Source organism: Paenibacillus bovis, assembly GCF_001421015.2.
Taxonomy (GTDB): Bacteria; Bacillota; Bacilli; order Paenibacillales; family Paenibacillaceae; genus Saccharibacillus; species Saccharibacillus bovis.
The window spans coordinates 230,685-461,370 of sequence record NZ_CP013023.1 but is presented as its reverse complement, the minus strand read 5'-3'; the positions used below and the strand labels follow the sequence as shown (position 1 = coordinate 461,370).

The window sequence follows — 230,686 nt, the reverse complement described above, 5'->3', positions numbered from 1 at the left end:
CTGAACGAAGCATTAACAGCGGTGCATGACCAGAGCATGGCAGCTTTTGTTAATGCATGGCATCCCGAAGATGTCATGAGCAGTGCCAAACAGGCGGACTTTAACCCGGACGGGCTAAAAACCAAAATGAACGCGAATGACCTGTATCTGATGGAAAGCTTCCTGCTGCCTGCCAATCTGAACGGCAGCGGCATCTCCAGCGCCTATCGTGATTATTTTGAAGATAAAATGGAAAAAAGCATGATGTACCGCAGAGTGCTGGGAGTGCGCATGCTCAGTGTGAGTACGATCGATTACCAGGCCAGCACCGATGGCGTGCTGAACCAATTTTTCAAAATGAACGAAGCGGCAGCTGGCGTATTCTCGCTGGACGGCTACGGGATATCACCGGTGCACTACAGTTCGTCCGAGCCCAATTCGGATGTGGTGCGCACTTTCCCATATATGAGTAATTACATGGACTTTTATACACAGAAGCCGGAGTATGAGAGCTTCCGCAGCGGACAGGATTTTACACGGGAAGGCTTCCGTCTGCTGTCGGTCAAGGGACTCAACAAGTATGCTTTCCCGGACAGTGCATTGTATCCGTAAGATCATGTAACAAACGCAAAAGGTAAAAAGTGAAAAATAAAAGCAAAAAGCATTCTTCCTTTACAGATTACATAAGGAAGAATGCTTTTTTATTGTCCGGCTATTCCGTTCGGTAAGGTTATTGCAGCTTGATGGCTGCAGTTCGATAATGGACCGCTTCAACTAAAATGAATCGGTGGAGTAGAGGAATCGTTTTGCTCCTTGATTCCGGCTGTTAACGCAGGTGGATTAGCTGTGCTGTTCGATATACCAGTCAATCATCTTGCGGGCAATACTGATACGCGGCGGAATATTCGGCAGGTTGTCCAATCCGAACCAGTCTGCGTGCACGATCTCTTCGCCATCCACCTGGATCTCGCCGCTCTCATAATCAGCGATAAATCCGACCATCAGGGAATGGGGGAACGGCCAGGGCTGGCTGTCAAAATAGCGGATATTGCCGATCTTGATGCCGATCTCTTCCATAGTCTCCCGCTGCACACAATCTTCCAGCGTCTCGCCCGGTTCAACAAAGCCGGCAATGAGTCCGTACATATTGTTTTTGAAATGTCCTGCTCTTGCCAGCAGCAGCTGATCGTCCTTGAGAATCAGCGTGATTACAGCTGGCGCCAAGCGCGGATAGTGGGACAACCCGCAGTTCGGACATACTTTGCTGCGTTCATGTCCGGCATGATCCAGCGGCGTGCCACAGCGTCCGCAGAATTGATGGGTCGCGTCCCAGGCGAGCATCTGCAGACCGCGTCCAGCAAGATGGAACAGATCCTCATCGATCTGGTCGTACAGTGCGAATAGCGGCAGGAAGGTCATGCCTGACGGAGCTTCGGCATCCGTATCCAGCTCGGCGGTATAACAGGAAGCCTGCTCAATACTGCCCAGATACAGGGAGCGCACTGGCTGCAATCCGTATGGCTCCGGTCCGCTGGTTACAGGTAGTGCCGGCTGCTCTCCATTTTCGTGCACGAGCAGCTCGCTGCCACGGAAAATAAACCAGTAACCAATGCCTTCTTCCTGCTCGGCAGGTGCCATGGCAGGCTGGTATCGTTTATATATGCTCTCTTTGGGTTTTCTCATCGTCTCAGAACCTTTCGCAGTGGTAGTCTTGGTCGTTAGTCCCTATCCTTATCTATCCCACCAATAATCCGGATGGAAATGCAGCGTACAGTAAAATAAAACAGATATAATGATGACCGTATCCGCCTACCGCGCCTCATGCCGCGCCATTCTGGCGTTATGTTCATCCAGCGGCAGATCAAAATGGTCACGGTTGCCAATCTGGGCCGTCATGCCGCCGCCATGCCTTGCATACAGGACAAACCAGTAGAAGATCGGATACTGGCGCATCCGGGTCTGTTTTGCACCTACCCGCACATCGGCGAGCTGCTCATACTGCGGCCAGTAATCCACGATATTGGGGGTGACTTTGCGGTGGGCGCGGCTGTTGGGGATATGCTCGCATACTTTCTCCGGCAGTAGCCGTTCCCGCCACGAACCGTAAAAGGTATGCGAGCTGCCATGTGTGCGGCAGATGAACGGACGCAGCGGATAGACGCGGCAGATTCCCCGTTCCGGGTCCAGCAGCGGACAGGCAAAGCTGTTACGCCCGGCATACCGCCGGATCTGCTCGAGTTCCTGCTCCTGGCTCGTGCGACTCGTCAGCGAAGCATACATCTGTGGATTCTCCTGCTGGAAAATCTCCACATTGATCAGGGATTGCTCAAAAACAAACTGAATCTCTGCCTTGCTCCAGTGACGCTCCATATAGGTGAGCAGCAGTTCAAATTCCACCTGGGAGACAGGGAAATAATCCGAGCAGCAGCTGCTGCATCCGGCAGCGCAGGGAGGATGCGCCTGATGATCGGTGCGGTACTCCTCGATCGCCCGGTCTACGTCCTGATACAGCTGATATACATGGGCAGCCCGGCTGTCGGGTGCGGCGGTCTTATGGCAATGCTGCAGCTTGCGGCCACTGCCGCAAAAGCAGGGGCTGCTGCCCGATAATGGACGGGTAGGTTCATCCGGCATATACTCACGTCCTCTGTGTTGGAATACGTTATTTCGAAATAGGGGCAAGATCTGTACGTCCGAGTACAGATCGGAAAAGAAACTCTATAAAAAAGCAAAAAAGCGTCATATCCGTATCACCATGCCAATACAATCGATATCGAAAGCGGCGTATGGGCTGACAGGCAGTACATCCTATCGTACACTATTTAGGCTACCAGGCTACCAGGCTACCAGGCTACCAGGCTACCAAGTTGCCAGTTTATTACGTGTCCGGTATGAGTCTAACTTTACCCTAACCAGATAAAGCTTGCAAAGAAGATCGAGCTTCCGGGATCGGCATTTTAAAAGGGCTTGTAAATCAGCGCTATCCTTATAAAAGAACAGGAAATACAGAATACGGCCCAAAATCTGTCTCTTCTACGGAAGTTGATGGTAGAATAGAAAGATCAATTTTGATGAATACGGCGTGTAATCACGCATGGAGGCACAATCATGCAATCTTCAGAACAAAACAAAAATGCCTGGAACAGCGGCGCTTATCAGTCCTGGCTGAACCGGTTCGGTACGCCGGCGGAAGCTGCCGAGAAGATAAAGTCCGATCCCCGCAAGCGTCTGGGAATAGCTCTGGATCATATGGGCGATGTACAGGGACGCAAAATTATTAATCTAATGGGCTCCAACGGCAACAAAGCGGTCGCTCTGGCACTGCTTGGTGCTTCGCTCACTGTAGCCGACTTTTCCGAAGAGAATCGCCAGTATGCGATAGAACTGGCGCAGGCTGCCGGTGTAGAGCTGCGATATATCATAGCCGATGTGCTGCAGATGCCGGAGGAAGAGCTGGATGGATCTTATGATATCGTATTTATGGAATTCGGGATTTTGCACTATTTTACTGATCTGCAGCCGCTGTTTGAAGTGGTACGCAGACTGCTACAGCCCGGCGGAAGACTGATCCTGCAGGATTTCCATCCCATCTCCACCAAGCTGATCTCGTCACGCGGCACTACGGCCAAGATCCGCAAGCACAAGGTCGATGGGGATTATTTTGATACTTCACTGGTCGAGAAAGAGGTATCCTATTCCAAATTCTCCGAGTCTGCGCCTGCCGATGAACAGCAGCAAAAAGTATACTTGCGCAACTGGACACTCGGTGAGATCGTCACCTCGGTTGCTGCAACCGGGCTGGTGATCAAAGTACTGGAAGAACTGCCAAATCTATCGTCCGATGTATTTGATAAAGGCATTCCCAAAACATTTACTATTGTCGCCGAACGTTAAGAGGCGCGGCACCGAACAAGGTCGGCGCAAATGCTCCGCAATGGAAGATATCTGTCATGCCGCATCAAGCTCTGGAGCTTTTACTCTGGGGCAGGCTATTGATTCTTATACAAATACCCTTTCCTCTTATGCGTGCAGGAGGAAAGGGTATTTGGCATTGCCGGCCCGGAAACCGAATCCGGTCGCAGTCTTATTTTTGCTTTATTGTACAGTAGTTGTCTGTTTTATTCAGGTTCCGTATCCATCTTGTCCATAGGCTCGCTGCTCCGGCGCTTCCAGGACTCTGCATAGGCACTCCGGCGGAAGTTCAGGATCGGGTCATCGGATAGCTCCATGCCCTGTGGAGGCAGCACGGTAGGGTCCATCACCAGACCTTCCGGTTCAGGGACAGGAGCCGTCAGCACCAGTCGCCCAGCATCAATACGCTGACGATCTTCGGGCCAGGCTGTTGTCGGATCATCGGTCGGATCGCCTTCTTCACCGAGAATAATATTCAGCCGAAAAGCAGCGGTCTGCTGCTGCAGACGCTCATCCAGCTCGCGTTCCAGATAATCCGGCGGTTGGGAGGTTGTATCCTTGATAGACAGCATATGTACACCAGCCTCGGGCAGCCATTCAAACTTGACGGGCTGTCGCTGTCCTGCTTCGTTCACGAGCAGGTAGGCATGGATACAATAATACAGATTGGTTACATAGCTGGCTGGTGGACGCAGCCGCTGAACAGATAGCAGGCTTTCCTTGGCTTCGCCAAAATGTCCGGTGATCTGGTGGACGATTTCCTTGATCCCCAGATTGCCGGCGCGGGCTTTGTTCACTGCTTTGAGCATATCCATAAAGGACTCCGGAGTACGGGCAAAAAATACAGGCACGGTCACCGCAACCAGATTGCTGACCTGACCTTCCGGCAGGCGAAATTGCACAGCCATGCCTTTGGCAGGAGACAGCAGATCGGCAAGTGCCGGATCGGTGGAACTCTCGGAAAAGCGTACCAGTGCTTCGACCTGCGGCCCTTGCAGATGCGGCGCTGTCGTCCAGGGAGCCGCGTCACCGCTAGGCTGGAAAGTGGCCTGGTAACAGGTTCCTTTGGCATGAGCACGTCGGTAGCCGGGATGCCGCCCGGTTAATTTCTCGATTTCATCGACAGCCTGCACGTCCAGATCTCTCGATTCCAACCTGTCGGAGCGGGATAGTTCCGAAGCGGAATCGGAAGAAGAATGGGAATTATGCATCAGGATCACCTCATCTATTCAGAGATTGGGATTCTATACCATTTACCCTGTGGGACGATGACCAACGCTCGGGATTCGTAGCCTTTTCGAATCTAACGGTCTCCTTTGGGTGAACGTGGAGAAGAGATGCGATTCGAGCGACGGGAATGGGCAGATGGTGATGGATAGGAGAGCAGCAGCTGCTCCAGATCCTCAGAAGAAATCGGTTTGCTGAACAGATAACCCTGCATTTCATTGCAATGGATTCCTTTGAGCATATTGACTTGATGCTCACTCTCGACGCCTTCGGCGATGACATCCATATTCAGATTGCGTGCCAGATTGACGATCGTGCTGATAATCATCTGATTGGCCTGACTGCTGCCGATTTTGCTGGTGAATTCACGGGCGATTTTTAATTTGTTAATCGGTAGATTCTCCAGATAGGAGAGTGAAGAATAGCCAGTACCAAAATCGTCGATAGACAATGATAATCCCAACTGGCGCAGTTCGTTCAGCTTCTGAACAACATCCTGGATATTCGTCATCGCGGTCGATTCGGTCAGCTCCAGCTCTAGATAGCGCGGATCGGCCTGTGTCTCGGCGAGAATCAGAGCGATGCGTTCCACGATATTATCCTGACGGAACTGTTCCGGCGACAGATTGACGCCGATGGTAATATAGCGTCCTTCGTCTTGCCACTTTTTGGCTTGTTTGCAGGCCTGGCGCATTACCCATTCACCGATCGGTACGATCAGTCCGGTTTTCTCCGCAATCGGGATAAAGTCACCTGGCATAATGCGTCCAATCTCGGGATGCTCCCAGCGCACAAGCGCCTCGACCCCGATCACTTTACCCTGCCGCGCATCGATCTGCGGCTGGTAATGCAGGAACAGCTCGTTATGATACAGCGCCTGACTGAGCTCTTTTTCCATTAGCAGCTGTTTAGAATAGATGCGATCCGTATCCCGGTAGAACCGGTAATGACTTTTGCCATTGGCTTTGACCTGATACATGGCGATATCTGCCTTTTTCATCAGAGTGACCGGGGTCAGATCATCATTCGGATAAAGGGCGATACCGATACTTGGTGTCGCGATAATCTCATGCCCCTTGATATAATGCGGCTGACTCAGGCTGTCCAGAATGCGACTCGCTACACGGGATGCTTCTTCACTGCTCGTAATCCTGCGGATAATCAGAGTGAATTCGTCGCCACCCTGCCGCGCGATCACGTCCTGCTGTCTGACACAGTGCTGCAGGCGCTGGGCAACCGAGCGCAGCAGCTGATCGCCGATATCATGACCGAGCGTATCGTTGATATTTTTGAACCGATCCAGATCGATAAACATCACGGCAAACATGCTGTTATCCTGCTCGGCTTCCATAACGGACTGGCTTAATGACTCTTCAAAAGATAGCCGGTTGGACAAACCGGTCAGCGGATCATGATAAGCAAGAAATTTGATCTTTTCCTCATTCATTTTGTTCTCGGTAATATCCTTGGCGAGACCATAGATACCGACGAGCTCATCCATAACCACAATAGGAATATTGGTCATGCGGATATGGTAATACTCGCCCTTGAGATTGCGGATCGACAGATCATACTGCTGTGGAATACCCTGTGCTACCAAATCCAGATGCTGCTCCACCGCGTCCACATAATTATCGGTGACCAGATCACAGCAATTCGTGCCAATTAGCTCCTCGATGTCTGCGCCGAGTAATTGGGCACCGACGACATTTACGCTGTCGATTGTGCCGTCCAGGCGGAAAGAGAAGACCGCATCCGGATGGTATTCAAAAATTGACCGGTACCGCTGCTCGCTCATCTCCAACTGTCTTGTTTTCTCATACAGGCTGCGCACGAGCCGCTGATTCTCCAGAATAATCATCAATTGCCGTGTAATCACGAGCATAATAGCTATACTTGCACCAATCGTTATGGCTGAATTCTGCTGTGGGAAAAACACCATAAAAGCGAATAATCCGGCCAAGCCCATATAAGGAAGCATCAGGCGGAAAATATCCGGCGTGGACAACTGCCGCTCACTGCATTTTTCGGAGGACAGCTGGGGCCGGGCAATCTCATTGCTGTGCAGATAGCCCGCGAATCCGACCAGCAGCAGTCCAAGAATAAAGAGCGGATCAGACCAGCTGCCCGATGAATACGTCTCATCGACAATCATGTACAAAAAGATGGAATCCCCAATGACCTGGGAAAGCAAGCCTGTAAACAGTGTAAGAATAACTTTGTTGGACAGGGTGTGCCGAATATCGAAATAGATACTCATGGCACCGAATAACAGCGCCAGATCACCCAGTGCATAACCAATAGACAGCATAATGGAAGGAGATAAAGGGTCAGAACCCATAGTCGATATAATCGGCCCAATCAGAAATTCCCAGCTAAAGGTGGAAATGACCGTCATAACAATGGAAATATCCAGCAGCAGCCGGATCACCGGGTAGCCTCTTTTCTCGCGGGTGAGTTTGTAGATGAATGCGGACATATAGAAGATAACTTGCAGACTATAGAAAATATCAGAGGGGCCAGGGAAAGGAACCTCCAATCCCAGAATGTTCTCATAAAACAGCCAGATGACTTCCGCGACAAAATAGCTCCAACAGCCCAATGCGGCTAGCAGCCAAAAAAATCGCTGATGATTCACACTCTTTTTCCAGGCAGAAGTTAGCCATATAGCAGCGAGCAAAGCTCCCCCGGTGGATAAAGTATTACCACCCCACGTCTGAATCGATTCATTGGTATTCCAATACGTAATCCAGAAGTAGTAGAAAAGAGTAAAACAAAAAAGAAATATTAAAATCAAAATAGGTTTATACCGCGACAATGTATGCATTATAATCCCTCTAACTTGCTTATTTTAGTCTATATTACCCAACAAATAGATTTTTGTACCTATTTTATAAAATTAAAATATAGGTCTAAAGGTAAATAGCTTAGGTAATTAATATTAAAGGATTTGAATCATAAATGAAATACAAAAATGAGAATTTTGGGAAAAAAAGTACAGTAAATATGGACATATTAGAGGATTAGATAGGGAATAGAAGGTGATTTATACTTTTAAAATAGATTAATGGATGAAAGTGGAAAAAAGATTTGAAAATGTATGTAAGTAAAAAGATCCTTTCTCCATATCACGCATTGGAAATAGCGAGATGTGGAGAAAGGAGGAAGTGAGCAGAAATATGGAAGTGAGCAGGATAAATTATCGTGTTATTTCAGATCAATCGGTTACGGTTGCATGGAGTTAGGGACGGACAGGGGAATAGTTACATCTACGGTTTGGTCCGGTTTTTCCGCCGTATAAAAGAGAATATCGACCACTGCACTGGAAGCGGTAAATTGTCTGTATACTTCGACCGATTTGTTGTTACCATCACCTACAGCATTAATGGTCAGCGGCTGTCCGAGGATCTGTTCACCATTCTGCATCATCGAAGTCTGACTGATTCCGCCAAAATGAGGATCGCTGCTCTCAGTCTGAACATAGAGATGTCCATCCTGTCGATAATACGTCCACTTAATTGGCAGCCCATTAATCATAGTGTGCAGGGATTTGTGCCGCGCTGTAATATCCGGAAGAGTAACCGATAGATGCTCACCATGATGAGAAACAATCCCGTGTTGAGCTCTCAAGATCAATGTTGTCCTGTTGCTTATCTCTATCCCCTGTGGACGTTCAAAGATTAAAGTAGATGATCTTGCAGTATCTCTATGGGTGTCCGGTAATATCTCTGCATACCCTGCCAGAACCTTACCATCAATTATTAGATTATATTTGGTAAAAGACAGTGCAGAATCCGGATTGGATTCGTTAAGCTGGAGACGAATCTGGGTAGGCGAGATGACCATATGCGTCAGCCGGATAGTTGTATCACCAGATTCCAGCGGAACAGATAGCGGTTGCTGGATCGTGTCGCTCTGCATCTTTCGTTTATCCAGTGGTATATCAAAATCCCAGCTGCCTGCAAAACGTTGCACTTCCCGGTTGTATTCCAGCTGATAAGATAATCCCTTTTGCTGCAGGTCGGCAGGGAGATAATAATCCTGAGCAGTATAACGCCCTTGCTCATCAGGTGCTCCATAAGTTCCGTTGCGAGAAGGCTGGACGATTTTGCCTTTAGCTGTATAAAGGCGAAGCTGAGGATAACTCCATGTTCTGGCTTCTTCATTTGTAAAGGAAAGAGCGGAGCGAACAAGTGTCTGCTCTTGGCTCTGCCGAATAATCTGTACCTCCATTTGATTCATACCGTCCTGCTGAATATCAAAGCGCTGAAGCTGCTCCGTTTGGGAGTTGAGATGAAGCTTTTGTTTGCCAGATTGCAGGAACTGTAAATTGCTGAGAGAGAGATGTACAGATACTGTATTGGAAGGCGGTGACCATCCCGTCTCCAAATAGCCTGTAAAACGCTGGCTATTCTTATCCCATTGCTGGTGAATAGTCAGTCCCGGAATATCTTTTCCTTGGGCATCTGTTAGTTTCATCTGCAAAAATCCAAAATGCTGTGCTGTTCTGGTACCAGGATCAAGACTGTACAAAAAAACTGTACGATTCTCGTCCACGACAGCAGTATGAATCGTCATGGTTACGCCGTTATGTGTAACCGATTGCTCAATAGGCTGTCCCAGCTGCTGCGATAGTGCAGATTGTATGCCACTGCGATCATGGAGTACCTGGTTCCAATTGATCTGTATAGCTGCATATACAGGAACAGCTGCAATAAGCAGGCTAAGGGAGGTGATGAATAGAGTTTTTTTCCAGCGTGCTTTTTTCTTTGGCAAAAAAGGAAGAGATACATCTTGGGTAGATGGGGACACAGGATATGGATGCCGATCTGCCTCGATATGAGTCCACATATGATCAAAATCAGGATAGATCAGTTCTTCTTTTGTAACCTGCTGCTTTACTACGTCCTCAATAGGTTTCATAGTGCTCTCCTTTCAGATTGCTGTGCTGTCCTTGCTGCTCCAGTATGTGTCGCAGCAGTTGCAATCCCTTGTGCTGTCGAGATTTAACGGTGCCGACCGGAATCTCCAGAATACCAGCTATTTCGTTCAGACTCAGATCATGCACATAGCGCAATGAGATCACCGTTCTGATTTTGACTGGTAATCGGCTAAAGTGGATCGCCCATTCCGCTTCCGACTCCCGATTAGCCGTTAATAGGTCAGGTGTATCCGGTACTGGACGAGCCCAGAACTGGGAATAGGAAAGCAGCTTGTCCCGCAAGCTTCGTCTACGCCGAAGATGATTCAGACATAGATTGACCGCCACTTTGATAATCCAAGCCCGCAGCTGCTGAATCTGCTGCCAGTCACTGCGGAAAATAGTAATAAATACGTCCTGGCAGAGATCTTCCGCATCGGAAGCGTGATGAACCATGTAATAACAGGTACGGTACACATCCCTGTTATAGGTCTCAAACAGCTCCTTGTCTGTCACTGTATGTCCTCCTTGATTTGATGAATTTATATGTATAACAAACGGGAGAGGAATAAGGTTCATTTTAATTAGAGAAAGTATAAATTTGCATAAATATGCTAGTAAAAAGAGTGCGGAGTAACTAATGACATATCAGTAATATAATTTATAATGGAAAAAGAGGTGGAAATATGAAAAGAAAAGAAGCAATGGATCATTTGGAGAATACATATGTAAAAGAAATAATTAGTAAAAATTTAGCTAATCTAAAAATGTATGCGGATAGTCACAAAAAAGAACTATTACTAGACATTACAGATTCTTTTTGTGAGATGTGCTATCAATTGTCTCAAAAACAGAGCGAATATAATCATCCTCAAATAGGATATTTAATTTATTCTTTCAGGCGTACCTATCTATTAAAACGTAATTATTCTTATTCTTTTGAAGCGTACGACAAGAACTGGTTTTTTGATACAACACCATATCGTACATTGTATAATGCCAGCTGGGCATTCCAATACTGGGAGAATGCTTGGGACGAATTAGAAATAGTTCGAAAACGTTATATGAATCTCATCCATCCACCTGATGTCGAGTGGTTTATTCTTCGTGCAGCAGATGCATTTCATCAAGTTATTGCTGAACTCGTAGAAGAAGCTGTTATTCAAATGTTAGACATGGAACCTTTTTCTCAAATCCAAAAGGAAGCTGCGTTTGAGATCAGGATTGGCGAATATAAAGGAATTAGCAAAGTGATTTATCAAACTGACCCGATTAGATCAAAGGAAATAGAATACTTATAGATCCAGCTTAGTGTATAAATGCTCATCACTAATTATGTAAGGAGTACAGAATGGAGTATTACATATTATCACAAGATCATCGTATTCCCAGCTATGCATATCCAGCAATAAGCCGCACTGAAGGGTTAAAGCAGTTGGAACAAGCAAGAGAGAAAGACCAGTCATTGCTTCAATTCTATGTAGAAAATTCACAAGATTATCTGGATTGGATGGATAGGCCGATCTGTATGGTGTCTGATCAGATGAAATCTCTAATGGCTGTTTATGAGAACGAAATTAAATGGATTACTGCGATCTTGGCAGATATTCAGCAAATGACACAGAAGATTTACTGGATACCTGAATTTCCTCAATTATCAGCTTTATCCAAACAAAGTATTTGGGCCAAAAATGGAACGTTACAGAAAATTATATTAGACGAAGATGTCGTTGAAGAATACAAAATATTTCGACTGGCTGATTCGGCTACTCATGAATTAATTGTTGATTTGGATGTAGCAGAATGTTTGCTGAAATTTAATTTGAAGGGATTTTACCTGACCGAAGTCAGTACGGTATGCAAGATGGAACAGGAAATAATTTTAGAATGAAAACAAGAGGGGATTAATCGATAATGAAAGACAGCTATGTAGTAGATGGAGCGTTTCTCCAATGCAGCTGCGGTAATCAAAAGGGAGAATTTAAAGCAGAGAAAGAAAGGGCAATTCATATTAACCATAAAATCCAAGGGAACATTCAAGATTATAAGCCCTACACTCATATTCCATCTTTTGGTTTGTGCAATAGCAGGTTGAATCCGGATGTTATCGCAGCTAATAGAGGCAGACATGGGCAATGGATTTCACAACCATGCAGACCAGTAGTAACGATGAAGTGGATGCAAGGTAAAGAAAATGTACACATAGATGGGCATCCGGCATTACTTAGTTGTTCCAAAAATTCATGTATGTGGTGCGGTCAGATTACTTTCATAGAAGACGGCCAGGAGTAGAATTAGCAACTATAAAGGAGCAGGGAAAATGAGTACAGTCGTAAATCAATTAGCCCGGTATGGAGCTATAGGTATCCATGCTCCATACCGGATGGTCAGTATACTCGACATGCGTATTACACAAAAAATTAATGACCATGGACACTTATTTTTAACAGCCGTATTGTCGGATGAAGAAGGGGAATCTTACGAGCAAGGCAAGATGAGTGCAGATAAAATTGAAATTTTCGATACTGATTTACATAAACAAGACATATGTCTATTCAAAGGAAAAATCCGTTCAACCGAAATCAGGTATAAAAATGGTGTATATACCATTAGATTGGAGGCTATTTCATATAGCAGCCTGTTGGATACAACCAACAAAAATCGTTCATATCAAAATAGTGGAATAACCTACTATGAACTGTTTAGAGAAATTGTAGACAGCTATCCTCATGGTGACTTTATTGATCTAATAGATGCGGAACAGCATTTGAATGAATTTACACTGCAATATGAAGAGACCGATTGGGAATTCTTGTGCAGGATGGCATCCCGTCTAAACACGGGTGTTATAGCAGAAGTCATCTCTGAGTATCCTCGCCTCTGGCTGGGTGCCTCCAAGGGTAGAATAAAAGGAACAATTAACAGTCATAATTATTCTATACAGAAATCAGATACAGTACCCAAATACAAATACATTGAAGTACAGGACAATCAGTATTTTCAACTCGGTGATGTAGTGCTTTTTCATTCGAATACCTGGTCGATCGATCAATGTTTTATTGAACTTGAGAAGAGCACTTTGAAATACAATTATACATTGGTTCCAGAAGAGGGAATACCCAGAACAAAGTATGCTAATACTCGTCTGCATGGGGCTTCATTGGAAGGCAGAGTTATTGACACCAAGGAAGATTTTGTAAAGGTTCACCTTAGCATCGATGCGCAGCAGGATAAATTAAAAAGCTGCTGGTTTGCATATAGCACTATGTATACCGGAGATAGCATTGGATGGTACTGTATGCCTGAATATGGAGATACAGTAATACTTTATTTTCCTACAGATGAAGAACAGCAAGCCTACATTACACAGGCTGTTCGTAAAAAAGCGGGCAAAAATGATCTGATTCATCAACCAGATCACAAAAGGTTCCATACCCGACAGGGAAAAGTAGCCCGTTTTGATCCCAAAGAGGCAGCATTCTCCACACAAGAGGAAAAAATCATCATCCGTCTTAATCAAGGAACAGGTCTGCATGTTTACAGTCACCATAACATCACGTTTCATGCAGATGAAGACATTGTACTGCATGGCAAAAAAGTCGAGATGAGTGCCAGCGGTATGCTGAAAGCTGCAAGCAAAGGCAGCTATATACAGCTGGATGGTACGTTTCAGACACATGCTGCCAGACTCTCGCAAAAAGGATTGTCCACTGCCGAGCTTAAAGCATACTATTCACTCATTAAGGAAATGAATGGTCAGAATTATCCACAGTGGTTGCAGAATGGACTGCTTAAATTCAAAAAGCAATATTATGAGGCTAATGCCAAAGGAGACCAAAAGGCTAGCCAACAAGCGGCTGAAAAAGCCAAACAGTTACGTCAGCAGTGGAAGTCGATATGTCAGCTGCCAGATTGGGCGCGGGAACAGATGAATGATTACACTGCTCAGTGGTGGGCAGCTCATGCCATAAATGACAAAAAGGAAGAAAATAGACTTCATGGTCTGGCTAGTCGGCTACGGGATAATGTACAGATCAATGCATTGATTCGAGATTGTCCTGGAAATGCTTATAAAGATGCGAATCGTCTTGAAGAAATTTCCCGTCAGTATGCAGATATAGTTAATCATCTGGCACCAGGAGACAAGAAGGTGCTAGCACAAGAAGCAGCAGAGCTTCGCAGCAAATATGGAGTTGGCGATCTGGCAGCAAGACAAAATTTAAATAAACTGGCTCATAAGTATCCGGACAGTTTCCAGTATAAACTACCGATGAAGGGCGAGTGGGATAAAGAACTGAATAGTGCACTTTACGACTTTGCGAAGAAATACGGGTTAGCAGATAAAGGATACAGCCGTGAAGTATTGGAAGTTTATCTGTATCAGGTGGCGAATGGTATTCTACCTTGGCCGAAAGTGAAGCCAGTGACTAAAATTAAACCGGCCACCTCAGAAATAAATCAAAAAGATGAAGTTATTCCTAAGCAGGAAGTTTCTAATAAAGACATTCCACAAACAAATTATAAAGATGAAATTTTAGAAAAATCAGTTATTGAGGCTTATATTAATGCTCATAATTTAAAAGGTAACAGAGCTAAAGCAATTTATAGAGTAAATGAATATAGCAGTAATTCTATTATACGTAATAGTTTGTCTGCTAATAAAAACATCCCACTAGTATTCTTTTTTGAGGGCGATGGATCCTATAGCCATACACAATCGGATCACCCAGAAGGCAGATACGGTGCGAGTGTAATAGTAGTTATAGATGGACATATTAAATATACAAGTGCTAACACAAGTACGCTGCCAGACCATGAAAAAAAATCAGCAACAGTAAATGAAGGAGTATATGACTTTGTCGGTGGACTTCATAGAGGGGATTACCCAGCACTCAGAATAAGAGATGGAGGAGCTGTATCTTCAAAGATAGATGGTCGAAGTTATACTGCTACTGGAATTAATATCCACAAAGGATACAACAGAGATAATCCGGATCGACCTACTTCTACAGGTTGTATAACTATTCATAAAGACGAATATATTGGTTTCTTAGCAGCAGTAGGAGTAGTTCAAAATTCTTTATCAGAAAGCCCTAAAAAAATAAGAGGATTAGCGATTATCGATAGAAAGGATAGAAGTTAATTGTTAATATCAAAAAGAAGTACACTATTATGGATTCTTATACTAATTTTCTTGATTAGCGGTTGCAACCAATTAAGTGAAAGTGACACTTTACTGAAGCATAAAGATATAGACACAGCACTGCCGCGTCATACTTTTACTAAATGGATATTATTTCGCGGTGAAAACGACAGTGAGTCCCTAGATTACATTAGCAACCTGAATGATCCATCTGGTAACAGTTACGTCCGTATTAATGATATTATTCATGTCTTATATATGCATGAGCATGATAGTTATCCAGAAAATGAACTCTATCTCGGAAGAATCAGCGAAGATGGCAATAGTATTGCGCTTATTCGAGAAGGAACAGAGTTAGATCATAAGGTCGTTAAGATTTTTGATTTAAGTACCAAGCGCAAAATCAATGAGTTCAATCTTAAAAACGAAGATATTGCCATTTCTCCTGATCTACAAACTTATGTATACGCTGTTCAGGATACAGCTAATGCTGGTATATATCAATTCGATGGAGGAAGTAAAGTCTTGAAAAAACTGGATAAAGATGCTGACGGCATGAGCATTTACGATCTTTATCCGTACGAGAAGTCGGCTGCCGATCTGCAGGATCATAATGTAATGAAACGCATGGGCATTACTTTTTCGCCGGTCCAGACCTTCGATAGTAAAGTTGATTTGATGCAGTACAGGCAGAGTATCCCCATAGCTTCAATTAAGGCTTCCTCGAGCTTGGCGGATCAGTCCGGGCATTCCTATAGACCGGAAAATCTGATAGATGGCGATATGCGAACAGGATGGTGCGAAGGGGCAAAGGGCGATGGAATCGGAGAATCCATTACAATTAACTTTGGTAAAGAACAGATGATTAGCGGTATGGAGCTGGTGAATGGTCTGGCTACATCGGAGAAAGCCTATAAAGCGAACAATCGGGTGAAAAAGATCAAGCTTGAATTTTCGGATGGCCGTGTACTTACGCTGGATACTTACTTTATGGAGCAGTATTTTGACATACCTATCACTGCATCTTCTGTACAAATGACAATTCTCGAAGTCGATCCTGGTGAGAAGTATCATGATACCTGTATGACTAGATTAAGATTTTTCTAGAAAAGAAGGGACCTATTTATGCAGTGGAAAGAACCTACATTTGGACCTACACCTGTATTAAGAGTACTGGCATCCGCCAATGCCAAGCGTAAGGCGCAGGCATATGATCTGATAAAGGAACAGAAGAAGCAAAAATTAAATTATCCAAGCTGGGCACAGGAATGGATGCGCAAATATAAAGCAGATTGGAATCTGGCCCAATCAAAGGGAGATATAGCTGGAATGCGTAGGGCGCAGCAATTGGCTGATGGGCTGCGGACTAAACTGAAAGAAATAAATAAAATGCCCAAGTGGGCTCAGGAGCAGATGCAGAAACAGACGGTTCGCTGGATGGAAGCTAACACCGTAGGAAACGTACTGGCCCAAAAAGCTGCTCAGAAAGCAGCACAGTCAATAAGGGACAAATGCAAGTTAATCCAGGAGATTGCAAAAAAGTCGCCAGCAGATGCAAAAGATTTAAGTGACCTTACTGCAAAGTGGTATGCTGCACATGATCATGGAATAGTAGATGGGAAAGTTTTTGTAAAAGATTCGAAAGAAATTAAATCGGCAAAAGAGAAGTACAGCAAACAGGCACAAACTATTATTGATCAATATAATTTGTCAGATAACGAATCGGATATTAATAAAAATGGACATTCTCAAAATGAAGAAGCATCACAAAAAGACCCTACTACATCTAAAGAAGACCCTAAGGAAGAGCTTAAAGAGGACTCAATACAGAAGGCTATCAAAATTACCGGGGCTTTTGAAGGTAGAGGGTATACTAATATTGCAGGTAACTTTGATGGTCAGGGTCTATCATTAGGATTTTTACAATGGAACATAGGACAAGGTACATTGCAACCTTTGCTTCTAAAGTATATTAATAATTATAAAGTGGACGCACAAACTATATTTGGCAACCATTATTCAAAACTTACTCAAGTACTTAATGGATCTAAACAAGAACAAATGAATTGGGCTAAATCAATTACAGATGGTAGAAAAATTCAAAATGATTGGAAAGAACAATTCATTAAGCTTTGTAATACTAATGAATTTCAAAAAATACAAAATGATGCTATGAGTACGTATATCGATATGGCTTATAATATGGCAGACGAATTTAACTTAAAAAGTGAACGTGGACTTGCATTAGTATTCGATATTGCTGTACAAAATGGAGGCTTTAAATCATCGATAAAAAATTCAATAAAAGCTAAAATCAATACTAACCAGTTGACAGAAAAGGAAGTATTGACAGTTATAGCGCAAGCAGCAGTAGATAAATCAAAAGCAAAATATCAAGGAGATGTTAACTCACGCAAGTTTACCATTGTAAATGGTACTGGCACTGTACATGGTAAATCGTATAATCTCGAGAAAGATTTTAGCCTTACAGATCAACCATTTAAATGAAAGTAGAGAAAACTATGTATAAAATATATTCAGGAATATTTTGTGTAATATTTTTTTTGTTTATTTGCTCCTGTAGTACAGAAAGTGTTTCTATTAATGACAGACATGCTACCAATAAATACAGTAATGCTACTACTGAGAAAGATTCAAGTGAATTGGCAATCTTAAAAAAAGATATAGTAGCTATTCATAATAAAAAACTAAGCATTGGAAATAGGAAGAGAATATTAGAGAAATTTGTGCCTCAGTTTACGGAGTGGTTAAATAATCCAGACAATAGTAATATTACCGATACAAATTTAGAAAAAATATTTTTTGGTAAGTTGACGTCTATGACTCAGAATAAAGTATTCCATAATGGGCTGCTTACTATAAAAATAGTAAGCTACCAAGCGCCCGCCGAGATTACAGGAGACTTAGAGAGTCGGTATACTTTTATTCAATGGTCGGATCAAAATGGACTTAATCATGCACAGTTACTTATTGATGCTGATATAGAAAGAGTTGAACAACTTCTTGTTTATACGTCGAATAATAAAACTGAACTTGTTTTAATAGGACATAGTTATTTGTATTCTCCTGAACCAGTATTTATCTCCGTATGGGAATTGAACAAAGCTGAATGGAGTAGGAAAAAGAAAGATATTAACAACTTGCTATATTCAATGAAAAATTGGGGTGTAAGTTTAGAAAATGAAGAAATTATCATAAAAAATCAAAGTACGATGAGTATTAAAAGTTTAAACGGAAATGAAGGATTTTTAGTCATAGATGAGGATAATTCCAGTATAAAAGTTAATTTATTAAATAATTTTATTATATTGGCTCCTTTATGGAATATAAGTAATAATTATAAAGTTGATGAAAAACAATCTTTCCAAGTGAATCTGTATCATTGGGGTACAGTTAAATTCGTATCTATTGAAGAAATGATAAACGGCTTACCTCAATTAAAATTTATTTTGATAGATGAATCTAATCAGGAAATTTATAGATTCCCTGAATTTTACGGCAATAGCCTATGGCCTTCTGTTCATAGTATTAAGGCAGTCTCTTTTCAGGATGTCAATGGTGATAAATGTAAAGATGTTGTTATCATTGCTGAGTATATTACAGGTGTAGGTAAGCAAGCAGCAGAGCCGTTCTCGGTAGCGAGTATTTATTTTCAGGACCAAGATGGAACATTTCAATCCATCCCTGCTTTAGATGACAAATTAAATGGTAATACTGCACACAATCGTACAGTTGCAGAAGTCGTTAAATATGCAAGTCAGCAGAACATAAAAGTGAACTAAATAATAGAGGAGTAAGAATATGAGCCATCCTATCATTCATTACAATGGCAGTCGTTTAGGCATTCAAAATCCCAAAATTAAAATCACTCAAACCATCAATGAGCATGTCAGATTGCAACTGACTGGCGTGCTCTCTGATAGTCATAAACAGGAATTTATGAACAGTATGGATGCAGGTGAGAAGCTGGCAATTTTCTTTCAGGATGATAACCAGAAAAGTACCCTTTTATTCAAGGGCTTGATCTCACGCCTACGTATGAAATCAGTAGCTAATGTGTCATATCTAATTATTGAAGCTTTATCCTATACATGTCAGATGGATGAGAAAATCGAACGACGCACATTCCAAAATAAGAAGTTGACCTATCAGAAGCTGCTGGAACAGATTACAGGTGATTATAAAAAATCTCATTACATAAGTCAGCTGCAGCAACAGACACTTGGTGAGTTCACTATGCAATATGATGAAACAGACTGGGAATTTCTTAAACGTATGGCTTCAAGATTCGGGTGGGGACTTATTGCAGATCCGCTTGATGAGAGCATTCGTTTTCATTTCGGTTTGCCTAATGAGAAGAGCAAAACCGAGTTAAAGAATTTCAATTATTCAGTTACACATGAATCCTTACCTAATAAATCAGCTAGAGCAAATGCCTATTCTTATTATAAGGTGCAGACGACAGGCTCTCGTGATATCAATCTGAGTGTAGGAGACCATGTAAAATTCCGTGGAAAAGAGCTCATTGTCAAAAAAGCGACCAGCATTATTCGTCATAATGATCTGTGGCATGAATATTGGCTGACTTCTAAAGAGAGTATGAAGCAGGAACTTATTTTAAACAGGCAGATCCAGGGAATAACGATAAAATCAAAAGTGATCGGCATTGAAGAAGATCATGTAAAAGTGTTTTTCTATGAGATAGATAAAGTTAAGCCGGCAATAGCAGATACTTGCACATTTCCTTATGCTACTTTTTATACTTCTGAAGGAAATACAGGTTGGTATTGCATGCCAGAATTATATGATTTTGTTGATATTTACTTTCCATCAATGGAAGAAAAAGATGCGATCGTAACTCACTCCATACGTAAAAGATCCAAGGGTGGGGATATTATTAAAGACCCTGCTGTTAAAATTTTTATGACCAAATATCGTAAAGCAATTATATTTGAAGAAAATGAAATATTGATCACAGGCAATGATGACGAAGTAGTTATCCGGCTTCTTGACGATCATGGTATCGAGCTGCGCAGTAAAAAGGATATTCGTGTAAAAGCAGATGGTAATCTTACTTTTCAAGCTGGTAAAACTCTACAGATTACGGCTAAAGAAGCTATAGGATTAAAATGCAAAACCAGCGAATTAATTATGAATAAAGATATTCAGATTACAGGAGAAAAACATAACATCCTCTAGCATTTTAACCAGTAATGTATAGAAAGAAGGATTTGCATGGGAAAGGTAATGGTTGGAGCCTCTTTAATATCGATAACATTGAGTCAGCAGGAGATAATTGAAGAGTGGAAGCGAAAAATTGAACAGAAAGAATATCCATTTATCAATATCAGTGCTTCAAAAAAAGAAGATTTCTCTACGGAAATGGTTAGGTAAATTTATGTATCGAACAATAGTAATTTAAATATTTATCATATACTGTATTACAGGCTGCAGCTCGATAGTTAGCGAACTAAAAAGCATGCAGTCTGAGAAGATATCTTTACAACAATAGCGGGTGTTCAAGCTGGAGTATATCTGATAACTAGTCATCTTTACCATCAGGAGGATATTACGATTCACTATCCTCAAATCTAGTAGCTGGCAGATACAAATAAAGAACAGCCATAAATAAAGAGGTAGGAAGTAAAGTGGAACCAATTAATTTCTGAATAACGGATGCTCCTCCAATTAATGTAATTTCAAACTTCCTGCAGCTAAATACCAAAGTGGAAATAACGAAAAAACAGCTAAATCAGTCTGATTTCTCTTACAAAACTATAGTATTTCCTAACATTGGATTGTATAATCGTACAGAACGTACATATTATTCAACGATGTATGTTATTTTATAATTGAAAGAGGGGTTGGAGGATGGCAAGAAAGAACGGCCTATCCGTTAAGACAGTCGTAGCCGTAGGTATTGGTTCCGCACTGTTCGTTATTCTGGGACGCTTTGGTTCCATTCCAACAGGTGTAGCCAACACAAATATAGAGACTACATATGCTCTGCTGGCTCTGTTTGCTTTGCTGTATGGCCCATTCGCAGCCCTTCTGATCGGTCTGATCGGACATACGCTCAAGGATGCCATTTTCTATGGTTCGCCATGGTTCAGCTGGATTATTGCTTCGGCTATCTTCGGATTAATTGTAGCGCTGATGACACGCCGTATTCGTATTCATGATGGCGAGTTTGGGATAGCCCAGATTATCCGCTTTAATGTCGCACAGGTCATCGCCAATGTAATTGCTTGGCTGGTTGTTGCTCCGGGACTTGATGTACTTATCTATTCCGAGCCGGCGAACAAAGTATTTACTCAAGGAATCTACGCAGGTATCTCCAACATCGTGACCGTTGCTATTCTCGGTACACTGCTGGCAATCGCTTATTCCAAAACACGCACCAAGCGCGGCAGTCTTTCGCGCGAAGCTTAATCGCATATACACATAAACAAGTTCAGGCCGGTGAGTCTCACCGGCTTTTTCTATTGAACAGCGACAGGAAGGAAGGGCAAGCATGAGAAAACCTGTAATACAGTTTCAGGACTTCAGCTTTCAGTACAGGGCTCAATCGGAGCCCACACTTCATCATATTAACCTGACCATCTATGAAGGAGAGAAAGTGCTCATCGTAGGTCCATCCGGTTCGGGTAAGAGTACGTTGTCCCACTGTATGAACGGGCTGATCCCGTTCTTTTACCAGGGGGAAATCAGCGGCTCGCTGCATATTGGCGGACAGGAATCCCGTGAATTGGGCATTGCCGAGCTTTCCGATCGTGTGGGAACGGTACTGCAGGACCCTGACGGGCAGTTCGTCGGACTGACGGTTGCCGAAGATATTGCTTTTAAGCTGGAAAATGATACCGTACCGCAGGCCGAGATGATCCGGCGCGTGACCGGAGCCGCTGAGACGGTAGAATTTGCTGCTTTTCTGGAAGCATCGCCGCAGTCTCTCTCTGGTGGACAAAAGCAGAAAACAACGCTCGCCGGTGTGCTGGTAAGTGAAGCGGACGTGCTGCTGTTTGACGAGCCGCTCGCCAGTCTGGACCCGTACACCGGTCGTATGACTGTCGATCTGATCGACCGTATTCACCAGGAGACCGGCCGTACTATTGTGATTATTGAGCACCGGCTGGAAGATATGCTGCACCGTCATGTAGACCGGATCATTGTCGTCAATGATGGCAGAATCGCTGCAGATATGACACCTGCCGAGCTGCTCTGCTCCGGACTGCTGCGCCAGACAGGCATCCGGGAGCCGCTGTATCTGAATGCACTCCGTTATGCTGGCTGTACAGTCACACCGGAGATGCAGCCGCAGCATATTGACAGCATCCAGCTGGATACATGCCTTCCTTTGCTGACTGAATGGTATAACAAGCAGCAGGGAGACATGTCATTCTCTACTGCCGAACCGGTGCTGGAGCTGCAAAATGTATCGTTTGGCTACAGTAAAAGCAATCCGGTGCTGCACGATGTCTCGCTCACGGTTCGCCGGGGTGAGATGATCTGTATCGCCGGACGCAACGGAGCCGGCAAGTCCACCATTTCCAAGCTGATCTGCGGATTCTATCGTCCTACTTCCGGACAGATTCTGCTGAATGGACGTAATCTGGCCAAGGATACGATCAAGGAACGGGCGGACAAAATCGGCTTTGTCATGCAGAATCCGAATCATATGATCTCCAAGCCGCTGATCTATGACGAGGTGGCATTAGGGCTGCGTACACGAGGCGTGCCGGAGGAAGAAGTCCAGCAGCGCGTCCACGATGTGCTGCAGGTATGCGGATTGTATCCGTTTCGCAGCTGGCCCGTCTCTGCACTGAGCTATGGACAGAAAAAACGTGTGACCATCGCGTCTATTCTTGTGCTGCGGCCGGAGATTCTGATCCTGGATGAACCGACCGCCGGACAGGATTATCGCCATTACAACGAGATGATGGAGTTCCTCATGGAGCTGAATGCACAGGGAATCACCATTATGATGATTACCCATGATATGTATCTGATGATGGAATATGGACAGCGTACGATTGTACTGTCCGAAGGACGCAAGATTGCCGATGATGTGCCTGCACGTGTACTGAGCGATGAAGCGATTGTGGCTGCTGCCCATCTCAAAACGACATCACTGCACGAACTCGCCCAGCGCTCCGGTGTCGGCAAACCGTCCGAGCTGGTGAGCCGATTTATCTCATATGACAGGGGGATACGGCAGTCATGAGTACACAGATGTTATCCTATACGAATCTGAATACGCCGATTCACCGCCTCACCGGTGTGACCAAGCTGATTTTCTTTATCCTGTGGGCGCTGACCGCGATGATTATTTACGATACCCGCTGCCTGCTGGTAATGCTGGTGCTGAGTCTGATTATTTTCCGGATGTCCCGTGTGCCGTTCCAGCAGTATTCGTTTGTGCTGTATCTGATCCTGGTGTTCTTTGTGATCAATCAGGTGGCAATCTTCCTGTTCTCGCCGCTGTATGGGGTAGAACTATATGGGTCGCAGCATGATATTGTGCATATTGCCGGACGGTATACGCTGACCTGGGAGCAGCTGTTTTACCAGTTCAATGTCGCCCTCAAATATGCGGTTGTGATCCCGATTGCCCTGCTATTCCTGCTGGTGACCGATCCGAGCGAGTTCGCTTCGTCGCTGAACCGGATCGGCGTCAGTTACAAAATTGCCTATTCGGTGGCGATCGCACTGCGGTATATCCCGGATGTGCAGCAAGATTTTCAGAATATTGCGTTCTCTGCCCAGGCGCGTGGTATCGATATTTCGCGCAAGGAGAAGCTGGGCAAGCGTCTCAAAAATGTGATATCGATCCTGATGCCGCTGATCCTGACCAGTGTGGATCGCATCGAGAAGATCAGTACCGCGATGGAGCTACGCGGCTTCGGACGCAACAACAAGCGCACCTGGTACAAGAGCCGTCCTTTCCAAAAAGGGGATTATGCAGCATTGGTGCTAGTGATCATGGTGGCAGTTGTGAGCTTTGCGGTTACTTTTGCAGACGGATCGAGATTTTATAATATTTTTCAGTAAAAAGTAAAGAGTAAAGAGTAAAGAGTAAAGAGTAAAGAGTAGATAGTGGATGATCGACACACAGATATAAGGTAGCTGGGGAGGATGATAATCTTGGCGCAGGATTGAATGGGGATAGCGTTCATTAGGTTATCAAAAGCAAGTTGTTAAAAATGATGTATAACTTGCTCCAGCTATACAGCCTGTTCCAGATGTATGTCAGCATCCATCTATCTTCATAAACAGAAATAGCTGTTCATTCAAGCACAAACAAGCCAGCCGTGATCAATAAACGGCTGGCTTGTTTGTATATACTTAAAAGGATCAAAGCAATATTCGTTATGCCGATGATGTATCCAGCTTAGAGGTTCTGACTGGCTGGACGTGGAATCTGGTTGGTAGCAGCCATCTGGTTCAGGAATAGCAGCAGCTCTTTGTTGAATTTGTCCATCTCGTCGAACATCATGGCATGTCCACTATGCTCGAACAGCACTACACGTGCATCCGTGATCGATTCACTGAGCAGCTGAGCCAGGTCGGGATCGCAGATTTTGTCCTTGGTTCCCTGGAAAATGACGGTTGGAACAGTTACCGCAGACAGATCGCCGCGCAGATCTTCATCACGCAGAGCGATAGCGGCTTTGATCGTACCGTGATGGGAAGCCTGGAGACAGAGAGATTCCAGCCATACCATCATGCCGGCTTTGGTTTTGGAATGAGTGAAATCCAGACCGAATTTGCCGAGCATTTTCGGACGGTCTTGGTATGTGGCTTCGATCAGATTCGAAGTCACATCGTCCGGGTCCATGCCGTGGTCAAAGTCTGCACGCTTGGTAAATACCGGTGCAGCTGCACCCATCAGTGCTAATTGTGCAATTTCATGTCCCTGATGACGGGCCATATAGCGAATAGCGACCGCGCCTCCCATGGAGAATCCGATCAGTACGGCATTTTCGATCTGTAGTTCGTCGATAACCGCGCGCAGATCATCTGCCATGCGGTCGTACGTATAACCTTCCCACGGCGCATCCGATTTACCAAAGCCGCGGAAATCGATTCCAATACAACGATATCCATCCAGCGGAAGTCGGGAGAACTGATATTCGAACATCAGATGATTGGAAGGCCAGCCGTGCAGGAAAATGACCGGAATGCCTTCGCCGAGGTCTTGTACAAAAAGTTTTACGCCGTCTTCTACCTGAATATATTTGCCCATACGTATTGCCTCCATGTCTGAATGTTTTACCGTCGAAGTGCCAAACTGTATACGAATTATATAAAAATGTAATCTGCTTACATTTTTCTCTTTAACGGTTGTGTATATATTAAACGCTTTAGCTACTAAGCAAACGATTAAGGCAAAGAAACAATAGAGGAGAGTTGTTGTTGTGTACGATGAAGCAATGCATGGTATTGCGAAGGGGTTGTATCCAAGAATGCCTCTGTTCTACTGGATGGAAGATCATCATATTCTAGAAGTACATCAAATTGCGAAGCTGTTAAATCATAACGTTTATTCGTTATCCAATTATAAAAATGGGCTCCTTCAGGCAATAAAGTTTTGCGGATTTCTCCACCGATCCATGTATGTACAACCAGCGCAGTTACACTGCACTGTCCACGTGCTGGACATTCCGGAGTCCAGAGAGAGCTGGTATGTTGTGACCAGCAGGAGGGTATGATGTGCTGCAGTTGCTGAATAGTTAGCTTATTCATATAGAGAATTTTCCAGCTGGCTCAAGCGATAGGTATTGAAGAAGTTACTCGCTGCCAGAGATATGCGCGTCAGTACCAAGCATGCAATTGCCAGAGTAGCATTATCCATAGACTGTCTCCTTTAACATGGTGTAAGCAAAGCAGAAGGCAAAGATAGCGATAGAATGCATAGTAGAAGCGGTAATATGCAGCATATCCAAAATTAAAAAGTGCCTATTCTGCTTTTATCTGTACCGTATCATATATAATAAGTGCATTTAACAAGATTTTTACTGAAATTGGTAAAATGGATATGGTTAAATAGGGTTAGATTATGGTATCTTGAGGTAGTTCGATGCTATACATAAAGAAAGAGATAATAAAGATGTTTTGGAGTTCGAAATGTATTTAATAATAGCTCCAAAATAGATGACGTATAAGATAGTATAGATAGTTTTCGATTGGAATCAATAGCTGCAGTATGACGAAGGATACTTCAAAATATAGGAGGTTAATAAATGAAAGAATCAGAGATTTTTATGAAAGGGTATCTGAATAGAGGTATCAAAATAACTTTTCTGGATAACTTGTCTGTAATCGGAATGTATCTTGATTATTATTATTTTAATAATGTCATTGTTATCATGCCAAAGGAAGCGCATGATGATACAAGGCTTTTAATTCCAATGAGTGCGATTAAAACCATAGGGCCTTGGGATCTTAATGAATATGATTATCTTGAAGATGAAGGTATAATTTTACAAAAAGAAGATCGGTGATCATACTGTGAATCTGGAGGGAAAGGCTAAGACCCTCAGCAAAATGAACAGAGCATCGGATACATTCCTATGCCGGGTTCTACTTCATAATCCTAAGATCTCAAAAAGTCACAACTAATAAAATATGTACCAATAAAAAGCCGCCTTTTCACAATCCCATGGAAAAGGCGGCTTCTTTTATTCAAATTGATCATTTCTATCTATCTTACTTGCATGATTCAGATCAATTAAATCTTATACCTGCTCTACAGCCGTACCCTGATACTGCACCAGCAGCTGATCCAGCGACAGCTCGGCTGTACTCGCATACACAATATCTGCTTCAGCCAGCGTCATGCTATCGCCTACACCAACTGCGAACATGCCAGCGCCTTTGATCGACGTAACGCCTGCGGCGGCATCTTCGATACCAAGGCAGGCAGCCGGATCAACTCCGAGCTGCTCGGCAGCTTTGAGGAAGATCTCCGGGTCCGGCTTGGAGTTGCGGATCTTGGCAGCGTCGACGATGGTATCGAACGAATCGCGCAGCTGTAGCGAATCCATCACGGCAAAGGCGTTTTTGCTAACCGATGCGAGGCCGATCTTGAGACCTTTTGCATGGATGTCCGCGATTAGTTCGCGGATGCCTGGCAGTACATCATCCGGCGTCACTTGCTTGATCAGCTCTACATAATGATCGTTCTTTTGCTTGGCGAGCTCCAGCTTCTCTTCATCAGAGTAGCTGTTTTCCTTGCCGCCGAGCGCGAGGATCTTATTCAGCGAATCCATACGGGATACGCCCTTCAGTTCCTCATTGAACTCGCGGGTAAAAGGAACCCCGATGCTTTCGCCGAGTGCCTTCCATGCGAGGTAGTGATACTCGGCGGTGTCTGTCACGACACCGTCGAGGTCGAAGATAACGGCTTGCAGTTCCGGACGCATTAGGCTTCGCCTCCTACCAGCACTTCGGCAGTTTGTTCTTTTTGGATCACAGGTACCGTGTGCTTGCCGTCTGCCGGTAGAGTGATCTTCTCACCGTACAGCTGCAGTGACAATTCCGGACCTTCCTGGGTCAGCTGTACCAGCTCGCGGGATACTTCCACTTTGATAAAGTGATCGCGGTAGACGATATTGAAGCTGTAACGATCCCAAGCCTGCGGGATAAATGGCGCAAAGCTCAGTGTCTCATTGGCGGTACGCATACCGGCAAATCCTTGTACAATGCCGAGCCATGATCCGGTCATGCTCGTGATATGCAGACCATCTTCGGTATCGTTGTTATAGTTGTCCAGATCCAGACGTGCTGTCCGGTTGTACATTTCGTATGCTTTCTCTTCCATGCCCAGCTCTGCCGCGAGAATGCTGTGAATACAAGGAGACAGGGAAGATTCATGAACTGTCATTGGCTCGTAGAACTCAAAGTTACGGCGCTTTTCTTCCGCCGTATATTGGTCATTCAGGAAATATAGTCCCTGCAGTACATCGGCTTGTTTGATAAAGCAGCTACGCAGGATTTTGTCCCATGACCATTTCTGGTTGATCGGACGGTCTGCCGGATCGAGATCGTCTGCGCTCATCAGGTCCTTGTCGAGGAACGTGTCATGCTGGACAAAGATACCGAGTTCTTCGTCATATGGCAAGTACATGTTGTCAACGATATGCTGCCATTTCGCCAGCTCTTCATCGTTAATTTCAAGCTTGGAGATGACTTCGGTATGACCCGCGGCCTGCAATTCACGCACTACCTGAATTGTATATTCCAGTGTCCACGCCGAGATCCGGTTGGTGTACCAGTTGTTGTTAACATTGTTCTCGTATTCATTCGGACCGGTAACGCCGTGGATCATGTACTGACCCTGGCGCTTGCTGTAATGCACGCGATCTGCCCAGAAGCGGGAAATGCCTGTCAGTACATCCAGACCGTACTGGTGCAGGTAATCACGGTCACCGGTATAATTCACATAGTTATAGACTGCATAGGCGATCGCGCTGTTACGATGAATCTCTTCAAACGTAATCTCCCATTCGTTATGACACTCGACACCGGTAAAGGTAACCATCGGATACAGCGCACCCTGCAGACCTTGCTGCTGGGCATTGTGATAAGCGCCGTCCAGCTGGTTATGACGATACACACAGAGATTGCGGGCAACCTCCGGCTTGGCGGTAGACAGATAGAGCGGGAGTGCATACGCTTCTGTATCCCAGTACGTAGCGCCGCCGTATTTCTCGCCGGTGAATCCTTTGGGACCGATATTCAGGCGTGCATCTTCACCGTAGTAGGTAGAGAACAGCTGGAACAGATTGAAGCGGATACCTTGTTGGGCTTCGTCATCGCCTTCGATCGCTACGTCCGCCATCTCCCAGCGCTGCTTCCATCCTGCGGCATGAGCGTCAAGCAGTGCTTCGTATCCCTGCTTGGCAGCACGATCCAGTACAGTCTGACCGTTCTCCGGCAGCGTGCCGCGTGGATGATCACGATCGGTTGTAAGCGCAATATATTTATACAATGTAACGGTCTGTCCCTGCTCTGCCTGGGATGTGATCGTATTTTCTACATATTCTTCCCGGGAAGAGTAAGAGATCGATGGTGTACCGCCAACGACGTCCAGACGCATGGAAGCAGCAATCTGGAATGTCGGCGTGCCAAAGGAATTATCCTTGGTCTGCATCACCAGATGACCGTTCAGCTCGGAAGCGGATTTGTCGATTTCGACCCAAAAATCTTCGTCGTAGTTGGAATCTTCATTGCGGATATCGCCGTCCAGATAAGGGATCAGGGTGATTTCGTCGCTATAGTTTACAGGCGTGACAGCATACTTGATAACCGCCAGTTCCTGATCGGCCACAGAGAGGAAGCGGGACGTCTGGATGCGGGTTTCCTTTTCGCCGTGAATAACTGTGAATTCGCGGGATAGAACGCCCTGCTGCATATCCAGCTCGCGGTAGTAGTCCTTGATCTGGGACTGGCTCAGATCGACTTCTTCGCCATCCAGCAGCAGACGAATGCCGATATAGTTAATAGAATTGATTACTTTGCCAAAATAGTGCGGGTAGCCGTTCTTCCACCAGCCGACACGGGTTTTGTCCGGGAACCAGACGCCTGCAACATAGGAACCGCGGTGCATATCGCCGCTGTAGTTCTCCTCGAAATTACCACGCATGCCCATATGACCGTTACCAAGGCTCATCATACTTTCTGCAAGACGGAATTCTTCCGTATGCAGTTCGCGTTCAACAATTTTCCACGGGTGGATATCAAACAATCTTTTCATGAGAAATCACTCACTTCCTGGATAGTTGGGTACAGCTGGTGACTATTGTGCAAACGTTTGCCTAAAGTGCCGAAAAAAAAGCCCTGGCCATCAAGCTGGATTTGAGACTCATTATACATGATTACCATTTGCCCCGCCAGTACCTTTTTTGATAGCGTATTCAGTCTGGTGAATAAAGACATTTTACAGAATCGAAAAGGGCTGATCCAGCGCCCTTTTTTGGCTGGCGTCCGGTGTATATGCACCTTCTTATCTATGCTTTAAATACAGGAATAGTCTGAAGAGTGGTTCGATGATTGGAAGAGGAATTTTATAGGAATTTTTATAATTAAATACTGTAATATTCATTAAGGCTTTTGGACGAAATTTAAACCGCATTTCTGCATTTAAAAGGATTAATTTTTGCGGAAAATGATACAGCAGAATAGGCGGCAACCCAAGCAGCCTGCCAATGTTCAATAAACAGCAGTCTGCAGCCGAAGGAGACCATGGATTCGCAGCAAATGTAGGCGGTTTTGCCGATTATGGGTACAAGATATTAGCGCCAGAGCTATATACGCTCCAAACGTATAGGAGAGTGTGTACACATATATGAACCAATCAAATGGGATCAAGAATGAAAAGCAGGGGGTAGCAGCATGAAATGGCAGGGTAGACGAGCAAGTACGAACGTGGAAGACCGCCGCGGCAGAGGCGGCAAAACAATTGTAGGAGGCGGGATTGGCGGAATTATCGTCATTATTATCGTTATGCTGCTGGGCGGCAATCCGTCCAGTCTGATCAATAATATGACTTCCAGCGGAACGCAGACCGTTGGCAATTATCAGGGTACCGCCCAGGAAGAAGAACTGGTCGATTTTGTCTCGGTCGTACTGGCGGATACAGAGGACGTCTGGAGCGATGTATTCAAACAGCAGGGACTGACCTACAAAAACCCGGAGCTGGTCATCTATAGCGGCAGTGTACAGTCTGCCTGTGGCACAGCAAGTTCGGCAGTAGGACCCTTCTACTGCCCAGGTGACCAGAAGCTGTATATCGATCTGAGTTTCTATGATGAATTAAAGCAGCAGTTCCAGGCACCGGGTGACTTTGCTATGGCTTATGTAGTCGCCCATGAAGTCGGTCACCATGTACAGACATTGCTCGGTACGATGGACAAGGTTGAACCTTACCGTCAGCGCCTCAGCGAAAAGGAGTTCAACACCAAGTATCAGGTGCGCATCGAGCTGCAGGCCGATTATTATGCCGGAGTATGGGCTCATTATGAGCAGGGCAAAAACCTGCTGGAGCAGGGCGATCTGGAAGAGGCACTGACTGCTGCGAGTGCGGTCGGGGACGATACGATCCAGCAGCGTGCACAGGGTTATGTAGTACCTGACAGTTTTACCCACGGTACATCCGAGCAGCGCAAACGCTGGTTCTACAAGGGATTTGAGTCGGGTACGATTCAGGGCGGCGATACCTTTAGCGTGAGTGATAGCAATTTGTAAGCTGTTATAAATAGCAAGCGGTCAGAGATATGTATACGTAATAGAAGCAGAGCCAAAAGGCTTGCCTTCTCCGTCTGGAGTGGGCAAGCCTTTTGGCTGTAGCTGTATATACATCATGCTCTGTAAGCATGGATAAGCTTGATATTTATGTGGCTGCGGGAGGAAGCCATGAACAGAGCCAAATCATGGATCATTTATTCAGCAACCCAATGTGTTGATTTGCTTTTTATACCGTTTGGTTGGCTTGGTATAGCACTCCACCTGTAACCTGCTATGCTAGTGCAGATGATCCTGCTGAAACGTCTTTTCGATCTCCGCAGCGATCACCGGTTTGCTGAACAGATAGCCCTGCATTTCGTAGCAGTCGATCCCTTTTAGAATATCGGCCTGCTGACAGTCCTCTACCCCTTCTGCAATAACATTGAGATTCAGTCCATAGGCCAGATTGATGATGGAAGCAATAATAGAGTGGCTGTCCTTTTCATTGATCTTGCTAATAAATTCACGGGCGATCTTCAGCTTGTCGATCGGGAAGCTGGCGAGATAGGAGAGAGAAGAATAGCCGGTGCCAAAATCGTCAATAGAGATAGAGACGCCGAGATGCTTCAGCGCATGCAGCTGTGGGATAACATTATGGATATGGCTCATCGCAATTGATTCGGTAATCTCCAGATCCAGATAAGCCGGGTCCAGGCCGGTCTCCTGCAATACTTCGGCTACTGTATCTACCAGATTGCCCTGCTGAAATTGGCGCGGGGACAGATTGACACCCATTTTGATAAAGTGACCCTGATCTGCCCAGGTTTTGGCCTGACGACAGGCTTCCAGCAGCACCCAGCGTCCGATAGACAGGATGCTGCCGGTATCTTCGGCTACCGGAATAAATTCCAGTGGCGCGATCCAGCCGAGCTGTGGATGCTTCCAGCGTAGCAGTGCTTCCACACCGACCACTTTGCCGGAAGAAGCATCGACCTGGGATTGATAATGCAGCAGCAGCTCGTTATGATCCAGTGCAGAACCGATACTCTGCTCCAGCAGCAGCTTGCGGGTGATTTTTTCGTCATTATCATCGTAGATTAGATAATGTGCTTTGCCGTTAATTTTAACCTGATACATCGCCCGGTCAGCTTTTTGAACAAGCGTGCATATATCGGTCGAATGATCCGGATAAATAGCAATCCCGATGCTGGGGGTGCAGACAATTTTGTGCTGGCCGATATAATGCGGCTGCTGAAGAGACTCCAGCACTGCCTGCGCCGTATCGGTAATCAGGCGATCATCATCCGTAAGCGGCAGAAGCAGGGTAAATTCGTCTCCGCCTCTTCGGGCGACCATACTGTCTGCCGGCACATGAGCGGTTAGCCGTCCGGCAACGGATAGCAGCAGCTGATCTCCTACATCATGACCGAGCGTATCGTTGACATGCTTGAATCGATCCAGATCGATAAAGAACACAGCAAACCGCTGAATATGGGGCTGTGCTATCATCCATTTGAGATTCTCGTCATAGGCAGCCCGGTTGTATACACCTGTCAGTGGATCATGATACGCCAGATAATGGATACGCTCTTCATTGTTCTTTTTCTCCGTAATATCCTTGGCAATAGCAAAAGCGCCTACTGTATGCCCCTGGATCATAATCGGGATATTCGTCATCTGTACCTGAATCAGACGGCCGTCCCGAGCTTGCAGGCAGAGTTCATAACTTTGCGGCTGCCCTTTCCACGATTGCTGGAAATGCATACGTGCCATGTCTCTGTACTGCTCAGGGATAAAAGTAATATTGGTCAGCAAATCCAGTTCGTCCTCGCTGTATCCCAGCATTCTGGAAGCCGATTCATTGATGCTCAGAATATTGCCGTACAAATCCAGTGAGCAGACTGCGTCCGGATGGTACCGGAACAGGGAGCGATACTGCTCCTCGCTGCTTTCCAGGGCTATTGTTTTCTCGGATAAAGTAACGAGCAGCATCCGGTTCTCCAGAAGAATCAGCAGCTGCCGGATAATTACGAACAAAATGGATAAACCCGAGCCGAGTGCAATCGCGTTGCGACTGTTGGAATCAACGACCATAACGATAAACAGGGCAATTACCGTAATATACGGCAGCAGTGTCCTGATCCAGTTCGGCTTTTCCACAACTTCCACCGGCAGGGTGGTCTGCTGCGAAGGCAGCTTTTCCAGCGATTTCTTGTATACGATGCCTGTTAGTCCAATCAATAACAGACTGAGGCCAAAGCAAGGATTGGACCAGATCATCCAGCTAGAATCCTGGGTGTAGACCGTCACTGAAAACATGCAGTCGCCGATAATCTGGGTAAGCACTCCTGCAAATAGCAGGGACAGCAGCCGCTCCGGCCAGATGGTACGGAAGCCAAAATAAATTCCCAGCGCCGACAGCAGCAGGACCAGGTCGCCGATCGGATACGCCAGCGCCATACTCATATTGAAGGTCGGAATACCCGGTGTACTTACAATGGGCTGCAGCACATACTGCCAGCTCAGACTGATTGCCGCAGTCATGACAATCGCAATATCAAAAACGAATCGTACAGCACCGTAGGTTTTCAGCTTGCGTGATATCTGGTAAATAAATGCCGATAAATAAAATAAAGGCTGCAGGACGTAAAAAATATCGGCAACACTGGGAAAAGGCAGTTCCTCCTGCAAGATGGAATTGTTGTAAAGCCAGATAATATTGGCAATCAGGCTGCTTAGACAGCCCAGCATAAGCAGCAGCCATAGCGGACGACAGTCCTGTCCACCACGACGGTAGGCGGCTAGCAGCCATGACAGAGCAGCGATACCTGCAAGAATCGTCAGTACATCTCCGCCCCAGTCCAGCATGGGTTTATGATCCTGCCAGATGAGAATCCACGTATAATACAGCATCAGGTATATGATGATCAGCAAAATTGCAGCAAGCGGTTTGCTTGGTCTCCTCATTTCCAAAACTCCTTAGTGTTCACGTCCAGTCTTTCAACCAGAGTCTGTCCGGGGACAGCATACCTCTATATAGTCAAAAAGTCCTTATTCTATATAACGGAATTACTGCTAAGTAACTGAATAGGTAAGGCGGTTAAACGATGATTTAAATGTATTCGTCATCGAGGATTGGGAATGCGTGATTGTGTATTATATGATTAGAAGAGACCTGCTGATAGGGTTCCATTTACAGAAAGAGACAGAGGAGTGGCAGTATGAACAATATGCGTCTGAAAAGCAGTCTGGATCGGGAAAGTCTGGATGATCGTATGCAGTATGAACCGGAGATTATCGAGTTTTTTCTCAGCGTGGAGGATCTGGAGCAGAGCGATCTGATCCGTTCACGGATTCGTGAATTGCGTGAACGCGGCATCCGCGTCTATCTGCATCATCCGACCCGTTATAACGGTAAATTTCTGGATATTCTGAGCCCTGACCCGGATCGTTATCGGTATTATCAGCAATCGACCGAACAATTGGTAGCCATCTGTCAGGAAGAAGGCGCCAAATGTGTGATTCATGCCAATTACGTCAAAAGCGAGAATCCGGAGATTACACGGGAACGCACCCTGCTCATGAAAGCGGAGATCGAGAAAATTCTGGTCTATGGACAGGATGTGCTGCTGTGGGAAGATTCGACCGATGGGCTATTCTGTTATGCCAATCCGTATCTGATTGATGAAGTTATTATTCCGCTGCAGCTGCCGGTCAATGTGGATGTCAGTCATACCTTTATCAGCTTCCGCGGCGATAATGATCGTCTAAGGGAAGTGCTGGAACGAACCGCACCGTATGCACAGTATTACCATCTGGTAGACAGCATGGGGGAATACCATGATTCGCTGCCGCTCGGACAGGGCAAAATCGATTGGCGGATGGTCAAGCAGCTGGTGAATGGCAAAGATTATATTTTCGAAATCAATCTGAATGGTGGACATATCGACTGCACACCGATGGTGGAGAGTGCGCGTTATTTTGACAGTCTCTGAACGACTGCATCATCCTATAAGGCATCACTATAAAAGAAGCAGACTTCCGGTCACAGGAGGTCTGCTTTTTGTTTGCTTCATTTGCTATATTTTATTGGTTATGCATTTTTCGTCATTTTGTCACTAATGTGAAATATTCATAGCTTCTGTAGACACCAATTCGGTTACTATACCAATAAAGGGACACGCTTGATACAGCATGACCGACCAGAGCCGGCGGGCCTTTTCTATTTTACAGGAGGTGCAGATTTTTTGGGCTTTGAGATTGTGGTGTTGATTGTACTGATTCTGATCAATGCGTTTTTTGCGGCATCGGAGATTGCACTGATTACAGTAAATGATAACAAGATCCGGATCATGGCCGAGAATGGCAACAAAAAAGCAGCCATTATTCACAAGCTGACTTCGGAGCCGAGCGGATTTCTCGCTACGATCCAGATCGGGATTACGCTGGCAGGCTTTCTAGCGAGTGCGTTTGCTGCCGATACATTTGCAACCGTACTGGTCGATTATCTGGTTGCCCGCGGCATCGAGATCCCGCGTAATGTGCTGTCTACCGCGTCGGTGATTGTGATTACGCTGGTACTGTCCTATTTTACGCTGGTGTTCGGTGAGCTGGTTCCCAAGCGGCTTGCTATGAAAAAGGCAGAATCGATCGCCATGCTGGCAGCCAGTCCGCTGCATATTTTGTCCAAAATGGTAGCGCCGTTTGTCAAACTGCTGACCTTCTCGACCAATATGACTGTACGTCTGTTTGGCGTTGATCCGAATGCGGAAGATGAAGAAGCATCCGAGGAAGAGATCCGGATGATGATTGATACCGGACTGGAGCGTGGGACGATTCAGCCGAACGAGCGCATTATTATCAATAATGTATTTGAACTGGATAACAAGGATGCTGCCGATGTAATGACGCCAAGGACTGATGTGTCTGCAATTCCGGTAGATATTAGCCGGGACGATGCGATTGCACTGGCAACTGCGGAAAAGTACACCCGTTATCCGGTATATGAAGGTCATATCGATAATGTGATCGGTATGTTGCACGTCAAGGATATGATCGGCCACCTTGTTCATCAAGAAGCCCGATCGTGGGATGTACGGGCATTTATGCGACCGCCTTATTTTGTATCCGAGCATCAGCGCGGGGATACTTTGCTGGAAGAAATGCAGCAGAACCGTATACACATGGCGATCGTGGTGGATGAATATGGCGGTACTGCCGGGATCGTGACGATCGAGGATCTGATCGAAGAGGTTATCGGTAATATCTATGACGAGTATGATATGGATGAGACCGATTATGAGCAGATTGACGAGAGTACCTATATTTTCCCCGGATCGGCGCGGCTGGATGAAGTGCGCAGAGTCGTTCCTGCCGAACTGCCGCTGGAGGATTACGATACGCTGAGCGGATTTGTGATCGGAACGCTGGGACGGATACCGACTCGGAGTGAGAAGCCGGAGTTCGAGTATGAGCATTTCCGTTACAAAGTAGAGGAAGTCGGCCGTCAGCGGATTAATCGGGTACGTGTGCAGCGGTTACAGACTTCTTCTTTAAAATAATTTCCAGAGCAGCAATTGAAAAAGGCAGCCATCTTCTCCAAAGGTGGCTGCCTTTTATTAAAATAACACCTTAATCCAGCATACAATACCATAAATGATTACTATGGAAGGAAATGGTAACATACGAAGACCGCGAGGGATTTTTATTCATATACGAAGCAAATTCATGGTGAATTCATTCCATTTCTCGGGATCAATAAGCATAGAAAACTCCTTATATATTTAGAATCCGGCAAGAATAAAGATCCAATCTGCAGATGTATCGGCTGCATCAAGAACCGGAAAGAATTATTTTGCCTGTATTTCGATTCGAAACTGTTTATTTATGTCCTTTAAGTATGCCGCGTGCCGCCCGCTGACCGGAGATAACGGCGCCTTCCATCGTCGCCAGCAGCGGCTGTTTGGTATAATCGCCGGCGAGGAACAGTCCCGGTACTGGAGTTATCTGCTGCGGACGATGCTTCTCGTTGCCGGCAGATAATCGGTAAAAGTTTTCTTTGCCACGGATAATGCGGTACTGTGTCATCGTATCCACATTGGGCAAATCCACTGCATGCAGCGAGTTGCGGGTCAGTTCCCATACTTCTTCATCCGGCAGGTCGATCAGCTTGTCCGGATCGACGAGGATAATCGATGCCCGGCCTGTAGGGCGCTGGAACGTTGTACGTGACTGCTCGCTGAAGGACCCCAGCTGTGTTCCTGGACCAAAGTTCGTATGATCTGCTCCGGCGAGCTTCTCGGTCGCTTCGAACTGAGCCGTTACATAAGGCATCATCTCCAGTGCGAGGAAGTTCTGGCACCACTCCTGATCGCTAAAGTGCTCACCAACCAGGAGCTGGGAGCGGCGTATATTGGCAGCGACTACCACCTGCTCAGCCTGCATCTGTGTCCCGTCTTCCAGCTGTACGCCGGTAACGGCGCCATTTTCCACGAGCAGATGTGCAACCGGTTTGCCGGTCATCACCTGTCCGCCGCGCTCCTCGATTGCCCGGCTGAGCGGTTCGGTCATGACCTGGGTCATACCGCCCTTGAACGCACCAATACGGATCAGATGCGGACGCGGAATCGCCGGAGCAAACAGTCCAAAGAACGCATAGGTAGAGTACTGCTCGATCGGCAGGAAGAAAATGCCGGAGGATAACGGTTCGATCAGACGCTCCAGTGCTTTGTCGGTGACGCCATGCTTTTTGGCATATTCCTTGATCGGGATCTCATCCAGCTCTTCCGGATTTGCGAGATAGTCTTTGAAGCCTGCCGCGAAAAAGGGAGCGAGTGAAGCCTTGTCGAGTGGAGACAGCAGATCATTGTTACCGAGAGCGCCTGCCAGTGTTTTGAGCGGAGCCTTGAGCAGATCCAAACCGAAAGTGCCTTCGGCTTCCGGATGGCGTATATTGGTAGTTGTTTCCCAGTGAACAATCTCGTCCAGCACGATACCTGCGCGTTCCAGCAGTTCCGGCAGCGCAACATAGTAGCCGATAAATTTGTGGAAGCCGGATTCGACGCCCATTCCGTGCTCATTCCAGTTGGCTGTCCGTCCACCGATATAAGGAGCAGCTTCCAGTACGATGACTTTTTTGCCCTGATCCGCCAGCTCGAATGCACAGCTGAGTCCGGCCAGTCCCGATCCGATAATAATAGTTGGCTGTTCTGATGTGTCCTGATTGGTATGTAGCAAGATCCTTCACCTACCTTGGTTTTTTGGTATGCTTGGTTGTTTAGTATGTTATTAACCAGAATGAAGGATTTGATTGACCGGTAAACAGGAAAGGAAGCATAGTATCGACAAAGTATGCCGGAAAATACAGCAGAAAACAGGCCAAAAAAACCTGCGTATAACCGCAGGTTCTTTGGCGGGTCACCGACTGGAGGAATAAAAGCTGTACTGTTCCTGGTACAGCTATCGGTTTATTTGGAAAAGGAACTCATCTCATTTGCCAGATTGCGCAGATGGTAGACGATATAATCCTGATCCATCCAGTAGTACACTTCCTGTCCGGTTTTCTCATATTGTACGATTCCGGCATCTTTCAGGATACGAAGATGGTGTGAAATAGCCGGACGGCTGATTTTGAAATTGGAAGAAATTTCTCCTACATTCATTCTGCCTTTCTTACCGAGAATGGACAGAATCTGCAGTCTCATCGGGTCACTCAGACCATTCAGAAACCGCGTCGTTTTCCCCATATTATTGGAATCCAAGTAAGATTGGTTCATTGTAAATCTCCCGTTAGTAGTTAAATTTGGCCCAGCTTGCCCTGCGGCCAGTGAGTAAATCAACAAGCTCGCACGCTGTAAAGTTACTGTGGAATATAGCATAGTGATATAGGTGAGTCAACCAGGCATAAATGCGGCTAACAGTGAGATTATACGTGTAATTTCGTCTTATTGCAGAATATGCTGCAGGGTTCTCTCCAGTCTGCCATAGCGGAACATATAGCCTTCCTTGATCAGCCGGTTGGGTACCACCCAGCGGCTTTTGAGTACCAGTTCGGTCTCGGTTCCAATCATCCGGGCACCGAGTTCCAGTATCCAGCGAGGCGCTGGCAGACCTACCTTTTGTCCCATTGCCTGCCGCATGGCAGCCATCAGTTCGCGGTTGGTGACCGGGGATGGAGCGGAGCAGTTGAATACCCCATACAGTCCTGTGCGTTCCTGCAGAAACAGAATAATATGAAATAGATCATCCACATGAATCCAGCTAAAGCGCTGGTTCCCGTCTCCCTGCTTGCCTCCAAGACCGTAACGAACCAGATTCTGATACGGCGTCATCACGCCGCCGCCCGGACCGAGCACAATAGCGATCCGCAGCGCAATCTGCCGGGTATGCGGCAGCTCAAATTCAAAAAAGGCCTGTTCCCAAGCTTTGGCGACTTCGACAGAGAAACCGGTACCGATTTCCCCTGTCGATTCGGTCATCGGACGATCTTCCGAATGACGGTAGATCGTCGCCGTACTGGAATTAAACCATAAGGCAGGCGGTGACTGGCAGGAGAGGATAGCGTTTCCAAGGATGCGTGTTGTCTCCAGCCTGGAATTCATAATTTCCCGCTTATTCCGTTCCGTGTAGCGACAGTTGACCGATTTGCCAGCCAGATTAATCACCATTTCGGCGTTTTCCAGCGCCTCGACAATCTCGGATTGCTGATTCCAGGCTATATGACCCGACTGCCTGGAGATGATCACGACATCATAACCCAATTTGCGGAATTCGGCTTCAAAATACTGACCAATAAATCCTGTGCCGCCAGCAAGCACAACTTTCCCAGACATAGCACCAGCCCATTTCGTGGAGTATAGTGAATTCTCCGGTTATTCGCGTATCTAACCGGCATCATTATTTCAAAATTTAAATAAAAGCGAATAAACGGAATAGTTATTCACTATATTAATAAACCACGCAGGCAGGCTACGATAGGTGATTCGCAAAATAAAGCATGTTTGGATCACTATCAGGGTTACTTTCCAGTATGAAAAAATGGAACTAAATCGTATTCTGCTACAAATTCTACAGAATAAAAAACAATCAACCTGGCAGATTATCGATCCTATCCAGCTATGTAGTTACTTTTTTGTGCTAGTTGTACCATATTATTCTATATCCATGACGAAACTTTGTCATGCACTTGGCGATGTATTTACAAATGAATCAGCATACTCACTGAGCAAGAATAATGAAGAGCAGCGAATCCATTGGATTGAAACTTATGGACAAATACCCTTTCTCTTCCGAAAAGAGGTATTTGTCCATGAGCTTATAGGAGTTATCCTTTATTGTTGGGACAGTGTTTAGTCGGATGGTTGATTCGACTCGCGTTTCATTCGTTCACGGATACCACCGTCCACATCCTGTCCGGTCAGCATGGGCTGATGCAGACTGCCGGAGGTAGAGCCTGCAGGTGGAGCGCTTTGAATAACTTTTTGCAAATACTTGGCATTGAGGCTCTCGGTCAGACCCGGCATCAGATTGCTGGAAATAGTCGTGCCTTTGCTTTTGGCACCGACTTCTACGTTTTCCTGCGGATTATCGAGCAGATCGATAATAGCGTCGATCACATTTTGCGGATCATCCATAGGTTTCATCTCTGCCCGATGACCGGTGTAATTGCCGGTATGCTCAAACCATGGCGTATCAGTCGCCCATGGGTGTACCGTACATACGTGAATATCCTTTTGATCCTCCAGCTGCATCTCTTGATACAGCGCGGCACTGAGTCCGGCTACAGCGAACTTGGTCGCTCCATACGCAGTGTAATACGGGAAAGGAACCCGGCTGACGATCGAACCCAGATTGATCAGCGTCCCGTGTCCCTGCTGCTTGAACTGACGCAGTGCATAATGACTGCCGTACATGGTACCAAGCACATTGGTCTCTACAAGACGAGTCAGATCAGAAGTAGGAATCTCGGTATATGGACCGATAGCGCCTACACCGGCGTTGTTGATCCATACATCGATTTTGCCAAAAGCAGCCATCGCTGCATCGAACAAACGGGCGATATCTTCCTCGCGGCCCACATCGGTCGTAACAGCGATGGCATTGGGACCGATCTCGGTCGCCATCTGCTCGATCAGCTCGGTACGTCGGGCAGCGAGAACCACATTGGCGCCTTCAGCGGCGAGCTGCAGAGCTACCCCTTTGCCTATACCACTGGATGCACCGGTAATCACGACAGTTAACTGGTCATGCGGAATCTTTTGAGCCATTTCATTTCCTCCTGTTCGGGATAAAATGTTCTATCTGTCTGCTGTACATCAGTACCTGTGCCGGAATAGCTTCAAACGTGAATAGCGATCATGAATAGCGATATGACGGGAAATGAGGTGTGTTTTTTACCCAACGTTACTTGGACTCATCCGGTCTTGGATGTCCATGGCCGTCTCCGTGAACACTGGTGCCCTCGAATACCGGATCATACAGGCTGCCTGCCGTAAACTCGGCCGGCGGTGCATCATAGATCAGATTCTGAACGAATTGTCCGCTGATCTTCTCGGTCATTCGTGGCAGCAGATGACTGGACAGCGAAGTTCCTTTGACCTTGAAGCCTACTTCAACACTTTCCTGTGGATGGTCGATCAGTCGGTACATGGCATCAATAATATCGTCCGGATCATCCAGCGGCTTCATATCAATCTCGTGACCACTGTAATTGGCAGCATGCTCGGTCCACGGCGTATTCATCACCCATGGATGGACAGCGCAGACATGAATATCTGTTCTGCCTTCCAGCTGCATTTCCTGATTGAGCGCATAGCTGAGACCGGATATGGCTGATTTGCTGCCGCTATAGGCGGCAAGATAAGGAAAGGCTACTTTGCTGGCAAAAGAAGAGACGTTAATCAGCGTTCCGTAGCCCTGCTGCTTGAATTGGCGCAGCGCATAATGGCTGCCATACATATTGCCAAGCAGATTAATGCGGGTCATCTGTGCCAGAGCAGCGAGCGGCGACTCGGTAAAAGGACCGATTGCAATCGCTCCGGCATTATTGACCCATACATCGATCCGCCCCAGCTGTGACATGGCTGCTTCGAATACGGCAGCAATGCCTTCTTCCCGGCTGACATCGGCGGTGACAGCGATCATTTTGGGAGCGTACTGACGCTCCATTTCCTTGAGCAAATGAGTGCGGCGGGCGGCGATAACGACGCTGGCGCCTTCGGCAGCAAGCCGTTCGGCAAGTCCGCGCCCTGTGCCGCTGGAAGCGCCGGTAATAACAACATTGAGCTGATCATGCGGTATATGTGGTGACATGATGTTCCCTCCAGAGTAGATCCGACATCTATGAATTTCCTTTTATTTCCTCATTCCAATGTAATACACATACCCGTTGAGACCTATATTTACTCGTTATTTGAGCAAATCACCATATATTTTGCCAAGCCGCCGAGCTGGCAAAAACAGAATTATCGTGCCTGCTGGCTGCCAATAGGGCTGCTGCTGCCGATATGGATGATCTTGACAGCTGAACCGATGCTGTGTAGAGTAAAAGGCAATCAAACAGACTTCTGTCACATCCGTTGCTGGCACCTAATGCAGCAGTGGAAACAGTAGTCTTATATTGTGAAAGACCACTAGGGGAGCCATATACTGGCTGAGACGAGATCGACTCGGACCCTTGGAACCTGATCTAGTTCGTACTAGCGTAGGAAAGTGGAGACCGAGCAGGGCTAACTATGCCATTATTCTGCCGCTCCATAGAGAGCGGCTTTTTTGCGTGGATATACAGCATCAGCGTCCGTGATCCGGCAGCAGTTCCTGTAAATAAGCTGCCGGTCAGCATCCATTTTCCCGGGGAGGTTCTTTCCGAACACTTCAGATAAGGGAGAGATAATTGTATGAGTTTTTCAGCAGAAATCAGACAGGCGGCCGATCCGGTATTTGAGGCGATTTACAACCATCCATTTGTACAGGGGATTGCCAGAGGCGATCTGCAGTCCGAGCAGCTGGTTCACTATGTAAAGCAGGATTTTGAGTACTTGAATGCCTTTATGCGAATCTATGGAACAGCAATCTCCAAATGCAGCCGCCGCGAGGATATGGATATGTTCAATCAGCAGATTTCTTTTGTACTGAACAGTGAAGTCCATCCGCACAATAACTTCTGCCATGTTGCCGGTGTACCGTATGAGCAGCTGCAGGGCTATCCGGTAGCCCCATCGGCACACAACTATATCCGTCATATGCTGACCGCTGCGCAGGAAGGTGATCTGGGCGATATTCTGGCAGTACTGCTGCCATGCCCATGGACGTACTGGGAGATTGGCAAGCGGCTGATGGAAGATGTGAAGCCGGATGTGTCCCATCCGTTCTATGACTGGATCGACTTCTATGGCAACCGGACCGATACGATTACGAGCCGGTTCTGTACGCGTCTCGATGAGATTGCCGCGGCATCTACGCCGGCGCACCGTGAGCGGATGAAGCAGCATTTTATTCTCAGCTGCCAGTTTGAATATATGTTCTGGGATATGGCGTATACGCTGGAAGACTGGCCGGTTCAGCTGGAGGTAACCTCCGTATGAACTGGAAAATGAAAGAGGTTGTGCTGACTGTAATTCTGGCAGTAGCCTGCGGCGTACTATATCTGGGCTGGTCCACACTGTGGATTCCGATCTCGGCACTGGTCGGGCCGGTAGGCGCCGGATTTATGTTCGGCATCTGGATTATTGCCAGCCCTATTGTCGCCTATATTATTCGCAAGCCGGGCGCGGCGCTGATCGCCGAAGTGGCAGCCGCAGCGGTCGAGATGCTGACCGGCAGCCATTTTGGATTGTCTGCGCTGCTGATCGGGGTATTTCAGGGATTGGGCGCAGAGATTGCATTTGCCCTCTTTGGCTACAAGCGGTATAACGTGTTCACATTGATGCTGTCCGGAGCACTCGCAGCCGTCGGCAGTATTGCCTACAACCTGATCGCCAATGGACTCGGTTATTATACGACCCAGATGTTCTTCCTGACGCTGGGGATTCATGTGATCAGCGGCATGGTGCTGGGCGGACTGCTGGCCAAGGTTATTGTCGAGGCATTGGCACGTACCGGTGTGCTGAATCCTTATGAAATTATGAAATCACGACGCAAACAGGGGAAATCGCATGCAGTGGCATCTCGGGTGTAACAATTTGTCGGTAGGCTTTGACCATCAGGGGGAGATCGTACAAGTGCTGGATCAGATCACCGTGTCGATTCAGCGCGGACAAAAGGTGCTGATCCTCGGGCCAAGCGGCAGTGGCAAATCGACGCTGCTATCTGTGCTTTCCGGTATTATCCCGGAGCATGTGGAGGCCGAGGTTACCGGGGAAATCGACCGGCAGGAAGCCTGCGGCGTTATGTTCCAAGACCCGGATTCCCAGTTCTGCATGCTGCATGTGGATGAAGAAATAGCTTTTAGTCTGGAGAATCGGCGGGTACCGCGTATGGAGATGGACGGTATCATCAGGGAGGTAATGGATAGGGTCGGTCTGCATATTGCACCTCATACGCCGATCGATACGTTGTCTGGCGGCATGAAGCAGCGGCTCGCCCTCGCCTGTCTGCTGGCCTTGGAGCCGGATGTATTGTTCTTCGACGAACCGACGGCCCAGCTGGACCCGGTCAGCCGTAGGGATGTATTTCAGCTGCTGCGTAAGATTGCGGCTACCAGCAATCAGACGATGGTATTTGTCGAGCATGTGCTGGACGGCTGCATTGAATGGATGGATCGGGTGATTCTGCTGGATCACCAGGGAAAAGTAATCGGAGATGGCGAGCCGGCACATATCGTCACTGCCTATCGCCAGCAGATGGAAGAGGCAGGCATCTGGCTGCCGCGGCTGTTTCCCTACAGCTGGACCGAGGTCGTGGCAGACCCTTCCCATCCGCTGGCTGTACGGCTGCACAGAGAGCATCAGGAGCGTATGGAACGGGATCGCCAGCCATCTATTTATCGATACGCCGGCACGAACAATACGGATGCAACCACAGCTTTACAGGAACAGTCCCAGACCTCGAATAAAGGGAATACTAAGATATCCGGCACCTATAGATCCGGCATTTCGGTATCATCGGTACTTCCGTCTGCGTGTGTACAGACCGATCACCTTGCCATCGGCTACCGTAAACGTCCAGTGATGCAGAATATTAACCTAACGCTTCATAGCGGCGAATGGATCGCTATCGCCGGACAAAATGGCAGCGGCAAAAGCACGCTGCTCAAAAGTCTGCTGCGTCTGGAACCCGCACTGTCCGGACGTATTTTGCTGCAGGCCAAGGAACTGCGCAAATGGTCGGAACGGGATCTGTACGCCGAAGCCGGGTTTGTTTTCCAGAATCCGGAACTGCAGTTTGTGACCGATACCGTCTACGACGAGATTGCATTTGGCGGCAGACAGCGTGGCTGGTCCGAAGCGGAAGTGGAAGCCAAGACGATACCGCTGCTGCGTGAGTTCGGACTGGAGCAGCAGCGTGAACAGCATCCATTTACACTCAGTCTGGGACAAAAGCGGCGCCTCAGTGTAGCCACAATGCTGCTGTTCGATCAGAAGCTGCTGCTGCTGGATGAGCCTACCTTTGGACAGGATGCCAGAACATCGGCAGAGCTGCTGCGCCGATTGCAGCAAAGACAGCAGCAGGGCACAACGATCATCATGGTCACCCACGATATGGAGCTGGTGGATCAATACGCGGATCGGGTGATTCTGCTGCAGGAGGAAGAGCTTGCTTACAACGGAAGCCCTTATCAGCTGTTCACTAACAGGGCGCTGCTGCAGGATAGCTCGATTATCGCTCCGCTGCCCTACCAGCTGATCCATCAGCGAAAGGAGCGGAATGTGATATGACGAGTAATGGTTCCTGGCTCGCCAGTGTGAATCCAGCCTGCAAATTGATCGCCCATCTATGTGTCATGTTTATGCTGATGGCTGTCTCCGATCCGGTCATTACGCTCTGCCTTTGGCTGCTCGCTGTCGTAACGGGGATTGTGCTGGGCGGCTGGCGAATCGGTTATCTGCTCAAGCGATTGCTGCCGTACACACTGTTTTTTGTGCTTATTTTCTGGATGCTGGCCGCATTTGGTAAAGGTGAACATGTCATCTGGCAGTGGGCCTGGTTTCGCGTTACCGAGGAGAGTCTGAATAATGGATTGACGATCGGACTGCGGATGCTGGGATTTGTCACGTATGGATTGCTGTTCACTTCGACGACCGATCTGACCGCATTGATGATGAGCTTGATCCATCAGCTGCATTTGTCTCCCAAATGGGCGTATGGCATGCTGGCCGGGTTTCGTTTTATCCCTTTGTTCCAGAGCGAACTGCAGCAGATGAAGTCCGCGCACAAGATCCGTGGCTACAAGCAAAAGAACAGCTGGAAAGCCTTTACGCGCTACGCGCTGCCGCTGTTCACCCAGGGAATTCGCAAGTCCGAGCGCATTGCTGTGGCGATGGAGGCGAGAGGATTCACAGGAACGCGGGATCGGACGTATTATTTGGCACCGGTGATGGAGGGGAAAGACTGGGTGTATGCCGCAGGGTTGCTGGTTGTTGCGGGCGGTATAATCTGGTTGCTGAAATTTATGTGATCATTCTTTACACGTAGTAAAGCCAACAGAGAAGAAAGCTATTCTTTCTCTGTTGGCTTTATTTATTTTACAGGTATAGTGATTTCCAACTTGGGAATATATTTCACTTGAATATTCCCGTCGGTATCGACTTTGAATTGATTGGAGTTCTTTTTGTACAGATACGTAAAAGGTTTTATGGTGACGGATCGAGGGATTGATTGAACAGGCTCAAATTTGGTATCGGTAGTCCAAGCAAGTTCATTAGTATTCCAGCCATGGGCATAAAGTAATTTGATTTTCTTGCCTCTATCGTCCCATAGTTCATAACCGTAATTCTTTTTCGGATTTGTGGGGGTGGCAGGGAGAATGAATTCGGTTGTTATGGTTGTAGTGATAGGTGTAATCTCCAACTTGTCTACTTTGAATTGAATAGATGCAGTGCTTTTTTGGATGGCAGGCGATAGCACTAGGTTCTGGCCTGTATTTAGATGTACCGGTATATCGAGCTTGAGAGGTTCCTGGATGTCTTTGATGTATAGACTAAGACTCGCATTAAATTGATCTGGGAAAGGAGCTCCTCCCTGATTTTTCAAATCTCCAAATTCCACAATCGTAGAGTTCGTGTTAGAGCCTGGAAAAAAGAATATGCCTGCGGTATGATTACCGACCGAATATGCCTGAAGACTTTTACCATTGATCATGATGTCTATATTTTGTATTTTCGTGCTCCAATCGGTGTAACCACCGTTGCCGCTACGTTCCAGAGCCACAGAGACACGAGTACCGTCGTAGGATACCGTGGTGGCTTTTACAGTTAATCCTTTCTGGGTATCGCTCGTGCTTACTTCTCTATATAAACCATCCTGATAAGCAATTTTTAATCCTAGGTCTCCTGCCACTTGAAATAGATGGCTTACGCCGGGAATTTGGTTCAAGGCCGAAGCTATCGCTGGAGAAGCGACACTTGATCCGAGCAGTAGCAAAAGCCCAGCTGCAGAGGAAGCAAGAACCGTTAAGGCTCTAAACCGCCGTGTTTTCTTTGCTTGTTTGGCTACAAAAGGTGTTATGGATTGTTCCTTCTCTAGATTTTGCATAATCCGTTCTGTCAGGTCTACTTCAATCGGAGTATGTAGGATGGAATGCTGCAACTGCTTCTCCGGATCAAAATGAATGCTCATACCTACTCACTCCCCGTTTTTTTTCTTTGATTAACTTTTTTCGAAGTCGTTCATGTTTCTTGCGGATCGTAGCCGGTCTTAGATTCATAATAAATGCGATTTCTTCATAGCTATATTCTTCCAGCGATCGCAGCAGTACGATCTGCTTTTCTTCCTCGGTTAGTTTATCCAGATAATCATGAACAAGATGGATAGATGCGAGTTGAGCTTGTTCCATCTGCAAATCCTTACAGGCAGTCCAAATCTTAAACTCCTTTTTTCGTCTCTTTATTGCATCCATACACAAATTTTGTGCGATCTTATATAACCAGGCGGAAAAAGAGTACGTAGGTACAAACGTATTAATGTGTTTGTACGCTTTTAAAAAAGTTTCTTGTGTAGTGTCTTCTGCTTCTTGCTGATCGCGAAGAGTGTAATAACAATACAAAAATAAGGGTTTTTGAAAACGTTCAATAATAACTGTGTAAGCTTGCTTATTCCCTTGTTGCACTTGATTTATAAATGGATGTATATCGCTTGTTGGCATTTCTTCCATGTGATCACCTCCTATGCTATATATAACTTACAAAAATAGAGACTTGTGACAGGGAGATTAATTATATTTTTATCCCAGAGAATAAAATGGGAAATTATAAATTCATCCTTATGTTGGTAAAGAGACAACGAATTTAAATCTATTTTTAGATTTTAATTTTATTCTCAAAAAAGGAATTTGATTTTTTGTCGTGAATAATCAATAGTAGGGTAGTTCCAATACATAACTCTAGTACATATGAGGTGAAAAGGATGCTGCTTTACTATTGAGTTGGACTCTTCTTGTGCGCAATACATGATAAGGAGAGATACTATTGAAATATGTAACAGATAGCAAAGAGATTCAGGCCCATATGCTAAAAGGGTTTTTCGCCGATTGGCCGAAACATCCAGACGAGGAGACGCATCTAGAGCTGCTGAAGAACAGCTACCAGATCGTACTAGCAATAGATGAGCAGATTCAGCAGGTAGTGGGCTTTATTACTGCGATCAGCGATGGAGTATTATCCGCTTATATCCCGCTGCTGGAGGTACTGCCTGAATACCAGAACCAGGGGATCGGTAGCGAGCTGATCCGCCGGATGCTGGCTGAGCTGGACGGTATTTACATGATCGATTTAATGTGTGATCGGGAGCTGCAGCCTTATTACAGCAAGCAGGGATTGCATCTGGCCACAGGCATGGTTCATCGCAACTATGCTGCACAGACCGGTACAGTGAAGCACCAATAATAATGAACTACGGACCAAAACACCAAAACACCAAAAAGCCAGCTCTCTTTTCTATATAAAGAGACTGGCTTTTTGAGTATGTATTCATGTAAACCTGAAAACGTACTCCTACATCAGATAGACAAGAAATAGCTATTATTCCATGTTCGTTCAATGTTCAGCAATCTACATTATTCGCTGTGCAGGGAACTAGCTCTTGTTGATCTTTTGCTGCACTTCCAATGCCCATTCGCAGATCATAGTCAAAAGCGAAGGCAGGTCCTTTGCTATCCATTCCAGTGGTGAATCTTCGTAACCATCATGATACAGTCGGTATACTGCGCCACCACGCTGCAGTGCCAGCAGATCGCCATCACCAAAACTACCGATCGGCATCAGTTCTATTTCCGGTGGAATCGCCTGTTGATCGCGATATTCCGCGATTAAGTCCATACTACGAGGATAAGCCCATTCCAGTTCGTTTAGTCCATAGATTTCCGGCTCTATAAAGCGCAGCGAGCCGAACTGTTCCAGCAGCTGGCGATACTCTTCAGGAAAAGTCATTTTGTGGCGCTGCTGAAAGGCTACCAATTTTTCTTGGGAATCAGGTATGATTCCAGAATCACTGCAGGCCGTATAGGCTTTGTTCAATAGATATTTCAGTTCATTGGTATACATAAATAATTATTCCTCTCCTTCCATCGCAGCCTGCCGGATTTCTGCAAACGTCCGTCCTGTCGGTGGAATCGCCGAGGATAGATCGCAATCGGTAAAATCAACGTATTTACCCAGCTGCGCCTCGGAGAAATCGACGTTTCTCATTGGATTCGGTCTGGCATTTGGGTACAGATCGCTCTCGTACCGTCCGCGAAATCTCACATCATCCAGCTTCCCCGTAAACCGGCAGTTCTCGAAAAAGCTGGCATTCAGATCGGCGCCATTCCAGCGGCACTGCTCAAACAGGCAGCCGACGAACTCGGGATTATAAAAAGAAGCCTGCCCGAATTTGCATTGCTCAAATATACAGTTCCGGTAGGCACCGCCATGAGCACCAATCGTGGAAGCTTCAAACTTTACTTTTCTAAAGGTACAATCAATAAAATCGCATCCGTAAAAGCGGGCATCGTCCAGGACGGTACGATCGAGCAGACAATTCTCGAAGATAACATTTGTGAAAATGGGATGGTTGAGATCGGTCCGGGTGAAGTTAATCTGCTGGAGCGAACAATCTTTGACTTCCGACTTCATGGGCCATTGAAGATTGGATTGATCCTGATTCAGAGCGGTGTCCTCCTTTGGATACAGTCTTATTTTGTTACAGATTAAACGTATCCGGAGATGGTTTCAAGACGAGAACATATCAAAAAAACCTTCTGCCCACCGAGCGATCGTTCGCTGCTGGACAGAAGGTCGGTTATTATTCCAATATTGAGACGATAGTCAGAGCAATAGCCTATCCATGATCGAAATGGACGAAGAGCGGCTATGGCTATCTTTTCGTATAGAGTCGTAAGTGGTTCACCCATAGATCGCTAGCATATATAGTTGCATCTACTGTCTATGCTTTGCTGCGCAGCTGACGCAGCAGCAGTGGATAGAAAATAATCCCGCTCGCGATCATCAGCACGCCAAACCAGAACGTTTTCCAGTCGGCGGTACCCGCATAGATTACCCAGGCCGAATAGATGGTTGCCAGTACAGCGATCAGACCGTCCCAGTGGCGGCGTTCGCCCGGACGGTAGCCATCTCCGGTAATGACCAGACGCAGCTGATACAATGCCGAGATCAGATAAGGCACCAGATACGCCAGCGTCGCAATCGCGATAATAAAGTCAAAAGCCTGCGAAATCGATCCGGAGATCGTGGAGAAGATCAGCAGCTGTCCAAGCGCATTGGAGATCCAGAGGGACAGCTTGGGCATTCCCTTGCTATTCACACTGCGGAAAGGACGCAGAAACACGCCCTGCTTGGCGGCTTCATACGGTACTTCGGCGCTGAGCAGCACCCAGCCGATTGTTGATCCGATCAGACTCACGAGTCCGAGTGCAGCGAGCAGATAGCCGCCGATCGGGCCGAGTACCGCTGTCATTGCATCTACCAGTGGATTCTGCGAGTGGATCAGCTGCTCACCCGGCAGCAGTCCCATGGTCAGAATACTGATCCCCACATACAGCACGAGCGCCATTAGCAGACCGACGATAGTTGCGCGCTTCACATCCTGCTTGCGGCGGGCACGGGCGGCGAATACCATTGCGGACTCGACCCCGATAAATGCCCATAGCGTAACGACCGCTGCGCTGTTTACCTGTGACAGCAGTCCCACCGTCTGCCCATCTTCATTTACATGCGGCGCAGCGAATGGGCCGATATTCGCTTCCTGAAAAGTAAACAGGGCGATAATAATAAACAGCATAAAGCCAATTACCTTGGTCGCCGTAGCGATCAGGTTCATTTTACCGGCGCCTTCGATTCCGCGCAGTGCCAGGGCATGAGTCGCCCACAGCAGCAGCGAGCAGACGATAAAGTTCAGCGCATTGCCTGTCTTGATATCCAGCGTACCGATACTGAACCAAACCGCACTGCTTTTCATCGCCGGAATAAAGGTGGATAGATAACTGGAGAACGTCGTGATGACCGCGACGAATCCGGCTACATTACCGACCCAGTAGCCCCATGACGACATAAATCCGGACAGTACGGATAAAACAGGACTGTTGGGGAACAGCTCTTTGGCATAGATTTGCGGTCCGCCGTTCAGTTCAGGCTTGCGCAGTGCCAGATTACCGAATACGAGTGCCAGCATCAGCACGCCGAATCCGGTTATTGCCCAGGCCAGCACGGAACCTGCCGGACTGGATACTTCCGCCAATGAACGCGGAAGCATGAATATTCCGGAGCCAACCATATTGCCCACGACGAGGGCGGTCAGAATCCAGAAGCCTACTTTATTGTTACTCACATTGAAGACTCCTTCCATTTACGAGAACGTATCGAGAGCTTGCCGGATGACCGTTAATCAGACATACAGCCGGCTGCATCATTAGGATGTGATGATTCAGCGTCAGTTCATGGATCTGCTCCATAGATAGAGGCGGATTTTAGCGATAGCTGACGTTTATAGTCATATAAATATCATGACAGTATCCTACTATACACTTTTCTCTGGTAAAGCGAAAGAGTGAATTTTGGCAACGGGAACTGTAGATTTATCAAATTTGCTGTAATAACTGTGTATTTTCTATTGTTTTCACGTGTGAATTTTGGGACAATAGGAGGCATGAGCAGTATGGGTCTGGCTGACAGTTGGCTGGGCCTGTACTGCATTTTATAGTGTACAGGATGTGTGAATAAGGCTTCAGCTTCAATAGAAGACGAGCTGGGGATAAAATCACACTGGCATATAACGTAGTCGCATATACAATTTGACCGGATCAGGTATATACCATCGGTTCTCCATAGGCACAGAATGACAGAACAGGGTATAGGAAAAGAGGGTAACCAATGAATAAACCATCCATATATGGATTTACTTTAGAACAGCTGGGTACATGGCTGGAAGAACACGGACACAAGCGCTCGCGTGCACTGCAGGTATGGAACTATCTGTATCGCCAGCGGGTAACGACATTTGAAGAAATGACGGATGTACGTCCGGAATGCCGCGCGCTGCTGGAAGAGCATTTTGCGATTCAGACACTGGAGGAATTCGTCAAGCAGGAGTCAGCGGACGGCACTGTGAAGTTCCTGCTGCGTCTGCAGGATGGCAACCTGATCGAGACTGTACTCATGAAGCAGAAGTACGGCCAGTCCGTCTGCGTAACGACCCAGGTCGGCTGCAATATTGGCTGCAGCTTCTGTGCCAGCGGACTGATCAAGAAAAGCCGTGATCTGACCGCCGGCGAGATCGTCGAGCAGATCATGAAAGTACAGTTCCATCTGGATGCTGCCGGACAGGATCAGTTGGTGACACATATCGTCGTGATGGGCATCGGCGAGCCGTTCGATAACTTTGAGAACATGGTCGACTTTATCAATATTGTCAAAGACCAAAAAGGCCTCGTGATCGCACCGAAGCGTATTACCGTCTCCACCAGCGGTCTGCCGGACAAAATCCGCGAATTCGCTGACAGCGATCTGCTGGTGAATCTGGCACTGTCGCTGCATGCGCCGAACAATGAACTGCGTACACGCATCATGAAAATCAACCGCGCCTATCCGCTGGAGCAGCTGATGGATGCTGTCGATTACTATCTGGAGAAGAGCAACCGCCGGATCATGATGGAGTATATTCTGCTGCAGGGTGTGAATGACCAGAAGGAACAGGCTCAGGAACTGGCTGAACTGCTGGCTGACAAGAAGCAGGTGACCAGTGTCAATCTGATCCCTTACAATCCGGTTGATGAGCATAGCCAGTACCAGCGCAGCAAGCAGGAGGATATCCTGGCCTTTTACGATATTCTCAAAAAGAACGGCATCAACTGCACCATCCGTATGGAGCATGGTACCGATATCGACGCTGCCTGCGGACAGCTGCGCAGCAAGCAGATTCGCAAAGATTCCCAGTCCCGCAAAACCGAGTCTACCCGGGGCGAAGTAGTTACCGGTTAACAATAAATTATCAAACAAAGTATATTTTGTTAGACAAGCAGGCTGCCGAAGATTATCCGGCAGCTTTTTTGCGTTGTTATCAGATGAAAAGCAAAAAGACTGGGGACTGCATCAAAGACTGTCCATGGACTTTCATAATAGTTTTACAAATTTCTGACTTTTGAAAAAAACAGTAAAAAAGTTCTATGCGAACCTCGATTTTTATGTCAAAATAAGTCGAATATATAAAAATGAATAATTACTGACAGATAATGTAGTGCTAAATAACTAGGTTATTCACCGATAAGGAGGAATATATGCAGAAGCATTCACGGCACTTCAAACGGCGAATCTGGTACATCCTGCTCGCGGTTGTCATAGTGATTGCTGCCGTCTGGGTTGCTGTCTGCAGCCTGATGAAAACAAAAGATTCTTCAACAGCGGTATTTATGCAGTCGTATATGACAAATAGCAATGGGACGGTCGCTTCTTATCTAAAAGATAAGCCTTCCACCGATCCCAATATCGTAGCGGGAAGGGAAGCATTATCCGAATCACTCGGATTGTCCATGCAGTATGCGCTGCTCAGCGATGATCCCAAAGCGATGGAGCAGCAAGTACAATTGCTGCAGACCTACTTTTTATCGCCACAGCATTATATCTGGTGGAAGCTGGATGCGAGCGGTCATGCACAGGTGAATACCAATGCGCTGGGAGACGACCTGAGAATTGTGGGAGCGCTGCTGGACGCGTATGAACGCTGGGGACAGACATCTGATTTGGCGATAGCCCGCGAGATTACCGATACCCTGTGGGCACAGAATCAGAAGCAGGGTTATCTGGTTGATTATCATGATTTTGTACATGATACCTCATCCGATCTACTCAGCCTGACGTATGTGGATATCCATACTTTTCAGCGCATGAAGCAGTATGGGCTGATGACCGATGAGCAGTATCGCCGGTACGGTGACCTGCTGCAGCATATGCCGAATGACGGTACCTTTTATCCCCGGACATACGATGTGAATAGCAAGCAGTACAATTATGACGATACGATCAATCTGATCGATCAGCTGATCCTTGGTATTCATCTTGCTGAGTACGGACAGTCACCGGATCAGCTGGTTGCCTTTATGAAAAAGGAGTTCAGTCAGCAGCATCGGCTGTATGGGCGCTATGATCGCTCTACCCACCAGCCTGCTGTGGATTATGAAGCGCCTGCAGTCTATGGACTGGCTATACAGCTCGCTCTGCGAATGAATGACCGTGACTGGGCACAGCAGCTGTACGAGCGGATGATCCAGTTCCGGGCAGCGGATGGCCCTTACCAGGGCGGCTATGTAGCAGATGGCGATACACACGCATTTGATAATTTGATCGCACTGCTGGCAGAGACGCAGCTCCAGCAGACTCAATAAGAACAGAAAAAGGACGGACACACATGAACAACCGAATCCCTATCCGGCGTACGATGATTGGCTATACGCTGCTGATTGCTTTGACTGTCATTCAGCAGCTGCTTGTATTCTGGGATGTATATGCCCAGCAGCATTATGGATTGTTGGAACTGGGTATCACGATTGGCTCTCTGGCAGCCCTACTGCTGGGTTTTTGGCTGCCGCGCGGTATTGCTGTTGTAATGATTTTTGTATTTCTGGTGAGCTATTTTGTCTGGCTGGTGACATTTGCACCGGTCAAAGGACTTACCTTTCTGGAATTATTCCTGATTCCAGGCAGCACTCTGGCGGCACTGATGATCAAGTATAGTCTGATCGATACCCGAAGACTGGTCGAACGGCTGGAAGAACTGGCAGAGATTACTCCGCAGGTGGATATTGATACGACGCTGGGCAACAAAGCAGCGCTGACTGAAGCACTGGTCAAGCACTCCAACCTGGCGAGACGCTATCACGAAAACTACAGCTTTTGCATAGCTATGTTCAAAATCGAATTTCTGCCGCTTGTACAGGAGTCTGTAGGCTCCGCAGGGTATGCGCGTCTGCTCCTGACTCTGTCGGATACGATCCAGAAGCAGATTCGTTTTGAAGACTACAAGTTTGCTATCGACAATGGCCGATTCATTATTCTCTGTCCGATGACCAACAAGGATTATTTGCAGCCGCTCACCCGGCGTATCCGGGATGCGATGATGGATACTGATTTTCCGGATAAGCGGGGACAGGCGCTGCAGCTCGTTGTACGCGCCGGAGCGCTTGTGTTCCAGCCGGAGCAGTTTGAAAAGTATGAAGATATTGACGACGTCATCGCTGCACTGGAACGTAATACCGAGACGGATCTGATCGGGGAATATATTTAGAGAATCATCATTCAGATCATTTGGACAAAGCCGGAAGTGAATTTTAAATTTTCCTTTTCAGAAGGGACATGTGAATGATGGAATATACGCATTGGTTTATACCTTTATGTGTAGGAGTCAGTATTTTTTTTGTAATAGCGATTGGGTTTTTGACCTTTGCTACGCTGTCGTTTCGAAATCAGGTATATCGTAAATATGACCGTGGACGGTGGCAAAAAAAGTGAATGATTTCATATTGCTATTTTCGATTTTTAGTATCTGGGTGGCTGTTGCCGAAGCCATTGTAATTATGGTGGGTGCAATCCGTTTTTTATCGAGGCAAAATAAACAGACGATTCATATCCCCGAAAATATGGATCATTATCCGACCGTTACCGTGATGGTTCCGGCTCACAATGAAGAGTTGGTGATCGTAGCGACTGCGGAACGAATATTACAATTGAATTATCCCGAAGACAAGTTGCAAATTATTATAGTGGCTGATAATTGCAGCGATTCTACTGCTGCAAGATTGTACGAATTAAAAGAAAAGAAAGAATACGCGGGACGCGATTTTCAGATTATTGAACGGAAAGGAAGCGGCGGGAAGTCTGGTGCTCTAAATGAAGCATTAAAGGATACTGTCGGAGAATGGGTCTGTATATTCGATGCTGACGCTGCTCCCGAGAGAAATTCCCTGATGTTTCTTGTGCAAAAAGCATTGGAAAATCCCAAGGAATACGGGGCTGTATTTGGCAGAAATAAAGCGCGCAATCGTGGGCAGAATTTTCTATCCAGATGCATCAATCTGGAATTGATTACTGCGCAAAGAGTATATCATACAGGATTATGGGAACTTTTTAAGCTGGGAACGATTCCGGGAACGAATTTTATTGTAAGAACCAGCTTGATGAAAGATATTGGTGGCTGGGATGTAGAGGCGATTACTGAAGATACGGCTGTTTCGTTTGAGATTCTTACCCGAGGCTGGTTGATTGCGCTGGCTCCTCAAGCCGAAGCCTACCAGCAGGAGCCTGAAGACCTTGATATCTACATCAAGCAGCGCCAACGATGGGCGAAAGGGAATTACCGGGTCATTATTGATAATATCCATCATTTATTCAGACCAACCAGCTGGAGAATTAAATTGTTTATCCTGTATTATGCAGCCAGCTATTTCTGGTTCATGTTGGCTATTATCGTATCCGATATTATTTTCGTTATTAATCTGGTGTATTTGATCCTCTCCCTGTTCGATCCAAGTGTCATCTCGCCGTTCCAGTTTGCCGGGGATGTATATATTTATCTGGTCATTTCCTGGGCACTGATGTATTACATTTATGTACTCCAGATCAATCTGGCGTTAGCGTCGGATATCGGACAGAGTAATACGCGCAACTTTGTACTGGCCTGTCTGTCATATTTCACTTATGCACAGCTGTTCCTGCTGATTTCGGTCAAAGCATTCTACTCGCTGCTGGTCGATATTTTTACCGGCCGCAAAACGAGCTGGTACAAAACAAAGCGTTTCGGTTAAACGCAAATTCGCTCTCCGCACTCTATATATGCTGGTAGGCCATAACCGGATATGCTATAAAAAGCCAAAAGGCGCTTTCTCCCAAAAGTAGAGGAGAAAGCGCCTTTTGTATAGACAGGATCAGACCCATACAGCGGTTTGACCGGTCGTTTATCGCTCGCATCAATTAGAAGTTCGTCAATACAAAAGATTAACGAATGCCTTTCATATAGCTCTGAATCTTCGGTGCAAAAAGATACAGAATAACACTCAGCAGAATCGACACGCCGCCGATCACGCCAAAGTAGATCATCTCTGTCTCTTCTCTGTAGAAGTTGGTCAGTAGCGCATTGATTGCCTGAGCTGCCGCATTGGACAGGAACCACAGACTCATCGTCTGCGCCGAGAATGCTGCCGGAGCGAGCTTGGTTGTTGCGGACAATCCAACTGGCGACAAGCACAGCTCCCCGATCACGACGAGGAAGTAGCTGAGTACCAGCCACAACGGACTGACCAGTGCATTATCGCCGCCAAAGTATGCTGGCAGCAGAATCACCAGGAACGACAGACCTGCGAACAGGATACCGATCGAGAACTTGCGCGGGATGATCGGTTGGCGATCTCCCATTTTGGTCCAGAGCCACGCGAATACCGGTGCCAGAATAATAATGAACAGCGGATTCAGGGATTGGAACCAGGCTGGCGAAACGTTAATGCCGAGGAAGTGCAGCTGTGTGCGCTGATCGGCAAACCGGGCCAAAATAGTCGATCCTTGTTCCTGGATCGACCAGAACATGACAGAAGCGATAAACAACGGGATATAGGCAAGTAGACGGGAGCGCTCCACATCTGTTGTTTTATTGCTGCGATACATAACCGTAAAGTAGCAGATGGGGATAAGTATACCCAGACAGGCAACCACGAGTACAAAGGACTTCAGTGTCAGCCAGCCCATGAAGATCGCAATAACGCCTACAATAGCAATAACGATTACACCGATCACGATGCGTGTGATTGCTCTTTTCTTCTCTCCGCCAGTCAGTGGATTGGCTACATTCATTCCAGCCAGACCCAGACTGCCTTTGCGTGTAAATACGAATACCAGCAGACCGAGGAACATACCTACAGCTGCCAGACCGAAGCCCAGATGGAAGTTAATCTCGGTACCAATCGTACCGACCGTCAGCGGTGCTACAAAGCCACCGAGGTTAACCCCCATGTAGTAGATGCTGAATCCACTATCGCGGCGTGCATCCTTTTCACTGTACAGCTCACCGACGAGAGTGGAAGCATTTGGCTTGAGTAGTCCCGTACCGAGAACGATCAGCGCCATCGAGGTGAACAATAGTCCCGCTCCGCCCGGAATCGCCAGTACAATATGACCGAGCATAATGAATATACCGCCATAAAATACAGCGCGTGACGTGCCAAATACCCGGTCGGCGAGCCAGCCGCCAATAATACCGGACATGTAGACAAGCGATCCATAAATGGACATAATAGCTGTCGCCGTATTCTGATCCATACCCAGACCACCGCGAGTAACTTCGTAGTACATGTAGTAGATCAGAATTGCTCTCATTCCGTAATAAGAGAAACGTTCCCAGAATTCAGTGAAGAATAGTGTGAACAGTCCGCGGGGATGACCGAAAAATCCGCGCTGGGGCACACTTTCTACAATCTTTTCCTTGGTGATATCGGACACAGATGAACCTCCTTGATGTCTTAATATAAATATAGGCAGTTGACTGAGTGTCGCCAGCTGCCAGGGCTTCCACAATACGAAATCATGTCTGTCGAAATTACTTACACACTGTGATATACACCCGAACCATTAGAATACAATACCTGTACGGGTTCATCAATAACAAAAGTTAACAGGAAGCTACAGAATTACGTTAACAACTGCGGAATAGAAGGTGAAATAAATAGAGAAGAAAGATCTCTGCCGACGATTTGCAACAATCCAAGGAAAATCGCAGCAGATGAGGTATAATAGAAATTAAGGAGTTGAGAGTAGATGGCAAACGAGAACGAAGAAGTAATCCTGACCCCTGAGGGTCTGGCGAAGCTGGAAGAAGAACTCAGAGAACTGAAAGGTCCTCGCCGCCAGGAACTGGCTGCCCGCTTGAAAACAGCGATCAGCTATGGTGACTTAAAAGAAAATAGTGAATACCATTCTGCCAAGGAAGATCAGGCATTTATGGAGACTCGTATTCTGACACTGGAGCGCATGCTGCGCAATTCCCGTGTAATCAGCGCGGAGAATCTGGATGTATCCAAAGTCAGTCTGGGTTCGATTGCAGTACTGAAGGATATCGAATTTGACGAAGTGCTGGAGTATCAGCTGGTAGGACCGGCTGAAGCGGATCTGGCCAATAACAAACTGTCCTATGAGAGCCCGCTCGGCAAAGCGCTGATGGGTCACCAGGCAGGAGACAAAATTACGTTCGAAGCTCCAATGGGAACTTTCCATTACGAACTGCTGGAGATCAAGAGCGCCGGTTAAGGGCATAACAGGTATCCGGCGATTGGCTTCATTGGCAGATCGGATGATAAATACAGAAAAATGCATGTTTAACAAACAGCCCGCTTTTACATTTAATTGTAGAAGGCGGGCTGTTTGTTGTATGCATGAACCCTGCTCAAGCGTTATTCAACTAAAAAGCAGGTTCAAGTCAAAGGTTTACTCTTGAATTTTCACTTTTCATTTGTTCCGGGGCGGGCAATCTTATATACTATTGTATGACCTGCCGATACTTCAAAATTAAGAATTTTCCATATTAACCAAAGATAGATACGGCATAGGAATAAGATACTCAGATAGGAGATCGCTACTGTGTGGATGGGAATTGCAATTTTGGTATTGTACCATCTGATTATGTTCTATATTGGATGGAATGGATGGGTATGGCTGGCGGAGTTGTCTCCGAATCATGCATATCCACGTTATATCTGGATCGTTGTATTGTTGATTCTGGCATATGCGTTGTTTCTTGGATTCTGGAAAAATGAAATGGTTATTTTCAAACAGATTGGCGCCGTCTGGATTGCACTGCTGTATTTCTCGATATTATGGATGCCCGTTATGAATATTGTCGTTGCACTCACCCGCTTGTCCTCGTTGTCCCATCATTCAGTCATTATATGGGCGGGGTGGATTACGGTTGTCGCCTTTATCGGCGTCTTCTCACTCGGGATGTATAATGCCTACAGTCCGGTTGTCCGTAACTATGATATTACGATCAACAAGCCTGTCGAAGGCAAAAAGGAAATGAATATTGTCATGGCGTCGGATATGCATTTTGGTGTGTTATCCAACGAAGCCCATGCACGTCGACTGGTAGAGCGGGTCAATGCGCTGCAGCCGGATCTGATCCTGATGCCGGGCGATGTGATCGACGATAATCTGCCGTACTATGTGAAGACCGATATCCCCGAAATTCTCAAAGGGCTAAAAGCGCCGGTCTATTCATCCCTCGGCAACCATGACCGGTTCGAAAAAGGCATTAATCTGATCGATTCCCTGAATCAGAGCAATCTGCATGTGCTGTATGACGAGTCTATCGTACTGGATAACGGCATTACGCTGGTCGGGCGCCAGGATTATAGCGATCGTCCGCGTGCCGAGCTGAGCAAGCTGCTGAAGTCTGTCGACCACTCCCATCCGATTATCGTCATGGATCACCAGCCGTATGAGCTGGATAAAGAGCAGCAGCTGGGTGTCGATCTGATGGTATCCGGACACACCCACCGCGGACAGATGGCACCATTTAACCTGATTACCAAGCGTTTGTTCGAGAATGACTGGGGTTATTTGCAAAAAGGACAATTGCACTCGATTGTCTCTTCCGGATTTGGCTTCTGGGGCAGTCCGATGCGAATCGGTACACGATCCGAGATTGTACAGATTCATGTGAAGTTTCAGTAGGAATAAAGGATAGCTATCCCCGAATGTACAGACTTCGCTAAGACCGGTGCAGACCGTTGTTAATGATAGTCAACCAGCGTGTTTTTTGCGGCAAGCGCTGCAAGAATGATCTGTTTGAAAACAAAAAAGTCCGTTCTGTTCAACATCATTATCGTGTTGAGCAGAACGGACTTTTACTTTTAATTATACGAGGATAGCTGGATTGGCCCAACCAGCATCCCCATCAATCGCTGTAGATTGGCATTAGGAATCAGCGGATAGCTGCCCGTACCTGTTTGATATAAAAGAAACGGACGATCAGGAAGTAGACCAGCTGGATGAGGAAAAAGATCCCCAGTACCGTCAGCGATTCTTTGAATAATGAAGTCTGGAACATATTAGCGAGTGTCGTCAGGGCAATGGCCCCATGCAGCATAGCGACAACAATCGGAGCAAAGAACAACAGGATGATCTGCCGGTTCAGCACCCGATTCAACTCGGGGATCGTCAGACCAAGTTTGGCGATAGAGCGGAATTTCTGCTTGTCCTCGTCCAGATCGCTGTATAACCGGAAATACAAAAAGCTGCCGGCCGAGACAAAGAACACAATTCCGATAAATAAACCGATAAACAGAATCGCTCCATACGAGCCTAGCTCCTGATTCAGGTCATAGCCGGGAACCATAATCCGGTGAGTTGTTGTGGAAGGGTCCAGTTCGTTGTATATTTCCGAGCCTGCCAGCAGAACTTCCTGCTGCTCCTGATCGCCTGCCCAGACATACAGGGATCTGTAATCAGCCGGTTTGCCGAGCTGGGCATAGATATGATCCGGGACGACGAACGAGATCCCTTCCACACCCAGCACGCCGGACTGAATCAACCGATCTGGCTTGACGGCGATACCACTGGAGGTTGTAGCGGGCAGATTCAGATGATCCAGATCCAGTTGAAAAGGAGTGACTGCAACAGTCTCATCAGTATTCAGCTGGATCGACGGTCGATCGGACAGCTCTGCCAGCTGATTGAACATGGAGAGACTAACAATTGTCTGGGTGGAGGAATCCTCCTTCATATTATATTCTGTCAGCATCTGATTCATCCGGGTTGTTCGGATATTATGCTTTTGCAGGGTATGATCGATAGAATCGGTATACTTCTGCACATTGACTTCCTTGCTTTTCGCCAGGTAGCTGACTACATAGGGATTGCTGAGCGCTACATTACGCGTTACTACGCTCTGCAGTCCATACAGAGAGCCGATAGCGCAAAAGGAGACTGTAGAGACAATACAGACAAGGAAAAAGGTACGCGCATTGTCTTTCATCCGGTAGGATAGATCGGAGAGCAACAGCATATTGGTTCGGCTCCAGAAAAAGGACTCTTTGCTTTTGAGTCTCCGAATAATATAGACACTGAGCTGGGTGAACAATAGATAGCTGCCTACCGATACCACAATGCTGACCGGAATAAGAAGAATAAACGCATCTGATCCTCTGGCCAGCAGGGCCAGCGTATAACCGGTCCCGATCAGTATTAGCACGAGCAGCGACAGCAGCATGGAAGCTTTCGGCTCATTGCGTGCTTTCTGGCTGCCTTTGATCAGATCAATTAATTTGCCGCTTCGCAGTACGGAGGAGATAAACAGGGAAATAAGCAGAAATAGAATAAAGAAGGATATACATGTCACGATAATGGCTCGTACAGGAAAGTAAAAATTCAATCCGCCTTCAATCACCAGAATATGCTCACCAGCCAGCAGGATGGCTTTGGCAAATACGAGTCCCAGCCCAATACCGCCAAGCGTAGCCGCAAAGCCGATAATGATATTTTCCAGAAATACCATCTGTCGCAGTTGTCCTGGAGACATTCCCTGCATCATCAGCAGGCCAAATTCCCTTTTGCGTGTCTTCAAAAAGGAACTCATTGAGTACAGTACAAAGAAAAAGGAAAAAACATAGATCATCCATTTGGCAGTAGACATTCCGCCTTGAACATTATGATTGACCTGTCCATCAGCGAGCAGTGGATGGTAGGCGAAGATCGCAAAGGTGAAAAATACCATTACCGTAAACATGCTGCTCAGAAAGTAAGCGGCATACAGACGTTTGTTCCGGACGACATTATGATAAGCGAATTGACGAAATGTCATTCGAATGCCCTCCCAGCAGTGATAAGGTATCGATGATTTTCTGGAAAAAGGCCTGGCGATTATCCCCGCGGTGAATCTCACTGTACAGACGTCCATCCCGGATAAAAATAACTCTGCTGCAGTAGCTGGCGGCTACCGGATCATGGGTAACGAGCATCATGGTAGTCTGCTGTTCACGGTTGATAGTCTCCAGCATTTCCATAACATCCCGGGCTGATTTGGAATCCAGGTTTCCGGTCGGCTCATCAGCCAGTAGCATTTTGGGGGAATGGATCATTGCCCGGGCGATTGCAGTACGTTGCGCCTGTCCGCCTGAGATTTCATAGGTGCGCTTGTTCAAAATGGAGGTAATGCCCAGCTTTTCTGCAATAGCGGCTGCTTTTTGCTTCATTTCGCTGACTTTGCTGCCGTCGAGTGTCAGTGGGAGGACAATATTTTCCTGTACGGTCAGAGTATGCAGCAGATTGAAGTCCTGGAAAATAAAGCCGAGTTCCCGCCGCCGGAAGCGAGCCAGTTCGTTTTTTTTCATCTGGTTAATATTTTGTCCGTTGATCAGAATCTGTCCGCTGGTCGGCTCATCGATAGTGGCAATCAGATTGAGGAGCGTCGTTTTGCCGCTACCGGATGGTCCCATAATACCGACAAACTCCCCGTCTTCAATTGTAAACTGAATATCGGTCAGTGCTTTATAGGCGATTTTGCCGCTGTAGGTTTTGCTGATCTGGTTAACATTAAGCATGTGTAGTCCTCCTTGGTCCATCGATTTCTTGGTTGTTCTCATGTGCCCAGTATAGTACGAGGGCAGGGAGCCAGCTATCGATTTTCCTTTCATCCGGCTTACATGTATGTAAGGTAAGGCAGCGCAGCAGGGAAGTGGAACTGGGAGGAACAGCAGCGGTGAAATGAATACGAAAATTACTCTGAAGGGGAGAGCTGCTGCCAGGAATGGAAAACAATACGGACCGTAGTTCCCTGTCCTGGAGCTGATTCCAATTCCAATGCATGACCCAGCTGGTTGGCTGCTTCCCTGGTCAGATAGAGCCCCATTCCGGTCGACTCCCGAAAATGCCGTCCATTCTCGCCCGTGAAAAACGGATCAAATACCCGCTTGAGATCTGCTGCCGGAATACCGACACCATGATCGCGCACTTCCAGTACAGCCTGCCGATCTCGGATAAAAGAATGGATGTGAATTTTCTGGCCGCTGCCCGCAGAATATTTCACGCTATTCATGACCAGCTGGGACAGCATGAAAAACAGCCATTTCTCATCCGAATCCACCATCAGCATCCCTTTAATAGTCTGCACCTCGGGATACACATTGTTGCGAATAAAGGAACGCTTATGTTCGTGAATCACTTCATGCACGATCTGCGACAGAGCGAGTGATCGGGGATGGAAGTCCTGCTGAAAGGTACGAAGCCGGGCCATATACAGAATGGTATTCAGGCCGGAGCGCATCCTCTCGGTTTCTTCGCGAATACTGGCATACTCCGGTTCATCTACCTGCTGTACGGTCAACTCAATTACGGACAGAGGCGTCTTCATCTGATGCACCCATTGATCCATAAAGGTCAGATGCTGCTTTTGCTCACGCTGCGCTGCAGCCAGCTGTTCCTGATAGAATCGGTACTGCTGGCGGAGCAGTTCTTCCAGTGCTTCCCCGACCGGTGTCTGATCTAGCTGCTGGATCGATTCCTCCATGCCGGAAAGCGGCTGACCAAGGATGCCAAAATAGCGACGGCGACTGAGATAATGATAGGTCAAATAGCATCCCAACAGAAACACCCCAGAAAGACCGAATAAAGCGCCGGTGCGAGGCGATGATAGCCGTCCATCCAGTAAATGCCCAATACCGCAAAAAACTGGATCACATGCAGCGTGATCAGCAGTGCATGTTCCCGCAGAAAAAGTTTCATTGCTTCTCCTCTCCAGTCCAGAAGACGTTCAGTCGATACCCGCTACCGCGTACTGTCTCAACGGCATCCTCCAACCCCAGCTCCTGAAATTTCTTGCGTACACGGGTAATATTTACGTTCAGCGTATTCTCGTCCACAAAATTCTGATCATCCCAGAGCTTTTCCAGCAGTGCCTCCCGGCTTGCCACGCGAGGGTGGCGCTCCATCAGACTGCCAATAATATCGCATTCCTTGCGGGTAAGCGGGATAACAGCATCTGTGTAGGCCAGCTCCATACGTTCCGGGTACAGGCGCAGACCGGCAACTTCTACAATATGTTCCTCGGTTCGGCTAGCATATTCGCCATAAGCACGGCGCAATTGACTGCGGATTTTGGCCATGATGATGCCATAGTCGAACGGCTTGGTAATATAGTCATCGGCACCATTTTCCAGAGCCATAATCTGATCCATCTCACCGGAACGCGCGGAGATGAACAGTACGGGACAGATAGAATGATTACGGATCTGCCGGCACCAGTAATATCCGTCAAAGCTGGGTAGATTCACATCGAGTAGCACCAGATCGGGTTGGGCCTGCCGGAATTCTTCCAGTACATTACTGAAATTAACAGTGAGGATCACCTCATATGCATACCTGGTTATATGATTTTGCAGCAGACCGGCAATTTTGGGATCATCTTCGACAATCATAATTTTCTGCATAGCTGTAGACTCCTTACAAATGAAATCATCCCACACGTATCCGCAGATTCGGTGGGATGCCTTATTAGTATACTATTTGAGCTGCGGAATACCATTTTATGGATAATTTTGGTGAATAACGTTGCTGCAGATTTGGCTTAGGAAATGCGGCCGGCAGCCGGCAGAATATCGGTAAGTATATGCGAATACTGTTTGGCCAGCAGTGCGATCTGATCCAGCTCGGGCCATTTATGATGCAGGCCGATATAGACGATGGCACCGGTAAACAGGGCAGCCATTATGGTTTTGAACAGCCATTTTCCCATCATTGATTCCTCCTTGGATTGGTATAGTGTTTATCCTAACATAGTATACCTTCGTATAATGTCGCATTGTCTTAATCTTTTCTTACGTTATCCTTACACTTTTGTAATCTCAAAATAAGGGTAAGAATAGAGTGGACTCATGGTATCATGTTCATAACCGGAGAAGAGGAGAGAAATAGATGTACATACTGGGTATGGCCGGATTATGTCTGGTCATGTTTGTGATTAGCTATACACAGGATCGCAGGCGACTGCAGAACGGTGTCTTTTTGACGATCGGGATTATTCTGCTGCTGTTTGGTCTGGTCCTTTATGCAATGAATCATCTGGCAGGACATGTACCGTATATCGCTGTGCTGCTGATTCTGATCCTGCTGCTGCTGGCTCCGGTCGTTGTGCTGGGTATTGGTGTAGCCCTTATTTACAATGGCCGGATTCTGCTGCGCAAAGAAGGATGGAAACTGCCCAATCTGCTGTCGATGCTAACCGGATTCGGGATTCTGGTGCTGCCCCCGCTCGTATTGATCGCACCCTATAATAGTGTGCTGGCACCGTTTGTTATTGTAGTGCAGCTTTGTGTGGCGTATTTTGGATTGCTGTTTATCTGCTATCTGGTATCGTCCCTGCTGTATAATTTCCATCGGCCGCGTTATCGGCCGGACTTTATTATCGTGCTGGGAAGCGGACTGATTCGCAACAAGGTGCCGCCGCTGCTGGCTAGCCGGCTGGATCAGGGGATTGATGTGTACCTGCGGCACCAGGATGGAGAACCGCCACGGATCGTCGTATCCGGCGGACAGGGTAGTGATGAACAGACTGCCGAGGGAGAAGCGATGGGACAGTATTTGCTGGAAAAGGGTATTCCGGCCGACCATATCATTATTGAGAATGAATCAGCCAATACGCTGCAAAACATGCGCTTGTCCCGGCAAAAGATGGATGAGCTGATGGGCGGCAAGCCGTACTCCTGCATCTTTGTGACCAATAATTTTCATCTGTTCCGCGCAGGTATCTATGCCAGACAGGCAGGCATACAGGGTGACGGCGTAGGGTCCTATACAGCGCTATACTATTTGCCTAATGCTTTTATTCGCGAATATATCGCGATTATCGTGATGCATCGTCGTATCCATATCCGAATTATTGCAGCTGGGCTGATTCTGGCCATGATGGCGGTATTGGTGCTAATGATCGTCTGATTTGCCTGACATTGTGAGAAGAGTTACAACCGTATCTGCGAGCTGCTGGTATGATAGGTAGCGGCGAAAGGGAGGCGGAAGCATGACTCGTATTATTTCTAATGAACAGATAGCACCGGATGTTTTTGTAATGAAGATTGCAGGATCGTATAAGGGCCGAATGGGACAATTTTATATGATGCGTGCAGATGACGGATACCGGGGAGACAGCTATCCCCTGTTATCCCGTCCGCTTAGCATTCACGACAAAGGCGATGATTTCATCGCCTTTTTGTACAGGGTCCATGGCCGTGGAACAGCGATTTTGTCACGGATGTCAGCAGGACAGCAGGTGCTGTTGGAAGGTCCGTTTGGCAATGGATTCCCGGTACTGGATGAACCGGGACGAATCGCGCTGGTCGGAGGCGGGATGGGCATCGCTCCGCTGCTGCTGGCGGCCCGTCATTATGCGCAGGCCGATATTTATCTGGGATTCTCCGGCGAGGCATTTGCAGTGGAGAGCTTGCGTCAGGCAGTAGAGTCAGCTGCTCGGGTAAAGGTGATGAACAGCAGGCACAGGAGCATACTGGAACTGCTGGAGCCAGGCTGGTACGATACGATTCTGGCCTGCGGCCCGGCAGGGATGCTCAAAGCACTGGCCGAATGTACAGCCGCTGCAAATGATGCTGCCCTGCATGACAGTGAAGGTTATCCGGCGAGTACCCGTCTGTATATTTCTACCGAAAAGCATATGGCCTGCGGCATTGGAGCCTGTCTGACCTGCACGGTGCGGACGACCAGTGGCAACCGCAGGACCTGTGTAGAAGGGCCGGTATTCGCAGCAGAGGAGGTGGACTGGAATGACCTCACTACAGTGTAATATCGGCGGCGTTACGCTGCGTAATCCGGTGATCATGGCGTCGGGAACGTATGGATTTGGCAGGGAGTATGCGGCGTATGTGGATGCAGGCATACTGGGAGGCATCTCCTGCAAAGGATTGACCCTGCACCCTCGTTCCGGTAATCCGGGATGCCGCATACAGGAGACAGCTTCCGGCATGATGAACAGTGTAGGATTGGAGAATCCGGGTGTAGCAGCTTTTCTGGAACAGGAGCTGCCGTACATGACAACGCTGGGTACAGCGGTGATTGCCAATCTGGGCGGTTCCAATGCCGAAGAATATATCGAAGGCGCACGGCTGCTGTCTGTACATACCCGACAGCAGATCGAGCAGGGCGGCCGCGGAATCGATATGCTGGAGCTGAATATTTCCTGTCCCAATGTCCGTGAGGGAGGGATTCAGTTCGGAATCCAGACAGAGACGGCGCGTAGTATTGTCCGGCAGGTACGCAGCGTGACTGACCTGCCGCTGATGGTCAAGCTGTCACCGGGTGCACAGGATATCGTGGAGATGGCAGTCATGTGCGAAGAGGAAGGGGCCGATGCGGTATCGCTGGTCAACACCTTTTCGGCGATGAAGATCGATATTTACCGGCGGCGCAGCGCATTTGATAATGGATATGCCGGTTTGTCCGGGCCGGCGATCAAGCCGATTGCGCTGCGGATGGTGCATCAGGTAGCCCGAGCACTGTCGATCCCGGTGATCGGCATGGGCGGAATCAGCAGTGTGGAGGATATAATCGAATTCATTATGGCCGGTGCCGATGCGGTGCAGGTGGGCACATATAATTTTGTGAATCTGCGTGCCGGCACGGAGCTGGTCGATGGGTTGCAGACATGGATGCAGCAGCAGCGGATAGAGTCGCTGGAAGAGATACGCGGGATTATTGGATAATCAGGATGGTAGATTGGAACAATGGCTGATGCATTCAGGGAACAGGCAAGCCATTTGAACAACGATTAAAAATGGAAAAACCGTGAGCCGCCCCAACCTGACAGATGGAGCAACCCACGGTTTTATTTTTGGCAAAAGCCATTTATTGAGATAGAACATTGGAATATAAACTCATATGACTTATAAAAGTTGTTTTGTGTTATAATCATTCACGGAAACACAAGGACCAGCGGAATCGATATGGCGTCGCAACCCGAAAGGGGGTGACGCCATGTCACTGGTTGATCTATTGCTCAGAATTCTGGATATTTCGGCAAAATGTATCGGTTTGATTATCGGAATCGATAAGCTGCATGAAATCTGGAGACGAGTAAAAGACAACAAAAACCGCCGGGATAAAGGTTAGGAGACCTCCGGCGGTCTTGGGGAATATTTGATTCCGAGCGATCGCCGTATGATTCCGCCGATCTTGTCGATCCAGCCTGTGGTGGACCAACACTACAGGCTTTCTTTATGTATAGTATACACAATCAGGATTCCAAATGAAACCTGAATCTCCCTATCAGCATCACATAATTACGCAAATAAGAATATATTTGATCGGAAACAAACAAAAATTAACATCCTATCCATGCTTGAACCATCTGTCGCTTTGTATGAAAATAATTCCTTATGAAATTTACTGAAAGACTGAAAAATATCCTTGAAACATAACATGAATGCGTGTAGTATACATATATAATTTGATACCAGCCGTGCAGGAGGAAGCAGAACTATACATATTGCGTATAGCTGCTGCGGATTTATTCCCCTCTTTGGTACGGCGACCACTCATATAATATTGGGAATAGGGCCCAGGAGTTTCTACCGGATAACCATTGTAATTGTCCGACTATGAGTGAAGAACGTGCTGATCCTTTTTTTGCTGACCGGTAAAAAGGGATCAGGATGCGGCTTTTTGCGCATTCTGTATATGAACATGCATACAGGCAGGCTTCACTTGAGTGTATTAACTCAGGTGGCCTGCCTTTTTTGTTTTATACATGACGATTAAAGTCCATACGAATTCAGAATAACAGACAGACAAAAGGGGAGAAGTAACATGAAATTACTGGAGGAACGCATACGGGCAGAAGGCAGGATTTTGTCGGACAAAGTGCTCAAAGTAGACGCTTTTCTGAATCACCAGGTGGATACTATGCTGGCGGTGGAGATTGGCCGGGAATTTGCCAGACTGTTCGCGCATGAGCATATTACCAAGGTACTGACGATTGAAGCGAGCGGAATCCAGTTCGCGATGGCTACAGGTATTGCGCTGAATGTACCATTTGTCTATGCGAAAAAGAAAAAGGCGGTTACTCAGGGAGATCAGGTATATGCCGCTTCGGTGCATTCCTTTACCCGTGGCGAGACCTACCAGGTAAGCATCGTCAAGGATTACCTGAATCCGGAAGATCGCGTGCTGATCGTGGATGATTTCCTCGCGACAGGGGCAGCGCTGGTCGGACTAGCGGATATTGTCGCCGAATCGGGGGCGACACTGGTCGGTATGGGCTGCGTGATCGAGAAGACTTTCCAGGAAGGACGCGGTCTGATCGAAGAACGCGGTATTCCGGTACAATCGCTGGCACGGATCGTCTCTATGTCACCGGGACAGGTGGAATTTACAGCAGAGAAACCGCTGCAGCCGGTTATGGCAGTAGGCGAATCGGCAGACGCCGATCACCAGGCCGATCAGGCCAAGGAAACTATCCAGTCGTCATCCACGACTGCAGATCTTAACAGAATCGGGGCGGGTATCGGATGCTGAGTAAACGCAAAGTATTCACGCTGGGACTCCAGCATGTCATGGCGATGTACGCCGGTGCTATTGCGGTACCGCTGATTATCGGCAACGCACTGAATCTGACACCGGAGCAGATGGCGTATCTGATCGCAGCGGATATGTTCACTTGTGGTCTGGCTACCCTGCTGCAGGTGCTGGGTACGCGCTTTTTTGGAAGCGGTCTGCCGGTAGTGCTGGGTTGTACTTTTACCGCGGTAGGGCCGATTATTGCGATTGCATCAACGTCGAATCTGCCGACCGCTTATGGAGCGATTATTATCTCGGGTATTTTCGTGGTGCTGGCTGCCCCGTTATACGGCAAGCTGCTGCGCTTTTTCCCGAAAATCGTTACGGGTTCGGTCGTGACCATTATTGGTCTGTCGCTCATTCCGGTGGCGATGAACAATGTGGCCGGTGGACAGGGCAGCGCAGACTTTGGTGCACCACATAATCTGCTATTGGCAGTGGTGACTCTGCTGGTGATTCTGATCGTGAACCGTGTCGCTACAGGCTTCCTGCGCTCCATTTCGGTATTGGTTGGTCTGGTAGTGGGTACAGTGCTGGCTTATATGATGGGGATGGTCCATTTTGCAGCTGTCGGAGAAGCTTCGTGGTTCCGTGTAGCGCAGCCGTTTTACTTTGGTACCCCGCAGTTCAGCTGGATTGCGATTGCGACGATGATTATCGTGAATATTGTCAGCATGGTAGAGTCGACTGGCGTATACATCGCTGTCGGCAAAGCAACAGAACAAAAGGTCGAGCAAAAGCAGATCGTCAATGGACTGCGCTCCGAAGGTCTGGCGATTATGCTGGGTGGCGTGTTCAACGCATTTCCGTATACCGCCTTCTCGCAAAATGTAGGTCTGATCTCGCTGACGAAGGTCAAAACGCGTAATGTAATCTTCGCTGCTGGTGGAATTATGGTCGTACTCGGTCTGCTGCCAAAGCTGGCGGCTCTGACTACTGTTATTCCAAGTGCTGTACTAGGCGGAGCCATGGTCGTAATGTTCGGTTCGGTCGCTGCTTCGGGTATGTCTATCCTCGGTGAAGTAAATCTGCGCAACGACCGCAACCTGATGATCGTCGCATGCAGTATTGCGATCGGTGTAGGTTCGGCGGTACTGCCGGCTATTTTCGCCCAGATGCCAGGCTTCCTCCAGCCACTGCTGCAAAACGGTATTGTTACCGGTTCGGTGGCTGCTGTTATTCTCAACCTGATCCTGTCGGACAAGCGAACCGTCGATGCCGAAGAAAGCAGCGAGGAACCCGTGGTTGGACTGGGTGTGGATGCAAGCGCCGGTGTCAAAGCGTCAACCGGTCTGGAATAAAATATAATGCTGCTCGGGCTGCTTTGTAGAGCATTTGCCGGCTGTTTGATACATGTAGTCGACGAAATGCAGTCAGGGAGCATTCAATAAAATACAGTCAATGAAACGCAGTTAGTAAAATGTAGTTGGTGAAATGCAGCATGATGGAAAGACCCTGTGCCTACCGCAGGGTCTTTTTTGTTATATTGAAGAAAGAGAATGATCTGGAAGCGGAGGCAAAGTAATGAACAAAACCGAACGATTAATGGCTATTGTACTGGAACTGCAGCGCCGCTCGACGCTACGCGCGCAGGATCTGGCGGATATTTTTGAGACGAGTGTGCGCACGATCTACAGGGATATGCAGGCACTCAGTGAATCGGGTGTGCCACTGCTGGGCTCACCGGGGCAGGGCTACTCGCTAATGGAAGGTTATTTCCTGCCGCCGGTCAGCCTGACAGCGGATGAAGCGGTAGCGATATGGATCGGGACTGATTTTGTGGGCCGCTATCTCAGTGCCAAATATCAAAAGGATGCCGTCTCGGCACGCCGTAAAATCCAGTCCATTTTACCGGAATCTATTCATATGCAGTCGGCCGCGGTACGTGAAGCGATGCTGCTTATTGAAGGTCACAAGTTAGAGAAAATGGATGATACGACGCATTTGCAGCTTATCTGTGAGGCAGCTGCGACCCGGCGGCAGCTGACTTTTCGCTATAGCAAGCCATCCGGTTCTACATCTACAGATGAAAGTGTACGTACCGTCTGTCCGTATGGAGTTGTGCTTACCGGCAGCCGCTGGATGCTGGTGGCCTACTGTATGATGCGGCAGCAGATTCGTCATTTCCGGCTGTCACGCATGTCCAATCTGATCCTGGAAGAAAAAACGTTTGTATGGCCGGAGGATTTCCAGCTTAGCCGTTATCGCCCGGAAGATGATCGCAAGATACTGGTCAGAGTGCGAATCGATGAAGGAATCGCTGCCCGACTGCGCGAGGACGGCAGCTTTTATCTGGAGCAGCTGGAAGAGAGGGATGGAGAGATCATCGCTATCCTGCGAGTGCGCCGGATCGACGAAATTGTCCATACGATCCTGGGCTGGGGACAAGGAGCCGTTGTGCTGGAGCCGAATGAGCTGCGTATTCGCCTGCGTCAACAATTGCAAAATATGCTGAATAGCTACTGACATTATGCTGTCAGTAGCCCTTCGATATACTGGGTACAGTTATTGATCCTGCTCTATAGATTGCCGGTGCAGCTACCGGAAGCAGGCCTACTATACACTTACCTGGAGGTATAATTATGACAATGCAAACCGACAAGAACACGACTGTGAATATGCACTCCCCAGCCAACACGGAAGCGAACCGTATGATCCATCCTGCTCTACAATCAGGTGTAGATACGAACTACAGCATCAACACCGCGACGGATCAGGTAGCTAAGATGCAGCTGGCTCTTCAGCGCCTGGAGCAGCAGCTGGATCAGTACGGACAGGAACTGGATCGTTATACGCTGGAGCAGCTGACCCGTCAGCCAAGTGTAGAAGAATGGTCGCTTGGACAAATGTATCAGCATCTGATCGCTTCGGCATTATACATGCAGCTCGGCAATATGGAGAAGTGTATCCGGCAGTATGAGCAGGATCGGCAGCAAGAAGCCGCCTATCATGAGGATAGCTTCGCACGGATAGCCGTTAAAGAAAGTGCTGCTCCAACTGCCATCGCAGTAGACTCTGCTACGATCCAGACCTCTACAAACGGGAAAACAGAATCCGGCGAAAGCATATTTGCCGAAGGAAGTTTCCCGCCGGTACGGATCAAAGTGCCCGGCGTTCCGGAGCCATCACAGCCAAAGAGCCGGGAACAGCTGTTAAACGGTCTGGAGCAGGTGCGTATCCGTGCGCGTGAACTTGCGCCACAGGCTGCAGCTGTTCCGGCATGCTATACAGAGAAGCATCCGCGGTTTGGTGGTTTGAGCGCAGCCGAATGGATGCTGCTGATCGAGATGCATTATCGTCATCACCTGCACCAGAAGCGTCGTCTGGACGAGTTCTTGAATATGTCTATTTAAGCGGAACCGACGTAACCGGCGATCACCCTTATATCCAGCCCTGTGTCCTGCAGTATCCTGCATAGATACAGGGCTTTTCTGCGCATGGCTTTATTTTGATACAGCTCCATAATCCTGCATGGAACGAGCGTTTTATTTATTTTATAATCAAGAGGCATCTTCATGTACACGATCATGGAAAAGTGTTAAATTTAGTTCTTATCAGGCATAACGATCCCATCCGGCGGCAGGGATAGACGGCATGTACAGTCCGCTGCTGACGGATGAATCCATATCATACAGGTTTAACGGGTGGAGGGAAGACAGTTTATGAAAAATATTTTGTTTATCAACACAGGGGGGACGATCTCCTCTTCTGCAGCAGGCAAAGGGCTAACGCCAACGCAATCGGCAGCTGATATTATCTCGGCTGTACCGGAGGTCAAGGAAATCTGCAATGTAGAAGCAATGACGCTAATGAGTGTAGACAGCACGAATATCCAGCCGGAAGAATGGGTGACGATTGCCCGTACCGTACACGAGCAGCTGCCAAGCTATGACGGCATCGTGATTGCCCATGGAACGGATACGATGGCGTACACGGCTTCGGCGCTCAGTTTTATGCTGGGAGCGCTCGACAAGCCGGTCGTGATTACCGGGTCCCAGGTGTCGGTACTGGCGGAATACAGTGATTCCCGCAAAAATATCAAAGATTCGTTCCTGACGGCATCCAGCGAGCTGTCCGGTGTGTTCGTTGTCTTTAACGGCAAGATCATCAACGGCGCCCGTGCATCCAAAGTAAAAACGAAAAGCTATGATGCTTTCGAGAGCATTAACCATCCTTATATCGGTTATCTGGATGAGGATCATATCGTATATAACGAGATTGAGCCGTCCGTTTATCCGGAAGGGCATGTATATAATGATCAATATTCGCCAGATGTGTTCCTGCTGAAGCTGATTCCGGGGATGCGTCCGGATATCTTTGATGCAGTGCGCAATCTGGGCTACAAAGGCATTATTGTCGAAGGCTTCGGTCTCGGCGGTGTACCTTTCAAAGAGATTAACCTGATCGACAAAATCGAGGAGCTGGTGCAGGATGGTATCAGCATCGTCGTGACTACTCAATGCCTGTATGAAGGCGGCGATCTGACGATCTATGAAGTGGGACAGCGCGCTCTGGAAAAGGGAGTTATTCCTTGTTACGACATGACAACCGAAGCGCTGACGACCAAAATGATGTGGGTACTCGGACAGGCAAACAGCCCGGCCGAAGTCGCACGCATGATGGCAACCAATTATGTGGATGAGATTACGATGCCAATCCTGCGATAAAGCCTGTTTGGATGCTTCGAGGCTTTATTGGTAGAAGGTATGCTAATCTGGAGCACCATGTACACGTTTGTGTAGCTTCCCATCACGGTACCGTGTGCCAGAATCCTAATCGGTGTTTTCTATCATTTCGCTTTTAGATCCTATAGAAAAAAGAGCAGTCCCTGATCGGGCTGCTCTTTTTTTGCCTTTTTAGGCATTCATATTCAATAGTAGAAGCGGTTGACCTCTATACTCCGTAAGTTCAATAGCGCTTAGTCGTTATTTTTGGAGCGTGCCTGTCCGCCTTTGCGGCCTGCTTCCTCGCGGCTCATGCCGTCCGAATTGCTGCGCGCTTTGCCGCCTTCGCTGCCAATTTCCTGATAGAACTCTTTGTCATGGGAATTGGAAGTGGATTGACCGCCTTTTTGGCCGATTTCCTGGTAGAATTGCTTGCCATGGGAATCAGATGTTGATTCGCCGCCTTTTTGACCGATCTCCTGATAAAATTCTTTGTCGTGATTTTTAGAAGTGGCTTTTCCACCCAGACGACCTGCTTCTTCTCTGCTCATTTTGCCGTTGTTGTTAGTGCTGTTGTTGTTTGCCATTTTCTCTTCACTCCTCTGAATTTTCTGGTTGTATGTGTGCTGTATGATCAGCGCCACGGTATTGTATTACCCGTCCAAAAGTAGAATAAACACCCCAAATTCTCCAAAAAAGAAGATGCCAAATGGCTATCCTGCTGCTTATCATTCCTGGCCAAATAGCTTGATCCGCGTCATGACGGTGCTTCTTCCATTTCGGGAATCCGATGGGTCAGCGCCTTATTTTTGCGAGAATTTTTTTGATTTTTTTTGGAGTCAGGATGCATCTGTCGGCGGAGAAGGGAACCAGATATGCCGCAGATCGACCCAGCCCTGACTGTTAAAAGTAATCCCGCGTACTGTAGGCAAGTACGCGGTCTGAACAGGCTTTTCATACAAAACATACAGCTGATGATCTGCAGCGAGCCGCTCCCAGATCTGCCGGAACAGGGTATCACGCACCCGGGCATCGGACTGGCGGCGAATATCGATCAGAGCATGTTCAATATCGATTCTCGTATGGGTGTCCATATGCTGAGACAGCGTCAGATACAGATCATAGAGACGCAGCTGCTCATCCTGATCACGGGTCAGCGAGAATACGATCAGATCGGATTTCATTCGCAGTGGCCCCTGAAATTGCTCAATGGGCAAAGAAAGGACCTCGCAGTCATAATGCTGCTGCAGCGTCTCGGCGATTTCGCGCGCATCCTTGCGATACTGCGGAATCGTCAGAATCCGCAGCGAGACGATGTTGTCGGTATTTATTGTAGCTGCCGGTTTGACATGTTGATTAGTCGGGTCCTGCAGACAGTTGCAGATATGCGCACGAATATGAGGATCGCGCAGCGGCCCTTCTTTTTGCGTATTGAAGGTAACGAACTTGCGTACCGATACCGGCGAAGGCAGCTGGCTCCAGGAATGGTCATCCGGTACGGCAGGATTGGGAATCAGATGAAAAGGCGAGATCGGTTCTGCCGGCTCTGCCCGATTGCCACTGACCGACCACGGAATATGGATAATCTCTACCCGATCCAGATGGGCGCGTCCCTGAAAATAAGGCTTGAACACTTCCAGTACGCAGCGCTCCTCACTCTGCTCCACCATCCGAAAAGGGCCGGTACCGCTCGGCTTGAGGCCGAATTCCTGCTCACTGCGCCGATTCAGTCCTTTGGGTACAATCGCGGCCCGGCTTGTACACAGAAAAGGCAAAAACAGCTCGCTCGGTTCCTGGAGCTGAATATGTACCGTTGTTGCATTCAGCGCTCGTACCGACTGGATCTGTTTGAATACGAATCGGTATAATGCCCGGCGTGAAGTACGGATTAATCGTTCAAAGGTATACACTACATCTTCGGCGGTTAGGATCTGCCCATGATGGAACAGCACATCTTTGCGTAGATAAAAAGTCCAGCCTGTTCGCTGCGCATCGGTCTCCCAGGCATGCGCCAGATGGGGAATAATCGTGCCGTCAGCTCCCGATTTACGAACCAGACCATCGAAAATATGGCTGGATACAAAAGACTCGGCCAACAGATTCATATAGAGTGGATCTACTGTATGGATGCGCTGGCGAATCGGCAGCCGTAGCTGGTCAATTTGCCGGTCACGCTGAATCTCCGAATGCGGGCCAAAATAACTGAGCAGCCAATCCTGCAGCTGTTCCTCCACAACCGGCGACCGTGCGTGCAGACGGATCTGCTCCATGCTGTCCCGGATATCCCGTCGCTCTATCGTATGCATCATCGATTCCATGGCGATCTGCTCGGGAGACGCGATAAAGGTCAGCTGTGAGCGTCGTCCCCGTCCGCGCTGGGACTGCCAGCCAATCCAGCCTTGTTCGCTCATACGAGTGATAATATTCAGTGCATTTCGGTGCGTACATTCCAGTACTTCTGCCAATTCATCCAGCGTGACATCCTGCTCGTTCTGTCCGCCATACTGGGAGTGCAGCAGCAGGAATTGCCGGTGTAATTTCATGTTATTCCTCCCTTTGTTCCGGTAGGAACTTTTTTGTGATCCCGTATATTTATGCTTTAAGAGCAGTGCTTATTCATATAACGCCAAAAGGCAATCCATATTCTCCAATGCTATTTCCGCTGGAACTCTCTCAAAATAAAATAGGAAATTTTCCAGTTTATTTCTTCTATTTATTTTCTTATTTTATCATCTACAATAAAAATAACTACAAATCTAACTCCCAATCGAAAGCAAATTATTATTGAGCACAATAAAATTACCAGGAAATACGAGAATCCAATTGGAGGAGAGAGCATTGTACGACAAGTTAATTGTAGTACCCCAGCGGGGATGGATCGCACTCATTAGCGCTTTGGTTCTGGCGGTCATTCATCAATATTTATTTTACGGACACAGCTTCGGCATTTCATATCCGGTCTTTGTTATTTTGTTTTATCTCTATATGTATACTTATGCAGGTGACCGGCTGCGGCAGGGATCATGGTTCAGCAGGCTGGTCATGGTCGTTATTTTGCTGCTGTCCTGTACGTATGGATTATTCGCCAATGAATTTTTTCGTGTTCTGAATGGACTGTTTATCCCGTGTCTGATTTTTCTGCATCTGGCTTATATGCTGAGTCGCAGACGGCTGGACTGGAATCGACCAGCATTGATTATCGATGCACTGGATCATCTGATTCCGCAGACATTCCGCCATTTTGTTACTCCTTTTAAGATGTTGAAAAATAAAGCGTCCCAGCGGATGCAGGAAAATCAGCGTACGGTATTTCGCAAAATTATGCTGGGAGTGCTGACAGCCCTGCCGCTGCTATTCATTATTATTGCGCTGCTAACATCGGCAGATCGCATGTTTAGCGAGCTGCTGGGCGCTATGCCGCGCTGGATGATGAACCTGTCTCCCGGCGAAGGCACATTCCGGCTGGTATGGGTAGTGATCATGGGCTTTATCCTGTTTGGTTATCTATGGGGATTTGTAAAGCCGTTTGTCTATGCTCCGCCAGTCTGGCAAACCCCGCCGCCGGGAGCCGCTTCCTTTACTCCGTCATCAGGTTTACCAGCCGCTGGTAGCGCACAGGCAGTTCCTGTGCATGGGCATCAGGCTGATCAAGCCAGCGAACCCGTGCTGTCTTCCGGTGCTCATTCGCATAGTAAAAATACCACAGTTGGCAATGCCTCTATGGGTGCTCCAGCTCCAGCAGAGCATCGGAATACAGGGGCTTCCGTGCATCAATCTACTGCGCTACCTGTGCATACAGTCAAGCCGGTGCGGATCGATCCGATTATTCTCGGCACCGTACTGGTACTGATCAATATGGTCTATGTACTGTTTGTAGTGCTGCAGTTCTCCTATTTGTTCGGAGCGCCGCAGGGCAATCTGCCGGATGGCAGCACCTATGCCGAGTATGCCCGCAGTGGATTTGCAGAGCTGGTGCTGGTAACTGCTTTGAACTTTGTAATTATGCTGTGCGGACTGCTCTATGCCGGACCCGCTGGCCGAGGACTGATGCGTCTGAATAATGGACTGCTGTATGTACTCGTATTATGTTCCGGTGTGATGTTATATTCGGCTTTTACCCGTCTTTTGTTATATGAGCAGGCGTATGGTTATACGACGATTCGATTTCTTGTTCATGCTTTTATGATTTTCCTTGGTGTGCTGCTGATTGTGGCAGGGCTGCGAATCCATTTTCGTCGATTGCCGCTGGCGCGCTGTTATATTATCCTGGCTCTGGCTGCCTATGTGCTGGTCAATTATGCCGGTATGGATCGCCAGATTGCCAGCCGCAATATAGAACGTTATGAACAGACCGGGCAGCTGGATATGGATTATCTGACGAGTCTGTCGGCTGACGCCGTACCAGAGCTGTTGACGTTTAGCCGACAGCATGAAGTGCCGGGTCTGGCCGCCGGCCTGCATGAACACTGGGCCTATCTGTTTGACCAGGACGAGGGATGGCAGTCGATCAATCTGAGCAACTATCTGGCGATTCGGGCGCTGCGCCAGGATAATCAGCGCTAATGGAATGTACCGCTAATTATATTTCGATTACATCATAAATAATTCGTACAGGAAAGGGGAACAAATGCATGTTTACATTACAATCTGTGATTCGTTGGAACAGTGATCCGGCTTATTTGCCGGTAGGAGAATGGTTGAAGCATCTGAGTGATCCACAGGATGGCTGCGCGCAGCAGATGGATTCGCAGCAAGATACGGTCGAAGGACTGGAGATTCGCATCGTCAGCATTATGCCGGATTCATGGAATACGTATGGACAGGTACGGATACCTGCACATATGGTACCGGAATCGGGTCTCCAGCCGGGGGATGTATTCACGCTGTGGGATCAAGGTGATGTGGGAGAAGTGATGCTGCTGGAAGGTCCGCGTTTTCGATTAAGCCCGTATCCGTACCTGCAGGAACAGGATATGGAGCCCAAAAAGGAATGGGACAGCTGGCAGCCTTACAGGCATATGCAACTGTATTAATATTATCTGTACTGGCATAAAAATGCATTGCAGTAGCACACTATTATTCACCTGTTCAGAGACTGATGTTTTTATAAAAAGCCAAAAGCACACTGCCGGAAGGACAGTGTGCTTTCGCATGTGAATATAAGTTATTCCACTTGAATAGAGATTTTTTAAGGCCGCATATTCACTATTCGCGGCTTGCGATTCACCAGATAAATGCTGATTCCGATCAATACCAGGCCAAGCAGCAGGAACCAGGTGAACGGCTCATGCAGCAGCAGTGTACCGATAAATACGGACAACAGTGGCACGAGGAAAGTATAGGAAGCGACTTTGCTCGCATCTCCGGCACCCACCAGAGTGAAGTAGATAATCCACGACAGGGCAATCCCGAAAATAATACCGAAAATGAGTCCGATCAGATACGGTGCATTCCATGTAATTGCTGCCCAGCTCTCGGTTGCCGAACCGGAAGCTGTAAGCACCAGCCCGCCCAGTGTGCACTGAAAAGCAACCATCCACAGCGCATCGACTTTCTGATTCGCTTTTTTGATATACACGGTTCCAAGTGCCCAGCTAAGTGCAGTCACAAGAGCCAGTACAACGCCGATTACAGCCACATGTCCGGAGAATCCGCCTGCACTGACCGAGATGACACCGGCAAATCCGAGGATCAATCCGATAATTTTCAGTGGTGACATGGATTCACCGAGCCACATCCAGGCAAACAATCCGACGAGTACCGGCTGCAAATAGACGAGGACAGAGAACAGGCCGGATGGCATATAGAGCAGGCCCAGTGTCTGCAGTCCATAGAATAGTACAACGTTCAAAATAGCGGAAATAGTATAGGCTTTCCAGTTGTCCCGCCAGCGAATCAGCCGGCGGCGCGGCAGCAGGATCAGCATGAGCAGGACGCCGCCGCCCAGTGTGCGCAGACCCGCGAATAATAACGGCGGTGTATAATCCAGCGCCAATTTATAAATGGACCAGGAGATGCCCCACAGAAATACCAGTGCAGCAATCAGCCCAGCCCGTTTGAGTGGTGTCAAGGTGTTCATGATGTTCTTCCCTTCTGTTTCCGGATCGAGCAATATGATGTTCGTGACGATACGTCTTGCCGCGTGTTCGTCAGCTGCATCGGTCAGCCTATTTACCCAATCTTATAATGAATCGCTCCTAATAGCTGCCGAAGCAGCCTGTCTGATCATACGCCTTTTTATACGGCAATTCAATAGCAGGCACAGGTATATACAAGCCAAAAAGGACGCTGCATGCTCCGGCAGTGTCCTTTCTTCGATCGTTCCCGATTCCTGCATAATCTTCCTTTTAGGAACCCGTATGCTGGATATCTCCCTCCAGCGGATCGACCAGATTTCCCTTGAATACTTTGAGATACTTGTATTCGCCGTTGATAGACAGCTTTAACAGACCGTTGTCAAAATCGGTATGCTGATCCTTGAAAAAGACTCCCTGTGTTACGACAGGCTGATTGGTCTCATAGCGAATCTGGTAACCGGCAGGGGTGCGAATTACATCGACCTCGACGCCGTCTTCATGAGTCTCCTCCAGCCGGGCCTTCATCCGCTGTACCGCCACGATATGGATATCGACTGCTCCCAGCTGTTCCAGCAGATCGTTAACGATGGAGCCGCGTGTAATTTCCTGCCAGCGGGATTGTGCCGACTGGCCAATAATGAGCTGGGTAATCTGCTGCTGAAGCGCCACTTCTGCAATAACGACAGCCGGCTCGTCATTCTCGTCCACCTCGATGATAAAGGTACCACCGGCTTCCTCTGTGAGCTTTTTCCATGAATTCAGATAATTCTCCTGCTGCATATCCAACTCGCTGACGGGTTCATTCAGCACCGTAATGACATACAGCGGAGACTGAAGCAGCTGAGCCAGACGGATCCCCCGCCTGATCAGTCGTTCACCATTAGGGCCGTAGTAGACCCCGACCATAATTTTCTCATCATTCATCGCTCTATTCTCCTTTTGCTCGGTACATAGTAGTTGTGTCTATAGTCACTCTTAACCAGCTTCGCTCAAAAAGAATAATAAGCCTGCGCATAATCGCTTAGAAATTGCCGCTCGGTCAGTGGCTGTCTGTACAACAACGAATCTGCGGATTCACTTTGCCGGATCATATAATTGTGCAATGCTTCGATCGCCAGCTGGGCACGGGTATGTCCCCAATTCTGCCGGTGAACGTGTACATATTCCAGCGCCTGCTGCACGGTCAGCCCTTTGAGACGCTGGAATACCGAAGCCCAGCGTACCAGATCAAGCCGGCGCAGCCCGTCGGAGAATTCGTATTCGGCCCAGCCGGAACCGTCTGCCAGCGAGATGCGCAGCAGACCGCAGTGCAGCATTCCGCAGCTATCGGGCAGGGAGAGCCGCTGATGATCGTATAGATAGATTTCCAGCGAACCTACACAGGTGGACGAGACCGAAGGGATGTGGGGCTGTGCAGAGACCGCAACTACATTTTGCATGAAAGACACGCTCCTTGGAGGAATGTTTGGTTGTCAGCTATCATAGAGGGGAATTTGGCTGGACGTAAACAGACATCTGGCATCGTGGCAGCCCGTATTTGTCATGGAAGCTTCATGTAATCGCATTCATCACTGGTAATCTTATCGCTGCCTACCAAAATCAGGCGTTTGCTTCCGTTTTCATTTTATGTGAATAAATGAGTGAAAATAAGAGAAAACGAGAGCTATATCGCGTATATATCCTTTTATTTCGCATCCAGTCGATATAGGAGCCTACCAGGCAGTTTGAGCAGTCTTTACAACGTTCAGCCGCGGGAGTATGATTCGTCTCAAGTTCATAAGACAGCGCTGATCGCAGCGCACACATACCAGCTGAGTTTTTGGGATACAGCCATGCTGTATGCAGAGAGCGGGGGAACCATCGAGAAGGACCGCAGCGGTTTCTTTTCAGGGGTGAATCGGACGACAGGATGTTATGGAATTCTGTTGGTCTGTAGGGAGACTCTTACTCCCGAATCCGGCAGCTAACCTCGTAAGCTGAAAATAAGAGAGGCGACAATTGTCATGCCATCCGTCAGGGATATCTCTGCGCGGATGTCGAAGAAGCTGACGAAGACCACCTCTTCCTCGGCTTCTTTTTTGTTGCCTTCATACTACTGGAGGAGAAGAGAAATGGAATTGGAGCAGGAACATCATTTGCCGGAAGAATATATACTGGTATCGCCGGCTACCCGGGCTGGAGAGCAGTTTGTCCAGCTGTTAAAAGTAAAAAAAATCCCGTTTGCTCTTATCGTGAACAGTTATGCCGAGAAGGTACGGTTCGAAGGAATGGGTATCGAGCATGTGATACTGCTGGATACGCAGCGCCAAGAATTGTGGGTTATGCCGAACCTGAATATCGGCAAAGTCTATTTATTTGAACGCAGTCTGCCGCTCTGCTGCCGCTATATCCAGATCTGCCGCTCATGGACGAGCGAACCGGTCTATGTCATTACTGAAGGCAGCAATTCGCGCATGATTTATAAAGGACTGGGAGCCAATTATATTATCCATACCAATGGCGGCAGTGCCGCTTTTTTACTGTGAATATAGGAGGATCTCCATACCGCCAGAAAAATCGTAAATCCGGCTGAATCTCCGCTTTTGCATATCCCGAAATGGGTAATAGGTTGCTAACCCGTTATAGCTGCATCCGGGCGAATTTTTGGAGGTGGAGATGATGGCATTGGAACAAAAAGTAGCCCTGGTTGCAGGAGCTACCGGATTGGTCGGTCAGGCATTAACCGAACTGTTGATCCAGGCACCTGAATACAGCGAAGTGATTGTACTGGTACGCAAGCCGGTGGAACGATGGCAGCAGCATGACCGGCTTCGCCAGGTAATCGTAGATTATGAACATCTGGAGCAGCAGCGCGATGAACTGCGGGCTGACGATATATACTGCTGTCTGGGCACGACAATCCGCAAAGCCAAGACACAGGAAAACATGTACCGGATCGATGTGACCTATCCGCTGGAATTGGCACGCATCGCCCATGAAGAAGGAGCTACGCAGTTCCTTGTCGTCAGTGCGATGGGGGCAGATTCGCAGTCCTCGGTCTTTTACTCCCGCATCAAGGGCGAACTGGAGCAGCAGCTGGCACAGATCGGATATGAGTCGCTATCTATTGTCCGGCCGTCTCTGTTGCTCGGCAAGCGCAGGGAATTCCGGCTGGGGGAACGTACCGGTGCCATACTGGCAAGAGTATTATCTCCGCTGTTTATCGGTCCGATGAACAAATACAAAGCCATTTCCGCAGAGATCGTTGCAGAAGGCATGTACCGGATTGCCTGCCGCAAGCCGCAGGGAACCGTAGTCTATCTATCCAACCAGCTGCATATTGCTGCCCGTCCTGTTAGCCGTTAAACGGGAGAATAGCGATGCTGCACAATCAATGGCATGGTAAAATAAACAGAAGCAAGTATAATGTAAATGCAGGTCTGTGCTTGAAGACGGACATGAATTTCAATTACAGAATGGAGTACAATCACATGCCTCAACTGGATGCCAAACAAGCGGCGTCGATGATCGAACGCTGGATTTCTTTCTATGATATGGATAATGCCAAAGCCTGGGACAAGGATGACTATCCGTTTATCCAGACTTCCTGCCGTCAGATGCGGACAGCGATTCAGGCTTTGCGCGGCAAAGGACCAACCGCTCCCGGAGAGCGCAAAAAGGTCGCTGCTGCCCTGGAGGAATTTATCGAGGATTCTTTTATGGACGATGCCAATGAATGGGAGCCGGAAAACCGTGCTTTTGTCAAAGAATCAATGGCTGCTCTTCAATATGCTGCGGGCTTTCTGCAAAAATAAGATCATATCATGATTGAGGTGGAACACGATGAAGCAGCCTGACCCTTGTTCGCCTGCACAGCAGTCGCTGCAGATTACCCTGTGTCCGGTGGAAGAGTCACATATTATATTGAATCTGTATCCGTTCTATCTGTATGATCTATCAGAAATCTGGGAACGCCAGCCGAATCGGCATGGCGTTTTTGAAGAGGAAGACAGCTACCGTACGCTCGCCGAGCAGAGCGACGTATTCCGTATCTGGTGGCAGCATCCCGGTATTCTGTTTCCTTATTTGATCCGTGTTGGCGGTATTCCGGCCGGATTTGCCCTTGTGGCTACCCCTCCCTATATCCCTACCCATGAGCCTATCGACTATTTTATGCACGAGTTTTTTATAATGCGTCCATTTCGTGGACAGGGACTGGCTGCGCAGGCAGCTCGTCACATTTTCGGCCAATTCCGCGGTTCCTGGGGACTGCATACGAATCCGACAGAGCATAATCAGCATGCTATTCACTTCTGGAATCGACTGTTGGCTGACTATACCAACAACAAATACAGCAGCGAGCTGATAGAAGGTTCGGAAAATGAACAATTCTTGTCCTTCCGGTTTGATCAGCGTCAAATATGAAATTTCTCATTATGCATTTCTTTTTCGTGGACAGCGGATTACATTTTGTGTAACATAAGCATAATTAATTTTGCCGGCTGATGCCCGGGCCGCGTGTCCGCAGGGATAGCGCCCGGCAGCTGACCGCTGCATCCATGAACAGGAGTGTATATATGAATAAAAAGTCTTCAAATCCGGGATCGGCATTTCCAGGTCCCAAAACGGACGGCTTTTCCAAGTCGGGCTTTATTCTGGCAGCGATTGGCAGCTCGGTCGGTCTCGGGAATATGTGGAAATTCCCGTATATTACCGGCAAGTACGGTGGCGCAGCATTTTTCCTGCTGTTTATCATCTGTCTGATCGTTGTGGGCCTGCCGATTCTGCTGGCAGAGATGGCTATCGGCCGCGGTGGGCGGGGTAATGCTGCTTCATCGCTTTTCAACATTACAGGGAAAAAGCAGTGGAAATGGGTAGGTGCGATCTCCGTAGTCACTTCTTTCCTGATCATGTCCTATTATGGCGTGGTCGCAGGATGGACGCTGCATTATACGGTAGGTTCATTTAGCGGAGCCTTGAACAAGCCGGGGACCGATTATTCGGCGACCTTTACAGCTTTTGCCGGCGGATACATGCCGCTGTTCTGGCAGGCTGTCGTGATGCTGATCACCGGAGTGATTATCGCCAAAGGCATCTCCGGCGGGATCGAGAAGTTCAACAAAGTGCTGATCCCCGGCTTCCTGATTATTCTGGTGATTCTGATGATTCGTGCACTGACGTTGCCGGGAGCAGCAGCAGGCGTGGAATTCTTCCTCGCTCCGGATTTCTCCAAATTAAGTGCTGCTTCGGCATTAACGGCGCTTGGACATGCTTTTTTCTCTCTTTCTCTCGGGATGGGCTGTATGCTGACGTATGGTTCCTATGTACAAAAGGACCAATCGCTCGGCAAAGCTACACTGGCAATCGGTGCCGGTGATCTGATCTACGCCTTTATTGCAGGCATGATCATTTTCCCGACGATTTTCTCGTACGGCATGAAGCCGGAAGCAGGTGTTGGTCTGGCGTTTATGGCGCTGCCGGCTGCTTTTGCCCAGATGCCGTTTGGGTTCCTGTTCGGTGGTCTGTTCTTCCTGCTGCTGGCGATTGCCGCACTGACTTCCTGCGTATCTATTCTGGAAGTGCCTGTCGCCTATGCGATGGGAGAATGGAAATGGAGCCGCAAAAAAGCTGCGGTTATCGTCTCGGTAGCGTCCTTTATTATCGGTGTACCGGCGGCTCTGTCGGTAGGCGGTGTGCTGAGCTTTATTACTTTTGCAGACAAGAGCATATTCGATTTGTTTGATTTTGTGACCTCTTATATTCTGATGCCGGTAGGCGGTCTGATCGTGACGATCTTTACCGGTTATGCATGGAAGCGTGCCGGGGATGAAGTCGGTCTGAGCGGCTGGTGGTATCGGATATGGATGTTCTTGATCCGTTATATAGCACCGATCCTGATCATTCTGATCTTCCTGTACTCTGTAGGTCTGTTGAATCTTGGTGAAGAATAGGGCGTTCGGTGCGATACTTCTCCCTGATCTGCTATACTGTAGACTAGAAACGGGAGGAGTTGAAGGACGATGTCAGAACAGCAGTATTTTGCCAAAGCACTGATCCAGTCGCTGATTGGCGAGCGCGGCCATCTGCCGATCGCCAAAGCGCTGTCAGATATTGATCTGGAGCTGTCCGGCCGGACAGTGGAAGGCGTGCCTTACAGCATTTATCAGCTGGTCAGTCATATGAATTACTGGCAGGAGTATATGCTTGCCCACGTGCGCGGTGAGCAGCCGGAGCGTCCGCAGGATGTTAGCGAGAGCTGGCCGCAGGAAGCGCAGTCGCCGGACGAAGTCACCTGGCAGCAGCTGCTGGACGATTTTCTGCACGGAATCGATACCGCCTGTGAGCTTGCCAGTACGGTCGATCTATCTGCCGGACTCAAGCATTTTCCGGGAGAGACTGCAGCAGGGCTGCTGCGTAATATTGCTTCGCACAATACGTACCATCTCGGTGAGATTGTTATTCTGCGCCGACTGGCAGGCCAATGGCCGCCACCGGGTGGAGGCTATCCGGCCTAAACCGGCAGGGTACTCTGAAGGTAATAACGGCTGTATAGCATAGCCGTATCGATAACAAGCATGATATAGAAAAACACGCAGACTCCGCGGAATATACCGGGAGCCTGCGTGTTTTTGTATCTATACATATAATGGCTATGCCGGAATAGTTGCTATATCCGGCCAGTCTCTATTTTGCCAGCCAATCAAACGAAAATATGACTGATCTGCTCGATCTCCTGCGGAGTCAGCTGGATATCCAGCGTTTTCAGATTATCCAGTACCTGGTCAGCACGCTTGGCACCAGGGATAATCGCATCGATAGAATCGCGTGTTAGATACCATGCCAGTACCAGATGGGCGATTTCTACACCTTTGGCCTGGGCGATCGGACGAAGCATCTCGACTTTTTGCAGATTATGGGTAAAGGCTTCGCCGGTAAACAGCGGATCACGTGCCCGTAGATCATCAAAGGTAGTATTGACGTCATACTTGCCTGCCAGCAGACCGGAGGCTAGTGGGAAGTAAGGGATAAAGCTGATATTGTGCTGAGCAGTGTATGGCAGCAGATCCTGTTCGGCACCGCGCTTGAACAGATTGTACTCGGATTGCAGCACATCGACATAACCGTCCTTGTTGGCGGTCTGCAGCTGTTCCAGCGAGAAGTTGGACACCCCGATCGCACGGATTTTTCCTTCGTCCTTGAGCTTTTTCAGCTCGCCAACAGCTTCGTCTTTGGGTGTATGTTCATCCGGAAAATGGATATAGTACAGGTCGATATAATCGGTCTGCAGACGCTGCAGGCTGCCTTCCACGCTTGCACGCAGAAAGTCCGGGGAATTATCAAACACGACTTCGCCCTGTTCGGTAAATTTGTGTGCACCCTTGGTAGCGATGACCACTTCATCGCGCTTGCCGGTTTCTTTGAGCACTTCACCGATCAGTTCCTCCGAGCGCTTCGGACCATAGATGAATGCGGTATCGATAAAGTTCATTCCATGGGCAATCGCTGTACGAACGACATCCTTGCCGGCTTCTTCATCCAGATTCGGATACAGGTTATGCCCGCCGACAGCATTGGCACCCAGCCCGATCGGGTTCACCAGCAGATCGCTTTTGCCCAGACGTGTATGGTTAGTCATATTCATTCATCTCCTTTTGTATCATGTGCTGTATAGTCTAGCAGAAATAATAGTAAAGTGAAATCATCGGAATAATAAGACATTACGTACATATTGGACATAACAAGTACAGAATGAAACTTGTTAGTCACAACTAATAAGAACGCAATTGCTCAAAACCGTATATAAGGATTAAGAAATAAAGAACAATGCATCATAGAATATGGATATAAAGCAAAAAATCAAAAGCCTTATTTTCTAAGGCTTTTGATTTGTTTAATGTCAGGTTAATTTACGCAATGACGATTTTTTGGATTTCCAAATAACTATATGTAAATTTATGTTACTCAAAAGCCTGTATTTATTATTGTAAATTCAAATAATTTAAATTATATTAGTTTCAGTAATTAATATATTTTGAATAAAAGTAAATTAATTACAAAAAAATGTACGGAAGGAGGAATTTATCATGATCAAAAAATCTTCCAAGAAAAAAGGTACACTGCGTACAACAACTCCGTACACAGCTTCATAAGGAGCGAAAGAATGGGTCCAAGTCTGTACTTGGACCCATTCTTTCATTTACCGGCTTTTTATCCTACTTCAAGGAGAGATGAGAGATGAAAGTATCAACGGTAACTTCCCTGACGCGATATCGGAGCCGCTATATTCCGCATATCGAACAGGCCTGGCAGCAATTGTCCGGTTCGGAGACTTCCTTTCTGGCTATTACAGGTGCCGGAGGCAGTGGCAAACTGGATACATTCCGTGCTTTTGCAGAAGCGCAGCATTTACCGCATCAGCTGTTTTACACCAATGGCAGTCAGCTTGCCAATGGCTACTTTGCCGGCTTTTACCCATTAGTTATGTATATGATGGCAGCCTGCGAAGCGGAATATCCCGATATTATTGCCCGACACGAACAATCGATCAAGCGTCTGTTTCCATTTATGCCTTCGGCTGCTTACCAGGTGCCCGCGGATTTGACTAATCTGGCGCTGCAGGAGGAGCGGACACGTTTTTATCATCATGAATTTCAGGAAAAGCTGCTGCATGGAATCTATGAATTTGCAGTGGATTATTGTAAGCATTCCGGAGAGCAATTCGTGCTGGTCATTGATAATGCGGATCAGCTCTCGCCGACGATCCAGATGCTGCTCCGCATTATGAGCTACCGTCAGGAATGGCAGGAGTCTATCCGGATGGTGCTTTTGTTTGATGGCGATATCCATTATGAGCTGCAGAATCATTGCAAGCAGGTGCCTATCCAGCCGCTGGATCGCACAGAAGCCGAGGAACTTCTCGCCAATAACGGAATTCCTGCTGTTCCGGCCCGCACACTGGATGAGATGCTGTATATTGCTTCCGGTAATACGGCAGATCTGCTGCTGCTGACAGAATGCATGGATAATGCTCTGCCTGTGTTCAACTACCTCACCATGGATACATACACCGATTTTTATTTGAGCCGCAAAGGACAGGCTTTTCGCTATGCCTTACTGAAGCAGTATATTCAGCATGATGGTGTCGACGATCATCCGGCTGCTATCCGCAACTATGAGATCAGTTCGTCTGCACTCAAAGACCAGCTGCACCGGCAGCGTATCCGCGAGATGGAGCAGCAGCCGATGGAAGAGCGGATCATGCATCCATTTCATTATGTATCGCTCAGCTCTGAGGTAGAGCAGTTGACCTTGCTGGCTCCGATAGCGATCAAGCTGCAGGAGATCGGCGTATATAATACCTGGTTTGATCTGTTTTCTCGCTATTTTATCAATGCGGAACTGCGGACGCTGCCGGATGGAGATGAGCTGCATAATGCAGTCTTCGTACGGATGTCCTTTATTTTGTATTCTCTCGGGATTGCCAAAATGTCGATTCCCTATCTGGAGTTCTTTTACGAGAATTTTCCGGAAAGCAAGCTGATTCCGATGATTCTCTATTCACAGAGTATGACGTATGGACGCTATCAGGTACCGGTGCAGCTGGATAAGGCAGAGCATTTTGCCATGATGAATCTGGAGAAAATTGATTCCATGTTCCAGGATCATCCCAAACACGTATATATCAAAGTATTTGCAGAAAACGCACTGGCTTATATACGGGCCAAGCAGGGACGCTTTGATGAAGCGATAGAATTATGTACAGCGGGCATTCACAAGATGAAAGATATCTACGGAGAAGACAAATATGCGCTGCATCAGTCTATCCTCGTCTATAATACCGGACAAATTTATGAGATCCTCAAAGATTTTGACAAAGCATATGAAATGTATGATCATGCGATCCGGTTGGACCCTTATTATGGCGAATACTATAACGATATGGCCAATCTGCTGCAAAATCATGGCCGGTTGGAGCAGGCACTGGAGTATTATCAAAAGGCGATCGATCTGTGCCCTCCTTATTATGAAGCCCATATGAATCGGGCAGGTGTATACGAGAAGCTGGGACGAGCAGAGCTGGCCTATCAGGATTATCTGCGTGTGGTGGAATTAAAGCCGGATACCGCTCATGCTTACAGCCAGCTCAGTACACTGTGTTATCAGGAAGAACGCTATGACGAAGCAGAAGCATGGATTGATAAAGCGATCTATTATCAAGCGGGAGAAGCACAATTCTACAATAACAAGGGTCTGGTATTGCAGGAGCAGCAGCGCCATGAAGAAGCACAGCAGTGCTTTGAAGAGGCGATGCGCCGTAATCCGCGCCTGTCGGAAGCCTACAGTAACGCGGCCGTGCTGGCATTCGAGCAGGAGCAGTATGAACAAAGTCTGGCATGGATCAACCAGGCTATTGAACTGGATGCCGACCCGGATTACCGGATTAATCGCGGAATTGTATATCGTGCGCTCCATGAGACCGAACAGGCTCTGGCAGAGTTTGAATATGCCCGTCAGCATAAGCAGGATAATGATTATGTCGATCACCTGATTCGGGAAACGACGACCGTCTCCTGAGTATTCGATCCGGCCTGGATGAGGACATGATGACGAGGTGTTGGCATCCGTCATCATGTCCTCAACTGCGTCTATGCCACTGCTTTATCCATTTCCAAGGAGGTATATAATCATGAATATAGTTTTGGCCCGGTTATGGCCGGTCTATCTGGCTTATGCACTCAGTCAGTTTGGTAACTGGGCATTTCGTGCAGGATTCGTCTATGCCCTTTATGACCAGCAAAATGGCTCCAACTCGGTGCTGGGCTGGACGATCGTGCTTGTCTATGTGCCTGTCCTGCTGGGAGGAAAGCTGTTATCGCCCTGGACAGACCGCTTCGATAGTCGGCGTACCCTGATCTGGATAGATATCTCACGGGCTGTACTGCTGCTGCCGCTGCTGTTTGTGCACAATTTTACCGATAGCGGAATTGTCGTCATGAGTCTGATTATTGTGATGATCCTGAGCCTGTTCACACCGGTATTTTCTTCTGCCCAATCGGTGTATATCCGCAAGCAGATCGATGAAGAGCATATTACCCCTGCGCTGGCAGTCGTCTCCAATCTGGACTGGCTGTGTACACTGATCGGCACGATGTGTGGTCCGCTGCTGCTAATCTACCTTGATTTTCAGAAAATTGTATTTATTGATCTGCTGACATTCGCAGCTTCGATTGTGATTTTCTGGGCACTTCTGCAAAAAAACACCGGTGGCAAACAGGCACCTCCGTCTGTTGAATCGACTAAACAAGCAGCGGCTCCGACCAGTAAACTCATTAATCTGGCGGTATTGTCTATTTTCTTTCTGAATCTGGGTGCAGGTGTGATTAATCTGTATCCGAATGTGATTGCCCGTAATGTGTATGGAGTGGGTGAAATCGGTCTGAGTTATGTTTATGTAGCCAATGGACTCGGCGGACTGCTGGGAGCGCTGCTGATTGTACAGCTGCGCAAGAAGTTTCAGCTGATTCATATTGTTGGCGTAGCCTCATTATGTATTGCCCTGTCGCTGTTCCTGATGGGACTGCTGAATCAGTTTACCGTATCTATTATAGCCTCCTCGCTCATGCTGTTATTTGGCCAGCTATTCGGCGTAGGCGTCCATTCTTATTTGCTGAAAAATAACCCTGTAAGCCAGACAGGACGGATTACCGGATTATTTATGTATGCGACCTTCTCGGGAGTAGCATTAAATGCTATATTATTCGCAACTTTATTATCGAAGGCATCCGTGGAAATGCTGTCGCTGTTTTTGACACTTTGCGCAGGCTCTGCCGGTATTTCGGCTGTTTTGCTGCTGGTGTATGTGCTGCTCAAATCGCATGCAGCGAAAAAAGAACAAACCCTGGCAGCAGATCCGCTCAAACCGATTTAAACAACGCATATTAAGAAAATGGGGTGTGCACATGACCGAATGGAAAACACTAAATCTGTCGATGATTGCCAATCAGGTTCAGGAAGAATACAGCAATTTTATTCTGGAGCAGGCCAATGACCATTGCGTACGGATCGCTGTTTTTACCGGAGACTACCAGTGGCATTACCATCCCGATTCGGACGAGATTTTTATGGTGCTGGAGGGGGAGCTGCTCATGGATCTGCCGGATGGCATCACTCTGGCGATTGGACCGGGCGAGGTATTCAAGGTACCGGCGGGCGTAATGCACCGTACACGTGCACAGGTTCGGACAGTGAATCTGTGCTTTGAACGGGAGGAAGCTGCAACTATTTTTGCAGAACCGACGCAGGAGAAAGTCTGATGGATACACGTGCTCGCTGGAGCGGCTGGTATCTGGAGACCGCGATGCAGCTGCCTTTTCGTTATGATGAGGAGCAGCTGGAAGAGATGATGGATCGGTATGCGGTGATGCTTACGTCGCCAGAGGATTTACGTTCTGCATCACGGCAGCAGGCGACTGTACAGGAAGCGTATGGAACGATTGAGCTGTGGAGAACAGAAGTGATCGTAACAGCAGCAGCAGAGATCCAAATTCAGGCTCTGGAGGGGAGCGATCTGCTGGAGAAGGGACGATTGTACTGCAATGGACAGCACAGGGAAGAAGCTGCCGAGCCTATACAGCTGTATCCGGGTTCACATCGTTTGTCACTGCTGCTGTACTGCCCGGAGTCGCCCAAAAGCGCAAACACCACCGACAAATATGCCCAGCAACAACACTTGCCAGGAATGCTGCAAGATGAGATAGGCGTTCTGCCACTGGACCCTGAGGCAGCCCGAGCACGATTCAGCTTGCACTCCATGGATACATGGAGCGAATACATAGAAGCAGCAGTATCCCCGAACGGGAAATGGGCTGCAATGATCATCCGTCATCCCGATATGGCTCAGGATATGTACACGTATCAGCTCCAGATTTATCAAGTTACCGATGACGAACTGAAGCTGCATCGAAGTCTGTCGATCCGGGAGCCGCATACCCTGCGTTTCTCGGCAGACAGCTTGCGACTGGCTTTTGTTGCTGTTGCGGCTGAAGGATACTGGGATATGATTGTTTGCCTGGAAATGATGACCGGCCAGGAACGAATCTTGATTTCGGGACTGCATCATGCTGGACAATTGGCCTGGCATCCTCAGGCAGATGAGTTGTTTTTTGTGTGTGATGATCATGATGGCCCGGAAGAATACCGGGTACTGCATATTCGGGAACTGCCGGAGCGGCTACCCTGGTGGAGACCGCAAAAGGTCATCGGAAGACTACTTTTACAACAGCGTATGCCAGGTGGAGAAGTGCTCCTGCAGCGGTTGTCGCCTAAAATGCATGATGTACAGCATTTGCATATACATGGTTCCAGCGGCAGCCTGTATTATATCGAAGAACAGCGCAGCGACTCGGTGCATCCGGTGCTGCTGCTGCATCAGCTGAACCTGCTGTCCGGCAAGGATACGGTGCAGCAGCTGCCCAATGCCCTTATTACCGGTATGCAGCTGTCTCCTTCCGGCGAAAAGCTCTCCTATATAGGCTCCCGCTGGAAAGAACCAACGAAAGAGAACGGATACGGCGTAAATATCTACGATCTGCGTACCCATATTTTACAGCTGAGCGATGGCTCTATTTATCAGCTGGATCATCCGTCTCCTGCCCAATCCGGTACCCCTGTAGGTATTGCCCGGCTGAATCAGGAGATGGTCTGGGTCAACGAAGATCATCTGCGCTATGTGATTACGGCCGGTTCTGCTACCGGGATGGTCGACTGTTATGGGCTGGAAGGGAATGACCAGGCAGCGCGCTATACCGTTTGTCTGGATGCAGGTGCAGCCCGTTTGCACAGTTTTACTACAGCAGGCACAGCATTAGCCCTGTATTCCAATCAGGGTCGTCCTTATGAACCCGCATGGTATACATCTCCTTTACAGTATCCCGAAGCAGCTGAATCATGGTATCCCATCAAGCAGCAGCCGGATACTTTTGCAGCAGGGGAGGCAATATTCAGCGATTGGTCGGTTTATCAGCCTATTGAGCCGTATGGTGAAGAAGAGAACAGCGACAGGGCAAAAGCAAGAATGTGGATCGCCTGGCCGGAATATTCCGCGCGGGCACAATCATCATCAATTCCGCTGGTTGTGTATCTGTACGGCGGTGCATCACCGCTGCTGCAGGGATTCGATCCACTGCATCAGTGTCTGGTTACCCATGGCATGGCTGTACTCGTATTGAATCCACTGGGAGCAGCCGGTTACGGGGCAGGTTCTGCTGACCGGCATGTGAATGATTGGGGACGACAGGCTGTCGAGGAGATCAGCGAAATGCTGGAACAGGTATTGGAACGCTATCCTGTAATCAACCGACAGGCCATTGGTATTTATGGGGGCAGCTATGGAGGCTTTTTGAGTTATCTGCTGGCAGCACACACTTCCTGGTTTAGCGCGGTCTGTACCATTGGAGGGATCAGCAATATTACCAGCTACTGGGGAAGCAGTCAGGTAGGCTACCTGTATGGATTATCGGCCTTATCCGGCAGCTATCCCTGGTCTCATCCGGAAATATATGTACAGCAGTCGCCTTTGTTTTACAGTCAGCATATAGAAGCGCCTGTGCTGATGCTGCACGGCGAACAGGACCATAATGTACCTGTGGGTGAGTCCGAGCAGCTGTTTACTGCACTGCGGATGCAGAACAAGCCTGCAGAGATGATGATCTTCGCAGGGGAACAACATGCGATTCGTTCCAAGCCCAGAGCCTATATGGCTTCCCAAAAATATATAGTCGCTTGGTTTGAGAAATACCTGAATCGCAATCCACAGCTATGGGAAGAGTTAACTGGACCGGAGATCGAAATTACATTGGAATAACAAGAATATATAGAACGTCTTTTCTTATGGTTATCAGCCTGCCGGATGTTCTTCGCAACTGGTAGGCGTACAGGCTGTCTATCCATCTTATTTCCGAATAGTAAAGCCCCTCTGCCTATGCGATACGGGGGGCTTTTGCTGCCCGGGCTCCAAGCGATTCGGACAGAAGATGCAACAGAGAATCAGGTAGAGGGAGAAGCATGATCAATTGCCCAACTGTTCCAGCCATGTCAGGATTCGATCTGCACCTTCATGGTAACGCTGCCCGACCAGCAAGCCAGTGTGGGTCGTACCCTGCAGCCCTGTATATTCCGCATGCAGCTGCTTGGCAGTCAGTCGGCCCTGACGATCTTCGATATCATTATTTACCGCTTTGATCACAAGAGCAGGTGCCTTAATCAGGCTGCCATCAATAGAAATACCCTGCTGTGCACCAAATGCGACTGAAATAGTGCCAAATGCCAATGCTGCTTCCATCGATAAATATTTTCGCTGAAAAGCAATATCATCTGCCGATTCATCCAGACTGGTTGTTTCCTCACGGATCGGTGGAGGAATAATCAGCCCCGGTACGACCGGAACCAGATCGGGATAAGGTGCCTGTTCGTGTACTTCCCGGCTCAGACTGGAGTCTATAATGACCAGGCCGGCGAGCGCTGCCGATTCCGCTATTTTCTGACTGAGGATTCCGCCCATACTGAAGCCGATCAGTATTGGAGGCTGTCCGCATTCATTGATAATTGTACGAATATCGTCCAGATAATCCTCTACAGTTACCTTGCTCATATCAACGGCCCGGCTGCGGTAATGGCCTCTCAGATTCATGCAGTAACAGGTCCATCCGCTGCGGACAAAATGGGGAATATACTTGCTCCACATCCAGCTGCCGGTATAAGCGCCATGTACAAAGAGCAGTGGAGGTCTTTCCGAAGTAGGAGCTGCTGGATTTTCCGCGTTATACATTTCGAGATACAGATCATATTCACCTATATATTTGGTGGTATGATCGGGCAACAAGGTGGTATAATCAATCATTTTGGTTACCTCCGTAATTAGTTTTATATCAAACTATTTATCCAAAAAAAATTAGAAGTTGTGGTGTACCTTCAGTAGCAAACGCAGCAGTTCCTTTTTCTCTTCTGCGGAAAAGCCGGTATAAAACGAGTCCATCAGCTCACGGGAAATCTCTTCAAAAACAGGCTTGAGTGCTTCCCCTTTGGGTGTCAGCGATACAAAGGTAATTCTTGTGTCATTCGCATCTTTTTCTTTATGCACCAATTCCAGTCGGATCAGCTTGTCGATCAGCGCAGTGACCGTCGATTTGTCTTTGCGGATCGATCTGGATATTTCCGCCATAGTCATGCGCGGCTTGCCAGCGAGAGTATAGATAATATCTCCGTGTGAAGTCGCAATCCCTTCGACACCCCGCTTTGCCATCTCGGCTACGATAAACCGGTTCACCTGTTCTCTGATTTTGGATATAAGTGATACAGCATCTGTTGTTTTCATACAACAAATATAATTTGATATCAAACTATTGTCAATCTTATTTCGCAGCAAAAATCCCTCTGCATTGAATATACAGAGGGATTGCTGTGAACGATTTGAACCGATCAGACCGTTATTTCAATCATCCTTGACCGGTGGCCCGGCCAAGGATGATGTTTAGTTGGAAGTTGTACTTTGCGTATCGACGACAGCTACCGTACTGAGCTGGCTACCTGCAAACTGAAGGCCAACATTACCATTTACATCCTTGACGACTTTCGGTTGAATCAATTCGGAACTGCCATCCGCGTATTTGGAGAAAATACGCAGCTGCTGCAGCCAGGCGGTTTGTGCTTCTGCATTTTGTGGCAGCAGCTTGCTGCTTACCGGCAGAGTCAGCTGAACCAGCTGGCCTTGCAGATTGCTTTCTATAGTCACCGGAGTACCGATAACGGTACCGGTCTGATTCGGTGTCAGGCTGGCAGCCGCATTACGGATAGGTTGCAATAGTGTACTATCCTTGACCGGTGTCAAACTAAAGTGCAAATCACTATTCAAGTTGTTCAGAACCGAGACCGGTATAGTAACCGATACGGTATTGGTCTGAATTTCCAGATCAGTGCCTGTCCGTTTCAATGACTGTGTAGCAGTAACCGGCAGAGTGATATTGGTCGAAGCTACTTCATTCTGTGCATCCGGTACAGCCAGACGAGCTGTTGTGTCGCCGGAAGCCAGACGGGCTACCGCCTGTTCCAGTCCGCTGCTGGAAAGGTTGATTGTATCTATTTTCTTGCCATCCGACTGGGTTGTTCGTGTTGCCGTAACTGCATTAACCGGAGAAGCAGACGTTCCCGTACTGGATGTGCTGGTAGACAGATTGATACTCTCCGATGTGTTGTTGGAGCTGCCACGGGCAGTATCCTTGACAGTCACGGTAGCACTGCTGGAATAGCTGCCATCGATAGTCGTTACCGTGATGATGGCAGTCCCTTTGTTTAGTGGAGTCACTACGCCATCTTTGACTGTAGCGACAGACGGATCACTGGTTGTCCAAAGGACAGCAGGATTGCTGGCATCCGCCGGCAGCACGGTAGCTGTCAATGTCTGAACCGTGCCTCTTTTTTTAAGATTCAGTGTCTGAGTATCGAGTGTAACGCTATCCACCGGTACGGCTTCCATTTGATCCGTGAAGCTTGCACGGGTCAGTGGTGCGTTTGGCTCGATATGACTCAGATATCCGCTGTTGTCCGGCAGAATAACCAGACCAAAACCTTTGTTATTAGTACCCATATCCTGGAAACTGTTGATTCCCACCGGAAGCTTGCGCAGTTGAGGGGCACCTATTTTGTACGTGTGGAAATTGCCTGCATTCACGTACAGATTGCCATAGGAGCTGAATGCAATACCGTATAATGCAACCGGATACTCGGCCACCAGCTGAGGAGCAGTAGTCATATTATCGTTGAAGCGAACAATGCGTGAGTTCAGCTCACTGCTGTACTGCAACGAAAGATACAGACGTCCCTGGCTATCAAAAGTCATACCGGTTATCCCTATATTGCTGTCCACGGTATAATATACTTCACTGCGCTCTGCCAGCTGTTGCGCGCTCAAAGGCAGGTTACCCTGCAGATCAGATGCGGCTACCTTGTATACATGGGCATTGCCAGTCTTGGAATAAAGCAAATCACCACTGCTGTTGAAAGTAAGTGCAATAATATCGCGATCGGCTACAATCTGTTTCTTCTTGAACGTAGTACCGGAGATCTGGTAGATGCCAAGTCCGTAATCTGCATAGTACACATTACTGTTGTAGTATGCCAGACCGAACGGGCGATATACACTTACTTCCTGCAGATTGGTTGGTGCAGGACTTACGATAACGGTACGTGTAACCTCGACAGCTGCAGTACCGGAGGAATTCATCACATTGTAATGAACGATATACGTACCCGGTACGCTTGTATTGACTCCGGACACGGTAGATCCCTGGAAAGTATACGTTACTTTGGGAATGAGTGAAGAAGAAGTCGGGTCGGTAACTGTTACACCTGGATCAGTATAGACACCATCCGCTTCAACTTTGATTGTGGACTGCCCCTTCAAGGTAATAACCGGTTTGGCTGCTTGGAAGGAAACTTTCTGGATGAGGCCTGCTGTTCCCAGATAAGCCTGTCCATCCGGCAGGAAGACCAAGCCGTAAGCGCCGTAGTACGTGTTTGGTGTAATGTTGACCAGTGCACTGGATGAGAGTGGCAGGTTGCCAAGGTTCTGTGCAGAAACCCGATAGATACGGTAGTCTGCGCCACCTGTATAGAAATTGCCGTCTGCATCAAAGGTAAAAGCTCTCAGTGAAGTCGTAAAGTTGGTAATGACAGTCACCGTCTGTTTGGTTCCTGCTTGAATTTTGATAATGGCTTTATTGTTGTAATCGGAATAATAGACATTGTCGTTGGCATCAATACCCAGTCCGTATATATAAGTGAAGTTAGGATGCGTATAGTATACCGTACTGCGGTTGGTCAGTTCGGATTCTGTCATCGGAAGAGAAGAGAGATAGCTGCTGTCCAGCTTGTAAATTCGTGGATCACTGTCAATCGTATAATATAGATTGCCATGGGAATCCAGAGCAACTCCCATAAAGGACTTGTTGCTGGATACAATTGTTGTGATTTCTCCTGTTGTTACCGACACACGGAGCAGGGCACTCTGACGCTGGGCAACATAGAGATAACCGTCATGATAAGCCAGTCCATACGCCCAGTTGATCCCAAGTTGGGAGAGATCTGCATAAGTGTTCGCAGATTTCACCATGATAGTACGCTGTACTTCATCCGCAGACTGTCCGGCCGGATTGGTCACATTGTAATGAGCGATATACGTCCCTGGTTTGCTGGTATCTACACTGCTAACGGTCACATTGTTCAGGGTATAAGTGACATTGGCTGCTTTGAGATCGGAGTAGGTATTATCCTGCACGGTAGCTCCAGCTTCTACATAAGCCTGTCCGGCAGTCAAGTTGATCTGTGGATCGCCTGTCAGGGTAATGACGGGCTTGGTTGCATATACCGAAGTAGTTACGCTATATCCACTGCCGCCGGTATACTGAACAACCGGTGCACTGGCAGAAGAATCAGGTGAAGAATACGTATCTCCAGTAACCGAATTTCCACTGGATACGCTGCTGGTATCTGTATTTTCCCCGTCCGCGTAAGCGGTTGATAATGAGGCTCCCGGCAATACAAGTGATGCAGCCAGACAAAATGTAATCAGTTTTTTGGCATTTTGCAATGAGCTATCCCCTTTGGTTTCATTTCCAAATATACAAAGCAACCGACTTAGCAACTGTTCATAACCCATCCATAATTCATTAAGCTGTTAAATTAACTTCTCAAGTGTTATCGGATAGTAGTATGGAAAAGTTTAGGTGCAAATCTATCTTTATACATATTTATATTTATTTATTCTAGAGAATAGCCAAAAAACCCGCCTGCCTTCGTAGATCGAGGCAGGCGGGTTAGCAAAATGAACTTACCAACTAATGAAGCAGTCTTAATAATTAAACTTTAAAATCGTCTGTTTTTCTTTTTGGAAATCTTCAACCTGGCTTACATATCCTGTGCCGTCCGTCAAAAATACAATACTGCCATCTCCACCCGTAGAAACCTTTGTCAAACGACCGATCTGGACTGGTAATGTATTGAACTGGTCGGCCGTGATCTTGTAAGTATCATGTTTCCAGGTAGTATAACGCTCGATTGTAGAAATATACAGATCACCTGCAGGAGAGAAATCCATATCATCGACGCTGACAGGCAGCTCGGTGATCAATGTGGACTTATTCCAGTCGTTACCAGATAAGCGAACGACTTTGGAAGTCACGCCTGTTTTGCCATAAATATTTACAGCAGCGTACAATCGGCCCTGTTTATCAAACTCTAGACTACTAATTTTAAGCGGAGCTGCACTGGCCTCTTTGGCTGTAAAAGGCATGTACGTACGGCTGAGCTTCATCAGCTGATCTGCGGTAAGGGCTTTGCCGCTCTGCAGATGTTTGGCTTCGATTTTGAAAATCATGTTATTCATATCATAGCGTGTAAAGAATAAGTCGCCGGATGCGTTCACCGCTACAGCGCCTATATCATTGATTGCTGCTAATCTCGTTTTTTGCATGGTCTGCAAAGAGATTTTGTACAAGCCATAGTTAGGATTATTCTCATGCGAATAATTAGTTAGATACAGATTCTGGCTATCCGCATCCATGCTATTAATTCCGGTAATATACCAGTCTTTCAGTTGGCTGGGAGTCGGCTTGATAGTCACTTCGCGCGTTTTTTCCAGAGAAGCGGTACCGGCTGGATTGACGGCTACATAATGGATGGTGTACGTTCCGACTTTACTGGTATCCAGGCTAGGAACAAATGCACCATTAAAGGAATACGTTGTTTTGACATCAAACTTGGAGTACTTCTCATCCTCAATAACCCGAATTCCTGGATCGGTATAGATATCTCCCTGGAAAATAGCATCCGAGTAACCTTCTAAAGTCACGATCGGACGAGATTCAGGGTATACGCGCTTCAGACTTTGTCCATTACTGAAATAGGATGTTCCGTCAGCAAGGAACAACAATCCGTTATAAGGTTCATTTCGAAGCACATCTTGTTTATACGAAATGAGCTTTTCGTCTGCAACAGGCAATGCACCCTTCAGATCGGCAGCACTGATTTTGACAATACCCGCAGCATAAGAATAATACGATTGCGGACTTGGAGTTTTAAAATAAAGATTCCCTTGATTATCAAAAGTGATAGCCGTAATCATGGAAGCTTCTTCCGAGACAGGAGTCAGCGTTTTGGATGTGTTGCTCCAACGCAGTATACCAGGGTCCAGATCCCATCCTTTATCCAGGGAAATGTACAATTGATTATTTTTATCCATAGCCAGTCCGCTAATTCTGCTCTCCGGAATATAGGCAAAGTTGATACTTTTCGCCAGTAGTTGCTCGGCAGTCAATGGCTGATTTAGAGAAGCGGCATCGACTTTTTTGATATACGTATATTCCGAATTTTTGGCATTCGGTACAGCATAGTATAAGCCACCCTTGGAGTCGACAGTTACAGCCCGCAGATTAAGCGTATTAGAACCGTACACCAGCTGTGTAACGGTACGAGTCGCCAGGTCAACTTTGGATAATCCATTAGTTCCCTGGGCAATATAGGCGTGATCTTTATAATATGCCATGCCGTAAGGTGTCGGAATATTCAGAGTCTCCAGCTGATAAGGATCTGCTGCTCCTGGGCTGGTAGAAGCTCCGTCGTAAAAGGAGGTCTTATATATATTTGCCCCAGAAGAATTGATAGTAGTGACATAACCTTCTCCATTAGGAAGGAAAGTTATTCCATGATTATGAGAAGAGAAATTATACTTTTCGCTTATCATGCTTGAGGTTAAGACAGGTTTATCTTCTTGCAGTACACTTGCAGAGATTTTATACGGTTTATAAGCATTAAATCCTGAAAAATTCATGTACAAGTTGCCGCTAGGACTGATCTCAATATCCTGAATGTTGCTCATGCTTGCTCGAATCGTGTCATCTCCCTCACCAAACTGCTGGAACGAGGAAAGTGTATTATTAGTTGAACGAGTAATAAGCGAATGTGCATTATAGGTGTTGGCTGGCTGATTAGCCGAAATGTACAAACGACCCTGGCTGTCAAAGTCCAGACCCATGATTTGAATACTACCTTTGGCACTCTGTTCTGCAGAGAACGGCTCTATCTCCTCAGCCGCTGCCCACACTGCCGAACTTGTCAAAGGCTGGTTCTCATTCAGATAGCGACTATCTAATTTGAAAAAGCTGCCGTAATCGCGGGTAGTTGAGAAATAAAGATCGCCTGAATTACTGACAGCCACGCCTTGTACATCGGGCAACTTGGCGACAAGTTTACGGCTATAATCTTTCAGAGATACTTTGTAGATACCGCCATCCGGATAATCCATGGTCGCCGGATTGGCAATATAGACGGCATTATTGGCATAATCCATACTAACTGGATTAGGAAGGTCGACTTCTGTCAGGCTTTTAATAGCTTCTTTTATAACAACAGTACGTGTAACTTCATTAGCAGAGCGCTGATCTGGTGTAGTTGCGTTATAGTGGACGGTATAGGTTCCGACAATATGAGTATCAATAGCTTCTACAGGTTTTCCATTCAGAGAGTAGGTGATCTGCGTTTTGAGATCATTATACTTTTCGTCTTCAGCATAAGCTCCTGCTTCCTGATAGGGTTCTCCATTGGTTAGAGTAATGGAAGATTGTCCATTCAGAGTGATCAGAGGACGCCCATTCATAAAGATACGGCGAATTGTATTACCATCTGTAGAGTAGGAGGTTCCATCCGGTAAAAATATCATTCCACTCATAAGCGGCTTCAGATCAGGGTACGTCTTGTAGGGCTTTAACATTTTATCGGCAATTGGCAATGAACGCAGCGAGCTGGCTTCAATTTTCTGGATGCCTGATCGAATGACTGCCCCATCAGTTGCCGAGTAGCTTTGGATATCTATGTACAGATTATCCTGAGAATCAAAGGCGATCTTGTTGGCGCGGGCGCTTTTATTGGAGAGAACTGGCTCAAGGCTTTGTGAATCGCTGTTCCATTTCATTACACCCGAGAGATTTTCAGAGTTGTCACCGGAAATCGCAACGTAAAGCTGGTCTTTAGAGTCAAAAGCCATGCCTGTAATCTCTACATCACTTGAGGCAGAGGTATACTTGGCATAATCAGTACTTGCATCCAATAGCTGCTCAAAAGTAAGTGGGAGTTGAAGGGAGTGAAGATTGACTTTCTTTATGTAAGAGCTCCCAAGCGGAATGTAATACAGGTTATCCTGTGAATCTACGGCAATACTTTGAATAAAGTAATAATTGCTTTTCAGAATAGTTGTAGTCTGCCCTGTTGTAAGGGATATCTTGGATATGCCACTCGAACCCTGTGCAAAGTACAGTGCTCCATTACGGTAGGTCATATCATATACATGTGGAAAGGAAAGCTGATCTGGTTTGTAGACGATATCGGATACAGTCTTGGAGCTTGGCAGCGGGCTGATCACCGGCAATTCGTATACGCTGGATTGTACATCGGTGGATAAAGAATTAGACAATGTGCTGGAAGGTACATCCGCCGCTACAGATGCTTCCTCCGAGCCGTTTTCTGCTGCAAAAGCAGCGTTACCTGTCACCCCCGGCAGAACCAGAGAAAATGCCAAACAGGTCGAAATAAACTTTTTCATTATAAACCTCCTTTTTATTGGTAAATCTGTTGCCACCAACCTAATATAACAGCATACGCTATCTGTACCATATAGGCACTTAGCAATGTTTTTTAATTTGAAATATCTCATTTTGAGAAATACACACTCTTTATGGAGCCAATACAGAAAATCCATTACATCTCACATTTGATCCAAGCTTGGATCATAATATATTGACAGAAATACCAATGAATTGTGCAAACGAATGCCCTAATCAAAATAATCTTTGTAAATATTAATCTTCAATACATTTGTAAAGGAAAGATATGGATAAAAATTTTGTCTGAAATGTGCAAAAAAAGGATTGCTTATCGGATAGGGATGGAATAAAATGTTCTTGCAGCCATCTGTAAACGCTTTCAAATAGATAATTAACTTACTTTGAATCAAGGGGTAAAACAGACAGAGACAGCGGCGAGAATTTGATAAATAAATTGCAACCGCTAACAAAATCTTGTTTACTTTTTGTCCCAAAAATAAGAGAATGGGATAAAAGTAAAATTTATCTATTTGTAGCTGTTATTTCTAGTAAAACCAGTATATCAAATGAGAGGGTTGAGTCTATGAAACGCAAGTGGAAGAAAAACGGTTCTATGACTTTGATGATGGTATTGTTGTTCTCCGTAGTAATGACCGCTTGTTCCGGTAATAGTGGAACAACACCCAGTACGCAGACTGGCACGGAAGGAACAGCAGGCACAGCAACGACAACTTCGGGCGCTGACCTGATCAAGACTGCCAAAGTACCGGCAGGCTCTGAGCTGGAAAAGGCGCTAAACGGTGAATATAAAGGCAAAAAGGTAACGATGTATGGCCCATTCGTCGACGCGGATGAGCAGAAGTTCAATGCCAGCATCAAGGCATTTGAAGAAGCAACAGGTATTGATATCGCCTACGAAGGCTCCAAGGAATTCGAAGCAACCGTCAACGTACGTGTAAACGGCGGTAATGCACCGGATATCGCGGATTTCCCGCAGCCGGGTCTGCTGGAAGGCTTTGTGAAAGCAGGCAAGGTTATTGACGTATCTTCCTTTATGCCAGCTGATTACCTGAAACAGCAGTATAAAGAAAGCTGGCTGGATATGGCAAAAATGGCCGGTCCGGATAACAAAGACATCACTGCCGGCGTGTGGGCGCGCAGCAGCGTGAAAAGTCTGGTCTGGTACAACAAAAAAGCGTTTGACGAAGCTGGCTACACCGTTCCAAAAACATGGGACGAAATGATGAAGCTGACCGAGCAAATCGCTGCTGATGGCGATCCTGCCTGGAGCATCGGTATCGAGAGCGGCGCGGCAACCGGCTGGCCGGCAACTGACTGGCTGGAAGATATCATGCTGCGTACCACTACACCGGAAAACTACGATAAGTGGGTAAAAGGAGAGCTTCCTTTCACTGATCCTATCGTGAAAAATGCAGTAACCAAAATGTCCGATATCTGGTTCAACAAAGATTATGTATACGGCGGACGCAGTTCGATCGTAACAACGAACTTTGGGGATGCTGTAAAACCACTGTTCACCGATCCTCCAAAAGCATGGCTGCACCGTCAAGCTGGATTTATCGTATCGTTCTTCCCGGAAGGACTGCCAGCCGACCAGTATGACTGGTTCCCGTTCCCATCGATTGATGCGAAATACGGCACACCGGCTCTGATCTCTGGCGATATCTACGCTATGTTCAACGATCGTCCGGAAGTGCGCGCGGTTATGGAATTCTTTACGACTGCCGAATCTCTGCAAAGCTGGATCAAATCCGGTGGTGTAACGCCTCCGATGAACGGTACGCCGGATGATTGGTTCGCCAATGATCAGGAACGCCGCATGTCCGAATTTGTACAGACTGCAGACACCATTCGCTTTGACGGTTCTGACCTGATGCCGGGTTCTGTAGGTGCAGGTACATTCTGGAAAGGCATGACCGACTATGTGAGCGGTACCGCCAACCTGGATGAGGCTATGCAGGAAATTCAATCCGGCTGGAAGAAATAAACCGGCCTTTATACAAATGAGATCAACACGTCAGACGGACCGGTATTGATCGGTCCGTTTGGTGTGATTAAGGGAGCATTTTTGCAAATGCCAAAGGGGGAAAGCAAATGGACGCAGGCAATGAAATCAATGTAAGAAGCAAACAGCGCTTCACACCGCGCCTGATTCTGTTATCCATCCTCGTTCCTGCACTCAATCTGGGAGTGCATACGCTGATATTCCTGTTTTTCCGTGATTCCGGTCTTCCTCCCGTACTTAACGCACTATTGGCTGTGATCTGGGGGATATTCGGTATTTATTCCATTTACTTTACCCTCAACTGGGTAGTAGAGCAGTATCCGGATAAATGGAAAGAAAGAGTCACCCCTTACGTATTCGTCGGACCTGCCGTGCTATTGCTCGGTTGGCTGCTGTTCCTGCCGACGCTGCGTACGCTGTACTTGAGCTTTTTTAACGCAGATTCCACCAAGTTTGTCGGACTGGCGAACTTTGGAGCGGTCTTCACCGACCGATTGCTGCTGACGGCACTACGCAACAATCTGATGTGGGTAGTCATCGGTACACTGGCTTGCGTTATCCTGGGACTGCTGGTTGCTGTACTGGCAGATCGCAGCAGCTTTGAGCGTTTGGCCAAAGCGATTGTTTTTATGCCGATGGCGATTTCCTTTGTCGCTGCTGGTGTCATCTGGAAGTTTATCTACTACTATCAACCGGGCGACGAGCAGATTGGTCTGCTCAATGCAATTATTATTCAGCTGGGCTTTCAGCCGCAGGGCTGGCTCAGTATGGTGCAGCCGTGGAATAACCTGTTCTTGATCGTTATCCTCGTATGGATGCAGACCGGATTCGCCATGGTTATTTTCTCGGCTGCCATCAAGGGGATTCCGGAAGATATGCTGGAAGCCGCACGGATGGATGGAGCAGGTGAAATCCGCATCTTCTTCAAAATCATGCTGCCGGTTATTTCCGGTACCGTGCTTGCCGTAACAACAACCATTATTGTATTTACACTGAAAATATTCGATGTGGTCATGATTATGACCGGTGGACAGTACGGTACCGAGGTCGTCGCGACCGAGTTCTATCGTCAGCTGTTCATGTACCAGAATGCCGGTTACGGCTCGACACTCGCGATCGTGCTGTTGATTGCCGTTATTCCGGTCATTATCCTGAACGTTCGCCAGCTTCAGAAGGGAGGCAACCTCTAATGCGCAAAAAAGTCAAAGCTCCACGCCGGAAAGGTCATTGGCTGGTCAATCTGATTCTGGGCATTATCTGCGTTGTCTGGTTTATCCCCACACTGGGGCTGCTGATCTCGTCCGTGCGTCCGGCTGCAGATATTTTGCAGACGGGGTGGTGGACGGTTATACCGCATCGTCAGTGGGATACCGTCAGCCAGATCAAGCTGGACCGCGAGACCGATCTGCGCAAGCCGATTCAGGTGAACGGACAGACATTCCAGGATGATCAGCTCAAAGCAGGCGTCGAAGTAGGTGATCAGCGCCTGATCTGGGAGAACCGCCGTGCCCGTACTGTAAATGTACAGGAAAAGAAATGGGGGGCTTCGACCAACTTTACCCTGCAGAACTACGAGACCGTACTCGGGGGTAAAGAGTACAAAATCACCCAGCCGGATGGTACAGTGCAGACCGAGCAGGGCAGCGGCATGGGACGTTCCTTCTGGAATACGATTGCTGTTGTCGTACCGTCGACCGTTATTCCGATCTTTATCGCCTCGTTTGCAGCCTATGCGTTTGCCTGGCTGAAGTTCAAGGGACGCAAAGCGTTCTTTATCGTCGTCATCGCCCTGCTGGTCGTACCGCTGCAGGTGGCACTGATTCCGATCCTGCGTGACTATACGGCGCTCGGGCTGAACGGGACATACTTTGGGATATGGATGGCGCATACTGCGTTTGGTTTGCCGCTGATCACATACTTTATGTATAACTCCATCAGCCAGCTGCCCAAGGATTTGTTCGAATCCGCCTTTATGGATGGAGCAAGCAACTTTACTATCTTCTCCAAGCTGATTCTGCCGCTGTCGGTACCGGCACTGGCATCGATCTGTATCTTCCAGTTCCTGTGGGTATGGAACGATTATCTGGTATCGCTTATCTTCCTCGGCTCCCAGCCGGAAGTACAGGTATTGTCGATGAGCATCGCCAACCTGGTCGGATCGCGTGGTAATGACTGGCATCTGCTGACGGCAGCCGCTTTTGTCTCCATGCTGACGCCGCTGGCTGTATTCTTCGCCCTGCAAAAGTACTTTGTACGTGGTCTGCTGGGTGGATCGGTCAAAGGGTAAGCATAAGAACTGCCGGATACACTTTAGCATTCAAAATAAATAGGGTCCGCCTTCCTGATCGGGAGGCGGATTTTATTTGTATGATTACATCAGGGATGATGAATTATACGACTGCCGGCTCGCATTTACGGATAGAACCGGCGAATCCGACAGGAAAAAGGAATAAAATGGGTAATAATCTGTAGCGGCGTATAGAGCTATGCAACCGCCGCTTTTTATACATAAGATACATTCAGTGAGAACATAGGGCCAAAGAGTGGCAGGAATAATCGCAATATGATCAAGAACACGAAACCGAAAGGAGAAAGGGATATGGTATCTGCTGTACTGTCCATGCTGCTGCTTACGATTGCGCTGGTACTCGTAATCTCTATCGTCTATTACACCTGGCGCAATGGCATTTCTCCGCTGCCTTCATCTTTGCTGCTGCGTCGTCAGGTAGAGCAGGAAGTGAAGCGATTGTCTGCTGTTCAGCAAAAGAGCGGTCGTTATGGGTTTACCGGGGAAAACGCAAGTGCAGCCAATTCTGAAGTGTATTTCTTTCAGGGAGAGTCTGTACCCACTGCTGCAGATGGAGCTGAAGCGACAGGTAAGAAGAGTATACATACAAGAGATACAAGTAAGCCGAGGGGGCCGCTGATTATCGAAGCCGGTTCTGGTTGGGGCACGATGGCGCTGCATCTGGCTCGTTATTGTCAGCCGTGCCGGGTGGTCGGCATCGAGAATTCGGTGGTGCCGCTGGCGGTCTCGCGGCTGTTGGCGGGTCTACCTGGCAGCCATTCTATCAAGCTGGTGCATGGAGATATGTACAGGTATCACTATGAGCAGGCGGATCTGGTTGTCTGTTATTTATTTCCGGGCGCGATGACCCGGTTAAGTCCGATTCTACGCGAACAGACACATCCAGGCACGTATATTATCAGTGTCTATTTTGCGCTGCCGGACTGGGAAGCCGAGCACGTCATTACCTGCCGGGATGTACACCAAACCAAAATTTACATCTATCGTGCAGGCAGCCGGATTTATACCGTGTAAAAAAGGGTATAGATTAAAGTCCGTCATTATCCTGATTATGAAACGCTTACAATTTATTCTTTACAAATGTAAATCGGGAGTAGTAAGATAATAGTCAAAGTTGTATACAAGTATACCGCGATAAAGAAACAGCATATATCTGTTTCTTTTATAGGATAATGAGAAGTAAGGAAGTGAGGCCGGAACACGCTATTTATGAGCAAGACGATGCATCCCGCGAATGAATCTATGCTAAAATTATAAGGAACGGCATATGCTGCCATAATCGGATAGAACATCTACATATCGCTGCTTACTGGTTGGTTAATTGCCTATTATGCATAAGAGGAGACGTTGGATCATGCAATATCCATCTGCCTGGATGCAGGGAGCTTCCCGCGGGGAAGCCATCGCCTGCCAGCTCAGGCTGCAAATTATAAATGAACAGATCAAGCCGGGAGAAATTATCTCCGAGAACCGTGTCGCTGCCGACTTTGGGACGAGTCGTTCTCCGGTACGGGATGCGCTCAAGACATTATCAGGCGAAGGATTGATTCGCCTCGAACGAATGGGTGCAGTCGTACTGGGATTGAATCTGGAGGATGTCAAAGAGCTGTACGATGTGCGTTATCTGATCGAGAGCTTTGCCCAACAGCGTCTGGCGCAGCAGGATAATACCATGCTGGTGACCCAGCTGGAGCGGATCATCGACAAAATGAAGCTGGCTGTCAAACATGGGGACTATATTGACTTTGCCTATCAGGATTTTTCGTTCCACGAGGCTATTGTTATGCATGCCCAGCACAAGCGGATGATCCATTTATGGAACAGCATCCGCCAAATTGTAATGACCGTGATTCTGATGACGACCGAAAAGGGTTTTCAGACCGGCGAGGAACGAATGAACTGGGTTGCGGATAAGCATTATATGATCCTCGAAGGATTGCGCTCCCATGATCCCGAAGTCATTCACAAGGTGGTCAGCAGCTATTTTGCAGATTCTGCACAGACATTGATACGCAGCCTGCCCTGATTGGCAGGCTGGCTGAAGCTGCGTCAGCAAGCTCCCTAGCGAAAGTGAATCGTCTTTTTTATCTTTAACTTGTCGACAAGTATACAGCGTATTTTCAGAACATATATCCATCGTATATGAAAGCGCTCTATAATTTTACGTAAAATATTTCAAATTTTCATAAAAAAGTTTGAAAGTTTTTCATGGAGTAATGAATACAGCCGAAGTCATCCGGCTTCAGGCAGGAAAACAGGGAGGTTATCGCATTGGATCAATTATTTGGACTCAGTCATAATGCAACATTGCTTATCTGGACACTGATTGCGATCGTATTTCTGATCGTACTGATTGCGAAGTTTAAATGGAACCCGTTTGTCACACTGCTGCTGTCTGCACTCATGCTGGGCCTGCTGGCAGGCATGGACCCGCAGGATCTGATCAAATCGGTTACCGGTGGTCTGGGCGGTACGCTTGGCACGATAGCGATCGTTATCGGTCTGGGAACCATGCTCGGTAAAATGATGGCCGAATCCGGCGGTGCCGAACGTATCGCTACTACACTGATCGACCGTTTCGGTGTCAAACGCGTCCACTGGGCGATGATGATTGTCGGTTTTATCGTCGGGATTCCGGTATTTTTTGAAGTCGGTGTTATTCTGCTGATTCCGATTATTTTCCTGGTAGCCCGCAAGACCGGGATGTCCCTGCTCAAAATCGGTATTCCGATTCTGGCAGGTCTGTCGACTGTACATGGACTGGTGCCTCCGCATCCGGCACCAATGATTGCTATTGAAGCGTACAATGCCAATCTGGGCAGAACAATTCTGTATTCCCTGATCGTCGGTCTGCCAACCGCGATTATCGCTGGCCCGATCTTTGGTAAATTTATCGGTAATCGCATTGTCGTTCATCCGCCGCAGGAACTGGCAGATCAGTTCGCTTCCAAGGAAGAACGCGAGCTGCCGGGCTTCGGTATTACCCTGTTCACTATTCTGCTGCCGGTTATCTTGATGCTGATCGGATCGATTGCAGATATCGTCGATCCGCAGGGCGTGAATGGATTTACCCATGTAGCTGCTTTTATCGGACACGAAGTTATTGCCTTGCTGATCTCGGCAGTATTTGCTTTCTTCTCTCTGGGATTCGCTCGTGGATTCAGCAAAGAAGATGTCTCCCGCTTTACCAGTGAATGTCTGGCTCCTACCGCCAGCATTATCCTGATTATCGGTGGCGGCGGTGCTTTCAAGCAGGTATTGATCGATAGCGGCGTCGGCGGTGCTATCGCTGATATTGCCAGCCAGACCCATATCAACGTTATCCTGTTTGCATGGCTGGTAGCCGCACTGATCCGTATTGCGACAGGTTCGGCTACAGTCGCCATGACAACAGCTGCTGGTATCGTTGCACCGGTACTGGCTGTGAGCAGCGGAGTGAACATTGAGCTGGTCGTACTGGCTACCGGCGCAGGTTCCCTGATCCTGTCCCACGTCAACGATGCAGGCTTCTGGATGATCAAGGAATTCTTCGGCATGACCGTCGGTCAGACGCTGAAATCCTGGACTGCCATGGAGACAATCCTGTCCGTGGTCGGCCTGATCTTCATCATGATCCTGAGCGTATTTGTCTAATATCTAATCAGTTCATGGCATGACCAGAACTTATGCAAAAGCCAACCAGAAAGCAGAGCGGGAAGAGATACCTTAACCCGTTCTGCTTTACTGCGTATAGGCGCTAGCCTTATCTGTTCGGCTATCTACTACCATGCACATCTCTCGTGCATAAGCAGAGACACCTTCCATGCACTGGTGCCATTGCTACTCTCATAGGCACCCATTTACAAGAAAAGAGGTTGATAACCATGACAGACTCCACAATGAAACGAATGATCGGTGTAGATATCGGAACGACCAGTACCAAGTCGGTACTTTTTGAACAGGACGGAACTGTCGTAACTTCAGCGAATATTGGCTATCCGCTGTATACGCCCACTACTGCCACTGCTGAACAAGACCCGGATGAGATTTACCGGGCGGTTCTGCACACGATTGCCGGCGTGATGGAACAGAGTGGTACGGCAGCAGAGGATATTCTGTTTGTTTCTTTCAGCTCGGCTATGCACAGTGTAATTGCTGTCGATTCGGATGGAACACCGCTAACCCGCTGCATTACCTGGGCGGATAACCGCAGCGCCCCCTATGCCCGCAAGCTCAAGGAAGAATGGAACGGACACGAGATCTATATGCGTACCGGTACACCGATTCATCCGATGTCCCCATTGACCAAGCTGATCTGGCTGCGTGAAGAGCATCCGGAGATTTTTAACCAGACTGCCAAATTTATCTCGATCAAGGAATATGTATTTGCCCGTCTGTTCGGTCAGTATATTGTCGATCATTCTATAGCTTCCTGTACCGGAATGCTCAATCTCAAACAGCTGGACTGGGATGAAGAAGCGCTGCGTCTGGCCGGTGTTACAGCGGATCGTCTATCTACGCTCGTACCGACGACCCATCTGATCGAAGGACTGCATGCAGAAGCGGCAGCCGAGATGAAGCTGGCACTGACAACACCATTTATCGTGGGTGCAAGTGATGGCGTGCTGTCCAATCTGGGAGTCGGCGCGATTGAACCGGGAGTAGTCGCTGTTACGATCGGCACGAGCGGTGCGATCCGTACTGTAGTCGATCAGCCGGTGACCGATCCCAAAGGACGTATTTTCTGCTATGCACTGACCGAGGACAAATGGGTCATCGGCGGACCGGTAAATAATGGCGGGATGCTGTTCCGCTGGGTACGCGATGAGTTTGCTGCTTCGGAAGTCGAGACGGCCAAGCGTCTGGGAATCGATTCCTACGATGTGCTGACACGCATTGCCGAGCAGGTACGTCCGGGCTCGGACGGATTGTTGTTCCATCCGTATCTGACCGGCGAGCGAGCGCCGCTATGGAATCCGGATGCACGAGGTTCCTTTATCGGACTGACAATGAAGCACCGCAAAGAGCATATGATCCGCTCGGTGCTGGAAGGGGTTATTTTCAACCTGTATACGGTTATGCTGGCGATGGAAGAACAGATCGGTCGTCCGGCCCGTATTCATGCGACCGGTGGATTCGCCCGTTCTTCGCTGTGGCGTCAGATGATGGCGGATATTTTTGACCAGGAAGTGATCGTGCCGGAGAGTATCGAGAGCTCCTGTCTTGGTGCAGTTGTGCTGGGACTGTACGGTACCGGACGCATTGAATCGCTGGATATCGTATCCGGAATGATCGGGTCTACCCACAGCCATGAGCCGGAATCGGCAGCTACCCGTGTCTACCATCAGCTGCTGCCGATCTACATTTCCATTTTCCGCAGCCTGGAGCAGCAGTACAGTGCGATTGCCGAGTTCCAGAACAGTATGGGTGAAGCCTGAAAATCAGATACAGAATTATAATTCCTGTCATCCCGATGGCCTGAAATGGTATACTGAGTCAAACAGCTATTAGCGGATGTTATCCATGTGTAGTTGTCAGACAACAGTAAGGTTGTGATGGTAACGTGGATTTTAATCTGGATATGAAAACGGTATTCATGTCCCTGGTGTTTGGTCATATTTTCACCGTAATTTTGATTACTGCCTATCGTCGTTCCTCGGGCAAGGACCGCTCGGTAAATACATTTATTCTTGCCAAATGGCTGCAGGCGATTGCCTGGGCGATGCTGATGTTCCGGGGAGTACTGCCGGAGATTATGTCGATTGTGCTGGCCAATACGCTTTTATTTGTCGGGGCTGCTCTGGAAACAGCAGCGCTGCTGATTTTGCAGCAGGCGTTTACACGCAGGATAAGACGCTGGCATTTTCTTTATACGATCGTTTGTGTAACCGGCTTTGCAGCTATTTATCTATTCGGGGTCTCCGAAAGTACACGGATTGTATATGCTTCGATCGGAACCACGTTGTTCCTGATCTATCCGGTCTATCGCATGACCCGCGAGCCCGGTGCTTCTCCGCTAAAAAGGCTTGTCGGATATCTATACGGCGTGGTCGCTGTCAGTCTGCTGTCACGAGCAGCCGCCGCTCTGCAGCTGGGTTCACAGGCAGGACTGTTCACGGTCGGATTGTACCAGACGTTTTCTTTTATTGCGCTTTATCTAATTATGATTCTGGGCAATATCGGTTTTGTCCTGCTGTCCAAGGAGCAGGCTGATGCCGATCTGCTGCGGATGGCGAGTTACGACGAGATGACCGGTGTGCTTAACCGTCGTACATTTATCGTACAGAGCCGTAATCATATTCACCGGCTGGCCAAGCAGGGCAGGCTGGTATCGTTTATATTGTTTGATGTGGATGCCTATAAGACCATCAACGATACGTATGGTCATTTTACCGGAGACCGCGTTCTGACCGATATGGCCAACCGGATCAGGCAGTGTCTGTCCGGGCTTGCTGCCGATAAGTATTTATTCGGCCGTTATGGTGGAGATGAATTTGCTGTGCTGCTGCCGGATACCGATGAACAGCAGGCTACCGAATGGGCAGAAGCGCTGCGGCGAACGATTGCCGACACTCTCCCGGATATCCTGCCGGTAGCCTATACGATCAGTCTGGGTGTGGCTACAGTACAGGCGACAGCAGATATCCAGCTGAATACCTTATACGTACTGAGCGACCAGGCGTTGTACGAGGCTAAGCGTGCCGGACGAAACCGGGTTGCTGTGCATATGCCGCAGAGTCATGCATCGGAGAACTCTCAGGAAATTCATTAAAAACTAATAACAGCATTGGACCGGAGACATCTACCGGATTCCATAGCAAAAAGACGCTCTGATCAAACAGAGCGTCTTTTTGCATTTGGATGGTTCTCATTTCCATTATACCGGTTATCTCATTTCCTGTATCCAGCGGTGCAGAGATATATTTGTGCGACAAACTATGCAGTTCTATGTGTAGCAGGCTGTACAGGACTAGAACTGCATAGCCTGTCGCGCAGACTTATACCTGCACAGCAGGCAGATCGGATAATGATTTATTTTTTCGTGGAATAGTGGTACAGATTATCAGCCAGTGACTGCATGGTGGCACTTGTGTTATGCAGTCGCTCAATGACATCGGTAAAGGAACTAACCAGCGTCGCCTGCTCCTTGGAGGAAGAAGTGATCTGTTCGATCTCGCGCTCCATATTGCGGATTGACTCCTGCACATCGCGCAGAGCTGTCTCGATATCGCCGGTGGCCTGCTTGGCATTTACGGACAGCTTGCGTACCTCGGTCGCTACCACGCCGAATCCGGCACCCAGCTCGCCGACGCGTGCTGCTTCGATCGCTGCATTCAGACCCAGCAGATTCGTCTGCTCGGAGATTTCTTTGATCAGCGTCGCAACTTCATTGATTTTGGAAGATTTTTGCACTGTGGTTTTGCTGTTTTGCAGAATCTGCTCGCTGGTGGCCTGCAGTTCTTCGGCGTGGGCTGCGACATGCTGAACCATATCGACCAGACTGTCGGAGATCGAGCGACTCTCATCCACAATTTTGTCCAGATTGAGGGCTGTGGTCTGCTCATAAAATACATTGAACATGGCAACCAGCTTGTTATCCTCGATAATAGGCACCGAGATGCCTTCCAGCGGATATCCGAATACTTCGGCAGGGAAGAAAGAGATAGAGGTATTACGTTTATCTTTTACACCATTGAAATTAAGGAAACTCGGGTCCAGCGGACTGCCGCTGGTGTAGCCCAGATCGAAATCCCCCAGCTGCTCGTAGAACAGAATTTTCTCGTGATCATATACGGATACTGCGGCTTTTTCACGCAGGCCTTTGGTAAAGTATGGAATTACACTAATCAGAGCGTTAACAATACTCATTTTATCCCTTCCTTTTCGTTCGAATGCAGTACATTGTCTTTTTATCGGCGAGGGATAGATTAATATTTAGCGGCTTACAATTAGTAATATATGGATAATAGTATGATTTATCCATAATATGAAGAGATGGAGAGGGAATCGGTTAATATTCGGCACTAAATAGCACTTTTTCTATCAAAAATAGGCTAAATCCGTTAATAAAGGAAGCGAAAATTTTTTTGATAATAATCGATATAGCGCAAAAAGAGCGGCAGACCGAAGTCTAACCGCTCTTTAAAAGGCAGGCATATCGAAAAATAGACACCTACCCACCTGTTTACGATGTTCATTATCGGCTACAACTACATATCCGGTGCAGTCAGGCGTTCCAGCTCTTCCAGATAAGCAAAAGCATGGTCATCCGATGTACCGCACATTTCCAGTGAGGCTGCAAGACCACCGCATACTTCCGGACGTTCCGGGCGGCCAAACAGACCGCAGCGACGTTCGGAAGTCAGATGAATACAAGGGATTCCGGCAGGCTTGCCCTCGGGCATACCGGGAATCGGTGATGATATAGATATAATGATGCAGCATGCTGCACAGCCGGGACGGCATTCCATCGTAATCTCTCCTGTCGGGTTCATGATGCGGGATGGGCTGCCAGTCATGACTGTTTTATTTCCATACATCCTCGGCGATCTGGATGACATGGCGCAGCTTTTCCCATTGTTGTTCTTCAGTCAGCAAATTGCCTTCCTCGGTGGATGCGAATCCGCACTGTGGACTCAGGCACAGCTGATCCAGATTGACATATTTGGCCGCTTCGTCGATCCGGCGCTTGATCTCGTCTACGCTTTCCAGCTCACCATGCTTGGAAGTGACCAGACCAAGCACGATCTGCAGATCGCGGCGCTTCACGTGACGCAGTACATCGAGTGAACCGGAGCGCTCATCGTCGAATTCCATAAACAGACCGTTCAGGTTCAGCTGATCCATGATCGCATCGGCTGCTCCATCGTAACCACCGGAAGCAGTCCAGGTTGAGCGGAAGTTTCCGCGACAAATATGCATCGTAATAATCATATCGTCCGGACGATCAGCCACAGCCAGATTCACCAGCTTGACGGAATCGGCCAGCATACGATCCGGATCTTTGCCGTCTGCACGCAGTTTGGCTTTGGCTTCCTCGGAGAAGAACCCAGCCCATGACGTGTCATCCAGCTGCAGATAACGGCAGCCCGCATCGTAAAAGGCACGAAGTGCTTTTTGGTAAGCGAGACCCAGATCGTGCAGCAGTACATCGCTGTCGGCATACAGATCGGATTCGATTTTGCCGCGGAATTGCAGCATATTGGGACTTGGAATCGTCATTTTGGCGGTACGATCCGCGCTCACTACACTATGCAGGAATTTGTAATCTTCCAGATGCGGATGATTGGTAAAGTCGATTTTGTCTGTGACTTTGATGCCGCGCGCTTTGGTCGTTACTCCATGGAACTGGATACCTTTATCCGATTCAAATGCTTCGACGCCATCCAGATTCTCAAGAAAGTCGAAATGCCACCATGCCCGGCGGAATTCACCATCGGTAATCGACTGCAGGCCAATTTCCTCCTGCTTGGCTACGATCCGGCGAATCTCTTCGTCTTCGATCTGGCGCAGCTGCTGGGCATTAATCTCGCCAGCGGATTGCTGAAGACGGGCTTGCTTGATTTTGTCAGTGCGAAGCAGACTGCCTACATGATCTGCACGAAACGGCGCAGTCGTACGCAGCAGGGAAGATGGAGAAGAAGTCATTGTACATAACCTACTTTCTGGATAGGAATAATATTATGTTGCATCGTAGCAGAGTTTGCAGAGGATGTAAACGGCCGATCCGGAAAGGGCAGGGACAGCATACTGCTATGCCGGCACCTGCTGTTTTCCAAAAAAGGGATTAAGCCTGCTCTTCAAACAAGCGGCAGATCTCGACGATCACAGCTGTTGCTTTGACCATATTGTCGACAGAGACGTACTCGTATTTACCATGGTAATTCTCGCCGCCGGTAAAGATATTCGGTGTCGGCAGTCCCATATACGAGAGCTGCGCGCCATCTGTACCACCGCGTACCGGTGTAATATGTGGCGGGATACCCAGGTTTTTCATTGCCTGTTCGGCAGTATCGACGATATGCATGACCGGCTCGATCTTCTCGCGCATATTGTAATACTGGTCATTCATCTCCAGCAGGATGCTGTCTTCGCCGTAGGTCTGGCGGAATTCGTGCACGATGCTGGTCAGTGTATTTTTCTTGTGTTCAAAAGCTTCACGGTCAAAGTCACGGATGATGTACGAGAGCTGTGTCTGCTCCACATCACCATGAATCGATATCAGATGATAGAATCCTTCGTAACCATCTGTAAATTCAGGCGCTTCTTCTACCGGCAGGCGGCGGTGCAGCTCCATGGCGATTTTGGTCGCGTTGATCATTTTACCTTTGGCGGTGCCGGGATGTACATTGGTTCCTTTGCAGATGACCTTGGCGGCTGCTGCGTTGAATGTCTCGTATTCCAGCTCGCCCAGTGGACCGCCGTCTACGGTATAGGCATACTGTGCGCCATAGGCAGCCACATCGAACTTGTGCGGACCACGTCCGATTTCTTCATCCGGGGTAAAGGCGACCCGGATCTTGCCGTGCTTGATCTCCGGATTGCGGATCAGATGATGCATCGCGGTCATGATTTCGGCGATTCCGGCTTTGTTGTCTGCGCCAAGCAGGGTGGTGCCGTCTGTTGTCATCAGGGTATGACCATGATAGCCTTCCAGCTCCGGGAAATCTCGTGGAGATAGTACAATACCGTGCTGCTGGTTCAGTAGAATATCTCCACCGTGGTAATCGACCAGCTGCGGTTTTACATTTTTGCCTGTAAAATCCGTTGCAGTATCGACGTGAGCCATAAATCCGATCACGGGTACATTTTTGTCGGTATTGGACGGCAGGGTAGCCATCACATAACCGTTATCGTCAAGCGTCACATCCTCCATGCCGATTGTGTTCAGCTCCTGCACCAGCTGGCGCAGCAGATCCCACTGGCCGGGTGTGGAAGGACAGGTGTCGCTATCTTCATTGGATTGAGTATCGATTTGGACATAGGGGGTCAGGCGTTCAATCAGTTCATTTTTCAAGACGGGTCAGACTCCTCTCGGTAAGTAGCAAATGGTTGAATCTTATTTTGTCATTTTAGCATAAGTTCGGCGGCGGTAACGGATAAGTTCGCTGTATAGACGGTATTGCACAGGGGAAATAGATAGCAGCCTACTATCATTGTTCCGAAAGTCCATACCAAAAAGGGACAGCACCAATCGTGCTATCCCTGGCAAAAAGTGTAGTTACTGTGAGCTGGACGGCTGGGAAGCGGAAGACGGATGATCCTGGCGATCTGAAGCAATCAGGCGCAGCAGATGTCTGCGAAAAGCATGCATAACCAGCAGATGCACACGAGCCTGCGTAAACTTGTACAGGAACCACGGCAGCGAAGGCAAATAATCATGAATCGCGATTACGCATTCCTGGGTACCGGGAATCTGCTGGAATTCCAGTCGTCCCTCATGCGTCTCCTTGATCCGGGCAAAAGCTCCACCGGTAATATAATATACGGCGCTTCCGGCGTCACTGCGCTCCGGACAGAAAGTCAGCTCCAGAATCGGCTTGCGCAAAAAGCGCACATATACGCAGTAATGACCCGGTTGATCCTGCTCGGTGCGCACAATCCCCGGCAATAGTCGCCCAAGCCATTCCATATAATAGCTGCCGGCCCAGCGGGCATTTTTGCCTTCGGGTATAAGGACTCGCTGGATAGAGCGCACATCCGATACTGCCGGAGCAGACGAGGACGACGAGTGGGAATGACTGCTGGATTTGGTTTTCTGCTTGTGCTGCTCCTGGGATTCCTGCTCCAGCGCAATCCGGGCTGCATCTTCAAAAGTCACCTTGCCGTCGCTGATGCCTGGCACATGGTGGTCCTTATGGGCGACCATCGGGTGAGCGAGACTCTCGACCAGCGGATAGACCATTTCACGTGGCATCTGGGTAACCAGAGTAACCCACAGCCGGGACAGACCGATCGTCAGCAGCGGAATATCGATAAAGGTACGCTGCTTGTGCATGACTTCGGCTGTTTTCTCCATCATTTGCTTGTACGTCATCACATCGGGACCGCCTACATCAATAGCGCGGTTATACAGCTGTGGACTGCCTATGCTCTGCTGGATCGCATTCAGTACATCCGATAACGCAATCGGATGGGTCATCGTGCGGGTCCACTCCGGCAGCGTCATAATCGGCAGCCTGCGAACCAGACGGGCGAGTATCGGAAAAGAAGAACCTTGCGGCCCGACGATCAGCCCGGCGCGTATCGTTGTGACCGGTACACCGTAGGAGCCGAGCACCTGCTCCACTTCCAGACGGCTGCGCAAGTGACGGGACAGCTGCTCTCGCGGTACATTTTCCGGGATAATGCCGCTCAGGTAAATAATCTGTTTGATTCCGTTTTTACGGGCAGCCCGGGCAAAGTGATCCGCCAGAATAACATCCATATCTTCGAATTTGGCTTGGGTCAGCTTGGCAGTGGGTAACATGGAATGAACCAGATAGATGGCATAGTCTGCGCCCTCCAGACATTCATCCGCATCGGACATGGAGAACAATTCGCAGGCCCGCCATTCTACATGTTCATTATTGTGGTCTTTGCGTTCATGACGGGACAGCGCAATCACATCATAGTCACGTACCAGCTGTTTCAGCATATTATGACCGATATAGCCAGTCGCTCCGGTCAGTACAATTTTGGGACGGTGTGAGGTAATAGCAGGTTCTACAGTAGAAGGATTAACAGGATTCATACAGACACCTCGATTTCTCAGAATAGCCGTGGTTGTTCAGAGAGAGACAGTCCAGACTGTACTCCGGCACGAAAAAACATATTGCTTTTCAATACCCTGTTTCAGGCAGTGCTAACCGTATAAGGTGCAGGAGAAAGGGACCTTTTATTCATGCGTTTGTTGGAATCAACATAAAAAGCCCATCTGCTATAGATGGACTTTTCATATTTATAAAAGGATAGATTCGCCAATAACCTTTGCGCGAATGAGGCGATGCATGGAGTGCAGATGAACCGCAGCCATTATAACAAGTTACTTTCCATTCTTTTCATAAGCTGCCTTAGTAGTATACGCTCATCTGCGGATATCGAATGGAGCAGTTTTTCTTGCTGCTGCTGCCATTTTAATCTTACCGGTGCTTCTAATTCTTTGCCTTTTTCGGTCAGGAAAATGCGCATGATCCTTTTGTCTTGTTCGTCACGGGTACGATATATAAATCCATTTTGTTCAAGTGACCTTACCATATGGGTGACCGTAGGAGGTTCACAGTTCAAATATTCGCATAGCTGCATTTGTGTGACTCCGTCATCGATCCACAAACGGGAAAGCAGATTATCCTGTCCTACATACAGGTTCAACTCCCGTAAAGACTCACTATAATCCCTGCGCATTTGAGAGGAAATTCGATCGACCGATTGACGAATATCACAATCCACTCTGTCCGTCATTTCTGGCTCTCCTCCACTTATAAATATATAAATAGGTTATGCTTAGCCTGCTAAATATAAGGCGAAGGAGAATGCGTGTCAACAGAATGTATGACTATGCTTATAAAATAGCCAGCATTTTATACACCCTATACTGGCATACAGCCAATTACTGGATGCCGGCTGCCAGTTCATCCATTACTTCCTGCACAGTCTGGATTTTCTTGATCGGTGTAATGCCCGTACCTACGGTAATAATGCCACCTTCACCATTGCCTTCAAGCATCCCGATGCGGATCGAGCTTGACCCTCCCGAGAGAATAGCAATTTCTTGGCGAGAAGCTCCCTGTTTGTCCAAGGCGACCAATTTCTCGGCAAATGGGGTAGGTAGCGAACGATAGTAGGCTGGCAAAGTACGGTAAAACAATAAATCCGCTGCCGATGAATCTACGATTTGTTGCTTGACGGACAGAGCTGCCGGATTCTCGACCGTAGGAATAAAGCGGCTTCCCAAAAAGACACCTTCTGCTCCCAATGCAAAAGCACTCGCCACCCCACGGGCATCGCCAATTCCCCCAGCGGAGACAACCGGAATATCCAGCACATCCACGATCATAGGCGTAATGGTAAATGTACCAATCGCACTCGATGGCAGCGTACCCCCTTCATCAAACCCGGTCACCACGTAAATATCAACACCCATATCCTGTGCAGCATGTGCATCTTCGAACGTTGGGTTCAACGGCCGGTACACGATCTTGATATTCGCTTCTTTTAAAGGGTTAACAATCTTTTCGGTCAATGTCCCTTCCGTGCCATTAAGAAGAACCACTTGCACGCCTTCCTCGATAATAATCTCCAAAATCGGCCAGGTGTATTTCAAATCGCCATCTACGATCAATGTCGTACCAAACGGCTTATCCGTTAATTGCTTTGTTTTGCGAATTTCGCGGCGCATCCGTTCGGCTGTTTCTTCGGGAGAAGTGGTAATTGTGGTTTGGCCGGCGTTGGGACCGAGAATGCCCAGCCCGCCTGCATTGCTGACAGCGGCCACAAATTCGGCGTTGGTAATCCAGCTCATTGGTCCTTGTATGATCGGTTTTTCAATTCCCAGAATAGTGGCTACGCGATTGTTCATCATCAAAATCCTCTCTTTGGTAAGATCTATTAAAGTGCATTTCACACGGTACAATTGGATTGGTCTTGTCTGACGATTGTGCTACACTATTATTTAGTATGCTAAATAATATAAAGTATCGACACGAATCAGCAGCATTGACCTCATCATACGCAGGATAGTTGCATTTGAGAAGAAGGCAATATAAATGAACATAGTACACCTTTTTGTACTTTTGGGATGGGAGCGGGATCATGAGAATATGCAGCGATGGGTTTGAAGAAGACTTTATCGATAAGGAACGAGCGATGTATGCTATAGCTTTTACACAAAATATACTCACAGGGCGTTGGAAATATTTGATTATCTGGTATCTGGACGGAAGTACGCGCCGGTTCACGGATATCAAAAAGTTTCTGGGGGACCTGTCTCAGGGCTCGCTCACCAAACAGCTGAAAGAACTGGAGAAGGACGGAATTATCAAGCGTGTTGTGTACCCCGAAGTGCCTCCACGGGTTGAATATTCACTGACAGAGAAGGGCACCCGGCTTCTTCCTGTACTAAAAAATATGGAGGCATTTGGCAACGAATATGGAGAAAAGCCCCGGTCTGCCAAAGATTCATAATAGTGTTAGGGCTGGGCTGCAATCTGTAATTTTGGAAAGGGAAATCAGATAGCTGCGGATGACCATGTTACTGCCTACCGATCAATGATATGTTAAAGTATGAATATTATTTTGTTACGATCTGCTATCAATGGGGTAACTTTTAGGGATCACGCTTCGTCTGTGTAGATAGCTGCACGAGACAGCTTTATTCCGGTAAGACCGAAGGAGGAATACAATATGTTACGTCATTTATCTGTACGAAAAGGAATGCTGGCTGCCGCGATCGCTGGCACAACCGTGCTGGGCGCAGCAGGCGCAGGCTATGGTGTACTCATGCCTGTTCATCATGCCGAAGCCGCAGCGAGCGATTATACGCAGAAGCTGGTGCTTCAGAACCTGAACAGCTTCTACAAGCCTGCTCTCAAAGGAAAATTCCCTGGAGACATGAATGCTTATACAATTGGCAAAACGACGAGAGCGGAAGTGCTGGATCGTCTCGGTGCAGCCGAGGTACCTCGCAAGAATGCCAGCGGATATGATCAATATACCGCCAATATGGGACATCCCGGATATGCCTTTCATTACGATAAAAACAATGTGCTGACCGAAATGCGCTATTTTGGCACCAATGTGGAGCGCCAGACCAATATCGGCGGAATCACGATGAAGCTGCTGCGTCAGCAGTGGTATGCACCTGCATCCACGACTACAATCGGCAGCGGAGCGAACAAGCAGACCAAGATGACCTATATCCGCGGTAACTACAAGCTGGAATTCATCTTCAACAGCAGCACCGATCTGGATCATATCAATCTCGTTAAGGCCTGATTGAACAAGTGGAGTAAAAAAGCCTGCCAGCAGACCATATCTGCTGGCAGGCTTTTATGTTGTGCGGGATAGCGGCATACTCCGAATATTCTGAATTCATCGACAAGGTATGCCTACTTGAAGATCAATCACCGTTATTTGATGCCGAGTCTCATGCGGTAGCTGAACAATACATTAATAACGCCACCACGGAAAAAGTCATCTGCCATTGCCTGGAACACGCCGATCTCCGATTCGAGATGCTGTGCGGCAGCTCCCAGTTTTAACGCGGCCTGAATACCGCCCTGACTGAGCAGCAGACCGGTATAGCGCTCCGCACTGCATGGCTCGGTATGATGGAAGACGATCTCCCGGGTAAAGCGGAAATGCCCGCTGTCCTGCAGTGCCTGCAGATGAGTGTTCTTGTCCCGCTTGCTGGCTGTTGTGTCTGGATCGGCATGCTGCTCGATCAAACGGTCGGAGAGCCGGATCAGATGTTCATATTCCCTCTCCAGCTGCCAGTTGATCGTAGGCGGCCAGTCGCAATCGTATATGGCAAATACACCACCCGATGCCAATACTCTCGCTGCTTCCTGCAGCGTACTCACCGGCTCCATCCAATGAAAGGACTGAGAGCAGGTAATGATATCGGCGGCTCCGTTGTCGACAGGCAGCTGGTTGGAATAGCCCTGTTCAAAGGTGATACGATCCGTATCTCCCAGCTGTTCCAGCTTGCGCCGGGCGACAGTGATCATGTCTTCGTTGGGCTCGACTCCAATCACCTTTGCTGCCCGTCCTTGCCAGATCAGAGTGGATAGTCCGGTGCCACAGCCTACATCCACGACCAGTCCCGGTCGCTTCTGCAAATAATTGGTCAGTAGATCGACCACCATGCCGGGCGCCTGGGGACGATGCTGATCATATAATTCCTGAAAGCCGTTAAATCGATCGATATTATTCCTTGAGTTGTGCTCCGGGATATTCATAATTAGTCCTCCTTTGGCGAATCGCAGGTTTATTTTACCAATATCATACATAGACCCAACTGAATATAAAACCATAGATTTAATCTAAATCATCTGTCATTCAAATAGAGCTTAATATATTATAATTCTTTTCAAACAGGAAAAATTAGTATATAAATAAAGATGTTTTTTAATGCTTTAAATTTATTGTTAATAGTTAAATGTATTTTTTTGGGTATATATTTGTATAATATTTAAGGGGTGAGAAAATTGATTCTTTCATCTTTTGATGAAAATAGTTTATACAGCAAGTTGGATAGCGAGAGAAAAGAAAGTGATCTAAATAGGACAGGAACTCCTTCTAGAGATGACTATGAAAGAGATTATGGTAGGATAGTGCATTCTGCAGCATTTAGAAGATTACAATCTAAAACGCAAGTTTTTGGTGTGGGAGAGGGTGACTTTCATCGTACTCGTTTAACTCATTCTATGGAAGTTGCCCAGATTGCCCGAGGAATTTCTTTAGCCTTAAACTTAAAGGATTCTATTTTAAATGGGATCCATGGGAAAATAGATACTTCTTTAATAGAAGCTGCCGCTCTTTCTCATGATTTTGGACATCCTCCATTTGGACATCAAGGTGAGCGTGCTCTAAATGAAAAGATGATTAATTTTGGTGGATTTGAAGGGAATGCTCAAACATTTAGAATTTTAACAAGATTAGAAAGAGGAAACGGACTTAATCTTACAAGAGCTACATTGATGGCCATATTAAAATATCCCATTTTATATAGCCAGGCAGTGAATGTTGAAGTTTATAATCAACATAAGTACTCACCGCCTAAAACAAGTGTATATGATGATGATAAAGAAAGATTTGAATGGGTCACAAATATATTAGAACCTAATGAGAAAGATTATTATAGTGAACTTGATAAAATGGATCACAAGCAAAAGCATCATAAAACAAAACATAAATCTTTAGAATGTTCAATAATTGAATTAGCAGATGATATTGCTTATGCTACGCATGATGTGGAAGATGCGTTACGATTAAAATTAATTGATATAAGTGAATTGATCGATATTCTAAAAAAATATCGTTTAGAAAATGATAAAGCTTTAATAAAAGCTGCTAATAAATTAGAAGATCTAATAAAAGGGAAAATTAATCATTCATCGCAAATCATTAAAGATGCTATTGCAGACATAATTTCTCTTTTTATTTCAAGTGTGAAAATTCAAGAAGAAAATTGCTATACTTCACCTAGAATAAGGTATAAAGCAGTGCTACCTGCAAAGTTAGAAGATCTAATTAATGATTTAACTAAGATTGTAAAAGAAAAAGTGATTGATCTTCAGCGTGTGCAAACTTTAGAATGGAAAGGTGGTTACGTTGTAAAAAAACTTTTTGAAGCTCTACAAAGTGAAAAAAAATTATTACGTATCTCAGATCAAGTATTGATTAATACAGGTATGAATCTTGAAAGAGTGGTTTGCGACTATATTGCAGGGATGACTGATTCTTATGCTATTAAAATGTATTCTAGATTATACGAATCAAAAGAAAGTCGTTTATTTGATATATGACTTCAAATAAAATCTATATAATAAATATTTAAGATACTAGACGAAGTGAGAATTATACTGTCTAGTATCTTTTTCGCTTTCTAGCGTAATTTAATAAAGTTATTGCATTTAGCTATTTTCGCTGCTCTGTAAAAAGTGATATGATTTAATGAAACCAATCCCAAGGAATGCCTGTTAAGGAGACATGACCATGACGATCGATATCAAAATCGAAAAGACAACAAGCCCAAAAACCAAACCTGAAACAAAAGGTCTGGTATTCGGCAGTAAATTTACAGATCATATGTTCATTCTGGATTATGATCATGGACAAGGATGGCACGATCCTCGTATCGTGCCTTATCAAAATATCAGCATGGACCCGGCAGCCAAAGTCTTTCACTACGGACAGACCATCTTTGAAGGTCTGAAAGCTTACCTGACCGAAGACGGACGCATTCTGATGTTCCGCCCGACCAAAAATATCGAGCGTCTGAACCTGTCCAACGAGCGCCTGAGTATTCCCGAGATTGATCCGGAGCTGGCTCTTGAAGCGCTGCGTCAGCTGGTGCTGATCGACAAAGAATGGATTCCCGAGGGCGAAGGCACTTCCCTGTATATCCGTCCATTCGTAATCGCGACAGAAGCGGCACTGGGCGTAGCCCCATCCCTGCAGTACAAATTTATGATTATTCTGTCTCCGGTTGCTGCGTATTATGCCGAAGGCATTAATCCGGTCAAAATCTATGTGGAATCCAAGTATGTTCGCGCAGTTCCCGGCGGCGTAGGTACGGCCAAAACAGCCGGCAACTACGCAGCAGGTCTCAAAGCGCAGGAAGGCGCAACCGAGCTGGGTTATTCCCAGGTCATGTGGCTGGACGGCGTACACCGCAAATATATCGAAGAAGTCGGCAGTATGAACGTCTTTTTCAAAATCGACGGTACGGTAGTTACACCGGCACTGAACGGCAGTATCCTGCACGGGATTACCCGCGATTCGATTATCCAGCTGCTCAAGCACTGGGAGATTCCGGTAGAGGAGCGCCAGCTGTCTATCGACGAACTGGAAGAAGCCTCCCGTTCCGGCAAGTTGGAAGAAGCATTCGGTACAGGTACAGCGGCGGTTATCTCTCCGATCGGCGAACTGAACTGGCAGGGTGAGAAACTGACCATCAACGAAGGCAAGACCGGCGAACTGTCGGCCAAACTGTACGAGACACTGACCGGCATCCAAAAGGGCGCAATCGAAGATCCATTTGGCTGGACGCTGGAAGTAAAGTAAAACAAAATCATGAAATAACAAGTACGGTTAGATATACGTATGAAGTGGAATAGAAAGGGTAGGATTCGCTTACATAGCGAGATCCTACCTTTTTTGCTTACAACCTTCTGAAACGATATGAACTGAATTTCTAGTTTGAAGACATATTCTAGCGGAAATATTATTTGAATCTGAAAAAGCAATGATCTCGAATCTAATGAACAAGATCGATCATTTCGCTTGCTGGAGTTTTGGCGGACTTGAAATAACATTCTTGATCATTTATAATGTGCTTGTTAAAGTTGCAATATATCTTACTGCACGTTCTTTTTTTCATTTAATATATTAGTTGTTGATTTAAGACCATTGTATTACTTAATGGCTGGAAGGAAGGTGAATAACATGAGTGCGGCAAACAAGGGAATCCCCATCGGGCCTCCGCATTTTAAAATCGCTGTCCATGCGCTTGTTTGGTTAGCCAAGAATAACAGTATACTGTCCAGCGCCATGATTGCTTCACAGCTCGATACCCACGCAACTTTTTTGAGAAGATTTATGCAATCGTTGACCGTAGCTGGGATTGTGGAGTCGAAGGGTGGGCGCGAAGGCGGGTACATTTTGAATAAACCTGCTCATTTAATATCGTTAGGCGATGTTTATTTAGCTGTTAATACGGGAACTGGACCAGAATTGAATGTAAACTGCAATAAAGCAAGCGAGCAGCTGGACTTGGAAATAGAGAAAATATTATTTGAATCCGAAAAAGAAACGATCGAATATTTAAAGCAATTTACGATCTCGGATTTAATGAACAAGATCGATGATTTCTCTTATTAGAATTTTGGGTACTTGAAATAATATTCTTAATCTTTTATAATGTGCTTATGAAAGTTGCAGTATATCTTGCTGCAACTTTCTTTTTAAGCTAATATGCAACTTTAAAAAGCACAATAAGGGAGGGATATGAAAAATATGTTTCGGTTTTATCGTAACTTTGACAAGGAGTACTGCGACTCGCGCGATCTTGCAGAGAGTAGAATGCTCAACTTTTCGATGTAGACCTTCGAGAATGGGCTCATCTTGCATAAGGGACTAATCTCAATTGAGTTGTAAAAGTTATAGCATCTTCTAACAACGTGTTTACTACTTGATAGTTAAGAATATTCAACGCTATTCATGGTTATAGATCAATATTTTCCCCAATCGAAAGAGGTGTATCCATTATGAAAAAAACAATCGCAATTGTAGGTGCGGGAGCAGGACTTGGCTTATCTATTGCCCGCAAGTTTGGTCAAAATGGCTTTCGAGTTGCATTGATCTCTCGGGATCAAACAAAGCTGGATGAATTGGCGGCGCAATTAGCAGCAGAGAACATCGAAGCCGTTGGCTTCGCAGCAGACGTATTTTATAAAGAACAATTGGAAGCGGCACTCCAGGCTATCAAGAAACGATTTGGATTCATTGATGTTGTGGAATATAGTCCTACAGCAGGCAACTACCTGCCGACTCCAGCTTGGCAAATTACAGATGAGAATGCCCTGGATATCTTCTCCGGTTTTACACTGGGTGCCATTCGGACCGTTCAATCGGTACTACCGGATATGTTAACTAAAGGAACGGGCGCATTGCTGTTTACGACGGCACTGACCTCCATCTATTCCATTCAAAGTACGGCCAATATGGGAATTGCCATGAGCGCTCTACGCAACTATGCACACAACCTCCATAAGGATTTGGCCGATAAGGGGATCTACGTAGGCCATCTTGCCTTGGGCGTATATATCAAGCCTGGTACACAGACAGACGCTTCGTATATTGCCGATGCCTGGTTCGACCTTTATTCCAAACAAAATAAAATGGAAGAGACTTTCCCTGTGGGCGTTACTCCGGAGAGTGTCATACGGTAATCCATTCTGAATCTGGCTTGGGACAGATATCACCATCCTTGGCTTCGTATTAACTGATAAGGAAATACAGAAATAGCTTGCATGAATGGTTATTCCAATAAATACAAAATCAAATGAAGGATGGATGAAATATTATGAGAATAGCTTTAATAACAGGTTCTGGCCGTAAGGGAGGACTGGGGTTTGAAACTGCAAAACAATTGGGTGCCAGGGGATACCACACTATTTTAGCTGCCCGGAGAATGGAACAGATTACTCCATTTGTAGAAGAATTAAAAAGCCTTGGAATAAGCGCTTCTCCAGTAGTCGTGGATATTACAGATGATAAAAGTATAATTGAGGCTGCATCTACCGTCGAAATGCAATATGGTAAATTGGATGTTCTTATCAATAATGCAGCAATGTTGAAAGCTGGAGAGTCTATTGAAAAAATGGATATTGATGAATTAAGAAGCATATTAGACACCAACGTCGTTGGTACATGGAGTGTCACTCAAAAGTTTTTACCGTTGCTAATAAAATCGGATCAAGGAAGAATCGTTAACGTTTCAAGTAGTGCAGGTTCATTAGAAGACCCTCAATATGGATTTATAAATGGTGCATTAGAGATGCCTACCTTAGGGTATGATATATCGAAATTGGCTATGAATGGACTTACGATAAAAATGGCAAAAGAATTTAAGCAATATAAAATGTTAGTCAATTCTGTTTGCCCGGATATAACAGATACATTTGGAACCGGTGGGGGACGCCCTGTGAGCGAGAGTGCAAAGGGAATTGTTTGGGCAGCAACTCTTCCTGATGATGGCCCAACCGGACTTTTCTTTAGAGATGGAAAACAACTTCCATGGTGATATAACCAAATACTCCTCTAGTTACAATTCGAGTTCGTTTCTTATAACGAAAAAAGCTTTTGATTCTATAGCGCTATAGAGTCAAAAGCTTTTTATCATGCTTTGGTCAGTTTATTCTGCAGCACGATCGTCTGCAGTTCATTGGCTTTGATCGCCAGTCCCATATAGTAAGCATCACGATCTTTTACTTTGCCTTCGAGCATCAGAATATTGAGTTCCTGGGTCTTCATATTCAGATCAATGATCAGCTGTTCGATCTCCTGGATCAGCACTGTATGTGGCTCCTGATCGACGTGTGGAGCAGACATATGTAGTTCCCGGATAGAAGAGGACGCTACAGGGGGCTGCGTCTGTATCTGTGTCTGATTCTCGGCCAGATCGTAATAAGCAGCAGTACCTTCTTTGATCTTCACGATACGGGGTTCACGATCAGCGATTGTGCGTAGTGCACCAATGATCGAACCATCACTATAATTCTCGGGCAGCTGCTCCAGGTATTTACGGATAACGGCGAACCCAGTTTTGCCTTCTTTTTGCAAATATTCAAGCACGTGATTACGTATACTCTCGGCATTGGAATTTTTCTGATACATAGCAGAGCCCCCAGGGAGAAGTCGGATGTTGAAAAACGTTCTTTTTGATATATTAACATAGTATTAATACTGTATCAAGTAGTATTAATACTATTGATACTGAGTATTAATACTGTTATGAAGTATCAAGATTGGTAATATTAAAAAGGAAATACACTCTGATAAATCGCTGAAAAACCCTTCTGTTAAAGGGTTTTTGGCGTGTATCAATTTGATGACCGGTTGTACCGAGTATCATACCTACCAGTATCAAGTCTCTAAAAGAAAAAAGAGCTTGATACTGGTAGTAGCAAAAATAGACAAGACGAATATACAGTACTCTGATACGCAGCTAACAGCAGCCGATCCTTTTTAACATCGTGTGTATCCAAATATATTCAGACGTAGATACGTTCAAATTGCAGATGCTAGAGTTTGGTGAATAGTCCTTTTTTATACGCATAAGAGACGATATGATGTAGATATACATTTGGGAAAAGGAGGTATTTATGCAGAAGATTTTGAAGATAGCCTATGGTGCAGTGCTTACTTTTGGCGTTTTGGCACTGGTGTGGATGGTAATAGGAGCAACAGGAGCTTTTCAGGGAGCGATCGATCTGGTAGAGACTATTATATTGATCGTAATCGGTAGTCCGCTGATCGGTCTGATTATTATAGGCTTGTATAATCTGTTTTACACAAGAGTGTTTACAGATTGGCTGCGTACGCTCGCTCCGGTGATAATATCAGTCATAATTTTACTGTTATCCTTTATTGGCGTTAGTAGTATGAGCACGATGGGCTGGTGAACAGATCGTGTTAGTGCAGACGAGACGAGGATAACCACAGATGGAAAGTATGAGTATCGGCTGGAGATTGTGAATGGTACACAGCGCAATTAGAGCAATCAATACATAGTAAGCACGACAGAAAAGATCATACCGTCCAGAGAAGACCCTTTAAAACCGATCCATTTCCTGATGAATGTAGACGAGGGGACAGCTATTGAAATGAATTGAAAAGAACTCCATTTCTCTTTAAGGGATATGGAGTTCTTTTTGATAGATGCCAATGTTATTCATCATTTAACTACGCAGGTCTGCTTATAAATTAATTATGGAAATTTTACAAATAAATGTATTATTTTCACGTAACAACGCTATATAATGAATTGAATCTTTATACTATAAAGGAGGGATTATTAATGAATTGGCGTGTCGTGTGTATGGCTTTGTGTATTATTTGTCTGTTGGTACCCTATGTACCGGTTGGAACGGCGTATGCGGAGCAGGATGATTACGAAAGAGTCAATGTACCCGCCAAGAGCCTGATCAGCGCACACAACACGTTACCGGGCAGCACTCCCCAAATGGCTGCAGATGGTAATCCGGCTACCGCGTGGAATGCAGGACGCAACAGTGGTGTAATCAGCTTTGTTTTTAACCAGGATATCAAGATGAACGGAATCGAGATTGCAGCGACTTCTTCTCCGACGAGTACATTCAGCTATCTGATTTATGGATTGAATGGTAACCGCTGGGAAGAAATTGGACATGCTTCTCGTACAGTAGAATACCGCGAAGACGGCAAAGCGACGGTGCTGGAACGAATCCCGGTTCTGGAGGGAACGTATGGCGGTGTCCTAATCTCTATGGACTCCAGTAATACTGCATCTGTATCAATCAACGAACTCTATCTGACGCAAGGAACAGAGCCTACATTTGACAATGCTACAGTCTCTCAATTGAGTGGTGGAGCGTTTTTGACGTGGGAGCATGAAGGGTTTGCCAACCAGACTGTCATCTATTACGGCACTCAGCCCGGCGTGTACACGGAAAAAGTCATTGCTCCGTGGAGAGGATATCTGGGAACACGTGTGTATAATCTGGTGAATGACAAAAAATATTATTTCAAAATAGCCGCCAATGTACAGGGTAAGATCTACTATTCCAAAGAATTATCGGTTGTCCCCAAATCGAGTAAGATCGCCAAAACATTACCTGAAGGAACACGGGGTGGTGTCTGGCCCTATTACAGTGATCTGAACCTGACGCCAAACGATGCTTTTGATGGGGACATCTATACATCGTGGTATTATACCAATCCCAATTACCCGCCTAATGATGATGGTTCGCTCGCTCTCTATTTCTTCCGCAATCCAACATATATAGAAAGTGTACAAATTATCACCCAGTACTCTCCTGTAGCCCTCGATCGATCCGGTGTACGAGAAGATGAATATACGATTACATCTGGATGGGACTGGAACACAGGAGATATTCCGATTGGTCAGCTGAAGACAACGGTTCGTGATCCCGGCGGCGATGGTATCGTTTATCTGGAGACGATTCCGGTCAAGCCAGGCTATTACCACGAATTTGAGATTCATGTGAAGACAACAGGCCGATACGTCAGTGTGAATGAAGTGATTATTAATGGAAAAGATCCCAACGCTTCGGTCACCGGGAATGTGTATGGGAATGAAGCGAACAAAGTAACGCAAGATGTATATGCTGCTAATCGTCCTATGACAAAAAATTAAGATTCAAAGGCTACCGTGCTGAATCGGTAGCCTTTATTTGTTATAACGAATCATTCATGTACTGAACATCTGATTAGAACAGAATTATGTACTATCTGTATAAACATTTGGTGTAAATATCATGGATCAATTGCGGGTGATCCTTGATGTATGCTATAAATGATGTAGTTCCGGCAAGGAACCAAGCGTACACGAGTATATTCACATAAGGCTATGCCATATGATATGAATACAGGCACACCGTAGCGCCCAAAGCGCATACATACGGGAGCACGATTATTGAGAAAAAGGAGCTGTCATCTGCATATGTCTACCGAGATGAACACGCACGAAATTATTAACTTGATCAAAACAAGCAAAAAGAAAACTCCTGTCAAAGTATACCTCAAAGGACAGCTGGACGGTCTGACTTTCCCTGAGGGCGTACAGACTTTCATTACCGGCAACACCGGCGTTATTTTCGGTGACTGGGCGGATATCCAGGGCGTATTGAGCGAGAACAGCACACAGATCGAAGATCATGTGATCGAGAGCGATCGTCGCAACTCCGCGATTCCGCTGCTGGATATGAAGAACATCAACGCACGTATCGAGCCGGGCGCATTTATCCGTGAAATGGTATCGATTGGCGACAATGCGGTTATCATGATGGGCGCAGTCATCAATATCGGCGTGGTAATCGGCGAAGGTACAATGATCGATATGGGCGCTGTCCTCGGCGGACGCGTTCAAGTCGGTAAAATGTGTCACATCGGTGCAGGCTCCGTTCTGGCGGGCGTTATCGAGCCACCTAGTGCACAGCCGGTTGTCGTGGAAGACGATGTACTGATCGGTGCCAATGTAGTCGTTCTGGAAGGCGTACGCATCGGTGAAGGCGCTGTGGTAGCAGCCGGAGCTGTTGTAACCCAGGACGTACCGGCATTCTCCGTAGTCGCAGGCACACCTGCACGCGTGATCAAGCAGGTCGACGACAAAACGAAATCCAAAACAGAGATTCTGCAGGATCTGCGTACTCTGTAATTGGATTGAGCGTATACGAAGCATTCAGACAGGGAGCAGAAAATTCTCTGACGATGATTGCACATCAAACCCGGCAGCTGCCGGGTTTTTTGTTGAATGTTATTGCTGAATGCTAGGCATGTCTATTCGTCATGCCTACAATGTCTGCCCGTTATCAATCGTGAGAATCTGACCGGTAACCGATTCCTGTGTCAACTGAAACAGGATCGCGTCTGCAATATCTTCGGAAGTGGAAATGCGCTGGAGCGGGAGATGGCCTGCCAGCTGATGCATTTTGGCTTCATTGCCTGCCCACCAACGGGTATCGACGGCACCGGGGGCGATACTGTTGACCCGGATATTCGGAGCGAGAGCAACAGCCAGTGAACGGGTCATGGTATGGATTGCCGACTTGGTGGCTGCATAAGGGATGGAGGAGCCGATACCGGTTGTTCCTGCCACACTGCCCATATTGATAATGACGCCGGATCGCTGTTTCTTCATATGAGGAACGACTGCTTTGATGCAGTTGAACATTCCTTTCACATTTACATTGAAAAGAGAATCCCAGATTTCGTCGGTAACAGCATCCAGATCGCTCATTGGAATCTGGGCGGTAATGCTCGCATTGTTGATCAGCGCATCTACAGTGCCGAACGTTGCGACTGTCTTACGCACGAGAGTGTCGGTTTCTTGGGCGAGGGATACGTCTGCTTTGCAGGCGATAGCTGTCCCTCCGGATTGTGTGATTTGCTTGACTACGTCGGCAGCTGCCTGTTCCGATCGGCTGTAATTGATAACGACTTTGGCCTGCTCCGCAGCCAGCTTCAATGCGACTGCTTTTCCGATACCGGTACCGCCGCCGGTTATAATGATGACTTTATTTTTTAACTGCATTTCGATTCCTCCTTCGGATAGATGACACATCTGTATTATATTTTCCGGTGGTTGCAGCGTATAATACATAATAATGAAGATGGTATCATTTGAAATGATACCCGTGAGAGGAAGATGACTTGTGGAAAGTCATGATCTGCGGATTTTTAAACAAGTGGCGGATCTGCAATCCGTGTCCAAGGCTGCCGAAAAGCTGGGCTATGTGCAGCCGAATGTGAGCCAGCGTATCAAAAGCCTGGAAGATGAGCTGGGGGTTCGCTTGTTTGTGCGCAATAACAGAGGTGTGACTCTGACGGAACAAGGCATTACTTTATTGGACTATGCCAATCGGGTTATTCAGCTGCTGGACGAAGCCGTCACATTGCTGCATCCTGCCCAAAGCAAGGATTGCCTGACGATCGGTGCTTCCCAGACGGTGTCGGCTGTCAAGATTCCGCAGCTGTTTGCGTCGTTTCTCGGAGGAGCCGGTCATATGGATGTAAAGCTCAAAACAAAGGACAAGCAGCATTTGCTGACCATGCTGTCCTATGGCGAGCTGGATGGTGCTTTTGTGCAAGGAACGTATAATACTGCCCAGTTTGATACGGTATACCGATATTGGGAAGAGATGATATTGATTTCGTCCGATTCTGTTACAGCCGTACAGAATCATGCTCCGGTACTAATCGTAAATGGAGACAAGAACTGTATTTACCGGCAACAAACACTCGACTATGCCAAAACCCATTACCTGGAGCATCCGATAGTGATGGAATTTGATTCTCTGGAAGCGATTCTGCAGGCTGTCCATGATGGACTGGGAATGAGCGTTGTACCGGCAGCTGTAGTGCATAGCCGCAACAACATCTCTATGATGCAGCGTCATCCGCTGTCTACACGTATACCAATTGATTTTATTATCAAGCATAAAAAGAAGCAGCCATCCGGCTTGCAAAAGTTTATCCGTTTTTTGCAGAATCAATAATCGGTGTCTGGCGAAATTGCATCGTATGATTCCGGACTATAGCTGGCAGCACATTTGTTATGCCGTTAGTCTTATAATTAGAAAAGATTCCGTCTGACTATATCCTCATCAACCAAAGGCAAGGAGCGAAATCCATGACTACACCAACACTTATTAATATCCGCCGCGATCTGCACCGGATTCCCGAACCGGGATTCCAGGAATTCAAAACCCAGCAGTACCTGCTGGATTATATCGCCCAGTTGCCGCAGGAGCATCTGGAAATACGTACCTGGAAAACAGGGATTCTGGTCTATGTGCATGGTACAGCACCGAAGCGCCGGTTTGGCTACCGTGCCGATATGGACGGGCTGCCGATTGTGGAAGAGACCGGATATGATTTTCAAAGTGAGCATCCCGGCTATATGCACGCCTGCGGGCATGATCTGCATATGACGATCGGGCTTGGAATTTTGACGCATTTTGCCCGGCAGCGGATGCAGGATGATCTGGTCATGATTTTCCAGCCTGCCGAAGAGGGACCGGGCGGCGCGAAGCCGCTGCTGGACAGCGCTGAACTGGCGGACTGGATGCCGGAGCAGATCGTCGGACTGCATGTGGCGCCGGAGTATCCGGTAGGAACGATTGCGACCCGTCAGGGTATTTTGTTCGCCAATACATCGGAACTGTTCATCGATCTGATCGGGAGGGGGGACATGCTGCGTATCCGCATCGTGCCAATGATATGGTAGTTGCCGGCTGCCAGCTCGTCGGACAGCTGCAAAGTATTGTCGCCCGTAATGTGAATCCGCTGGATTCTGCAGTAGTGACCATTGGTAAAGTCGAAGGCGGCACCAAGCAGAATATTATCGCTGAACGTGCACGTCTGGAAGGCACGATCCGTACGCTGTCTGCCGAGACGATGGTGCTGGTAAAGTCACGTATTCAGGCACTCGTACAAGGGATCGAAGCCGGATTCGAATGCCGGGCAGAGATTGATTGGGGCTCCAACTATATGCAGGTATATAATGAAGAAAAGCTGACGGCCGAGTTTATGGATTGGCTGTCTGGCCGTTCGGATATCCAGCTGGTCGAGTGTACCGAAGCGATGACCGGAGAGGACTTTGGTTATTTGCTGGAGCAGATTCCGGGCTTCATGTTCTGGCTCGGTGTGGATACACCGTACGGCCTGCATCATGCCAAGCTGGAACCCAGTGAGGATGCAATAGAGGTGGCAGTTCGTACCGTGACGGATTATTTTGAGTGGAAATCAGGAACAACTGCAGAGCAGGATGGACTACATCACGTATAGATAGCAAGACAGATCGAGCGAAAGGAGGATGGACGTATGGCGAGAACCAAAGCCTTTGACAAAACAGCGGTGCTGCAGCGGGCGATGAAGACATTTGGACGTACCGGTTATGAAGGGACGACTTTGCCGGATTTGCTGCAGGAACTGGGTATTGCCCGGCAGAGTCTGTATGATACGTACGGCACCAAGCGTGATCTGTTCATCATGGCGGTCAAGCATTATATGGATGGCAAGACCGAAGATATGGCCGAGCTATTGGAACAGCCCGGAAGTGCAATCGGGCAGCTGGAGTATATTTTCGATGTGATGATCCAGGCGCTGGTCGATCCGGAATTGGCACAGCAGTGCTTTATCATTAGCAGCGCGGTTGAGCAGGCACCGCAAGACGCAGAGCTGCGGGAGTATTTGCAGAGCAATACCGAGCAGATCGAGCAGGGACTGTACCAACTGCTGCAGCGGGCGGCAGATGAAGGAGAACTGTCTGCAGCGTTTGATTTGCAGGAGTTGGCACACTTTCTGGCACATGAGCGGATGGGTCTTATTTTCTCGGCCAAGGCAGGTGCGAATGAACAGCAGCTGCGCAGCATCACGAAGATTGCATTGTCGGTGTTACGAAGTCATCGTGCCTGAGCACTGCAACGATAAGCTCGGGTGAACAAAGCAACTCATGTATAGCTGAATATCGAATGAGGAGTGATGAACATGAGCAAAAAAGGTAAAAGAATAGCATGGATCGCAGCGATTTTCGTGATTGTTGTCATCGTATGCTGGATGTTTCTGGTATGGTATGTACGGCATATCAGTGGGGCTGCGTAATGCTGTGAATTTGATCAGATGTACCGTTGGAGTTTTTGAATAAAGGTTATCAAAGAAGGATCGCCGGTATGATCTGGCGATCCTATATAAAAGAGGCACACCCAAGTATGATAACTTCGGTGTGCCTTTATTTGTTGTTATATGAATTATATATTTAGGTATAATCAACTGTTCGCTGTTCGCTGTTCGCTGTTCGCTGTTCGCTGTTCGCTGTTCGCTGTTCGCTGTTCGCTGTTCGCTGTTCGCTACAAGAAAATATTCGTGCCCTATTATCGGATTCAGCTGGTAACGGGTGCGTACCAGTGCAGATTGTCACGGATAAAGGCTTCCAGTGAACGCGGGGGCCGGCCGGTAATACGCAGCACCGTATCTGTAACCTGATCCTCAATGCCTTCGGTACGAATACGTGTATCCAGTCCGGCAAAAAAGCGTGCATAATCCGGCTGCATACCGGCAGTCAGCAGCAGGTCGTACAATTGTTCTTCTTCCACATGATGATGCTGCACATCCAGTCCAGACAGATGACTGATGATAGCGGCAGCTTCTCCATAGCTGAGAGACTCTGGTCCAGTGATGATATGATCGGTATTATGCGGCTGCTCATCGGTCAGTGCATGGACAGCCACACGGGCAATATCCTCGGCATCGACAAATCCCAGTTTGCCCTCACCGGTCGCTGTGGTAATACCTGCGCCGGAGCGAATCGCGTAGCCATGTGCTGCTTCGGTAAAGTTCTGCATAAAGTAGGATGGGCGCAGGATAGCCCATTCCGGCGCATGCTGCATCATATACTGCTGCACTGTTCCGAATACAGGTCCATCCGCTTCAATCGAAGCACTGGACAGCATGACCAAGCGCCGTGTTCCGACAGCAAGTGCCTGTTCCATAAAAGGAATCATCGCTTTCTCGGGATGCATGTCCATGATAGGAGCGACCAGATAGATCGTATTCATTCCTTCGATGGCAGCGGCGAATGTCTCCGGACGATACCAGTCAAATTCCACTTCGGGGATCGCCTGCTGACCAGAACGTGGGGAGCGCATCGCTTTGCGTACAGTGTAGCCTTGAGCAGTCAGCAATTCGGCGATACGGGTAGATGTTTTGCCGCTACCGGCAGTGAGAAGAAGCTGTGGATTATTCATGATCAGACCTCCTGTGTAGGTGCATCCGGAGTGACAGCCCGTGCTACAGCGAGCGGGTTCCAGTAATCCAGATAACGCGAGATTTTGCCATTTTTCACTTCGATCAGGGAGATATAGTCCTGTGCATAGACCTTGCCTGTCTCCAGCAAGATGCCTGTCCCCTGGAACTGGGCGATAAAGATATCGGGGTTCAGCGTCTGGTGAATCACCGGTGTACTGAAATGATTCATACGGATCATTCCATCAAACTGCTCCATATGCTGGGCGAGAGCCTGTTTACCTTCCAGCAACTTGTTATAACCTTCATCTGCATAAGGGAACTCAAAGCGGATTTGCTCGTCGAACAAGTCCAGCCAGCTCTGCATATCCTTATCCAGCAGCAGGGAACCAAACTGGTTGATCAGGTGCAGCGCCTGCTCTGCACGTTCGTTCAATACGTCAATCGTAGAAGAGGAAGAAACGGATGGGTTGGTCATAATAAATGCCTCGCTTTCAATTAGGTAATAGGATCATGTGCGTCCTGACAGAAGCAATGAAGCGGCTTTGTCAAAGGCTTGTAAGACCACTATACCCATTCCGGACTATATAGTCAATAATATTCGGACTAAATAGTCAAAAATAATTAGAGGTGATTATTATGCTGTTAAAACAGGTCTGCAAAAAGGATGAGTATAGCGAATAAACACGCAAAGCTGACTTGGCAGCTTCATATTCATAAGTGGGTATGTATTTTCATGTAACACCCCGCTTTTTAACGGTAATCAGATGCAGAAATGAATAGTCAAAGTATCGTAAAAAAGCTTTGACTTGCTTGTCTCCAGTGGCTTACAATACTCATTTGTCGGGTAAGAATGGTTAGATACCCGGATTGGGCGGCAGAATCGCCTTTCCGGATGGATTCGGCATGAGCAAATTCCTATACGGTTCAATAGATATGGATGATTAAAGGAGCATGGAAGCATGAGCATAAAAAAACGCATTTATGATATGGTACTGATCACGATAGGCGCTTTTCTGTTTGCACTGGCGGTCAATCTGTTTATCATCCCGAATAATCTGGGTGAAGGCGGCGTGACCGGGGTTACAATTATCATCTATTATTTGCTCCAATGGTCTCCGGGACTAGTCAATCTGGTGATCAATTCATTTCTGATTCTGATTGGTTACAAATTTCTGGATAAAACGAGTATTATCTATACAATTATCGCGGTAGCGCTAAACTCGCTGTTTCTGCATCTGACGGAAGGCTGGCATATTGAATCGAATGAGATCGTGGTTAATGCGGTCTTTGCCGGGGTGCTGGTTGGTGTGGGGATCGGATTGATTATCCGTGCAGGCGGCACAACGGCAGGTACGGCGATTCTGGCACGGATTACGCATAAATATCTGGACTGGAATATCAGCTACGGACTTCTCTTTTTTGACCTGATCGTGGCATTCTCGTCTCTGTTTATTATCGGAGCGGAGCGGCTGATGCTGACGATTATCGCGCTGTATATCGGTACCAAGGTGATGGACTTTATTATCGAGGGCCTGAATCCGAAAAAGGCGGTCATGATTATCTCCTCCCATCAGGAAGCGATCGCGGAGAAAGTTATTACCGTGATGGACCGCGGGGTCACCGTCTTGTCCGGTCATGGCTATTACACCAAAAACCCCAAAGAAGTACTGTATATTGTCATCAGCAAACAGGAAGTATCCGTGCTGAAGAAGATTGTACGTACGGAAGACCCGAATGCGTTTATTACGATTCATGATGTGCGTGATGTGTTCGGTGAAGGTTTCCTGGAATTGTCCAAGTAAACGCCGATGCTTCTTTGGAACAAACAAATTTAAATCAATAGAAATCCAGCTCAAAGCCGCGCTATCTCCTGTACAGATCATTTCTGAGGGAGACAGCGCGGCTTTTTTGTTATGGAAAAATCGCCTGTCGCTATGACTGCATATCAGATGCACGATCATAGCGACAGGCGATTCATTTGTCAGCATATGATCTGTCGGATCACAGCTTAGGATTTGGTTTTGGCGAGTTCCAGCGCCATATCGGCTTTTTGCAGATCATGTTCTACCTGCTCGTCGATATTGTACGCATGGTACATTTCATTTTCGATCATATAGTTAGCGATTTTCTCGTGTAGATCGATCGCTTTTTGCATTTGGGCTTTGAGGGTACGGCGTACACTGGGTGTAGCTGTCTCGGTCAGGGCTACCGCATAGTTGCGAACCCCTGCTTTGGCAGACATCAGCAGATCGGTGGCAATTGCCAGATCATCCAGTGGTGCTGTTGCATTAACGAGCATTTCTTTGGTCATACTGTTGGAAGCCATAATGAATTCCTCCTTATTTTTGTTTTTCCAGGATGGACTTGAGGTCTTCAATTGCTTTGATGGAGTCTTGAACATCTTCGTCCATAATCTGTCTCAGCTTATCGTCTTTGACAAGTTCGCGCATAGCTACTGCTTTGGTAACACAAGATGTTTTGAAAGTAAGCAGCTCGTGCACTTCCAGCATTTCATGAGTCGCTAATTGTTTGGCCATGATGACATCCCCTTTGCAACCATTATTTAACAGGCTTTCTATCTGTATATAACCCTCATCGATCGGTTTGTATCAGGTGATAATAGGGTAGTGTTACAGCCGGAGGAAAGGTAGTATCGGCGGAAGATGAACGACTGGTTGGTAAATATTAAGCGCCCCTGCCGCTGACATCCCGTTGTGAACAGAAAAATAGAAAAAGACCCTCTGTGCAGAGAAAATCTGCTGTACAAAGGGTCGGGATAAATATGGGGAATAGGTGGATTACTTAATTTTGAAATGTTCAATTTCCTTTTGCAGATCATCGGCACGGGCAGCCAGGGACTGGGCGGAAGAACTGATTTCTTCCATCGAGGCCAGCTGTTCTTCGGCTGAAGAAGCAATATCGTGCATACTCTCGGTATTGCGGGTCGAGATGACCGTCACTTCTTCTACAGAGCGTGCTACCTGTCCAGCATTGGAATTTACATCTCCAACAAGTGTATTCATGTCCTGCAGACTGGAAGAAATACGGTGCGAGTTGGATTTGAGCTGCTGGAATTGCTCGGCGGACTGCTCTACTGAAGTCAGACCATCGGTTACGGAATGATGAATCTGCTTGAAAGTAGACAGGGATTCATGAATCTCGCGAATAATGTCCTGCAGCAGTTCTTCGATATGCTGGGCAGACAGATGGGACTGTTCCGCCAGCTTTTTCACTTCACCGGCGACGACGCTGAATCCTTTACCGGCTTCACCGGCACGGGCTGCCTCGATCGCTGCGTTGAGCGAGAGCAGATTCGTTTGTTCGGCAATCGTATTGATCGTTTTGAGGATCGTGGAGATTTCAGTGGATTTCTGGGAAAGTCCGGTTACGACCTCATTGGCCTGATTGACAGAACGGTCAATATGCTGCATTTGTCCAACTGTCCGACGGATCAGCTGATCGCCTTCGTCAGCCATCGTGTTGGAAGTATGCGATAATCCAAGTAGAGACTGGGAATGCTGCTGTACTTCCTGCAGCAAACGTGCCACATCGTTCAGCTGAGCGGCGCTGCTGCTCATGTTCTGGCTCTGCTTTTCGGTACCTGAAGAGAACAGTTCGATCGCGGATGTAATCTGTTCGGTCGCCTGACTGGTCTGTTCGGAGCTGGCATTCAGCTGCTCGGACGAGGAGACTACATCGCTCACGGTATCCTGGATCGAGCCGACGAGAGAGCCGAGTGATTCATTCATATGGTTAAAGGCTTCGGACAGACGGCCCAGTTCATCTTTGCTTCTGTCTTCGACAGACTGGGTCAGATCACCCTGGCTGATCGCGTTGGCAACATGAACGAGCTTGTTCATCCGTTTGCTGATAGAACGTGTCACGAGCCAGACAATAATGCTGCCAATTACCAGAGCCAGTACCATCACGAGCAGTGTCTGGTAGAGTAGCGGTTTTACTTTCTCATCAATCTCGCTCTGGGAGAAATTGCCGACGAGCTTCCAGCCGGTAAGTGGACTGGTTGTATAGCTGAGCTGTTTGTCGATATTGTTGAATACATAGCTGAAATTGCCTTGTGGCTTGTTCTCGGCAATAATGCGCTTGGCAATATCATCGGTCTCACCAGCTTTGATCGTTGGATGAGAAATGTAGGTGCCGTCCGGCGCAAGAATAACAGCATATCCTTCATCGCCGATTTTGATCGTGGATGTGATTTTGAGCAGGGCGGCAATACTGATATCGAGTCCGACTACACCGCTTTTGTCATCGGTTTGTCTGGCGACAGTTACGGTCATTTCCTGTGTGGAGGAAGAGATATACGGATTGGTAATAATCGTCTTGCCGGGGCTGGCTTCAGCCTGCTGATACCATGGACGTTGTCTTGGATCATAGTCAGCAGCTGTCGGAGCATCCGAAGAAGTGAAAAAAGCTCCTGTTGTGGTTCCTACATAGATACCTTCCACTTTGCTGGTCGCATCATCATATGTGTTCAGACGTTCGAGCAGTGCAGGACTGCCGGCAGTCGTATAGTCACGCTGTGTGATCTGTTTGGCAAAATAGTTAACAGTATCTTCGTTTTGCTGCATATCGTTATCTACGATCGCGCTCAGTGTGCCTGCATTGAGTGCAGTGCTGTCAATGAGTTCTTCGCTGAGCGAGCGCTGGGCGGTAAAGTAAGAAACCAAACTGGAGGTTACCAGTGCCACTATGAGCACAGCACAGAAAGAAAACATCAGCTTGCGGCCCAAAGATTGATTAAGAAACAAAGACTTGATTGCGTTCATCGAATCCCCCCATTTATAATCTGAATGAATATGTTATCGACAGAAAACGACTTTGAGTAAAGATGGAAATGGAAGTAAATTTGTTTAAATCATGAAAATAGGCAAGAAACTTAGCAAAAACGAGAAAAAGGCATGTATTGCGACCAGCCCCTGCCTAAAATAACCGGCAGCATTCGCAAACATGCCTTTACATATAAAGAATATATCTCAACAGAAACGCAACCGGTCAGCGAAGCTTCTGTACAAACTGCTCCAGCCGATCCAGCGCCTGCTCCAGCATCGGACGCGCATAGGCATAGGACAGCCGGATATAACCTTCACCATACCGGGAGAAAGCATCTCCGGGTACAACAGCGACGCCGCTCTCATCGAGTAGGCGAAGCGCCAATTCCATCGAAGGCAGCCCCAGATGAGCGATAGAAGGGAACAGATAAAAAGCGCCTTCCGGCTTGTCCAGCGTCAGTCCCATACCCATCAGCCGTTCATATACATAATCTCTACGTTCCCGGTAGGCATCCCGCATCGGGATTGCATCATCTATACCGTGTGTCAGCGCCTCCAGTGCTGCATACTGGCTGATTGAGCTGGCACAGGACAAATTATATTGATGGACTTTGAGCATATGCGCAGTGAGCCAGGCAGGCGCCAGGGTATAACCGATCCGCCAGCCGGTCATGGAGTGGGACTTGGAGACACCATTGATAATAATAGTCTTGTCCCGCATACCCGGCAGCAGGGCGATCGATTCATGCGGCACATCATAGATCAGTTCGCTGTAGATCTCATCGGAAATGATAAAGATATCGCGTTCACGCAGCAGGGCGGCGATATCTTCCAGCTCGCTGCGGCTCATAACGCGGCCGGTCGGATTCGAAGGGTAGCCGATAGCAACAGCTTTGGTACGTGGCGACAAATGCGGCTCCAGCAGCTCGGCAGTCAATTTGAAGCCGGTACTACGTGTATCTACGTAGACCGGGATGCCGCCTGCCAGCCGGATCAGCGGCTCATAGCCGGGATAGATCGGGCCGGGCAGGATCACTTCATCGCCCGGCGTAATAATCGTGCGCAGTGTAATATCCAGCGCTTCACTGGCACCGACCGTAATAATGACTTCGCTGGGTCCATCATACTGCTGACCGTACTTGATACGCACAAAATCGGCTGCTGCCTGGCGCAGTTCCGGTATGCCTGCATTGGGCGTATAGCCGGTACGGCCTTCCCGCATCGCGCGCTCGGCAGCTTCGATAATATGCGGTGGTGTCGGGAAATCGGGCTGTCCGAGTGTCAGTGCCAGCGAATTGGGATACTGGGCAGCGGCATTGGCAATTTTGCGGATGCCGCTGATCTGGATTTCTTTGACGGAGGAGTTGATCAGATGTTCCATGGAAGTCTTCCTTTCTGAATAGGGAAATATGTAAATGATGCGGCGTCTGATGCATCTGGCGCCCGCTTGCTGTATAGAAATCATGTTACACAGTATATCAAAGTCTACTGAGAGAGGACAGACAGACTTACTTTGTTAATAAAGTGAAAAGGAGCCTTCATAATTATGAAGGCTCCTTTCAAGTTATATAAAGCATTCTAAGAAAAAATCATAGGAAATATTTTACGAACGACCTTTATATCCCGCTGGTGGGGTTTTAACTTCTTTAACTTTTTTCGGTTTTTTTATGCTTCTAAATATGGAAGGATCCAATTCAAATACGCTTATAGCTAATTGATTATTACCATGTATTTGCGTGATGGTCTTATTATATTTAGTAAATGGTGCTTTGACCGTAGACCCTCCAAATTCTCCGGTATTAACTAAAATCACCGGCTGATACATATGATAATGAAGGGCACTTACCATATTATCAAACGTATCTACGTCCTGATTCAATGCTACTATGACAAATACATCAGAAATATCTCTTAAATCAGCTACCAAGGATAGATCAGTAGAATCATAACAAATTGAACCAGCTACACGTATAGGATCCATATTAGCTTTTTCGAAATCAATAAGTAACTGATAGGGACGATATCCTTCAATTTTTAATGCTGATTCTGCTGCGGTCATGTGCTTTTTCCCTTGCCAAACGTAATTGAATTCTCTTCCATTACGTTTCTCAGAACGTAATACCCAGACAGCTTGATTTATAGCATTATCGTGGTAAGACCTTTTAGTGAATGTAGTTCCTGCAAATATGCTAGCCCCAGTAGAATCCGATAACCCTCTTATTAAATCAAGGTCATCTTCATGTATTGATAGTTCTGGGAAAATGATTAAGTCGACATTGCGGTCTTCCCTTCTGTCTAATATTACTGTTTTAGACGCAGTTAGATGCTGAGAAATCAGATTGCATATTGATGCTATATGACTTCTATGTTTTGCTCTGAAAGAACTAGTCCAATAAAGAGGGTCTTTCTCGTCAAAGTCTTCAAAGCGAGGCACTAAAGTCTGAACTACAATTACACGAAATAAAGGATCATTAATAGTTTTTTTATTTGAAACAGGCATTGTGTACATTGGAGTTTGCGATAAATGGCCCCATATTTTTTTTTGAGATTCTATTCGTTTACCAATTAACTGTAATAGTTCAAACTTAGATAGAATATTAGTTTTTTGTTTTATTTCTTTTTCATGGTAATTAATTCCAGGCCATTGTAATAAAATAAGCAATAATTCACTGATCCAAGGTGATAACGGAAGAGGATCTTCAAACAAGCTTTTTGAATTGTTTAACATTCCAAAACGTCTACTAAACCACGTTGAACGTAATCCTTTGTAACTTTCCGAATTGTTTCTTGCTAGGAAGGAATGAGTAGTGAAGTCAAACTCTCCCGTTAGACAGGAGCGAAGAAGTTGACCTATATTATAAATCCAAAAAGAATTAGAGTTTACCCATTTTGGTTTCTCATTAATGATACTTACAGAAGACTTTTTAATATTAACAGATAAAAAGTCTTTTTCTGAATTCAAACTTTGAATTTTGCTCCAGTCTTTACACCTTATTGTTATATCGTTTACAGAAATAGGAGCACGATAATCGTATTTAATACCGAAATATTCCGATTCTAAAAATGACTTGGCTAGTAATAATAAAGCATTCTCTTGTTGGAAAGGGTTGTTTTCGCTTCTTATCAAATCAGACAAACGAATTTCAACATCGTTTTTTAATTTTAAAGTCCTATTCTTATCCTCAGAAGCTAATAAGATATCTTCTGGGAGAGTGTTTTTAATTTCTTCTTTGATTGTATTTTGAGTGCTTAATATTTGCACAAATATGTCAGGTCTATTTAATAAAATTATACTTGCTATTTTCTCTTTATTAATGATTTCATTTGAACTCCAAATATTAGAGAACCAAGTAGAGTATCGTTCCTTGTTAGGATGAATTTGCTGAGCGATTAGAGAAACTATTACATAATCATTTATTTTGAAAGGTTTTCGAAATAGTGATAGGTTACTATTATACTGGAGAGCTTCATGGAGTGATTTATAATGCTCTAATTTTGGAGAGTAACCATTTAAATTTATATATTTTTCTATAGAAGCTAAAAACAAGCTTGCTTGTTGTTGTAAATACCAAGGGAACTCATTTTTATCTTTTAAAACTCTTTCTGCCAATGTAGCTAGTTCTTCTCTAAACATAGCTATATTTACTTTGCTTGGATAGCTTGATTCATTTTTATAGCCAATTCTTATGGCTCCTGTATATAGTAGATCTGCTGCAATATATTCAATTGCTTTTTTATCAATCCTATCTTTAAGGTCAGTTGATTTAAAGTCAAATAATTTATAGTACATTGCATCTAAAACAGGTTTTAATAATTTTGAGTCTGGATATATTTCCAAACCAAATTTTAATAAGAGAGAAAGCGAAGGATTTCTAGACCACAAAGCAATAAATTTACGCGCAGTTGTTTCGAATTCATGATCTAATAAATTTCCTTTAGTTACTATGTTAGAAAAATTACTTTTTTGATAAATGGGTTCTTCTAAATCAGTCATTGTTCGTTTCATTTTTAAGGCTTTAACGAGACGCGCTGCTGCAAACCTTTTTAAGGTATCATTTTTAACGTCAACGTTAGGTACAGATATATAAAATAAATCCAAGGACTTGTTTATTTTTTTTGTTTGCTTAGTCTTATCTTCTTCAAAAAGTTTCTCTGAGAGATGTAATAAACTATCTAAGCCTCCTATAGCATGTTCTAAAGCTTCAATATCAGGCGTACCACTTATCACTCCTTGTATCATATTCATGCGTACAGAGATATCATTTTGTGAAGATATATTTTCATAAGAGTTTATTTTAGTTTTGATAGGATTAATTATTAACTTAGAATTTGAATTATACTTTTTTTGGAAATAATCTTTGATTTTATTGTTTACAAAATTGGATACAAGGTTCTTATATTCTGTTTCTAAATTGTTTTCTTCTTCAACTTCTATAACTAATCTAATATCGTCAACGTATCTACAATAATCGCGGACTATAAAGTTATCGTTTTTGCTATTAATTAATTCTCCCATAGTTCTGTCGAAATTTACCAAGTATGCATTTGCAAAAAAACCGCCTGCTACTAACCCTTGAGGTATCCCTTGAGGTAATTCAGATGTTTGCTCATTAGTGTTTTCTGAGTCGTTTAAATATTCTTTTAATTTCCGATCGTTAATGTCCCAATTCCAATTAAATAGGGTTTCTAAATTGCTCCAAAATTTATCGTCAGATTGATATTTTTCTTCAAGATTGTATTCTTCAAGATATTCTTTATGCAATATTTCTAATTCCTTTATAAGAATATCTCTATCAATACAATCGTAAAATCTCTGAATATCTAGTGATACAACATACAACTTTCTTTTTGGGTTAAGATTTCTTTCCAGGTATTGACATATAACCCTTGGACGTTTAAGAAACTGTTGATAGTCCTCATAGAATTGTCTATAACAAAGTGAATTTCCCCAGCCAAATTGGGCAATTTCTCTGAAATTAATTGTTTTAATCCAATCGCAATGCAGTCGATTACCATAGCTATAAATTTTTTTATCTTGAGCCAAAAAGAAATCACTTTCTGTAGAAGGCCCTTGTGCACTCTCTACAGCATTAGCCAAACACAACATTACAGCCGTAGAAATAGTTTGATCTTTTAGACTTAAATGGGCCAAAGCTCTAAGTTTTTGCGATTCTACAGGTTTCCATAGTGAGTCTTTATTAGTTTCGTCATCTTCTTCGAAATGCCACTCTGCATTTTTAGGTGCTAATACTAGCGACATACTATTAGGACGCTTGGTTACAGACTTTACCCATTTTTTTAAATTATCTTCTAAATTTATTGTGGATAGGTCTAACTCTAACGTATCTGCATACCAATTATGTCTTCTTATATAAGAATGTGCCTTTTTCCAAGCCTGTGCTAAAACCACTTCGTCTTTTAAATACTTCAGTTGAGGAGGGACAACATTGTATTGATCTTCAATAATAGACATATAGACCTCTCTTGAATAAATAATTTGTTTTTTTACATAGTTCTAAGTATATAAATATAGTTCTTGGGAATCAATTTAATTATTGTTTTATATAGAAAAAAATGAGATTATTAACTTAAAATCTTAAAGAGGTGGATTATATGTATACTCAAAATATAAATGAAATGTTATTAAACCATTTTGCTAATGCAGATAAAGTAGCAGGATACATAAGAGGTAAAATTCCTAATTTAACAGAAAAGCTAGAAGAGTTTTTCGAAACTAGATCAGATATTAAGCGAATTCAATTATCGGAGAATATTTGTGAACGTATTTTGAATCTAACTGACTTTTCAGATATAATCCCTATTCGATCTGAAGTGGCTACTTTGGAAATCAAGCGTAGAATAGACTATAAAAAACAGTCGGATCATACAGCACATACTCTATACCTTTTTCTGTTGGGCATATGGGTTTATGATAATATTCCTCAATTGAGAGAAAAAATTGACAAATCAATTGATAGTCAAAAACCTATAAAAATGTTTTTATTCCAATGGACATTTGCTTCTTTATTACATGATATAGGTTATTTGTTTTATAACTTTGGTGATGGTTCTAATATTGATTCTTGGAGAGTTTATGATGAAATATTTAATAGTGAAAATTTAATGAAATATATTGAGAATTTAAATGAGAATGAGAAAGAATATTTTGAAAAAATATGTAACGATTTCAATTTTTCTTATAAAGTTAATCAGCATTCTGAAAAAGAAACTCCGAAACTATTAATTGAAGAATTAGAAAACATTCCTTGGTTGCATGATTTTGGAATTGAAACTTCGAAAGGGTTAGAAATTTTAGATGGAAGAGATTATGGATTGAATAGCTTATCTTATTTTGCTTATGAAATGGCAGAGAAAGGTTATGATGGAAAGACTCCTATAGTGGATCATGGAATTGCTAGTAGCTTGATGCTACTAAAATATACTTCAGCTTGGTATCACATTATTAACGTAGAAGACCAAGAAAAATTGCTGAATGGAAAATTTAAATACTATTTAAACGTTTTCAGCAAGCATGTCATACCTGCTTGTCGAGCAGTTGCTTATCATAATGTTCCTAACGTTAAATTTACTTTAAAAACGCCTCTTTTGTATTTAGCTGTATTATGTGATGAATTGCAAGTTTGGGATCGATTTTTATCTGGATCACAGCATATAGATAATTGGCGTAGCGTGGAACATTGTATGGCAGAAGATATTATCGCTACGTTAAGTAACGACGATGTAAATAATCCGTTATTAAACTTATCTACTAGTTCGACTCATTATAATAAAATTGTTGATTCTTTGAGTTCACGAGTAGATGGATGGGAACAATTTGTGTCAATAAATAAAAAGAGTTAAAGAGAAGGTTGACCTTCTCTTTAACTCTTTTTATTTATTATTAATCGCTGATTTAATTCACCGTATAGCTGTAATGAGGTGAATCGTACTGTGGACCGGATTTCTCGTACGTGAACCAGTACTCGACTTTGCTGCCTTTAGCGAGTCCGGTAATATTTTTGCGCCATGTGCCGGAGCTGTCGGTCATCCGGAAGTTCTGCTGATCACCGCTGTTGATTTTGTAGTGCAGATCCACGTATTTGGCAGGGGTAACCGGCTTGAACGTAATGCTAATTTCAGTGCTGGAGACGGTGGCTGCTTTGGCGGTGTAGTCAGCTGTTGTATTTTCGCTGCCGGTACCTGTTGTTGGCGGCGGAGTCACCGGAGGCTCTGTCGTTGGCGGAGGTGTGGTACCGCCAGTCAGATATTGTCCGGTGAACGGATTGAACCGGTGCAGCGACATAATCAGCCAACCGGTGCTGGACACACAGTTCTGCTGGGCCATCACCCAGTAGCTGTTGCTGGTGCCTTTGAGCGAGTAGGGGATACCGCCGAGTGAAGCACCTGAAGTTCCCTGCTTTTTGATAATTTCATTGTTGATGGCATCGGCTTTGGCGGTGTTGCCCTGCAGATAGTAGGCGAGGGACATAAAGGCAGTCCCTTCAAACCACACGTCCGCACCGGTGCTGCCGATCTGGTTGCCATTATCGTCATGGGCAGGCATTACCTGGTCGGTCCAGTCAAAGTCGTAGCCGGTTAATGTGTTACCCGCGTCATTGTAGGTCAGCGTCTGCTTGTAGCGCGGATTATCTATCGTACCCGGTGATCCGTTGGCATTCTCTACATAAGCCAGACTGGCGCCGTAATTATGGGTGCCGCTGGTGCCAAGTGCCAGTACGCCCCATGGATTCACATCAAGCGGAATCTTCGGATCGATCAGGCCGGTGTCGTTTTTCCAGCCGCCAGTGAAGCGCTTGTGGGCTTCGTCCCAGACTTTGTTGTCGAGGAAGCCTTTGACTTTGGCAGCTGCTGCATTGTAGGAGGCTGCCTTAGAAGAGTCGACGGATGCGTAATACTGAAGTACCCGGTAAATGTCGATATTGTGCTCGGTAGAGCTCCATGGCTCATTGGAGTTGGTCCAGCCGCTCCAGCCGCCGGCGACTCCGCCATTGGCCTGCTGATATTGCAGCGACCAGTCGAGGGCTTTGAGTGCCATTGGACGATAGCGGGTGTCATTGTATTGTTTCTCATAAGCCATGGCAGCCATCGCCATCCAGACGACCGGACCGACATGCTTGCGGATTTCTTCGCCGGCACCGTTGTTATACCAGTAGGAGTTCAGCCAGAAGCCCTGCGGGTCCTGGATATCGCGCATTTTGTTCAGTACTTTCTCGGCGCGTCCACGTTCTCCTTTGACTACAAAGGCGATCGCAGCCACAGCCTGATCGTACGTATAGACAATCTGCTTGGGATTATTCGGCCCCCAGAAGTCTTCAAAGCTGTCTACCAGTCCGTCAAAGGCAAGCCCGGCTGTAGCATCCTGCTGGCTCTCCAGCCAGATCAGTGCCTTGTTGGAAGCATCGCTGGCCGCATCGGCGCGGACAGGTCCCGCGGCACTCAGCGTTCCTCCCACCAGCAGTACCGCAGACAGTAACATGTTCGTCCATTTCTTATTCATACATTGCCTCCCTCAGAATGGTATGTATCAGGTAAGTCAAATCTATAGTGGCTTATGATAGCGCTTTCGTGAAGGGGCTATGCTACGTACTGTATGTGCGTTTCTACGATAGGCTGCCGGAAGTGGGCAGACCTGTACAGGCAAAATTGCCCGATTATACGCTCTCCCTGTACAAATTTTTTATATATTCTTTATAAAATATACTATTTCTATTGGACTTGAGTCGTTATAATAGCAATGGTGCCTTTTGCGTAAGATTGAAGTGGTTAAATAATAGAATGATGCTTTTTCATCACATAAAATGTTATTTAGTCATATAAATGGAAGCGGCGGTTGTATATGTATCCCCGAAGGATCGATACAGTCGAAGGTAAACGAAACGGAGCACTGCCAGACGATAAGGCAGATGCAAACAAGGAGGCTGTTATGAACGAAAATACCATTATCCGGTTTGATGGAGTGACCAAGCGTTATGAGGACGGGACGCTGGTACTGGAACATATAGATTTCGAGATCGAACGGGGTAAATTCTACACACTGCTCGGCCCGTCCGGCTGCGGCAAAACGACGATTCTGCGGATGATCGCCGGCTTTACGGAGCCGAGCGGCGGCTCGATTTATTTTAACGATAAAGTGATCAACAAAGTGCCTGCCAACAAGCGCCAGGTGAATACGGTATTCCAGGATTATGCGTTGTTCCCGCATCTGAATGTGTTCGAGAACGTAGCTTTTGGACTGCGCGTCAAAAAGATGAAAAAAGACGCGATCCAGACCAAAGTGCTGGAGGCGCTCAAGTTCGTCAATCTGGAAGGGTACGGCCAGCGGGCGATCTCGGAAATGTCCGGCGGTCAGCGTCAGCGGGTCGCGATTGCGCGTGCACTGGTGAACGAGCCGGAAGTGCTGCTGCTGGATGAGCCGCTGTCTGCGCTCGATCTGAAGCTGCGTACCGAGATGCAGTACGAGCTGCGCGAGATTCAGCAGCGTCTGGGCATTACCTTTATCTTCGTTACGCATGACCAGGAGGAGGCGCTGGCGATGTCGGACGAGATTTTTGTTATGAACAAAGGCAAGATCGAGCAGAGCGGTACGCCGAACGATATCTACGATGAGCCGATTAACCGCTTTGTGGCAGACTTTATCGGGGAATCGAATATCGTACCCGGCCGGATGATCGAGGACTATCTGGTGGAATTCAACGGCAAGCAGTTCCAGTGTGTCGATGCCGGACTACGTCCGAATGAAGCGATCGAAGTGGTCATTCGTCCGGAAGATCTGGAGCTGACCACCGAAGACCGGGGCAAGCTCAAAGTACGCGTCGACAGCCAGCTGTTCCGCGGTGTTCACTACGAGATTAGCTGCTATGACGATTCCGGTCACGAATGGCTCGTACATTCCACTCGCAAGGCGGAGCCGGGCAGCCAGATCGGTCTTGATTTTGAGGCCGAAGCGATTCACGTTATGCGATTCGGGGAAAGTGAAGAAGATTTCGACCGCCGTCTGGAAGGATACGGAGAAGGCGGTATCCATGCAGGCTAATACGCGCGCGATCTATATGCTGCCATATTACGTATGGATCGTCTTGTTTGTCGTGGCACCGGTGGTGCTGGTTGCGTATTATTCCTTTTTCGATGTAGATGGGAATCTGACACTGCAGAATTACCGCACGTTCTTCACACCGGTATATATGCAGATGACGCTCAGCTCGTTCTGGTATGCCTTTCTGGTGACCTTGTTCTCGCTGCTGATTGCTTATCCGGCGGCGTATCTGCTGACCCGGACCAAGCACCGGCAGCTGTGGATTCTGCTGATTATCCTGCCGACATGGATCAATCTGCTCCTCAAAACGTATGCGTTTATCGGGATTTTCGGTACGTATGGTCCGGTGAATGCGCTGCTGGGCGCGATTGGTATCGGAGAGCAGCAATTGCTGTTCAACGCATTCAGTTTTGTATTTGTATCGGTGTATATTTTCGTGCCGTTCATGATTTTGCCGATCTATAATGCACTGGAAGAACTCAATCCAACGCTGATCTCGGCAGCACGCGATCTTGGTGCATCCGGCTGGACAACATTCCGTCGCGTGATTTTCCCGCTGACGCTGTCCGGAGTCAAATCCGGCTGCATGGCGGTATTTATCCCTTCCCTGTCACTGTTTATGATTACCCGCCTGATCGCCGGCAACAAGGTAATTACTCTCGGTACGGCGATTGAGCAGCATTTCCTGGTCACTCAGGACTGGGGCATGGGTTCAACAGTTGCTGTCGTGCTGATTATTGCGATGGCTGTACTGATGCTGCTGACCGGCGGCTTCGGACAGGAGGTGCGTCATGGGAAATAAAAATAAATGGGGTAATCTGTATCTGGTACTCGTCTTCGCCGTCCTGTACGCGCCTATTCTGTACCTGATGTATTACTCGTTCAACAGTGCAGGCAATATGCATGAATTCGAAGGCTTCACCTGGCAGTGGTATGGCGAGGTGTTCCAGGATACGCGCCTGATGATTATTCTGATCAATACGCTGGTCATCGCGCTGCTGTCTTCGGCGATTGCGACGATTATCGGTATTATCGGTGCGCTGGCGATAGACCGCATTCAGCGTCGCCGGCTTAAGGATGCCGTGCTGTCGCTCAACAACGTGCTGATCGTCAGCCCGGACGTTATTATCGGTGCATCGTTCCTGATCCTGTTCACGATTGTAGGCATCAAGCTGGGCTTTGCCTCGGTACTGATCTCGCATATCGCGTTCAGTATTCCGATTACCGTGCTGATGATTCTGCCGCGTCTGCAGGAAATGAGCCCGACGCTGGTCGATGCGGCACGCGATCTGGGCGCCAGCCGACGGGATGTACTGGCACGTGTTATCCTGCCTTTTATCAAGCAGGGAATCTTTGCCGGGTTCTTCATGGCATTCACGTACTCGCTGGATGACTTTGCCGTGACGTTCTTCGTGACCGGTAACGGATATTCCACGCTGTCGGTCGAGATTTATTCCCGGGCAAGACAGGGTGTGGCACTGTCGATCAATGCATTGTCTACGCTGATCTTCCTGTTTACGACCGCACTGGTGGTCGGTTATTACATGATCAACCGCCGGGCACAGACCCGTACGCGCCGGAGTGAACCGGCTGCCGAAATGGGGGTGCCAAGATAAATGAAAACAATCAGCCGTATGTTTATCGTCATCATCGTCGCTGCGCTGCTGCTCATGTATCTGGCAGCCCGGCTGAATGTCAGCCAGGGGTACTCGGGCAGCAATACACTGACGATCTACAACTGGGGCGACTATATCGATCCCGACCTGCTGGACCAGTTCCAAAAAGAAACCGGGATTACGGTTATTTACCAGACATTCGATTCCAACGAAGCGATGCTGACCAAGATCGAGCAGGGCGGTACTACTTTCGACGTGGCGATTCCGTCCGACTATGCCATCTCCAAGATGCGCGAGGAGAACCTGCTGCTGCCGCTGGATCACAGCAAGCTGCCTAATCTCAAAAATATCGATCCATCGTTCCTGAACCTGTCGTTTGATCCGAATAACAAGTATTCGGCGCCTTACTTCTGGGGAACAGTCGGTGTCGTCTATAATCCCAAGCTGACTAATCTCAAATTCCATAGCTGGGACGATCTATGGAACCCATCGCTGCGCAATAATGTGCTGCTGACCGATGGTGCCCGTGAGGTGATGGGGATGTCGCTGAACAGCCTGCATTACTCACTGAACGACACCAAAGAAGCTCACTTGCAAGAAGCGCTGGCCAAGCTCAAGCTGCTGACGCCAAATGTCAAAGCTATCGTTGGTGACGAGATCAAAATGCTGCTCGCCAATAACGAAGCAGCGGCTGGACTCGTATTCTCCGGTGATGCGTCCGAGATCATGAGCGAGAACGAAGATCTGGACTTTGTCGTACCGGAGGAAGGTACGAACCTGTGGTTCGATAACATGGTTATTCCGAAGACCGCTGCCAATGTAGAGGGTGCGCACAAGTTCATTAATTTTATGATGAACCCTGAAGTGGCGGCGCAAAATGCGGAGTATGTAGGGTATTCGACACCAAACGATGCAGCACTGAAGCTGCTGCCGGAAGACATTTCTGGAGACGAACGCTTCTATCCGCCAGCGGATCTGACCCGCCGCCTGGAAGTGTACGACAATCTGGGGAAAAAGATGCTGGTGCATTACAACGAGCTGTTCCTCCAGTTCAAGATGAACAAGTAAGAAGCAACACAAAGTCAATGATATAGAGATATCAAAAAGCTCCACCCGATCGGTACTGAACCTATTCAGTAACCGTTTGGTGGAGCTTTTTTTGCTGAACATTTTTATGTAGTGGTAGGGTATCAGGAAAGGGAATCAGTTAGACGCCCGGGTAAGGGTGCCTGTAAAAGTGATAGAGGAATAGTCTGGTTTTTGCTGTATATCGGTTCGTTTCAATACACCGCTCCATTGTCCTGCAGTAGGATGATTCTCCGAATATTGGATTTCAGACGGAATATCTTCTGTTGGCTGAAAGTTTCTGACTACCGTAATATGTATTTGATTTGGTGTGGACATGGTGTACTTTGTATCATAATGAACACTGGCTACAACATGATTGGTATAAGCCGGAAGAGACGTTGAATGGTTGTCCATAGCAAAAGCTGATCCGCTGCAAACCGCAAGAAAGCCCGAAGCAATGAATGCGGGGAGCATCAACCGTTTCATTTGAATACCAACATTTTTCATATGTCGTTCTCCTTTTCGTAAGATGAGATTATTATATCATTCAGTCTAACCATTTTATTGAAAATAAGAAACAAAAATACATTCTTTATGCCTTGTTTATAGTCTGCTTATCCAGACTTTTTTAGTGCAATCTTCAATCCAACGAAAAATACTACTGAACATAGAGAAGTCGAAAATCACCATAGTCGAACAATCAATCCTGATCAGGCTTTTTGCGCGAAGTTCCTTATTTTTACAACATCTTGAAAATGCGAACCTCAAACCTTGAATTTCTGTATTGCTGTAAGTAAGCGTTTACAGCATAATGTGGATGTAATGTTAATAATAATATTGATCATTTAACCAAGGGGGATAATAGACAATATGAGAAAAACAGGCAAAGTACTATCGCTGCTGCTAACCGGTGCACTGGCACTGGGATTGACAGCATGCGGTAACAGCGATTCCGGTAAAAGTAGTGAAGGCGCGAGTGGCAGCAGCGGCGACAAAGTGACCATCACGTTCCAGAACATTTACCCGGACCCAACGACTCCTACCTATAAAATGATCCGTCAAATCGTCGATTCCTACCAGAAAGAACATCCGAACGTAGAGATCGCTCTGGATACCCTGAATACCGACCAGCAAAAACTGAAGCTGAAAACGCAGGCAGCTTCCCGCGAAATCCCGGATATCACCATCGTGAACCCTTCTGCACAAATGAAGCCTTATGTGGATGCAGGCTTGCTCGCGCCATTGGATGACATTCTGGACAAAGACGGCCTCCGCGATACATACCAGGAAGGCCTGCTCGACTACTACAGCAAAGACGGCAAAGTCTACGCCCTGCCGGATGGCAACAATATCGAAGTCGGCTACTACAACAAAGCCCTGTTTGCCAAAGCAGGCATCGATGCTCCACCAGCTACTTTTGAAGAGCTGCTGGCTGATGTGAAGAAACTCAAAGCTGCAGGCATTACGCCTATCGCAATCGGGGAGAAAGATTCCTGGACAGGCTCGTTCTTGTTCATGAACATCCTGCTTCGCACGAATGGCGGTCCTGGCTTCCTGCAGGATGTAGCAGACGGCAAGAAAACATTTAACGATCCAGCCTTTATTGAAGCAGTAGATGCATTCCAGCAGCTCGTACAGGCAGGAGCTTTCCCTGATGGTGCAACATCTATCGATGCAACAGCAGGCGGTAACATGTTCCGTACCGGTCAGGCCGCGATGTTCATTATCGGTACATGGGAGACAGGTGCGAACGATTCTTCCACAGTCGGCAAAGACGTTGGCGTATTCAAATTCCCGACCGTTAATGGCAAAGGGAATCCGGATGAGTTCATGCTGGCACCAGGCAGTGCATTTGCCGTATCCGCCAACAGTGAGCATCTGGCAGAAACCAAGGATTTCCTGAAATACTTTGCAACCAATTATCCAAAAGTATCCTTTGAACTGAAAAATGCAGTCGGTCTGGGTCAAAAAGTCGATGGCGACTTCTCCTCAGCCGGATATTCTCCACTGGCGATCGATGTACTGGATCTGTTCAAAAATATCAAAGGCGGCGACCTTTCCTTTGATAACACGATGAATCCAGCTGTATCCCAGGTTCACCTGAGCAGCATCCAGAATCTGTTCGTACAGCCGGTTGATCCGAAGCAGGTGGCGGCAGAGCACCAGGCAGCTTTCGAGGCGAATCCTTAAGCGAGTATTTCCTGACCTGCAGCAGCGCTCCGGCAAGGAATTCTGCCAGCGGCCTCCGATTGAGAATGGATATTTTGAAATACCGCTTTGCGGTAAATATCCACTCTCAAAGGTCGGCCTTTTGGCAGAATTTCCTTCCCTCCGCTGCGAGCATGGCATAATAACTCGACAACCATACAGGCGCAAGTTCTACCAGGGGGGCGCCCACCAGCGCCCCTTTATTCATGCATGAATTTTTAAGCACTTAGCGAAGGCAAGAGAATTCTGCCAAAGACCGACCTTTAAGAATAGAGATCGACCGCGAGGCGGTCATTCAGGATCTCTATTCTTAACCGGAGGTCGTGGCAGAATCTCTTGCCGTAGCGGGTGATGCACAATATAAAAATAGAAGCTCCACCACTGGAGAGGAGGGAGAAACCATGAATGTATTAAAAGTACCTGCCCGCACGATTGCCATTTTTGTACTGCCGTGTCTGCTCCTGTACATAGGAACGGTATTCGTACCGATTCTGGTTTCCTTTTATACGGCTACACTGGACTGGAACGGGATCGGAGATGCCAAGTTTATCGGACTGGCCAACTTCCATACGCTGCTGTTCGAGGATAATAACTTTTGGCCGTCGGTCAAGCGGACACTGATGTATTCGGTGTTCTCCATGATTGAGATTCCTTTTTGCCTGCTGTTTGCTATCCTGCTGAACCGTTATGTTCGCAAAGGCAATCGGCTGGTTACGATCTACTTTGTTCCGGTTATCCTGTCCAACGTTATTCTCGGACAGCTGTGGAAAACCATCTATAACCCAACGTCCATGGGCGGTATGCTGAACGGTATCCTGATCCAGCTCGGACTGGAGAATTGGACGCATAGCTGGCTGACAGAACCGGCGACAGCGATGTATGCCCTGTATTTTGTATCGCTGTGGCAGTACTTTGGCTACCATTTGCTGATCCAGTTTACCGGGGTACAGAATATTCCCGACGAGATCTACGAAGCGGCCAAAATCGATGGCGCAGACGGCTTCAAAGCCGATCGCTACATCACATTCCCGATGATCGTGCCGATCTTCAAAATCTCGATTGTACTGGCATTTATCGGTTCTCTGCAGGCGTTTGAGCTGGTCATGGTTATGACAGGCGGTGGCCCGGCACATGCGACCGATACGATTGCTACCCATATGTACAATATGTCCTTCCTATCCCAGAAATACGGTTACGGCAGTGCGATCGCGACATTCCTCGTTGTCTTCTGTCTGGCGGTAACAGTGGTAATCAACTTTATCTTTAACAAAATCGAACGCAAGGTAACCTAAAGGAGGAGAGCGAGATGCTAAAAGTGAAAAAAGGATTTGTGTATCTTCTCTTCGCAATCCTGGTTGTTACCCAGTTGTACCCGCTGTTCTGGCTGCTCATGTATTCCCTGAAGACGAATGAAGAGATCTTGAGCGGCAGCTTTTTCTCCTTTCCGAAACTTCCGCAGTGGCATAACTATGCGGAAGCCTACACTTCCGGTAGCTATCTCAAATATCTGGGCAACAGCGTACTCGTTACCGGTGTGACGCTGCTGGCTGTTATTATTCTGAGTGCGATGACGGCTTATGCAATCTCACGGTTCAAATGGAAATACGGACCGTATGTGCTGCTGCTGTTCCTGCTCGGTATGATGATTCCGATGCAGGCGACACTGCTGCCACTGATGATTATTTTCAAAAACCTGGACCTGCTGGATACCCGCTGGTCGATCATTATTCCGTATACGGCGTTTGCGCTGCCAATAGCCGTTTTTATCCTGAGTGGATTCATGCGGGCGATTCCGACGGATATTGAAGAATCGGCGTTTATGGATGGAGCGAGTGTATACCGGATCTTCCGCAGCATTATCCTGCCGATCTCGCTGCCGCCGGTAATGACGGTATGTATTCTGACCTTTATCAATATCTGGAATGAATATATCGTGGCGGCGACCTTTATCTCGTCCGAGAATCTCAAAACGCTGCCGTTCGGGGTGTATACGTTCGTCAGCCAGTATTCGGTCAATTACGGTAATATCGGAGCTTTCCTGATCATGGGCGCACTGCCGGTTATCGTGATTTATTTCCTCCTGTCCGAGCGGATTACCAAAGGTATGGTCGCCGGTGCGGTCAAAGGCTAAAGCGTAATAGTTTCCTTTTTTCGTTACGAATTGGCAAGGGAAATGGTATGTATCCAAATAGATGGTACGGCCGAATTGAAGGATGATTCAGTCAGGGAAGCCAACGTATATCAAGCAAAATAGTTTGTTTTGTAAAAACATCCCTTAACTGGTATTATCCAAGATATAGGGGCCTGGCGACAGCTGGGCAGAAGGTGTCAAAAACCTTCTGCTGCTGTCGCCCTTTGGCTTTTTTCGAAGAAAGTGCAGAGAGGAGGAGTCTATTTTGCCGCGCAGGTTTCATTCGATCCATACCCGGCTGTTTATTCTGTTCTTGTTTTGTATGACTGCGATTCTGCTCATTGTCAGCGCGCTGTTCTATAACCGTACAACTACACAATTTCACGAAAAGCTGGGCGAGATTGCCCAAAAGAATGTCTCCCAGACAGCCGGGCTGCTGGATCTGCTGCTCGCCAGCTATGACAGCCTGTCCAAATCAATCAGTACAAACGGCGATATTGTCCGGCTGGTCGGCGAGAAAAAAAAGCTGCCGCCACAGGTCGAATATATCAATCAGCACTCCATTACCACGATGATGGGCGCAATCTACTTTTCCCGTGATGATCTGGTAGGGATACATATTATCGGGGAGAACGGCAAAATCTATAACTACGGTAATTACACGACAGTCGTCGATCCACGGTATAGCAGTTCGGACTGGTACCGAAAAATTAATGACTCGTCCGGCAAAATGGTCTGGCTCGGCGTGTTTCCCCATTCGCTGATCGATACGACCGAAGACGATGCGGTATTTGCTTTTGGACGACCGATCTTCGATCTGAACGAACAGCACCAGATTGGTATTGTGCTATTTGAAGCCAAGGCGGATACGGTACTGGCCGCGATGAGCAATCTAAAGCTGGGACCGAATAGTGATGTAGATATTATCACCCGTGAAGGCAAATCGGTGCCGACCTCGCTTGAAGCGAATCCAGTGCATACGCTGCTGCCGGAGCATATGAAGGCGCCGAGCGATCCAGGCGAAGTCATCGTGGATCAGCTGGGAGATCGCCTGATCGCAGCTTCCAAGCTGGGCACGACCGATTGGACAGTCGTCAGCTCCACCCCATCCCAGGATCTGGACGTGGAGCTGACCCAGACCAAACGCTATCTGTTCATCGTCGTCACGATTCTGATCCTCGTCGCTGCGCTGATTGCCCTGATCGTCTCGCGCACGATTTCGCTGCCGCTGCAGCGGCTAGTCCGGCAGATGAAGCAGGTGGAGAACGGTAATTTCCATGGGATTGTCCGGGTGACTTCGTATCAGGAGATTAACGTGGTGGTGGCTTCCTTTAACCATATGGTCAAACGGGTGGAGGAGCTGATCGAGCGGGTCAAAATCTCGTCGGTCAGCGAAAAGAATGCCGAGCTGCATGCGCTTCAGTCGCAGGTGAATCCGCACTTTCTATACAATACGCTGGATATGATTTACTGGATGCTGGATGAGAAAGGCAATGACCGTCTCGGCGAAGTCGTACTGTCCCTGTCGCATATGTTCCGCTACAGCAGCCACTGGGAAGGCAATGCCGAAGTGACGCTGCGCGAGGAAGTGGAGCAGATTCGCCATTACCTCAATATTATCCAGATGCGGCTGGAAGACCGGCTCACCGTGGAGATCGATATCGATGAGCAGTGGATGAATCTGCCCGTACCCAAAATGCTGCTGCAGCCGGTGATCGAGAATGCCGTCAAGCATGGGCTGGAAGCGCAAAAGTCCGGACTACTCACCGTCCGCGCCGTGCCGGACGCCAAGTATCTGAATATCCGGGTTCAGGATAACGGTGCAGGCATGCCGCCAGAGACGCTGATGCGACTGCGGCGTTCACTCGATACGTACACCGCAGAACCGGCAGGTGAAGGCGAATCAACCGGCATTCGGCAGGGGATTGGCATGCAGAATCTGCACCAGCGGCTGAAGTACATGTTCGGCGACGAATACGGGATTGGCATCGAAAGTGTACAGGATGAAGGTACCACGATTACCCTGCGGCTGCCACTGCCTGTTCAGCCTGCCGGACAACATCCAGCAGTACAGCGGTTAACGACGAATCATCCGGATAGTATCTTCGATCCGGGACAGACCGGACGGAGTGAATGGGAAAGGGGAACCTGATATGCATATTCTGATCACAGACGATGAGAATTTTATTCGTGAAGGTATCAAACGGACGATTATAAATGCCTATCCTGATTATCATGTGCATCTGGCTGCTTCTGCCGAGGAAGCCGTGCAGCTGATGAGTGAACATCGTATGGATATCGTACTGACCGATATTCTGATGCCCGGTATCAATGGACTGGAGCTGATGCGCATCTCGCGCCACAAGCAGCCACAGGCCAAATGGGTCGTGATCTCGGCGCATTCCGAATTCAGCTATGCCCAGCAGGCGGTGCATCTCGGTGCGCGTGACTACCTGCTCAAGCCGATCGGCAAAGCCAAGCTGGTCGAATTGATGGAATCGCTTACGCAGGAGATTCGGCAGGAACATATACATTCACGGGGCGAGGAGACACTGCGTGAAGGATTGAAATATTTGCGCGAAGCCGCTTTTCAGCGCCTGGCTGCCGGGCTCAGTATCGGCAAGCTCAGTCTGGAACCGCTGGTAGAGGAATATCCCGAATATTATCTGCTGCTCGTAGAGCTGGAAAATGAGCAGAATGGTCCGCTGGAGCATTTTATTATCGAAAATGTACTGACCGAACTGATCGACCGCTACGGCAAAGGATTCGTAACCAGCTTTGACCGCAACAGCCTGCTCGGCCTGATCATGCCTGGCAGTGAGATCGAGATGCGGGTGCTGCAGGAGCAGATCCGCTCCCATCTGCATAAATGCCTAAAGACACAACCGTTCCGCAGTGTGCACTCCGGCCCGTATCGGGATTTTGACCGTATCGCCGGAGAAGTACGCCAGCTGCGCCAACGTCCAGCCGCCGGTGTACAGGAACAGAATGAACCGCAGGGCAGCGAGACCGCGATTCATATAGCGCTTCAGTACATCAAGACACATTTTAATGAAGAATTATCACTGGAAAAGGTAGCGGCCGTCGTCTTCCTGAATCCGGTCTATTTCAGTCAGCTATTCAAGCAGAAGACCGGACAGGGATACAAGGAATATGTAATTTCGCTGCGGATGGAGCAGGCCAAGCAGCTGCTGCTCAATCCCAATCTGCGGCTCGTCGATATTGCGGAACAGATTGGCTATGGCAGTGTACGGCACTTCACCCAGGTATTTCGCAAAAAGTTCACGCTCACACCGACGGAATACCGGATGCAGCGTAATGTAGTGGATCACTGATTATACAATTACAGGCAAGGACGACTGACAGTTCGCTCTTGTGCCAAACAGAAATCAGCGATTATTGATCATCGATAGAAGCCGACCGGATAGCGTGTCTTACCTAATATGCATATGGTAAATAGAAAATAAAACAGGGCCGCTGAGAGGGAATCCCCTTCAGTGGCCCTGCTGTTGTTGAGGCAGTACACTTTGATTGATTAACCAGCTATTTAATCAGCAATGCCTACGCGTGAGCGAAGATACTGCCGATCCTGTAACTGCTGATAGGCAAAATGCGCCGTATCTCCCGTCGAGATGCGTGATCCATCTTCCGGCAGAATATCCTTTTCTACGCGGTATTGCCCGGTATAGTCTCCATCCGGCAAATAGGTGGGACAGATTATCGTCCAGTCGAGTGAGGAGTGCAGCAGCTGTTCATACACACTGCGATGCTCCTCGGCAGCCCGGGTACTGCGCCGCTTGGACTCGGAGGACTCATAGCGGAACAACCCCGGCTGGGTCCGGCTCTGCAAAATACCGGCAGTACCTATGGTGATCAGCCGCCGGATGCCCTGCTGCTCCAACAGGGGAATCAGTATCCGGGTGCTCGCAGAAAGAGTATCCGACCCATCGGTGCCGATCGCGCTGATGACGGCATCCACTCCGTGAAGCGCAGTAAGCAGATCACTTGGCTCCAATACACTGCCTGTGAAGATATGCAGCTGTTCCTTCCACCGGGCAGTGTCTTCCTCTACCGGCAGATAGTACCGTTTGGCAAAGTCAGGTTCCTGTATCGTCTGCAGCAGCTGTTCCTGCAGCTTCTCTGGCGAGCGTACAAGTGTATGCACTTCATGTCCATTTCGCAGTGCATGCTGCAGAATCAGACGACCGGTCCGACCGGTTGCTCCCAATAGCAGAATCCTCATGAATAATCACTCCTGCTCCATGGATTATTCTTCAGCTTCATTCCAGTGCTGGCTGCAGAATTCGGCGAGTTCCTGCTCTTCCTCATCCTCGAGATCGAACTCCAGCAGACGATCGGTTCCTTTTTCGAGCAGATCGTAGGTTACCAGCTTGCCCTGTTCGCCATCTACGCTATACACCGCACGGATATAGACACCGTTAGGTGTGTACAGATCGTCTTCTTCATCGATATTCAGATCCAGCATAAACTCATAACGCTTGCCGGTTAGAATCTGAAACGGATCGCGAATCCATTCTACCTGATAACTTGTAATTTCCATTAAATGTATACCTCCTGCGCATCCATTGGTGCGCTTATTTATAAAGTAGTTAATGTGGGCGCAATACCACGCCAGATTTATTATAACATGCTTGTAAATGGGGAATGAAGCGTTTATAGAAGAGAGGAATGATGGAGATATATATTGAATATTCGTAAAAATTCTGAGTATGATTGGTACTGCCGCAACTTGATTATGTTCGAAAAGGAATATAATTGGGAATTACATAAGAATGGAACTTTGATTTCAAATTGGGATATAATTACAATAATAAAAAATAGAAGGTCGTAAATACCTTGAAAATTTTACATTTTACGTAGTTCGTAAATATTAAGTTAAGTGAAATATGATCAAAGAGGAGAGACTGACATGAAAAAATTCAAGAATCAATATCCTGATTATAAGTCCTACTTAAATGATGATTATGTAATGAATGAAGTACCTCATAAATTAATAACTAGTTTAACGAGCATTTATATCGAAGGTGTAAACAGGAAAGTTTCAAATTATTCTGGTATAGGTCGATTAGATTATGATTCAGTAATGAGGAATATAGTAAATAAAGTTGCTGAATATGCGTATACTGATTTGACTCAAAACTGGGGAGGAGATTACTTAATTCAAGATCTAAGAAGAAATATCTCTGAGCTAGGACAGTTACCCTCCTTTTCAAGAATCATGGATTCTATTAGCGACTTAGCATTCAATACTTTTGATTCTTATATAACAGATGACTTAAACGAGCTTTTTGAAACTGTAGGTTTTGGATACAGGCTAACTGAAAATCAAGAAGAACCTTGGATTATTATTAATCCAAACATCGGAACTTCAGTAAAAATAGATACAATAGCTGAACTAACTCAAAAGTTATGTAAGCAAACAACAGATCATATACTACAGGCTAAGGAGCAACTAAAGAAAGCAGAGAATCCGAGAGCAAGAAAAGATGCTATAAGAGATTGTTTATCAGCAATGGAAGCATTAATGAAGCATATAACCAATACCAAAGATGTAGCTGGTGCAAATAATTTGATGGTTAAAGCTTCAGAAGTGTGGGGACCAAAAGTGATAGTTACTGATGGACATAAATTATGGAAAATATTCCACGAAGACTACTCAGATATAAGACATGGAAATTCTGATATAAGTAATATTAACATCGAAGAAGCAAGATACTTTATTGATAGAATTTTAATATACGTAGATTATATTTCAAAAATTGCTTTGAAAGAATTGAGTTGAATAATTCGAAGAAGTATCATACATCACTTAACATAGTATTCACGCTGCGGGCGTACGCCCTTGGTCCGGCATTTGCTGGACAACCGAAATGCGTCGGGTCGTGAATACAGGAACGTTATCGGAAATCAGCGCATTTAAAAGACTGAAAAGACGAGGACAATAAAATGAACAATAATCGAAAAGTCTGCTTATATGATTTGGAACAATTAGCTTTAATTATAAAAACTAAATCAGGAGTGATTTACTTTAATCAAGCAGGTGGTTATTCGTGTATGCAGCCATCTGTAGAAGGCATTTTTACATTTATTGAAGACGATACTAAGGATGCTTTGAATTTTTTAATGAAATACACTTTAAATAAAACGAATTTGACTAATGAAGATGCCGATTTTATCGATGTATATTTTAAAGGAAATAGAAATACGAATTTTTTATCTATTGATAGACATAGGCTCAGTGAGTCAATGGAAGCATGGCTAAATGTTAATATTTGTTATCAAGAAAATAGTAGAATATCGTTTGAGGGATTTACTGAGAATGAAGGTGTGTTAACTTGGAGTAATAGCGATTAGAGCATAATAACATTGATATAGATAAAAATAATTTAGTGGATTCTAAGAAGGTGCTGGGACATCGTGAATGCGGGAACGTTATATGAAAGACCGGAAAACCAATAAATTAAAGAAAGAGCAGATGATTTCTATGGCATTCTGTATTGAATTCAAGTTACTTCAAATGAATGGCACTAAAGCATTATATATGTATGGAGATTGTTCGGAAAATCTTGAAGGATTATTTGAATTAGATTTAGAGAAATTAATATCAGGGGAAACTTTATTTGATACTGATATAAGAGAAGTAGTGAGAGTAATTAGATCATGTATTAGTGATACAGAACATCAGCATAAAGCCAATAGGGCATTTAGTAAGATTTACAAACACTATAAAGAGACAAAAGAATATTTATTAGAAGGTGGATATTATGCCTAGAGATTATCAATTAAAACAATGAGTAAAACAAAATTGTGGTAGCTACTCTAGATGCCCGATCCATCATATAACATAATATTCACGCTGCGGACATACGTCCTGGGTCCGGCATTCGCCGGACACTCAGCATTCGCTGAGTCGTGAATACAGGAACGTTATACGGCAATCTCTAAAAAGCACAAAAGAATAAAGTCAATACAATATTGTTCTAATTAAATCATTGAAAATATAAATAATAGAACAGCGAAAGGTTAGGATGCTTGTGAAAATCAAATCGATGATTGCCGGTCTCCTAGGGGCTATGGTACTTAGCGCTTTCAGTACTGTAACATTCACTGCCGAGGCTGCCAATGTTGTACCGGTTCATTTGAAAGTCGGAAAGTATTCGATCCTTTACACGCAGCCTGCCCCGCCTTTTGCCGACCAAGCGCATAGGGTGCAGGTTCCGCTTCGGTCGATCGAAGACCTGCTGGGCGGTAAGGTGAAGTATAACCCATCGTTCAAAACGGCAGATGTCGAGTGGATGGGTCATACCTTCCAATTCATGGTCAACTCCAAAATCGTTCAAATCGACGGGAAGACCGTGCAGATGGACACCACTCCCGTTTTAAAGAATCAAGCCATGTTTCTTCCGATACGCTTCTTTCTCGATGCGACTGATGTGAAGTGGCGTTGGGATCAAGCCTCACAGCAGATCATCCTTTCAGATGATCGGGTGGTCAAAGGGGAGCCTTTTGAAGACTTCATAGGAATGGATGCCACGAGCGTGAAAAATGAAAATGCGATGGTCATTCAGTCGTATTCGATCAAAGGCAAGTATATGACAATAACGGCTCTGAATGTTTCCGGTCATACGATTCCGGCGGGTAAAGCGGATATTAATCCTTTGTTTCATTACAGTAATGGACAGTTTGGTATGGATCCTTATTCGCGATCTTCTGAGCCACCACTGAAGGCAGTAAGAAAGGGAGATACGGTGAGCAAGAAAATAAGAGGTAACATTACAGGAGATGTTGACTACGTGATTACGGTGGGACGAGAATTGAATTGATCGTTTATACCGGTAAACCAGCGTAAATCTTTAAAGAACTAAAAGCTAAGAATCGAACTCAATAACGACAATAGTGAACGAATACAGTAAGGAGCAATAAAGATGAATGAGATCTCAATAGAAGAAGCAAAGCTACTAGGTGTAGAAACTATTCATAATGTAATGGAGAACGGTGAAAAAAGGTTTCGTTTAGTTAATCAAGATGGAAGTTCTTATATTCGAACAGAAAGTTCAACAATTGGAGCTTGGCAAAATAGTCATTACCATAAACATCTCAATGAAATTTATATTGTAGAGAGTGGATGGATAGTTTATGCAGAACTCGCTGAATCAGGGGAACTAACACTGAAGTACTTGAAATCAGGTGAAATGGTCTCTGTTATGCCTTTAAAGCCTCATAACATTTACATGTCTCCAAGTACCGTTACACATGTAATTAAGTATGGTTGTAGAACGGTCGAAAAACCGGATTGGTTTCATTCACAGGAATTAGATCGATTAATAAAACCTATTGCCGAAAAAGAATTAATAAAAATGATAGAAACCAGAATCGATAAATAAATCTATATAAATGATAGGTGAAAACCCAATGAAGATTGTATAGGCGATTTGGAGAAGATGCTGATATCCTATAACATAATATTTACGTTGCGGACATCCGTCCTTGCTCCGGCGGTCGACGGACACCCGACATACATCGGGTCGTGAATACAGAAACTTTAGGTGAAGTCCCTGTAAAGCAAGTAAAGGAGGCATATGAAAACTTTAAATTACTTAGAGACTAGATCTTCAAGTCGATACGATGAGTTTGATCCGGACCAAGATGGTAACAAAAACACCCAATTTGCAGATTTCATTATTGATGGTAGATCGTTATATCAAATGCTCAGAAAGCATGATAGGGTTCCGTCTCTAGGATGGGGAGGTCAAGAACATCAAAAAAATATGATTGATTACTTCCTATTAAAGAAACAACATAATTATTTGTATGAACGATATCCCGTGTTGGTTTGCCCATGGTGCGGAGACGAAGAGTGTGGATTCATCTCTGTTTACATTGAGAGGGAAGACGATTGGATTATATGGCATGATTTTAAGGTAGAACCTAGCAATCAAAGTATTGATATAGGCCCTTTTTATTTCAAGTGGGATAACTATGAGAAAGCGATTAATAGTACTTTTGGAATAGCGGGGAGCCAATAATATTTTAGAGTATTTCATAAAAGACAGGGACATCACCTAACATAATATAGTATAAGTACCATAGAAAATACATTTCACCTAAATAGGAGGTTGTGTAAATGGCATTTCCAACACACATTGTATCGGCTGGGGGAATTGTGGAAGATGAGAATGGAAACATTCTGTTAGTAAAGGCTCATGACGATGGTTGGGTTTATCCGGGTGGTATAACTGAAGTTGGTGAAAACTTGATAGATGGCGTAATTCGTGAAATTAAAGAGGAAAGTGGAATAGATGCTACAGTTAGCCATTTAATTAGTATCGTGTCGAATACAGCGATTCATAAGTGGTATGACGGTGTGACTGATGTTCCAACGAAAGTAATGTTTGATTTCGCATGCAAATTTTTAGGTGGTGAGTTGTCCACCTCTGAAGAAACAAGCGATTGCAGGTGGGTTCCAAAAGAAAAAGTGCTAGATATGATTACTCTGCCTGCTATCCGTATGCGTTATGAAGCCTATTTGAACTTTAACGGGTCTGTAAATTATATCGAATACGTTACTGCGACAACGTCAGAATGTAACATCAAACTGGAAAGACCTGTTTAGTTGCATGAGATGTGAATAGGTATGGATCTTGAAGAAAGCGCTGACATCGTATAACCTAATATTAATGCTGCGGGCATACGCCTTGGGTCCGGCATACATTGGATACTCGATATGCGTCGAGTCGTGAATACAGAAACGTTATCGGAAATCAATACAAATAATATTAAAATAAGAGAGAACCGAGGAGGAACAAGCAATGGAGGAAAATTCAATGAAAATAGATTATAGTGAATATTTTTGGCAGGATAATAAAGTCAGATTACGTGCGGTACATCCAGAAGATTGGAAAGAAGATTATGTTAGTAATTTTGATACTCCTGCACGTCGTCTTCTGGAATGTTCGACCGAATTACCACCTACTATTGCGGGTTCAAAAAAATCCGCGGAAGAAAATGCTGACTTTTCATCAACAAATGGAAGAATTATGTTTACCCTTGAGACCTTAAAAGGGGAAAACATAGGAGGTATCAATCTGAATAGTATTGATGAAAGAAATGGTACGTTCAGTATCGGTATAGTAATTGATAAAGAATATCGTGGTATGGGATATGGAACAAGAGCGATGAAAATTCTGTTAAGGTACGCATTCCTGGAACGAAGGCTTAATAAATTTAATGATTATGTTCTTGAAGGAAATGAGGCATCTGCAAAGATGATGGAGAACCTCGGATGTATTCAGGAAGGTAGACGGCGACAGGTCGTCTATATCAACGGGAAATTTATGGATTTCATTTTGTATGGATTAACGAAACACGAATTTATTGAAAAGCATAGAGAAGAGTTAAACCTCTAGCTCTGATTTAAGAGTTACGAAGGTGAATTAATCGAGGAAGACATTAGCATCCGATAACAATATTTTCACGCAGTGGCTCCGTACGGAGCCTTGGTCTACTGGATGGATATCGGAGAGGTATTTCCAGCAGGCATATCCGACTTCGTCGGACGTCATGAATACAGCAACGTTATTTGAAAGAATCAAATAGCAAAAAATGGAGTGATTATATTGGATCAAATCCCAAAGCATTGGAATACAGATAGACTTAGCATTTCTGATTTAACCAAGCAGGAAGTTCCAATCATTCAGGAGATCTACCAAACAAGTACATATATGAATGCATGGGACGGTCGTGAGTATGATCCGGATCATATCAGAAAATGTTTGATCAATGGAAATTTGCCACCAGAAGGTTTACTGGAGAACTATAGAATACAAACGATACGAATAACGGAAAATCAGCAACCCATTGGTCTAATTAGTCTATATCATGGATATCCAGTAGAACACTCCCTGTATCTTGAATTTCTATATATCCATGGAGACATCCAAAAGCAAGGATTTGGACAAGAGATCATACAGGAATTCTCTTCAGTCGTTGCCGAATCAGGGTATAAAGAAATTCGAATTAATGTCTCTACGAAGAACTGGCCAGCGTTAAGATATTGGATTAAATCCGGATTTAGCGAAGTGAATGGAATCTATGGTGATTCGATTTACTCGGAATCCAGCTTTTCCAATTTAGAACTAATGATGACTTTATAATTGTCTTATGAGGCCAGATTCCTTTAGATAACATTATATTCATGCATCGAAGTCTGGCGGCGCGTGAAGTTAATGGGACATCGTGAATACAAAAACGTTATATGCAACCTTAAAGACAAGGAAACCATAAGTGAAGTATAAGATGATGAAGCGCCGATTTCCCTATCGGTGCTTTTTGTTTAGAATGCAATACATTAGAAGATAAAAATCATCTATGACCTGACTTTGGAATCAATCAAACACGGCGGACAGCAAAATACAGATAGTTGATAACAATAATGTGATTCCGCTTGATGTAGGTCCTTGCAGAACTCACAAAATTCATTTTATTAAATGAACATAGGTGCAATACTTATTGAACAATTGTTAAAACGGATGTATACTCATTACTTACATCATTAAAGCGCTTCATTTGGGAAGAAATGAAGCAGACGCTTAAAGGAGAAAAGATTACTTTGAAAGCACTATCCAAAGGGCAGACTGCCCTCTTTTTGACGTTTCTGATTTTGATGTGGGGTGTAAACTGGCCGTTGTCCAAATACGGTCTGCAGTATGCTCCACCTATCTTATTCTCGGGTATCCGGACGCTGATCGCTGGCGTGCTGCTGCTGTTTGTCGCACTGCCCAAGCTGCGTGAACTGCGCTGGCGTCAGACCTGGCCGATCTATGTGATCTCGGCGGTGTTGAACATTATTCTATTCTATGGCTGTCAGACGATCGGTATCGCCTACATGCCTGCCGGATTGTTCTCGGCGATTGTATTCCTGCAGCCGGTACTGGTCGGCATTATGTCCTGGTTGTGGCTGGGTGAATCCATGAATCCGCTCAAAGCAATCGGTCTGGTACTCGGTTGCGCAGGCGTTGCCACGATCAGTGCAGGCGGATTCACCGGCAGTATCTCCGTGCTGGGCATCGTGCTGGCACTGGCTTCGGCGGTAAGCTGGGGCGTAGGTACTGTCTATGTCAAAAAAGTCGGTGAGCGCGTTGATCCGATCTGGCTCGTTACGATCCAGCTGCTACTTGGCGGTGTCGTAATGACAGCGGTTGGCAGTGGTACCGAGAGCTGGGCGGATATTACGTGGAATGCGACCTTTATCGGGGTACTGCTGTTTATCTCGATCTTCGCAATCGCACTCAGCTGGCTTTGCTTTTTCCGACTCGTTGGATCGGGTGAAGCGAGTACAGTCGGTTCATACACGTTTCTGATTCCGCTCGTATCGATTATCCTGAGCGTAATGTTCATGGGTGAATCGGTGACCGTGAATCTGGTGATCGGTCTGGTGCTGATCGTCGTGAGCATTCTGCTGGTCAATCGTACGCCAAAAGCCAAAGCTGCAGTGAACGATGTCCCATCAGCAGCTTCTTCGAACAAAGCGGTCTGATCGCGTAGATCAGAGACCTGCTATGGCAGCTGCTATACATGCAGTTGTCCAGCATATATAGCATGTTCTCAATTCCAAAGACCTCCAGATGATGGGTTTTATCTGTCATCCGGGGGTCTTTTTTGCATGATCGCTTTCGACAAGATGACTTTCTGTAAAATGAATTTCTTATAGATACATTTTCTAAAACATCGCTTTCTATAGAGGCATCTTCTATAGCATCAATGTCTATGGTATGACTTTGTATGGCGGAACAATCATCCTTTTTTACAGATAAAGCTGAGTAAGGTTATGCACCGTTTCATCGAGAGCAAGCGTGAATTCCTGTCTTTGTTCCAGATCTTTCAGAGTGACGATCTGTGCCTTCACCTCGTCTTCGCCCAGCAGAATCACATAACGTATGTTCCGGGCATACAGACTGTTCAGCAGCTTGCCCAGCTTGCGTCCGCCCGGCTCGGTCTGTACAGGAATGCCTGCAGCGCGCAGCTGGAGAGCCGTATTCATCACATCCGGCAGCGTATCTCCTATGGGCACAATAACGACAGGAGCCGGTCTGCGAGAAGTGGATACTTCTCCTACTCCTGCTGGCTCTGTCCGTTCACGGTAGAGAGCCATAATCGATTCCAGACCAAATGACAATCCGATTGCAGGCAGCTCCAATTCTTCCCGATCGGTCAGTTTGCCAATCATGCCGTCATAGCGCCCGCCGCTGCCCAGACTGGAAGGGAATGAACCGGTGGCATCGAACAGCTCATATACAGTTCCAGTGTAAAAGGACAATCCACGCGACAGAAATAGATCGAATTCGCACTGCTGCACGAGAAATGGCAGTTGATCAAGCAGCTGCTGGAGCTGCCGTACCTCCAGATAACCCGGCGCTTCTGTCAGATTGTACATCCGTGCGATACTGTCCATCTCCAGCTGTTCGACCGGTCTGCCGATCAGCTCCAGCAGTGCAGTAATGGCGGGCGCAGGCAGTAGCTTGTCCTGCAGCTCTGCCGCGACTTCATCCATGGAGATCTTGGCGAGCTTGTCCAGCGTCAGCATGACGGAAGAAAGCATATCGGATGGAACGCCCAGTGCGCCCAGCACCTCGCTCAGGAAGCGGCGGTTGTTCCATTTCAAAACGACCGGAATCTGCAGTTGTGCAAAAGTCTGCAAAGCCAGCTGGAACAGCTCCAGCTCTGCTTCGGGGCCAGCCAGACCGATAATATCTGCATCACACTGCCAGAATTCGCGCAGCCGACCTCGTTTGGTCGGGCCATCGCGAAAGACCTTACCCATTTCAAAGCGACGATAAGGCAGCCGAATCCCCGGATTCAGTGCCATCAGCTTGGCCAGCGGCATAGTCAGATCGTAACGCAGTCCAAGTGCACGCTGCCGCTGGTCGCTGAGCTGGTACATTTCTTTGACAATTTCTTCGCCGCCTCCATATTTGGAGATCAGCCAGTCCATTTCGTTCAGGATGGTCGTATCGGCTTCCTCGTAGTTGTACAGTTCAAACTGCCGTTCCAGCAGATTGCGGATCGATCGGCGCAGCCGCTGTTCTTCTCCGATAAAGTCGTGGGTTCCTTTGACATTTTGCATATAAATCAGCTCTCCTCTATGATTGGTGTCGCCGGTAAATCGCTCCAGAACACAAAAAACGCGCAGGACCCCATGGTCCTGCGCGCTTGATATCCCGCAGGGAGGCCAACGCGAAAAGCGCTAGCCACCCTGTAGTTAATTCATACAGAGGGCTAACGCCTATGATGATGATGCAGATTTATCGGCAGATCAGTGAATGGGCTTGTCATGATGAGGTTATTCGACATTACATTGAAGCGAGTAAAGTTAATATTGTTCACCATGATCCCTCCTGATCTCTCATTGTAGTGTAAATTAGTAGTGATTATATGCCTGCTGACAGTAATTTGCAACTGCTATTTTGCAATCAGAGCGGTTATTTATAACAAATCGACCTGCACGCGAGAAGCAAAGAGCATGTTCTCCGGTGCAAACAGGCCGGACAGCACAGGGAGTCCGGCTATTCCAGCGGCTTCAGCAGAAGCTGCTGCTGTTTGTTAAACAGACTCGGCGTAATCAATAGACCCAGCAGGATACTCGTAATAATCGCCGATGTCATTAGGGTGAAGACGATCAACAGCTGGAATCTCACCGCCGTGATCGGATCGGCGCCAGCGATAATCTGGCCAGTCATCATGCCGGGCAGCTGGACGAGTCCGATTGTCTTCTGACCGTCGATTGTCGGGATCATGCTGGAGCGTACAGCGCTTTTGAGTACCGGCAGAATTGCCTGTCTCGGTGTACCACCCATGGACAGCACGACAATAATCTCGCGCTGACGCAGCTGGACTTCGGACTTGAGCCGGGTGACGAGGAGGCTGCTCAGTACCATGGAGTTGCCGATAATCATTCCGCTGATCGGGATAATATAGCGGGCATGAGCCGGAATAATCCCCAGCCCCAGCATAATCGCCTGCGTAATAATCTCGACGACGACCAGAGTAGCGAAGATTTTCAGGGTGATCTGTGGAATGTTTTTTCCTTTTTTGGATACATTGAGTGCTGCGACCGTGATCATGAGCAGGACGAACAGACCGACCACCCATAGATTTTCCAGGCCGAAAATGGCATTCAGTACATAACCGATAATCAGCAGCTGTACCGCTGCACGGATCATGGCGATCAGCACGTCCTTTTCCAGTCCCAGCTTGAAGGAGCGAGACAGCACAACCGCCAACAATACAAAGCAGAGGGACAGACTTAACGCGAGTATACTCATGATGATTCCCCCTGTATAAAATGCTGCGCTTCCGCCGTCTGCGGATGCTCGAAAAAGTCAGCTGTATTGCCCGATTCCAGCAGCTGTCCATCTTGAAGGAACCAGATATGCTGTGCGATCCGCCGGGCTTGCTCCATCTGGTGAGTGACCCAGATCAAGGTGGTGCCCTGCTGACGGTTCAGCTCCAGTAGCAGCTGTTCAATGACCCGGACCGAGGAGGGATCGAGCGCAGACGTAATCTCGTCCAGCAGGACGATATCCGGGCATCCTGCCAGTGTGCGAAGCAGGGCAATCCGCTGCTTTTGGCCGCCGGACAGTTCCTGTGCCGGACGCGAGAGGAGGTCGGCGGGCAGCTCGGCTTTTTCCAGCCATTCCGCAGGACTGCCGATATCTGTACCGTGCAGCCGATGGGCAGTCCGCAGATTATCCTCTACGGTTCCTGGCAGCATGGGCGAGTCCTGGAACACCATACCGACCCGGCGCCGCAGTTCGGTAATGGGCCAGCTATGTATGTCTTTGCCCTGGATATGGATGCTGCCTTCATCGGGAGTGATCAGCAGATTGCATAGGGAAAGCAGGGTGCTTTTACCGGAACCAGAAGGACCGATCAGCGCGGTAATCGAGCTACTGGCGATCTGACCGCTGATCTGACGAAGTACAGGAACAGATGAGCCTTCCGGGCCGGGGAAATTCTTGCTGACATTCTGAAATTGTACGGCCGCAGCCGAAGAAATCATAGAATTCATGAGGGATACACCTTTCCGGATTCATAAATAAAGACGGATATTCTACATAAAATCGCATGGCGTCAGGCGATTCGAGCGATGGGATATCGTAAGATTGGCAGGTGGATGCAGGCTATTACATACAACCACTGCTGTCTATCGCTTATTAAACTTATCATGCACCGAATCATCAGGGAAGTTGCCCCTAACGGGAAAATTACAGCATGGATGAAGAACAAAGAACATCTAAGGCTATTCCAGTAATGCTGCGTACCATGCAGATCTGGTTGCAGGACGAATCATATACAAAATGAATCAACGAACGGTCTCGTCATACTATATAATATACAGACTTATAGTTCAGATACAGACCTATCATTCAGGAGGAGATTGAATGTCATTTTCGATTGTTATTTTTCAGGGACCGAGCGCTTCGGGGAAAAGTACGCTGCAAGCGCGTCTGGGTCTACCGCGTATTGTCACCTGGACGTCTCGCGAGCCAAGACCGGGAGAGCAGGATGGACGAGAGTATCATTTTACGACCCGCGAGCAGATGGAGCGGATGCATCAGCAGGGACAGATGCTGGAGATCAATGAATACCGGGGCAATCTGTACGGTACATCGCTGCAATCGCTGGAGCAGGCAGGTGAGCAGGGACAGGCACGTTCCAGCGTCATGGAAGCTCAGGGTGCCAAGCTGGTTAAGCAGCTGCTCGGAGAGCGTGCCCTGCTGATTGGCATCTCTGCCAGCAGGGAACAGCTGGAGCGGCGGTTGGCGGAGCGTAATGTAAGTATGGAAGAACAGCAATTCCGGATGGCTTCTTTTGACGAGGAGATGGCTGCGCTGTCCCAGTGCGACCTGATTATCCGTAATGACGACGGACAGCTGCATACGGCGGAAGCGATTATTGACTGTCTACGTGCGGGACTGGGCTGAATTTGAGCCGGTCCTTTTACTTGAACAGGATACGTAACAGGTAATCATGGGCGCTCTCGCAGGATTCTCCTGACCACTTTCTAATGAATCGTTTTACAGCAGTAACTCCATGGCAGTTCGTTCTTTATCCGCGATCTCCAGTAACAGTTGTGACGCTCGTAACAACTCCTGATCATCTTCCATGCGGCCTGCTCGGTCGATCGCTGCAGAAACGCTGACCCATAGCGGAGCAATATCAGCAAATAAATGGTAAGCCTGTTCAATGTGGGGTTCTTCCAGAAGATCGATGCACTCTTTTAAAAAGTCCCGGTACAAGTTGCGGAACAAAGCACCACCGGTTCCTGCCCGCTCCATTAACAAGGCAGTCAGGCACAGATCCTGTTCGATATTGCTGCTGCGGGCAAACCAGTTCAGGATTTCCCTGCTCATTTTGACGATCCCCTTATTGCCAATATTGCGAATAGGCGGGTTTAGATAGTCTTGTGCATTTTGGGTCAAGGATTTGCGCAGAACAGGCGCAAGCGGAGGCAGCTTACTGACAGGATCAAGGGTAAAAGAACGATTGCGGGAGCTCATGAATCCTTTGACATTTCGGGCCATAGCCAAACTGGTCAAGCGTGTCTGTGCATGTGTTCCCTGTTGCTCGGTATCTGCCATATAGGCATATTCGTCATCGAATCCATAGAGCACTGCATAATGCCCGGCAAAATGAACCTTATTCGTAAAATAATCCAGGTAGTAAGAGTCTAATTTCAGCCCGACCGGAGTCCCTTGTTCAATATGACGTTGTACATTCTGCCAAGCTTTGTCGACAGACGATGTTTCTTGAATGTTAATATTTAGATCCAGACAGGCAGCAAGATTGGCAGTGAGTACGTCCGGCTTGACCCTTCCTCCGATAAAGGGGAAATCCATCGCTTTCGAGTCCCAGTAGATGAATCCCAGACCTTGCCCGAGTCCAAACAGCATAGGCTCGGACAGATGAACTCCGGCATGCTGCAGCAGATTGCCGATAGCCGTTGTCTCGCAATGTTCACCTGGATAAGGAGTGAACCCTGCAATTACTTTTTTCATAACTTGCTTTCCTCCTTTAATCGGGATAGCGCCATTACCTCGGCATGAATTACCTGCAGTATAGGCCATCTTCGCTGACAACAGTATGTCAGTGTTTTGAGGAAAATGTGCTGAAATCATAACAGTCATACGGGGTCCCCCTCAAAGTATGGCTTTTAATTGAAATTTGCGAACGGGTTGGATTACCTGAATACCACAAACAGCAGTGCACTTTATGTGACACTGCTGTTTTGCATAGATTATGCATTTTGCTCTTTCACAAAATCACAAAATATACGATGTGTTGCTTATTTCCGGCTGCGTTCCTGCAGTTCCAGCCAGATCGCAGCCATATCCATATCGGCTTTGCCGTTTTGCTTGGCTTCGGCAAAGGTACGGTCGGCAGCAGCGGCGAGCGGCAGATCGATTCCGTCGCGGCGCGCTTCGTCCATGAGCAGACCGAGGTCTTTGGACAGCAGGCTGATCATAAATGCAGCAGGGAAATCTTCGTTCAGCAGCATGTCTTTTTTGGCATTGAGCATTGGAGTGGCTACAGCAGACTGGCCGATCATTTCGATCAGCTGTTCACGCTTTAATCCAGCCTGCTCACCGATGACGAGCGCTTCGCTGATTCCCTGCATCGTGATACCCAGCATCAGATTAATCGACAGCTTGGCCGAGCTGCCTGCACCAACCTCGCCAAAATGAATCGTATGCTTGCCGAGAATATCAAAATACGGCTGTGCATCCTGTACAGCCTCTGCGCTTCCGCCCGCCAGAATCACGAGCTGTCCCTGCTGTGCCGGAGCGACCGATCCAGATACCGGCGCATCCAGATAGACCGCACCTGCTTGCTGCGTCTGTTGTGCCAGCTTCCGAGCTTCGCCGGGGCTGATCGTACTCATATTGATAATCAGCGTGCCAGGACGAGTCTGGGCGAGAATGCCTTGCTCGCCATTCAGCACCTCGGCGACCGCATCTCCCTTGGTCAGCATAATAAAGACAACTTCTGCCTCAGCAGCTGCCTCTCCTGGAGTAGAATGCAGCACGGCACCATCCTCCTGCAGCGGAGCAGCCTTGTCGGCTGTGCGATTATAGACATGAACGGGGTGTCCCGCCTTTAACAGATTGCGGGCCATCGGCAGACCCATATGTCCTGTGCCGATCCATGCGAGATTTTTCATTTGAACGCACTCCTTTGCCTGTATAAAGTAAGATGAACTGCATCTCATGAAGCATCATGGAGAATGCCTCGTTGCCTCAATGCTTCAACTAACAGATGCATCATCCGAAAGCTTCTTTTATTTACCCGAAATAGGTTGAGCCGACCTCTGCAGTGTGTAATAAACTATAGAACCCTGCTTATCCATGCTTGATTGTATCATAACGAATTTCCCTTTTGATATTATACGGTTGTGCAAGGTAGCAGTCCGATTGCTTCCATGTTTTGTACCATTTATCCGGAGAGCAAGCAGTCATGATGAAGATAGTCTAATCATCTCTATCCTTCGGCTGACAACGATCTATGGAATGAACAGGAAGAAGAGATTGACTTTATAAATACATGTAACTATAATTGTTACATGTAAGCCGTTCTTAATGTAATTCATACTAAAATATAAAATCATCCAAACCCAGGGAGGAATTAACCATGAAAATCGCAATTATCGGAGCAACAGGCAAAGCAGGATCACGTATCGCCGAGGAAGCATTGAGCAGAGGACATGAAGTTACCGCATTTGTACGCAGCGCAGGCAAAGTACAAAATGACCAACTGAACGTGGTAGAAAAAGAAGTAACGGATCTGACAACAGCAGATGTACAGGATTTCGAAGTACTGGTGAATGCATTCGGTACACCGGATGCCGAGCAGCATGTCGTCGTAGGCCGTCATTTGATCGATATTCTGAAAGGCGCATCCAATACCCGTCTGATCGTTGTTGGCGGCGCAGGCAGTCTGTATGTGGATGATGCGCATACGACTCGCCTCGTAGACACACCGGACTTCCCAGATGCCTACAAACCAACAGCAACCAACCAGGGCAAAAACCTGGAAGACCTCAAACAATCGTCCGGCATCCAATGGACATTTGTCAGCCCGGGTGCATTCTTTGACCCTGCAGGCCCACGTACCGGCACGTACACGCTGGCGGGTGAGCAGCTGACAGTGAACAGCGAAGGCAATAGCTACTCCAGCTATGCAGACTATGCAATTGCTATCGTAGATGAAGCGGAAAAAGCTGCTCATGTGAACGAGCGCATCAGTGTAGTTACCGAAGCGAAGTAATGACTCGGACGAGTCGGCAAGAATCCGGCTGATTAAGCGGCTGTACAGGGTACGCGTCTATTCTGGTGAGCACCACAGCTCAAACAGCCGGATTCGATATAAACGGTTTGCCGAATTGCAAAATCACAAATTTAAAAGCCCTGCTTGGCGATCATGAGGAATACTCTATCGCCAGGCAGGGCTTTTTATAATCCACACAAAACGCTACAAATGATAAATCCGTACACCGGATACGGTTTACTTTTGAGACAGAGACAGAGACAGAGACAGAGACAGAGACAGAGACAGAGACAGAGACAGAGACAGAGACAGAGACAGGACATAGACATGCAGGATAAGAGAGGAATGGGAGAAGGCAGCGGAGAAATTAGGCGTACTAGCCAATCTTTCGGGCTTGGGCGTTTCGTTTGATGAACGTCACCAGTACCGGAGTATAGATGCAGAAAGTGAGCCACCAGATTATGCTGTCCGGCAGCAGGGGATGACTGTCACTGCGCCATATGACGAGTACAAGAAAAGCCAGATTCATCACCAGATATATGTAGTCATATTTGCGTTTTTCCGGTGGAAACAGGGGTGCCAGTGCTACATAAGCAAGCTGTCCAATCATAAAAATAGTCCAGTGCATACGAACCCTCCTTTGCCCCCAGTCTATCGAACCTTACTATCTGACGCAAACAAGCAGCAAGCGATCGGATAAATAAAAGCAGTCATCCGACCACCAAAGTGCCTTGAATAGTATTGCAATTACCATTGGATAGTAATACAAAAGTGCCTTGATACGTTGTGTTCTGTTTGTTATGTACTATCTTGTCAGACCCATCTCGTTATATACGTTTATCCTGTATTTTGCATGCCGACAGGAGCCGAAAATCCCCGTCCCGCAGCCTGTCCACCGCTCCAACTTCTGGAAAAATAAACGATCTGTAAATTTTTCACAAATACATAGCATTCCCACAAAAAACCATATATAATGATTTAAAAACAATTCCGATCAGAATTATAGGGAATGGTGAAATGATATGGTAAAGCACATCAAAGGGATACCCTCTGTCAAAAAAGCGGTCTATGATCTGATCGCTTCCCGGCGGGATATTGCCAAAGCGGATATTATGGAGCATTTTCGGCTGACAAGTAGCAGCCTGACCCGTCTGCTGGACGAGATGACGCGTGAAGGCTGGATTATGGAATCCGGCTTTGGGCAGTCTACAGGCGGTCGGCGGCCGATTTTGTATCAAATCAATGCCGGTGCACGGTATATTCTGGGACTGGATATTTCGCGGATCTATTCGGTGCTGGGTCTGTACGATATGGAGATGAAGCCGCTGGAGCTACTGCGCTGGAATATGGATGAGCAGATGACTCCGCAGCGGCTGGTTGAACATGTGGGACGGCAGACGCATGAACTGCTGCTCCGCCATCAGCTGGACCGGGAACAGGTTATCGGTATGGGCGTGGGCGCGGTAGGTCCACTCAGCCGCGAACAGGGACGTATTCTGAATCCGCTCTATTTCGCGGCGCCGGGCTGGAATGATGTGCCGCTGCGCAGCTGGCTGGAGGAAGCGACCGGTCTGCCCGTGATTCTGGAAAATGGAGCCAATACAGCGCTGATCGGCGAACACTGGATGGTACGAAGCGAGAATATCCGGCATATGCTGTATGTACATATAGGGACAGGTCTGCGCTCGGCGATGATGTCCAACGGCCGGATCGTGCATGGAGCCGTGGATATGGAAGGTTCGATCGGGCAGATGATTATTCAGACAGATGGTCCGCGTCTGCATGGTAGCGGCAATTACGGTGCGCTGGAAGCTTTTGCCTCGGTGCAGGCGGTAGAGCAGCAGGTTCGTGCACGCAGCAAGATGAGCCGGGAGCAGTGGACCGGAGGCAGTCTGGCGCTGAAGCCGGAAGCGATCAATTTTGCTACGATTGTACAGGCGCTGGACTCCGGTAATGAGTACGTACGCGAGATTTTTGCACAATCTGCTGCTTATATGGGGATAGGGCTCGCCAATCTGATCAATGTGCTGCATCCCGAGCATATTATTCTGGGCGGCGTGATGATTAGTGCCAATGATCTGTTTTACAATACAGCGATAGCGGTAGCCGAGCAGAATATCTATTATTCGGATAGCTACCAGCCGGAATTTTCACGCGGGATTCTGCAGGAGACAGCGGTCTCGACCGGTGCTGCGGTGATGGTATGGAATGAGATGGAGATTTGACCGTTGTCAGGAAAATAGAGCATCATCCGCCGCTTGTCTGATCTAGCGTAGAATTGTCCTATTTAGCGAAGAAAAGTGAACTTGAAAATGAACCTAACGTAAACAGCCCGAGTGTCTTTCTTTGAATATATCAGAGAAAGACACTCGGGCTGTTATGGTTGGAATTGAGAAATACGATCTAATTTGACTTAGAGATACATAGATATATACGAACTTATTTCTAAAGAGAAGAGTCATGCTCACGCAAGCCGATCATCACAGTAACAATTATTGCTTCAGCTGGTTCAGGATCAGTGGATCTTTGATCTTGGTATCCTGGGCCAGCATGACGATTTTGGAAAGAATCTCGGCGGTACGTGGATCTTCATCCATGAAAGGCAGGAAAATCCGGCCGCGATGCTGGGAATGTACCGGAATAATATTCAGTGCACCTGCAGTCTGCTTGTATACCATTGCACTGCCCAGATGGACACTATAGACACCAAGACTGCCTTCAATTCGCGCATGGTTGGACTCGATCTTCACATTGGTAATATTCATCAGGCGCAGCGACTCTTCCACGATCGCGCGGCGCATCTCTATCGTGGACAGGCTGGCTTCCGGATCAACACCGCCCACATGGGCGACACTCACTGCCAGATCCATATCCCGCATAACCTCGGAGAACAGTACAGGTGGAACCTGTTCGAGAGGTACTGGTTTGTAGGTCGTTCGGTCGTGGAACTGTACCGTCTCCAGCGTAGGAGCTTCCGTATCTGCCGGAGAGAACCAGTCTGCCATCGCATAGACGCTGGCGATCAGGTTATTCCGGTAATCGACCTTTTGCAGTCCTTCTTCATAGCTGACTGTCCAGCCGCGTCCGCGCAGCAGGGCTACCGTCTTGTTCGGCTGCACCTGATGGCCGGCATAGCGGCGGGATACGGTACCATTGGCTTTTTCATCCTCATTTAACAAATACAGCTCCCGGAAAACCTGCTTGAAAGGCTCACGGCTGCGCTGATCCGGTCGTTCACGCTGCTCTGCATAAAATTGGTGCTCGATCAGATCACGCTGGAACAGTGACCACTGTCCGCTCTCGTACAGATGAAGCGGATGAGCGATAAACACTTCATCCTCCGGCTGCAGCGGATGCTGGACATAATCGATTACGCCGGTCGGAGCAGAGCCGGTATCGTGGGCAGCCGGGCCGTTGCCAGCAGATTCAGCAGAAGTCTCTCCGGCTGCCTGCGGTTGCAGCAGCATGGAAGCTTCTTTGTTAATATAGCCGAGCTGGTGTCCGCTGCGGAACACCAGAAAACGGAACAATGGCGATAGTACCGGATTCTGCTGCAGTCGTTGTACTTCTACCGCTGTAAAGGCAGTTTGATTCACCATGGAGCGCTCCAGTTCACTGCGGGCCCGCCGATACTGGTCGGTCAGCTCGGTTTTCAGTTCTTTGAGCTTGATAATGTATTCGTTTTTGTTCAGACGAGAAGGTACGGATTTGAGCGGCTTGCCGCTTTTGACAGCGGTGAGGCTGGTTTTGCCTTCGGTATCAATCTCCAGCTGGACATACAGTTCATTCTCGATCTCGTACGGTTCAAAATAAACGAGCAGTTCATCCACTTTGCGTGCTTCCATATCCCAGGTGAGTCGGGTAACATCGGCATACCCGGCATTGCGTGCCAGATTATCCAGCGCAATCGCAGAAGCAGCAGCTTCACTCGCACGGCGCTGGGCACCGAAGCTTTTGCTTTCCTTAAGGAATTGCTGTATAAATTCGTACCGTGCACGAATATCCTGATCTCGCTGCTCGGATGACAGTGGGATTAGCGTGTAGGACAGCAATTGATCCTTGTTCCGCTTGGCTGCGACGTTCTCACGCGTCTGCTCCAGATGGAGTTTGCCCAGCACCGCATCGGCGAACAGCTGACTGCGTCGGTGATTGGCGCCTGCCGAGATGTATTTGGCTGTATCGTACAGCAGTTTGAATCGCTCTGCGCCCAGCTCGTGATAAGCCTGCTGGAACCAGTTCAGATCGAACGCACCATCGTTGAACTCCTGCGGAGTGATCGGCGAATAGTGGGCCACGATCGTTTCCTTTTCGGCAGAGAATGTCTCATTAATATGCGCGTGGAAGTACCAGGCTGCACTGCGTAGTCCCTGCCAGTTCAGATGGGCAGCGATAATCTCGATCCACTGCGGTGCATACATGGCTGCTTCCAGCAGTCGCTTCTCGCTGATCGGGTAGGTGTTCAGCATTTCGGCGAGCGTCTGTTCATTCTCGCCTTCCAGTGGATAGTTGTTTTTCAACAGATGACTGAATGTTTCTTTCTTGGTAGAACTGCCATAGCTGTAAATATAACCACGTATAAAGGTTTCCTTTTGCAGATTCGATAGAATGGACAGAAAATACTTCATACCGTCGATGCGCTGGATCGCCATAGCCAGAGGGGTAACCTCGGTCGGCAGCTCTCCACGCTGCAGCTCGATGTCCAGAATACGTGTAATAGCCTGTTCGGCAAGTGGACGAATACTCGGGAAACGGTTCACCAGATTATACTGGCTGTTCGAACTGGTGATCAGACGCATAAAATCGCGTGCCTGATAGTCGACCAGCATCTGTTTGTACACTTCATTCTCCTGAATAATGCCCATATCGTACATTCGGACGTAATCTTCAGGTCCAAGATGAGCATAGGAAATCGAATGAATATCCAGCGGCTGAAAATTATACAGCGTATGGAAGCGGCGGCGGGCGGAATCTTCGTTATACGAACGACTGCGCAGGAAGCTGACCCATGGCTCGGCCAGCAGCATCAATGTACCGCCGTCCGACTGCAGGCGATCAGCCGGGAAAATCTGCATTAGCCGGTTCAGTACTAGATAAGCGGTATCGAATACCTCTTCCTTGCGGCTGTCTTCCAGATAAGCGACCAGTAGGCTGTCGATCTGCTGATTGTACGGCAGGCGATCATACCAATCGCGGATCTCGATCATTTGCTCGGCAGGGTAAAAGGAACGGATAAACTCACCGCGCCAGCCTTCCAGCAGCTGGTGCTTCTCCAGCTGGTTGTAATCCATAGCATGGGAGAAATACCGATATAGCTGCCGTAGACTCTGATCGAGACGTTCCGACTGTGTATACAGAACGAGCTGCATCACAGCCAGATTGTCCATACCGCTCTGATCCAGATACTCCTGCCATTGTTCGGTCAGCGGATAGCGTTCCAGTTCTTTCGCGCCGTTCTCGTCCTCGCCAGCCCGATTGCTGTAATACAGCGGTTGTAGTTTATCGCCCAGCAGCAGGGTTTCTTTGTAATTACTGTAATATTCCACTTCATATTCATGCTCGCGGTGCTCATGGATCAGATCGTTCAGTCCCTGGAGAAAAGCTATGATCTGCTCTTTCTCCAGCGTGAATACCTGGCTAGCTTGATCCAGATGTTCTGTAGCAGGAGCGATTTTCAGCCAGTCCTCGACCAGATTCGGATCGCATAGGCCATAGCCATTTGCTGATGTATATTCGGCTGCCTGTCCCAGCTTCGCCAGCAGTGTTTTCTCCTTGGCAGTCGGATGGGGAAGAGACTCGGCCATCACGGTTAGCCGATCATACTGCTCCTGGCGCTCGGGAAGGCTCTGCAGCTCAGTGATCGTTTCCAGTGCAGCGAGCCGCTGGAGTTCGCTTTTGCTGCCCAGCAGTCGCGCAACAACAGGTTCTAGCAGTTCTCCGGGCTGTTGCAGCAGCAGCTGAATCGCACTCTGACGAAGAGATCCTGTCTTGAGCTTGAGCAGATCCTCGACCAGCCGAAGTTCCGTATCGGTTAAGACAAAGGTTTTGGCCAGCTTGAGCGCGGTTTCCCGATTGGACATACTTTTGTCGGTCAGGGAGGCAAAAATAAATTGGCGCTGCTCGGGATCATTACCGTCCTTGATCACATAATCGAGCAGGGTACCGCGCAGATCTGCGCTCATCCGATCCTTGAGCTGCAGAATCTCGCCGATCAGCTGGGCATCCATGTCATAGGCAGCCAGATAGATCAGCTTATGGATCAGCCGGTCAGACGAATACTGGATTGTAATATCATCCAGCACGCTGGAGGCAAAGCGAATCTCGCGCTCGGATAATCCCAGATAAATATCCCGGATGCGATTGAAATCGTGCACCCGATCTGCTTTTTCTTCCAGCAAAGGAGTCCGGGGAGCACGCAGCACACGCTCCGATTCGGTAACGCTGCTGACAAAATCCCACGTATATTCGCATTCATAGGCATAGTTATCCAGTACCCAGTACAGCAGCTCTCCATCCTGCTCCTGCAGATGAGGGCGAGCTATACGCAGACGCAGCTCCTTGTTCTGGCTGTTGCTGAGCACATACAGGGCGATAATCTTCTGGTAACGGACACCGGTATCCATCAGATACTGAATCCGGTCGTACAGTTCCTGTTCTTCGTGGACAGCAGTCGCCCACAGACTGATCAGCACTTTGTTGGCATTCTCGTCGGTGAGCCATTCCCGGCGAAGCGAGCTGTCAGCGAGCGCTTCATACGCCTGGTGGATCAGCTGCCTGGTAACCCTTGCATTTGCCGATTCGAGCGGTATGCCTATCCAGGTGCCCAGAGCTCTGACAATAGAACTGTAACGGATCAGCTCATGCTGCAAAATAGTATCTATCAGCATCATAGAGGCTTCAAGAGTACCTTGGTCCAGCGTCTCGGCGATAGATTGGCGCAGCCCTTCCTGCAGTCTGGCAGCGACCAGCAGCTCACTGATCATCCGGTAAGCCTCGGTACGGTGCGACATCAATATACCCAGAATAATGTCGTACGAGAGCAATGCTGTCTGATTATCTCCATAAATGATATCGTGCAGTGCCTGCATCACCAGCGTATTATCCTGATCCAGCTCGTAGGCGATCAGGTCTGATAACGCATCTTGATTAAACCGGTAGTCGCCCAGCAGTTCGTAATTGCGCTCGGTCAGCATGGTCATCAGATCAAAGTCAAAACCGTGCATCGCGATCAGGGAATTCATCTTGCCGAGAATGCGTTGTGTATGTAATGTGATATCCCGCGTCCGATAAGGGCGCCGGTTATAACCTGTGCTGTAGGGATATTCGGCCGTATGTGCAGTGATATAGCGGAATATATCCGCAGTTCGTTCATCGGTCAGTATAGCCAGCACGCCGGCCAGCGGCTCATACAGTGCTTCCTGAGAATTGTCCTGCGACAGGTCATTCAGACACTGCACCATCCGGGCAATCTCCTCCTGCTGGTTATGTATATATCTGCTGGCGCACAGTTTCGCACAGCTGTCTGCGAGTTCGCGTAATGGCTCCGGTACGGAGGCTGCCAGGCTCTCGATCCGGCTCAGATGCTGGTTGTAACGTTCATTCATATCCTTCATTATTGAATCTCCTTTCATAAATGGGAGTTACCACATACGGCCTGCCAGCATCGTCAACCGGATAAAGGCAGCTTCATCTCCTTCAGCCAGCTGAATCTGCTCCTCCAGTCCGGTCACTTCCTGCTCGCGAAGGAATACTTTATATAATCCATCTTCAAAAGCCAGCAGCGCTGTCTCTACAGCCTGCTGTTCTTCTGGCACACGGTCATCGCGCACAGCTTCGAATCCGACTTTACCTGCATGCGCTTGCTCTTCGATCGTATCGGTTGTCAGATAGGGGATAAACGAAGTGTCGGTCTGCTTTTCCCGAAACTGCCTTACATTTTGCTCTACGATACAGGTGATCAATTCACGCAGCGTGCCCGGCGTATCGGTTAGCTGAAGCGGCTGACGGGTGAGCCAGTTTTTGCGTCGGCCCAGGCTTTTTACTGTAATATAAATCAGCATTGCACTCCTCCTTGATCCCAATATATCTTTTATGATACACCAATAACCTCAGCATATCACACTCTACAAAAGGGAACAAACGTTCCTATTTAAAAATATGAAATAGCAGCTTTTCGATCAAGTTATTCGTTTTGTAAGCTGCCAAAGAGGTATCTGTCTGGAGCTAACATATATACTAAAAAGCCCTCCTGCAAAATCAGCTGCGATTTTGGGGAGGGCTGTTGTATTCATATGAAAAGACGATAGACAGAAAAATCAGCTATGAAGCACAGCGTAAGCTTCCTGCAGTACATTCTGGGAAGGCATATTGCTGAGATTCTTCGGTACCACATGCACCGAAATTTTGCTGTTTAGTGCTTCCTTGACCTGCGAAGCAATCTGCTTCTCGCCACTGAGAATAATCTCTTCCCATTGATGCTCACGGGCCATGCGTTCAATAATCGGGGTCAAGCGCTTGATCCAGCGTGGGCGGATTACTTCCCACGGCTCAGAATAGTTTTCACGCTGTTTGTTGGCTGTGGATTTCAGATCGCTCGTACTGGTGCTCGGGCGCTCCCGGAATTCGTCATTGATCATATCCCATTCATAGTAATACTCTGCATTGATTTCACAGAGCAGACTGTCCAGAACGGTTACGGTATCATTGCTCAGCTGCACAATACCGGCAGCAGGGCAGCGCGACATCAGGGCTTGCAGTTCTTCCAGATGCGGCTCGGACTCGAAATAAAAAGCATTGGGCACACCGGTCTGTATCTTTTCGCAGAAGAATAATCCTCCGGATGAATCAGCGACGATGATCAGACCTTTTTTCATCTCGGTACGGCTGTTTTCCACCTTTTCCTCGACTTTGGCCTGAAGCTCCATCAGCATATCCAGATATCTCGGATCTTCTCCGGCTTGCGTATACTCGGCGAGCTTTTTGAAACCGTTCTTGAGGCGTATTTTCCATTCCGGCTGGGTGTTGGCAGTTGGCTCAGTGTTCAGATAGATCGTCAGGAAACGTTCTGCCGATTGGGCAGAGTACTTCTGAAGTGCTTTCCAATTTTCCATAAATCCCATTGCAGTACCTCCTCAAAGAGAGTTCCTTTGTCTTTACCCTTATGAACAAGGCTCAAAACTTTTCTTCAAACTTTTTTACAATAATTTCAAAAAATATCATCCAAATCTCCTTTTTATGCGTTAATTAATATATAATTATCCTAAAAATAGGAAATAGGAAATCATTACTATTCTGATGGATGAGACGCATTCGGGCTTCTTTTTCTTATATACTTGTATAACCAAGTATATTTTGTTTATAAATCCGTGTTTTTTTATTCTATGACACACCAAGGAGACTGCTGACATGAAAGATCATCATGAATATAAAAAAAGAAAACGGATCATTCATGCCCCCGCAGCGAAAATCGCTGGAGCGGGTATTCTGGTTGTAGCCTGCGTAATTGCACCGTCTGTCGGGCCGACTTTTGGCCCTGACCGTATCGTCTGTGCTGCCAGTACTCCGGCAGTATCGGCTGCTTCGCCGGGAACGAATGATATATCGGTCGGTATTCCTACAAGTACCCCTATAAGTATTGATGAGCTGCCGCAAACCGAGGTCGCTTCGAATATCCAGTATGTTACTGGCTTATTGGTAAGCAATCAGCCGGGAGGCAAGCTGCCGGTGAGTCTGACGGTAGCGCGCGAGACCAATGACTCCGCGTGGATGAAGGATCGTCTGACAATAGGGCCCAAGGAAGCGGCACTGACTGCCGATATGCTGCGCAAAGACGGCGGCAGTGTGGGGATATTCCATATGCCGGAAGCGGACAAGACTGAAGTGGCCGATCTGTATTTCAGCATGACCCAGCGTGCGGCGCAGATCCTGTCCACCTCCAAACAGGGAATGGATGTACAGGCATTGTATGCCCAGCTGCATCTTCCCCCTTCGCGGGTATCTTCTCTCAAAGAAGATCTTGATGTGCAGTTCCATACCGATCATGGAGCACAGCGTCCGGCAGGTGCACAGAGTACGCCGCTGGGGATTGAGACAGCAGATACTTCCGGACAGGTATGGATAACGCTACCTCTGGAAAACACAGCACTGAGCTCTGCCCAGATGAACCGCCTCAAAGTATACGCCCAATATCCTGACGGTACAGCAGGCTATGTACCGGCTGCAATGACTACCTATAACCAAAAATATGCACACGGCATGAAGTTCGCTCTGCCCAAATCCGGTCAGTACACCATTATCCTGCCTGCAGCTTCGAACAAATAATCCGGCGCAATTCGTTATTTCCAGCTGCAATAGTCATTCACCGGGCAGGGAATAGAAGTATCCAAAGAGCTGTCCCTGTCTGCCGACAGCTCTACATATCCGGCATACCGACAAGACACGGTAGGCTGCAGCATATCTGCCAGTGGTGGGATATGCTGTTTGTTATGTGCATATCTTTGCAAAACAATTCGGAAAATGCCAAACAGCAGTTGACCGGAGCTGCAGATGCGTCTATACTGATTATTGTTATTAAAAGTAAGCATGTTATTAATAGTTGTTAATTCGGGAGGAAGAATATAGATGAATAAAGAGCAAAGAAAACAGGAAATTTTGGCCGCTTACGAAGCCAGACATGCTACCAAAGCATTTGATGCAGAGCAAAAAATCTCTGAGGACGATTTTGACTTTATTTTGGAGACAGGCCGACTGTCACCAAGCTCGGTTGGTTCCGAGCCTTGGAAATTCCTCGTGGTTCAGAATATGGATCTGCGCAACAAACTGCGTGAAGTAACATGGGGGGCACAGGGCCAGCTACCAACAGCGAGTCACTTTGTTATTATCCTGGCGCGCAAAAATGTACGTTATGACTCCGCTTATCTGCGCGAGCAAATGGTTGAAGTGAAGCAAATGCCGGAAGAAGTATTTAACCAGGCGCTGGGCCGCTACAGAGAATTCCAGGAGAACGATCTGAACCTGCTGGAAAGCGAACGCGCACTGTTCGACTGGGCATCCAAACAGACCTATATCGCGCTGGGCAATATGATGACAGCAGCTGCAGAGATCGGTATCGATTCCTGCCCAATCGAAGGATTCCATATGGAATCGGTAGAGAAAATCCTGAGTGATGAAGGTCTGCTGGAAAACGGCGAATTCGGCGTTAGCGTAATGGCTGCTTTTGGCTATCGCACAGACAAAGAACTTCGTCCAAAAGCAAGAAGAACCAAAGAACAAGTGGTACAGTGGATTAACTAATTATTTTCGGAAATAGCTATCGCAAAAATAGAATAACCCAAATAAAGAGATCCTTCGTTCGCTGAAGGATCTCTTTTGTTTATCTGAACGCTATCTGAACGAATTGTGCTCCATATGGATTGTTGCGTAGCTGAACATCAAAAAAGGAGAACGCCGGCACGATTGGCGTTCTCCTTTTTTGATTTACGATGTATAAGTGTTCGAACTATTAGTGGCGGTCTTTGGCTTCGCCGACACGCTGCTGGAATTCGCCTTTGGCTTTATCCAGTTTACCTTCAGCTTGCAGGGACGCGTTATCAGTAGCGTTACCATATTGATCTTTGGCTTCGCCTTTTACTTTGGAGACTGCACCTTTGATTTTATCGCCCAGACCATTATCTTTATGATTATCCATAGTTAACATCTCCTGTTCTTAGTATAGGAATGATTAAATATACTCTTCCGGTAACATCGATAGAGTGCAACCGGCTATGTGATATATTACCCTTCAGTTCCTTTATTTAAACAAGTAAGGAAGCCTGTTGACATTCCACAGGCTTCTCGCGACAATAAAAACCAGCAGTCTAGCAGAGCAGGAGGATCCTAACCTATGAAGATTAAAGCGATTATTTTTGATTTTGACGGATTGATTCTGGATACAGAAAGTGTATGGTTCGAGTGTTACCAGGAAATACTAAGCCGCTACGAGATGGAACTGACGCTGGAGCATTTTGCGCCGAGTATCGGTACGCATGGTAATGATTTTATCGATTATGTTGAGAAAACGATCGGCAAACCGGGGATTGGTCGCATTATTGATCAGGAAGTGTATGTGCTGCATCAGCAAAAAATGCAGCTGATCGAAGCGCGTGAAGGGGTAGCCGACTATCTGCATACCGCTCGTGAAATGGAGCTGAGGATTGGACTGGCAACCAGTTCAAATCGTGCCTGGATTGAGCGTTTTCTGGGCAAGCTGGGATTGCGGGAGTATTTTGAAGTGATCAAGACGAGCGATGATGTATCGGCGGTCAAGCCTGATCCGGAGCTGTATCTGCGCGTCGTAGACGAACTGGGCGTGAAGCCGGAAGAAGCGCTTGCTTTTGAAGATTCGCTAAATGGGTTGCGTGCTGCCAAAGCTGCCGGACTGCACTGTGCGATTGTACCGAATCCGGTCACTTCCCTGCTGCCATTTGAACATTATGATCTGCGGCTGGATTCCATGGCAGAGATGCCGCTGGGAGCTGTTCTGGAGCGGATCATCGTTCAGAGCAGACTGTAAATGCAAAGAAACTTACGGACACTATGTGACGACGATGAATCAATAACGAAATACAAGGGTGTTTATAGAAGATGCATATTTAGTGAGCCGGGAGGAAGCCTATTTTGAAATTATTTATTCACCGCAAAGATCTGCGTATTCATGATCTTGCCGGATTCGATTACCTGCATGAAACCGGGGCCGAAAGTATTCACCTGCTTATTCTAGATCCATTTTTGCTGCGCGGCGGCAGGGAAAAGGAACACAGCGGGCGGAATTTCCTGCAGCATGTGCGCCGACTGAAGCAGCTGTATGAACAGCATGGTCACCAGTTGCATATTGTCTACGGAGAGCCTGAGCAGGTGCTGGATTATGTGCTGGAGCAGCAGCCGATCGACGAAGTGGTAGTTCATCGCGATTTTACGCCGTATGCCAAAGAGCGCGACCGTAAGCTGCGCCAGATGGCTGACCAGCATGGAGCAGCATTCACCCTGCTGGTGGATCATATGATGATTCACGTGGAACATTTTGCCGAATTTACGGGAAAAGACGGATATTATAAGATATTTGCTCCTTTTCACCGGAAATGGCTGGACTTTCTCAGTCAGCATCCCAATCCGGTTTCTTCTACAAGTATCAAGGAACTGAAATTGTCTTCGCGTGCCATAGATTGGCCCGAACGCTTTCAGCTGCCTTTTCAACTGGAAGATTATGAACCGGCAGGCGAGCCGGCGCCGCTGCTGCAGCATTTTCTGGCGAAACAGGTCGCGGATTATGGAGAAGAACGGGATTATTACGCGATTGATCCATCCAGCGGTCTGAATCCGCATGTGGTGCTGGGTGCTGTCTCGGTACGGGAGATGTATGACCGGGCATCACTGGAGCAGGGGAGCGAAGAATGGATTCGCCAGATTGCTTTTCGGGACTTTTATTTGTATCAGGCGATCTATGATGAAGATTATTTTCGTTATGAAAAACGGTACGATCTGTCCGGGCTGGATGATCGTTATTTTGAAGCCTGGTACAAAGGAGAAACGGGTATCCCGGTTATCGATGCTTCTATGCGTCAGCTGAATGAGACCGGACGAATGCATAACCGTCTGCGTATTCTGTCTGCCATGTTCCTGACCAAGAATCTGCAGTGTCCGTTCACGCTGGGTGAGCAATATTTCCGTCGCAAGCTGCTGGATTACGATAATATTATCAACCGGGGCAACTGGATGTGGTGCGCTTCGTTGGGTGCCAATTCGGCTCCTTATTTTCGGGTCGTGAATCCGGTTACCCAATCGGCCAAGTACGATCCGGAGGGTGATTATATCCGCCAGTGGCTGCCAGAACTGAAAGATCTGTCGATCAAAGAGATTCATCAGCCCCGTCCGGATGCGATCGTGGATCTGAAACGTTCACGGGCAGCAGCGATCGAGACGTACAAGGGAATTGTTCAGTCTTTGTAAAAATAAACGTAATCCATATGAATAATATGCTATAAAGAGGCGTTTTTGTTAACTTCTGGTTAACAATTCGCTTCTTTTTTTACATTACAGAGGGTTTAACGCGTACATTCTACTGATTATTGGTTGTTACAATCAACTCGTTTGATACATACGACGGCATTGAATAATGACCGCAACTCATGAGGAGATGATCATTAATGTTAAACCGAATCCGTGAAAATAATCTGCGCAAAATCGTATCCCCTGTAAGCGCAGGTGTGCTGACAGCTGCGATGCTGCTGGGCACACTACCGGCAGGAACAGGAGAGGCCGCAGCCAAGGAGCAGCCGGAGATCAAAGCCAAAAACGTCATTATGCTGATCCCTGACGGTATGAGCATGGATGGCACAACACTGGCACGCTGGTATAACGGCGGCGAAGCACTGGCACTCGACGAGATGGCCAGTGGTCTGGTACGTACATATTCGGCGGACGCAGCGATTGCCGATTCCGCTCCGGCAGGTACGGCTTTTGCAACCGGCTACAAATCCCATACCGGCTATGTGGGCGTTCTGCCGGATCAGAATACGATGCCGGGTCTGCCTGCACTGGCACCGGGCGATGCCAAAAAACCGGTAGCGAATGTACTGGAAGCCGCCAAGCTGGCCAACAAATCGACCGGTATTATCGCCACTTCCGAGATTATGCACGCGACACCGGCAGACTTTAGCGCCCACTATCCGGATCGCAGCAACTATGACGCACTGAGCGAGCAGCAGGTATACGCAGGTATCGACGTGGTGCTGGGCGGCGGTGCTCAGTATTTTAAACCAGAAGGCCGCAAGGATGGCGAGAATCTGCTGAACGTTATTCATACGCAGGGCTATAACGTGGTAACCAATACCGCCGAGCTGCAGGCTTCGCATACCGGCAAAGTATGGGGCATGTTCGCGGATAAAGCGATGGATTACGATATAGACCGCAATCCTGTTGAACAGCCGAGCATTGCAGAGATGACAGCCAAAGCGATTGAGCTGCTGTCCAAGGACGAAGACGGATTCTTTCTGATGGTAGAAGGCAGCAAAGTGGACTGGGCAGCACATGCCAACGATCCGATGGGAATTATTAGCGATGTGAACGCCTTTGACGATGCTGTCGCAGAAGCGCTCAAATTTGCCAAGGAAGACCAGAATACACTCGTAATCGCGACGACAGATCATGGTAACGGCGGTCTGACGATCGGTGACCGTGAGACGACCAGTACGTACGATGAACTGCCATTGTCCACATTTATCGATCCACTGAAAAAAGCCAAAGTAACGGGTGAAGGTCTGGAGAAAAAGCTGAACAGTGACCGCAGCAATATTGCCGAAGTGATGAGCGAATATTTTGGCATTACCGATCTGACAGCGGAAGAAACAGCTGCAATCCGCGCAGCCAAAACAGGTGGCATGAATTCGGTGGTTGGCCCGATGATCAGCAAGCGCGCCCATATCGGTTGGACGAGCGGCGGCCATACCGGCGGTGAAGTCGTACTGTACTCTTATGCGCCAGGCGGCAAGCAGCTGACCGGAGTCGTGGAAAATACAGATATTGCCCGCTATATGGAATCGGCGATGGGACTGGATCTGAGCGCTGTGACCAACCGTCTGTTCGTGCCGGCGGAAGAGGCTTTCACTACCCGCGGTGCTACAGTTACATGGGATAACAGTGACGAGAAAAACCCGGTCATCGTAGTGACCAAAGGTACCGATACACTTCGTCTGCCAGTGTACAAAAATACCGCTCAGCTGAACGGGAAGACGGTGCGTCTGGAAGGCAATATTATCTTCAATGGAGAAAAGGCTTTTGTACCTCAGCAGGCGATTGACCTGATCTCGTAAGATTGATTAACGACAGGAAGCTTCCTTAATAAAAAACGGCGTTCCCTTTAGCCCTTTCCGGAATCAATGGAAAGCTGCAGGGAATGCCGTTTATTTGTCTATCCATGGTATTTATGTCCAGCTCTTATTCGTTTTTCATTGAATAGATACACTTGGATTCTTGTCGTTCTTATCCCAGATCCTGCGCATATCCCGGATCGGGAATATTCACCAGCGTCACATACAGGCTGGAGCGATCGTTCTCGCCGCTGCGATAGGACATCAGTTCATCGCCTTGTACATGTACTACGTCTCCTGCGGATACGGCAAGCTCGGTGCCATCGCAATCGAAAGTTCCTGTTCCTTCACTCACCAGAATATAGACATCGGCTCCCGGATGACGGTGTGCAGGCAGCTGCTGGCCGGCTTCAAAATTTAACGTAAATACGATACTTCCAGGCTGTTTGAATAGAATACGTTTGGTAAAACGCTCCGTCTCGTACGGTTGGAATTGGCTCAATACTTGATGTTCCATAACTTATCGATCCTCTCATCTGGTTTATCGGCAATGCGAATAGGTAGCGAATAATGTGGTCGCTGATACTCTCTTGATTATAAAAGGATAGCGATCCAGACTTAGTGATTACAATCACTAAGTACAGTCTGCCTTCATGCTATCGTACAGGTAGAAGTCGATGACGCTTCTATCCGAATAAGCTCCAATGAAAGGGAAATGCCCAATGAGCAAAATGATTGCCATGAATCTTCCCATTGCCGAACTGGCAGCCCAGGACCCGCATATTATTACGATTATGCAGGAAATTGGCTTTACCGATATTACGCGTCCCGGTATGCTGCAGACCGCCGGACGCCTGATGACACTGGAAAAAGGTGCAGCCCTCAAACGAATCAGCCATGAACAGATGCGTCAGGTGTTTGCACAGCATGGATATACCCTATGCGTGCCCAATAAGGGAGGAAACGAACAATGAGCGAGCTGATTAACAACCGTGAAGCAAGAGGACAGCATGAAGGCGATCTTTCTGCTGAACATATATTAAATGCCCAGCGCCAGACCGTGCTCAAACAGCTGATCAAGGAACTGCATGACGGTCAAAGTATACATGACGTAAAAGAGCGTTTTCGAGAGGCCGTAGGTCATATCTCTGTCGCCGAAATTTCACAGCTGGAGCAGGCGCTGATAGAAGAGGAAGGGATTCCGGTTAGCGAAGTGCAGCGGCTGTGCAGCGTACATGCCGAGATGTTCAAAGGCTCTATCGACGATATTCATCGACCTGCCGCTGGTGCACCGGAAGAGCAGCCCGGTCATCCGGTACACACTTTTAAAATGGAAAACCGGGCGATAGAGCGTCTGGTGCAGTTTACCCTGTCCCTGCATATGGATCGCTTCCGCCGCGAACCCGGTGAAGCCCAGCGTATCCAGCTGCTGGAGGATATGAATCTGCTGTATGATGTGGACAAGCACTACAGCCGCAAGGAAAATCTGCTGTTTCCGTTTCTGGAAAAGTACGGTATTCACGGACCAACCCAGGTCATGTGGGGCGTGGACGACGGGATTCGGCTGGGACTCAAAGAGATCAAAGGGCTGCTGACAGGGTACCGTAAGGATGCTGCAGAGTCTACGATTCAATCCGTCTCTGCCGAAGAACTGCTGGGTCTGATGGAGCGGGTGCTCCAAGAAGTGACAGACATGATCTTCAAGGAAGAACATATTCTGCTGCCGATGGCACTGGAGACACTGACCGAAGACGAATGGCTGCAGATCGCCCGCGAAAGTGCCGAGATCGGCTACTGCCTCGTATCTCCGGAACAGGAATGGATTCCTGAACGTGCCCCCGAACCGGAAATGAAACATCCATCTGCTGCACGGGAAGAGCTGGGAGAAGGCGGAAACGAAGAGAATGGAAGTCTGCCGCCGCTGCAGGATGGTCTGGTGCGAATGGGCACTGGCATTTTGTCTATCCATCAGCTGGAGACGATGCTCAATCATCTGCCGGTGGATCTGACCTTTATCGATGAGAATGATGTAGTACGTTACTTTTCCCATGGCAAAGAACGGATCTTCGCCCGTACCCGTGCCGTTATCGGACGCACCGTCCAGAACTGCCACCCTCCGCAAAGTGTGCATGTCGTCAACGAACTGCTGGCCGACTTCAAAGCGGGACGTAAAGACGCCGAAGATTTCTGGATTCCGCTCAAGGACAAGTTTGTGTATATCCGCTACTTTGCTGTTCGTGATGCGGAAGGGACGTATATGGGTACACTGGAATTCACGCAAAATATCAAGCCGATTCAGGAGCTGAGTGGGCAGAAGCGTATTTTGTCCTGATCTATTCTCGTTCTAGTTATAAAACAGTGTCAGAAAGCATAGAGTATACTTCTGTGCCTTTTGGCAATGGATTTCTGCAATCGGTACAAGTTGAACGATCAACATTTTCTTTTATTCCCAACGGTACTTGTTTCAGGTAAAGTCCCGGCATCAGATAGATTCCAGATAGATATACGTAAAAAAGATAATCTGTACTTTTATCAAAAACACGTAATCAAGTAATCCTGTTATTGATAGGGATATTACTTTATTACGTGTTTTCGAATTTATTTATCCACAGTCTATCCCCAAAGGAATATTCAAGTAGAAGTAGTAGAGCAGCTAACAAAATAAAACCATTATACAATAATGAATAAATATACATAAATGAATAATAATGTGTACTCTTACAGATAAACGGTTTGTATTAGTGCCTATAACGGCGAATTACAGAATGTTGGTATGTAACGGTACAGCAGTGAAGAAGCAACTATTACTCTACAGGTATAACACAGCAAAAAACAGCCGATGCGAAAGGTCGGCTGTTTTTTGCTGGATAATATGCGCTAAGTAATATGAGCTGGGTAATATTGGCCGAATAATAGACGAAATCGAATGTTCGGCAGCTTTTCAGCAGCTGAATATCCAATCAATACATTTACTAACGAGATCTCGATTGGAGCTTATTTACCCTTGTGACCGGCTGTAATACATAATCAAATTCAACTGCTGCTGATATTATGCTTATCCGACAGGGCTTCCTTTTCCGCCAGCATCCGGATCAGTTCCTGGGCATTGGGAGTGGCATCACCTGCGGAGTTGTTATTGAACACGATATAGATATGATCGGTCTGTTCCTGCAGCTGCAGCAACCGGTCACGCCATTCGGTCAGTTCCTCGGTATTGTAGTTGTACAGATAGCGCAGCTTGCGCCAGTCGGGATGGCTGCTCTTGTGCCAGCCGTCTACATTGCGTCCGTGCATACGCACATAGGTCGCCTGCCGGGAAGTAGCAGCTGTAATGATCGGGATCGAGCCCATTCCAGCCTGCGGTTCATCTACTATCGTATGAATCCAGCCTTCCTTGCGCATGAATTCCAGTGTGCGTTCGCGGAATTCCGGCATATACCAGGTCTGGTTGCGGAATTCGAGAGCACACGGGATATCCTTCATCAGCTCGCGCGTCTCGCGCAGCGTCTCCACATTGTCCCGATTACAGTCAAACCATGGCGGATACTGGAACAGTGCCATCCTCAGCTTGCCAGCATCAATCGCCGGCTTCAGCGATACATGGAACGCCTCGAACATCTCTTCCTTGGTATCAAAATAATTCTTTTTGCCGCGCAGATGCCCGGTCATTCCCTGATACGCCTTGAAAATAAAACCAAAATCATCCGGTGTCTGCTCAACCCATTTGGTTACATTTTTGACCGGCTGGACGGCATAGAACGAACTGTCTATTTCAACGATCGGAAAATGCTGGCTATAGGTAGGCAGCCGCTCGGGCGCTTTTATTTTTCCATATAGCTCGGGATGACCCCGAATCCGGTTAATCCAACTTCGATCATGGCGGTTGACCTCCTTTTCGGCTGGAGCAAGTCGACAGAGATAGACATCCATGGAATCTCTTCAACACCCTACCGTTCAATACAGATTATTAAACGAATCCAGATCCAGCCTAAACAGAACATCGTACTGCCTGTACGGAAATGACCAATAGTACAGCATGCAGGCGAGGAGTACGTAAAGAGTAAAGTTATACCAGAAAGCAGATCATTCGCCTCGTAACATACAGGGTGATCTATCCATATTGTGAGAGGATTAACCATATTTTCTACATCCTATACAAAGAAAAGACGAATTAACCCGAATATTAGCTAATCAAAATTAAAATATATTCTCTTTCCTAAAAGCTTCGTATACACTGAAATCATCATACAGGCGTACCCATCCAGCATGAGATAAAGCACAGTAATGGTACTTATGAAATGATGAGCAAAATTAGAGAAAACAGGGGATGAACGAATGAGTAAACACAAGCTTGGTATGCTGGGCAGAATATGGATGGTGATGGTACTGCTGGTAGGTTCGATAGGCGTACTAAATCAGCCTGCACTGATCCGGCAGGTATCTGCAGGAGGGATGGAGCCATATCTGGGGGAAATCCAGCTATTTCCTTACCAGTTAGCGCCTAAGGGATGGGTATTTGCTGCCGGACAGCAGCTGTCGATCCAATCCAATACAGCGTTATTTGCACTGCTGGGTACCAACTTTGGCGGTGATGGAAAAACAAAATTTGCACTGCCGGATCTGCGTGCCAATACGCCTGGGGGAATGGGCTATTATATAGCAGTACAGGGCATCTTTCCGAGCAGGGATGATCGTATAGAGGGTGCCGGAAATGCGATGCTAAGCGAGATTCGTCTGTTTCCGTATACTTTTTCACCTTCCGGCTGGTTGGCTGCCAACGGACAGATACTGAATATTGCAGATTATTCTGCACTCTATAGCAAGCTGGGCACGAATTTTGGCGGCGATGGAGTGACTACTTTTCGTCTGCCGACTCTCGCGGATCCCAAGGAAAATGTACATTATCTGATATCTACCGATCCCGCCAACTATAATCAGGTGACCGATACCGAATATCTGGGAGGGATTATTTCGTTTGCACTGCCGGTATCCGTTACTCGGCTGATGGAAGCCAGTGGCGCTTCGCTGCCGATAAATCAAAATCAGGCACTATATAGCCTGCTCGGTAACCGATTTGGCGGAAATAACGTGTCTACCTTTAATGTGCCGAATCTGAATGCCAATCAGACGACATTAAAGTACTATATGACGAACAGCGGTATATTTCCTTCTTTTGAAGCCACTACGCCGATGGCACATGATGATCAGTATACTGTTAACAAAAATGGAGTATTGATTGTTATGGGTACCGGAGTGCTGGTCAATGATGTGAATGCATCCACGGCAAATCTGGTAGCGTCACCTGCCCATGGAGCCTTGGATTTTCATACGGATGGCAGTTTTCAATATACGCCAGCCGAATCATATACGGGTACAGACTTCTTCACTTATGAAGCTGTCAATGGCAGCGGTATCTCGGCGGCAAATGTAACGATTACCGTACAGGAAACGGAGCCGCCGGTAGTCAGTGGTGTGCAGGATATGGAAGTATACCATACACCTGTTGCTCCTGTATTTACGAATGCGACAGCCTTGCTGAATGGTCAGCCGTACACCAGTGGAACAGCGGTTACAGCAGACGGTCTCTATGCGCTGAGAGTTACGAACAGCTTTGGTGTAACTGTTGTTCATTTCACGATTGACCGGACAGCGCCGGTAGTCACAGGTGTTACGTATGGTCAGCTGTATTCGTCGAGTACGGTGATTACTTTTAATGAAGGCACAGCTACACTGGATGGCCGTGCATTTGCCAGTGGGTCTGCGGTGACGGAAGAAGGAGAGCACCAGCTCATTGTGACAGACAGTGCAGGCAATACCAGCAAGGTTGCCTTTAGTGTGTATTTCCCGCGTACTGTTGCTTTTGATAGCCAGGGAGGAACTCTGGTAGCGGATCAGCGTGTGAACTACGGTACTTATGCAGTCCAACCTTCCGCGCCGACCCGCACCGGCTATAGCTTTGGCGGCTGGTATATCGATCAGGAAAGGGAAACACCGTTTGATTTTGGTGCAGTGGCAATCAAGGCGGACAAGACATTGTACGCCAAATGGATATTGAATGCCTACACAGTAAGCTTTGATTCCAGTGAAGGTACCTTTGTAGGTAGCCAGCATGTGGAGTATGGTAGAACAGTAGCGAAGCCTGCTGATCCAACCCGCACCGGTTATCATTTTGCTGGCTGGTATACGGATGCTGCGCGGACGATACCGTTTGCTTTTGGCAATGCGGTCGTGACTGGCGATGTGACCTTATATGCTGCTTGGACCACGAACAGCTACACGGTGAGTTTTGATACGTATAACGGTTCTGCCGTGCCGGATCTGTCTGTCAATTATGGAGACAAGGCCGTCCAGCCTGCTGCGCCTTCCCGCACCGGCTATCTGTTTGCCGGCTGGTACACGGATCGTTCGTATAGCACACCGTTTGATTTTAACCATACGGCGATTACCGGCAATCTGACCCTGTATGCCAAATGGGTAACCGAAGCGTATACAGTCACATTCAACACCTATGGCGGGACAGCAGTACCCCCTCTATTCGTAGAATATGAAGGGACTGTAACAGAGCCTGCCCAGCCGACGAGAGACGGGTATATTTTTGACGGATGGTATACCGATGGCACCTTGTCCCGGCCGTTCGGGTTTGGTACAACACCGGTAACGAGAGATCTGACCTTGTATGCCGGCTGGAAAATAAAGCAGATACCTATCGACAACAAAGACGACAATAAACGTTCCGGCGATGCGGTGTCGACGATTACCTCTAACGGCGGCAGCTTGATTATTCCGGTTGGGCGTTCAGGGCAGCTGAACACTACAGGCATCGGCCTGTTTATTCCGGCCAATGCAGCCTCTGAAGAACTGAGAATATCGATGAGTCGTCTAACAGACAAGGACACGCAGCAGATGTGGACGAATGGAGCTCGCCCGGTGAGTCCGGTGTATGAGCTGCTCAAGAACGTTTCCCGCAACTTTAATCTTCCGGTAACGTTGACACTTACCTTTGATCCAGCAGCATTAACGGGGAATCAGACACCGGGCATCTATTACCTGAATGAAAGTACAGGCAGCTGGGTACAGGTTGAAGGAAGTCGTGTCGACGGCAATCAGATTACGGCGCAGGTGAATCATTTTACCAAATTCGCTGTGCTGGCAGCAGGCGAGACGCCGAATAGTAACGTATCGGATACTCCGCCAGCGGCTGATCCGGCAGTAGATAAGAATGCTGCATCCTTTAGCGATATTGATGGACACTGGGCAGCAGAGAGTATCCGTCAGGCTGTAGATGCAGGTATTGTCAAAGGCTATGCCGATGGTACATTCAAGCCGGGGCAGGCAGTGACACGCGCCGAATTTACACTTATGTTGTTGCAGGCGATGGGATTACCGGGCAGTGGAACCCCGCTTGCTTTTACCGATAAAGAAAAGATCGGTGCATGGGCCCAGCCAGCGATTGCAGAAGCGGTGCGACAGGGTTGGATTCACGGCAATGTGGATGGTTCTTTCCGTCCGAACGACCGGATTACACGCGCTGAAATGGCTGTGATGGCAGCAGCAGCACTGCACAGCAATACTTTATCCAATCCCAAAACTACCTTTGTGGACGATAGCAAGATTCCGGTATGGGCGCATGATGCCGTAGCAGCTATGCAGCAAGCAGGCATCCTGAGCGGCAAATCGGCGAATACCTTTGACCCTGCCGGTCAGACAACACGTGCCGAAGCAGTCAAAGTGATCATGATGATCCAAGCTATGCGAAATAGCTAGGATTGCTGATTCGTTCTTACCAGCAGCAGACACATGCCATGCAGCGGCATGTGTCTGTTTGCGTAATAATTCTTTAATTTGGTAAGCGGCTGATATTTCTTCCGCCGGGCTGGTTAAGTATGAAGAGGGAATGATATCCACCCACATATAAAGGAGGATGATTTGCATGACTGACATACTTAACGCTATCAAGAACAGAAGAAGCATCTATGGAATCAGCAAAGAAGCCGTAACATCCGACGAACGCATTCAAGAAATCGTGGAGCAGGTGGTACTGCATACGCCGTCTGCCTTTAACTCCCAGAGTGCCCGGGTGATGATCCTGCTGGGTGAAAAGCATGACCAGCTGTGGGATTACACTACGAATATTCTCAAGGAAATTGTACCTGCCGACAAATTCGAGCCGACCCAACAGAAAATGGACAGCTTCAAAGCCGGTTACGGTACGATCCTGTTCTTCGAGGATGAGTCTGTGATCCGTGGTATGCAGGAACAGTTCCAAGCGTATCAGGACAAGTTCCCCGTATGGTCGCAGCAAGCGAACGGCATGCATCAGTATCTGGTCTGGACGCTGCTGGAAGCGGAAGGCTACGGCGCATCACTGCAGCACTATAACCCGCTGATCGACGAGAAAATCAAAGCCGAGTGGGATATTCCGGAAAGCTGGACGCTGATCGCGCAGATGCCGTTCGGCAAACCGACAGCTCCTCCAGGAGACAAGGAATTCAAGCCGCTGGAAGAACGGATCAAAGTACTGAAATAACGAATAATTTTATATGAATATAGATTGAAAAAGCAGGCACCTGTAGGAAAGGGTGCCTGCTTTTTGGTATGGGTGCATCTAGTCGAGATATACAGTCGCTCTATACGAGCATGTTCTCTGCCAGTATAAGAAATAATCAGTGCTTGTCATGAACCGCCTGGCGCCTTCAGTATAAAGGAAACATCGCCCTGTTTCTCGCCATTCACATACAGGCGGATATGATGAATGCCAGGATAATACACGCGTGTGGTAATCAGCTTGAACGAATGCTTTTTGCGCATCAGATGCTGCCCCGGAGCGAACTCGCGGGATACCCAGCGAAAGCGTTTGGCGGCGTGGCGTCCGTTGGCCTTCATTAGATCCACTTCGTAGTCAATCCGCAGATTCTGCGCAGACACTGCCTCGTTGAACAGGGTAAAGGAAAGTTCAATATCGTCACCGATCGCCACCTCCGGCACACTCACGGCAAAATCAGCGGCCCGTACCTGTTCATTCGGCAGATAACCAAACAGATCCATTACTTCCGGATGATCCTGCTTGAGCAGGGTGCGGCAGCCATGACGGATAATCCAGTCGGTATGCGGATGCTGACCGTGCCATTCGCGGGCAATCGCCGCAATCCGGTCGGGGTGATCCTTGGCAATATCGTTCAGATGATTGGCTACGCTTTTGCGTACGTAGAGGGAAGGATCTTGTTTTAGCTTGTCCAGTACACGCAGCGTAGGCTCGGGATCGTTAATAAACATCTTCAGCTGAAACGACCATGGCAGACGTGGCCGGAAACCTTCACTGGCGAGCCGGCGGACATGCTCATTCTCATGATCCGCCCAGCGGTTCATCTGCTCCAGCATTCGCTCCGGGTCCTGCAGGATAAAAGGGCGCACCGCGAACTCTGCACTGGAATAGCGGGTAAGCTGCTCCAACGCCTGCATGGACAGATCTACCTGTTCCAATCCGTTCAACTCTACATAATCCGGGAAAAATAAATATTCTATACCTGTGCAATCCGGCGCCATCTCGATCAGCAGGGATACAGCCTGATCATAGGGCAGGGAAAGAGCGGCAGTCAGCGCTTCGCTGATCCGCCGAATACGCTGCTTGAATGCAAGCTCCTCCCAGCCAGCATTATGAATATGCTGATAGAAGGTCAGTGGTTCAAAATGGGCAGTATAAAGCTGAATCTTATCCGAGAATTGTTGCAAAAAAGTATCGTTGTACAGATCTTTGAATGTCTCCATCCTATCACCTCACTAGTCATAGTCGCTATTTGTATCAGGTATTGATGCTCCGTATTCGTATGTAGAGATAATGAGTAATACACTGTTACCAACATACCATAATTGAACATTCAAAATCTTGCGTTTGTATTCGCTTAGGAACATGCCAAACAGCCGAAAATCCGTTCTTTGGGCGAAGGATTTTCGGCTGTTTTCCAAACTACAGAAGTAGCCTGTTGGACAGTTATTTGATTATGCTTTTCAGCTAAAAAATACAGCGATTGGAGCTGTCTCGCTTGTCACAACTTTCATTTAGGACGGACTTGGATTCGCCTCGTCCGGATTTTGCTCTTCGGATTCTTCTTCCGATTCCTCTGCAGAATCTTCGCTGTCAGCCGATTCTTCCGCATGGGAAGCAGGATCGTGCTCAGACGGCTCGATATTCAGCAGGTCGGAACCCTCTTCCAGCACACCATCTTCCGGAATCGCGAGGCATGGTTGTGTCGCGTAATATCCTTCTACCTCATCCTCGGTCAGATCGTTCTCTGGCAGAGTCCATACGGATACGCTGCCGCCATTAACCGGGAAGTTGGCCCAGCCGTCTTCCTCGATCTGTACATGGTGCTGACGATTGCGGGTCAGGTCGATCCAGATCTCGCCAGCACGTTCTTCACCGACGAACATCCGTTTTTCGCCTTCTTCGCCATTGGTCATTACGACTGCACACCCGGAACGTTCGATCTCGCTGCTGCCTCGGCGTACCCAGCCGATCGTGTTCGGATGATCAAAGTAATCTTCTTGATCACCATAGGATTTGTGGTAGCGGGCATACAGCAGGCAGTCCAGCATTTCCTTTTTGCCTGGAACCGGATTCTCGCCGCCGATACCGAAATAGTCACCATAGAATACACATGGATAGCCTTCCTGGCGCAGCAAAATAAGCGAGTACGCCAGCGGTTTGAACCAGTCTTCGATCCAGGATTCCAGGGCTTCATTCGGCTGGGAATCATGATTGTCGACAAAGGTTACGGCATGGGTCGGATGCGTCTGTACGAGCGTGTCGTTGAAAATCGTCGACAGATCGAACGAATTGCCCGATGTAGAAGCGGCATGCAGCTTGTAGTGCAGAGACACGTCGAACAGGTCAATCTGGTAATCGACCGTATCGAGGAATTCCTGACAGGCAGCCAGCTCCGGATTCCAGAACTCGCCGACGATGTAAAAGTCCTGTCCGCGCTTGCTGATCATCTCGCCGACAAAGTTACGGATAAATTCGTAATTGATATGCTTGATCGCATCCAGACGGAATCCGTCACAACGAGTCGTATCGATCATCCATTTGCCCCAGTTGACCATCTCGTCGCGCACTTCCGGCATATTGTAATCGATATTGGCGAACATGAGATAATCGTAGTTGCCGAATTCGTTATCGACATTTTCATTCCACTGCTTGTCCCCGTCAGCGATACGGAAAATTCCGGTCCGTCCCTCACGGTTATCATAGTCGGTTCCATTAAAATGATGATAATCCCACTTCATTGCAGAGTACGTATCACCGCGTCCGGGAAAAGTGAACTTGGTCCAGCCTTCAATCTCAAAAGGTTCAGAGATGACCTCTGTCCGATTGTTAGGATCGACCTCGACCACTTGAAAGACTTCCGTCTCATCCGCACCTGCTTTGTGGTTCATTACCAGGTCGATATACACGTTCATGCCGAGCCGATGACAGACAGCAATCGCATCCAGCAGTTCCTTTTTGGTACCGTACTTGGTGCCGACAGCGCCTTTTTGATCAAACTCGCCAAGATCATACAGATCGTAGATGCCATATCCGGTATCCTGCGGCGTATGTCCTTTGGTAACCGGTGGAATCCAGAGCGTCCCGATTCCAGCCTGCTTCAGCTCGGGAGCAATGTCCTGCAGCCTTTTCCAATGTGAACCATCCGCTTCGACATGCCACTCAAAAAATTGCATCATTGTTACATTGCGATTCATGTATACATCCCCTTTATTCCTCTATTCAAGCGGACGATCTGCCGACCAGGCAAGAGAAAGAGAGTGAATGACTCTCATAGCGCAGATCTGTCGTAGATGGCGTACGGCTGTGAGAAACATTACCCATTTAGTTATCAGAGCTAAACATATAACAGAAGTTTGATATTAAATTCTGCTAACGGGGAGAAGATGCAATAAAAACGTCATTTTAATCGACGAAAAGAACAGTAAATCACAGAATTCAGGACGTGGTGTTGAGATACGTATCTTCGAGTACATCCACCGTGTCACCATACTCGCGGATAATATGCACTTTGCCCCACGCACAGAGAGAATCCAGAATTGGCTGTAGACTCCAGCCATATTCGGTCAGCTCATATTCTACCTTGGGCGGGATAATATTGTAGGTGATCCGGTTAATGATTCCGTCTTCTTCCAGTTCGCGCAGCTGCTGGGTTAGCATTTTCTGGGTGATTTTTGGCATAAGACGTTTGAGTTCGCTTGTTCTTTTTTTGCCGTGGGTCAGATGACAGAGGATCACGGACTTCCATTTGCCTCCGATCACTTCAAGGGTAGCTTCTACAGAAATATTGTATTTTTTCACGGTTTCGGGCATGGTTACCTCCTGGATAAGCGCTTGGATCACAGCATGGTGCAGCTGCTGTCCGGGCGCATGGTTTGAAATCAAAGAAAAAGCCGGATCAGCTGATGCGTCAGCGGCTTGGGATGATAAAGCAAATGTAGGGTACAGGTACTTTTTGGTACCTACCATACTTAAAAGTACGTACTGTTCATCAGGTACCTCATGATTCATAATAGCATTTGCTGGCCGGCAATTCTAGAGGATCAAGGAGAACCCATGAATACACAACAGAAAAGAAGTACACTGGCATTGCTCGCACTGGCTATCAGTGCCTTTGCGATTGGAACAACCGAATTTATCAGTGTAGGACTGCTGCCGCTGATCGCCGGTGATCTGGATATCGGCATCTCGACAGCGGGACTTACTGTGACTTTATATGCGCTGGGGGTTACCTTTGGTGCGCCGATCCTGACTTCGCTGACGTCTTCGGTACCACGCAAAACGCTACTGCTGATCATTATGATCGTATTTGTGATCGGTAACAGTCTGGCTGCAATGGCGGACAGTGTGGCTCTGCTGCTGACCGCACGGGTCATCTCGGCACTGGCACACGGTATTTTTATGTCGATCGGTTCTACGATAGCGGCGAATCTGGTCGCAGAGAATCGGAGGGCAAGTGCGATCTCGATCATGTTCTCGGGTCTGACGATTGCTACTGTGACGGGAGTGCCGCTCGGTACCTTTATCGGGCAGCAGTACGGCTGGCGTACAGCCTTTATCGCGATTGTTGTTGTCGGTGTGATCGCGCTGATCGCGAACAGCCTGCTGATTCCTGCTCACCTGAGCAAAGGCAAGGCAGCAGCTTTTCGCGATCAGCTGCGCCTCCTGTCGAATGGCAGACTCGTTCTTTCATTGATTATTACAGCGCTGGGTTATGGCGGTACATTCGTTGTTTTCACGTATTTGTCTCCACTGCTGCATGATATTACAGGGTATCAGGTACCTACTGTGACGCTATTGCTGTTGTTTTACGGTATTGCGATTGCAATCGGCAATGTCATCGGGGGACGGGCAGCCAATCATCGTCCGGTGCATGCGCTGCTGATTATGTTTGTTATTCAGGCATTGGTATTGTTCCTGCTGCGATTCACCGCGCCGTATCCGGTGCTCGGGCTGATCACGGTGCTGCTGATGGGGCTGTTTGCCTTTATGAATGTATCCGGTCTGCAGGTGTATGTGGTTACGCTGGCAGAGCGGTATGTGCCGCAGGCTGTCGATGTGGCGTCAGCGCTCAATATTGCAGCCTTTAATGCCGGTATTGCGCTGGGTGCCTATCTGGGTGGACTGGTAGTGGATCATCTGGGATTGATTCATACGACATGGACCGGCGGCCTGATGGTGACGGCAGCTGTGATTCTGACCATCTGGGTTCGGCATTTGGAAAGTAAAGACGATTCGATTCAACACTCTGCAGCGCGAACAGCTGCAACACATATGGAGGGGTAAAGGAAATGACACAATCTACAACAATACCTGCTGCTATTCAGGACAAGGTACAGCTTCATAACGGGGTATCCATGCCATGGCTGGGCCTCGGCGTATTCAAGGTGGAGGAGGGCGAAGCGCTCGTACAGGCTATTCGTTCGGCAGTGAAGCATGGCTACCGGAGTATCGATACGGCTGCTATTTATGCAAATGAAAGCAGTGTCGGACAGGCGATCAAGGAAGTGATCGAGGAAGGTCTTGTCACCCGTGACGAGCTGTTCATCACCTCCAAAGTATGGAATGCGGATCTCGGATACGAAGAGACGCTGGCCGCTTATGAAGCAAGCTTGGACAAACTGGGACTCAAGCAGCTGGATCTGTATCTGATCCACTGGCCGGTCGCAGGCAAATACAAGGAAGCCTGGCGTGCGCTGGAGACACTGTACAAGCAGGGACGTGTACGTGCAATCGGCGTCAGCAATTTCCAGATTCATCATCTGGAGGACCTGATGCAGGATGCAGAGATCAAGCCGGTGATCAATCAGGTGGAGCTGCATCCCAAGCTGACCCAGATAGAGCTGCAGCAGTTCTGCGCCTTGCATGGCATCCAGCTGGAATCCTGGTCGCCGCTGATGCAGGGGCAATTGCTGGATCATCCGGTACTGCAGAATATTGCTGGTGCTCACGGCAGATCGATCGCCCAGATTATTCTGCGCTGGAATCTGCAGCGAGGTATTGTGACGATTCCCAAGTCGATCACGGAATCGCGGATTATCGAGAACGGCACGATCTTCGACTTTTCCCTGTCCGCGCAGGAGATGGAGCAGATCAGCGCAATAAACGAGAATGTACGCGTAGGTCCGGACCCGGATCATATTGATTTCTAAACTGCTACACAGGCGTGTATCCACCTGGATTCAGACACTTAGATACCCATCTTCATAAGTGCAACAAAAATCCCCTGCAGTCGTGTTCTGCAGGGGATTTATATCTATTGGGGTTAAAGGGGTGCCGAAATGCAGAGCGTAAGGGGTTTACGCTTCTTCTACATCAAAGCCGGCTTGTTTCCATGCTGCTGTACCGCCATCGATGTAAGCTACATCGGTGAAGCCCATCAGCTTCAGTGCATACGCGCCCAGTGCGGCTTGGCCGCCTGCACCGCAGGTTACGAGAACCGGACGGTTGCGATCGCTCAGACGCTCATCGCGCAGCTCAGCAGGTACACCCAGATCTGCACGGATCGGCAGCATGCCCAGGGAAATATTTACGCCGCTCGGGATCAGACCGCAGGCACCGGCATCTGCCGCATCCTGTACGTCAATAACGAGGGTGTTCGGATTGCTGTTGATTTTCTCGCGTGCTTCCTGGGAAGTTACACCCGGAACGTTGTTGCGAGCTTGTGTAACCATATCTGTAAATGTTAATGCCATGATTCATCATCCTCCTGAATTGGAATATAAGTATAAAATACCGACTATGTGACGGTGATGTTCAACCAAGTATATTTACCCAGAAATGGAAAGGATAAGTCAGGAAATGGATTCGCCAGCCAGTACTTTTTGAATATCGGCTTCGATTTCGGCAGGGTCGAGGCGAGATGGGTATTGCTTCACGACATTGCCGCTTCCATCCACCAGGAATTTGGCAAAGTTCCACTCGATATCGCCGGTACGGGATGGTTCGGGTGCAGCTTCTACGAGATGACGGTACAATGGATGCGCGTTGTCACCTTTGACATCTACTTTGGAGAATAATGGGAAGCTGACGCTGTAATTGACCTGGCAGAAATCCTTGATTTCCTCTTCGGTACCCGGTTCCTGTCCCATAAACTGGTTGCATGGGAAGCCCAGTACTTCAAACCCGGAATCCTTGTACGTATCGTACAACTTTTGCAATCCTTCGTACTGGGGAGTCAGACCACAGCCGCTGGCTGTATTCACAATCAGCAGTACCTTGCCCTGGTAATCCGCCAGAGACTTTTCTTGCTTATCGATCGTTGCAGCAGAATAATCATATACCGACATTATTTCATCTCCCTGCCTTTTTTTATTTTGCAAAATTATATTTTATCAAACATATTATAATTATACCTCAATATATGGCAAAGTCAAATAGAAGATCGATGCTGCAAAAGAAGAGATGAAGAGCCTTTGTCAGCAGAAGTCTGCTGGGAAAAAGAGGAATATAGGCCTGCTGCTGCGAATTAGTGATTATCCGTACGAATGACAAGGGAGGCTGCATGATGAAAATACTGGTATCCGGCTTTGAGCCATTTGGTGGACATACGATTAATCCGACAGAATATCTGCTGGAAGTGATTGCCGATCATAACTGGTCCGATTTGACACTGGAGCTGCGCACGCTGCTGCTGCCGGTACATTATGACGAGTGTGTCGAGCTGCTGATTCAGGCGGTGGAGGAGTTCCAGCCAGATGCCGTGATCGCCTGCGGACTGGCAGAAGGACGAACCGCGGTTAGTCTGGAGCGGATCGCCGTTAATATCAAAAGTGTAGAGCCGAGTGCCAGCTATGCGGATAATCGCAATGCCCGGCCGCAGGATGTACCGATACATGAAGGTGGACCCGATGGATTATTCGCGACCCTGCCGATCCGACGGATTACCGAGCGTCTCGTGGAGAATGGCATACCTGCCGAGATTTCCAACACAGCCGGCACCTTTATTTGCAACAATACCATGTATGGGATTCTCGATTATGTGCAGCAGCAGCGTCCGGGGGTACTGGCCGGCTTTGTTCATTTCCCGGCGTCGACCGAGATGGCGCTGCACAAGCCATCGCTGCCATCTTTGCCGATCAGTCTGATGTCACGTGCTCTGCAGCTGATTATCCGAACTACAGTGGAGCAGCTGCAGACAGATTCCGCTTCGGTATAGAGATAGGCTGTTCGAATACAGTTAACACATATTGACATGGCGTTTGATTGTAACTATACTGGTTACAACGGTGGTGATACAAATGAAACAAATCAGTACACGCTTCTCCATGGCCGTTCATACCCTGTCGCTGATCGATATGTGTCCGCTGGAATGTACCGGAGACTTTATCGCAGCCAGTGTAAATACGAATCCGGTCGTTATTCGCCGCATTATGAGCATGCTCAAAAAGGCCGGTCTGATCGAGGTTCGCGCCGGCGTGGGTGGAGCCTATCTGCTCCGCAAGCCGGAACAGATTACGCTGCTGGATATATACCGGGCAGTACATGCAGCAGATGAGAACCAGTTGTTTGGTATCCATGGCGATTCGAATATAGCCTGTCCGGTCGGCCGTAGTATCGAGCAGGTACTGCAGCAGGAACTTCTGGATGCCCAGCATGTGATGGAGCAGCGACTGGCCCGTACGACACTGGATCAGCTCAATGAACAATTTGCTATGACATCATCTTCAATAGAACAGTAAAAGCTCTTTATAGAGCTTTTATTTATACATCTGTTGTAACCGAATAGGTTATAACGAACAAAACAATCCATTCTAGGAGGAATAACAATGACTATTCTAGTAACAGGCGCAACAGGTAAACTGGGTTCCAAAATCGTGGAGAAACTGCTGCAGACCGTTCCGGCCGGCGAACTCGCTGTGAGTGTACGCAACCCTGCCAAAGCCGAGCATCTGCGCGCGCTGGGTGTAGATGTGCGTCACGGTGATTTTGATCAACCGGATACACTGGATCAGGCTTTTGCCGGCGTGGATCGTCTGCTGATCATTTCCGCCGATGGAGATAATGAGACACGTATTCGTCAGCACAATGATGCAGTCGCAGCGGCAGCCCGCGCCAAGGTGGGCTTTATCGCTTATACGAGCGTAACCAATGCGCAGGAGAGCAGCCTGATGCTGGCACCTGTACATCAAGCGACAGAGCAGGCGATTCTGGCGACAGGTATTCCGTATTCTTTCCTGCGTAACAACTGGTATCTGGAAAATGAATTATCTACGATACAGGCTGTACAAGCAGGCGCTCCATGGGTCACATCGGCCGGTTCCGGCAAAGTAGGCTGGGCGACGCAGGAAGATTATGCAGCTGCAGCCGCCGCTGTACTGCCTACTGGACATGAGAATACCACATACGAATTGTCCGGTCCGCTGCTGACACAGGATGAGCTGGCTGCTGCTGTCGGCACGGTGCTGGGCAAGGAAGTTACGGTGCAGCATGTAGATGATGATACGTATGCAGAAATTATGAAAAGCGCCGGTCTGCCGGAATTCCTGCTACCGATGCTCGTAGGTATTCAGCAGGGTATCCGTGAAGGCCAGCTGGAGATTGCCCACAGTGACTTTGAACAGCTGCTGGGTCGTCCGGTCACTCCGGTAGTTGAAGCACTGCGTCAGCTTGTTGCACAGTAAGCTTCAATTATCTTCGATATCATCATGAATGAAATAGTATACAGACCAAATAAAAGCCGCATCATATCGCCGGATGATCTTACGTCCGGTAATACGATGCGGCTTTTTTATTATGAAGACCAGTTTCATTCGCTTTTGTGAAAATAGGGAATAGAGGATCGATCTCTATCGATGATGTATTTTCATCGAGTAGAAGAGCGGGCTCTTCGCCGGCTGCTAGTCAGGCGGATCGTCCAGGCAATCACAACCCAAATCAGGCTGATTCCCATCAGCGGAAACATCATCAGTAGCGGGATATCGATAATGGCGCCAATCGGATCCGGATAAATAATCTGGGAAATCCATCCGGGCAGGATGGCAGCCAACGCGAGCGTGAACAGAACGCCGCTCCCGATCCATGCTTTGCGGGACCAGCGGAGCGCAAGCAATACCAGCAGCAGCAGTACGGCCAGTTCCAGCAGCCAGATGATGCGGAACAATGGATCAGAGAATGCTGTTGCAGGATTAATAAGCCACACAGGCTGCACCTCCTTCCGGATAAAATGATAGAACGCCTGCTGTATGTCCGTCATCGGTTATATTGTGATTGATCCTATCATGACCGTGCGTGATTCATGCAGCAGCCTTTCTTCTCAACATGAGGTGAGCAGCAAGCTTATTAATCTTCGAATGTAATTACGATTTTGCCTTTGGCATGATGCGTCTCGCTCAGTTCATGGGCTTTACGCAATCCTTCTTCGGAGAAAGGAATCTCGGTGCCGACAATTGCGTTGACTTTGCGCTGCTCCATCAGCTGACCCAATTCCTGCAGCTGCTTGCCATCCGGCTGCAGCCAGATCGACTTGGCCGTGATATTCATTTCGCGGGCAATATCCTCGTCCGGCTGTCCTACAATAGAGATGAGGCGTCCGGTATCGCGCTTGAGTACTTTGAAGCTGTCTTTTTGAATATCGCCGCCCATCGTATCGAAGACCAGATCAATATCGGACAGTACCTCGGCAAAATTGGTCGCTTTGTAATCGATCACTTCATCCGCGCCGAGAGACTTGAGGAATTCGGCATTTTGAGCGCTGGCTGTAGTAATAACATGCGCCTGTGCATTTTTGGCGAGCTGGATTGCCAGACTGCCGACACCGCCTGCACCGGCGTGGATCAGTACTTTTTCGCCGGCTTTGAGCTGTCCATGATCGAACAGTGCCTGCCATGCTGTCAGACCGGCAAGCGGTACAGAAGCAGCTTCCTGATAGCTGATAGCTGGTGGCAGCGGTGCGAGCAGATGATCATCTACCAGCGTGTATTCGGCATACGTACCGAACCGGGTGGTGTCCGGACGGGCGAATACCTTGTCGCCGATTTTCCATTCGGTAACAGCCGAGCCGACTTCGGTAATCACACCGGCGGCATCCCAGCCGAGAATAATCGGGAACTCCCAGTCCATCATATCTTTCAGATAGCCTGCACGCAGCTTCCAGTCAATCGGATTGATGGAGGTTGCCTTGAGCTTGACGACAACCTGGTGTTCAGCCGGTACCGGATGGGGTACTTCCATTTCCTTGAGTTGATCTTTATCTCCGTATTGTTCAATAACGATGGCTTTCATGATAGACCTCCTTAGATAGTAACGATAAGAGTATAGTGATGATAAGGGTGATGAAATATTCTCTTTACATAACATACCCATTTCTCAGCTTTGCCAACGCACCTACAGACAGAACAAGCGTTCAAATTCGTTTTTAGATGAAGTGAAAACAGGAATACCGTGAGGGATTTCACGGTATTCTCTGGATACAACAGCTTTTGCAATTAGTGAGATTGTACATTCGGAGCCGAGAAGGATCGAGAACGATAGCTTTCCGGTGAGCAGCCGACAATTTCTTTGAATACCCGGCTAAAATGAGGCAGCTGCTTGAAGCCGGACAGCCGGCTGATCTCGGTGATTGACAGCTCGCGCTGATAATGCAGCAGCAGCCGTGCCTGACTGATCCGCCGATGATACAAATATTTGAAAATGGTCATGCCTGTCCATTCCTTGAATAATGAAGTGATATAGGCGCGGGAGAGGTGCAAATGCTCCGCAATCTGTTCCAGTGTAATCTCATGCATGTAGCAGGTCTCGATATAATCAAGAATATGCTGAACGTACAGCTCCTTGCCGGCTCGGCTGCTGTCCTTCTGCTCTTCCTGGCAGCGGCTGGCGAGCATGGACAGCAGCTCGCACAGCTTGAGAATAAAGCGAAAAGAAACGTTGCCCTGTTCCTCCAGCGGCAGCACAGCCAGCTGGGCCAGCAGCTGTTCCAATTCCGGCTGTTCCTCACGGCTCAGTGAAATGCGGCGGTTACCGGACTGCTCAAAAGGCAGCAGCAGTCCGCCAATATGTTCCGGCCGGATATATTCATGCAGCAGGGTCGGATCGAAATGGAGCGTCGAGCGCACATAGGGATGATCCGGCTCCGGGTGTGGACGGTGGAGTGTACGTCCATGCATCAGGAGTACATCGCCCGGACGCAGATGATAGCTGTGCTCACCAATAATATAAGTACAGATACCTTCATGGAAATAATAAATCTCATACTGCAGATGGGAATGAAACCCATCGACCGCCGGGGGATGAAAAGGTCCGGCTGACCGATATCCGTAAGTAATCGCATGATCCATCCGCATCGTCTCCGGCATGGGAAAAACATCTCCTTTTCGGTAGCGTTTACATAAGTTGCTTTCATTGTATCACTACCGAGGAGAAAGGGGGCAGCAGGACCAAGCCGATTCTGTATGATTTTAGAAGATAATCCAATAATCAGTTTGTCGTATAGCGTCCATATCCCAAAAAACAGCGTAGCCACTCCATAGGTGCTGCAGTGGCTACGCTGTCCTGTTTTATCTATTATAATGCAGCCTGCCAGTAATTGCTTGAGGTGTACCAAAGCCAAGCAGACCGTCCGGCTGATCCCATGCCTTTTGCTGGGCGAGCAGGCACAGTTCGGCTGCCTTGAAAGCATGCTCCTGGGTCATTGCCGTCTCGGTCCGATCCAGTACATCGCGAATCAGCTGACCGAAGAAAGGAAAGCCCACTTTGCCGGTAACATTAAAATGGTATTCGCCCTCATGATTAACCAGATATACATGATCCCGTGCAGGATCGCGGGCGATATCAATGTATTTGCGCAGTTCAATATAACCGTCGGTTCCAAGCAGCAGTGTTCGTCCATCGCCCCAGGTGCCCAGACCGTCCGGGGTGAACCAGTCCACCCGTACATAGCCGGAAGCCCCACTATCGCCGGTCAGGGAAATTTCGCCAAAGTCCTCGAGCTCGGCATACTGTGGATGATTGAAATTAGCGACCCGGCTATGATTGATTATCGCATCAGTGGAGGAAGTGAACGTTAGGAACTGTTCGATCTGGTGGCTGCCGATATCACAGAGGATGCCCCCATACTGCTCCCGGCGGAAAAACCAGTCCGGCCGCTTGTCCGCTACCAGTTGATGCGGACCTGTACCCATCAATTGCACGACTTTACCGATCGCTCCCTGATGGATCAGCTGCTGGGCATAGACGGCACTCTCCACATGCAGTCGTTCACTGTAATAGACCGTGTATTTGCGCCCTGTACGCGCCGCCTCGATTCGTGCCTCGATCAGCTGCTCCATCGTTGTAAATGGAGCCTTGTCGGTAAAATAGTCTTTGCCCGCCTGCATCACCCGTACGCCCAGTGGTCCACGCTCGGATGTGATTGCTGCGGCGGCGACGAGCCGAATCGCATCATCCTGCAGAATCTCCTCCAGCGACGAAGCGATTCGGGCTTCCGGATACTGCTTGTGAAAGGAAGCGATTTTCCGCGGATTGCGGTCGTAGATCCATTTGACCGTCGCTCCGGCTTCGACCAGACCTGCACACATCCCGTAAATATGCCCGTGATCCATAGCAGCCACCGCGATCTGGAATTCTCCCGGCCCACAGACAGGTTCGCTCTGATACGCCGTGGTCGGTGCATAAAACATGCCGTCTTTGCTCATTGTGATGCGCCTTCCTTTCTGTGATGCGAATGGTTATTTATACGTATTGCTCATATCGGCAGGCATGGATTCCTGACCGGCCGCATCCCCGGCAAAAGAAGATTCTTCCCGGCGCCGGGCCAGATGGTCTTCAAAGCGCTGTTCGTCGATCGGCAGCGTCACCCAGTCATCTTCCCAGGTCGATAGCAGCATCGCATTGGACAGCGTTAGCCCGCGTATGCCTTCTGCTCCGGGAGCAATGAGCGGGGTGCCTTCGCGAATTGCTTCGATCCAGTTGCGGATAATGCCGGGATGCCCGGTCTCTGTCTCTTCGATCGGAATATCGCACTGCCAGCACTCGGGATGTCCGAATGCGCCTTGATAGCGTTCGTTGAATACAGGCTCCGGTTCCCGCAGCCGCCAGAAGGTCAGCCGATCGTGCTCAATAACGATTTTGCCGCGATCACCGGTTACTTCAAATCGGTTGGTTCCGGGATATTCACCGGTTGTGGTTATAAATACCGCCGAAGCGCCATTCTCGTATTCGGCATAGGCGGTCACATCATCTTCCACTTCAATATTCCGGTAGCGTCCGAATTGGCAAAAGGCGCGGATGCGCGATGGCATCATTCCCGTGGTCCACTGCAGTAGATCCAGCTGATGCGGACACTGGTTGATCAGCACACCGCCGCCTTCTCCGCTCCAGGTTGCCCGCCAGCCGCCGGAATCATAATAACTTTGCGCCCGGTACCAGTTGGTTATAATCCAGTTCAGCCGCCGGATCTCGCCCAGTTCACCGCTTGCGATCAGATCGCGCAGCTTGCGATAGACCGGATTGGTCCGCTGATTGTACATAATGGCAAATACGCTCTCCGGTGCCGCAGCCGCTGCATCATTCATCTCCTGCACTTCCCGGGTGCTCACGCCGGCAGGCTTCTCCACGAGTACATGCAGACCATGATGGAAAGCCGAAATAGCCTGTCTGGCATGATCCTTGTGCGGAGTCGCCAGCAGCACCGCATCGACCGTGCCGGACTGCATCAGCTCCTCCGGGTCATTCCAAAAAGCGACCGATACCGGCAAATGTTCCCGGCTCCATGCTTCCATCGATGCCCGCATATCACATACAGCGGTCAATTCCGCACCGGGGATAGAGCCGGATAACAGGGTGCGAGCATGGGTACTGCCCATATTGCCGATGCCGATAACGGCGACGCGTACATTGCTTGTCATAACGGTTAGACCTCCTGTCCATGCTGCTGCAGTTGTTCGCGGAATACATTGGCAAAATGCTGCAGCATCTCTGCCGAACCGAATTGTCCGCTAAAATCCTCCACACCCAGATAGCCGTCATATCCGGCAGCAGCCAGATCGGCAACGAGCTGTGTCCAGGATACGCTGCCTTCCAGCAGAGGCATCCACTCACATTGCCAGCGGCCATCGCTGCTGCGTATCCATCCGGCATTTTTGATATGCACATGAGCCAGATACGGACCGAGCAGCTGGATACCCATCAGATAATTCTCGTACCCTTCATGTACCAGATTGCCAGGATCATACAACACGCCGACATGAGCCGGATTCAGATGTCCAACCAGCCGCATCGCGAGCGAAGCACTTGGCGCAATCGTCTCATGATGGGTCTCGACCAGTGCCTTGATGCCATATTGGCTCGCCATTTCCTGAATACTGGACAGGTAACGAACCGCTTCGGTCTCCAGATCTTCATAATGGCGCTGCCTATCGTAACGGGGCACACCCACACGCATCATCGTTGCTCCCAGCTGCTGTGCCGTATCAAAAGCCTGATGGGCTTTGTCCAGATCTCCGCATTTTAGGTAAGGGACGAGAGCAATCGATCGCATCCGTTCCTGCTCAACAGCCAAGCGAATCATCTGCAGCCTTTCGCTGGACATATCCGGGTCTAGTGAACAGCGATTATGCCGCCAATAAGAAGGAGACTCTTCGGCCGCATCTGCGGGTATACCGGCATATCGCCATTCGATCCCTTCGATTCCGGCAGCAGCTGCAGCCGTGATTAGCTGCTCCGGTGTCAGATCGGGTGTACATACGGTAAATACGGATAATTTCATCACCAGTTATCATCTCCTCGGTATCCGGGATTTCGTGATCAAACGGGAATTCAGCAGTAATAGCGTGTCATGAGTCCTGTGATTGTTCCAGTCATTTAGGTTGTGTATCCCGGCATATTTGCAATCGCTTTCAGACAAGTGCATTGTAGCATGACGGCAGGTGGGCGGACAGATGGTACAGTGAATAGTGGCGTTGCAGATAAATAACGGTACCAAAGCCATACTGTCAGATAAATAGAGAGGCAGCTGCCAGAAAATACGAATAATTTCGACACTCCGGCGGTACCAGCACATCAATGCCGCCGAAACGGGGTACTATATTAAAAGTAAATGAACCAGCGTCACGGATACGTCCTAACCGGATGAACCCGATACAGAGGAGGAACCCTTTAATGGCACAAATGAAAGCAGTAGGACTCACACGCTATCTTCCGATCAAACAGCAGGACAGTCTGCAGGACCTGCAGATTCCAAGGCCGCAGGCGAAGGGACACGATCTGCTTGTTCAAGTGCAGGCCATTTCGGTAAATCCGGTGGATACCAAGCTCCGTGCGCCCAAGGACAAAGTAGAGCCGGAGCCGGTTATACTGGGCTGGGATGTCGCCGGTATTGTAGAAGAGATTGGCGAGCAGGTACAGGGATTCCAACCGGGAGACAAAGTGTACTATGCCGGAAGTGTCACCCGTCCCGGTGGCAACAGCGAATATCATCTGGTAGACGAGCGGATTGTAGCACATCAGCCCCAGTCACTGGATTATGGAGCTGCGGCAGCACTGCCGCTTACTTCGCTGACTGCCTGGGAAGGAATTCATGACCGGCTCGGTATACCGGAAGATCCTGCAGCCAATCAGGGCAGGTCTATTCTGATTATCAATGCGGCCGGTGGCGTAGGCTCGATCGCTACCCAGATTGCCCGTCATGCCGGTCTCACGGTGATCGGTACAGCCTCTCGCAGCGAGACGACCCGGTGGGCACTCGATCATGGTGCTCATCATGTGATCAATCATAGAGAATCATTCCGGCCGCAGCTGGAGCAGCTCGGTATGCCGGAAGTGGATTATATTTTTTGTCTGAATCATACCGATCAGCACTGGGAGACGATGGCTGATGTGATTGCTCCGCAGGGCCGAATCTGTTCGATTGTGGAGACCGAGCAGCCGCTTGATCTAAATCTGCTCAAAGACAAAAGTGCCTCGTTCGCATGGGAGTTCATGTTTACCCGTGCCAAATACGGTACTGCCGATATGCAGCGCCAGCAGCAGATTCTCCAAAAAGTTGCCAAACTGGTGGATCAGGGCATTTTCCGTACCACCGAATCCGAGCGTCTGCAGCCGATTCATGCCGCGCATCTGCGCCAGGCTCACCAGCAGCTGGAATCCGGCAGTACGATTGGCAAGGTCGTTCTGGCGGGCTGGCAGTAGAGAAGATAGTGGAACCGATAACGTATACGTATAGTCAGAGGAGGAGCCCTTGTTATGAAAAGGATGTCCGCAGATCATCCTGTCGCGATATATATGAAAAAGCGCATCAATGAATATTATGAGAGCCCAGATCCGGAGATTAATGTTCTGCTGGACGAACGCTGTATCGTTCTTCATTTGAAAAACTTTATCGGACCGCGCATGGAAAGTATTGTACAGCAGCAGGAGGACCCGGATGTATTCCGTACCCTGCGGGAGCTGATGATGGAATATACGCTGCAGAGCTTCACCAGAGATATGAAAGAGCAGTTTGGCATCAAGGTCAAGGATGTGTATTACGACTGGGAAGAACGTGATTTCTCGGGAATGATCGTGGGACTGCTGGAGGAAGATGCTTTTGCAGAGACGGTGGAGACATATCCCCATCAGTATCAGGTTCATGAGCGAACCAATGAGATTACGAATAGTGTACAGCGGGTGCCAGACAGGGTGTACAGCTTCTGGATGGATGACCAGCTGCTCATTATCGTGCGTGACGGTTTGTTGATTCCGCTTGAAAAAGAGCTGCTGCGTCAGGGTGAAAAAGAACTGCTGCGCAAAACAAAACGCGTATTGGAGCGCAAGGAATTTCTGTATCACAGCCAGATTCCCGAGATTATCGGACTTGAACTCGAAGCGATTTACCTGGACTGGCAGTTTGACCATGACCGTAGTGTACTCGTATATCAATTCAAATAAGGAGGACTGAAATGAACAGCAAAGATCAGCAGACCAAGGCCACGATCCGCAAAGCAGCCGATCAGGCTTTTGACAACGAAATGGATGAGATTAATCGCCAGATGGAAGAAGAAGTCATGATTGCACTGGTCGGTGATGTCAACGCCGGCAAGTCATCGACCATCAACCAGATTATCGGGGACGAAGTTGCCGGTGTCGGGGCCGAGCCGGGAGAGACCACACAGATTCGTCCGTATCCTTATCGGGAAAAGATTATATTGATCGATACACCGGGGCTGAACGATGTGAATATTAGCAATTCCAGCGTAACCCGCGATTATTACCGCAAAACCGATGTAGTTCTGTTTTTCCTGAATGCTGCCGGGACCGTATTCTCCGAAGCAGAGCAAAAGTCGCTGGAAGCGCTGGAGAAAATTAATACGAATATACTGATCGTGCTGAACAAGATCGATGCTGCCGACGAGATCGATCGTCTGGTGCGGCGTATCCGTCAGGAGACAGGAGACCGCTACGAAGTGATCCCTATTTCATCCCGTACCGGGCAAAATATCGACAAGCTGCGCGGCAGTATCCTCGATATTCTCAAAAAAAAAAGTAAGGACATTTTATTCGCCCGCACGATCAAGGAAAAGTCCTCTACCGCCAACAAATGGATTATCGGCGCAGCCACATCGGCAGGCGCGATCGGCGCTGCACCGATACCTGGAGCGGATATTATCCCGCTGACTGCGATACAGATTGGCCTGCTGACCCGTCTGGCAGCACTATATGAGCGTCCGATCAGCCGCGAGACGGCCAAGGAGATCGTGATTGCTTCGATCGTCGGCAATATGGGGCGAACCCTGTTTGCCCAGATCAGCAAAATCTTCCCCGGTGCAGGTTCTGTTGTCGGTGCAGGCGTAGCGGGATCGGTTACACTGGCACTCGGTTATTCGGTTAAATATGCCTATGAACGTGGCATTGATGTAACGCCGGAAAGTATAAGTCGTCTGTACCGCAAATTCCGTGACAAGGTCAAGAAAAAGGATGACCTGCCTGCTGTCGAGGAGGAAGACCGCAAGCATCGATAATTCGCCGTATACTGGTCTTAACGGTATTACAGCTTATTTTATAAACCGCCTGAAACCCGAACTGCCTGTGCACAGTATATGAATAGCAAGTAGACGATGAAAGGCTGGTTATGGATTGAGAGCATTACAGCGAATGAATGGACATATCCAGCGCTGGCTGCAGGAGCGCCATTTCAGACCCGGGCAGCTGATCAGGAATCGCTACCGGATCGTCGGTCTGCTGGGTACGGGCAGCTACGGTGTAACTTATCGATGCGATGACCTGGTGACCGGCGCTATCTGTGTATTGAAAAGGGTGCATCCACTGCGCGGCGGACAACGCCGTGCGGAGTTGATCTACGACCGCGAATTTCAGGCGATGACCCGGCTGCAGCATGAACGGGTGCCGGATCTGCTGGAATCTTTTACTTATCAAGGCCAGCACTGCCTGACGATGGAATATATGCAGGGACTGAATATCGGACAGCTGCTGTTCGAAGAAGAGCAGACTTTTACCGAGCAGGAATCATTGCAGCTAATCCATCAGCTGCTGGATATTGTAGAGATGATGCATAAGCAGGGAATGATCCACCGGGATATCAGTCTGTCCAATGTGCTGCTGCATGAAGGCAGGGTACAGCTGATCGACTTTGGACTGACCTGGCGCGAGGAAGAGCCGCCGGCACTTGTACAGGAACTGGACGAGCTGGTCAGCGGCGATGAACAGGAAAAGCGCATCCGGCGCCGCCTGGATGCGAGCAGCGACTTTTATGGAATCGGGCATCTGCTGCTGTATCTGCTGTACAGTACGTATGATGATGCTGATGATGCCCAGGCGGATAACGAGCAGGAGAGAAGCTGGGAGCAAGAGCTGCAGCTGCATCCTCGTACCCGGCAGATGCTTCGCAGACTGCTGCTGATTGATTCGCCCTATGTACACATAGCCGAGATCCGGTCGGAGATCGAAGATATTCTGGCAGATCAGCCGCACCCACAGTAGTCGCAACGAAAATACAAGAACGCTGCTGCTCGGATATATAAATGCGCCGCCGGCGCTTGGATGCCAAGCGCATTGCCTTACTTCTGTGATGTTCAGCCCTTGTTCGGGCTGGATGAACACGATCCTTGTGAGCATAACAACAGCCCCTTCCTGAATTAGTGAAGGGGCTGTTTGTGCTGTGCAATTGGCTATTTTATGCATTGGCAAAAGGGCTATATCTTAGCTGCTGCTGTAAGAGCTGCTGCCGCGCTTGCGCCTGTAATGTCCATGACCATATTGATTATGTGAGCTTCCTTTGCGACTGTAACGGTCGCTACTGCTATACGAACGGTGACGGCGGTGGCCTGAACCTGATTTGGACTTGAGTACCTGATTAAGAATACTTTTGATAAGACCCATCTGAGTAACCTCCTTCCGTTTTCTTATCCTCTACATACGTATCCGGTTGTTCGGCGGTTTCGGTTTTTTTGGTAAAAGAAGCTGAAAAGATACAAAACAAACGTTTTGCAATACATGTATAGAAATATCGCTTAAAATTTAATTTTTAGTGATTCAAATGTCGAAAAATAGGATATACTTAATTAACTAGGTCAAAATAACTGGTTCCTAAGTTGTATAAAAGGATGTGGATTTTGCTTATTGTGTGAATATTGATCTACTGTTGTACTGACAAAAAGAGAGAATAGGTTATCAAAGATGGCGTAGTCTTTTTAAATACTATTACCGAATAAGGAGTTACTGTACTGTATGAATGTTATAAAAAAAGGTGTGGAAAGCCTATCTGCCCGTATTCTGGGCATTGCGGCTTTGTGTATTATTGTCCCGATGGTGCTGGCAATGGTGACGGTGGGGTATACGGTGACCCGTTCGTATGAACAGGCGAATACCCAGTCTTTGGCAGCGATTGCCCAGGAAAAGTCGAAAGAACTGAATATGGTGATCAAGTCCCAGGTCGCTGTAGCGGATGCGATTGTAGAAGATCCGTATAACGTGGACTTTTTTAATAATCTAAATACAACGGGTAAAGGAAATCCGGAGCAGTTCCAGCGGATTCAGGAAAATATCACCGAGAAGCTGGAAGAGTCGAATGGGCTCTATGAGAATATTTTCTTTTCCCATGACGGCAAGATTTATATGGATGGTATCAATGGCAATTCGGTAGGTCACGAGCTGACTGCCCAGACCGATCCATGGTATCCCAAAGTACAGCAGAAGCCGGGCCCTTTTATGAGCGACATTATGGTGTCTCCGGTATCCGGCAGCACAGTTATCGTCGTCGGTAATGTACTTGGCGGCGATGATGCAGATGAACAGGAAGAAGCGGCCGGTAGCGATTCACTGAATGTTTTTGGAGCGCCGCTCACTGTGAACACACTGCTGCAGGATGTAGTTCAGCAGGATGGAGACAGTATGCTGAATACTGTAGTTATCAACAAAGCAGGCCTGATCATCGCTTCGGCGAACAAGGATCAGATTATGAAAACAGACCTGAGCAAGCTGGATTCCGGTACACTGTACAAGCAGATCCAGTCTCAGGACAAAGGCAGCGGATTTATCACCATGAACGGTGAACGCTATATGGCTTCTTATGTAAAAGATAAAGATCTGAATGTGGATATCATCTCCATGCAGCCGGTAAGCATCTATATGGATCGTGTGCATTCCATGATTACTACGATGATTATCATTACAGTCATCAGTCTGATTCTGGCAGCGATTGTACTGTTCCTGGTCGTGCGCAGTATTGTGCGTCCGGTACAGCTGGCTTCCCAGCAGCTGGAACGTATGTCCAAAGGCGATTATTCGCATATTCTGCCGGATAAATACAAGCAAAGCGCAGGCGAGACAGGTGTGCTGATCCGCTCTATGGATGCGATGCAGCAGTCCACACACCGTATGATCCAGGCGGTAAATGCCGAGATCAACCAGCTGCGCGAAGCGAGCAGTCATGCCAAAGTAGGCTTTATGGATATGAACCAGAAGCTGCAGGATGTATCGGCGACTACGCAAAATATGTCTGCCGGTATGGAACAGACTGCTGCCTCTTCCCAGGAGATCAGCGCTTCGACGATCGAATTCGAAAAAGCAATCGAGTCAATCGCTGTAGGTGCAC

195 protein-coding genes, 2 pseudogenes and 3 riboswitches (2 of these 200 only partly in view) are annotated in these 230,686 nt (G+C 47.6%); of the genes and pseudogenes, 114 read left to right on the top strand and 83 right to left on the bottom strand.

Annotated features, from left to right (window positions below):
* Positions 1 to 591 carry the 3' portion of a hypothetical protein gene (locus AR543_RS01975; RefSeq protein WP_060531371.1) on the top strand. 444 nt of this gene lie to the left of the window's left edge, so only the last 591 of its 1,035 coding nucleotides appear in the window; its start codon lies off the left edge, out of view; the stop codon is at positions 589 to 591.
* Between the two features lie 228 nt (positions 592 to 819).
* On the opposite strand, the gene nudC is transcribed toward AR543_RS01975, so the two are convergent.
* Both nudC and AR543_RS01965 read right to left on the bottom strand, forming a co-directional pair.
* Positions 820 to 1,662 carry an NAD(+) diphosphatase gene (nudC, locus tag AR543_RS01970; protein WP_060531369.1) on the bottom strand — a complete coding sequence of 281 codons (843 nt, stop codon included), beginning with the start codon at positions 1,660 to 1,662 and terminating at the stop codon, positions 820 to 822.
* Positions 1,663 to 1,788: 126 nt separating this feature from the next.
* Positions 1,789 to 2,613, bottom strand: a complete 825-nt coding sequence (locus tag AR543_RS01965) for a YkgJ family cysteine cluster protein (protein WP_060531367.1) — start codon at positions 2,611 to 2,613, stop codon at positions 1,789 to 1,791.
* Between the two features lie 474 nt (positions 2,614 to 3,087).
* Here AR543_RS01965 and AR543_RS01960 point away from each other — a divergent pair, with 474 nt between their 5' ends.
* On the top strand, positions 3,088 to 3,873 hold the full coding sequence (locus tag AR543_RS01960; protein ID WP_060531364.1) for a class I SAM-dependent methyltransferase: 786 nt from the start codon (positions 3,088 to 3,090) through the stop codon (positions 3,871 to 3,873).
* 224 nt (positions 3,874 to 4,097) lie between these two features.
* On the opposite strand, the gene AR543_RS01955 is transcribed toward AR543_RS01960, so the two are convergent.
* The 4 genes from AR543_RS01955 to AR543_RS01940 all read right to left on the bottom strand — a co-directional run bounded on the left by AR543_RS01955 (position 4,098) and on the right by AR543_RS01940 (position 10,555).
* Complete coding sequence (locus AR543_RS01955) at positions 4,098 to 5,102, bottom strand: catalase family peroxidase (RefSeq protein WP_060531362.1); 1,005 nt, start codon at positions 5,100 to 5,102, stop codon at positions 4,098 to 4,100.
* A 92-nt stretch (positions 5,103 to 5,194) separates the two neighbouring features.
* A complete protein-coding gene (locus AR543_RS01950; protein WP_227871815.1) occupies positions 5,195 to 7,915 on the bottom strand; it encodes a DUF4084 domain-containing protein in 2,721 nt (906 codons plus the stop codon).
* A gap of 428 nt (positions 7,916 to 8,343) precedes the next feature.
* Positions 8,344 to 10,041: a DUF4179 domain-containing protein gene (locus AR543_RS01945; RefSeq protein WP_060531358.1), complete on the bottom strand. Its 1,698-nt coding sequence runs from the start codon at positions 10,039 to 10,041 to the stop codon at positions 8,344 to 8,346.
* On the bottom strand, positions 10,028 to 10,555 hold the full coding sequence (locus AR543_RS01940) for an RNA polymerase sigma factor (RefSeq protein ID WP_060531356.1): 528 nt from the start codon (positions 10,553 to 10,555) through the stop codon (positions 10,028 to 10,030). Before AR543_RS01940 ends, AR543_RS01945 begins: the two co-directional genes overlap by 14 nt.
* A 170-nt stretch (positions 10,556 to 10,725) precedes the next feature.
* Between AR543_RS01940 and AR543_RS01935 the strand changes: the two genes are divergently transcribed.
* From AR543_RS01935 to AR543_RS01885, 12 genes are all read left to right on the top strand, one after another.
* Positions 10,726 to 11,340, top strand: a complete 615-nt coding sequence (locus AR543_RS01935) for a hypothetical protein (protein WP_060531354.1) — start codon at positions 10,726 to 10,728, stop codon at positions 11,338 to 11,340.
* A gap of 50 nt (positions 11,341 to 11,390) precedes the next feature.
* Positions 11,391 to 11,930: a hypothetical protein gene (locus tag AR543_RS01930; RefSeq protein ID WP_060531352.1), complete on the top strand. Its 540-nt coding sequence runs from the start codon at positions 11,391 to 11,393 to the stop codon at positions 11,928 to 11,930.
* Positions 11,931 to 11,953: 23 nt separating this feature from the next.
* On the top strand, positions 11,954 to 12,331 hold the full coding sequence (locus tag AR543_RS01925) for a DUF4280 domain-containing protein (RefSeq protein WP_060531350.1): 378 nt from the start codon (positions 11,954 to 11,956) through the stop codon (positions 12,329 to 12,331).
* A gap of 28 nt (positions 12,332 to 12,359) precedes the next feature.
* The gene (locus tag AR543_RS01920; RefSeq protein WP_060531349.1) at positions 12,360 to 15,182 is read left to right on the top strand and encodes a phage baseplate assembly protein V; all 2,823 of its coding nucleotides are present in this window, start codon (positions 12,360 to 12,362) and stop codon (positions 15,180 to 15,182) included.
* Positions 15,183 to 16,289, top strand: coding sequence for a discoidin domain-containing protein (locus tag AR543_RS01915; RefSeq protein ID WP_060531347.1), 1,107 nt, complete (start codon positions 15,183 to 15,185; stop codon positions 16,287 to 16,289). It abuts the gene before it with no gap.
* Positions 16,290 to 16,307: 18 nt separating this feature from the next.
* Positions 16,308 to 17,690 (top strand): hypothetical protein, encoded by a 1,383-nt coding sequence (locus AR543_RS01910; RefSeq protein WP_060531345.1) that lies wholly within the window; start codon positions 16,308 to 16,310, stop codon positions 17,688 to 17,690.
* On the top strand, positions 17,687 to 18,985 hold the full coding sequence (locus tag AR543_RS01905; RefSeq protein ID WP_060531343.1) for a hypothetical protein: 1,299 nt from the start codon (positions 17,687 to 17,689) through the stop codon (positions 18,983 to 18,985). The genes AR543_RS01910 and AR543_RS01905 overlap by 4 nt, the downstream gene beginning before the upstream one ends.
* 19 nt (positions 18,986 to 19,004) lie before the next feature.
* Entirely contained in the window at positions 19,005 to 20,402 is a 1,398-nt protein-coding gene (locus AR543_RS01900; protein ID WP_060531341.1) for a contractile injection system protein, VgrG/Pvc8 family, read from the top strand.
* Between the two features lie 36 nt (positions 20,403 to 20,438).
* Complete coding sequence (locus AR543_RS24490; protein WP_169725590.1) at positions 20,439 to 20,597, top strand: hypothetical protein; 159 nt, start codon at positions 20,439 to 20,441, stop codon at positions 20,595 to 20,597.
* Between the two features lie 477 nt (positions 20,598 to 21,074).
* Positions 21,075 to 21,635: an ECF-type riboflavin transporter substrate-binding protein gene (locus AR543_RS01895; protein WP_060531339.1), complete on the top strand. Its 561-nt coding sequence runs from the start codon at positions 21,075 to 21,077 to the stop codon at positions 21,633 to 21,635.
* Positions 21,636 to 21,717: 82 nt separating this feature from the next.
* Positions 21,718 to 23,424: an ABC transporter ATP-binding protein gene (locus AR543_RS01890; protein WP_060531337.1), complete on the top strand. Its 1,707-nt coding sequence runs from the start codon at positions 21,718 to 21,720 to the stop codon at positions 23,422 to 23,424.
* The gene (locus tag AR543_RS01885) at positions 23,421 to 24,251 is read left to right on the top strand and encodes an energy-coupling factor transporter transmembrane component T family protein (RefSeq protein WP_060531335.1); all 831 of its coding nucleotides are present in this window, start codon (positions 23,421 to 23,423) and stop codon (positions 24,249 to 24,251) included. The genes AR543_RS01890 and AR543_RS01885 overlap by 4 nt, the downstream gene beginning before the upstream one ends.
* Before the next feature lie 340 nt (positions 24,252 to 24,591).
* Here the strand turns inward: AR543_RS01885 and AR543_RS01880 are convergent, their stop codons facing one another.
* Both AR543_RS01880 and AR543_RS01875 read right to left on the bottom strand, forming a co-directional pair.
* Entirely contained in the window at positions 24,592 to 25,446 is an 855-nt protein-coding gene (locus AR543_RS01880; protein ID WP_060531333.1) for an alpha/beta fold hydrolase, read from the bottom strand.
* Between the two features lie 137 nt (positions 25,447 to 25,583).
* Positions 25,584 to 25,946 (bottom strand): YunG family protein, encoded by a 363-nt coding sequence (locus tag AR543_RS01875; protein WP_082472085.1) that lies wholly within the window; start codon positions 25,944 to 25,946, stop codon positions 25,584 to 25,586.
* Between the two features lie 497 nt (positions 25,947 to 26,443).
* Here AR543_RS01875 and AR543_RS01870 point away from each other — a divergent pair, with 497 nt between their 5' ends.
* Positions 26,444 to 26,704, top strand: coding sequence for a hypothetical protein (locus tag AR543_RS01870; RefSeq protein WP_060531329.1), 261 nt, complete (start codon positions 26,444 to 26,446; stop codon positions 26,702 to 26,704).
* A 234-nt stretch (positions 26,705 to 26,938) separates the two neighbouring features.
* Here the strand turns inward: AR543_RS01870 and pgmB are convergent, their stop codons facing one another.
* Together pgmB and AR543_RS01860 are read right to left on the bottom strand one after the other, a co-directional pair.
* Positions 26,939 to 27,625 (bottom strand): beta-phosphoglucomutase, encoded by a 687-nt coding sequence (gene pgmB / locus AR543_RS01865; RefSeq protein ID WP_060531327.1) that lies wholly within the window; start codon positions 27,623 to 27,625, stop codon positions 26,939 to 26,941.
* A complete protein-coding gene (locus AR543_RS01860) occupies positions 27,625 to 29,958 on the bottom strand; it encodes a glycoside hydrolase family 65 protein (protein ID WP_060531325.1) in 2,334 nt (777 codons plus the stop codon). Before AR543_RS01860 ends, pgmB begins: the two co-directional genes overlap by 1 nt.
* Before the next feature lie 638 nt (positions 29,959 to 30,596).
* Here AR543_RS01860 and ypfJ point away from each other — a divergent pair.
* On the top strand, positions 30,597 to 31,448 hold the full coding sequence (ypfJ, locus tag AR543_RS01855) for a KPN_02809 family neutral zinc metallopeptidase (protein ID WP_060531323.1): 852 nt from the start codon (positions 30,597 to 30,599) through the stop codon (positions 31,446 to 31,448).
* 276 nt (positions 31,449 to 31,724) lie between these two features.
* On the opposite strand, the gene AR543_RS01850 is transcribed toward ypfJ, so the two are convergent.
* On the bottom strand, positions 31,725 to 34,394 hold the full coding sequence (locus tag AR543_RS01850) for a DUF4084 domain-containing protein (RefSeq protein WP_060531321.1): 2,670 nt from the start codon (positions 34,392 to 34,394) through the stop codon (positions 31,725 to 31,727).
* Positions 34,395 to 34,648: 254 nt separating this feature from the next.
* Between AR543_RS01850 and AR543_RS01845 the strand changes: the two genes are divergently transcribed.
* Positions 34,649 to 35,422, top strand: coding sequence for a sugar phosphate isomerase/epimerase family protein (locus AR543_RS01845; protein WP_060531319.1), 774 nt, complete (start codon positions 34,649 to 34,651; stop codon positions 35,420 to 35,422).
* 252 nt (positions 35,423 to 35,674) lie between these two features.
* A complete protein-coding gene (locus tag AR543_RS01840) occupies positions 35,675 to 36,988 on the top strand; it encodes a hemolysin family protein (RefSeq protein WP_060531317.1) in 1,314 nt (437 codons plus the stop codon).
* Positions 36,989 to 37,307: 319 nt separating this feature from the next.
* Here AR543_RS01840 and AR543_RS01835 read toward each other — a convergent pair whose 3' ends face one another.
* From AR543_RS01835 to AR543_RS01810, 5 genes are all read right to left on the bottom strand, one after another.
* Complete coding sequence (locus tag AR543_RS01835; RefSeq protein WP_060531315.1) at positions 37,308 to 38,663, bottom strand: hydroxysqualene dehydroxylase; 1,356 nt, start codon at positions 38,661 to 38,663, stop codon at positions 37,308 to 37,310.
* Positions 38,664 to 38,893: 230 nt separating this feature from the next.
* Positions 38,894 to 39,202: an ArsR/SmtB family transcription factor gene (locus AR543_RS01830; protein ID WP_060531313.1), complete on the bottom strand. Its 309-nt coding sequence runs from the start codon at positions 39,200 to 39,202 to the stop codon at positions 38,894 to 38,896.
* A gap of 168 nt (positions 39,203 to 39,370) precedes the next feature.
* Entirely contained in the window at positions 39,371 to 40,258 is an 888-nt protein-coding gene (locus AR543_RS01825) for a TIGR01777 family oxidoreductase (RefSeq protein WP_060531311.1), read from the bottom strand.
* A gap of 516 nt (positions 40,259 to 40,774) precedes the next feature.
* Positions 40,775 to 41,692, bottom strand: a complete 918-nt coding sequence (locus AR543_RS01815) for an SDR family NAD(P)-dependent oxidoreductase (RefSeq protein ID WP_060531307.1) — start codon at positions 41,690 to 41,692, stop codon at positions 40,775 to 40,777.
* Between the two features lie 136 nt (positions 41,693 to 41,828).
* Entirely contained in the window at positions 41,829 to 42,737 is a 909-nt protein-coding gene (locus AR543_RS01810; RefSeq protein ID WP_060531305.1) for an SDR family NAD(P)-dependent oxidoreductase, read from the bottom strand.
* A gap of 312 nt (positions 42,738 to 43,049) precedes the next feature.
* Positions 43,050 to 43,152: riboswitch (TPP riboswitch) on the top strand.
* A 169-nt stretch (positions 43,153 to 43,321) separates the two neighbouring features.
* On the opposite strand from AR543_RS01810, the gene tenA reads away from it, so the two are divergent.
* Genes tenA through AR543_RS01785 form a run of 4 tightly spaced genes read left to right on the top strand, consistent with a single transcriptional unit; the run spans position 43,322 to position 47,040 of the window.
* Complete coding sequence (tenA, locus tag AR543_RS01805; protein ID WP_060531303.1) at positions 43,322 to 44,008, top strand: thiaminase II; 687 nt, start codon at positions 43,322 to 43,324, stop codon at positions 44,006 to 44,008.
* Positions 44,005 to 44,601 carry an ECF transporter S component gene (locus tag AR543_RS01800; RefSeq protein WP_060531301.1) on the top strand — a complete coding sequence of 199 codons (597 nt, stop codon included), beginning with the start codon at positions 44,005 to 44,007 and terminating at the stop codon, positions 44,599 to 44,601. Before tenA ends, AR543_RS01800 begins: the two co-directional genes overlap by 4 nt.
* Positions 44,579 to 46,300, top strand: a complete 1,722-nt coding sequence (locus AR543_RS24630; RefSeq protein ID WP_060531299.1) for an ABC transporter ATP-binding protein — start codon at positions 44,579 to 44,581, stop codon at positions 46,298 to 46,300. The genes AR543_RS01800 and AR543_RS24630 overlap by 23 nt, the downstream gene beginning before the upstream one ends.
* On the top strand, positions 46,297 to 47,040 hold the full coding sequence (locus tag AR543_RS01785) for an energy-coupling factor transporter transmembrane component T family protein (protein WP_060531297.1): 744 nt from the start codon (positions 46,297 to 46,299) through the stop codon (positions 47,038 to 47,040). Before AR543_RS24630 ends, AR543_RS01785 begins: the two co-directional genes overlap by 4 nt.
* Before the next feature lie 62 nt (positions 47,041 to 47,102).
* On the opposite strand, the gene AR543_RS01780 is transcribed toward AR543_RS01785, so the two are convergent.
* Positions 47,103 to 48,200: a DUF4179 domain-containing protein gene (locus AR543_RS01780; protein WP_060531295.1), complete on the bottom strand. Its 1,098-nt coding sequence runs from the start codon at positions 48,198 to 48,200 to the stop codon at positions 47,103 to 47,105.
* On the bottom strand, positions 48,184 to 48,735 hold the full coding sequence (locus AR543_RS01775) for an RNA polymerase sigma factor (RefSeq protein WP_060531293.1): 552 nt from the start codon (positions 48,733 to 48,735) through the stop codon (positions 48,184 to 48,186). Before AR543_RS01775 ends, AR543_RS01780 begins: the two co-directional genes overlap by 17 nt.
* Before the next feature lie 313 nt (positions 48,736 to 49,048).
* On the opposite strand from AR543_RS01775, the gene AR543_RS01770 reads away from it, so the two are divergent.
* The gene (locus AR543_RS01770; protein ID WP_418304208.1) at positions 49,049 to 49,465 is read left to right on the top strand and encodes a GNAT family N-acetyltransferase; all 417 of its coding nucleotides are present in this window, start codon (positions 49,049 to 49,051) and stop codon (positions 49,463 to 49,465) included.
* Positions 49,466 to 49,654: 189 nt separating this feature from the next.
* Here the strand turns inward: AR543_RS01770 and AR543_RS01765 are convergent, their stop codons facing one another.
* From AR543_RS01765 to AR543_RS01755, 3 genes are all read right to left on the bottom strand, one after another.
* Positions 49,655 to 50,122 carry an SMI1/KNR4 family protein gene (locus AR543_RS01765; protein WP_060531291.1) on the bottom strand — a complete coding sequence of 156 codons (468 nt, stop codon included), beginning with the start codon at positions 50,120 to 50,122 and terminating at the stop codon, positions 49,655 to 49,657.
* 6 nt (positions 50,123 to 50,128) lie between these two features.
* The gene (locus AR543_RS01760; RefSeq protein ID WP_060531289.1) at positions 50,129 to 50,692 is read right to left on the bottom strand and encodes a pentapeptide repeat-containing protein; all 564 of its coding nucleotides are present in this window, start codon (positions 50,690 to 50,692) and stop codon (positions 50,129 to 50,131) included.
* A gap of 310 nt (positions 50,693 to 51,002) precedes the next feature.
* A complete protein-coding gene (locus AR543_RS01755) occupies positions 51,003 to 52,403 on the bottom strand; it encodes an amino acid permease (protein ID WP_227871814.1) in 1,401 nt (466 codons plus the stop codon).
* Positions 52,404 to 52,945: 542 nt separating this feature from the next.
* Between AR543_RS01755 and rlmN the strand changes: the two genes are divergently transcribed.
* From rlmN to AR543_RS01735, 4 genes are all read left to right on the top strand, one after another.
* Positions 52,946 to 54,052 carry a dual-specificity RNA methyltransferase RlmN gene (gene rlmN, locus AR543_RS01750; protein WP_060531286.1) on the top strand — a complete coding sequence of 369 codons (1,107 nt, stop codon included), beginning with the start codon at positions 52,946 to 52,948 and terminating at the stop codon, positions 54,050 to 54,052.
* 296 nt (positions 54,053 to 54,348) lie between these two features.
* Positions 54,349 to 55,452: a hypothetical protein gene (locus AR543_RS01745; protein WP_060531284.1), complete on the top strand. Its 1,104-nt coding sequence runs from the start codon at positions 54,349 to 54,351 to the stop codon at positions 55,450 to 55,452.
* Between the two features lie 23 nt (positions 55,453 to 55,475).
* Positions 55,476 to 56,351 (top strand): GGDEF domain-containing protein, encoded by an 876-nt coding sequence (locus AR543_RS01740; protein ID WP_060531282.1) that lies wholly within the window; start codon positions 55,476 to 55,478, stop codon positions 56,349 to 56,351.
* A 220-nt stretch (positions 56,352 to 56,571) separates the two neighbouring features.
* On the top strand, positions 56,572 to 57,867 hold the full coding sequence (locus tag AR543_RS01735; RefSeq protein ID WP_060531280.1) for a glycosyltransferase family 2 protein: 1,296 nt from the start codon (positions 56,572 to 56,574) through the stop codon (positions 57,865 to 57,867).
* 190 nt (positions 57,868 to 58,057) lie between these two features.
* Here AR543_RS01735 and AR543_RS01730 read toward each other — a convergent pair whose 3' ends face one another.
* The gene (locus AR543_RS01730) at positions 58,058 to 59,551 is read right to left on the bottom strand and encodes a peptide MFS transporter (protein ID WP_060531278.1); all 1,494 of its coding nucleotides are present in this window, start codon (positions 59,549 to 59,551) and stop codon (positions 58,058 to 58,060) included.
* A gap of 315 nt (positions 59,552 to 59,866) precedes the next feature.
* Here AR543_RS01730 and greA point away from each other — a divergent pair, with 315 nt between their 5' ends.
* On the top strand, positions 59,867 to 60,355 hold the full coding sequence (greA, locus tag AR543_RS01725; protein ID WP_060531275.1) for a transcription elongation factor GreA: 489 nt from the start codon (positions 59,867 to 59,869) through the stop codon (positions 60,353 to 60,355).
* A 336-nt stretch (positions 60,356 to 60,691) separates the two neighbouring features.
* Positions 60,692 to 61,777 carry a metallophosphoesterase gene (locus AR543_RS01720; protein WP_060536600.1) on the top strand — a complete coding sequence of 362 codons (1,086 nt, stop codon included), beginning with the start codon at positions 60,692 to 60,694 and terminating at the stop codon, positions 61,775 to 61,777.
* A 250-nt stretch (positions 61,778 to 62,027) separates the two neighbouring features.
* On the opposite strand, the gene AR543_RS01715 is transcribed toward AR543_RS01720, so the two are convergent.
* From AR543_RS01715 to AR543_RS24180, 5 genes and pseudogenes are all read right to left on the bottom strand, one after another.
* Positions 62,028 to 63,905, bottom strand: coding sequence for an ABC transporter permease (locus AR543_RS01715; RefSeq protein ID WP_060531273.1), 1,878 nt, complete (start codon positions 63,903 to 63,905; stop codon positions 62,028 to 62,030).
* Positions 63,877 to 64,644, bottom strand: a complete 768-nt coding sequence (locus AR543_RS01710) for an ABC transporter ATP-binding protein (RefSeq protein WP_060531271.1) — start codon at positions 64,642 to 64,644, stop codon at positions 63,877 to 63,879. Before AR543_RS01710 ends, AR543_RS01715 begins: the two co-directional genes overlap by 29 nt.
* Before the next feature lie 176 nt (positions 64,645 to 64,820).
* A pseudogene (locus AR543_RS01705) lies at positions 64,821 to 65,824 on the bottom strand (sensor histidine kinase).
* Entirely contained in the window at positions 65,821 to 66,528 is a 708-nt protein-coding gene (locus AR543_RS01700; protein WP_060531269.1) for a response regulator transcription factor, read from the bottom strand. Before AR543_RS01700 ends, AR543_RS01705 begins: the two are co-directional and overlap by 4 nt.
* Positions 66,529 to 66,665: 137 nt before the next feature.
* A complete protein-coding gene (locus AR543_RS24180; protein ID WP_158523917.1) occupies positions 66,666 to 66,836 on the bottom strand; it encodes a hypothetical protein in 171 nt (56 codons plus the stop codon).
* 176 nt (positions 66,837 to 67,012) lie between these two features.
* Here AR543_RS24180 and AR543_RS01695 point away from each other — a divergent pair, with 176 nt between their 5' ends.
* The 9 genes from AR543_RS01695 to AR543_RS01660 all read left to right on the top strand — a co-directional run bounded on the left by AR543_RS01695 (position 67,013) and on the right by AR543_RS01660 (position 76,326).
* The gene (locus AR543_RS01695; protein ID WP_060531267.1) at positions 67,013 to 68,032 is read left to right on the top strand and encodes a YdcF family protein; all 1,020 of its coding nucleotides are present in this window, start codon (positions 67,013 to 67,015) and stop codon (positions 68,030 to 68,032) included.
* A gap of 82 nt (positions 68,033 to 68,114) precedes the next feature.
* Entirely contained in the window at positions 68,115 to 68,891 is a 777-nt protein-coding gene (locus AR543_RS01690) for a dihydroorotate dehydrogenase electron transfer subunit (RefSeq protein WP_060531265.1), read from the top strand.
* The gene (locus AR543_RS01685; protein WP_060531263.1) at positions 68,872 to 69,807 is read left to right on the top strand and encodes a dihydroorotate dehydrogenase; all 936 of its coding nucleotides are present in this window, start codon (positions 68,872 to 68,874) and stop codon (positions 69,805 to 69,807) included. Before AR543_RS01690 ends, AR543_RS01685 begins: the two co-directional genes overlap by 20 nt.
* Before the next feature lie 271 nt (positions 69,808 to 70,078).
* The gene (locus AR543_RS24865) at positions 70,079 to 70,213 is read left to right on the top strand and encodes a hypothetical protein (protein ID WP_257790509.1); all 135 of its coding nucleotides are present in this window, start codon (positions 70,079 to 70,081) and stop codon (positions 70,211 to 70,213) included.
* Between the two features lie 405 nt (positions 70,214 to 70,618).
* A riboswitch (purine riboswitch) is annotated at positions 70,619 to 70,722 on the top strand.
* Positions 70,723 to 70,909: 187 nt separating this feature from the next.
* The gene (locus tag AR543_RS01680) at positions 70,910 to 71,617 is read left to right on the top strand and encodes a xanthine phosphoribosyltransferase (protein WP_060531260.1); all 708 of its coding nucleotides are present in this window, start codon (positions 70,910 to 70,912) and stop codon (positions 71,615 to 71,617) included.
* A complete protein-coding gene (locus AR543_RS01675) occupies positions 71,611 to 72,960 on the top strand; it encodes a nucleobase:cation symporter-2 family protein (protein ID WP_060531258.1) in 1,350 nt (449 codons plus the stop codon). The genes AR543_RS01680 and AR543_RS01675 overlap by 7 nt, the downstream gene beginning before the upstream one ends.
* Positions 72,961 to 73,183: 223 nt before the next feature.
* Positions 73,184 to 74,125, top strand: coding sequence for a helix-turn-helix transcriptional regulator (locus tag AR543_RS01670; RefSeq protein WP_060531256.1), 942 nt, complete (start codon positions 73,184 to 73,186; stop codon positions 74,123 to 74,125).
* 116 nt (positions 74,126 to 74,241) lie between these two features.
* The gene (locus tag AR543_RS01665; RefSeq protein ID WP_060531254.1) at positions 74,242 to 75,012 is read left to right on the top strand and encodes a DinB family protein; all 771 of its coding nucleotides are present in this window, start codon (positions 74,242 to 74,244) and stop codon (positions 75,010 to 75,012) included.
* A gap of 309 nt (positions 75,013 to 75,321) precedes the next feature.
* Positions 75,322 to 76,326 carry an asparaginase gene (locus AR543_RS01660; protein WP_060531252.1) on the top strand — a complete coding sequence of 335 codons (1,005 nt, stop codon included), beginning with the start codon at positions 75,322 to 75,324 and terminating at the stop codon, positions 76,324 to 76,326.
* A 251-nt stretch (positions 76,327 to 76,577) separates the two neighbouring features.
* On the opposite strand, the gene AR543_RS01655 is transcribed toward AR543_RS01660, so the two are convergent.
* Positions 76,578 to 76,910, bottom strand: a complete 333-nt coding sequence (locus tag AR543_RS01655) for a KGG domain-containing protein (protein WP_060531250.1) — start codon at positions 76,908 to 76,910, stop codon at positions 76,578 to 76,580.
* A gap of 252 nt (positions 76,911 to 77,162) precedes the next feature.
* Positions 77,163 to 78,866: an ABC transporter substrate-binding protein gene (locus AR543_RS01650; RefSeq protein ID WP_060531248.1), complete on the bottom strand. Its 1,704-nt coding sequence runs from the start codon at positions 78,864 to 78,866 to the stop codon at positions 77,163 to 77,165.
* 295 nt (positions 78,867 to 79,161) lie between these two features.
* Between AR543_RS01650 and AR543_RS01645 the strand changes: the two genes are divergently transcribed.
* Together AR543_RS01645 and AR543_RS01640 are read left to right on the top strand one after the other, a co-directional pair.
* Entirely contained in the window at positions 79,162 to 80,886 is a 1,725-nt protein-coding gene (locus AR543_RS01645) for a DUF4153 domain-containing protein (protein ID WP_060531246.1), read from the top strand.
* 68 nt (positions 80,887 to 80,954) lie between these two features.
* A complete protein-coding gene (locus tag AR543_RS01640; RefSeq protein WP_060531244.1) occupies positions 80,955 to 81,356 on the top strand; it encodes a hypothetical protein in 402 nt (133 codons plus the stop codon).
* Between the two features lie 155 nt (positions 81,357 to 81,511).
* On the opposite strand, the gene AR543_RS01635 is transcribed toward AR543_RS01640, so the two are convergent.
* From AR543_RS01635 to AR543_RS01625, 3 genes are all read right to left on the bottom strand, one after another.
* Positions 81,512 to 82,402 (bottom strand): DMT family transporter, encoded by an 891-nt coding sequence (locus AR543_RS01635; protein WP_060531242.1) that lies wholly within the window; start codon positions 82,400 to 82,402, stop codon positions 81,512 to 81,514.
* Between the two features lie 268 nt (positions 82,403 to 82,670).
* Complete coding sequence (locus AR543_RS01630) at positions 82,671 to 83,324, bottom strand: universal stress protein (RefSeq protein WP_060531240.1); 654 nt, start codon at positions 83,322 to 83,324, stop codon at positions 82,671 to 82,673.
* 65 nt (positions 83,325 to 83,389) lie between these two features.
* Complete coding sequence (locus tag AR543_RS01625) at positions 83,390 to 83,839, bottom strand: hypothetical protein (RefSeq protein ID WP_060531238.1); 450 nt, start codon at positions 83,837 to 83,839, stop codon at positions 83,390 to 83,392.
* A 360-nt stretch (positions 83,840 to 84,199) separates the two neighbouring features.
* Positions 84,200 to 84,393, top strand: a riboswitch (cyclic di-AMP (ydaO/yuaA leader).
* Between the two features lie 118 nt (positions 84,394 to 84,511).
* Between AR543_RS01625 and AR543_RS01620 the strand changes: the two genes are divergently transcribed.
* The 6 genes from AR543_RS01620 (at position 84,512) to AR543_RS01595 (ending at position 88,894) form a co-directional block, all read left to right on the top strand.
* Complete coding sequence (locus AR543_RS01620; protein ID WP_060531236.1) at positions 84,512 to 84,925, top strand: hypothetical protein; 414 nt, start codon at positions 84,512 to 84,514, stop codon at positions 84,923 to 84,925.
* A gap of 130 nt (positions 84,926 to 85,055) precedes the next feature.
* A complete protein-coding gene (locus AR543_RS01615; RefSeq protein WP_227871813.1) occupies positions 85,056 to 85,745 on the top strand; it encodes an oxidoreductase in 690 nt (229 codons plus the stop codon).
* A 125-nt stretch (positions 85,746 to 85,870) separates the two neighbouring features.
* Positions 85,871 to 86,194 carry a hypothetical protein gene (locus tag AR543_RS01610; protein WP_145953880.1) on the top strand — a complete coding sequence of 108 codons (324 nt, stop codon included), beginning with the start codon at positions 85,871 to 85,873 and terminating at the stop codon, positions 86,192 to 86,194.
* Between the two features lie 28 nt (positions 86,195 to 86,222).
* Positions 86,223 to 86,804, top strand: coding sequence for a GNAT family N-acetyltransferase (locus tag AR543_RS01605; RefSeq protein ID WP_082472081.1), 582 nt, complete (start codon positions 86,223 to 86,225; stop codon positions 86,802 to 86,804).
* 152 nt (positions 86,805 to 86,956) lie between these two features.
* Positions 86,957 to 88,330, top strand: coding sequence for a sodium-dependent transporter (locus AR543_RS01600; RefSeq protein WP_060531230.1), 1,374 nt, complete (start codon positions 86,957 to 86,959; stop codon positions 88,328 to 88,330).
* Positions 88,331 to 88,399: 69 nt separating this feature from the next.
* Complete coding sequence (locus AR543_RS01595; protein WP_060531228.1) at positions 88,400 to 88,894, top strand: DinB family protein; 495 nt, start codon at positions 88,400 to 88,402, stop codon at positions 88,892 to 88,894.
* 185 nt (positions 88,895 to 89,079) lie between these two features.
* Here the strand turns inward: AR543_RS01595 and AR543_RS01590 are convergent, their stop codons facing one another.
* Positions 89,080 to 90,015 (bottom strand): aldo/keto reductase, encoded by a 936-nt coding sequence (locus AR543_RS01590; protein WP_060531226.1) that lies wholly within the window; start codon positions 90,013 to 90,015, stop codon positions 89,080 to 89,082.
* A 599-nt stretch (positions 90,016 to 90,614) separates the two neighbouring features.
* On the opposite strand from AR543_RS01590, the gene AR543_RS01585 reads away from it, so the two are divergent.
* The 4 genes from AR543_RS01585 to AR543_RS01570 all read left to right on the top strand — a co-directional run bounded on the left by AR543_RS01585 (position 90,615) and on the right by AR543_RS01570 (position 97,242).
* Positions 90,615 to 92,954, top strand: a complete 2,340-nt coding sequence (locus tag AR543_RS01585; RefSeq protein WP_060531225.1) for an ATP-binding protein — start codon at positions 90,615 to 90,617, stop codon at positions 92,952 to 92,954.
* Positions 92,955 to 93,066: 112 nt separating this feature from the next.
* The gene (locus tag AR543_RS01580) at positions 93,067 to 94,308 is read left to right on the top strand and encodes an MFS transporter (protein WP_060531223.1); all 1,242 of its coding nucleotides are present in this window, start codon (positions 93,067 to 93,069) and stop codon (positions 94,306 to 94,308) included.
* Positions 94,309 to 94,339: 31 nt separating this feature from the next.
* On the top strand, positions 94,340 to 94,693 hold the full coding sequence (locus tag AR543_RS01575; protein ID WP_060531221.1) for a cupin domain-containing protein: 354 nt from the start codon (positions 94,340 to 94,342) through the stop codon (positions 94,691 to 94,693).
* On the top strand, positions 94,693 to 97,242 hold the full coding sequence (locus AR543_RS01570) for an alpha/beta hydrolase family protein (protein ID WP_060531219.1): 2,550 nt from the start codon (positions 94,693 to 94,695) through the stop codon (positions 97,240 to 97,242). The genes AR543_RS01575 and AR543_RS01570 overlap by 1 nt, the downstream gene beginning before the upstream one ends.
* 204 nt (positions 97,243 to 97,446) lie before the next feature.
* Here AR543_RS01570 and AR543_RS01565 read toward each other — a convergent pair whose 3' ends face one another.
* The 4 genes from AR543_RS01565 to AR543_RS01550 form a co-directional block, all read right to left on the bottom strand.
* Positions 97,447 to 98,277: an alpha/beta fold hydrolase gene (locus AR543_RS01565; RefSeq protein WP_060531217.1), complete on the bottom strand. Its 831-nt coding sequence runs from the start codon at positions 98,275 to 98,277 to the stop codon at positions 97,447 to 97,449.
* A 51-nt stretch (positions 98,278 to 98,328) separates the two neighbouring features.
* The gene (locus AR543_RS01560; RefSeq protein ID WP_060531215.1) at positions 98,329 to 98,751 is read right to left on the bottom strand and encodes a MarR family winged helix-turn-helix transcriptional regulator; all 423 of its coding nucleotides are present in this window, start codon (positions 98,749 to 98,751) and stop codon (positions 98,329 to 98,331) included.
* A gap of 156 nt (positions 98,752 to 98,907) precedes the next feature.
* Complete coding sequence (locus AR543_RS01555; protein WP_060531212.1) at positions 98,908 to 102,021, bottom strand: immunoglobulin-like domain-containing protein; 3,114 nt, start codon at positions 102,019 to 102,021, stop codon at positions 98,908 to 98,910.
* Between the two features lie 261 nt (positions 102,022 to 102,282).
* Entirely contained in the window at positions 102,283 to 106,026 is a 3,744-nt protein-coding gene (locus tag AR543_RS01550; protein ID WP_060531210.1) for an immunoglobulin-like domain-containing protein, read from the bottom strand.
* Between the two features lie 584 nt (positions 106,027 to 106,610).
* Between AR543_RS01550 and AR543_RS01545 the strand changes: the two genes are divergently transcribed.
* The 8 genes from AR543_RS01545 to AR543_RS01510 all read left to right on the top strand — a co-directional run bounded on the left by AR543_RS01545 (position 106,611) and on the right by AR543_RS01510 (position 117,112).
* Positions 106,611 to 108,035 (top strand): ABC transporter substrate-binding protein, encoded by a 1,425-nt coding sequence (locus AR543_RS01545; protein WP_060531207.1) that lies wholly within the window; start codon positions 106,611 to 106,613, stop codon positions 108,033 to 108,035.
* Positions 108,036 to 108,142: 107 nt separating this feature from the next.
* A complete protein-coding gene (locus AR543_RS01540) occupies positions 108,143 to 109,243 on the top strand; it encodes a carbohydrate ABC transporter permease (protein WP_174703723.1) in 1,101 nt (366 codons plus the stop codon).
* Positions 109,243 to 110,340 (top strand): carbohydrate ABC transporter permease, encoded by a 1,098-nt coding sequence (locus AR543_RS01535; protein WP_060531205.1) that lies wholly within the window; start codon positions 109,243 to 109,245, stop codon positions 110,338 to 110,340. Before AR543_RS01540 ends, AR543_RS01535 begins: the two co-directional genes overlap by 1 nt.
* Positions 110,341 to 110,652: 312 nt before the next feature.
* On the top strand, positions 110,653 to 111,375 hold the full coding sequence (locus AR543_RS01530) for a class I SAM-dependent methyltransferase (protein WP_060531203.1): 723 nt from the start codon (positions 110,653 to 110,655) through the stop codon (positions 111,373 to 111,375).
* Positions 111,376 to 111,715: 340 nt separating this feature from the next.
* Positions 111,716 to 112,387 carry a GntR family transcriptional regulator gene (locus AR543_RS01525; protein ID WP_060531202.1) on the top strand — a complete coding sequence of 224 codons (672 nt, stop codon included), beginning with the start codon at positions 111,716 to 111,718 and terminating at the stop codon, positions 112,385 to 112,387.
* Positions 112,388 to 112,632: 245 nt separating this feature from the next.
* Entirely contained in the window at positions 112,633 to 113,994 is a 1,362-nt protein-coding gene (locus AR543_RS01520; RefSeq protein WP_060531200.1) for a GntP family permease, read from the top strand.
* Between the two features lie 230 nt (positions 113,995 to 114,224).
* Positions 114,225 to 115,778 (top strand): gluconokinase, encoded by a 1,554-nt coding sequence (gntK, locus tag AR543_RS01515; protein ID WP_060531198.1) that lies wholly within the window; start codon positions 114,225 to 114,227, stop codon positions 115,776 to 115,778.
* A 125-nt stretch (positions 115,779 to 115,903) separates the two neighbouring features.
* Positions 115,904 to 117,112 carry a GGDEF domain-containing protein gene (locus AR543_RS01510; RefSeq protein WP_060531195.1) on the top strand — a complete coding sequence of 403 codons (1,209 nt, stop codon included), beginning with the start codon at positions 115,904 to 115,906 and terminating at the stop codon, positions 117,110 to 117,112.
* A 260-nt stretch (positions 117,113 to 117,372) separates the two neighbouring features.
* On the opposite strand, the gene AR543_RS01505 is transcribed toward AR543_RS01510, so the two are convergent.
* The 7 genes from AR543_RS01505 to AR543_RS01475 form a co-directional block, all read right to left on the bottom strand.
* Positions 117,373 to 118,209 carry a methyl-accepting chemotaxis protein gene (locus tag AR543_RS01505; protein WP_060531193.1) on the bottom strand — a complete coding sequence of 279 codons (837 nt, stop codon included), beginning with the start codon at positions 118,207 to 118,209 and terminating at the stop codon, positions 117,373 to 117,375.
* A 341-nt stretch (positions 118,210 to 118,550) separates the two neighbouring features.
* Positions 118,551 to 118,811, bottom strand: coding sequence for a YkgJ family cysteine cluster protein (locus AR543_RS01500; RefSeq protein ID WP_060531191.1), 261 nt, complete (start codon positions 118,809 to 118,811; stop codon positions 118,551 to 118,553).
* 55 nt (positions 118,812 to 118,866) lie between these two features.
* Entirely contained in the window at positions 118,867 to 119,988 is a 1,122-nt protein-coding gene (locus AR543_RS01495) for a 5-methyltetrahydropteroyltriglutamate--homocysteine S-methyltransferase (RefSeq protein ID WP_060531189.1), read from the bottom strand.
* A gap of 139 nt (positions 119,989 to 120,127) precedes the next feature.
* Complete coding sequence (gene pepT / locus AR543_RS01490) at positions 120,128 to 121,357, bottom strand: peptidase T (protein WP_060531187.1); 1,230 nt, start codon at positions 121,355 to 121,357, stop codon at positions 120,128 to 120,130.
* Positions 121,358 to 121,561: 204 nt separating this feature from the next.
* Positions 121,562 to 123,073: an NAD(P)H-binding protein gene (locus tag AR543_RS01485; protein ID WP_060531185.1), complete on the bottom strand. Its 1,512-nt coding sequence runs from the start codon at positions 123,071 to 123,073 to the stop codon at positions 121,562 to 121,564.
* A 281-nt stretch (positions 123,074 to 123,354) separates the two neighbouring features.
* Positions 123,355 to 123,780: a MarR family winged helix-turn-helix transcriptional regulator gene (locus AR543_RS01480; protein ID WP_060531183.1), complete on the bottom strand. Its 426-nt coding sequence runs from the start codon at positions 123,778 to 123,780 to the stop codon at positions 123,355 to 123,357.
* Positions 123,781 to 123,928: 148 nt separating this feature from the next.
* Positions 123,929 to 124,897, bottom strand: coding sequence for an NAD(P)H-dependent flavin oxidoreductase (locus tag AR543_RS01475; protein WP_082472311.1), 969 nt, complete (start codon positions 124,895 to 124,897; stop codon positions 123,929 to 123,931).
* A gap of 233 nt (positions 124,898 to 125,130) precedes the next feature.
* Here AR543_RS01475 and AR543_RS01470 point away from each other — a divergent pair, with 233 nt between their 5' ends.
* On the top strand, positions 125,131 to 125,502 hold the full coding sequence (locus AR543_RS01470) for a winged helix-turn-helix transcriptional regulator (protein WP_082472076.1): 372 nt from the start codon (positions 125,131 to 125,133) through the stop codon (positions 125,500 to 125,502).
* A 219-nt stretch (positions 125,503 to 125,721) separates the two neighbouring features.
* Positions 125,722 to 126,312: a YjgB family protein gene (locus AR543_RS01465; protein WP_060531179.1), complete on the top strand. Its 591-nt coding sequence runs from the start codon at positions 125,722 to 125,724 to the stop codon at positions 126,310 to 126,312.
* 134 nt (positions 126,313 to 126,446) lie between these two features.
* On the opposite strand, the gene AR543_RS01460 is transcribed toward AR543_RS01465, so the two are convergent.
* Positions 126,447 to 127,277: a class I SAM-dependent methyltransferase gene (locus AR543_RS01460; RefSeq protein WP_060531177.1), complete on the bottom strand. Its 831-nt coding sequence runs from the start codon at positions 127,275 to 127,277 to the stop codon at positions 126,447 to 126,449.
* A gap of 240 nt (positions 127,278 to 127,517) precedes the next feature.
* On the opposite strand from AR543_RS01460, the gene AR543_RS01455 reads away from it, so the two are divergent.
* The 5 genes from AR543_RS01455 to AR543_RS01435 all read left to right on the top strand — a co-directional run bounded on the left by AR543_RS01455 (position 127,518) and on the right by AR543_RS01435 (position 132,847).
* Positions 127,518 to 128,846 (top strand): anti-phage deoxyguanosine triphosphatase, encoded by a 1,329-nt coding sequence (locus AR543_RS01455; protein WP_082472075.1) that lies wholly within the window; start codon positions 127,518 to 127,520, stop codon positions 128,844 to 128,846.
* A gap of 190 nt (positions 128,847 to 129,036) precedes the next feature.
* Positions 129,037 to 130,107 carry a branched-chain amino acid aminotransferase gene (locus AR543_RS01450; RefSeq protein ID WP_060531173.1) on the top strand — a complete coding sequence of 357 codons (1,071 nt, stop codon included), beginning with the start codon at positions 129,037 to 129,039 and terminating at the stop codon, positions 130,105 to 130,107.
* Positions 130,108 to 130,488: 381 nt separating this feature from the next.
* On the top strand, positions 130,489 to 130,923 hold the full coding sequence (locus AR543_RS01445) for an Rrf2 family transcriptional regulator (protein ID WP_060531171.1): 435 nt from the start codon (positions 130,489 to 130,491) through the stop codon (positions 130,921 to 130,923).
* 386 nt (positions 130,924 to 131,309) lie between these two features.
* Positions 131,310 to 131,993, top strand: a complete 684-nt coding sequence (locus AR543_RS01440; protein ID WP_060531169.1) for an SDR family NAD(P)-dependent oxidoreductase — start codon at positions 131,310 to 131,312, stop codon at positions 131,991 to 131,993.
* A gap of 134 nt (positions 131,994 to 132,127) precedes the next feature.
* Positions 132,128 to 132,847, top strand: coding sequence for an SDR family NAD(P)-dependent oxidoreductase (locus tag AR543_RS01435; protein WP_060531167.1), 720 nt, complete (start codon positions 132,128 to 132,130; stop codon positions 132,845 to 132,847).
* Positions 132,848 to 132,942: 95 nt separating this feature from the next.
* On the opposite strand, the gene AR543_RS01430 is transcribed toward AR543_RS01435, so the two are convergent.
* Positions 132,943 to 133,440 (bottom strand): hypothetical protein, encoded by a 498-nt coding sequence (locus AR543_RS01430; protein WP_060531165.1) that lies wholly within the window; start codon positions 133,438 to 133,440, stop codon positions 132,943 to 132,945.
* A 488-nt stretch (positions 133,441 to 133,928) separates the two neighbouring features.
* Here AR543_RS01430 and AR543_RS01425 point away from each other — a divergent pair, with 488 nt between their 5' ends.
* The 3 genes from AR543_RS01425 (at position 133,929) to dapD (ending at position 136,981) form a co-directional block, all read left to right on the top strand.
* Entirely contained in the window at positions 133,929 to 134,228 is a 300-nt protein-coding gene (locus AR543_RS01425; protein ID WP_060531163.1) for a hypothetical protein, read from the top strand.
* 395 nt (positions 134,229 to 134,623) lie between these two features.
* A complete protein-coding gene (locus tag AR543_RS01420; protein ID WP_060531161.1) occupies positions 134,624 to 135,961 on the top strand; it encodes a hypothetical protein in 1,338 nt (445 codons plus the stop codon).
* Positions 135,962 to 136,267: 306 nt separating this feature from the next.
* A complete protein-coding gene (gene dapD, locus AR543_RS01415) occupies positions 136,268 to 136,981 on the top strand; it encodes a 2,3,4,5-tetrahydropyridine-2,6-dicarboxylate N-acetyltransferase (RefSeq protein WP_060531159.1) in 714 nt (237 codons plus the stop codon).
* Between the two features lie 135 nt (positions 136,982 to 137,116).
* Here the strand turns inward: dapD and AR543_RS01410 are convergent, their stop codons facing one another.
* On the bottom strand, positions 137,117 to 137,857 hold the full coding sequence (locus AR543_RS01410) for an SDR family NAD(P)-dependent oxidoreductase (protein WP_060531157.1): 741 nt from the start codon (positions 137,855 to 137,857) through the stop codon (positions 137,117 to 137,119).
* Positions 137,858 to 137,978: 121 nt separating this feature from the next.
* Between AR543_RS01410 and AR543_RS01405 the strand changes: the two genes are divergently transcribed.
* The 3 genes and pseudogenes from AR543_RS01405 (at position 137,979) to AR543_RS01395 (ending at position 140,742) form a co-directional block, all read left to right on the top strand.
* Positions 137,979 to 138,821 carry a LysR family transcriptional regulator gene (locus AR543_RS01405; RefSeq protein ID WP_060531155.1) on the top strand — a complete coding sequence of 281 codons (843 nt, stop codon included), beginning with the start codon at positions 137,979 to 137,981 and terminating at the stop codon, positions 138,819 to 138,821.
* A 134-nt stretch (positions 138,822 to 138,955) separates the two neighbouring features.
* Positions 138,956 to 140,112, top strand: a pseudogene (locus AR543_RS01400) (N-acetyldiaminopimelate deacetylase).
* A 36-nt stretch (positions 140,113 to 140,148) separates the two neighbouring features.
* Positions 140,149 to 140,742, top strand: coding sequence for a TetR/AcrR family transcriptional regulator (locus tag AR543_RS01395; protein WP_060531153.1), 594 nt, complete (start codon positions 140,149 to 140,151; stop codon positions 140,740 to 140,742).
* Between the two features lie 464 nt (positions 140,743 to 141,206).
* On the opposite strand, the gene AR543_RS01390 is transcribed toward AR543_RS01395, so the two are convergent.
* Entirely contained in the window at positions 141,207 to 142,070 is an 864-nt protein-coding gene (locus AR543_RS01390; RefSeq protein ID WP_060531151.1) for an NAD(P)H-binding protein, read from the bottom strand.
* 2 nt (positions 142,071 to 142,072) lie between these two features.
* Complete coding sequence (locus AR543_RS01385; RefSeq protein ID WP_060531149.1) at positions 142,073 to 142,546, bottom strand: nuclear transport factor 2 family protein; 474 nt, start codon at positions 142,544 to 142,546, stop codon at positions 142,073 to 142,075.
* A gap of 490 nt (positions 142,547 to 143,036) precedes the next feature.
* Between AR543_RS01385 and AR543_RS01380 the strand changes: the two genes are divergently transcribed.
* Positions 143,037 to 143,873 carry a YitT family protein gene (locus AR543_RS01380; protein WP_026136348.1) on the top strand — a complete coding sequence of 279 codons (837 nt, stop codon included), beginning with the start codon at positions 143,037 to 143,039 and terminating at the stop codon, positions 143,871 to 143,873.
* Between the two features lie 206 nt (positions 143,874 to 144,079).
* Here AR543_RS01380 and AR543_RS01375 read toward each other — a convergent pair whose 3' ends face one another.
* From AR543_RS01375 to AR543_RS01355, 5 genes are all read right to left on the bottom strand, one after another.
* Positions 144,080 to 144,397 carry a spore coat protein gene (locus AR543_RS01375; protein ID WP_082472073.1) on the bottom strand — a complete coding sequence of 106 codons (318 nt, stop codon included), beginning with the start codon at positions 144,395 to 144,397 and terminating at the stop codon, positions 144,080 to 144,082.
* 13 nt (positions 144,398 to 144,410) lie between these two features.
* Positions 144,411 to 144,608: a hypothetical protein gene (locus AR543_RS01370; protein ID WP_060531147.1), complete on the bottom strand. Its 198-nt coding sequence runs from the start codon at positions 144,606 to 144,608 to the stop codon at positions 144,411 to 144,413.
* A gap of 261 nt (positions 144,609 to 144,869) precedes the next feature.
* Positions 144,870 to 146,777 (bottom strand): methyl-accepting chemotaxis protein, encoded by a 1,908-nt coding sequence (locus AR543_RS01365; RefSeq protein WP_158523916.1) that lies wholly within the window; start codon positions 146,775 to 146,777, stop codon positions 144,870 to 144,872.
* Between the two features lie 304 nt (positions 146,778 to 147,081).
* On the bottom strand, positions 147,082 to 148,239 hold the full coding sequence (locus AR543_RS01360) for an aminotransferase A (protein WP_060531143.1): 1,158 nt from the start codon (positions 148,237 to 148,239) through the stop codon (positions 147,082 to 147,084).
* A gap of 222 nt (positions 148,240 to 148,461) precedes the next feature.
* Complete coding sequence (locus AR543_RS01355) at positions 148,462 to 152,331, bottom strand: RNA-directed DNA polymerase (RefSeq protein WP_060531141.1); 3,870 nt, start codon at positions 152,329 to 152,331, stop codon at positions 148,462 to 148,464.
* Positions 152,332 to 152,471: 140 nt separating this feature from the next.
* On the opposite strand from AR543_RS01355, the gene AR543_RS01350 reads away from it, so the two are divergent.
* Positions 152,472 to 153,719, top strand: a complete 1,248-nt coding sequence (locus tag AR543_RS01350; protein ID WP_060531139.1) for a hypothetical protein — start codon at positions 152,472 to 152,474, stop codon at positions 153,717 to 153,719.
* 52 nt (positions 153,720 to 153,771) lie between these two features.
* On the opposite strand, the gene AR543_RS01345 is transcribed toward AR543_RS01350, so the two are convergent.
* Positions 153,772 to 155,376 carry a hypothetical protein gene (locus AR543_RS01345; protein ID WP_060531136.1) on the bottom strand — a complete coding sequence of 535 codons (1,605 nt, stop codon included), beginning with the start codon at positions 155,374 to 155,376 and terminating at the stop codon, positions 153,772 to 153,774.
* A 426-nt stretch (positions 155,377 to 155,802) separates the two neighbouring features.
* Between AR543_RS01345 and AR543_RS01340 the strand changes: the two genes are divergently transcribed.
* The 4 genes from AR543_RS01340 to AR543_RS01325 are packed head-to-tail and all read left to right on the top strand — an operon-like array spanning position 155,803 to position 159,596.
* The gene (locus AR543_RS01340) at positions 155,803 to 156,912 is read left to right on the top strand and encodes an ABC transporter ATP-binding protein (protein WP_046227475.1); all 1,110 of its coding nucleotides are present in this window, start codon (positions 155,803 to 155,805) and stop codon (positions 156,910 to 156,912) included.
* Entirely contained in the window at positions 156,902 to 157,714 is an 813-nt protein-coding gene (locus tag AR543_RS01335) for an ABC transporter permease (protein WP_046227476.1), read from the top strand. Before AR543_RS01340 ends, AR543_RS01335 begins: the two co-directional genes overlap by 11 nt.
* Positions 157,704 to 158,528 carry an ABC transporter permease gene (locus AR543_RS01330; protein WP_060531134.1) on the top strand — a complete coding sequence of 275 codons (825 nt, stop codon included), beginning with the start codon at positions 157,704 to 157,706 and terminating at the stop codon, positions 158,526 to 158,528. Before AR543_RS01335 ends, AR543_RS01330 begins: the two co-directional genes overlap by 11 nt.
* Complete coding sequence (locus AR543_RS01325) at positions 158,529 to 159,596, top strand: ABC transporter substrate-binding protein (protein WP_060531131.1); 1,068 nt, start codon at positions 158,529 to 158,531, stop codon at positions 159,594 to 159,596.
* A 135-nt stretch (positions 159,597 to 159,731) separates the two neighbouring features.
* Here AR543_RS01325 and AR543_RS01320 read toward each other — a convergent pair whose 3' ends face one another.
* Positions 159,732 to 160,103, bottom strand: a complete 372-nt coding sequence (locus tag AR543_RS01320) for a hypothetical protein (RefSeq protein WP_060531129.1) — start codon at positions 160,101 to 160,103, stop codon at positions 159,732 to 159,734.
* A 363-nt stretch (positions 160,104 to 160,466) separates the two neighbouring features.
* On the opposite strand from AR543_RS01320, the gene AR543_RS01315 reads away from it, so the two are divergent.
* The 5 genes from AR543_RS01315 to AR543_RS01295 all read left to right on the top strand — a co-directional run bounded on the left by AR543_RS01315 (position 160,467) and on the right by AR543_RS01295 (position 167,270).
* On the top strand, positions 160,467 to 161,786 hold the full coding sequence (locus AR543_RS01315; RefSeq protein ID WP_060531127.1) for a sugar ABC transporter substrate-binding protein: 1,320 nt from the start codon (positions 160,467 to 160,469) through the stop codon (positions 161,784 to 161,786).
* Between the two features lie 419 nt (positions 161,787 to 162,205).
* Positions 162,206 to 163,096 (top strand): carbohydrate ABC transporter permease, encoded by an 891-nt coding sequence (locus AR543_RS01310; RefSeq protein WP_060531125.1) that lies wholly within the window; start codon positions 162,206 to 162,208, stop codon positions 163,094 to 163,096.
* Between the two features lie 14 nt (positions 163,097 to 163,110).
* A complete protein-coding gene (locus AR543_RS01305) occupies positions 163,111 to 163,935 on the top strand; it encodes a carbohydrate ABC transporter permease (RefSeq protein WP_060531123.1) in 825 nt (274 codons plus the stop codon).
* A gap of 265 nt (positions 163,936 to 164,200) precedes the next feature.
* A complete protein-coding gene (locus tag AR543_RS01300) occupies positions 164,201 to 166,087 on the top strand; it encodes a sensor histidine kinase (protein WP_227871812.1) in 1,887 nt (628 codons plus the stop codon).
* A gap of 1 nt (position 166,088) precedes the next feature.
* Positions 166,089 to 167,270, top strand: a complete 1,182-nt coding sequence (locus AR543_RS01295; RefSeq protein ID WP_060531121.1) for a response regulator — start codon at positions 166,089 to 166,091, stop codon at positions 167,268 to 167,270.
* A 212-nt stretch (positions 167,271 to 167,482) separates the two neighbouring features.
* Here the strand turns inward: AR543_RS01295 and AR543_RS01290 are convergent, their stop codons facing one another.
* On the bottom strand, positions 167,483 to 168,178 hold the full coding sequence (locus tag AR543_RS01290) for an NAD(P)-dependent oxidoreductase (protein WP_060531119.1): 696 nt from the start codon (positions 168,176 to 168,178) through the stop codon (positions 167,483 to 167,485).
* Between the two features lie 24 nt (positions 168,179 to 168,202).
* Entirely contained in the window at positions 168,203 to 168,496 is a 294-nt protein-coding gene (locus AR543_RS01285) for a DUF6509 family protein (protein ID WP_046212602.1), read from the bottom strand.
* 369 nt (positions 168,497 to 168,865) lie between these two features.
* Here AR543_RS01285 and AR543_RS01280 point away from each other — a divergent pair, with 369 nt between their 5' ends.
* The 10 genes from AR543_RS01280 (at position 168,866) to AR543_RS01235 (ending at position 176,491) form a co-directional block, all read left to right on the top strand.
* Positions 168,866 to 169,738, top strand: coding sequence for a hypothetical protein (locus tag AR543_RS01280; RefSeq protein ID WP_060531118.1), 873 nt, complete (start codon positions 168,866 to 168,868; stop codon positions 169,736 to 169,738).
* A 164-nt stretch (positions 169,739 to 169,902) separates the two neighbouring features.
* Positions 169,903 to 170,310 carry a DUF6210 family protein gene (locus tag AR543_RS01275; protein WP_064505549.1) on the top strand — a complete coding sequence of 136 codons (408 nt, stop codon included), beginning with the start codon at positions 169,903 to 169,905 and terminating at the stop codon, positions 170,308 to 170,310.
* Positions 170,311 to 170,392: 82 nt separating this feature from the next.
* Complete coding sequence (locus tag AR543_RS01270) at positions 170,393 to 170,728, top strand: hypothetical protein (RefSeq protein WP_227871811.1); 336 nt, start codon at positions 170,393 to 170,395, stop codon at positions 170,726 to 170,728.
* Positions 170,729 to 170,990: 262 nt separating this feature from the next.
* Positions 170,991 to 171,779, top strand: coding sequence for a copper amine oxidase N-terminal domain-containing protein (locus AR543_RS01265; protein ID WP_158523915.1), 789 nt, complete (start codon positions 170,991 to 170,993; stop codon positions 171,777 to 171,779).
* 102 nt (positions 171,780 to 171,881) lie between these two features.
* Complete coding sequence (locus AR543_RS01260) at positions 171,882 to 172,340, top strand: cyclic nucleotide-binding domain-containing protein (protein ID WP_060531110.1); 459 nt, start codon at positions 171,882 to 171,884, stop codon at positions 172,338 to 172,340.
* Positions 172,341 to 172,535: 195 nt separating this feature from the next.
* The gene (locus AR543_RS01255) at positions 172,536 to 172,982 is read left to right on the top strand and encodes a hypothetical protein (RefSeq protein WP_060531108.1); all 447 of its coding nucleotides are present in this window, start codon (positions 172,536 to 172,538) and stop codon (positions 172,980 to 172,982) included.
* 98 nt (positions 172,983 to 173,080) lie between these two features.
* Positions 173,081 to 173,569 (top strand): NUDIX hydrolase, encoded by a 489-nt coding sequence (locus tag AR543_RS01250; protein ID WP_046227493.1) that lies wholly within the window; start codon positions 173,081 to 173,083, stop codon positions 173,567 to 173,569.
* A 196-nt stretch (positions 173,570 to 173,765) separates the two neighbouring features.
* Complete coding sequence (locus AR543_RS01245; RefSeq protein WP_227871810.1) at positions 173,766 to 174,362, top strand: GNAT family N-acetyltransferase; 597 nt, start codon at positions 173,766 to 173,768, stop codon at positions 174,360 to 174,362.
* Positions 174,363 to 174,572: 210 nt separating this feature from the next.
* A complete protein-coding gene (locus tag AR543_RS01240) occupies positions 174,573 to 175,109 on the top strand; it encodes a GNAT family N-acetyltransferase (RefSeq protein WP_060531106.1) in 537 nt (178 codons plus the stop codon).
* A 455-nt stretch (positions 175,110 to 175,564) separates the two neighbouring features.
* Positions 175,565 to 176,491 (top strand): DMT family transporter, encoded by a 927-nt coding sequence (locus tag AR543_RS01235; RefSeq protein WP_060531104.1) that lies wholly within the window; start codon positions 175,565 to 175,567, stop codon positions 176,489 to 176,491.
* Positions 176,492 to 176,758: 267 nt separating this feature from the next.
* On the opposite strand, the gene hisS is transcribed toward AR543_RS01235, so the two are convergent.
* From hisS to AR543_RS01220, 3 genes are all read right to left on the bottom strand, one after another.
* The gene (gene hisS / locus AR543_RS01230) at positions 176,759 to 178,078 is read right to left on the bottom strand and encodes a histidine--tRNA ligase (protein ID WP_060531102.1); all 1,320 of its coding nucleotides are present in this window, start codon (positions 178,076 to 178,078) and stop codon (positions 176,759 to 176,761) included.
* Positions 178,079 to 178,517: 439 nt separating this feature from the next.
* Complete coding sequence (locus AR543_RS01225; RefSeq protein ID WP_060531100.1) at positions 178,518 to 179,276, bottom strand: ABC transporter permease; 759 nt, start codon at positions 179,274 to 179,276, stop codon at positions 178,518 to 178,520.
* A complete protein-coding gene (locus AR543_RS01220; RefSeq protein WP_060531098.1) occupies positions 179,273 to 180,022 on the bottom strand; it encodes an ABC transporter ATP-binding protein in 750 nt (249 codons plus the stop codon). The genes AR543_RS01225 and AR543_RS01220 overlap by 4 nt, the downstream gene beginning before the upstream one ends.
* A 373-nt stretch (positions 180,023 to 180,395) precedes the next feature.
* Here AR543_RS01220 and AR543_RS01215 point away from each other — a divergent pair, with 373 nt between their 5' ends.
* Positions 180,396 to 180,938 (top strand): guanylate kinase, encoded by a 543-nt coding sequence (locus tag AR543_RS01215; RefSeq protein ID WP_060531096.1) that lies wholly within the window; start codon positions 180,396 to 180,398, stop codon positions 180,936 to 180,938.
* Between the two features lie 93 nt (positions 180,939 to 181,031).
* Here the strand turns inward: AR543_RS01215 and AR543_RS01210 are convergent, their stop codons facing one another.
* Both AR543_RS01210 and AR543_RS01205 read right to left on the bottom strand, forming a co-directional pair.
* Complete coding sequence (locus AR543_RS01210) at positions 181,032 to 182,012, bottom strand: BtrH N-terminal domain-containing protein (protein ID WP_060531094.1); 981 nt, start codon at positions 182,010 to 182,012, stop codon at positions 181,032 to 181,034.
* A gap of 287 nt (positions 182,013 to 182,299) precedes the next feature.
* Positions 182,300 to 183,175: an NAD(P)-dependent oxidoreductase gene (locus AR543_RS01205; RefSeq protein ID WP_060531092.1), complete on the bottom strand. Its 876-nt coding sequence runs from the start codon at positions 183,173 to 183,175 to the stop codon at positions 182,300 to 182,302.
* Positions 183,176 to 183,642: 467 nt separating this feature from the next.
* Between AR543_RS01205 and AR543_RS01200 the strand changes: the two genes are divergently transcribed.
* Positions 183,643 to 184,278: an NAD(P)-dependent oxidoreductase gene (locus AR543_RS01200; RefSeq protein WP_060531090.1), complete on the top strand. Its 636-nt coding sequence runs from the start codon at positions 183,643 to 183,645 to the stop codon at positions 184,276 to 184,278.
* 376 nt (positions 184,279 to 184,654) lie between these two features.
* Here the strand turns inward: AR543_RS01200 and AR543_RS01190 are convergent, their stop codons facing one another.
* Positions 184,655 to 184,906 carry a hypothetical protein gene (locus AR543_RS01190; protein ID WP_060531088.1) on the bottom strand — a complete coding sequence of 84 codons (252 nt, stop codon included), beginning with the start codon at positions 184,904 to 184,906 and terminating at the stop codon, positions 184,655 to 184,657.
* 394 nt (positions 184,907 to 185,300) lie between these two features.
* Here AR543_RS01190 and AR543_RS01185 point away from each other — a divergent pair, with 394 nt between their 5' ends.
* A complete protein-coding gene (locus AR543_RS01185) occupies positions 185,301 to 186,503 on the top strand; it encodes an ROK family protein (protein WP_060531086.1) in 1,203 nt (400 codons plus the stop codon).
* Between the two features lie 267 nt (positions 186,504 to 186,770).
* On the opposite strand, the gene AR543_RS01180 is transcribed toward AR543_RS01185, so the two are convergent.
* The 3 genes from AR543_RS01180 to AR543_RS01170 all read right to left on the bottom strand — a co-directional run bounded on the left by AR543_RS01180 (position 186,771) and on the right by AR543_RS01170 (position 193,394).
* Entirely contained in the window at positions 186,771 to 191,879 is a 5,109-nt protein-coding gene (locus tag AR543_RS01180; RefSeq protein ID WP_060536593.1) for a DUF4132 domain-containing protein, read from the bottom strand.
* A gap of 36 nt (positions 191,880 to 191,915) precedes the next feature.
* Positions 191,916 to 192,335 carry a hypothetical protein gene (locus tag AR543_RS01175; RefSeq protein ID WP_060531084.1) on the bottom strand — a complete coding sequence of 140 codons (420 nt, stop codon included), beginning with the start codon at positions 192,333 to 192,335 and terminating at the stop codon, positions 191,916 to 191,918.
* Positions 192,336 to 192,590: 255 nt separating this feature from the next.
* Positions 192,591 to 193,394 (bottom strand): VLRF1 family aeRF1-type release factor, encoded by an 804-nt coding sequence (locus AR543_RS01170; protein ID WP_060531082.1) that lies wholly within the window; start codon positions 193,392 to 193,394, stop codon positions 192,591 to 192,593.
* A gap of 286 nt (positions 193,395 to 193,680) precedes the next feature.
* On the opposite strand from AR543_RS01170, the gene AR543_RS01165 reads away from it, so the two are divergent.
* Positions 193,681 to 194,595 carry a hypothetical protein gene (locus AR543_RS01165; protein ID WP_060531080.1) on the top strand — a complete coding sequence of 305 codons (915 nt, stop codon included), beginning with the start codon at positions 193,681 to 193,683 and terminating at the stop codon, positions 194,593 to 194,595.
* A gap of 14 nt (positions 194,596 to 194,609) precedes the next feature.
* Here AR543_RS01165 and AR543_RS24175 read toward each other — a convergent pair whose 3' ends face one another.
* On the bottom strand, positions 194,610 to 194,858 hold the full coding sequence (locus tag AR543_RS24175) for a hypothetical protein (protein WP_158523914.1): 249 nt from the start codon (positions 194,856 to 194,858) through the stop codon (positions 194,610 to 194,612).
* Between the two features lie 37 nt (positions 194,859 to 194,895).
* On the opposite strand from AR543_RS24175, the gene AR543_RS01160 reads away from it, so the two are divergent.
* Positions 194,896 to 195,567: an NAD(P)H-dependent oxidoreductase gene (locus AR543_RS01160; RefSeq protein ID WP_060531078.1), complete on the top strand. Its 672-nt coding sequence runs from the start codon at positions 194,896 to 194,898 to the stop codon at positions 195,565 to 195,567.
* 208 nt (positions 195,568 to 195,775) lie between these two features.
* Here the strand turns inward: AR543_RS01160 and AR543_RS01155 are convergent, their stop codons facing one another.
* Entirely contained in the window at positions 195,776 to 195,961 is a 186-nt protein-coding gene (locus AR543_RS01155) for a CsbD family protein (RefSeq protein WP_060531076.1), read from the bottom strand.
* A gap of 195 nt (positions 195,962 to 196,156) precedes the next feature.
* Between AR543_RS01155 and AR543_RS01150 the strand changes: the two genes are divergently transcribed.
* The 3 genes from AR543_RS01150 (at position 196,157) to AR543_RS01140 (ending at position 200,120) form a co-directional block, all read left to right on the top strand.
* Positions 196,157 to 196,825, top strand: a complete 669-nt coding sequence (locus tag AR543_RS01150; RefSeq protein ID WP_060531074.1) for an HAD family hydrolase — start codon at positions 196,157 to 196,159, stop codon at positions 196,823 to 196,825.
* 104 nt (positions 196,826 to 196,929) lie between these two features.
* Positions 196,930 to 198,258, top strand: a complete 1,329-nt coding sequence (locus tag AR543_RS01145) for a cryptochrome/photolyase family protein (RefSeq protein WP_060531072.1) — start codon at positions 196,930 to 196,932, stop codon at positions 198,256 to 198,258.
* A 197-nt stretch (positions 198,259 to 198,455) separates the two neighbouring features.
* On the top strand, positions 198,456 to 200,120 hold the full coding sequence (locus tag AR543_RS01140) for an alkaline phosphatase (protein ID WP_418304207.1): 1,665 nt from the start codon (positions 198,456 to 198,458) through the stop codon (positions 200,118 to 200,120).
* A 169-nt stretch (positions 200,121 to 200,289) separates the two neighbouring features.
* Here the strand turns inward: AR543_RS01140 and AR543_RS01135 are convergent, their stop codons facing one another.
* A complete protein-coding gene (locus AR543_RS01135; RefSeq protein WP_060531070.1) occupies positions 200,290 to 200,634 on the bottom strand; it encodes a cupin domain-containing protein in 345 nt (114 codons plus the stop codon).
* Positions 200,635 to 200,839: 205 nt separating this feature from the next.
* On the opposite strand from AR543_RS01135, the gene AR543_RS01130 reads away from it, so the two are divergent.
* Both AR543_RS01130 and AR543_RS01125 read left to right on the top strand, forming a co-directional pair.
* Entirely contained in the window at positions 200,840 to 201,091 is a 252-nt protein-coding gene (locus AR543_RS01130; RefSeq protein ID WP_060531068.1) for a DUF1858 domain-containing protein, read from the top strand.
* Positions 201,088 to 202,449, top strand: a complete 1,362-nt coding sequence (locus tag AR543_RS01125; RefSeq protein ID WP_060531066.1) for a DUF438 domain-containing protein — start codon at positions 201,088 to 201,090, stop codon at positions 202,447 to 202,449. The genes AR543_RS01130 and AR543_RS01125 overlap by 4 nt, the downstream gene beginning before the upstream one ends.
* A gap of 701 nt (positions 202,450 to 203,150) precedes the next feature.
* Here the strand turns inward: AR543_RS01125 and AR543_RS01120 are convergent.
* On the bottom strand, positions 203,151 to 204,047 hold the full coding sequence (locus AR543_RS01120) for a DUF72 domain-containing protein (protein WP_227871809.1): 897 nt from the start codon (positions 204,045 to 204,047) through the stop codon (positions 203,151 to 203,153).
* Between the two features lie 405 nt (positions 204,048 to 204,452).
* Here AR543_RS01120 and AR543_RS24605 point away from each other — a divergent pair, with 405 nt between their 5' ends.
* Positions 204,453 to 207,881, top strand: coding sequence for an InlB B-repeat-containing protein (locus AR543_RS24605; RefSeq protein WP_060531064.1), 3,429 nt, complete (start codon positions 204,453 to 204,455; stop codon positions 207,879 to 207,881).
* A 166-nt stretch (positions 207,882 to 208,047) separates the two neighbouring features.
* Entirely contained in the window at positions 208,048 to 208,644 is a 597-nt protein-coding gene (locus AR543_RS01110) for a nitroreductase family protein (protein WP_060531062.1), read from the top strand.
* Between the two features lie 146 nt (positions 208,645 to 208,790).
* Here the strand turns inward: AR543_RS01110 and AR543_RS01105 are convergent, their stop codons facing one another.
* From AR543_RS01105 to AR543_RS01095, 3 genes are all read right to left on the bottom strand, one after another.
* On the bottom strand, positions 208,791 to 209,882 hold the full coding sequence (locus AR543_RS01105) for a DNA alkylation repair protein (protein ID WP_060531060.1): 1,092 nt from the start codon (positions 209,880 to 209,882) through the stop codon (positions 208,791 to 208,793).
* Between the two features lie 291 nt (positions 209,883 to 210,173).
* On the bottom strand, positions 210,174 to 211,856 hold the full coding sequence (locus tag AR543_RS01100) for an alpha-amylase (RefSeq protein ID WP_060531058.1): 1,683 nt from the start codon (positions 211,854 to 211,856) through the stop codon (positions 210,174 to 210,176).
* 241 nt (positions 211,857 to 212,097) lie between these two features.
* Positions 212,098 to 212,472 (bottom strand): winged helix-turn-helix transcriptional regulator, encoded by a 375-nt coding sequence (locus AR543_RS01095; protein ID WP_046227518.1) that lies wholly within the window; start codon positions 212,470 to 212,472, stop codon positions 212,098 to 212,100.
* A gap of 243 nt (positions 212,473 to 212,715) precedes the next feature.
* On the opposite strand from AR543_RS01095, the gene AR543_RS01090 reads away from it, so the two are divergent.
* Entirely contained in the window at positions 212,716 to 213,945 is a 1,230-nt protein-coding gene (locus tag AR543_RS01090; RefSeq protein WP_060531056.1) for an MFS transporter, read from the top strand.
* Positions 213,946 to 213,950: 5 nt separating this feature from the next.
* Entirely contained in the window at positions 213,951 to 214,811 is an 861-nt protein-coding gene (locus AR543_RS01085; RefSeq protein WP_060531054.1) for an aldo/keto reductase, read from the top strand.
* A 147-nt stretch (positions 214,812 to 214,958) separates the two neighbouring features.
* Here the strand turns inward: AR543_RS01085 and AR543_RS01080 are convergent, their stop codons facing one another.
* Positions 214,959 to 215,354 (bottom strand): rhodanese-like domain-containing protein, encoded by a 396-nt coding sequence (locus AR543_RS01080; RefSeq protein WP_060531052.1) that lies wholly within the window; start codon positions 215,352 to 215,354, stop codon positions 214,959 to 214,961.
* 99 nt (positions 215,355 to 215,453) lie between these two features.
* Entirely contained in the window at positions 215,454 to 215,948 is a 495-nt protein-coding gene (locus AR543_RS01075; protein WP_060531050.1) for a glutathione peroxidase, read from the bottom strand.
* A 215-nt stretch (positions 215,949 to 216,163) separates the two neighbouring features.
* Here AR543_RS01075 and AR543_RS01070 point away from each other — a divergent pair, with 215 nt between their 5' ends.
* From AR543_RS01070 to AR543_RS01060, 3 genes are all read left to right on the top strand, one after another.
* Positions 216,164 to 216,817, top strand: a complete 654-nt coding sequence (locus tag AR543_RS01070) for a pyroglutamyl-peptidase I (protein ID WP_335582704.1) — start codon at positions 216,164 to 216,166, stop codon at positions 216,815 to 216,817.
* A gap of 82 nt (positions 216,818 to 216,899) precedes the next feature.
* The gene (locus AR543_RS01065) at positions 216,900 to 217,340 is read left to right on the top strand and encodes an Rrf2 family transcriptional regulator (RefSeq protein WP_060531046.1); all 441 of its coding nucleotides are present in this window, start codon (positions 216,900 to 216,902) and stop codon (positions 217,338 to 217,340) included.
* Between the two features lie 87 nt (positions 217,341 to 217,427).
* The gene (locus AR543_RS01060) at positions 217,428 to 218,282 is read left to right on the top strand and encodes an SDR family oxidoreductase (protein WP_060531045.1); all 855 of its coding nucleotides are present in this window, start codon (positions 217,428 to 217,430) and stop codon (positions 218,280 to 218,282) included.
* Positions 218,283 to 218,464: 182 nt separating this feature from the next.
* On the opposite strand, the gene AR543_RS01055 is transcribed toward AR543_RS01060, so the two are convergent.
* From AR543_RS01055 to AR543_RS01030, 6 genes are all read right to left on the bottom strand, one after another.
* Positions 218,465 to 218,800: a hypothetical protein gene (locus AR543_RS01055; protein ID WP_060531043.1), complete on the bottom strand. Its 336-nt coding sequence runs from the start codon at positions 218,798 to 218,800 to the stop codon at positions 218,465 to 218,467.
* Positions 218,801 to 218,940: 140 nt separating this feature from the next.
* Entirely contained in the window at positions 218,941 to 219,882 is a 942-nt protein-coding gene (locus tag AR543_RS01050; RefSeq protein WP_060531041.1) for an NADP-dependent oxidoreductase, read from the bottom strand.
* A 203-nt stretch (positions 219,883 to 220,085) separates the two neighbouring features.
* The gene (locus AR543_RS01045) at positions 220,086 to 220,955 is read right to left on the bottom strand and encodes an AraC family transcriptional regulator (RefSeq protein WP_060531039.1); all 870 of its coding nucleotides are present in this window, start codon (positions 220,953 to 220,955) and stop codon (positions 220,086 to 220,088) included.
* Positions 220,956 to 221,156: 201 nt separating this feature from the next.
* Positions 221,157 to 222,293 carry a Gfo/Idh/MocA family protein gene (locus AR543_RS01040; RefSeq protein ID WP_060531037.1) on the bottom strand — a complete coding sequence of 379 codons (1,137 nt, stop codon included), beginning with the start codon at positions 222,291 to 222,293 and terminating at the stop codon, positions 221,157 to 221,159.
* A gap of 33 nt (positions 222,294 to 222,326) precedes the next feature.
* Entirely contained in the window at positions 222,327 to 223,505 is a 1,179-nt protein-coding gene (locus AR543_RS01035) for a Gfo/Idh/MocA family protein (RefSeq protein ID WP_060531035.1), read from the bottom strand.
* A 5-nt stretch (positions 223,506 to 223,510) separates the two neighbouring features.
* On the bottom strand, positions 223,511 to 224,365 hold the full coding sequence (locus tag AR543_RS01030) for a sugar phosphate isomerase/epimerase family protein (RefSeq protein WP_060531034.1): 855 nt from the start codon (positions 224,363 to 224,365) through the stop codon (positions 223,511 to 223,513).
* Between the two features lie 392 nt (positions 224,366 to 224,757).
* On the opposite strand from AR543_RS01030, the gene AR543_RS01025 reads away from it, so the two are divergent.
* The 4 genes from AR543_RS01025 (at position 224,758) to AR543_RS01010 (ending at position 228,573) form a co-directional block, all read left to right on the top strand.
* Positions 224,758 to 225,786, top strand: coding sequence for a zinc-binding alcohol dehydrogenase family protein (locus AR543_RS01025; protein WP_060531032.1), 1,029 nt, complete (start codon positions 224,758 to 224,760; stop codon positions 225,784 to 225,786).
* Positions 225,787 to 225,840: 54 nt separating this feature from the next.
* Positions 225,841 to 226,524 carry a Na-translocating system protein MpsC family protein gene (locus tag AR543_RS01020; protein WP_060531030.1) on the top strand — a complete coding sequence of 228 codons (684 nt, stop codon included), beginning with the start codon at positions 225,841 to 225,843 and terminating at the stop codon, positions 226,522 to 226,524.
* An 11-nt stretch (positions 226,525 to 226,535) separates the two neighbouring features.
* Positions 226,536 to 227,594: a YcjF family protein gene (locus AR543_RS01015; protein WP_060531028.1), complete on the top strand. Its 1,059-nt coding sequence runs from the start codon at positions 226,536 to 226,538 to the stop codon at positions 227,592 to 227,594.
* Between the two features lie 115 nt (positions 227,595 to 227,709).
* Entirely contained in the window at positions 227,710 to 228,573 is an 864-nt protein-coding gene (locus AR543_RS01010) for a serine/threonine protein kinase (protein WP_145953879.1), read from the top strand.
* 219 nt (positions 228,574 to 228,792) lie between these two features.
* Here the strand turns inward: AR543_RS01010 and AR543_RS01005 are convergent, their stop codons facing one another.
* Positions 228,793 to 228,972, bottom strand: coding sequence for a hypothetical protein (locus AR543_RS01005; protein WP_060531025.1), 180 nt, complete (start codon positions 228,970 to 228,972; stop codon positions 228,793 to 228,795).
* A 348-nt stretch (positions 228,973 to 229,320) separates the two neighbouring features.
* Between AR543_RS01005 and AR543_RS01000 the strand changes: the two genes are divergently transcribed.
* A protein-coding gene (locus AR543_RS01000) for a methyl-accepting chemotaxis protein (RefSeq protein ID WP_060531022.1) crosses the window boundary here: on the top strand, positions 229,321 to 230,686 show its 5' portion. The gene runs 713 nt beyond the window's last position; 1,366 of the gene's 2,079 nt are visible here — the first part of the coding sequence; it begins with the start codon at positions 229,321 to 229,323; its stop codon lies beyond the right edge, outside the window.

Excerpts from the sequence above, each read along its gene's own strand:
- nudC (WP_060531369.1), bottom strand. The coding sequence starts at position 1,662 with ATGAGAAAACCCAAAGAGAGCATATATAAACGATACCAGCCTGCCATG.
- AR543_RS01965 (WP_060531367.1), bottom strand. The coding sequence starts at position 2,613 with ATGCCGGATGAACCTACCCGTCCATTATCGGGCAGCAGCCCCTGCTTT.
- AR543_RS01960 (WP_060531364.1), top strand. The coding sequence starts at position 3,088 with ATGCAATCTTCAGAACAAAACAAAAATGCCTGGAACAGCGGCGCTTAT.
- AR543_RS01955 (WP_060531362.1), bottom strand. The coding sequence starts at position 5,102 with ATGCATAATTCCCATTCTTCTTCCGATTCCGCTTCGGAACTATCCCGC.
- AR543_RS01945 (WP_060531358.1), bottom strand. The coding sequence starts at position 10,041 with ATGAAACCTATTGAGGACGTAGTAAAGCAGCAGGTTACAAAAGAAGAA.
- AR543_RS01935 (WP_060531354.1), top strand. The coding sequence starts at position 10,726 with ATGAAAAGAAAAGAAGCAATGGATCATTTGGAGAATACATATGTAAAA.
- AR543_RS01930 (WP_060531352.1), top strand. The coding sequence starts at position 11,391 with ATGGAGTATTACATATTATCACAAGATCATCGTATTCCCAGCTATGCA.
- AR543_RS01925 (WP_060531350.1), top strand. The coding sequence starts at position 11,954 with ATGAAAGACAGCTATGTAGTAGATGGAGCGTTTCTCCAATGCAGCTGC.
- AR543_RS01920 (WP_060531349.1), top strand. The coding sequence starts at position 12,360 with ATGAGTACAGTCGTAAATCAATTAGCCCGGTATGGAGCTATAGGTATC.
- AR543_RS01910 (WP_060531345.1), top strand. The coding sequence starts at position 16,308 with ATGCAGTGGAAAGAACCTACATTTGGACCTACACCTGTATTAAGAGTA.
- AR543_RS01905 (WP_060531343.1), top strand. The coding sequence starts at position 17,687 with ATGAAAGTAGAGAAAACTATGTATAAAATATATTCAGGAATATTTTGT.
- AR543_RS01900 (WP_060531341.1), top strand. The coding sequence starts at position 19,005 with ATGAGCCATCCTATCATTCATTACAATGGCAGTCGTTTAGGCATTCAA.
- AR543_RS24490 (WP_169725590.1), top strand. The coding sequence starts at position 20,439 with ATGGGAAAGGTAATGGTTGGAGCCTCTTTAATATCGATAACATTGAGT.
- AR543_RS01895 (WP_060531339.1), top strand. The coding sequence starts at position 21,075 with ATGGCAAGAAAGAACGGCCTATCCGTTAAGACAGTCGTAGCCGTAGGT.
- AR543_RS01890 (WP_060531337.1), top strand. The coding sequence starts at position 21,718 with ATGAGAAAACCTGTAATACAGTTTCAGGACTTCAGCTTTCAGTACAGG.
- AR543_RS01885 (WP_060531335.1), top strand. The coding sequence starts at position 23,421 with ATGAGTACACAGATGTTATCCTATACGAATCTGAATACGCCGATTCAC.
- AR543_RS01880 (WP_060531333.1), bottom strand. The coding sequence starts at position 25,446 with ATGGGCAAATATATTCAGGTAGAAGACGGCGTAAAACTTTTTGTACAA.
- AR543_RS01875 (WP_082472085.1), bottom strand. The coding sequence starts at position 25,946 with ATGAATAAGCTAACTATTCAGCAACTGCAGCACATCATACCCTCCTGC.
- AR543_RS01870 (WP_060531329.1), top strand. The coding sequence starts at position 26,444 with ATGAAAGAATCAGAGATTTTTATGAAAGGGTATCTGAATAGAGGTATC.
- pgmB (WP_060531327.1), bottom strand. The coding sequence starts at position 27,625 with ATGCGTCCGGAACTGCAAGCCGTTATCTTCGACCTCGACGGTGTCGTG.
- AR543_RS01860 (WP_060531325.1), bottom strand. The coding sequence starts at position 29,958 with ATGAAAAGATTGTTTGATATCCACCCGTGGAAAATTGTTGAACGCGAA.
- ypfJ (WP_060531323.1), top strand. The coding sequence starts at position 30,597 with ATGAAATGGCAGGGTAGACGAGCAAGTACGAACGTGGAAGACCGCCGC.
- AR543_RS01850 (WP_060531321.1), bottom strand. The coding sequence starts at position 34,394 with ATGAGGAGACCAAGCAAACCGCTTGCTGCAATTTTGCTGATCATCATA.
- AR543_RS01845 (WP_060531319.1), top strand. The coding sequence starts at position 34,649 with ATGAACAATATGCGTCTGAAAAGCAGTCTGGATCGGGAAAGTCTGGAT.
- AR543_RS01830 (WP_060531313.1), bottom strand. The coding sequence starts at position 39,202 with ATGAACCAATCTTACTTGGATTCCAATAATATGGGGAAAACGACGCGG.
- AR543_RS01825 (WP_060531311.1), bottom strand. The coding sequence starts at position 40,258 with ATGTCTGGGAAAGTTGTGCTTGCTGGCGGCACAGGATTTATTGGTCAG.
- AR543_RS01815 (WP_060531307.1), bottom strand. The coding sequence starts at position 41,692 with ATGGCTCAAAAGATTCCGCATGACCAGTTAACTGTCGTGATTACCGGT.
- AR543_RS01810 (WP_060531305.1), bottom strand. The coding sequence starts at position 42,737 with ATGTCACCACATATACCGCATGATCAGCTCAATGTTGTTATTACCGGC.
- tenA (WP_060531303.1), top strand. The coding sequence starts at position 43,322 with ATGAGTTTTTCAGCAGAAATCAGACAGGCGGCCGATCCGGTATTTGAG.
- AR543_RS01800 (WP_060531301.1), top strand. The coding sequence starts at position 44,005 with ATGAACTGGAAAATGAAAGAGGTTGTGCTGACTGTAATTCTGGCAGTA.
- AR543_RS24630 (WP_060531299.1), top strand. The coding sequence starts at position 44,579 with ATGCAGTGGCATCTCGGGTGTAACAATTTGTCGGTAGGCTTTGACCAT.
- AR543_RS01785 (WP_060531297.1), top strand. The coding sequence starts at position 46,297 with ATGACGAGTAATGGTTCCTGGCTCGCCAGTGTGAATCCAGCCTGCAAA.
- AR543_RS01780 (WP_060531295.1), bottom strand. The coding sequence starts at position 48,200 with ATGAGCATTCATTTTGATCCGGAGAAGCAGTTGCAGCATTCCATCCTA.
- AR543_RS01775 (WP_060531293.1), bottom strand. The coding sequence starts at position 48,735 with ATGGAAGAAATGCCAACAAGCGATATACATCCATTTATAAATCAAGTG.
- AR543_RS01765 (WP_060531291.1), bottom strand. The coding sequence starts at position 50,122 with ATGTATACCAATGAACTGAAATATCTATTGAACAAAGCCTATACGGCC.
- AR543_RS01760 (WP_060531289.1), bottom strand. The coding sequence starts at position 50,692 with ATGAAGTCGGAAGTCAAAGATTGTTCGCTCCAGCAGATTAACTTCACC.
- rlmN (WP_060531286.1), top strand. The coding sequence starts at position 52,946 with ATGAATAAACCATCCATATATGGATTTACTTTAGAACAGCTGGGTACA.
- AR543_RS01745 (WP_060531284.1), top strand. The coding sequence starts at position 54,349 with ATGCAGAAGCATTCACGGCACTTCAAACGGCGAATCTGGTACATCCTG.
- AR543_RS01740 (WP_060531282.1), top strand. The coding sequence starts at position 55,476 with ATGAACAACCGAATCCCTATCCGGCGTACGATGATTGGCTATACGCTG.
- greA (WP_060531275.1), top strand. The coding sequence starts at position 59,867 with ATGGCAAACGAGAACGAAGAAGTAATCCTGACCCCTGAGGGTCTGGCG.
- AR543_RS01720 (WP_060536600.1), top strand. The coding sequence starts at position 60,692 with ATGGGAATTGCAATTTTGGTATTGTACCATCTGATTATGTTCTATATT.
- AR543_RS01715 (WP_060531273.1), bottom strand. The coding sequence starts at position 63,905 with ATGACATTTCGTCAATTCGCTTATCATAATGTCGTCCGGAACAAACGT.
- AR543_RS01710 (WP_060531271.1), bottom strand. The coding sequence starts at position 64,644 with ATGCTTAATGTTAACCAGATCAGCAAAACCTACAGCGGCAAAATCGCC.
- AR543_RS01700 (WP_060531269.1), bottom strand. The coding sequence starts at position 66,528 with ATGCAGAAAATTATGATTGTCGAAGATGATCCCAAAATTGCCGGTCTG.
- AR543_RS24180 (WP_158523917.1), bottom strand. The coding sequence starts at position 66,836 with ATGATGGGAAAATGGCTGTTCAAAACCATAATGGCTGCCCTGTTTACC.
- AR543_RS01695 (WP_060531267.1), top strand. The coding sequence starts at position 67,013 with ATGTACATACTGGGTATGGCCGGATTATGTCTGGTCATGTTTGTGATT.
- AR543_RS01690 (WP_060531265.1), top strand. The coding sequence starts at position 68,115 with ATGACTCGTATTATTTCTAATGAACAGATAGCACCGGATGTTTTTGTA.
- AR543_RS01685 (WP_060531263.1), top strand. The coding sequence starts at position 68,872 with ATGACCTCACTACAGTGTAATATCGGCGGCGTTACGCTGCGTAATCCG.
- AR543_RS24865 (WP_257790509.1), top strand. The coding sequence starts at position 70,079 with ATGTCACTGGTTGATCTATTGCTCAGAATTCTGGATATTTCGGCAAAA.
- AR543_RS01680 (WP_060531260.1), top strand. The coding sequence starts at position 70,910 with ATGAAATTACTGGAGGAACGCATACGGGCAGAAGGCAGGATTTTGTCG.
- AR543_RS01675 (WP_060531258.1), top strand. The coding sequence starts at position 71,611 with ATGCTGAGTAAACGCAAAGTATTCACGCTGGGACTCCAGCATGTCATG.
- AR543_RS01670 (WP_060531256.1), top strand. The coding sequence starts at position 73,184 with ATGAACAAAACCGAACGATTAATGGCTATTGTACTGGAACTGCAGCGC.
- AR543_RS01665 (WP_060531254.1), top strand. The coding sequence starts at position 74,242 with ATGACAATGCAAACCGACAAGAACACGACTGTGAATATGCACTCCCCA.
- AR543_RS01660 (WP_060531252.1), top strand. The coding sequence starts at position 75,322 with ATGAAAAATATTTTGTTTATCAACACAGGGGGGACGATCTCCTCTTCT.
- AR543_RS01655 (WP_060531250.1), bottom strand. The coding sequence starts at position 76,910 with ATGGCAAACAACAACAGCACTAACAACAACGGCAAAATGAGCAGAGAA.
- AR543_RS01650 (WP_060531248.1), bottom strand. The coding sequence starts at position 78,866 with ATGAAATTACACCGGCAATTCCTGCTGCTGCACTCCCAGTATGGCGGA.
- AR543_RS01640 (WP_060531244.1), top strand. The coding sequence starts at position 80,955 with ATGTTTACATTACAATCTGTGATTCGTTGGAACAGTGATCCGGCTTAT.
- AR543_RS01635 (WP_060531242.1), bottom strand. The coding sequence starts at position 82,402 with ATGAACACCTTGACACCACTCAAACGGGCTGGGCTGATTGCTGCACTG.
- AR543_RS01630 (WP_060531240.1), bottom strand. The coding sequence starts at position 83,324 with ATGAATGATGAGAAAATTATGGTCGGGGTCTACTACGGCCCTAATGGT.
- AR543_RS01625 (WP_060531238.1), bottom strand. The coding sequence starts at position 83,839 with ATGCAAAATGTAGTTGCGGTCTCTGCACAGCCCCACATCCCTTCGGTC.
- AR543_RS01620 (WP_060531236.1), top strand. The coding sequence starts at position 84,512 with ATGGAATTGGAGCAGGAACATCATTTGCCGGAAGAATATATACTGGTA.
- AR543_RS01615 (WP_227871813.1), top strand. The coding sequence starts at position 85,056 with ATGATGGCATTGGAACAAAAAGTAGCCCTGGTTGCAGGAGCTACCGGA.
- AR543_RS01610 (WP_145953880.1), top strand. The coding sequence starts at position 85,871 with ATGCCTCAACTGGATGCCAAACAAGCGGCGTCGATGATCGAACGCTGG.
- AR543_RS01605 (WP_082472081.1), top strand. The coding sequence starts at position 86,223 with ATGAAGCAGCCTGACCCTTGTTCGCCTGCACAGCAGTCGCTGCAGATT.
- AR543_RS01600 (WP_060531230.1), top strand. The coding sequence starts at position 86,957 with ATGAATAAAAAGTCTTCAAATCCGGGATCGGCATTTCCAGGTCCCAAA.
- AR543_RS01595 (WP_060531228.1), top strand. The coding sequence starts at position 88,400 with ATGTCAGAACAGCAGTATTTTGCCAAAGCACTGATCCAGTCGCTGATT.
- AR543_RS01590 (WP_060531226.1), bottom strand. The coding sequence starts at position 90,015 with ATGACTAACCATACACGTCTGGGCAAAAGCGATCTGCTGGTGAACCCG.
- AR543_RS01585 (WP_060531225.1), top strand. The coding sequence starts at position 90,615 with ATGAAAGTATCAACGGTAACTTCCCTGACGCGATATCGGAGCCGCTAT.
- AR543_RS01580 (WP_060531223.1), top strand. The coding sequence starts at position 93,067 with ATGAATATAGTTTTGGCCCGGTTATGGCCGGTCTATCTGGCTTATGCA.
- AR543_RS01575 (WP_060531221.1), top strand. The coding sequence starts at position 94,340 with ATGACCGAATGGAAAACACTAAATCTGTCGATGATTGCCAATCAGGTT.
- AR543_RS01570 (WP_060531219.1), top strand. The coding sequence starts at position 94,693 with ATGGATACACGTGCTCGCTGGAGCGGCTGGTATCTGGAGACCGCGATG.
- AR543_RS01565 (WP_060531217.1), bottom strand. The coding sequence starts at position 98,277 with ATGATTGATTATACCACCTTGTTGCCCGATCATACCACCAAATATATA.
- AR543_RS01560 (WP_060531215.1), bottom strand. The coding sequence starts at position 98,751 with ATGAAAACAACAGATGCTGTATCACTTATATCCAAAATCAGAGAACAG.
- AR543_RS01550 (WP_060531210.1), bottom strand. The coding sequence starts at position 106,026 with ATGAAAAAGTTTATTTCGACCTGTTTGGCATTTTCTCTGGTTCTGCCG.
- AR543_RS01545 (WP_060531207.1), top strand. The coding sequence starts at position 106,611 with ATGAAACGCAAGTGGAAGAAAAACGGTTCTATGACTTTGATGATGGTA.
- AR543_RS01540 (WP_174703723.1), top strand. The coding sequence starts at position 108,143 with ATGGACGCAGGCAATGAAATCAATGTAAGAAGCAAACAGCGCTTCACA.
- AR543_RS01535 (WP_060531205.1), top strand. The coding sequence starts at position 109,243 with ATGCGCAAAAAAGTCAAAGCTCCACGCCGGAAAGGTCATTGGCTGGTC.
- AR543_RS01530 (WP_060531203.1), top strand. The coding sequence starts at position 110,653 with ATGGTATCTGCTGTACTGTCCATGCTGCTGCTTACGATTGCGCTGGTA.
- AR543_RS01525 (WP_060531202.1), top strand. The coding sequence starts at position 111,716 with ATGCAATATCCATCTGCCTGGATGCAGGGAGCTTCCCGCGGGGAAGCC.
- gntK (WP_060531198.1), top strand. The coding sequence starts at position 114,225 with ATGACAGACTCCACAATGAAACGAATGATCGGTGTAGATATCGGAACG.
- AR543_RS01505 (WP_060531193.1), bottom strand. The coding sequence starts at position 118,209 with ATGAGTATTGTTAACGCTCTGATTAGTGTAATTCCATACTTTACCAAA.
- AR543_RS01500 (WP_060531191.1), bottom strand. The coding sequence starts at position 118,811 with ATGGAATGCCGTCCCGGCTGTGCAGCATGCTGCATCATTATATCTATA.
- AR543_RS01495 (WP_060531189.1), bottom strand. The coding sequence starts at position 119,988 with ATGACTTCTTCTCCATCTTCCCTGCTGCGTACGACTGCGCCGTTTCGT.
- AR543_RS01485 (WP_060531185.1), bottom strand. The coding sequence starts at position 123,073 with ATGAATCCTGTTAATCCTTCTACTGTAGAACCTGCTATTACCTCACAC.
- AR543_RS01480 (WP_060531183.1), bottom strand. The coding sequence starts at position 123,780 with ATGACGGACAGAGTGGATTGTGATATTCGTCAATCGGTCGATCGAATT.
- AR543_RS01475 (WP_082472311.1), bottom strand. The coding sequence starts at position 124,897 with ATGAACAATCGCGTAGCCACTATTCTGGGAATTGAAAAACCGATCATA.
- AR543_RS01470 (WP_082472076.1), top strand. The coding sequence starts at position 125,131 with ATGAGAATATGCAGCGATGGGTTTGAAGAAGACTTTATCGATAAGGAA.
- AR543_RS01465 (WP_060531179.1), top strand. The coding sequence starts at position 125,722 with ATGTTACGTCATTTATCTGTACGAAAAGGAATGCTGGCTGCCGCGATC.
- AR543_RS01460 (WP_060531177.1), bottom strand. The coding sequence starts at position 127,277 with ATGAATATCCCGGAGCACAACTCAAGGAATAATATCGATCGATTTAAC.
- AR543_RS01450 (WP_060531173.1), top strand. The coding sequence starts at position 129,037 with ATGACGATCGATATCAAAATCGAAAAGACAACAAGCCCAAAAACCAAA.
- AR543_RS01445 (WP_060531171.1), top strand. The coding sequence starts at position 130,489 with ATGAGTGCGGCAAACAAGGGAATCCCCATCGGGCCTCCGCATTTTAAA.
- AR543_RS01440 (WP_060531169.1), top strand. The coding sequence starts at position 131,310 with ATGAAAAAAACAATCGCAATTGTAGGTGCGGGAGCAGGACTTGGCTTA.
- AR543_RS01435 (WP_060531167.1), top strand. The coding sequence starts at position 132,128 with ATGAGAATAGCTTTAATAACAGGTTCTGGCCGTAAGGGAGGACTGGGG.
- AR543_RS01430 (WP_060531165.1), bottom strand. The coding sequence starts at position 133,440 with ATGTATCAGAAAAATTCCAATGCCGAGAGTATACGTAATCACGTGCTT.
- AR543_RS01425 (WP_060531163.1), top strand. The coding sequence starts at position 133,929 with ATGCAGAAGATTTTGAAGATAGCCTATGGTGCAGTGCTTACTTTTGGC.
- AR543_RS01420 (WP_060531161.1), top strand. The coding sequence starts at position 134,624 with ATGAATTGGCGTGTCGTGTGTATGGCTTTGTGTATTATTTGTCTGTTG.
- dapD (WP_060531159.1), top strand. The coding sequence starts at position 136,268 with ATGTCTACCGAGATGAACACGCACGAAATTATTAACTTGATCAAAACA.
- AR543_RS01410 (WP_060531157.1), bottom strand. The coding sequence starts at position 137,857 with ATGCAGTTAAAAAATAAAGTCATCATTATAACCGGCGGCGGTACCGGT.
- AR543_RS01395 (WP_060531153.1), top strand. The coding sequence starts at position 140,149 with ATGGCGAGAACCAAAGCCTTTGACAAAACAGCGGTGCTGCAGCGGGCG.
- AR543_RS01390 (WP_060531151.1), bottom strand. The coding sequence starts at position 142,070 with ATGAATAATCCACAGCTTCTTCTCACTGCCGGTAGCGGCAAAACATCT.
- AR543_RS01385 (WP_060531149.1), bottom strand. The coding sequence starts at position 142,546 with ATGACCAACCCATCCGTTTCTTCCTCTTCTACGATTGACGTATTGAAC.
- AR543_RS01375 (WP_082472073.1), bottom strand. The coding sequence starts at position 144,397 with ATGGCTTCCAACAGTATGACCAAAGAAATGCTCGTTAATGCAACAGCA.
- AR543_RS01370 (WP_060531147.1), bottom strand. The coding sequence starts at position 144,608 with ATGGCCAAACAATTAGCGACTCATGAAATGCTGGAAGTGCACGAGCTG.
- AR543_RS01360 (WP_060531143.1), bottom strand. The coding sequence starts at position 148,239 with ATGGAACATCTGATCAACTCCTCCGTCAAAGAAATCCAGATCAGCGGC.
- AR543_RS01355 (WP_060531141.1), bottom strand. The coding sequence starts at position 152,331 with ATGTCTATTATTGAAGATCAATACAATGTTGTCCCTCCTCAACTGAAG.
- AR543_RS01350 (WP_060531139.1), top strand. The coding sequence starts at position 152,472 with ATGTATACTCAAAATATAAATGAAATGTTATTAAACCATTTTGCTAAT.
- AR543_RS01345 (WP_060531136.1), bottom strand. The coding sequence starts at position 155,376 with ATGAATAAGAAATGGACGAACATGTTACTGTCTGCGGTACTGCTGGTG.
- AR543_RS01340 (WP_046227475.1), top strand. The coding sequence starts at position 155,803 with ATGAACGAAAATACCATTATCCGGTTTGATGGAGTGACCAAGCGTTAT.
- AR543_RS01335 (WP_046227476.1), top strand. The coding sequence starts at position 156,902 with ATGCAGGCTAATACGCGCGCGATCTATATGCTGCCATATTACGTATGG.
- AR543_RS01330 (WP_060531134.1), top strand. The coding sequence starts at position 157,704 with ATGGGAAATAAAAATAAATGGGGTAATCTGTATCTGGTACTCGTCTTC.
- AR543_RS01325 (WP_060531131.1), top strand. The coding sequence starts at position 158,529 with ATGAAAACAATCAGCCGTATGTTTATCGTCATCATCGTCGCTGCGCTG.
- AR543_RS01320 (WP_060531129.1), bottom strand. The coding sequence starts at position 160,103 with ATGAAAAATGTTGGTATTCAAATGAAACGGTTGATGCTCCCCGCATTC.
- AR543_RS01315 (WP_060531127.1), top strand. The coding sequence starts at position 160,467 with ATGAGAAAAACAGGCAAAGTACTATCGCTGCTGCTAACCGGTGCACTG.
- AR543_RS01310 (WP_060531125.1), top strand. The coding sequence starts at position 162,206 with ATGAATGTATTAAAAGTACCTGCCCGCACGATTGCCATTTTTGTACTG.
- AR543_RS01305 (WP_060531123.1), top strand. The coding sequence starts at position 163,111 with ATGCTAAAAGTGAAAAAAGGATTTGTGTATCTTCTCTTCGCAATCCTG.
- AR543_RS01295 (WP_060531121.1), top strand. The coding sequence starts at position 166,089 with ATGCATATTCTGATCACAGACGATGAGAATTTTATTCGTGAAGGTATC.
- AR543_RS01290 (WP_060531119.1), bottom strand. The coding sequence starts at position 168,178 with ATGAGGATTCTGCTATTGGGAGCAACCGGTCGGACCGGTCGTCTGATT.
- AR543_RS01285 (WP_046212602.1), bottom strand. The coding sequence starts at position 168,496 with ATGGAAATTACAAGTTATCAGGTAGAATGGATTCGCGATCCGTTTCAG.
- AR543_RS01280 (WP_060531118.1), top strand. The coding sequence starts at position 168,866 with ATGAAAAAATTCAAGAATCAATATCCTGATTATAAGTCCTACTTAAAT.
- AR543_RS01275 (WP_064505549.1), top strand. The coding sequence starts at position 169,903 with ATGAACAATAATCGAAAAGTCTGCTTATATGATTTGGAACAATTAGCT.
- AR543_RS01270 (WP_227871811.1), top strand. The coding sequence starts at position 170,393 with ATGAAAGACCGGAAAACCAATAAATTAAAGAAAGAGCAGATGATTTCT.
- AR543_RS01260 (WP_060531110.1), top strand. The coding sequence starts at position 171,882 with ATGAATGAGATCTCAATAGAAGAAGCAAAGCTACTAGGTGTAGAAACT.
- AR543_RS01255 (WP_060531108.1), top strand. The coding sequence starts at position 172,536 with ATGAAAACTTTAAATTACTTAGAGACTAGATCTTCAAGTCGATACGAT.
- AR543_RS01250 (WP_046227493.1), top strand. The coding sequence starts at position 173,081 with ATGGCATTTCCAACACACATTGTATCGGCTGGGGGAATTGTGGAAGAT.
- AR543_RS01245 (WP_227871810.1), top strand. The coding sequence starts at position 173,766 with ATGGAGGAAAATTCAATGAAAATAGATTATAGTGAATATTTTTGGCAG.
- hisS (WP_060531102.1), bottom strand. The coding sequence starts at position 178,078 with ATGCAAAATGTCAAAGGAACCCACGACTTTATCGGAGAAGAACAGCGG.
- AR543_RS01225 (WP_060531100.1), bottom strand. The coding sequence starts at position 179,276 with ATGAGTATACTCGCGTTAAGTCTGTCCCTCTGCTTTGTATTGTTGGCG.
- AR543_RS01220 (WP_060531098.1), bottom strand. The coding sequence starts at position 180,022 with ATGAATTCTATGATTTCTTCGGCTGCGGCCGTACAATTTCAGAATGTC.
- AR543_RS01215 (WP_060531096.1), top strand. The coding sequence starts at position 180,396 with ATGTCATTTTCGATTGTTATTTTTCAGGGACCGAGCGCTTCGGGGAAA.
- AR543_RS01210 (WP_060531094.1), bottom strand. The coding sequence starts at position 182,012 with ATGAAAAAAGTAATTGCAGGGTTCACTCCTTATCCAGGTGAACATTGC.
- AR543_RS01205 (WP_060531092.1), bottom strand. The coding sequence starts at position 183,175 with ATGAAAAATCTCGCATGGATCGGCACAGGACATATGGGTCTGCCGATG.
- AR543_RS01200 (WP_060531090.1), top strand. The coding sequence starts at position 183,643 with ATGAAAATCGCAATTATCGGAGCAACAGGCAAAGCAGGATCACGTATC.
- AR543_RS01190 (WP_060531088.1), bottom strand. The coding sequence starts at position 184,906 with ATGCACTGGACTATTTTTATGATTGGACAGCTTGCTTATGTAGCACTG.
- AR543_RS01185 (WP_060531086.1), top strand. The coding sequence starts at position 185,301 with ATGGTAAAGCACATCAAAGGGATACCCTCTGTCAAAAAAGCGGTCTAT.
- AR543_RS01180 (WP_060536593.1), bottom strand. The coding sequence starts at position 191,879 with ATGAATGAACGTTACAACCAGCATCTGAGCCGGATCGAGAGCCTGGCA.
- AR543_RS01175 (WP_060531084.1), bottom strand. The coding sequence starts at position 192,335 with ATGCTGATTTATATTACAGTAAAAAGCCTGGGCCGACGCAAAAACTGG.
- AR543_RS01170 (WP_060531082.1), bottom strand. The coding sequence starts at position 193,394 with ATGGGATTTATGGAAAATTGGAAAGCACTTCAGAAGTACTCTGCCCAA.
- AR543_RS01165 (WP_060531080.1), top strand. The coding sequence starts at position 193,681 with ATGAAAGATCATCATGAATATAAAAAAAGAAAACGGATCATTCATGCC.
- AR543_RS24175 (WP_158523914.1), bottom strand. The coding sequence starts at position 194,858 with ATGCTTACTTTTAATAACAATAATCAGTATAGACGCATCTGCAGCTCC.
- AR543_RS01160 (WP_060531078.1), top strand. The coding sequence starts at position 194,896 with ATGAATAAAGAGCAAAGAAAACAGGAAATTTTGGCCGCTTACGAAGCC.
- AR543_RS01155 (WP_060531076.1), bottom strand. The coding sequence starts at position 195,961 with ATGGATAATCATAAAGATAATGGTCTGGGCGATAAAATCAAAGGTGCA.
- AR543_RS01150 (WP_060531074.1), top strand. The coding sequence starts at position 196,157 with ATGAAGATTAAAGCGATTATTTTTGATTTTGACGGATTGATTCTGGAT.
- AR543_RS01140 (WP_418304207.1), top strand. The coding sequence starts at position 198,456 with ATGTTAAACCGAATCCGTGAAAATAATCTGCGCAAAATCGTATCCCCT.
- AR543_RS01135 (WP_060531070.1), bottom strand. The coding sequence starts at position 200,634 with ATGGAACATCAAGTATTGAGCCAATTCCAACCGTACGAGACGGAGCGT.
- AR543_RS01130 (WP_060531068.1), top strand. The coding sequence starts at position 200,840 with ATGAGCAAAATGATTGCCATGAATCTTCCCATTGCCGAACTGGCAGCC.
- AR543_RS01125 (WP_060531066.1), top strand. The coding sequence starts at position 201,088 with ATGAGCGAGCTGATTAACAACCGTGAAGCAAGAGGACAGCATGAAGGC.
- AR543_RS01120 (WP_227871809.1), bottom strand. The coding sequence starts at position 204,047 with ATGGATGTCTATCTCTGTCGACTTGCTCCAGCCGAAAAGGAGGTCAAC.
- AR543_RS24605 (WP_060531064.1), top strand. The coding sequence starts at position 204,453 with ATGAGTAAACACAAGCTTGGTATGCTGGGCAGAATATGGATGGTGATG.
- AR543_RS01110 (WP_060531062.1), top strand. The coding sequence starts at position 208,048 with ATGACTGACATACTTAACGCTATCAAGAACAGAAGAAGCATCTATGGA.
- AR543_RS01105 (WP_060531060.1), bottom strand. The coding sequence starts at position 209,882 with ATGGAGACATTCAAAGATCTGTACAACGATACTTTTTTGCAACAATTC.
- AR543_RS01100 (WP_060531058.1), bottom strand. The coding sequence starts at position 211,856 with ATGAATCGCAATGTAACAATGATGCAATTTTTTGAGTGGCATGTCGAA.
- AR543_RS01095 (WP_046227518.1), bottom strand. The coding sequence starts at position 212,472 with ATGCCCGAAACCGTGAAAAAATACAATATTTCTGTAGAAGCTACCCTT.
- AR543_RS01090 (WP_060531056.1), top strand. The coding sequence starts at position 212,716 with ATGAATACACAACAGAAAAGAAGTACACTGGCATTGCTCGCACTGGCT.
- AR543_RS01085 (WP_060531054.1), top strand. The coding sequence starts at position 213,951 with ATGACACAATCTACAACAATACCTGCTGCTATTCAGGACAAGGTACAG.
- AR543_RS01080 (WP_060531052.1), bottom strand. The coding sequence starts at position 215,354 with ATGGCATTAACATTTACAGATATGGTTACACAAGCTCGCAACAACGTT.
- AR543_RS01075 (WP_060531050.1), bottom strand. The coding sequence starts at position 215,948 with ATGTCGGTATATGATTATTCTGCTGCAACGATCGATAAGCAAGAAAAG.
- AR543_RS01070 (WP_335582704.1), top strand. The coding sequence starts at position 216,164 with ATGATGAAAATACTGGTATCCGGCTTTGAGCCATTTGGTGGACATACG.
- AR543_RS01065 (WP_060531046.1), top strand. The coding sequence starts at position 216,900 with ATGAAACAAATCAGTACACGCTTCTCCATGGCCGTTCATACCCTGTCG.
- AR543_RS01060 (WP_060531045.1), top strand. The coding sequence starts at position 217,428 with ATGACTATTCTAGTAACAGGCGCAACAGGTAAACTGGGTTCCAAAATC.
- AR543_RS01050 (WP_060531041.1), bottom strand. The coding sequence starts at position 219,882 with ATGAAAGCCATCGTTATTGAACAATACGGAGATAAAGATCAACTCAAG.
- AR543_RS01045 (WP_060531039.1), bottom strand. The coding sequence starts at position 220,955 with ATGCCGGAGACGATGCGGATGGATCATGCGATTACTTACGGATATCGG.
- AR543_RS01040 (WP_060531037.1), bottom strand. The coding sequence starts at position 222,293 with ATGAGCAAAGACGGCATGTTTTATGCACCGACCACGGCGTATCAGAGC.
- AR543_RS01035 (WP_060531035.1), bottom strand. The coding sequence starts at position 223,505 with ATGACAAGCAATGTACGCGTCGCCGTTATCGGCATCGGCAATATGGGC.
- AR543_RS01030 (WP_060531034.1), bottom strand. The coding sequence starts at position 224,365 with ATGAAATTATCCGTATTTACCGTATGTACACCCGATCTGACACCGGAG.
- AR543_RS01025 (WP_060531032.1), top strand. The coding sequence starts at position 224,758 with ATGGCACAAATGAAAGCAGTAGGACTCACACGCTATCTTCCGATCAAA.
- AR543_RS01020 (WP_060531030.1), top strand. The coding sequence starts at position 225,841 with ATGAAAAGGATGTCCGCAGATCATCCTGTCGCGATATATATGAAAAAG.
- AR543_RS01015 (WP_060531028.1), top strand. The coding sequence starts at position 226,536 with ATGAACAGCAAAGATCAGCAGACCAAGGCCACGATCCGCAAAGCAGCC.
- AR543_RS01005 (WP_060531025.1), bottom strand. The coding sequence starts at position 228,972 with ATGGGTCTTATCAAAAGTATTCTTAATCAGGTACTCAAGTCCAAATCA.